Annotated in this window: 252 protein-coding genes, 10 tRNA genes, 1 other RNA gene and 2 pseudogenes (1 of these 265 cut by a window edge); 189 read left to right on the top strand and 76 right to left on the bottom strand. The window is 29.0% G+C overall.

Going from position 1 to position 230,686, the window contains the following annotated elements:
• The 13 genes from rnhB to hemA form a co-directional block, all read left to right on the top strand.
• Window positions 1-378: the 3' portion of a ribonuclease HII gene (rnhB, locus tag Q0984_RS02515; protein WP_299523058.1), read on the top strand. It extends 240 nt beyond the left edge of the window; the window shows 378 of its 618 coding nt (coding positions 241-618); its start codon lies beyond the left edge, outside the window; its stop codon occupies window positions 376-378.
• Between the two features lie 158 nt (window positions 379-536).
• Entirely contained in the window at window positions 537-1,376 is an 840-nt protein-coding gene (locus tag Q0984_RS02510; protein ID WP_299523055.1) for a MotA/TolQ/ExbB proton channel family protein, read from the top strand.
• Between the two features lie 8 nt (window positions 1,377-1,384).
• On the top strand, window positions 1,385-1,801 hold the full coding sequence (locus tag Q0984_RS02505) for a biopolymer transporter ExbD (protein ID WP_299523052.1): 417 nt from the start codon (window positions 1,385-1,387) through the stop codon (window positions 1,799-1,801).
• 10 nt (window positions 1,802-1,811) lie between these two features.
• A complete protein-coding gene (locus Q0984_RS02500; RefSeq protein ID WP_299523049.1) occupies window positions 1,812-2,438 on the top strand; it encodes an IMP cyclohydrolase in 627 nt (208 codons plus the stop codon).
• A 12-nt stretch (window positions 2,439-2,450) separates the two neighbouring features.
• Window positions 2,451-3,224 (top strand): coenzyme F420-0:L-glutamate ligase, encoded by a 774-nt coding sequence (locus tag Q0984_RS02495; protein ID WP_299523046.1) that lies wholly within the window; start codon window positions 2,451-2,453, stop codon window positions 3,222-3,224.
• An 18-nt stretch (window positions 3,225-3,242) separates the two neighbouring features.
• Window positions 3,243-4,148: a 2-phospho-L-lactate transferase gene (cofD, locus tag Q0984_RS02490; RefSeq protein WP_299523041.1), complete on the top strand. Its 906-nt coding sequence runs from the start codon at window positions 3,243-3,245 to the stop codon at window positions 4,146-4,148.
• 16 nt (window positions 4,149-4,164) lie between these two features.
• Complete coding sequence (locus Q0984_RS02485) at window positions 4,165-4,929, top strand: GTP cyclohydrolase III (protein ID WP_299523038.1); 765 nt, start codon at window positions 4,165-4,167, stop codon at window positions 4,927-4,929.
• A gap of 30 nt (window positions 4,930-4,959) precedes the next feature.
• Complete coding sequence (locus Q0984_RS02480) at window positions 4,960-5,670, top strand: tRNA-dihydrouridine synthase (protein WP_299523034.1); 711 nt, start codon at window positions 4,960-4,962, stop codon at window positions 5,668-5,670.
• A gap of 91 nt (window positions 5,671-5,761) precedes the next feature.
• Window positions 5,762-7,354, top strand: coding sequence for a methyl coenzyme M reductase system, component A2 (gene atwA, locus Q0984_RS02475; RefSeq protein ID WP_299523031.1), 1,593 nt, complete (start codon window positions 5,762-5,764; stop codon window positions 7,352-7,354).
• Window positions 7,355-7,389: 35 nt separating this feature from the next.
• Window positions 7,390-7,698 carry a hypothetical protein gene (locus Q0984_RS02470; RefSeq protein ID WP_299523028.1) on the top strand — a complete coding sequence of 103 codons (309 nt, stop codon included), beginning with the start codon at window positions 7,390-7,392 and terminating at the stop codon, window positions 7,696-7,698.
• A 98-nt stretch (window positions 7,699-7,796) separates the two neighbouring features.
• On the top strand, window positions 7,797-8,279 hold the full coding sequence (locus tag Q0984_RS02465) for a methanogenesis marker 9 domain-containing protein (protein ID WP_299523025.1): 483 nt from the start codon (window positions 7,797-7,799) through the stop codon (window positions 8,277-8,279).
• A gap of 1 nt (window position 8,280) precedes the next feature.
• Entirely contained in the window at window positions 8,281-8,907 is a 627-nt protein-coding gene (locus Q0984_RS02460; RefSeq protein WP_299523022.1) for a bifunctional precorrin-2 dehydrogenase/sirohydrochlorin ferrochelatase, read from the top strand.
• Window positions 8,897-10,099 carry a glutamyl-tRNA reductase gene (hemA, locus tag Q0984_RS02455; RefSeq protein WP_299523019.1) on the top strand — a complete coding sequence of 401 codons (1,203 nt, stop codon included), beginning with the start codon at window positions 8,897-8,899 and terminating at the stop codon, window positions 10,097-10,099. Before Q0984_RS02460 ends, hemA begins: the two co-directional genes overlap by 11 nt.
• A gap of 10 nt (window positions 10,100-10,109) precedes the next feature.
• Here hemA and Q0984_RS02450 read toward each other — a convergent pair whose 3' ends face one another.
• Window positions 10,110-11,234 (bottom strand): AAA family ATPase, encoded by a 1,125-nt coding sequence (locus Q0984_RS02450; RefSeq protein WP_299523016.1) that lies wholly within the window; start codon window positions 11,232-11,234, stop codon window positions 10,110-10,112.
• A gap of 120 nt (window positions 11,235-11,354) precedes the next feature.
• Between Q0984_RS02450 and Q0984_RS02445 the strand changes: the two genes are divergently transcribed.
• Window positions 11,355-12,425 carry a metallophosphoesterase gene (locus Q0984_RS02445; RefSeq protein ID WP_299523013.1) on the top strand — a complete coding sequence of 357 codons (1,071 nt, stop codon included), beginning with the start codon at window positions 11,355-11,357 and terminating at the stop codon, window positions 12,423-12,425.
• 2 nt (window positions 12,426-12,427) lie between these two features.
• Here the strand turns inward: Q0984_RS02445 and Q0984_RS02440 are convergent, their stop codons facing one another.
• The 10 genes from Q0984_RS02440 to Q0984_RS02395 form a co-directional block, all read right to left on the bottom strand.
• A complete protein-coding gene (locus Q0984_RS02440; RefSeq protein ID WP_299523009.1) occupies window positions 12,428-13,264 on the bottom strand; it encodes a TIM barrel protein in 837 nt (278 codons plus the stop codon).
• A gap of 28 nt (window positions 13,265-13,292) precedes the next feature.
• Window positions 13,293-14,309 carry a phosphorylating glyceraldehyde-3-phosphate dehydrogenase gene (locus Q0984_RS02435; RefSeq protein ID WP_299523006.1) on the bottom strand — a complete coding sequence of 339 codons (1,017 nt, stop codon included), beginning with the start codon at window positions 14,307-14,309 and terminating at the stop codon, window positions 13,293-13,295.
• A gap of 126 nt (window positions 14,310-14,435) precedes the next feature.
• Window positions 14,436-14,648, bottom strand: coding sequence for a heavy-metal-associated domain-containing protein (locus Q0984_RS02430; protein WP_299523003.1), 213 nt, complete (start codon window positions 14,646-14,648; stop codon window positions 14,436-14,438).
• Between the two features lie 74 nt (window positions 14,649-14,722).
• Entirely contained in the window at window positions 14,723-16,576 is a 1,854-nt protein-coding gene (locus tag Q0984_RS02425) for a cation-translocating P-type ATPase (protein WP_299523000.1), read from the bottom strand.
• 124 nt (window positions 16,577-16,700) lie between these two features.
• Complete coding sequence (locus Q0984_RS02420) at window positions 16,701-16,973, bottom strand: metal-sensing transcriptional repressor (RefSeq protein ID WP_299522997.1); 273 nt, start codon at window positions 16,971-16,973, stop codon at window positions 16,701-16,703.
• A gap of 131 nt (window positions 16,974-17,104) precedes the next feature.
• Window positions 17,105-17,551: a 1,4-beta-cellobiosidase gene (locus tag Q0984_RS02415; protein WP_299522994.1), complete on the bottom strand. Its 447-nt coding sequence runs from the start codon at window positions 17,549-17,551 to the stop codon at window positions 17,105-17,107.
• Between the two features lie 36 nt (window positions 17,552-17,587).
• On the bottom strand, window positions 17,588-19,435 hold the full coding sequence (locus tag Q0984_RS02410) for a carboxypeptidase regulatory-like domain-containing protein (RefSeq protein ID WP_365906965.1): 1,848 nt from the start codon (window positions 19,433-19,435) through the stop codon (window positions 17,588-17,590).
• 203 nt (window positions 19,436-19,638) lie between these two features.
• Window positions 19,639-20,739: a DNA topoisomerase IV subunit A gene (locus tag Q0984_RS02405; protein WP_299522988.1), complete on the bottom strand. Its 1,101-nt coding sequence runs from the start codon at window positions 20,737-20,739 to the stop codon at window positions 19,639-19,641.
• A gap of 13 nt (window positions 20,740-20,752) precedes the next feature.
• Window positions 20,753-22,453, bottom strand: a complete 1,701-nt coding sequence (top6B, locus tag Q0984_RS02400; RefSeq protein WP_299522985.1) for a DNA topoisomerase VI subunit B — start codon at window positions 22,451-22,453, stop codon at window positions 20,753-20,755.
• Window positions 22,454-22,742: 289 nt separating this feature from the next.
• Window positions 22,743-23,363, bottom strand: coding sequence for a KH domain-containing protein (locus tag Q0984_RS02395; protein ID WP_299522982.1), 621 nt, complete (start codon window positions 23,361-23,363; stop codon window positions 22,743-22,745).
• A 137-nt stretch (window positions 23,364-23,500) separates the two neighbouring features.
• Here Q0984_RS02395 and Q0984_RS02390 point away from each other — a divergent pair, with 137 nt between their 5' ends.
• Window positions 23,501-24,400 (top strand): DMT family transporter, encoded by a 900-nt coding sequence (locus Q0984_RS02390; protein ID WP_299522979.1) that lies wholly within the window; start codon window positions 23,501-23,503, stop codon window positions 24,398-24,400.
• Here Q0984_RS02390 and Q0984_RS02385 read toward each other — a convergent pair.
• Together Q0984_RS02385 and eif1A are read right to left on the bottom strand one after the other, a co-directional pair.
• Window positions 24,390-25,163 carry a serine protein kinase RIO gene (locus Q0984_RS02385; protein ID WP_299522977.1) on the bottom strand — a complete coding sequence of 258 codons (774 nt, stop codon included), beginning with the start codon at window positions 25,161-25,163 and terminating at the stop codon, window positions 24,390-24,392. The two genes, Q0984_RS02390 and Q0984_RS02385, sit on opposite strands and share 11 nt — an antisense overlap.
• A gap of 34 nt (window positions 25,164-25,197) precedes the next feature.
• Window positions 25,198-25,539, bottom strand: a complete 342-nt coding sequence (eif1A, locus tag Q0984_RS02380) for a translation initiation factor eIF-1A (protein ID WP_299522974.1) — start codon at window positions 25,537-25,539, stop codon at window positions 25,198-25,200.
• A 72-nt stretch (window positions 25,540-25,611) separates the two neighbouring features.
• Between eif1A and glp the strand changes: the two genes are divergently transcribed.
• Genes glp through Q0984_RS02365 form a run of 3 tightly spaced genes read left to right on the top strand, consistent with a single transcriptional unit; the run spans window position 25,612 to window position 27,595 of the window.
• Complete coding sequence (gene glp, locus Q0984_RS02375) at window positions 25,612-26,841, top strand: gephyrin-like molybdotransferase Glp (RefSeq protein WP_299522971.1); 1,230 nt, start codon at window positions 25,612-25,614, stop codon at window positions 26,839-26,841.
• The gene (locus Q0984_RS02370) at window positions 26,798-27,331 is read left to right on the top strand and encodes a GyrI-like domain-containing protein (RefSeq protein ID WP_365906964.1); all 534 of its coding nucleotides are present in this window, start codon (window positions 26,798-26,800) and stop codon (window positions 27,329-27,331) included. Before glp ends, Q0984_RS02370 begins: the two co-directional genes overlap by 44 nt.
• Before the next feature lie 9 nt (window positions 27,332-27,340).
• A complete protein-coding gene (locus Q0984_RS02365; protein ID WP_299522965.1) occupies window positions 27,341-27,595 on the top strand; it encodes a hypothetical protein in 255 nt (84 codons plus the stop codon).
• On the opposite strand, the gene Q0984_RS02360 is transcribed toward Q0984_RS02365, so the two are convergent.
• Genes Q0984_RS02360 through hypD form a run of 3 tightly spaced genes read right to left on the bottom strand, consistent with a single transcriptional unit; the run spans window position 27,592 to window position 30,665 of the window.
• Entirely contained in the window at window positions 27,592-28,902 is a 1,311-nt protein-coding gene (locus Q0984_RS02360) for a TldD/PmbA family protein (protein WP_299522962.1), read from the bottom strand. The two genes, Q0984_RS02365 and Q0984_RS02360, sit on opposite strands and share 4 nt — an antisense overlap.
• Window positions 28,903-28,912: 10 nt before the next feature.
• A complete protein-coding gene (locus tag Q0984_RS02355; RefSeq protein WP_299522959.1) occupies window positions 28,913-29,617 on the bottom strand; it encodes a phosphoglycolate phosphatase in 705 nt (234 codons plus the stop codon).
• Window position 29,618: 1 nt separating this feature from the next.
• Window positions 29,619-30,665, bottom strand: a complete 1,047-nt coding sequence (gene hypD / locus Q0984_RS02350; RefSeq protein WP_299522957.1) for a hydrogenase formation protein HypD — start codon at window positions 30,663-30,665, stop codon at window positions 29,619-29,621.
• Window positions 30,666-30,749: 84 nt separating this feature from the next.
• Here hypD and Q0984_RS02345 point away from each other — a divergent pair, with 84 nt between their 5' ends.
• Window positions 30,750-32,417 carry a cytidylyltransferase domain-containing protein gene (locus tag Q0984_RS02345; protein ID WP_299522954.1) on the top strand — a complete coding sequence of 556 codons (1,668 nt, stop codon included), beginning with the start codon at window positions 30,750-30,752 and terminating at the stop codon, window positions 32,415-32,417.
• A gap of 56 nt (window positions 32,418-32,473) precedes the next feature.
• Here Q0984_RS02345 and Q0984_RS02340 read toward each other — a convergent pair whose 3' ends face one another.
• The 3 genes from Q0984_RS02340 to Q0984_RS02330 all read right to left on the bottom strand — a co-directional run bounded on the left by Q0984_RS02340 (window position 32,474) and on the right by Q0984_RS02330 (window position 36,515).
• The gene (locus tag Q0984_RS02340; protein WP_299522951.1) at window positions 32,474-33,976 is read right to left on the bottom strand and encodes a nuclease-related domain-containing protein; all 1,503 of its coding nucleotides are present in this window, start codon (window positions 33,974-33,976) and stop codon (window positions 32,474-32,476) included.
• Window positions 33,977-34,052: 76 nt separating this feature from the next.
• Complete coding sequence (locus Q0984_RS02335) at window positions 34,053-35,627, bottom strand: glycosyltransferase family 39 protein (RefSeq protein ID WP_299522948.1); 1,575 nt, start codon at window positions 35,625-35,627, stop codon at window positions 34,053-34,055.
• 36 nt (window positions 35,628-35,663) lie between these two features.
• On the bottom strand, window positions 35,664-36,515 hold the full coding sequence (locus Q0984_RS02330) for a UbiA family prenyltransferase (protein WP_299522945.1): 852 nt from the start codon (window positions 36,513-36,515) through the stop codon (window positions 35,664-35,666).
• A gap of 97 nt (window positions 36,516-36,612) precedes the next feature.
• On the opposite strand from Q0984_RS02330, the gene Q0984_RS02325 reads away from it, so the two are divergent.
• Window positions 36,613-37,707, top strand: coding sequence for an inositol-3-phosphate synthase (locus Q0984_RS02325; protein WP_299522942.1), 1,095 nt, complete (start codon window positions 36,613-36,615; stop codon window positions 37,705-37,707).
• A 138-nt stretch (window positions 37,708-37,845) separates the two neighbouring features.
• Window positions 37,846-39,555 carry a sodium-extruding oxaloacetate decarboxylase subunit alpha gene (oadA, locus tag Q0984_RS02320; protein ID WP_299522939.1) on the top strand — a complete coding sequence of 570 codons (1,710 nt, stop codon included), beginning with the start codon at window positions 37,846-37,848 and terminating at the stop codon, window positions 39,553-39,555.
• A gap of 126 nt (window positions 39,556-39,681) precedes the next feature.
• On the opposite strand, the gene queC is transcribed toward oadA, so the two are convergent.
• Window positions 39,682-40,371: a 7-cyano-7-deazaguanine synthase QueC gene (gene queC / locus Q0984_RS02315; RefSeq protein ID WP_299522936.1), complete on the bottom strand. Its 690-nt coding sequence runs from the start codon at window positions 40,369-40,371 to the stop codon at window positions 39,682-39,684.
• Window positions 40,355-41,536 carry a nickel pincer cofactor biosynthesis protein LarC gene (larC, locus tag Q0984_RS02310; RefSeq protein ID WP_299522933.1) on the bottom strand — a complete coding sequence of 394 codons (1,182 nt, stop codon included), beginning with the start codon at window positions 41,534-41,536 and terminating at the stop codon, window positions 40,355-40,357. The genes queC and larC overlap by 17 nt, the downstream gene beginning before the upstream one ends.
• Before the next feature lie 99 nt (window positions 41,537-41,635).
• Between larC and Q0984_RS02305 the strand changes: the two genes are divergently transcribed.
• From Q0984_RS02305 to Q0984_RS02295, 3 genes are read left to right on the top strand one after another with little or no spacing between them, the layout of a single operon-like run.
• Window positions 41,636-42,736, top strand: coding sequence for a phosphatidylglycerophosphatase A (locus Q0984_RS02305; protein WP_299522930.1), 1,101 nt, complete (start codon window positions 41,636-41,638; stop codon window positions 42,734-42,736).
• Window positions 42,737-42,741: 5 nt separating this feature from the next.
• Window positions 42,742-43,515 (top strand): adenosylcobinamide-GDP ribazoletransferase, encoded by a 774-nt coding sequence (cobS, locus tag Q0984_RS02300; RefSeq protein WP_299522928.1) that lies wholly within the window; start codon window positions 42,742-42,744, stop codon window positions 43,513-43,515.
• A gap of 6 nt (window positions 43,516-43,521) precedes the next feature.
• Window positions 43,522-44,064, top strand: coding sequence for a tRNA (cytidine(56)-2'-O)-methyltransferase (locus tag Q0984_RS02295; RefSeq protein WP_299523109.1), 543 nt, complete (start codon window positions 43,522-43,524; stop codon window positions 44,062-44,064).
• A gap of 2 nt (window positions 44,065-44,066) precedes the next feature.
• Here the strand turns inward: Q0984_RS02295 and Q0984_RS02290 are convergent, their stop codons facing one another.
• Entirely contained in the window at window positions 44,067-45,161 is a 1,095-nt protein-coding gene (locus tag Q0984_RS02290) for a DUF763 domain-containing protein (protein ID WP_299522925.1), read from the bottom strand.
• Window positions 45,162-45,354: 193 nt separating this feature from the next.
• Between Q0984_RS02290 and Q0984_RS02285 the strand changes: the two genes are divergently transcribed.
• Window positions 45,355-46,086: a peptidylprolyl isomerase gene (locus Q0984_RS02285; protein WP_299522922.1), complete on the top strand. Its 732-nt coding sequence runs from the start codon at window positions 45,355-45,357 to the stop codon at window positions 46,084-46,086.
• An 8-nt stretch (window positions 46,087-46,094) separates the two neighbouring features.
• On the opposite strand, the gene Q0984_RS02280 is transcribed toward Q0984_RS02285, so the two are convergent.
• Window positions 46,095-46,586 carry a fumarate hydratase C-terminal domain-containing protein gene (locus tag Q0984_RS02280; RefSeq protein WP_299522919.1) on the bottom strand — a complete coding sequence of 164 codons (492 nt, stop codon included), beginning with the start codon at window positions 46,584-46,586 and terminating at the stop codon, window positions 46,095-46,097.
• A 242-nt stretch (window positions 46,587-46,828) separates the two neighbouring features.
• Between Q0984_RS02280 and Q0984_RS02275 the strand changes: the two genes are divergently transcribed.
• Genes Q0984_RS02275 through Q0984_RS02250 form a run of 6 tightly spaced genes read left to right on the top strand, consistent with a single transcriptional unit; the run spans window position 46,829 to window position 51,398 of the window.
• Window positions 46,829-47,038, top strand: a complete 210-nt coding sequence (locus tag Q0984_RS02275) for a 4Fe-4S dicluster domain-containing protein (RefSeq protein ID WP_299522916.1) — start codon at window positions 46,829-46,831, stop codon at window positions 47,036-47,038.
• A 12-nt stretch (window positions 47,039-47,050) separates the two neighbouring features.
• A complete protein-coding gene (locus Q0984_RS02270) occupies window positions 47,051-48,181 on the top strand; it encodes a 2-oxoacid:acceptor oxidoreductase subunit alpha (protein ID WP_299522913.1) in 1,131 nt (376 codons plus the stop codon).
• A complete protein-coding gene (locus tag Q0984_RS02265; protein WP_299522910.1) occupies window positions 48,182-49,054 on the top strand; it encodes a 2-oxoacid:ferredoxin oxidoreductase subunit beta in 873 nt (290 codons plus the stop codon).
• A 14-nt stretch (window positions 49,055-49,068) separates the two neighbouring features.
• The gene (locus Q0984_RS02260) at window positions 49,069-49,611 is read left to right on the top strand and encodes a 2-oxoacid:ferredoxin oxidoreductase subunit gamma (protein WP_299522907.1); all 543 of its coding nucleotides are present in this window, start codon (window positions 49,069-49,071) and stop codon (window positions 49,609-49,611) included.
• Between the two features lie 12 nt (window positions 49,612-49,623).
• Window positions 49,624-50,739, top strand: coding sequence for an ADP-forming succinate--CoA ligase subunit beta (gene sucC, locus Q0984_RS02255; RefSeq protein ID WP_299522904.1), 1,116 nt, complete (start codon window positions 49,624-49,626; stop codon window positions 50,737-50,739).
• Window positions 50,736-51,398: a flavodoxin family protein gene (locus Q0984_RS02250; RefSeq protein WP_299522901.1), complete on the top strand. Its 663-nt coding sequence runs from the start codon at window positions 50,736-50,738 to the stop codon at window positions 51,396-51,398. Before sucC ends, Q0984_RS02250 begins: the two co-directional genes overlap by 4 nt.
• Here the strand turns inward: Q0984_RS02250 and twy1 are convergent.
• Complete coding sequence (gene twy1, locus Q0984_RS02245) at window positions 51,373-52,287, bottom strand: 4-demethylwyosine synthase TYW1 (protein WP_299522899.1); 915 nt, start codon at window positions 52,285-52,287, stop codon at window positions 51,373-51,375. The genes Q0984_RS02250 and twy1 overlap by 26 nt on opposite strands.
• Before the next feature lie 180 nt (window positions 52,288-52,467).
• Here twy1 and Q0984_RS02240 point away from each other — a divergent pair, with 180 nt between their 5' ends.
• From Q0984_RS02240 to Q0984_RS02230, 3 genes are all read left to right on the top strand, one after another.
• On the top strand, window positions 52,468-53,082 hold the full coding sequence (locus Q0984_RS02240) for a type IV pilin (RefSeq protein ID WP_299522896.1): 615 nt from the start codon (window positions 52,468-52,470) through the stop codon (window positions 53,080-53,082).
• A 183-nt stretch (window positions 53,083-53,265) separates the two neighbouring features.
• Entirely contained in the window at window positions 53,266-53,934 is a 669-nt protein-coding gene (gene tpiA, locus Q0984_RS02235; RefSeq protein WP_299522893.1) for a triose-phosphate isomerase, read from the top strand.
• Between the two features lie 45 nt (window positions 53,935-53,979).
• Window positions 53,980-55,212 carry a phosphoglycerate kinase gene (locus tag Q0984_RS02230; RefSeq protein ID WP_299523106.1) on the top strand — a complete coding sequence of 411 codons (1,233 nt, stop codon included), beginning with the start codon at window positions 53,980-53,982 and terminating at the stop codon, window positions 55,210-55,212.
• On the opposite strand, the gene thiE is transcribed toward Q0984_RS02230, so the two are convergent.
• Together thiE and thiM are read right to left on the bottom strand one after the other, a co-directional pair.
• The gene (gene thiE / locus Q0984_RS02225) at window positions 55,209-55,838 is read right to left on the bottom strand and encodes a thiamine phosphate synthase (RefSeq protein ID WP_299522890.1); all 630 of its coding nucleotides are present in this window, start codon (window positions 55,836-55,838) and stop codon (window positions 55,209-55,211) included. The genes Q0984_RS02230 and thiE overlap by 4 nt on opposite strands.
• A complete protein-coding gene (thiM, locus tag Q0984_RS02220) occupies window positions 55,835-56,698 on the bottom strand; it encodes a hydroxyethylthiazole kinase (protein ID WP_299522887.1) in 864 nt (287 codons plus the stop codon). The genes thiE and thiM overlap by 4 nt, the downstream gene beginning before the upstream one ends.
• Before the next feature lie 199 nt (window positions 56,699-56,897).
• Between thiM and Q0984_RS02215 the strand changes: the two genes are divergently transcribed.
• The 19 genes from Q0984_RS02215 to Q0984_RS02125 all read left to right on the top strand — a co-directional run bounded on the left by Q0984_RS02215 (window position 56,898) and on the right by Q0984_RS02125 (window position 71,690).
• Window positions 56,898-56,971 (top strand) — tRNA-Thr (locus Q0984_RS02215).
• A 103-nt stretch (window positions 56,972-57,074) separates the two neighbouring features.
• A tRNA-Pro gene (locus Q0984_RS02210) sits at window positions 57,075-57,149 on the top strand.
• A gap of 8 nt (window positions 57,150-57,157) precedes the next feature.
• Window positions 57,158-57,231, top strand: a tRNA-Tyr gene (locus Q0984_RS02205).
• A gap of 147 nt (window positions 57,232-57,378) precedes the next feature.
• Window positions 57,379-57,450: transfer RNA gene (locus Q0984_RS02200), tRNA-Asp, on the top strand.
• Window positions 57,451-57,475: 25 nt separating this feature from the next.
• Window positions 57,476-57,549 (top strand) — tRNA-Lys (locus tag Q0984_RS02195).
• Between the two features lie 45 nt (window positions 57,550-57,594).
• A complete protein-coding gene (locus Q0984_RS02190; RefSeq protein ID WP_299522884.1) occupies window positions 57,595-57,828 on the top strand; it encodes a DNA-directed RNA polymerase subunit H in 234 nt (77 codons plus the stop codon).
• 241 nt (window positions 57,829-58,069) lie between these two features.
• Window positions 58,070-59,614: a DNA-directed RNA polymerase subunit B'' gene (locus tag Q0984_RS02185; protein ID WP_299522881.1), complete on the top strand. Its 1,545-nt coding sequence runs from the start codon at window positions 58,070-58,072 to the stop codon at window positions 59,612-59,614.
• Window positions 59,615-59,635: 21 nt separating this feature from the next.
• Complete coding sequence (gene rpoB, locus Q0984_RS02180) at window positions 59,636-61,447, top strand: DNA-directed RNA polymerase subunit B (RefSeq protein WP_299522878.1); 1,812 nt, start codon at window positions 59,636-59,638, stop codon at window positions 61,445-61,447.
• Between the two features lie 26 nt (window positions 61,448-61,473).
• Window positions 61,474-64,146 (top strand): DNA-directed RNA polymerase subunit A', encoded by a 2,673-nt coding sequence (locus Q0984_RS02175; protein ID WP_299522875.1) that lies wholly within the window; start codon window positions 61,474-61,476, stop codon window positions 64,144-64,146.
• Window positions 64,147-64,154: 8 nt separating this feature from the next.
• Complete coding sequence (gene rpoA2 / locus Q0984_RS02170; protein WP_299522872.1) at window positions 64,155-65,366, top strand: DNA-directed RNA polymerase subunit A''; 1,212 nt, start codon at window positions 64,155-64,157, stop codon at window positions 65,364-65,366.
• 8 nt (window positions 65,367-65,374) lie between these two features.
• Window positions 65,375-65,674 carry a 50S ribosomal protein L30e gene (locus Q0984_RS02165; protein WP_299522869.1) on the top strand — a complete coding sequence of 100 codons (300 nt, stop codon included), beginning with the start codon at window positions 65,375-65,377 and terminating at the stop codon, window positions 65,672-65,674.
• A 6-nt stretch (window positions 65,675-65,680) separates the two neighbouring features.
• On the top strand, window positions 65,681-66,112 hold the full coding sequence (locus Q0984_RS02160; protein ID WP_299522866.1) for a NusA-like transcription termination signal-binding factor: 432 nt from the start codon (window positions 65,681-65,683) through the stop codon (window positions 66,110-66,112).
• A 331-nt stretch (window positions 66,113-66,443) separates the two neighbouring features.
• Complete coding sequence (locus tag Q0984_RS02155) at window positions 66,444-66,869, top strand: 30S ribosomal protein S12 (RefSeq protein WP_004033029.1); 426 nt, start codon at window positions 66,444-66,446, stop codon at window positions 66,867-66,869.
• A gap of 13 nt (window positions 66,870-66,882) precedes the next feature.
• Window positions 66,883-67,443 (top strand): 30S ribosomal protein S7, encoded by a 561-nt coding sequence (locus tag Q0984_RS02150; RefSeq protein WP_299522863.1) that lies wholly within the window; start codon window positions 66,883-66,885, stop codon window positions 67,441-67,443.
• A gap of 26 nt (window positions 67,444-67,469) precedes the next feature.
• Window positions 67,470-69,662 carry an elongation factor EF-2 gene (locus Q0984_RS02145; protein WP_299522860.1) on the top strand — a complete coding sequence of 731 codons (2,193 nt, stop codon included), beginning with the start codon at window positions 67,470-67,472 and terminating at the stop codon, window positions 69,660-69,662.
• A gap of 151 nt (window positions 69,663-69,813) precedes the next feature.
• Entirely contained in the window at window positions 69,814-71,055 is a 1,242-nt protein-coding gene (gene tuf, locus Q0984_RS02140) for a translation elongation factor EF-1 subunit alpha (RefSeq protein ID WP_299522857.1), read from the top strand.
• Window positions 71,056-71,127: 72 nt separating this feature from the next.
• The gene (rpsJ, locus tag Q0984_RS02135; RefSeq protein ID WP_004033033.1) at window positions 71,128-71,436 is read left to right on the top strand and encodes a 30S ribosomal protein S10; all 309 of its coding nucleotides are present in this window, start codon (window positions 71,128-71,130) and stop codon (window positions 71,434-71,436) included.
• Between the two features lie 39 nt (window positions 71,437-71,475).
• Window positions 71,476-71,558, top strand: a tRNA-Ser gene (locus Q0984_RS02130).
• A gap of 49 nt (window positions 71,559-71,607) precedes the next feature.
• Window positions 71,608-71,690, top strand: a tRNA-Ser gene (locus Q0984_RS02125).
• A 6-nt stretch (window positions 71,691-71,696) separates the two neighbouring features.
• Here the strand turns inward: Q0984_RS02125 and cobK are convergent.
• The 3 genes from cobK to Q0984_RS02110 are packed head-to-tail and all read right to left on the bottom strand — an operon-like array spanning window position 71,697 to window position 75,346.
• The gene (gene cobK / locus Q0984_RS02120) at window positions 71,697-72,497 is read right to left on the bottom strand and encodes a precorrin-6A reductase (RefSeq protein ID WP_299522853.1); all 801 of its coding nucleotides are present in this window, start codon (window positions 72,495-72,497) and stop codon (window positions 71,697-71,699) included.
• Window positions 72,494-74,950 carry a calcium-translocating P-type ATPase, PMCA-type gene (locus Q0984_RS02115; RefSeq protein ID WP_299522850.1) on the bottom strand — a complete coding sequence of 819 codons (2,457 nt, stop codon included), beginning with the start codon at window positions 74,948-74,950 and terminating at the stop codon, window positions 72,494-72,496. Before Q0984_RS02115 ends, cobK begins: the two co-directional genes overlap by 4 nt.
• 9 nt (window positions 74,951-74,959) lie before the next feature.
• Window positions 74,960-75,346, bottom strand: a complete 387-nt coding sequence (locus Q0984_RS02110) for a UPF0146 family protein (RefSeq protein WP_299522846.1) — start codon at window positions 75,344-75,346, stop codon at window positions 74,960-74,962.
• A 75-nt stretch (window positions 75,347-75,421) separates the two neighbouring features.
• On the opposite strand from Q0984_RS02110, the gene rimI reads away from it, so the two are divergent.
• Window positions 75,422-75,859: a ribosomal protein S18-alanine N-acetyltransferase gene (gene rimI, locus Q0984_RS02105; RefSeq protein WP_299522844.1), complete on the top strand. Its 438-nt coding sequence runs from the start codon at window positions 75,422-75,424 to the stop codon at window positions 75,857-75,859.
• Here rimI and Q0984_RS02100 read toward each other — a convergent pair.
• Entirely contained in the window at window positions 75,849-76,373 is a 525-nt protein-coding gene (locus Q0984_RS02100; RefSeq protein ID WP_299522841.1) for a zinc ribbon domain-containing protein, read from the bottom strand. The two genes, rimI and Q0984_RS02100, sit on opposite strands and share 11 nt — an antisense overlap.
• Before the next feature lie 117 nt (window positions 76,374-76,490).
• On the opposite strand from Q0984_RS02100, the gene prf1 reads away from it, so the two are divergent.
• Window positions 76,491-77,729, top strand: a complete 1,239-nt coding sequence (gene prf1 / locus Q0984_RS02095; protein WP_299522838.1) for a peptide chain release factor aRF-1 — start codon at window positions 76,491-76,493, stop codon at window positions 77,727-77,729.
• 18 nt (window positions 77,730-77,747) lie between these two features.
• Here the strand turns inward: prf1 and Q0984_RS02090 are convergent, their stop codons facing one another.
• Window positions 77,748-78,035, bottom strand: a complete 288-nt coding sequence (locus tag Q0984_RS02090) for a hypothetical protein (RefSeq protein ID WP_299522836.1) — start codon at window positions 78,033-78,035, stop codon at window positions 77,748-77,750.
• 473 nt (window positions 78,036-78,508) lie between these two features.
• Here Q0984_RS02090 and gdhA point away from each other — a divergent pair, with 473 nt between their 5' ends.
• The gene (gene gdhA / locus Q0984_RS02085; protein WP_299522832.1) at window positions 78,509-79,843 is read left to right on the top strand and encodes an NADP-specific glutamate dehydrogenase; all 1,335 of its coding nucleotides are present in this window, start codon (window positions 78,509-78,511) and stop codon (window positions 79,841-79,843) included.
• Between the two features lie 550 nt (window positions 79,844-80,393).
• On the opposite strand, the gene Q0984_RS02080 is transcribed toward gdhA, so the two are convergent.
• Window positions 80,394-80,555, bottom strand: coding sequence for a hypothetical protein (locus tag Q0984_RS02080; RefSeq protein WP_299522829.1), 162 nt, complete (start codon window positions 80,553-80,555; stop codon window positions 80,394-80,396).
• 61 nt (window positions 80,556-80,616) lie between these two features.
• Between Q0984_RS02080 and Q0984_RS02075 the strand changes: the two genes are divergently transcribed.
• The gene (locus Q0984_RS02075; RefSeq protein ID WP_299522826.1) at window positions 80,617-80,994 is read left to right on the top strand and encodes a hypothetical protein; all 378 of its coding nucleotides are present in this window, start codon (window positions 80,617-80,619) and stop codon (window positions 80,992-80,994) included.
• On the opposite strand, the gene Q0984_RS02070 is transcribed toward Q0984_RS02075, so the two are convergent.
• Window positions 80,991-81,668 carry a transglutaminase family protein gene (locus Q0984_RS02070; protein ID WP_299522823.1) on the bottom strand — a complete coding sequence of 226 codons (678 nt, stop codon included), beginning with the start codon at window positions 81,666-81,668 and terminating at the stop codon, window positions 80,991-80,993. The two genes, Q0984_RS02075 and Q0984_RS02070, sit on opposite strands and share 4 nt — an antisense overlap.
• A complete protein-coding gene (locus Q0984_RS02065) occupies window positions 81,638-82,060 on the bottom strand; it encodes a hypothetical protein (RefSeq protein ID WP_299522820.1) in 423 nt (140 codons plus the stop codon). Before Q0984_RS02065 ends, Q0984_RS02070 begins: the two co-directional genes overlap by 31 nt.
• Window positions 82,061-82,508: 448 nt before the next feature.
• Here Q0984_RS02065 and Q0984_RS02060 point away from each other — a divergent pair, with 448 nt between their 5' ends.
• The 4 genes from Q0984_RS02060 (at window position 82,509) to Q0984_RS02045 (ending at window position 84,079) form a co-directional block, all read left to right on the top strand.
• Entirely contained in the window at window positions 82,509-82,739 is a 231-nt protein-coding gene (locus Q0984_RS02060; RefSeq protein ID WP_299522818.1) for a hypothetical protein, read from the top strand.
• 128 nt (window positions 82,740-82,867) lie between these two features.
• Complete coding sequence (locus Q0984_RS02055; RefSeq protein ID WP_299522815.1) at window positions 82,868-83,326, top strand: zinc ribbon domain-containing protein; 459 nt, start codon at window positions 82,868-82,870, stop codon at window positions 83,324-83,326.
• 176 nt (window positions 83,327-83,502) lie between these two features.
• A complete protein-coding gene (locus tag Q0984_RS02050; RefSeq protein WP_299522812.1) occupies window positions 83,503-83,658 on the top strand; it encodes a hypothetical protein in 156 nt (51 codons plus the stop codon).
• Between the two features lie 85 nt (window positions 83,659-83,743).
• Complete coding sequence (locus tag Q0984_RS02045) at window positions 83,744-84,079, top strand: hypothetical protein (protein WP_299522809.1); 336 nt, start codon at window positions 83,744-83,746, stop codon at window positions 84,077-84,079.
• A gap of 173 nt (window positions 84,080-84,252) precedes the next feature.
• Here Q0984_RS02045 and Q0984_RS02040 read toward each other — a convergent pair.
• Window positions 84,253-84,562: pseudogene (locus Q0984_RS02040) on the bottom strand (ATPase); the annotation flags it as partial.
• A gap of 343 nt (window positions 84,563-84,905) precedes the next feature.
• Between Q0984_RS02040 and Q0984_RS02035 the strand changes: the two are divergent.
• From Q0984_RS02035 to Q0984_RS01995, 9 genes are all read left to right on the top strand, one after another.
• The gene (locus Q0984_RS02035; RefSeq protein WP_299522804.1) at window positions 84,906-85,058 is read left to right on the top strand and encodes a hypothetical protein; all 153 of its coding nucleotides are present in this window, start codon (window positions 84,906-84,908) and stop codon (window positions 85,056-85,058) included.
• Window positions 85,037-85,759, top strand: coding sequence for an MBL fold metallo-hydrolase (locus Q0984_RS02030; protein WP_299522801.1), 723 nt, complete (start codon window positions 85,037-85,039; stop codon window positions 85,757-85,759). Before Q0984_RS02035 ends, Q0984_RS02030 begins: the two co-directional genes overlap by 22 nt.
• Before the next feature lie 674 nt (window positions 85,760-86,433).
• A complete protein-coding gene (locus Q0984_RS02025) occupies window positions 86,434-86,922 on the top strand; it encodes a flavodoxin (protein ID WP_299522798.1) in 489 nt (162 codons plus the stop codon).
• A gap of 928 nt (window positions 86,923-87,850) precedes the next feature.
• Window positions 87,851-88,273, top strand: a complete 423-nt coding sequence (locus Q0984_RS02020; RefSeq protein ID WP_299522795.1) for a hypothetical protein — start codon at window positions 87,851-87,853, stop codon at window positions 88,271-88,273.
• Complete coding sequence (locus Q0984_RS02015) at window positions 88,228-88,578, top strand: hypothetical protein (RefSeq protein WP_299522792.1); 351 nt, start codon at window positions 88,228-88,230, stop codon at window positions 88,576-88,578. The genes Q0984_RS02020 and Q0984_RS02015 overlap by 46 nt, the downstream gene beginning before the upstream one ends.
• Before the next feature lie 139 nt (window positions 88,579-88,717).
• Window positions 88,718-89,050 (top strand): hypothetical protein, encoded by a 333-nt coding sequence (locus Q0984_RS02010; protein WP_299522789.1) that lies wholly within the window; start codon window positions 88,718-88,720, stop codon window positions 89,048-89,050.
• Window positions 89,051-89,286: 236 nt separating this feature from the next.
• A complete protein-coding gene (locus tag Q0984_RS02005; RefSeq protein ID WP_299522786.1) occupies window positions 89,287-89,706 on the top strand; it encodes a universal stress protein in 420 nt (139 codons plus the stop codon).
• 414 nt (window positions 89,707-90,120) lie between these two features.
• Window positions 90,121-90,579: a hypothetical protein gene (locus Q0984_RS02000; RefSeq protein WP_299522783.1), complete on the top strand. Its 459-nt coding sequence runs from the start codon at window positions 90,121-90,123 to the stop codon at window positions 90,577-90,579.
• 246 nt (window positions 90,580-90,825) lie between these two features.
• Entirely contained in the window at window positions 90,826-93,066 is a 2,241-nt protein-coding gene (locus Q0984_RS01995) for a right-handed parallel beta-helix repeat-containing protein (protein ID WP_365906966.1), read from the top strand.
• A gap of 95 nt (window positions 93,067-93,161) precedes the next feature.
• Here Q0984_RS01995 and Q0984_RS01990 read toward each other — a convergent pair whose 3' ends face one another.
• The 6 genes from Q0984_RS01990 to Q0984_RS01965 all read right to left on the bottom strand — a co-directional run bounded on the left by Q0984_RS01990 (window position 93,162) and on the right by Q0984_RS01965 (window position 99,484).
• Entirely contained in the window at window positions 93,162-93,767 is a 606-nt protein-coding gene (locus tag Q0984_RS01990) for an orotate phosphoribosyltransferase-like protein (protein ID WP_299522778.1), read from the bottom strand.
• 9 nt (window positions 93,768-93,776) lie between these two features.
• On the bottom strand, window positions 93,777-94,733 hold the full coding sequence (locus Q0984_RS01985; RefSeq protein ID WP_299522775.1) for a Gfo/Idh/MocA family protein: 957 nt from the start codon (window positions 94,731-94,733) through the stop codon (window positions 93,777-93,779).
• Window positions 94,734-94,748: 15 nt separating this feature from the next.
• The gene (gene hemC, locus Q0984_RS01980; protein ID WP_299522773.1) at window positions 94,749-95,618 is read right to left on the bottom strand and encodes a hydroxymethylbilane synthase; all 870 of its coding nucleotides are present in this window, start codon (window positions 95,616-95,618) and stop codon (window positions 94,749-94,751) included.
• A gap of 144 nt (window positions 95,619-95,762) precedes the next feature.
• A complete protein-coding gene (gene cfbE, locus Q0984_RS01975) occupies window positions 95,763-97,181 on the bottom strand; it encodes a coenzyme F430 synthase (protein WP_299522770.1) in 1,419 nt (472 codons plus the stop codon).
• On the bottom strand, window positions 97,181-99,019 hold the full coding sequence (locus Q0984_RS01970) for a bifunctional NADP phosphatase/NAD kinase (RefSeq protein ID WP_299522767.1): 1,839 nt from the start codon (window positions 99,017-99,019) through the stop codon (window positions 97,181-97,183). Before Q0984_RS01970 ends, cfbE begins: the two co-directional genes overlap by 1 nt.
• A 3-nt stretch (window positions 99,020-99,022) precedes the next feature.
• Window positions 99,023-99,484, bottom strand: a complete 462-nt coding sequence (locus Q0984_RS01965) for a pyruvoyl-dependent arginine decarboxylase (RefSeq protein WP_299522764.1) — start codon at window positions 99,482-99,484, stop codon at window positions 99,023-99,025.
• Between the two features lie 172 nt (window positions 99,485-99,656).
• Between Q0984_RS01965 and Q0984_RS01960 the strand changes: the two genes are divergently transcribed.
• Window positions 99,657-100,046, top strand: a complete 390-nt coding sequence (locus Q0984_RS01960) for a translation initiation factor IF-5A (RefSeq protein WP_004033052.1) — start codon at window positions 99,657-99,659, stop codon at window positions 100,044-100,046.
• Window positions 100,047-100,074: 28 nt separating this feature from the next.
• A complete protein-coding gene (gene speB / locus Q0984_RS01955; protein ID WP_299522761.1) occupies window positions 100,075-100,950 on the top strand; it encodes an agmatinase in 876 nt (291 codons plus the stop codon).
• On the opposite strand, the gene Q0984_RS01950 is transcribed toward speB, so the two are convergent.
• A complete protein-coding gene (locus tag Q0984_RS01950; RefSeq protein ID WP_299522758.1) occupies window positions 100,945-101,958 on the bottom strand; it encodes a hypothetical protein in 1,014 nt (337 codons plus the stop codon). The two genes, speB and Q0984_RS01950, sit on opposite strands and share 6 nt — an antisense overlap.
• 209 nt (window positions 101,959-102,167) lie before the next feature.
• Here Q0984_RS01950 and Q0984_RS01945 point away from each other — a divergent pair, with 209 nt between their 5' ends.
• Window positions 102,168-103,391, top strand: coding sequence for a TIGR00300 family protein (locus Q0984_RS01945; RefSeq protein ID WP_299522755.1), 1,224 nt, complete (start codon window positions 102,168-102,170; stop codon window positions 103,389-103,391).
• Window positions 103,392-105,107: an adenine deaminase gene (ade, locus tag Q0984_RS01940; protein ID WP_299522752.1), complete on the top strand. Its 1,716-nt coding sequence runs from the start codon at window positions 103,392-103,394 to the stop codon at window positions 105,105-105,107. It abuts the gene before it with no gap.
• Here ade and Q0984_RS01935 read toward each other — a convergent pair.
• Window positions 105,104-105,730 carry a DUF447 domain-containing protein gene (locus tag Q0984_RS01935; RefSeq protein WP_299522750.1) on the bottom strand — a complete coding sequence of 209 codons (627 nt, stop codon included), beginning with the start codon at window positions 105,728-105,730 and terminating at the stop codon, window positions 105,104-105,106. The genes ade and Q0984_RS01935 overlap by 4 nt on opposite strands.
• Before the next feature lie 114 nt (window positions 105,731-105,844).
• Between Q0984_RS01935 and Q0984_RS01930 the strand changes: the two genes are divergently transcribed.
• Window positions 105,845-106,852: an SIS domain-containing protein gene (locus tag Q0984_RS01930; protein WP_299522748.1), complete on the top strand. Its 1,008-nt coding sequence runs from the start codon at window positions 105,845-105,847 to the stop codon at window positions 106,850-106,852.
• A gap of 24 nt (window positions 106,853-106,876) precedes the next feature.
• Here Q0984_RS01930 and Q0984_RS01925 read toward each other — a convergent pair whose 3' ends face one another.
• From Q0984_RS01925 to Q0984_RS01910, 4 genes are all read right to left on the bottom strand, one after another.
• The gene (locus tag Q0984_RS01925) at window positions 106,877-107,464 is read right to left on the bottom strand and encodes an Hsp20/alpha crystallin family protein (RefSeq protein ID WP_299522745.1); all 588 of its coding nucleotides are present in this window, start codon (window positions 107,462-107,464) and stop codon (window positions 106,877-106,879) included.
• Between the two features lie 68 nt (window positions 107,465-107,532).
• The gene (locus Q0984_RS01920) at window positions 107,533-108,543 is read right to left on the bottom strand and encodes an NOG1 family protein (protein ID WP_299522742.1); all 1,011 of its coding nucleotides are present in this window, start codon (window positions 108,541-108,543) and stop codon (window positions 107,533-107,535) included.
• A 7-nt stretch (window positions 108,544-108,550) separates the two neighbouring features.
• Complete coding sequence (locus tag Q0984_RS01915; RefSeq protein ID WP_299522739.1) at window positions 108,551-109,108, bottom strand: TIGR00296 family protein; 558 nt, start codon at window positions 109,106-109,108, stop codon at window positions 108,551-108,553.
• Between the two features lie 19 nt (window positions 109,109-109,127).
• The gene (locus Q0984_RS01910; protein WP_299522736.1) at window positions 109,128-110,498 is read right to left on the bottom strand and encodes a TldD/PmbA family protein; all 1,371 of its coding nucleotides are present in this window, start codon (window positions 110,496-110,498) and stop codon (window positions 109,128-109,130) included.
• A 155-nt stretch (window positions 110,499-110,653) separates the two neighbouring features.
• Between Q0984_RS01910 and Q0984_RS01905 the strand changes: the two genes are divergently transcribed.
• The 4 genes from Q0984_RS01905 (at window position 110,654) to Q0984_RS01890 (ending at window position 113,672) form a co-directional block, all read left to right on the top strand.
• A complete protein-coding gene (locus Q0984_RS01905) occupies window positions 110,654-111,100 on the top strand; it encodes a hypothetical protein (RefSeq protein WP_299522733.1) in 447 nt (148 codons plus the stop codon).
• Between the two features lie 29 nt (window positions 111,101-111,129).
• Window positions 111,130-111,915: a GMC oxidoreductase gene (locus tag Q0984_RS01900; protein ID WP_299522730.1), complete on the top strand. Its 786-nt coding sequence runs from the start codon at window positions 111,130-111,132 to the stop codon at window positions 111,913-111,915.
• A gap of 116 nt (window positions 111,916-112,031) precedes the next feature.
• On the top strand, window positions 112,032-113,231 hold the full coding sequence (locus tag Q0984_RS01895) for a GMC family oxidoreductase N-terminal domain-containing protein (protein WP_299522727.1): 1,200 nt from the start codon (window positions 112,032-112,034) through the stop codon (window positions 113,229-113,231).
• A gap of 57 nt (window positions 113,232-113,288) precedes the next feature.
• Complete coding sequence (locus tag Q0984_RS01890; RefSeq protein ID WP_299522724.1) at window positions 113,289-113,672, top strand: helix-turn-helix domain-containing protein; 384 nt, start codon at window positions 113,289-113,291, stop codon at window positions 113,670-113,672.
• Here the strand turns inward: Q0984_RS01890 and Q0984_RS01885 are convergent.
• The 6 genes from Q0984_RS01885 to hisA form a co-directional block, all read right to left on the bottom strand.
• Window positions 113,669-114,070, bottom strand: coding sequence for a pyridoxamine 5'-phosphate oxidase family protein (locus tag Q0984_RS01885; protein WP_299522721.1), 402 nt, complete (start codon window positions 114,068-114,070; stop codon window positions 113,669-113,671). The genes Q0984_RS01890 and Q0984_RS01885 overlap by 4 nt on opposite strands.
• Window positions 114,071-114,236: 166 nt before the next feature.
• Entirely contained in the window at window positions 114,237-114,716 is a 480-nt protein-coding gene (pyrI, locus tag Q0984_RS01880; RefSeq protein ID WP_299522718.1) for an aspartate carbamoyltransferase regulatory subunit, read from the bottom strand.
• A gap of 3 nt (window positions 114,717-114,719) precedes the next feature.
• Window positions 114,720-115,214, bottom strand: a complete 495-nt coding sequence (locus tag Q0984_RS01875; protein ID WP_299522715.1) for a flavodoxin — start codon at window positions 115,212-115,214, stop codon at window positions 114,720-114,722.
• 50 nt (window positions 115,215-115,264) lie between these two features.
• Window positions 115,265-116,284 (bottom strand): N-acetyl-gamma-glutamyl-phosphate reductase, encoded by a 1,020-nt coding sequence (gene argC, locus Q0984_RS01870; RefSeq protein ID WP_299522713.1) that lies wholly within the window; start codon window positions 116,282-116,284, stop codon window positions 115,265-115,267.
• A gap of 13 nt (window positions 116,285-116,297) precedes the next feature.
• Entirely contained in the window at window positions 116,298-116,759 is a 462-nt protein-coding gene (locus tag Q0984_RS01865; RefSeq protein ID WP_299522710.1) for an FAD synthase, read from the bottom strand.
• A gap of 7 nt (window positions 116,760-116,766) precedes the next feature.
• Window positions 116,767-117,504, bottom strand: a complete 738-nt coding sequence (gene hisA, locus Q0984_RS01860) for a 1-(5-phosphoribosyl)-5-[(5-phosphoribosylamino)methylideneamino]imidazole-4-carboxamide isomerase (RefSeq protein ID WP_299522707.1) — start codon at window positions 117,502-117,504, stop codon at window positions 116,767-116,769.
• Between the two features lie 133 nt (window positions 117,505-117,637).
• On the opposite strand from hisA, the gene Q0984_RS01855 reads away from it, so the two are divergent.
• The 6 genes from Q0984_RS01855 (at window position 117,638) to truA (ending at window position 126,337) form a co-directional block, all read left to right on the top strand.
• Complete coding sequence (locus tag Q0984_RS01855) at window positions 117,638-118,597, top strand: response regulator transcription factor (RefSeq protein ID WP_299522704.1); 960 nt, start codon at window positions 117,638-117,640, stop codon at window positions 118,595-118,597.
• Window positions 118,598-118,834: 237 nt separating this feature from the next.
• Window positions 118,835-120,628, top strand: coding sequence for an ABC transporter ATP-binding protein (locus Q0984_RS01850; protein WP_299522701.1), 1,794 nt, complete (start codon window positions 118,835-118,837; stop codon window positions 120,626-120,628).
• Window positions 120,629-122,371, top strand: coding sequence for an ABC transporter ATP-binding protein (locus Q0984_RS01845; protein ID WP_299522698.1), 1,743 nt, complete (start codon window positions 120,629-120,631; stop codon window positions 122,369-122,371).
• A 62-nt stretch (window positions 122,372-122,433) separates the two neighbouring features.
• Entirely contained in the window at window positions 122,434-123,138 is a 705-nt protein-coding gene (locus Q0984_RS01840; RefSeq protein WP_299522695.1) for an ABC transporter ATP-binding protein, read from the top strand.
• Between the two features lie 4 nt (window positions 123,139-123,142).
• A complete protein-coding gene (locus Q0984_RS01835; RefSeq protein ID WP_299522692.1) occupies window positions 123,143-125,407 on the top strand; it encodes an ABC transporter permease in 2,265 nt (754 codons plus the stop codon).
• A 63-nt stretch (window positions 125,408-125,470) separates the two neighbouring features.
• Complete coding sequence (gene truA / locus Q0984_RS01830) at window positions 125,471-126,337, top strand: tRNA pseudouridine(38-40) synthase TruA (RefSeq protein WP_299522689.1); 867 nt, start codon at window positions 125,471-125,473, stop codon at window positions 126,335-126,337.
• Window positions 126,338-126,382: 45 nt separating this feature from the next.
• On the opposite strand, the gene Q0984_RS01825 is transcribed toward truA, so the two are convergent.
• The gene (locus Q0984_RS01825) at window positions 126,383-126,631 is read right to left on the bottom strand and encodes a hypothetical protein (protein WP_299522686.1); all 249 of its coding nucleotides are present in this window, start codon (window positions 126,629-126,631) and stop codon (window positions 126,383-126,385) included.
• A 97-nt stretch (window positions 126,632-126,728) separates the two neighbouring features.
• On the opposite strand from Q0984_RS01825, the gene wecB reads away from it, so the two are divergent.
• From wecB to Q0984_RS01810, 3 genes are read left to right on the top strand one after another with little or no spacing between them, the layout of a single operon-like run.
• On the top strand, window positions 126,729-128,051 hold the full coding sequence (gene wecB, locus Q0984_RS01820; protein ID WP_299522683.1) for a non-hydrolyzing UDP-N-acetylglucosamine 2-epimerase: 1,323 nt from the start codon (window positions 126,729-126,731) through the stop codon (window positions 128,049-128,051).
• A complete protein-coding gene (locus Q0984_RS01815) occupies window positions 128,035-129,129 on the top strand; it encodes an ATP-grasp domain-containing protein (RefSeq protein ID WP_299522680.1) in 1,095 nt (364 codons plus the stop codon). Before wecB ends, Q0984_RS01815 begins: the two co-directional genes overlap by 17 nt.
• A 2-nt stretch (window positions 129,130-129,131) precedes the next feature.
• Window positions 129,132-130,154, top strand: coding sequence for a hydantoinase/oxoprolinase family protein (locus tag Q0984_RS01810; RefSeq protein ID WP_299522677.1), 1,023 nt, complete (start codon window positions 129,132-129,134; stop codon window positions 130,152-130,154).
• A gap of 19 nt (window positions 130,155-130,173) precedes the next feature.
• On the opposite strand, the gene Q0984_RS01805 is transcribed toward Q0984_RS01810, so the two are convergent.
• Window positions 130,174-130,740, bottom strand: coding sequence for a CDP-2,3-bis-(O-geranylgeranyl)-sn-glycerol synthase (locus Q0984_RS01805; protein ID WP_299522674.1), 567 nt, complete (start codon window positions 130,738-130,740; stop codon window positions 130,174-130,176).
• Window positions 130,741-130,915: 175 nt separating this feature from the next.
• Between Q0984_RS01805 and tes the strand changes: the two genes are divergently transcribed.
• From tes to Q0984_RS01765, 8 genes are all read left to right on the top strand, one after another.
• Entirely contained in the window at window positions 130,916-132,409 is a 1,494-nt protein-coding gene (tes, locus tag Q0984_RS01800; protein WP_299523103.1) for a tetraether lipid synthase Tes, read from the top strand.
• A gap of 12 nt (window positions 132,410-132,421) precedes the next feature.
• Window positions 132,422-133,411: a beta-ribofuranosylaminobenzene 5'-phosphate synthase gene (locus Q0984_RS01795; protein ID WP_299522671.1), complete on the top strand. Its 990-nt coding sequence runs from the start codon at window positions 132,422-132,424 to the stop codon at window positions 133,409-133,411.
• Between the two features lie 9 nt (window positions 133,412-133,420).
• Window positions 133,421-133,900: a homoaconitase small subunit gene (gene hacB, locus Q0984_RS01790; RefSeq protein ID WP_299522668.1), complete on the top strand. Its 480-nt coding sequence runs from the start codon at window positions 133,421-133,423 to the stop codon at window positions 133,898-133,900.
• Window positions 133,901-133,925: 25 nt separating this feature from the next.
• Window positions 133,926-134,552 carry an HVO_0476 family zinc finger protein gene (locus Q0984_RS01785; RefSeq protein ID WP_299522665.1) on the top strand — a complete coding sequence of 209 codons (627 nt, stop codon included), beginning with the start codon at window positions 133,926-133,928 and terminating at the stop codon, window positions 134,550-134,552.
• A gap of 5 nt (window positions 134,553-134,557) precedes the next feature.
• Window positions 134,558-135,838 carry a tRNA (N(6)-L-threonylcarbamoyladenosine(37)-C(2))-methylthiotransferase gene (locus Q0984_RS01780; RefSeq protein ID WP_299522662.1) on the top strand — a complete coding sequence of 427 codons (1,281 nt, stop codon included), beginning with the start codon at window positions 134,558-134,560 and terminating at the stop codon, window positions 135,836-135,838.
• A 189-nt stretch (window positions 135,839-136,027) separates the two neighbouring features.
• Window positions 136,028-136,228 (top strand): histone family protein, encoded by a 201-nt coding sequence (locus Q0984_RS01775; protein WP_004033084.1) that lies wholly within the window; start codon window positions 136,028-136,030, stop codon window positions 136,226-136,228.
• Between the two features lie 133 nt (window positions 136,229-136,361).
• Window positions 136,362-136,433 (top strand) — tRNA-Val (locus tag Q0984_RS01770).
• A gap of 3 nt (window positions 136,434-136,436) precedes the next feature.
• Window positions 136,437-136,509, top strand: a tRNA-Phe gene (locus Q0984_RS01765).
• Window positions 136,510-136,606: 97 nt separating this feature from the next.
• Here Q0984_RS01765 and deoC read toward each other — a convergent pair.
• Window positions 136,607-137,329 carry a deoxyribose-phosphate aldolase gene (gene deoC / locus Q0984_RS01760; protein WP_299522658.1) on the bottom strand — a complete coding sequence of 241 codons (723 nt, stop codon included), beginning with the start codon at window positions 137,327-137,329 and terminating at the stop codon, window positions 136,607-136,609.
• Between the two features lie 75 nt (window positions 137,330-137,404).
• Window positions 137,405-139,069, bottom strand: a complete 1,665-nt coding sequence (locus Q0984_RS01755) for a tRNA uridine(34) 5-carboxymethylaminomethyl modification radical SAM/GNAT enzyme Elp3 (RefSeq protein WP_299522655.1) — start codon at window positions 139,067-139,069, stop codon at window positions 137,405-137,407.
• 115 nt (window positions 139,070-139,184) lie between these two features.
• Between Q0984_RS01755 and Q0984_RS01750 the strand changes: the two genes are divergently transcribed.
• Both Q0984_RS01750 and Q0984_RS01745 read left to right on the top strand, forming a co-directional pair.
• Window positions 139,185-139,460, top strand: a complete 276-nt coding sequence (locus tag Q0984_RS01750) for a PRC-barrel domain-containing protein (RefSeq protein ID WP_299522652.1) — start codon at window positions 139,185-139,187, stop codon at window positions 139,458-139,460.
• Between the two features lie 32 nt (window positions 139,461-139,492).
• Window positions 139,493-139,792, top strand: coding sequence for a DUF2098 domain-containing protein (locus tag Q0984_RS01745; protein WP_299522649.1), 300 nt, complete (start codon window positions 139,493-139,495; stop codon window positions 139,790-139,792).
• 12 nt (window positions 139,793-139,804) lie between these two features.
• On the opposite strand, the gene Q0984_RS01740 is transcribed toward Q0984_RS01745, so the two are convergent.
• Window positions 139,805-141,886 (bottom strand): DEAD/DEAH box helicase, encoded by a 2,082-nt coding sequence (locus Q0984_RS01740; RefSeq protein WP_299522646.1) that lies wholly within the window; start codon window positions 141,884-141,886, stop codon window positions 139,805-139,807.
• 524 nt (window positions 141,887-142,410) lie between these two features.
• Here Q0984_RS01740 and Q0984_RS01735 point away from each other — a divergent pair.
• The 13 genes and pseudogenes from Q0984_RS01735 (at window position 142,411) to Q0984_RS01675 (ending at window position 152,489) form a co-directional block, all read left to right on the top strand.
• Entirely contained in the window at window positions 142,411-142,593 is a 183-nt protein-coding gene (locus Q0984_RS01735) for a hypothetical protein (RefSeq protein ID WP_299522643.1), read from the top strand.
• A 66-nt stretch (window positions 142,594-142,659) separates the two neighbouring features.
• Window positions 142,660-143,219: pseudogene (locus Q0984_RS01730) on the top strand (Ig-like domain-containing protein); the annotation flags it as partial.
• 106 nt (window positions 143,220-143,325) lie between these two features.
• The gene (locus Q0984_RS01725) at window positions 143,326-143,586 is read left to right on the top strand and encodes a thioredoxin family protein (RefSeq protein ID WP_299522640.1); all 261 of its coding nucleotides are present in this window, start codon (window positions 143,326-143,328) and stop codon (window positions 143,584-143,586) included.
• A gap of 32 nt (window positions 143,587-143,618) precedes the next feature.
• Window positions 143,619-144,704, top strand: coding sequence for a cobalt-precorrin-5B (C(1))-methyltransferase CbiD (gene cbiD / locus Q0984_RS01720; protein ID WP_299522637.1), 1,086 nt, complete (start codon window positions 143,619-143,621; stop codon window positions 144,702-144,704).
• Entirely contained in the window at window positions 144,701-145,780 is a 1,080-nt protein-coding gene (locus Q0984_RS01715; protein WP_299522634.1) for a glycosyltransferase family 4 protein, read from the top strand. Before cbiD ends, Q0984_RS01715 begins: the two co-directional genes overlap by 4 nt.
• Window positions 145,780-146,646 (top strand): shikimate kinase, encoded by an 867-nt coding sequence (locus Q0984_RS01710; protein WP_299522631.1) that lies wholly within the window; start codon window positions 145,780-145,782, stop codon window positions 146,644-146,646. The genes Q0984_RS01715 and Q0984_RS01710 overlap by 1 nt, the downstream gene beginning before the upstream one ends.
• Before the next feature lie 88 nt (window positions 146,647-146,734).
• Window positions 146,735-147,070 (top strand): chorismate mutase, encoded by a 336-nt coding sequence (locus Q0984_RS01705; protein ID WP_299522628.1) that lies wholly within the window; start codon window positions 146,735-146,737, stop codon window positions 147,068-147,070.
• On the top strand, window positions 147,063-147,260 hold the full coding sequence (locus Q0984_RS01700; protein ID WP_299522625.1) for a 30S ribosomal protein S17e: 198 nt from the start codon (window positions 147,063-147,065) through the stop codon (window positions 147,258-147,260). The genes Q0984_RS01705 and Q0984_RS01700 overlap by 8 nt, the downstream gene beginning before the upstream one ends.
• 195 nt (window positions 147,261-147,455) lie before the next feature.
• Complete coding sequence (locus Q0984_RS01695; protein ID WP_299522622.1) at window positions 147,456-148,676, top strand: aspartate kinase; 1,221 nt, start codon at window positions 147,456-147,458, stop codon at window positions 148,674-148,676.
• Entirely contained in the window at window positions 148,673-149,566 is an 894-nt protein-coding gene (dapA, locus tag Q0984_RS01690; protein WP_299522620.1) for a 4-hydroxy-tetrahydrodipicolinate synthase, read from the top strand. The genes Q0984_RS01695 and dapA overlap by 4 nt, the downstream gene beginning before the upstream one ends.
• 12 nt (window positions 149,567-149,578) lie before the next feature.
• Window positions 149,579-150,400, top strand: coding sequence for a 4-hydroxy-tetrahydrodipicolinate reductase (gene dapB / locus Q0984_RS01685; protein ID WP_299522618.1), 822 nt, complete (start codon window positions 149,579-149,581; stop codon window positions 150,398-150,400).
• Between the two features lie 8 nt (window positions 150,401-150,408).
• On the top strand, window positions 150,409-151,458 hold the full coding sequence (asd, locus tag Q0984_RS01680) for an aspartate-semialdehyde dehydrogenase (RefSeq protein ID WP_299522615.1): 1,050 nt from the start codon (window positions 150,409-150,411) through the stop codon (window positions 151,456-151,458).
• Between the two features lie 182 nt (window positions 151,459-151,640).
• Window positions 151,641-152,489, top strand: a complete 849-nt coding sequence (locus Q0984_RS01675) for a glycosyl transferase (RefSeq protein ID WP_299522611.1) — start codon at window positions 151,641-151,643, stop codon at window positions 152,487-152,489.
• 10 nt (window positions 152,490-152,499) lie between these two features.
• On the opposite strand, the gene Q0984_RS01670 is transcribed toward Q0984_RS01675, so the two are convergent.
• Window positions 152,500-153,120, bottom strand: coding sequence for a cyclase family protein (locus Q0984_RS01670; RefSeq protein ID WP_299522608.1), 621 nt, complete (start codon window positions 153,118-153,120; stop codon window positions 152,500-152,502).
• A 134-nt stretch (window positions 153,121-153,254) separates the two neighbouring features.
• Between Q0984_RS01670 and thsA the strand changes: the two genes are divergently transcribed.
• The 5 genes from thsA to pyrE all read left to right on the top strand — a co-directional run bounded on the left by thsA (window position 153,255) and on the right by pyrE (window position 157,375).
• Complete coding sequence (gene thsA, locus Q0984_RS01665) at window positions 153,255-154,874, top strand: thermosome subunit alpha (protein ID WP_299522605.1); 1,620 nt, start codon at window positions 153,255-153,257, stop codon at window positions 154,872-154,874.
• A 55-nt stretch (window positions 154,875-154,929) separates the two neighbouring features.
• Window positions 154,930-155,952: an adenosylcobinamide amidohydrolase gene (locus tag Q0984_RS01660; protein WP_299522602.1), complete on the top strand. Its 1,023-nt coding sequence runs from the start codon at window positions 154,930-154,932 to the stop codon at window positions 155,950-155,952.
• Window positions 155,953-155,985: 33 nt separating this feature from the next.
• The gene (locus Q0984_RS01655; RefSeq protein WP_299522599.1) at window positions 155,986-156,447 is read left to right on the top strand and encodes a GNAT family N-acetyltransferase; all 462 of its coding nucleotides are present in this window, start codon (window positions 155,986-155,988) and stop codon (window positions 156,445-156,447) included.
• Between the two features lie 152 nt (window positions 156,448-156,599).
• The gene (locus Q0984_RS01650; protein ID WP_299522596.1) at window positions 156,600-156,833 is read left to right on the top strand and encodes a PRC-barrel domain-containing protein; all 234 of its coding nucleotides are present in this window, start codon (window positions 156,600-156,602) and stop codon (window positions 156,831-156,833) included.
• 17 nt (window positions 156,834-156,850) lie between these two features.
• Window positions 156,851-157,375, top strand: coding sequence for an orotate phosphoribosyltransferase (gene pyrE, locus Q0984_RS01645; RefSeq protein WP_299522593.1), 525 nt, complete (start codon window positions 156,851-156,853; stop codon window positions 157,373-157,375).
• Window positions 157,376-157,417: 42 nt separating this feature from the next.
• Here pyrE and Q0984_RS01640 read toward each other — a convergent pair whose 3' ends face one another.
• Genes Q0984_RS01640 through Q0984_RS01625 form a run of 4 tightly spaced genes read right to left on the bottom strand, consistent with a single transcriptional unit; the run spans window position 157,418 to window position 159,825 of the window.
• Window positions 157,418-157,924, bottom strand: coding sequence for a molybdenum cofactor biosynthesis protein B (locus tag Q0984_RS01640; RefSeq protein WP_299522590.1), 507 nt, complete (start codon window positions 157,922-157,924; stop codon window positions 157,418-157,420).
• Between the two features lie 14 nt (window positions 157,925-157,938).
• Window positions 157,939-158,229, bottom strand: coding sequence for a winged helix-turn-helix domain-containing protein (locus tag Q0984_RS01635; RefSeq protein WP_299522587.1), 291 nt, complete (start codon window positions 158,227-158,229; stop codon window positions 157,939-157,941).
• Window positions 158,226-159,035: a winged helix-turn-helix domain-containing protein gene (locus Q0984_RS01630; protein WP_299522584.1), complete on the bottom strand. Its 810-nt coding sequence runs from the start codon at window positions 159,033-159,035 to the stop codon at window positions 158,226-158,228. Before Q0984_RS01630 ends, Q0984_RS01635 begins: the two co-directional genes overlap by 4 nt.
• A gap of 4 nt (window positions 159,036-159,039) precedes the next feature.
• Window positions 159,040-159,825 (bottom strand): winged helix-turn-helix domain-containing protein, encoded by a 786-nt coding sequence (locus Q0984_RS01625; RefSeq protein ID WP_299522581.1) that lies wholly within the window; start codon window positions 159,823-159,825, stop codon window positions 159,040-159,042.
• Between the two features lie 314 nt (window positions 159,826-160,139).
• Between Q0984_RS01625 and Q0984_RS01620 the strand changes: the two genes are divergently transcribed.
• The 14 genes from Q0984_RS01620 (at window position 160,140) to Q0984_RS01555 (ending at window position 172,484) form a co-directional block, all read left to right on the top strand.
• Window positions 160,140-160,640, top strand: a complete 501-nt coding sequence (locus Q0984_RS01620; RefSeq protein WP_299522579.1) for a type II toxin-antitoxin system VapC family toxin — start codon at window positions 160,140-160,142, stop codon at window positions 160,638-160,640.
• Between the two features lie 12 nt (window positions 160,641-160,652).
• Window positions 160,653-161,786 (top strand): DUF2117 domain-containing protein, encoded by a 1,134-nt coding sequence (locus tag Q0984_RS01615; RefSeq protein WP_299522576.1) that lies wholly within the window; start codon window positions 160,653-160,655, stop codon window positions 161,784-161,786.
• Between the two features lie 24 nt (window positions 161,787-161,810).
• Window positions 161,811-162,794, top strand: a complete 984-nt coding sequence (locus Q0984_RS01610; protein ID WP_299523100.1) for a methanogenesis marker 2 protein — start codon at window positions 161,811-161,813, stop codon at window positions 162,792-162,794.
• Between the two features lie 60 nt (window positions 162,795-162,854).
• Entirely contained in the window at window positions 162,855-164,396 is a 1,542-nt protein-coding gene (locus tag Q0984_RS01605) for a methanogenesis marker 3 protein (protein WP_299522573.1), read from the top strand.
• Window positions 164,374-164,847, top strand: a complete 474-nt coding sequence (locus Q0984_RS01600) for a methanogenesis marker 6 protein (RefSeq protein WP_299522570.1) — start codon at window positions 164,374-164,376, stop codon at window positions 164,845-164,847. Before Q0984_RS01605 ends, Q0984_RS01600 begins: the two co-directional genes overlap by 23 nt.
• A gap of 4 nt (window positions 164,848-164,851) precedes the next feature.
• A complete protein-coding gene (locus tag Q0984_RS01595) occupies window positions 164,852-165,295 on the top strand; it encodes a methanogenesis marker 5 protein (RefSeq protein ID WP_299522567.1) in 444 nt (147 codons plus the stop codon).
• A 2-nt stretch (window positions 165,296-165,297) separates the two neighbouring features.
• A complete protein-coding gene (locus Q0984_RS01590; RefSeq protein ID WP_299522564.1) occupies window positions 165,298-166,539 on the top strand; it encodes a methanogenesis marker 15 protein in 1,242 nt (413 codons plus the stop codon).
• Window positions 166,540-166,554: 15 nt separating this feature from the next.
• The gene (locus tag Q0984_RS01585; RefSeq protein ID WP_299522561.1) at window positions 166,555-167,115 is read left to right on the top strand and encodes a methanogenesis marker 17 protein; all 561 of its coding nucleotides are present in this window, start codon (window positions 166,555-166,557) and stop codon (window positions 167,113-167,115) included.
• 63 nt (window positions 167,116-167,178) lie between these two features.
• Window positions 167,179-168,045 carry a radical SAM protein gene (locus Q0984_RS01580; RefSeq protein ID WP_299522559.1) on the top strand — a complete coding sequence of 289 codons (867 nt, stop codon included), beginning with the start codon at window positions 167,179-167,181 and terminating at the stop codon, window positions 168,043-168,045.
• Between the two features lie 184 nt (window positions 168,046-168,229).
• On the top strand, window positions 168,230-169,051 hold the full coding sequence (locus tag Q0984_RS01575) for an amino acid ABC transporter substrate-binding protein (protein WP_299522556.1): 822 nt from the start codon (window positions 168,230-168,232) through the stop codon (window positions 169,049-169,051).
• A 12-nt stretch (window positions 169,052-169,063) separates the two neighbouring features.
• Entirely contained in the window at window positions 169,064-169,714 is a 651-nt protein-coding gene (locus Q0984_RS01570) for an amino acid ABC transporter permease (protein ID WP_299522553.1), read from the top strand.
• 10 nt (window positions 169,715-169,724) lie between these two features.
• On the top strand, window positions 169,725-170,408 hold the full coding sequence (locus Q0984_RS01565; RefSeq protein WP_299522550.1) for an amino acid ABC transporter ATP-binding protein: 684 nt from the start codon (window positions 169,725-169,727) through the stop codon (window positions 170,406-170,408).
• Window positions 170,409-170,736: 328 nt separating this feature from the next.
• Window positions 170,737-171,666, top strand: a complete 930-nt coding sequence (gene mtnA, locus Q0984_RS01560; protein WP_299522548.1) for an S-methyl-5-thioribose-1-phosphate isomerase — start codon at window positions 170,737-170,739, stop codon at window positions 171,664-171,666.
• Between the two features lie 104 nt (window positions 171,667-171,770).
• On the top strand, window positions 171,771-172,484 hold the full coding sequence (locus tag Q0984_RS01555) for a CPBP family intramembrane glutamic endopeptidase (RefSeq protein WP_299523097.1): 714 nt from the start codon (window positions 171,771-171,773) through the stop codon (window positions 172,482-172,484).
• Here the strand turns inward: Q0984_RS01555 and Q0984_RS01550 are convergent.
• Window positions 172,468-173,472 (bottom strand): class I SAM-dependent methyltransferase family protein, encoded by a 1,005-nt coding sequence (locus tag Q0984_RS01550; RefSeq protein ID WP_299522547.1) that lies wholly within the window; start codon window positions 173,470-173,472, stop codon window positions 172,468-172,470. The two genes, Q0984_RS01555 and Q0984_RS01550, sit on opposite strands and share 17 nt — an antisense overlap.
• Before the next feature lie 72 nt (window positions 173,473-173,544).
• On the opposite strand from Q0984_RS01550, the gene dph5 reads away from it, so the two are divergent.
• The 4 genes from dph5 (at window position 173,545) to Q0984_RS01530 (ending at window position 176,248) form a co-directional block, all read left to right on the top strand.
• Complete coding sequence (gene dph5, locus Q0984_RS01545; RefSeq protein ID WP_299522544.1) at window positions 173,545-174,357, top strand: diphthine synthase; 813 nt, start codon at window positions 173,545-173,547, stop codon at window positions 174,355-174,357.
• Window positions 174,358-174,641: 284 nt separating this feature from the next.
• The gene (locus tag Q0984_RS01540) at window positions 174,642-174,797 is read left to right on the top strand and encodes a hypothetical protein (protein ID WP_299522541.1); all 156 of its coding nucleotides are present in this window, start codon (window positions 174,642-174,644) and stop codon (window positions 174,795-174,797) included.
• Between the two features lie 99 nt (window positions 174,798-174,896).
• Window positions 174,897-175,820 carry a hypothetical protein gene (locus tag Q0984_RS01535; RefSeq protein ID WP_299522538.1) on the top strand — a complete coding sequence of 308 codons (924 nt, stop codon included), beginning with the start codon at window positions 174,897-174,899 and terminating at the stop codon, window positions 175,818-175,820.
• A 2-nt stretch (window positions 175,821-175,822) separates the two neighbouring features.
• Complete coding sequence (locus Q0984_RS01530; RefSeq protein ID WP_299522535.1) at window positions 175,823-176,248, top strand: hypothetical protein; 426 nt, start codon at window positions 175,823-175,825, stop codon at window positions 176,246-176,248.
• Here Q0984_RS01530 and Q0984_RS01525 read toward each other — a convergent pair.
• The gene (locus Q0984_RS01525; protein ID WP_299522532.1) at window positions 176,240-176,992 is read right to left on the bottom strand and encodes an archaeosine tRNA-ribosyltransferase; all 753 of its coding nucleotides are present in this window, start codon (window positions 176,990-176,992) and stop codon (window positions 176,240-176,242) included. The genes Q0984_RS01530 and Q0984_RS01525 overlap by 9 nt on opposite strands.
• 189 nt (window positions 176,993-177,181) lie before the next feature.
• On the opposite strand from Q0984_RS01525, the gene hdrC reads away from it, so the two are divergent.
• The 9 genes from hdrC (at window position 177,182) to Q0984_RS01480 (ending at window position 182,896) form a co-directional block, all read left to right on the top strand.
• Window positions 177,182-178,210: a CoB--CoM heterodisulfide reductase subunit C gene (gene hdrC, locus Q0984_RS01520; RefSeq protein WP_299522529.1), complete on the top strand. Its 1,029-nt coding sequence runs from the start codon at window positions 177,182-177,184 to the stop codon at window positions 178,208-178,210.
• 22 nt (window positions 178,211-178,232) lie between these two features.
• Complete coding sequence (gene hdrB / locus Q0984_RS01515) at window positions 178,233-179,129, top strand: CoB--CoM heterodisulfide reductase subunit B (RefSeq protein WP_299522526.1); 897 nt, start codon at window positions 178,233-178,235, stop codon at window positions 179,127-179,129.
• Between the two features lie 247 nt (window positions 179,130-179,376).
• Window positions 179,377-179,643 (top strand): DUF749 domain-containing protein, encoded by a 267-nt coding sequence (locus Q0984_RS01510; RefSeq protein ID WP_299522523.1) that lies wholly within the window; start codon window positions 179,377-179,379, stop codon window positions 179,641-179,643.
• The gene (locus Q0984_RS01505) at window positions 179,640-180,164 is read left to right on the top strand and encodes a DUF2096 family protein (RefSeq protein WP_299522520.1); all 525 of its coding nucleotides are present in this window, start codon (window positions 179,640-179,642) and stop codon (window positions 180,162-180,164) included. Before Q0984_RS01510 ends, Q0984_RS01505 begins: the two co-directional genes overlap by 4 nt.
• 12 nt (window positions 180,165-180,176) lie before the next feature.
• Complete coding sequence (locus Q0984_RS01500) at window positions 180,177-180,866, top strand: metallophosphoesterase (protein ID WP_299522518.1); 690 nt, start codon at window positions 180,177-180,179, stop codon at window positions 180,864-180,866.
• A gap of 157 nt (window positions 180,867-181,023) precedes the next feature.
• Window positions 181,024-181,917 carry a 2-phosphoglycerate kinase gene (locus Q0984_RS01495; RefSeq protein ID WP_299522515.1) on the top strand — a complete coding sequence of 298 codons (894 nt, stop codon included), beginning with the start codon at window positions 181,024-181,026 and terminating at the stop codon, window positions 181,915-181,917.
• Window positions 181,918-182,307, top strand: a complete 390-nt coding sequence (locus Q0984_RS01490) for a CBS domain-containing protein (RefSeq protein ID WP_299522512.1) — start codon at window positions 181,918-181,920, stop codon at window positions 182,305-182,307.
• Window positions 182,308-182,430: 123 nt separating this feature from the next.
• An RNA gene (gene ffs, locus Q0984_RS01485) (signal recognition particle sRNA) lies at window positions 182,431-182,746 on the top strand.
• 66 nt (window positions 182,747-182,812) lie between these two features.
• Window positions 182,813-182,896: transfer RNA gene (locus tag Q0984_RS01480), tRNA-Ser, on the top strand.
• A 7-nt stretch (window positions 182,897-182,903) separates the two neighbouring features.
• Here the strand turns inward: Q0984_RS01480 and Q0984_RS01475 are convergent.
• From Q0984_RS01475 to Q0984_RS01465, 3 genes are read right to left on the bottom strand one after another with little or no spacing between them, the layout of a single operon-like run.
• On the bottom strand, window positions 182,904-183,809 hold the full coding sequence (locus Q0984_RS01475) for a cation diffusion facilitator family transporter (protein WP_299522509.1): 906 nt from the start codon (window positions 183,807-183,809) through the stop codon (window positions 182,904-182,906).
• Window positions 183,809-184,924: a pyridoxal phosphate-dependent aminotransferase gene (locus Q0984_RS01470; protein ID WP_299522506.1), complete on the bottom strand. Its 1,116-nt coding sequence runs from the start codon at window positions 184,922-184,924 to the stop codon at window positions 183,809-183,811. The genes Q0984_RS01475 and Q0984_RS01470 overlap by 1 nt, the downstream gene beginning before the upstream one ends.
• A 54-nt stretch (window positions 184,925-184,978) precedes the next feature.
• Window positions 184,979-186,523, bottom strand: coding sequence for a radical SAM protein (locus Q0984_RS01465; protein ID WP_299522503.1), 1,545 nt, complete (start codon window positions 186,521-186,523; stop codon window positions 184,979-184,981).
• A gap of 535 nt (window positions 186,524-187,058) precedes the next feature.
• On the opposite strand from Q0984_RS01465, the gene Q0984_RS01460 reads away from it, so the two are divergent.
• The 4 genes from Q0984_RS01460 to fwdF all read left to right on the top strand — a co-directional run bounded on the left by Q0984_RS01460 (window position 187,059) and on the right by fwdF (window position 192,314).
• On the top strand, window positions 187,059-190,406 hold the full coding sequence (locus Q0984_RS01460) for an Ig-like domain-containing protein (protein ID WP_299522500.1): 3,348 nt from the start codon (window positions 187,059-187,061) through the stop codon (window positions 190,404-190,406).
• Between the two features lie 123 nt (window positions 190,407-190,529).
• Window positions 190,530-190,988, top strand: a complete 459-nt coding sequence (locus tag Q0984_RS01455) for a phosphopantetheine adenylyltransferase (protein WP_299522497.1) — start codon at window positions 190,530-190,532, stop codon at window positions 190,986-190,988.
• A 118-nt stretch (window positions 190,989-191,106) separates the two neighbouring features.
• Window positions 191,107-191,298 (top strand): 4Fe-4S binding protein, encoded by a 192-nt coding sequence (locus Q0984_RS01450; protein WP_299522494.1) that lies wholly within the window; start codon window positions 191,107-191,109, stop codon window positions 191,296-191,298.
• An 8-nt stretch (window positions 191,299-191,306) separates the two neighbouring features.
• On the top strand, window positions 191,307-192,314 hold the full coding sequence (gene fwdF, locus Q0984_RS01445) for a tungsten-dependent formylmethanofuran dehydrogenase subunit FwdF (RefSeq protein WP_299522491.1): 1,008 nt from the start codon (window positions 191,307-191,309) through the stop codon (window positions 192,312-192,314).
• Between the two features lie 26 nt (window positions 192,315-192,340).
• Here fwdF and Q0984_RS01440 read toward each other — a convergent pair whose 3' ends face one another.
• Both Q0984_RS01440 and Q0984_RS01435 read right to left on the bottom strand, forming a co-directional pair.
• Window positions 192,341-192,544, bottom strand: coding sequence for a hypothetical protein (locus tag Q0984_RS01440; protein WP_299523112.1), 204 nt, complete (start codon window positions 192,542-192,544; stop codon window positions 192,341-192,343).
• On the bottom strand, window positions 192,519-192,728 hold the full coding sequence (locus tag Q0984_RS01435; protein ID WP_299522488.1) for a class III signal peptide-containing protein: 210 nt from the start codon (window positions 192,726-192,728) through the stop codon (window positions 192,519-192,521). Before Q0984_RS01435 ends, Q0984_RS01440 begins: the two co-directional genes overlap by 26 nt.
• Window positions 192,729-192,910: 182 nt before the next feature.
• On the opposite strand from Q0984_RS01435, the gene Q0984_RS01430 reads away from it, so the two are divergent.
• Both Q0984_RS01430 and Q0984_RS01425 read left to right on the top strand, forming a co-directional pair.
• Entirely contained in the window at window positions 192,911-194,032 is a 1,122-nt protein-coding gene (locus Q0984_RS01430; RefSeq protein ID WP_299522485.1) for a hypothetical protein, read from the top strand.
• Window positions 194,033-194,045: 13 nt separating this feature from the next.
• On the top strand, window positions 194,046-194,765 hold the full coding sequence (locus Q0984_RS01425; RefSeq protein ID WP_299522482.1) for a metal-dependent hydrolase: 720 nt from the start codon (window positions 194,046-194,048) through the stop codon (window positions 194,763-194,765).
• On the opposite strand, the gene rqcH is transcribed toward Q0984_RS01425, so the two are convergent.
• A complete protein-coding gene (gene rqcH, locus Q0984_RS01420) occupies window positions 194,762-196,768 on the bottom strand; it encodes a ribosome rescue protein RqcH (RefSeq protein ID WP_299522479.1) in 2,007 nt (668 codons plus the stop codon). The two genes, Q0984_RS01425 and rqcH, sit on opposite strands and share 4 nt — an antisense overlap.
• Before the next feature lie 87 nt (window positions 196,769-196,855).
• Here rqcH and Q0984_RS01415 point away from each other — a divergent pair, with 87 nt between their 5' ends.
• Window positions 196,856-197,131, top strand: coding sequence for a hypothetical protein (locus Q0984_RS01415; RefSeq protein WP_299522476.1), 276 nt, complete (start codon window positions 196,856-196,858; stop codon window positions 197,129-197,131).
• On the opposite strand, the gene Q0984_RS01410 is transcribed toward Q0984_RS01415, so the two are convergent.
• Complete coding sequence (locus Q0984_RS01410) at window positions 197,126-198,946, bottom strand: DUF2070 family protein (RefSeq protein WP_299522473.1); 1,821 nt, start codon at window positions 198,944-198,946, stop codon at window positions 197,126-197,128. The genes Q0984_RS01415 and Q0984_RS01410 overlap by 6 nt on opposite strands.
• 175 nt (window positions 198,947-199,121) lie before the next feature.
• On the opposite strand from Q0984_RS01410, the gene Q0984_RS01405 reads away from it, so the two are divergent.
• The 3 genes from Q0984_RS01405 to Q0984_RS01395 all read left to right on the top strand — a co-directional run bounded on the left by Q0984_RS01405 (window position 199,122) and on the right by Q0984_RS01395 (window position 201,213).
• On the top strand, window positions 199,122-199,643 hold the full coding sequence (locus tag Q0984_RS01405; protein ID WP_299522471.1) for a FumA C-terminus/TtdB family hydratase beta subunit: 522 nt from the start codon (window positions 199,122-199,124) through the stop codon (window positions 199,641-199,643).
• 88 nt (window positions 199,644-199,731) lie between these two features.
• A complete protein-coding gene (locus Q0984_RS01400) occupies window positions 199,732-200,058 on the top strand; it encodes a hypothetical protein (RefSeq protein ID WP_299522468.1) in 327 nt (108 codons plus the stop codon).
• Window positions 200,059-201,213, top strand: coding sequence for a TIGR03576 family pyridoxal phosphate-dependent enzyme (locus Q0984_RS01395; RefSeq protein ID WP_299522465.1), 1,155 nt, complete (start codon window positions 200,059-200,061; stop codon window positions 201,211-201,213).
• On the opposite strand, the gene Q0984_RS01390 is transcribed toward Q0984_RS01395, so the two are convergent.
• Window positions 201,203-202,120: a biotin--[acetyl-CoA-carboxylase] ligase gene (locus tag Q0984_RS01390; protein WP_299522462.1), complete on the bottom strand. Its 918-nt coding sequence runs from the start codon at window positions 202,118-202,120 to the stop codon at window positions 201,203-201,205. The two genes, Q0984_RS01395 and Q0984_RS01390, sit on opposite strands and share 11 nt — an antisense overlap.
• Window positions 202,121-202,134: 14 nt before the next feature.
• Window positions 202,135-203,628: an acetyl-CoA carboxylase biotin carboxylase subunit gene (locus tag Q0984_RS01385; protein WP_299522459.1), complete on the bottom strand. Its 1,494-nt coding sequence runs from the start codon at window positions 203,626-203,628 to the stop codon at window positions 202,135-202,137.
• A gap of 71 nt (window positions 203,629-203,699) precedes the next feature.
• On the opposite strand from Q0984_RS01385, the gene Q0984_RS01380 reads away from it, so the two are divergent.
• The 33 genes from Q0984_RS01380 (at window position 203,700) to Q0984_RS01220 (ending at window position 222,376) form a co-directional block, all read left to right on the top strand.
• Window positions 203,700-204,314, top strand: a complete 615-nt coding sequence (locus Q0984_RS01380; RefSeq protein ID WP_299522456.1) for an METTL5 family protein — start codon at window positions 203,700-203,702, stop codon at window positions 204,312-204,314.
• Between the two features lie 223 nt (window positions 204,315-204,537).
• Window positions 204,538-205,365, top strand: a complete 828-nt coding sequence (locus tag Q0984_RS01375; RefSeq protein ID WP_299522453.1) for a putative RNA uridine N3 methyltransferase — start codon at window positions 204,538-204,540, stop codon at window positions 205,363-205,365.
• A gap of 333 nt (window positions 205,366-205,698) precedes the next feature.
• Window positions 205,699-206,709, top strand: a complete 1,011-nt coding sequence (rpl3p, locus tag Q0984_RS01370; RefSeq protein ID WP_299522450.1) for a 50S ribosomal protein L3 — start codon at window positions 205,699-205,701, stop codon at window positions 206,707-206,709.
• 2 nt (window positions 206,710-206,711) lie between these two features.
• Entirely contained in the window at window positions 206,712-207,476 is a 765-nt protein-coding gene (gene rpl4p, locus Q0984_RS01365) for a 50S ribosomal protein L4 (protein ID WP_299522447.1), read from the top strand.
• A 26-nt stretch (window positions 207,477-207,502) separates the two neighbouring features.
• A complete protein-coding gene (locus tag Q0984_RS01360) occupies window positions 207,503-207,763 on the top strand; it encodes a 50S ribosomal protein L23 (protein WP_299522445.1) in 261 nt (86 codons plus the stop codon).
• 12 nt (window positions 207,764-207,775) lie between these two features.
• A complete protein-coding gene (locus Q0984_RS01355) occupies window positions 207,776-208,501 on the top strand; it encodes a 50S ribosomal protein L2 (RefSeq protein WP_299522442.1) in 726 nt (241 codons plus the stop codon).
• Window positions 208,502-208,516: 15 nt separating this feature from the next.
• Window positions 208,517-208,927 carry a 30S ribosomal protein S19 gene (gene rpsS / locus Q0984_RS01350; RefSeq protein ID WP_004033209.1) on the top strand — a complete coding sequence of 137 codons (411 nt, stop codon included), beginning with the start codon at window positions 208,517-208,519 and terminating at the stop codon, window positions 208,925-208,927.
• A gap of 12 nt (window positions 208,928-208,939) precedes the next feature.
• Entirely contained in the window at window positions 208,940-209,404 is a 465-nt protein-coding gene (locus Q0984_RS01345) for a 50S ribosomal protein L22 (protein ID WP_004033210.1), read from the top strand.
• On the top strand, window positions 209,404-210,162 hold the full coding sequence (locus Q0984_RS01340) for a 30S ribosomal protein S3 (protein ID WP_299522438.1): 759 nt from the start codon (window positions 209,404-209,406) through the stop codon (window positions 210,160-210,162). Before Q0984_RS01345 ends, Q0984_RS01340 begins: the two co-directional genes overlap by 1 nt.
• A gap of 38 nt (window positions 210,163-210,200) precedes the next feature.
• Window positions 210,201-210,407: a 50S ribosomal protein L29 gene (gene rpmC / locus Q0984_RS01335; protein WP_004033214.1), complete on the top strand. Its 207-nt coding sequence runs from the start codon at window positions 210,201-210,203 to the stop codon at window positions 210,405-210,407.
• Window positions 210,408-210,749, top strand: a complete 342-nt coding sequence (gene yciH / locus Q0984_RS01330) for a stress response translation initiation inhibitor YciH (protein WP_004033216.1) — start codon at window positions 210,408-210,410, stop codon at window positions 210,747-210,749. It abuts the gene before it with no gap.
• 77 nt (window positions 210,750-210,826) lie between these two features.
• Complete coding sequence (gene rnp1, locus Q0984_RS01325) at window positions 210,827-211,105, top strand: ribonuclease P protein component 1 (RefSeq protein WP_299522433.1); 279 nt, start codon at window positions 210,827-210,829, stop codon at window positions 211,103-211,105.
• 13 nt (window positions 211,106-211,118) lie between these two features.
• Window positions 211,119-211,436, top strand: coding sequence for a 30S ribosomal protein S17 (locus Q0984_RS01320; RefSeq protein WP_299522431.1), 318 nt, complete (start codon window positions 211,119-211,121; stop codon window positions 211,434-211,436).
• A 5-nt stretch (window positions 211,437-211,441) separates the two neighbouring features.
• Window positions 211,442-211,840 carry a 50S ribosomal protein L14 gene (locus Q0984_RS01315; protein WP_299522428.1) on the top strand — a complete coding sequence of 133 codons (399 nt, stop codon included), beginning with the start codon at window positions 211,442-211,444 and terminating at the stop codon, window positions 211,838-211,840.
• 8 nt (window positions 211,841-211,848) lie between these two features.
• Window positions 211,849-212,202, top strand: coding sequence for a 50S ribosomal protein L24 (gene rplX, locus Q0984_RS01310; RefSeq protein ID WP_299522425.1), 354 nt, complete (start codon window positions 211,849-211,851; stop codon window positions 212,200-212,202).
• A gap of 1 nt (window position 212,203) precedes the next feature.
• A complete protein-coding gene (locus Q0984_RS01305) occupies window positions 212,204-212,932 on the top strand; it encodes a 30S ribosomal protein S4e (RefSeq protein ID WP_299522422.1) in 729 nt (242 codons plus the stop codon).
• Window positions 212,929-213,441 carry a 50S ribosomal protein L5 gene (locus Q0984_RS01300; RefSeq protein WP_299522419.1) on the top strand — a complete coding sequence of 171 codons (513 nt, stop codon included), beginning with the start codon at window positions 212,929-212,931 and terminating at the stop codon, window positions 213,439-213,441. The genes Q0984_RS01305 and Q0984_RS01300 overlap by 4 nt, the downstream gene beginning before the upstream one ends.
• A gap of 16 nt (window positions 213,442-213,457) precedes the next feature.
• Window positions 213,458-213,601 (top strand): 30S ribosomal protein S14, encoded by a 144-nt coding sequence (locus Q0984_RS01295; RefSeq protein ID WP_299522416.1) that lies wholly within the window; start codon window positions 213,458-213,460, stop codon window positions 213,599-213,601.
• Window positions 213,602-213,613: 12 nt separating this feature from the next.
• Window positions 213,614-214,006, top strand: a complete 393-nt coding sequence (locus Q0984_RS01290) for a 30S ribosomal protein S8 (protein ID WP_299522413.1) — start codon at window positions 213,614-213,616, stop codon at window positions 214,004-214,006.
• A gap of 8 nt (window positions 214,007-214,014) precedes the next feature.
• A complete protein-coding gene (locus tag Q0984_RS01285) occupies window positions 214,015-214,551 on the top strand; it encodes a 50S ribosomal protein L6 (RefSeq protein ID WP_299522410.1) in 537 nt (178 codons plus the stop codon).
• Between the two features lie 15 nt (window positions 214,552-214,566).
• Window positions 214,567-214,896 carry a 50S ribosomal protein L32e gene (locus Q0984_RS01280; RefSeq protein WP_299522408.1) on the top strand — a complete coding sequence of 110 codons (330 nt, stop codon included), beginning with the start codon at window positions 214,567-214,569 and terminating at the stop codon, window positions 214,894-214,896.
• Between the two features lie 127 nt (window positions 214,897-215,023).
• Entirely contained in the window at window positions 215,024-215,470 is a 447-nt protein-coding gene (locus tag Q0984_RS01275) for a 50S ribosomal protein L19e (RefSeq protein ID WP_299522405.1), read from the top strand.
• 11 nt (window positions 215,471-215,481) lie between these two features.
• Window positions 215,482-216,063 carry a 50S ribosomal protein L18 gene (locus Q0984_RS01270; RefSeq protein WP_299522401.1) on the top strand — a complete coding sequence of 194 codons (582 nt, stop codon included), beginning with the start codon at window positions 215,482-215,484 and terminating at the stop codon, window positions 216,061-216,063.
• 2 nt (window positions 216,064-216,065) lie between these two features.
• Window positions 216,066-216,707 (top strand): 30S ribosomal protein S5, encoded by a 642-nt coding sequence (gene rpsE, locus Q0984_RS01265; protein WP_299522398.1) that lies wholly within the window; start codon window positions 216,066-216,068, stop codon window positions 216,705-216,707.
• Between the two features lie 12 nt (window positions 216,708-216,719).
• Window positions 216,720-217,178: a 50S ribosomal protein L30 gene (locus Q0984_RS01260; RefSeq protein ID WP_299522395.1), complete on the top strand. Its 459-nt coding sequence runs from the start codon at window positions 216,720-216,722 to the stop codon at window positions 217,176-217,178.
• Window positions 217,179-217,194: 16 nt separating this feature from the next.
• A complete protein-coding gene (locus tag Q0984_RS01255; RefSeq protein WP_299522392.1) occupies window positions 217,195-217,632 on the top strand; it encodes an uL15m family ribosomal protein in 438 nt (145 codons plus the stop codon).
• A 32-nt stretch (window positions 217,633-217,664) separates the two neighbouring features.
• Window positions 217,665-219,029, top strand: a complete 1,365-nt coding sequence (gene secY / locus Q0984_RS01250) for a preprotein translocase subunit SecY (RefSeq protein WP_299522389.1) — start codon at window positions 217,665-217,667, stop codon at window positions 219,027-219,029.
• 40 nt (window positions 219,030-219,069) lie between these two features.
• A complete protein-coding gene (locus Q0984_RS01245) occupies window positions 219,070-219,630 on the top strand; it encodes an adenylate kinase (RefSeq protein ID WP_299522386.1) in 561 nt (186 codons plus the stop codon).
• Window positions 219,631-219,639: 9 nt separating this feature from the next.
• Complete coding sequence (locus Q0984_RS01240; RefSeq protein WP_299522383.1) at window positions 219,640-220,215, top strand: DUF106 domain-containing protein; 576 nt, start codon at window positions 219,640-219,642, stop codon at window positions 220,213-220,215.
• Window positions 220,216-220,331: 116 nt separating this feature from the next.
• On the top strand, window positions 220,332-220,598 hold the full coding sequence (locus Q0984_RS01235; protein ID WP_299522380.1) for a 50S ribosomal protein L34e: 267 nt from the start codon (window positions 220,332-220,334) through the stop codon (window positions 220,596-220,598).
• The gene (cmk, locus tag Q0984_RS01230) at window positions 220,598-221,116 is read left to right on the top strand and encodes a (d)CMP kinase (protein ID WP_299522378.1); all 519 of its coding nucleotides are present in this window, start codon (window positions 220,598-220,600) and stop codon (window positions 221,114-221,116) included. Before Q0984_RS01235 ends, cmk begins: the two co-directional genes overlap by 1 nt.
• Window positions 221,116-221,337 (top strand): 50S ribosomal protein L14e, encoded by a 222-nt coding sequence (locus Q0984_RS01225; protein WP_004033248.1) that lies wholly within the window; start codon window positions 221,116-221,118, stop codon window positions 221,335-221,337. Before cmk ends, Q0984_RS01225 begins: the two co-directional genes overlap by 1 nt.
• A gap of 76 nt (window positions 221,338-221,413) precedes the next feature.
• Window positions 221,414-222,376: an RNA-guided pseudouridylation complex pseudouridine synthase subunit Cbf5 gene (locus tag Q0984_RS01220; RefSeq protein ID WP_299522374.1), complete on the top strand. Its 963-nt coding sequence runs from the start codon at window positions 221,414-221,416 to the stop codon at window positions 222,374-222,376.
• Window positions 222,377-222,404: 28 nt separating this feature from the next.
• Here Q0984_RS01220 and Q0984_RS01215 read toward each other — a convergent pair whose 3' ends face one another.
• Together Q0984_RS01215 and Q0984_RS01210 are read right to left on the bottom strand one after the other, a co-directional pair.
• Entirely contained in the window at window positions 222,405-224,189 is a 1,785-nt protein-coding gene (locus tag Q0984_RS01215; RefSeq protein WP_299522371.1) for a DUF2207 domain-containing protein, read from the bottom strand.
• Window positions 224,190-224,203: 14 nt separating this feature from the next.
• The gene (locus Q0984_RS01210; RefSeq protein ID WP_299522368.1) at window positions 224,204-224,767 is read right to left on the bottom strand and encodes a LemA family protein; all 564 of its coding nucleotides are present in this window, start codon (window positions 224,765-224,767) and stop codon (window positions 224,204-224,206) included.
• A gap of 254 nt (window positions 224,768-225,021) precedes the next feature.
• Between Q0984_RS01210 and Q0984_RS01205 the strand changes: the two genes are divergently transcribed.
• The 3 genes from Q0984_RS01205 (at window position 225,022) to Q0984_RS01195 (ending at window position 230,622) form a co-directional block, all read left to right on the top strand.
• Window positions 225,022-225,924: an exopolyphosphatase gene (locus Q0984_RS01205; protein WP_299522365.1), complete on the top strand. Its 903-nt coding sequence runs from the start codon at window positions 225,022-225,024 to the stop codon at window positions 225,922-225,924.
• Window positions 225,924-228,068, top strand: a complete 2,145-nt coding sequence (locus Q0984_RS01200; RefSeq protein ID WP_299522362.1) for an RNA degradosome polyphosphate kinase — start codon at window positions 225,924-225,926, stop codon at window positions 228,066-228,068. The genes Q0984_RS01205 and Q0984_RS01200 overlap by 1 nt, the downstream gene beginning before the upstream one ends.
• 151 nt (window positions 228,069-228,219) lie before the next feature.
• Entirely contained in the window at window positions 228,220-230,622 is a 2,403-nt protein-coding gene (locus tag Q0984_RS01195) for a hypothetical protein (protein ID WP_299522359.1), read from the top strand.
• Window positions 230,623-230,686 lie beyond the last annotated feature (64 nt).

Raw genomic sequence — 230,686 nt, 5'->3', positions numbered from 1 at the left:
AATCTTAATGAAATTGAAAAAATTGGTATGGAAAAGATTCTTTCTAATTTAAATCCTGAAAAAGCTATTGTTGATGCAGTTGATATTAAAGCAGAACGTTTTCAAAATAAACTTGCAAATGATACGGGGGTGAATGTTTTAGCAGAACATAAAGCGGATGATAATTATATTGAAGTAAGTGCTGCTTCAATTATCGCAAAACAAGAAAGAGATTCACATATAGCTGAAATAAACAAGGATTATATTAAAATGGGTGGAATTGGTTCAGGTTATCCTTCTGATCCGACAACTAAAAAATTTTTAACTAATTTTACATATGATGAAATGCCTGATTTTGTTAGAAAATCTTGGGCAACTGTTGCTAAAATGAAAGATTAATTTATTTTATAAAAAATATTTTAATTTATCTTCTTTTTTTATTTTTAGTGATTTTATTTTATATTCATTTTTTGTTAATATTTCGTTTAGTTACTCCAAAACATTAAGTATATGATTAAATAAATTATTTTTATAAAAATATTATATTGAGGATAAAAATGATAGTTGAATATCTGACTCAATTTTTTGAAAATATCATGGAAATATTTACTCAGGGGGGAATTATTACTTATATAATTCTTTTCATTGGTATTTATGGTCTTTTGATTTCATTGAGAAAAATTGCGTATCTTAAGAAAATTAGTAAGGTGGATACAACTGAAATTTTAGGCATTGTTTCTTCTTCTATGGAAAGAGGAGGTGCAGTTGAAGCTTTAAAACAAATTAACTCTTTTAAAAATCCTATTTCTAAAATTATTTCTGAAACTTTAAAAATTGGTTATAAAAATAAAACTGAAGTTGAAGAAAGTATGGAGCAAATATTCATTGTAGAAGTAAGTAAAATGACTAAAGGATTAAATTCAATTAAAACAATTATTGAATTGGCTCCATTTTTAGGTTTGATTGGTACTGTATTTGGGATATGGATGACTTTTAAAGCATTGGGAGTTAATCCTAATTCTGCAGCTATGGCTGAAGGTATTTACATAGCTTTAACTACTACTATTGCAGGATTATTTGTAGCTATTATATTGTTGCCTCTTCATACTTATATTCAAGGTTTAGTTGAAAATGAAATGGATAAAATTGAATTAGCTACAAAAATGACTAATTGGGGTTATGCAGTAGTTAAAATAAGGGTTGAAGCTAATGTTGAATGTGCTTTAGAAGCTCTTCAAGAAGCTGAAGGTGTTGTTAATACTAGGTTAATTTCAGATCCTTATGCAAATATTAAAGTTTCATTTAAACCAAGTATGTTAGATAAAAGTATTTCAAATATTATATTGGAAAAATGTAATGTTAATGCTGAAATAATTGAAAGTAAATTAAGACAATAAGTGATTTTATGAGGATTGATATTAGATCATATAAGAAAAAGGTTCTTGATCAAAAACCTGGTATTAATTTAGTTCCACTTATAGATATTTTATTTACAATTATGATTTTTTTGGTTGTGACTAGTAATTTCTCACCAGCTGATGTTCCTGCTGATGATGCGTCTTCTACAGACTCTGGAACAGGTAAACCAAATGTAACTGATGTTTCTGGTGATGCTGAATATTATATTATGCCTGTAGCGAATTTACATAAAGTTGTTGTTAATGGACAGGATATGTCTGATTTGATATCGCAGAATGCTATTGGTGTTAAAGCTAATGTTATTGATGAAGGACAAATTCAAATCAAACCTGGAGAAATTGATATAACCACTCCTCCGGGAGTATCTCCAAAAGATGCTGTTAGAAGTCCGAATACAAGTTAAGAGGTTGAAAATGTATACTGGAAGAATTTTATCAATTGGAATGAATTGTGATGGAAAACCTTTTGTAGCATATAGGGTGTCTAGTAGGTCATTTCCTAATAGACAATGTTTAAAATTTGATAAACGCGCATCTATTGTTCCTAAAGAAGGTTTTGAAAAGGATATATTTGAAAATACATATATTACATATAATTGTATACGTATTGTGAAAGATATGGCTATTGTATCAAATGGTTCTCACACTGATGTAATAGCTGATAAAATAGCGTTAGGTATGAATATTAAAGATGCCATAGCTTATTCTTTACTTACTTTGGATTATGAAAAAGATGATTATCATACTCCTAGAATTGCAGGTGTTGTTACATCTACAAATAAAAAAGATGACTATGTGTGCTATGTAGGTATAGCTAATGATGAAAAATTGTTAGTTGATAAAATACCGTATGGTGATGCTGTATTTATATCTACTTATGGTAGTCAATTTTATGATCCTGTAGAATTTGATGCAAAAACAGCTAAAGATGCAGCAAAATTTATTTTTGATGAAGGTACTTTTGCTAATTATAAAAAACCAGTCACTTCTGGTGCAGCTGTTTTTGATGGGGAATGGACAATAGATACTTTCATTCCTTAATTTTTTTTTAAGATGATTGATATGTCAATAGAATTAATTGGTTTAAATGATATTCCATTAGTTGAACCTAATGATGATATTTGTCAAATAATTAAAGATGCAATTGAAAAACAAGGATGTTTATTAAAACATGGGGACATTATTTTAATAGCTGAAACTTTAATTTCAAAAGCTGAAGGAAATGTTATTAAATTAGGTGATATAATTCCTTCTGAAGAATCTATAGTTATTGCTAAGCAATCTAAAAAAGATTCTAAATTAGTTGAAGCTATTATTCAGGAATCTCGTGAAGTTGTAGCTGTTGGTCCTGATTTTATTATTACTGAAACTAAACAGGGTTTTGTTTGTGCAAATTCAGGTATTGATGAATCTAATGTGGATGAAGGTTTAGCTACTCCAATGCCTGAAGATGCAGATAAATCTGCGAATAAAATAAGGGAATTTTTAGAAAATGAATTCAATGAACAGATAGCTGTTTTAATTACTGATACTCAAGGTAGAGCATTTAGGAATGGTGCTGTTGGAGTTGCTATTGGATGTTCTGGAATCAATCCTTTGTGGAAAAGAGCTGGTGAAAAAGATTTGTATGGTCGTGTCTTACAAACTAGTGAAGTAGCTACTGGAGATGAGTTAGCTGCAGCAGCATCTCTTGTTATGGGTCAGGCTGATGAAGGTCTTCCAGTTGTTATCATTAGGGGATTTGATAACTTTGATAAATTAAGGGATACTGAAACTGGTGTTGGTGCATTACTTAGACCAAAAGAATTTGATGTATTTAGAAATTAATTTGGAGATTAAAATAAAATGATTACTGTATTATCTGGTGGAACTGGTACTCCAAAATTGTTGCAAGGTTTAAAAGAGGTTATTGATCCTAAAGAATTGACTATTGTTGTTAATACTTTGGAAAATGAGTATTTTTCAGGAGTTTATGTGTCTGCAGACATTGATACTGTACTTTATACTATGGTTGACATGATAAATGATGAATTTTGGTATGGTGTTAAAAATGATACATTTATTACTCATGAAAGACTTGAAGAATTAGGCACTCCAGAGTTACTTAGGATAGGGGATATTGATAGAGCTACTAAAATACAAAAGACTTTATTAATGGAGAATCACTCACTTGCCGAAGCTGTTGATATTCAAGCAAATGGTATGGGTATTACATCTAAAATTATTCCAATGAGTAATGAAAATTCAGATATTAAAATCATCACGGATATTGGTGAATTGGAATTCCATGACTTTTTAATAAAACATCAAGGTAAACCTGAAGTTTTAGATGTTAAATTCTCTGAAGTAGCTCCTGTAAATGGGATTATTGATGCTATTAATAATTCCGATGCAGTTATAATTGGACCTTCAAATCCAATAACTTCTATATCTCCAATATTGTCTTTAGAGGGAGTTAAAGAAGCTTTAAAGAATACTCATGTAATAGCTGTTTCTCCAATTGTGGGTAATGATTCAGTAAGTGGTCCAGCTAGTAAATTTATGAAAGCACTTGGAATTGAAGTTTCATCAGTAGGTGTAGCTTCATTGTATGAAAGTTTTTTAGATACGATTGTTATCGATAAAAAAGATAATAATTTAAAGGATGATTTAGAAAAAATTGTTCGTGAAGTAATTGTTACAAATACAATTATGGATAGTTTAGATGATAAGAAAAATTTAGCTAAAATAATCTTAAATAATATTTCTTAGGGGATGGTGGTTTAAAATGATACAAATGACATTAATACAAATTGATAATTATGGGCCATGGACTGTAACTCCAAGACCACGTAATGAATCAGATTTACAAATTTTACAAGCAGAACTATATGCAGATTTAGAAAGACAATTTGCAAATAAAAAAGGATTGGTGTTCTTTACTAGGTTTGATAATTTACTTGCTGTTACAAATGGTATTGATGAAGAAGATCACTTAAGAATTCAAAGATCTATTAGGAACAGATATCCAATTACAATTAGTATGGGTGTTGGGGCTGCTGAAACTCCTCATGAAGCTCAAAAATTAGCTACTGTTGCTTTACAGAAAAAAGGGGGAGCTCAATCTTCACAAAGAAAAGAAATTTTAGCTATTGATAGTTTAGCTCCTGCTGATGAAGATAACTTACTTCAAGCAGCACATATTGATATTAATAGTGTTACAGAAACATTAACTGATATTGAATCTGCATTTGATACTAATTTCATGGTTAACAAGGCACAACATTATTTAATGACTAAATTAATCAAAAAAGGAGCATTATTATTTTTCATTGGTGGAGATAATTTCATGTCTCCATGTAATGGTTTGTCCGAAAAAGACATCGAAGATATTTTAGTTGAAATTAATGAAGAAATTGGTATTGGCCTTAAAGCAGGTATTGGTATCGGACGTAATTTTGAAGATGCAGCATATATGGCTGATTTAGGTCTTGAAGAAATTCGTGATCATGATAACAGTATGTGGACATATGTTGTTGAAAAAGAATATTGAGGAGGATTTTAAATTAAAGTCATAGCACCAATGGCTGGAATAACTGATTCCGAATTTTTAAATAAAGTTATTCCATTTGGATTTGACACAGCTACTTTGGGTGGCTATAGTTTAGATACTCCAACAATTAATGCAAGTGCTAAAATAATTAAAAGAGGAAGAAATGAGTTTCATTTTCCTCAAAATATTATTATTGACCATATTGAAAATGAAGTTAATTTAATTAAAGAACAACATCCTAATGTAAAAGTTTCAGCTAATGTTAGATCAACAACTCCTCAGCCTATTATTGAAGTAAGTAAAATTGATAATTTGGATATTGTTGAGATTAATTGTCATTGTCGTCAAGAGGAAATTTTAGCTATTGGCTGTGGACAAAACATGTTGAAAAGAGATGATTTAGCAGATTATATTTCTGATGTTGTTGATAATGCTTCTTGTGAAGTTTCAGTTAAAATTCGAGCTAATGTTGATGGTGTAAATACTTTAAAAATAGCTAAAATAATTGAAAATGCTGGTGCTGATTATTTGCATATTGATGCAATGAAACCTGGCGTTTTTGATGCAGATTATGAGTTATTAACTGAAATTTGCCGTAATACAAATATTAAAATTATTGGAAATAACTCTATAGACAGTGAACAAAAAATTGAAAAAATGCTTAAAACAGGAGTTTTTGGTTTTTCAATAGCTAGAGCAGTTATTTCTGGTAATTTAAACTTTAATATCTTTAATTTTTAATATATAACACCATTATATAACAATTATTATTAGTAAATATTATAAATGGTTTAAAAGATAAATAAATACTGATTTTATAAAAGGTGATTTCATGAATTTTATTACACTTAAGAATGTTACAAAAACTTTTAATGGTGTTGATGTTCTTAAAAATGTTAATCTAAAAATCGAAGAAGGAGAAACTTTAGGTATTTTAGGACGTAGTGGTAGTGGTAAATCTGTATTAATTAATATGCTTAGGGGTACATTAGATTATAAGCCTGATGCTGGTCAGATTATATTTAATCTAGCTATTTGTCCAGATTGTTTAGCTGTTGAATCTCCATCTCATGCTGGTGAAAAATGTTCTTGTGGTGGAACTTATGAATCTAAAGAAATTGATTTCTTCAATGCTGAGAGAAAAGAATTTTCCAGTATTAAAAGAAGAATAGCTATCATGTTACAACGTAACTTCGCATTATATGATGAAGAAACTGTAATTGAAAATGTTATGAGAGCTATGAATGATGAAAATGAGTATGAAGATAATCTTTACGGAGCTTTAGATTTATTAGAAATGGTTCAAATGAATCATAGGATTACTCACATTGCACGTGACTTAAGTGGTGGGGAAAAACAAAGAGTTGTACTTGCAAGACAATTAGCAAAACAGCCTATGATGTTTTTGGCTGATGAACCAACAGGTACCTTAGATCCTCAAACTGCTGAAAAACTTCACAATACCTTAATTGAAGGTGTGAAAGATAAAGGAATCACCATGTTAATCACATCTCACTGGCCAGAAATTATGAATGATTTAGCAGATCATGTAATTTGGTTAGAAAATGGTGAGATTAAAGAAGAAGGAGAACCTGCAGATATTGTAGATCATTTTCTTGAAACAGTTCCAGTACCTGAAAAAATAGAAAATCCTGAAATTGGCGCTCCAGAAGTTCAAATAGAAGATGTTAAAAAACATTATTATTCAATTGAAAGAGGAGTAGTTAAAGCTGTTGATGGTATTAACTTAAACATAAATAAAGAAGAAATATTTGGTATTGTAGGTTTAAGTGGGGCTGGAAAAACAACACTTACTAAAATGTTAATAGGATTAACTGAACCAAGTAGTGGTAAAATTGAAGTTAAACTTGGAGAAGAATGGGTTGACATGAGTAAATCTGGTCCTCTCAATAGAGGTCGTGTAATTCCATATATGGGATTATTGCATCAAGAATATTCACTATATCCTCATAGAACTATTTTAGGAAATTTAACTGATGCTATTAGTTTAGATTTACCTGCAGAATTTGCAAAAATTAAAGCAATTCATGTTTTAACCACTGTAGGATTTGAAGAAAATGTTGCTGAAGGATTATTAGATAAATATCCTGATGAATTAAGTGTTGGTGAAAAACACAGGGTAGCTCTTGCACAAGTTCTTATTAAAGAACCTAAAATTATTATTTTAGATGAACCAACAGGTACTATGGATCCAATTACTCGTGTAATTGTAACTGATTCTATTTTAAAAGCTAGAAAAGAATTGGAACAAACATTTATTATTATTTCTCACGATATGGACTTTGTTTTAGATGTTTGTGATAGATCAGCTTTAATGAGGGGAGGTAAAATCCTTGATGTAGGAACTCCTAAAGAAATTGTTAAGCAATTAACTGCTGATGAAAAAGAAGGAATGTTTAAATAATTCCTTTTTCTTATTTCTCTTCATTGTGTGATAATTTGCAAATATTGGAAAAATCTACCGAATTAAAATATAAAATCACAAAACTTTTTGATTTAAATCTTGTTTTATTTGAAGAAACTGTTTTAGTTTCAAATGATATTAAATATTGTATTTGTTTTATTCCAAAACTTAAAATCTATGATGTTTTCATTGAAAATTTTAAAAATAATTCTATTAAATTCTGTTCTTTTACTAAATTATCCCCTTCAACATTAAGATATTTTAATTTAATTAATGGTGAAAGTTATTTGGATAATTTTGGCAATAAATTTAAATGTATTAGTCATACTATTGAATATGAATGAATATTTGTTTCTTATAAAAAAGATTATATATAAACTAAAATAAATTATATCTGTATAAATTATTTCATGAGAAATGATTATTAATTTGGAGGTTAATTATGACTTGGGAAGATGCACCATCTCATATTTGTAGGGGTGGAGATAAAAGGGGATTAGCATTTTGTTGTCCTCCAGTTAAACCTTGTCCAATATTAAATGCATTGGATGAAGTTAATTTAACTCCTCAAGAATATATTGATATTAAAACTGAATTTGCAAAGGAAACTAGATTAGGTGAAGGGACTGGAACTTGTTTTGGATCATTAGTATGGTGTTGTAAACCATCTAAACCATGCCCATTACGTGATATTACTTTAAAAAATATTGGAATGAGTCATGAAGAATATTTGGACTTAAAAAAAGAATTGTCTGAAAAGTTAGTTGGGGCAGATAGACCTACTCCTAATGAAAATGTAAAAGTATTGGCTGAAACTTTCAATATTGGTGAAATTGAAGCTATGAATGTATTGAATGACTGTAATAATGACTTGAGAATGGCTGTAAAATTATTACGTGTTAAATCTTTAGGTAATGCTGATTAAAATGGATTGGACTTCCCTATATTTTAAAACAGCTGATTTAAATGTATTTATATTAGGTACTGGTGAGGTAGCTACAAGAAGAGCAAATAAATTTCTTGACCATGGAGCTAATGTTAAATTAGCCGGAGATAATTTAAATGATGAATTGCTTTTTAAAGGAGCAGTTTTGGTTTCAACTGATGATGTTGAAGAATTAGTTCAATGGGCAGATGTAGTTGTAATAGCTAGTGGTGATAGGGAATTGTCTAATCATGTTAGTAAATTAGCTAAAAATAAATTGTTAAATAGGGCAGATTTTCCTGATGATGGAAATATTATTGTCCCTACAAGTTTTAATATTGGCGATATTGAAATATCTATTTTTACAAATGGGAAAAGCCCATTAATGGCTCGCCAATTAAGAAAAAAAATTCAGTCTGTTATCACAAAAGAGGATATTTTAGAAATTGAAATTCAGGATTATGCTCGTAGATTACTTAAATCTAAAATACCTAATCAGAAAAAAAGAAGAGATTGTCTTTACCAAATTTTTAACAATGATTATATTAAGGAATTGATTGATAATCATGAAATAACTGAAGCTAAAAAGTATATTGAGGATTTAATAAGGGGATTTGATGATACTTAATTTAAGAGTTGATTATAAAATTGCAAATATTGATGCTATGGAAAATATTTCAAGAGAAATGGATCAATTGTTTTTAGAGTTGCAAAAAAAATATTCTATAGTGGAATATGTTGAAATATCTACTTGTAATCGTAAGGAGTATTATATACATAATGATGATATTTCTCCAAAGGATTCCTTATTGTCTCATGAAAATAAAAGTATTATTATTGATTATGGTGATAGTGCTATTAAACATCTTTTTCGTATGACTTCAGGTTTAGAATCTATGATTGTTGGTGAAGATCAGATTTTAGGTCAGGTTAGTGATGCTAAACAAAAAGCATTTAAAGAACGTCACTGTGGTAATATTTTAGATTCTATTTTTACTAAAGCTATTCATGTTGGTAGAGTAGTGAGAAATAAAACTAATATTAATAAAGGTTCAGTTTCCATAGGATCTGCAGCTGTTGATTTAGCTCAAAAACATTTAGGCAGTCTTGAAAATAAATCTGTGTTAGTTATTGGTGCTGGAAAAATGGGGAAATTAGTGGCTAAAGCTTTGGCTGAAAAAAATTTAAATGCCATTTTTGTTGCAAATAGGACTTATTATGTTGCAGTTAAGTTAGCTGATGATTTAGGAGGTCAGGCAATTCTTTTTGATGAATTAAGTGATTATGTCTCAACTGCAGATTTAATAATAAGTGCAACTGGAGCTCCACATTATATTTTAACTAAAGAACGTTTAATTGAATCTGGTGGGGATTATAAAGATTTGCTTATGATTGATATAGCTAATCCTAGAGATATTTGTGAAAATGTTTGTGAATTGGGAGTTAAATTATTTAATATTGATGATTTGAGAGATATTGCTGATGAAAATACTGCTCGTAGAAAAAAGGAATTTGCAGAAGCTGAAAATATAATTGATGATGAGTTTATTTTACTTAAAGAATCATTTAAATTAATTGGTGTTAATGATATAATTGCTAATTTAAGAGTGTCTATGGAAGAAATACGTAAACGTGAAACTGAAAAAGCAATTACTAAACTATCTAATGTAGATGAGAACATTGATATAGTTGATAGTTTAACAAATTCTATTGTTAATAAGATATTTTTTGATATTTCTAAAAAAATAAAACAGGCGGCTCATGAAAATGATGAACAATTAATTAATGCTATTGAATTCATGTTTGATGAAAATAAGTAAGGATGTTTTTTTATTCAAACATTCCTTTCACTTCATTATTTTTAATTTTACTTGCTTTTAGGCTGTATTCTACATCTTTCATATCTACAATTTCTTTATCTTGCGAAATTGCATGATGTAGGGCTGTTTTTAATATTTTTTCTTTTATATCTCTTCCAGACATATTTTTACTAAGTTTAACTAATTTCTCCAAGTCTAAATTGTAGTTTAAAGGATATGTTTTAAGATTGTTTTCAAAAATTTCTTTTCTTTCATTATCATTCGGTAAAATAAATTCGATTTCTTCTTCAAATCTGCTTCGTACAGCATAATCAATGGAATTTGGAGTGTTTGTAGCTCCTATTGTTATAACGGATTGATTATCATTAATTCCATCCATTTCAGTTAATAATGAATTTACAATTTCTGCAACATCTCCTCTAAGTGATTGAAAGCTTCTGGGTAATGCAATTGCATCAATTTCATCAATAAATATTATTGAAGGGGAGGTTTTTTGTGCTTTTTCAAATAGTTCCTGTATTTTAGATGCACCATCTCCAACATGTTCTCCAATTAATGATGTAGCTTTTATTAAATATAATGGAACATCAAGCTCATTAGCTAATGCTTTTACTAACATAGTTTTGCCAGTACCTGGAAGACCATAAAATAATATATTTTTTGGAGCCCACATGCCGAATTTTTCTGGTTCTTTGAGATATTTTATTAAAACTTTAATTTTATTTTTAGCATTTTCCTGACCTATTATATCTGAAATTTTCACATTGGTTTTTACACGTTTAACAGTATCTAAATTACCTATTTCTAAATCAACAAGTTTAATATTTGTATTTTCAGAAATTATTGAATTATTGGGTTCAACTGATATTATTTGAAAACCATAATCAGGAATTATTTTTTGATCAAACAAATATGAATTTTCTTTTACAACTAAACCTAACCACTGTTCACGAGCATATTCCTCAAATAATGTTTTATTATTAATTTCAAGAGTGTTTTCCATCATTGCAAAATCAAAGGGATATCCTACAGGTTTTAACACTACACATTCTGCAAATTTTGTGTTTTCTGAAGGGATATTTTTTGATTTTGAATTAATTGGTTTTGTTTCAAGGTTTTTGTTGTTTGTTTTCAAGTTAATCACCAACTTATAACCACGATTTTTAATTAACTATGTATTTTATTTGTTTTAGTATATAAAAATATATTTAAATATTTTTAAAATAAATCATTTAATTAGTTATGAGTTGAAAATATGAGTTTTAGAACAAAAAGAGTTTTTATTGCAACTCCATTTTATATGCTTTTTGAGTTTTTTCTGCTTAAATACTTATTTCTGTTATTTGGAGGAATTAATGATGGTTATTTATTAATTATTACTTTAGGTTTAGGTTGTTTACAATGTATTCCAATGGTTTTTGAAGAAAAAAATTCAACGATTCTTGGTCGCTTTTTTACGGAATTATTTGGGTTATGGGCTTGGTCTATGGTAATGATTTTAATAGATTTAATTATAATTTATTTAATAAAACAGTTTACAGATATTTCTATAACTGTTGTATGTATTTTATTAAGTAGTGTTCCAATTTTAGGAGTTTATAACTATTACATTGCTCATAAATTAGTAGTTAAACAACATACTTTAAAATTTGATAATTTAAAAGAAGAAGTTGATATTGTACATTTATCTGATATTCACTTTGGGGCTGTAAGAAATAGTAAAATAATTAATCAGGTAGCAGATAAATTAAAAGAATTATCTGAAACTTGTGATGTGGCTATTATTTCAGGAGATTTAGCTGATGGGTCTTGTGTTGTTGAAGAAGATGATTTTTTACCACTTAAAGATGTAGGTATGCCTATTATTTTCACGCCGGGAAATCATGATTATTATCCGGGTATTGAAAATGTTTGTAATGCAGCTAAAAAAGCAGGATTGATAGTTTTAAATGATGAAAAATTTGAATTTAAAGGATTAAATATATTTGGTTTATCATTTACATTTGGAGACAAAAAAGAGGTTTCTAATGAAGTATTAAAACAAGTAGTTAATAAAAATGCGGTTAATATTATAAATTATCATGTTCCTTATAATTGGGATTTATTCAGTAATTTAGGTTTTAATTTACAATTGTCTGGTCATACACATGGAGGTCAATTTTATCCAATGATATGGTTCTGTAGATTAATGTTTAAGTATAATATGGGATTATTTAAGGAAAATGATAATTATTTGTCAGTTACTACTGGTGTAGGTTCTATGGACACACCAATGAGGTGGGGAACTAATAGTGAATTGGTTGTATTAAAATTAAGGAAAAAATGAAATTAAAGCATAGATTCATAAATTGCTTTCATTTTTAGTGCATCTTTATCTCGTAAAGGAGTTTCACAAATAATATTAGCTTTCCAGCCATTATCTATTAAATTTGAAAGTAAATCGTGAATATGGGGTCCATATTCATCACTTTCATCTAATGTATGATGTTTCACTTCACCACCATTACCATATTCAATTGTTGTGAAATGACAGTGTAATATATCGATGTCAAGATTATCTTCTAATTGTGAAAAAATACAGTTATAATCTTCTTTTTTATTTAAAAACCCTCTTCCTCGTGCATGAACATGTGCAAAATCAATTGTTGGTTCAAAATGATCAAAACTTGCGCATAAATCAATAATCTCAGAAATATTTCCTTGTTGTGAACGTTTTCCAGTTGTTTCTGGAGCAAATGTATATTCTTCAATACCTTCACACTCTAATTCTTCAAATAATCTGTTAATTGTATTTTTAGAAATTTCCATTGCTTTTTCAGGTTTTCTATTTGAATAAAATCCTGGATGGAAAACTAGTCTATATGCGCCCATCCATTGTCCTGCACGAGCTGTTGTAATTAGATGTTTTAAACTTTTTTCAATTTTTTCTTCTTCTCTGGAACATAAATTTATGTAATAAGGCCCATGCATTGAGATAAGTATGTCATGTTTTTCAGCTTCATTTTTTAGAGTGGTAGCTGATTTTTCACCAATCCTCACACCATATGGGGATTGATATTCATAAGAATTTAGCCCTTCTTCTTTGATATATTTTGGTGCTTTATATGCTGCTCCTTTATAGTCAACAGGACTTCCTGCAGGTCCAAATATTACTTTATCAGTCATTTTTATCAAAAAAAGTTTTTTAGGGGAATTATAAAATTCCCATTGCTTTATTGGTTTTAGCTATTGATTTTTCGTTATCTGATTCCATTTCAAGTAATGCACGAATTGCATCAATGTTTTCTGGAACAACATCAGATTCTTGGTGAACTGCCTGCATATAATATAATTCTTTACCAACTACATTTATGGATTCTCTCCAAACTGGAATTTCATATAAATCATTTCTATTTCTTCCAAGTTCTTTTGCATATTCCATAAGTTCAGCAGTTGATCCTAAACCTTCACTAGCATCTACAACAAGAACTCTAGAACGTTTTTCTAAAGCTTCAACAATTTCTTCAGTTTCTACTTCATTGTTAATTTCAACCATTATATTATGTTGGTGCATAAGTGTTGTAGGAACAAGTAATGCCATTGTTGTTACATCAATACCATCCATAACAGTTTTTACATCAGGTCCATGATGGGAAGGTACTTTTGGAGGATTTGGTACGATAGAATTAATAGGTCCTTTTTTAACTTCTGAAGGATCAGAACCTCTTCTAACCATTACTGCCCTAACTTTTTTAATATCTGCAATTGGGTCAATAGTACTTAAAGTACGGGTAAGTCCAGTAGTGTTACATGAAACAACTCTAGTGTAATCTTTTCCATATGAATCATCATAGTTTGAAATTGCATTAAATGAAAGTCCAGTTAATTCATGGTCTTCTCCACCTTGATAGATTGCTTTCACTCCTGCTTTTTTATACATTTCTAAGTTTTGAGGACCAATAGTTCCAGGAGTACAATCTACAACAACATCTGCTTCTTGAATCATGTCTTCTACAGTTCCAGCTATTTCAATTCCTGCTTCTTTAAATTGATTTTCTCTTTCAGGAATTCCAATGTATAAATCATAACTTTTTTCTTCAACTGCAGTTTTTGCTTCATAATTAGGCCTAGTTTTACTTACACCAATTACTTTCATATCATCTTGAGCAGCTACTGCATCAGCCACTCTTTTTCCAATGGTTCCATATCCGTTTATAGCTACAGATTTCATTTTAATCCCTATTTTTTTTAAAATTTTTTTTTTATATGGATTAAAATTTGTAAGTTAAATTATATAAAATTTGATATTTTAAAATTAGTAAAAAAGAGTAATAAATAAGATTTAACGGTAGAAAATTTATTCTACCTTAAATCCAGCTTCTTCAACTGCACCAGCTAAATCTGCATCAGATACTTTTTCAGAATCAAATGTAACTTTTGCAGTATTAGTTTCTAAATCTGCTTTTGCATCTTCAACGCCATCTAAATCTTTTATAGAAAGCTCAACAGCAGCTACACAAGATGGACAATGCATTCCAACAACATTAATAGTTTTTTCTTCAGTTGCCATAATTGTTATTCTCCTTTATTTTATGTTTTATTATTTATTTGGAATTTATATATAAACTTTTAGTCATGCCAAAATTATTGGTTATACTTTAAAAGTGATGATGCATAGATAATTACAATAATAGAACCAATATTATGAACAAATGCACCTTCAATTGGATTTAACAGACCTAACATTGCTAAAATTGTTGCTATTAAATTTAAGGTTAATGCAAATCCAATTCCAACATTGATAGTTCTTAAAGTTTTTTTAGATATTTTAAATAAATGGGGTAAGTCTTGGATATTATCGTGGATTAAAGTAATGTTTGAAGCTTCAATTGAAATGTCACTGCCAATGCTACCCATTGAAATTCCTACATTAGCTTGTTTTAAAGATGGTGCATCATTTAATCCATCTCCAATCATAGCTACTTTATTGTTTTTTAATTGTAATTCTTTAATGTAATTACGTTTATCTTCAGGTAAACAGTTATATTTGTAATCATCAATCCCAACTTTTGAAGCAATAGTTTGAGTTGTATTTTGATTATCTCCACTCATAAGTACTGGGGTAACATTTATTGATTTTAAATTAAGAATAACATCAACTGCATTATTTCTTAAAAAATCAGATAATAATACTGCTCCAATTAATTGATTATTTATACAAAGATAAATTGTAGTTGCTCCAGTATCTAAATGAGGCTGAACTTTTGTTTTTTCAAATTCTTCATAATTTTCATTTAAAATCTTTTTGTTTCCAGCTATTATTTCATCATTTCCAATTTTTCCTCTAACTCCTTTTCCAGGAATAATCTCAAAATCATTTACTTCTTTTAATGGGGGATTTTTACGGATTTTATAATATTTTACAATTGCTTTAGCAAGGGGATGTTCTGATTTATTTTCAAGTGATGCAAGAATATGTATTATTTCTTTTTTAGAATTTTTCTTATTATATAGGATTATTTGACTTACTTCTGGTTCTCCATAGGTTAATGTTCCGGTTTTATCTAAAATTAAATCATTTACTTTACCTAATTCTTCAAGAGATTCTCCATCTTTAACTAAAATTCCTTGTTTAGTTAAATTCCCAATAGCAGCCATAATTGCTGTTGGTGTAGCTAAAATTAATGCACATGGGCAAAATACTATAAGTATTGTAACAGCTCTTAAAATTTCATGAGTTATAATCCAGGTTCCTATTGAACAGATAAATGCAACTACAACAATCCATGTTGCCCACTTGTCAGCGGTTTTTACGATTTTAGCATTTTCAGGCTTTGAAGATTTAATTAATTTTATTAATTTATTTATAGAATTATTTTCCCCATTTTTTGTTGCTTTGATGATTATTGAACCATATAAGTTTATTGTACCACTGTATACTTCATCGCCTACAGTTTTATCCGCTGGAAGTGACTCTCCGGTTAATACTGCTTGGTTTATTGAAGATTCACCTTTTATAATTACTCCATCTCCAGGAATTACTTCTCCAGGTAAAACTTTTATAATGTCGTTTATTTTGATATTTTGAGCATTTACTTCTTCTTCATCCCCATTACAGTTTATTAATGTCGCAGTTTGGGGAGTAATGTCAATTAAATTTTTAATCTCATTTTGAGTTTTACTCACAGTGTACTCTTCTAAAAATCCTCCAATAGTCATGATTAAAGCAATTGCTCCTGCAGCAAATACTTCACCAATTATTATTGATGATATGATAGCTATTGAAACTAATAAATCTGCTTTTATATCTTTTTCATGTATTAATGCTTTTGTTGCTTCTTTAATTATTGGTAAGCCACATAATATGATTGCTATCCAAGATGAATCAAAGAACAATAAGTGTGGTTTGATAAATCCAATTATTAATGAGATAGCTGAAATAACCATTAATGTTATTTCTATTATTTCATCATTTCTTAGCCAATTTTTTATATTCATTTAATCACCTTAGTATAGGTATACCCCTATATGTATTAAATTATTTTAAAAAAATAAAATTTTTAGTTACTTTTATTATTTAGATATCTATACCTATGGGGGTATCAAGTTATTTTAAAAAAAATTAAATTCTAGAATAATACTCTAATATAGTAGATATGTCTGCCAATGCTTCTTCAGTATCTCCTTTTTCCATACTTTCTTTAATACAATGTTCAAGATGTCCTTCAACAATTATATGTCCTACTTTATGTAGGGCTGATTTTGATGCGTTTATTTGCATTAAAATATTTTCACAAGGAATATCTTCTTCAATCATACGATCAATTGCATTCAATTGGCCTATTATTTTTTTTAATCTTCTGTGGATATTTTCGGAGTCCATACATTTTTTCAAAATAACACAACCTATACCTAGTAGGGTATATGATTATTTGTATTATATAAATATTTTGCTTTACTAAAATTACAAAAAATATATCAAAAATAAAAATTTCAAATTTATAAAAAAAGAAAAGATGTAAAAATTTAGTTTACATCTATAATACCTGATCCATCACCAGAACCGCTGCTTCCAGAGCCACTACTTGAACTGGAACTTCCACTTGAAGAGCTTCCACTATGGCTTGATCCACTTGAACTGGAACTTCCACTTGAAGAGCTTCCGCCATGGCTTGAATCACTATGGTGGCTGGAACTTCCACTTGAAGAACTTCTGTCAGATGAACTATGTGAACTAGATGATGAATCTGAACTTGAAGAGCTTCCACTTGATGAATCAGAAGAACTGGAATCAGAGCTAGAACTAATTGAACTAGATGTTGTATTGTTGTGGGTTATATTAATTGAAGAATTATTGTCTTGTTTAGTTGTATTATCTGATTGATTAGCTGCCATGTTTGTTGCATAGAAGACTAAACCAACTAGTATAATACAAACAATAATAATTGCAAGTATAATATCATTTTTCTTCATTAATCATTCCTCCATTTATTAAATTTACTTTGGTTGTTAATCAAACATTGTGTCAACAGACTCAATTAATAAATCAACATATGGTACAGTTACTTTATTGTAATCTTCAAATTTATATGTTTCGTAAAGTACAGTTGGAGTGCCTGACTTTTGTATAGGTAAAGTTACATATGCTGGACTTGTTTGTGATTCTGGGAAGTATTCACTTAAACCTGGATTATCATTAATTATTTTAGTAGCTATAGCTTTTGATACATTATCTTGTGCTGGAGCAAACGCAAAGTTAGTTATAATATATGCTCCACCTTCATTAGAATGCACATCAACTACAAGTGAGTAATTGTTTTTTATAGCTTCGGGAACTACAAAATCATGTCCTAAAAGTTGTCCTTTCATCCTATTAGTATTTTGACTAGAATCACTAACTGGAATTACATTTATTTTGTAAATGTCATAACAGTAATTTAATTCATTGGATTTTTTAGTTAATTCATCGAATAATGCTTTGTGGACTGCATTTTCAGTTATGTGAACGCCAATAATATATGCAATTCTTACTTTTGAACTGGTATTTCCGATTGATTTGTATAAATGAACAGTTCCATTTTCATTTGAACCTAAGTTATATCTTTTAAATCCAGTATTATTATTGTAAATTTCTAAGGTATTTCCTACAGAATAACCATTATATGAGGTTGTGATGGTATAAATTCCAGGATATGCACTAATATTGATATAAGCAATACCTTTAGCATTAGTAAGTTTAGTTAAGACTTTACCGGAAATACTAAATGTTACAGATGCATTACTGAGAGGTTTACCTTGTCCATCTAAAACTTCTGCATTGAAAGTTGCACTGCCACTTGTATTGCATGGTTGACTAATATCATATGTAATTAAAGTTTTATTGACAATAATTTCATTTCCAACTTCTAATCCGTCTGGATGGAAAGAAGTGATAATGAATGTGCCTGGATTGAGGTTTATGTTTAGTTTTGCTGTTCCGTTTTCGTTTGTTTGTCTGGTGTAGAATACACCGTTTATGTTGAATTGGACGGATGTGTTAGTTAGTGGTTTTCCTTGTTTGTCTAGGAATGTTGCGTAGAATTGTGATTCGTTCCTGTAATATTTAATTAAATTTTTTGAAATAATAGTGGATAAAACAGTAATATTATATCCTTTTTTTTCACCATTAGTATGAATGGCGGTGATAATGAATGTGCCGGGTTCGAGGTTTATGTTTAGTTTTGCTGTTCCGTTTTCGTTTGTTTGTCTGGTGTAGAATACACCGTTTATGTTGAATTGGACGGATGTGTTAGTTAGTGGTTTTCCTTGTTTGTCTAGGAATGTTGCGTAGAATTGTGATTCGTTCCTGTAATATTTAATTAAATCCTTTGAATCAATTGTAGATAAAACTGTAACTTTGGCATTGTTGGATGTAGGATTATAAATATCTGAACCATTGTAGGTTACAGTAAAATTATAAACATTTGGATTTAAATTAATATTCATTCCAAAAGCACCGTTGTTATCAGTTGTTCTACTATAATTTAAACCATTAATATTGATAATAACAGTTTGGTTAACTATAGGATTACTATTATTATCTGATAATTTTCCAGTTAATCTAGTACCATTTTTATAATACATTTCAAAATCTTTTACATCAATAGTAACATTGGATTTGAAATTACTATTGTCTGATTGAATAATATTACTATCACTAACTTCTAAATTAGTGTTAACAATATTATTATCATATGTTTCAATATTCTGATTTAGATCAGTAATATTTTCATTTGCGCTTACAGTAGAAATTCCAATTATCATTATAAAAAGTGATATTAAAATTATCCACTGTTTTTTAAATATTAAATTTTTCATATGACAACACGGATAGTAGTATGTCATTTATTATATAAATTTTTTAGGAGAAATAGCAGTTTTTTTAAGAAATTTGCTGATTGGAGCTTCAGAAATTTCCTGCTTTTTTAATACTTTATTTTTAGAAAAGTTATTGTATTAAATTTAAAAAAATAAGAAGTGAGCAAATTTAAAAAAATTTGCTTAAAATTTAAGGAATAAATTTATTCCATTGCCTCTAATTTCTCTGGGAAATATGTGTCTACTACATATTCAAGACCATATTTTGAGAAAGATTGCTGTTCTGCTTTTTTACCGATTTTAAGCATTTTTTTAATTTCAGTTTGCCAAAAATCACTTTTATACCTTGGGTCTTTAGCTAATTCTTTTAATCTCATAACGTCAACATCTTTGAGATTATCAGTTGGAAGATCATAATTAATAATGTCACTAGCTGTTACTCCCATGAATTTTGCATCAGGTGTAGCTAAATCATGATTAACATGAGCTAACTTTGCACTGCCTGAAATAATTACTTGTGCAATATGGAATCCCCAAGGGTCTCCGTCGTTACAGATATAAACTGGTAAATGTAATTCTTCATTTACTCTTTTGATGAATCTTCTTGTAGCACGAGCGGCTTGTCCTTTAAGTCCTACAATTAATGTATTAAATCTGTCGTATGCTTTTTCTTGAACCATCCTATGGAACATTCCCATGGTTTCTACTGCAATAACTCTATCTACATTATAATCTAAGAAATCTACTTGGTCAATTGTTGGTGAAATTGTGTAACCAGATTTTCCTGCTTTTAAAGCATTAATTTCTACATCTCCGTCTTTTAAAGTTAAATCACCATATACTGATGCACCATCTTCCTCTGGCATTAATCCTAAATCTTCCCTAGTAGTTCCTAATGTTACTTCTAAGTCTTCTCCAACAATATTTGATTCTTGTTGTGTTTTAAAACTAATTCCCCAACCTTCAGAAACATAATACATTTCCCTTATAGTAGCTGTTTTTTCTCTTTGAACTAAATCTTTACAAAAATTAGCCACATAAACCATTTGACCTAATTTTCTAATTTGTTTTACATTACCAAGTGATCTTCTACCATATCTGTCTCCTAAAACATAGTATCTTTTTGCTTCATCATAAACAATATTTGAAGTACCACGTGAAGGAACTTTTATAGAAGGAACTTTTTGTTTTTCGATTTCTTCAATAATTTCCTGTCCTAATCCTTTTAATTTGTTGAAGGTATATTCTTTCCTAAGTTCTTTATGTGATTTACCTTCAGGGTTTTGATTTATTTCATCAGACATTTAAACCACCTAATTATTCTTCCTCTTCATATTCTGGAGTGTCTTCTTCTATGTTTTTAAGATTACTGTGGTCATCATCAACAGCATATCCAAATTCATCAAGTTCTTCCATGATTAATGCGTCTTCTTCAACTTCTTCTTCCTCTTCTTCAACTTTTTCACCAAGTAATTCTGCAAGTGCTCTTTTAGTTACTTTAGCTAAAACTTGATTATATTCAGGTACTCCAGTTTCACCTAATTTTGCAGCTTCTTCAATAATAACTGGGAGATAATCTTCAAATACTTTTGAACGCATTGCTTTTTCTTTTGCAGCTTTTTTAGCTCTTAAATGTTTTTGAAGTTTACGAGCTAATGTCATTGTAGATTGTCTTATTTCATGGACAATTTCAGGTTCTGGAGATACACTTTGTTTTCCTGTAGAAAGATAAGGAACTTGTGTTGAAATGATATTTACAAATAATGTAATTGGGGAGTTATCAAAGTCTTTAATTCCATAACGTTTCCAATCAATACTTTTTAAAGCTTCAGTAATTGCACAACTTCCTTGATCGAAAGTTAAAGGAACTCTGTTTGCAAATCTCATAATCTCGGATTTTCTTTGTTCATTTACAACTCTTCCAGAATCTCCACCATAAGCAATTCCAGCTTCAATAATAAATGAAACACCTCCACCATAAGTTACTGGTTTTCTGGTAAGTGTAGCTATGAATTCTGGTTTAAGAATTTGTTTCATACCTTTTTCAATCTGTTCGGAACCAATTGGTATAAGTCCATTACTTGGAGGTGCCATGAATTTCATTTTTTTGAAACAGTTTACAATTGCTTCTGCTTCAGCCCATTCCATATCTTTTGGACGTTTATTCATGTCAATACCAGTCATTTCTTCAATTTCTTTTACTCTTTTATTGGACATTCTTGAAAGTGAACTGGTTAACATACTTTTGTATCGTCTTTTATCAGTATGTTTTGCCATGAAAAGGATGTCATCTGCACTAACTCCTTTTGGATGTGGTAAAACTTCTTTTGGAAGTACTGGAACAATATTTGCAGCTCTTTTAAAAATATATTTGTGTCCTGTTGGATCTCTAAATGTAATTTTTGCATGAGGGTTTCCAATCATGGTTCTTCTAATGTATTCAAAAGCTCCTTGTTCTGCCATGGAGTAGGAAACATCTTTAAATTGTAATTCGATGCAAACTCCAGTATGTTCTGCAGGAAAATCTTCTCTTTCCATTAACATACCTTTATTTTTCTTAACATCCATTTTGAACTTCATTTTAACTCCTTTAAGTTCATCTCCTTCTTGGTAACAGGAGATTACGCGAGCTGGCTCACCAGTAGTCATTTGTGATAAAAGTACACAACCACTACAACCTAAACCTTGTTGTCCTCTTGATTGGATGTTTCTAAATTTTGATCCTGCAAACATACTACAGTATACTTGCATTACATAATCTTCAGGAATCCCAGGACCATTATCGGAGTGTCTGAGAATATAATGTTCTTTATCTATTCTTTTTAATTCAATATTAATTTCTGGAAGGATACCTGCTTCTTCAGCCGCATCAAAACTGTTTGTAATTAATTCGTGAAAAACAATTGTTAATGAGCGTATTTTACCAGTAAATCCTAACATCTGTTTATTTTTTCTAAAGAACTCTGATGGAGTCAATTGTTGGAAATTGTCAAAGAGTTCATTTGCTTGTTGAGACAAATTGTTCCCTCCTCAAAAAGTTTATAATTAAATTATTTATAATCTATTTATTTAAATCAATTCAGAGAGCATTTTCAAAGTAATATTTTTAGAGTATGCTGTCTAGTTTGATTAATTTGTAGATAAAAAAATAATAAATTTATTGTAGAAAACATGATATTTTCATTACAATATCTATATATGCTAAGTAAAGTATATAATGTTTTGCTATTTATTTTAATATTTTTGAAGTTAAATTAAAATATTTTAATTATTTAAAAAAAGAGTTTAAAGTAACATAATCATGTTACTATTTCATAAGATCTTCATCAAATTCGATTCCATCTTTAAATTCAATTTCATCATCTTTGATTCCAACAAGATCTTTAAATTCTTTAAGTTTTAATTCATCTTTTTTACGTTCTAAAAATGAATAAACGGATTTATGTCTTGATCCTTTTAAAATCATTTCAATAGCTTCTTTAGCTATCGTAATATTATCCATTTCACCAATTAATGAAACTGTTTTTCCATAAATGGCCATATCTACATCAGCCATTTCAGTAATTATTTCACGTGTTTTTCCATTTTGGCCAATTATTCTTCCTTTGTATCTGGAAAGTGCATTTTTAGATTTTCCAATGTATAATGGTAATTTTATTATTTCTAAATAAACATTATCATCAACTAATTTAAGTGCACATTCTGGATTAAATCCACGAGCTACAGCTTTTACAATATGATTCGCATTCCATACACCAAGAGGATCACTCATATCTTCTTGAGGGGTAATGTAAACAGTTCCGTCTTCACTATCAATATCAAGGATTGTTTCAGTTGCTTTTTCAATTGATTTTTTTACATCTCCTTTGTTTCCGATTAGTGCCCCTATTCTATTTTGAGGTATTTTTAAATAATCTGTTTCTGGCATATTTTCACCTTATAAGTAATATAAATTATTGTTATTGTTTTATTTAATAATTTCTAAATTTTTTCATCTGGATGATTACTTTTTAATAGAACTTTTAATAAAAATTATGGGTATATAAGACTGGAGAATTAAGTATTATGAAAAAAATTTATTTTTTATTGCCTGCATTAGCTGGAATAATGTTTGGGTCAAGTGGAATTTTTGTTAGGACATTAACTGAAAATGGGATTGATCCGACTACTTTATTGTTTTTAAGATTTTCAATAGCTGCATTAGTCATGTTTGTTTGTGTTTTATTGACTGATAAATCATTATTTAATGTTAAAAAAGAATATTCGCCCTATTTTGTCGTTGCTGCAATTAGTATTGTAGGATTAAATTTATGTTATAATGAATCTATGAATAGTGTTCATTTATCTCTTGCAGCAGTATTGTTAAGTACGTCTCCAATTTTTGTTATAATTGGTGCATATTTTACATTAGGTGAAAAAATTACTCTTAAGAAAGTAGGATCAATGTTTCTTGCAATTGCAGGATGTGTATTAGCTAGTGGATTATTGGAAAGTAATTTAGGTTCAATATCTTTGATTGGGATTGCTGGTGGTGTTGGAGCAGCAATATTTTGTGCAATTTATACTATAACTTCTACAAAAGTAATTAGTAAAGGTTGTCATACCTACAGTATTCTATTTTATTCTTTAATTGTAATTGTATGTTTATTATTACCATTTACAAATTTTGGACAAATAAATCATTTCATCAATATTGATCCGGTTTCAAATGTGTTGTTTTTAATATTACATTCTTTTATTTCATTTGCATTGCCCTATATTTGTTTAACAACTGCATTGAATTATGTGGAATCTGGTGTGGCATCAATTTTATTGTCTGGTTGTGAACCAATTGCAGCATTAATATTTGGTATCCTTTGTTATTTTGAAATTCCATCAATTTTAATGCTTTGTGGTTTGATAATTACAATTATTGCTTTAATAATTTTGTGTAAACCGCCTAAAAAAGAAAAAGTTATAGTTTGAAGTCTACATATTTGTATACTTCTTCATAACTTGTTTTTACACCTAATTTTTTATATTCATTCACTAATGTTTTAATGTCTCTTTGAAGTAGTTCATGAGATATTGGATTATCCAAAACAACAGACTGTGAAACATCAATAATTAAAGGTTCTTCATTTTGATTAAGAATATTATAATTAGATAAATCTCCATGAACTAATTTTCCGTCATGTACAAATTTTTTTAATTGCACTAATAATTTGTTGAAAAATTCTTCACTATCTTTTGGAGGTTGATTTTTAACTGGTGGTGCAGGGTTTCCTTTAGTATCCCCAATAAACTCAATTATTAACACATTATTTGAGTTAACAATAGGTTCTGGAACATTAACTCCTGCATTATGTAATCTTTTAAGATTTTTAAATTCTTTATTTACCCAAGCATAGATTAATTGCCGTTTATTTTTAGTTTTAATATTAAATCTTGGGTCTCCATGAACATAATAATCCATTTTTTTAAAATCAGAAGTAGCTATTCTATAAATCTTAACAGCTACATAGTTATTATTTTTAGTTATTCCCTTTAAAACATTAGCTTCTTTTCCAGTACTAACAGCACCATTTAAAACATCAAGATAATCCTGGTTAGCTAGTTTGTAAAGAGTTTCTAAGGTTATTTTATCGAAAATTTCGCTTCCAACTTTTCGATCTTCGCTGCTTTTTCGTCTTTTACGTTCTCTTATTTTTTGGACTTTTGCATCAGCTTTATCAATTTTTGAATCCATTAAAATCAGTTAAAAATAAATATAAAAAGGTTATTTACATTTTTAAATAACCTTTTCTTTCAAGCCAGTTAGATTCTGTTTTGGTATATCTCCAAATCACATCTGCTTTTTCATCTGATTGGAAATCCCATGGTTTTACAAGAATGATGTCTCCTTCACGAATCCAAATACGTTTTTTCATTTTTCCAGGTATTCTAGTCATTCTGACATTCCCATCAGCACATCTTACTTTTAATTTTCCATGCCCCATAATTTGTTCTACAGCCCCAGGGATTTCTCCTTTTTTAGGTGTTCTTACTCTTCTAAATTCTTGTTGATTGTTATTATGATTTGGTTTTGACAAATACTCTCCTCCTAATATAAATTTTATCTCCATTTGTGATGATGAATTAAACTATTTATATATTACTTTTATTAATATATTAATGTATTCATTAGGGGTGATGATATGGGAACTGAATTTTTAAAAATTAAAGAATCTGAAGATGCTTTGGAAATTATTCAAAACTTATTTGATAAATATTATACTCTTCAAAGTGAAGAAATAGCTGTTGGGGATGCATATGGCAGAATACTTTCTGGAGATGTGTATAGTAAGATGGATTTTCCACCATTTGATAAAGCCCTAAAAGACGGTTTTGCAATTATGGCTGAAGATAGTTTTGGAGCTAGTGAAGAGTCTCCAAATACTTTGGAAGTTATTGATTTTCTAGAAGCAGGTTCAACAACTGATAAAGTAGTTGAAAAAGGTAAATGTGTTGAAATAAGTACTGGTGCAGCAATGCCTAAAGGAGCAGATGCTGTAGTGATGGTGGAATATTGTGAAAAAATGGATTCTACTGTTAATATATTAACTACAGTTACTCCTACTCAAGATGTAGCTAAAAAAGGTTCAGATACTGAAGAATCTAAATTAATTTTAAAGCAAGGAGATATTTTAACTCCTGGTAAAATTGGTGTTTTACTTTCTCAAGGTTTTGAAACTATTGAGGTTTATAAGAAACCTACTGTTGGAGTTATATCTACTGGGAATGAAATTACTCTTCAGGGTAATGATTTGCAATATGGTAAAATTTATGATGTTAATGGAAACATGATTAAAAATGATGTAAGTTCTTGTGGAGCTAATGCTAAATTTTTAGGAATTGTTAAAGATGATTATAATCAACTTAAATCTAAAATACAAGAATCTTTAGATGATGTGGATATTTTAATTGGTTCTGGAGGAACTTCTGCAGGTCTGGGGGATGTAATGAAACATGTTTTAGATGAATTGGGGCAAGTTTATATTCATGGAATCTCAGTTCAGCCAGGAAAACCTACAATTATTGGAATTGTTGATGGTAAAATTGTAATTGGGTTGCCTGGAAATCCTGTATCTGCTTTAATGATATTTAATGCATTTGTAGCTCCACCTTTAACAAAATTAGTTGGTTTTGATAAAGACTTTGAAAAAAAGATTGTTAAAGGTAAATTAACAAGAAGGATTCATTCTCCTGTGGGTAGAATGCAATATCAATTGGTAAAAGTGGATGGTGAAGATGTTCATCCAATATTTAAAGATTCTGGAGCTATATTTTCATTATCTTCTGCTGATGGTTATGTAAAAGTTCCAAAATCTGTTGAACTTCTTGATGAAAGCGAAGAAGTTGAGGTATATTTATTTAGCAGAAATTAAAAATTATAATAATAAAAAGGTGAATCAAATGCAAATTCAAGATAAAATTATTCCTGATCAAAAAATAGCTGTTATTAATTATAAAGGACCAATTTCTGATTTAGAAATTTTACTTTCTAAATTGATGGATTGGGTTGAAACAGAGGAAGTAAAGACAATTGGAGAACCATTTGTAATATATTATTCTCCAAGACATAGTGTAAATCAAGGGGATGCAGTTTTTGATGTTGGTATAACTGTTGATGGTGATGCTCCAGCAAAAGACATGATTAAAACTGCAGATTTATTTGAACATGGTGTTTTAAGTGGAATACATGAAGGTTCTCTTGATAATATATTAGATAGCTATGATACAATGGTTAAAGTGGCTCAGGAGAACAATTATGATATTATTGGTTCACCAACTGAAGTTTTAGTAAAAAATATTCATAATGTGGATAATGAAGATGAATATATTACTGAAATAAGATTGCCGATTATTAAAATGTAGGTTATAATTATGCCCAAAAAGAAGGAAGAAATGGATATTGATGAAGAAATCAAAAGACTTTCTCGTAAAACTAATGTTAATATTCTTAAATCTCAAATGGCATTTGATAGTAGGATTAAAAATTTAGAAAAAGAAATTGAGAAAAGTACTCAGACTCAAATTAAAGATTTTGATTCTAATAAAGAATTATTGAATCAATATTTATCAACTGATTATTCTTCATCAACTATTGATAATTATAGAAGAAAATTAAAAAAAATTTAATATTGTCCAACAACTCTTAAGTTGTGAACTAATATTTTTGGAAGGATGAATGATCCGTATTGTTTAATTTCGGATTTAATTCCTTCACATTTTTTTAATATCTCAAATATATTTCCAGATATCATTGCTTTGTTAATGGGATCGCTGACTTCACCATTTTCTATTTTGAAAGCATTACTTGCTTCTACTGAAAAATCACCAGAAATTGGGTTTGCAGTATGTGCTCCCAAAACGCTGGTGGTTAAAACACCTTCGTCTATTTCATCGATTTGAGTTGTTTCATCAAAATCAATAATTATGTTTGATGGACTAACTGATGGTGTAGATGCATATGAATTTCTATATCCATTTCCAGTACTTGTTGTATTTCCTTTATTTGCTGTGTAAATATCATACATAAATGATTTTAAGATACCATTTTCTACAAGTCTTGTTCTTTTAGATACAGTTCCTTCACCATCACATTTTGAGGAATACATTCCTTTTTCTAAAGTTGGATCATTAGTTATAGATAATTTTGAACTTACAATTTCATTACCTATTTTATCATGGAGAATTGATCTTTGTCTTTGAACATTTTCACCATTAAATGCTGATAAAAATGTGGATAAAAGACCTGTAGCAGCATAATAATCAAGAATAACGTCATAATCTTTGGTTTCTATTGATTTGCCATTAACTGAGTTCATAGCTAGGTTACACACGTCTTCAGATAATTTATCTCCATTCAAATCATAAAATCTTGAAGAAATAGAATCATATGCTGTAGCTACTTCGTCTCCATTTTCAATATTCACAGATAATCCTGCACCAAATCCAGTACTTTTATTATCTATTGAAACACCATTTGAATTTATTATAATTGAATTTCCACTACTTGCTGAAAATCCTGCTGAAATTACATTACATTTTGTTTCATTGGCTTTTGATATTATATTATTTAAAAAGTCAATAGATTCATCTAAATCTAAATTTTCAAATTTTTTATCATATATTTTGTCAATATTTTTTACTTTTTCTACTTGTGAAAAACTGTAATTTTTGTCGGGATTATTTAGTTTGCTATTTTCCAAAGCTTGTTTGGCAGTTTGACTAATTTTATTCAAATCAGAAGTAAAAGCAAACCCCATTTTATTATCTTTTAAAACTCTAATCCCAATACCTTGGGCAATTTCTTCTTTTGCAAAATTTAATTCATCATTTTTGGAATCAAGTTCTATTGTTTTTCCAGTACTTACGTATATTTCGTATTCATCACAGATTTTTTTAACTTCTTTTTCACATTTTTCAGATATTTCATATATCATTTTATCAGCCTTATAATACAAATTTTTCAATAGCTTCTTTTACACCATCACCATATTTGTTTTCACAAACATAATCACTAATCTTTTTCAATCCTTCTTCAGCATTTCCAACAGCTATTTTTAACCCAGCTTCCTTTAAAAAAGCTTCATCATTTTCACTATCTCCCATAGCTATTACATTTTTCATATTAATGTTATTTTCTTCACAGAGATGTTTTAAAGATTTTCCTTTATTTATTCTTTTATCTGTGACATGGAGTGCAAAACCGCTATCGTATATTTCTAGTTTGTCTAAATATTCAAATCCTTTTAATCCTCTTTCTAAATCATCTTTTGTGATTGTTTTGTAAAATACACTTTCAGTTAAACGATACATATTGTCATTTGAGATATGTTTATCAAATGTAGTGCCAAGTGTTTCTTTTAGGTATTCATCAGCAGCAGTTACATATGTTCTATCTACTATGGTTTTTACTTGGTTATTATTGTAATTCTCTTTAAATAATACACCACCATTTTCACTTACAACTCCGCCACTACATCCAATCAGTGTTGCTGTTGCATAAGCATAAGTTACAATATTTCCAGTTACAATAATTGTGGGGATTCCCATATCTTCGGCTTGTCTTATAGATTCCATAGCTGAATAACAAAGTCTTCTTTTATTATCAGTTATTGTCCCATCAATGTCTACAGCTATTGCTTCTATGGTCATTTTAATCCCTTGAATATCTATGTGCTATGTTACAAGTTCCTTCTTTACTAACCATACAAGCTCCAATAGGATGTAATGGATTACATGATTTTCTAAATAGTTTACAGTCTTCAGGTCTGGCTAAACCTCTTAAAATTGGTCCACAAATACAGCCTTTAGGAGCTTCATTGACTTCCTGTACTTCAATATCATATTTTGCTCTTGCATTGTATTGACTAAACTCTTCTTTAATTTCTAAGATGGAGTTAGGTATTTTTGGAAATCCTCTCCATTCCCTACTGTCTACTTCAAATACTTGATCAATAACTTTTTGAGCTATTACATTTCCTTCATCTCTAACAGCTCTATGATATTCATTATCTATTTTAGGTGTTCCATCACGTATTTGTCTTAAAATCATATAAACGGACATTAAAATATCTAAAGGGTTAAATCCTGCTACTGCCTGAGGTATACCATATTTTGTTGAAAGATATTCAAAAGGTTTGGTTCCGATAATTGTACATACATGTCCAGGTTCAATTAATGCATTAAGAGTAGTTTCTCCAGAGTTTATTAAATAATCAATAGCTGGAGGTATTAATCTATGGCAAGATAACACTGAAAAGTTTTCAGGAGGTTTAGCTAGAATTTCTGCAGCGGTAGTTGGTGCTGTTGTTTCAAATCCTGCAGCCATAAACACTACATCATTATCTTCTTTTTCAGCTATTTCAATTGCTTTATTAATTCCATATACTACTCTTACATCTCCACCTTCTGCTTTTGCTTCAGCAAGTGAACGTTGAGAACCTGGAACACGCAACATGTCTCCAAAAGTAGTTATTGTAACTCCTTTATCTACTAATTCTAAACATTCGTCAATTTCACGGGAAGGCACAACGCATACTGGACATCCAGGCCCTGCAATAATTTCTACTTCTGGTGGGAGTAGTGACCTTATTCCATTCTCCATGATAGTATGTTCATGTGAACCACAAACATGCATTATTTTTACTGGAGTAGCTATTTCATTTATTTTGTCTAACAACTCTTTTGTCATATTTTTCATTCATAAACACCTAAAAGATTTAATATTAGTATTATTATATTATTTAATAATATTTAATATAAATTTTGTAATTTGGGGATATATATGTTTGAAAATAATAAGATATTGGTGGTTATTCCAGCTAGAGGTTACTCAAAAAATATTCCTCGTAAAAATTTACGATTGCTTGGAGAGAAACCACTTATTTACTACTCAATAGATATAGCTAAGGCGTCTCGATATGTCGATGATGTGGTTGTATCTACTGAGGACTCTGAAATTGCATCTATAGTTGAAAAATATGGTACTAGTGTTGTAAAGCGTCCTGTGGAATTAGCTAGTGATGAAGTATTATTGGACACGGTTATATATGATGCAATGTTGCAAAAAGAAAAACAGGCTTTCGATGAATATGATATTGTAGTTACAGTACAACCTTCTTCTCCATTATTAAAAACTGAAACATTAGATAGAGCTATTGAAAAATTTGCTAATTTTAATATTGATAGTGTAATTTCAGTTGTTGACGATAAAAATTTAAGATGGGGATTTGATGAAGAAAATGGAAGATATTTCCCATTTTACACAGAACGTTTATATAAAGATTTACTTCCTAAAACATTTAAAGAAACTGGAGGTATATTAGCTACTCGCCGTAATTTTGTAACTGAAAGATCCCGTTTAGGTTTAAACATTGATTTAATTGAAATTTCTCCTGAAGAAAGTGTTGAAATTAATACTTATGAAGATTGGTGGATTACAAATAATTATCTTAGAAAGAAAAAAATAGCCTTTGTTGTTGATGCTTATGACCAAGTAGGAACTGGTCATATGTATCGTTGTTTATCCATGGCTTCAAAACTTGTTTTCCATGATGTTGTATTTTTTGTAAATAAAAATCATCAATTAGGTATTGATATTGTTAATAGCTATAATTATAAATACCAAACATATGATGGTAAATCTGAATTACTTAATTTATTAGATGCTTTTAATCCTCACATTGTTATTAATGATGTTGGTGATACTAATTATGAATATATGGCTGATTTGGTCAATAGAGGTTATTATACTATTAATTTTGAAGACTTCGGAAGTGGTTCTGATGTTGCAGATTTAGTATTTGATTCATTATATAAACATGAAGGTGGAGGCAAATTTTTCGTAGGCCCTGAATATTATATTTTGAAAGATGAATTTTATTTACATCAACCAAAAATAATTACTAATGATGTTAACAATGTTTTAATTGATTTTGCTCCAAATGATAATCTTAATTTGTCTCAAAAAGTTTTAGATGCTGTTTTAGCTACTGGATTCACTGGTAGAATTAATGTTATTTTAGGTTTTGGTCATGATAATGCTGAAGAATTAGCATCCAAATATGAATTTTTACCAAATGTTCAATTTTATACTTCAGTACAATCTATTAGTGATTTTATGATTTCTGCTGATGTTATTTTTTCATCTGGTGGAAGAATAATGTATCAAATTTGTTCTTTAGGAGTTCCATGTATTGTTATATGTAAAGATGAACGTGAAATAAATAATTTATTTGGAAGTCCTGAAAATGGGTTTATAAATTTGGGTCTTGGATCATATTTATCCCAAGAAGAAATTATGCACCAATTTAACATGCTTGTTACTGATTTTGAACTTAGACAATCAATGAATGAAAAAATGTTAAACATTGATTTGAAACATGGTTTTGAAGAAGTGTGGGGTGTTGTGAAGTCAAAATATCGTGAATTTGAATTAGATAATTCTAAATAGTTTTTATCTTTTTAATTCAATCTATTTTTTTAAAATTAGTTAAAAAAGTTAAAAAATTAAAATTCTGAAGAACAATCTGCAGAATATTTGTTAAGTAAAACTGCACATTTATCTATTGTTTCAGAATTTAATTTTGTTGGGCCAAATTCTATTTTATGCAATAATTCATCCATAAATAAATCTTCATCAGTCAATGGTGTATTTATTACTACAACTTCATTATTTATGAAACCCACTAATGGTTCAACAAAACAATGTCTTATATTATTTTCATTAAGGAAATTAATTAGGTTTTCACCTAACATTAATGATTTTTGTTTTATTTTATTGTCTTGTGAGAATTTTGCTTGTTTGGTTGTATACTTAAAACGCCTACTGTAATTATATGGAATTTCTTCCATTTTATTTTCATTTTCAACAGAATCAATCAAATTTAAATTTTCATTTTCTGATTCTAATCTGTTTTTTGCTTTGTATTTTTGTGAAATAAGAGCATAAATTCCTGAAGGTCCTATAACTACATGGTTTATTCCTGTTGGGGAAGTAGGTAATTTCACATTATAAAAGACATAATAATCTTCTGGAAGGGTTAATAAATGTTCTCTAATAATTCTAGTTCTAGTTTCTGTTTCTTTTGTGTCTTTACTTTTATAGAATCCATAACATAATGCTATTACACTTATGAATAATGTAACAATACCAAATCCACTATTTATAGTTAGTATTTCAATAATACTCATGACAAAGATTATAAGTCCAATTAATATGATGAGATTATTGGTATTTGCAATTTTTTCAATTTTTCCATCATTTCCGTGGATGATGTTTGGATTTGGTTCATTAATTGTTAATTTATCACCTATTTTTTCTAAAAAGTTATTTGGACTGTTATTTGATGGATCATTTTTATAATATTGTTCCATTCCTTTGAAAAATTCATCTTTAAGATATTTTTTTAAGATGTTATAATCATTTGATTTAGGAATAGAAAATTCTCTTCCAAATTTAGATAATACTGCTTGTGGTATAGTAGTTCTCGCAGTTTTTGGAGCAGGTTTATTTTCCATTTCTTTTTCCAGTTCTTCATCTGCGATTTTCTGCATTTGATCTTCTGAAAAAAAACTTTCTAGTTTATGTGTAACTGAATGTATAGGTGTTATTGTATTTTCTTTAGAATGTTGTTCTTCAGCAGTGCTGTTACTTTCCTTATAATGTTCTGGAATTTCCTCTTTTCTTTCTTCAAGATATCTGTCAACCTCTTTATTCATTTCATCATCTAAATATCTTAAAGGTCCACCACAACTGTCGCATTCATAATCAAGTATATTGTCATTTTTATTAATTTTGTATTTTAAGCCACAGTCATTACATTGGACAATATATGAATCCTCATACTTTTGAGAGGTGGGAATAGTGGATTTTGGAGATTCATCATTATTGGAATAATCATCGAATACTTCTAAATCTCCAGCACATGAAGAACACTCGAATGCACTTATGTCATCATCCTCTTCGAGTTGGTATTTAGCACCACAGTTCTTACAGCATACAACTTTCATATTATCCTCTTTTATTTGCCTTATTTTATGTTTTTAATTTTTATAATTTTGTTATTATATAGATTTCTCTTTAATATTATTTTTTCTCATATAAATATATGTTATCAACAGTTTTTATTTGAGTATAATTGGTTAAGTTCTGTAGCTCTTTGTTGGATATGTAATATGTTACATTTGACTGGTCAATAGCAGTTGTATTTCCTGTTGGAATTCCAATAATGTTTGTTTGTAAGTACCAGCTATATGGTCTTAAGTTATATGCTCCAATTGATTGATTTTCATAATCTGGATTATTGCTAATTATATGGTTGGATATTTCTTCAGGGGCTTTAAAGTTTGGGATATCTTGATATGTTGATGTAAAAGCAAATCCTTGAACTACAAATAATATAATTAAAGCTAATGGAATTATATTTTTATTAATTTTAATTTTCTCATGAATTAGTTCTATACTAAGTATCATAAAGTATATGATTGGTGGAATCGCAGGAATTATGTATCTATTAACTCTAATGTTGAAATAAGTGAAGAATATATAATATGATAGAATCCAACCAAGCATTGTAAGATATTCTTTATTTTTAGAATTTTTACCTAACAAATAAAGTCCAATAAATGTAATTATAATTGTCACGATAGAACTGATGTGGGTAAACAGCACAATAGATATTAAAAATGCAACTGCAGCACCAATTGTTTCTTTATTGCGTTCTAATTTTAGTTTCATTGCTCCAAGAATAGTTCCAATAGCTAATAATCCGAGACTTAACCATGAAAGTATAGTTGAGTTTTCAAGGAATGGTGTTGCATGTACAAATGTGGTTTTTGAAGCAGAAATGAATTCTGGAAAATTTATAAAGTAATATCTCATATCTGGATTGTATGCCTGGTTTACGCTCATTCCACGTTTACCTTCTACCCTAATTGCAGTTTCATGGAATAATGGTAGTTTAAAATCACTCATTAAAGTTAATAATACTAAAACTATGACAAAAATACCAATTGAAACAATAATTCCTTTTTTAATATATTTTTTGTCTTCAGGAGCTATTTTAAATCCTTTTTCATAAATGTAATATAATAATAAAACTGGTAAAATTAAGCCGGTAGTATATCTTGTAAATAAGGAAATTACAAAAAGAGGCATAGCTATTACATAATATTTTGGATTTAATTTTATTGCAATATATGAAGTAAGAATACACCAAATACTCACAGCTACTGCTGGTAAATCTAAAGTTCCGTTAGCTAACCATGCTAAATTAAGTGCAAAAGTAGCATACATTACAGATCCAGTTAAACTTAGTATTTCGTTGAATCTGGTTCTAAGTAAAATATAAAATCCAATATTTCCAATTATTGCGAATATTCCTGTAACTAAATATATGGAAAATTCACTTTTAATCCCTAAATCAAATAATAATGAAGTTATAACTGAAATTAGAGGGTACAAATGAATAGTCGACGTTACATTCATATTAACTCCAGAATAATATAATGCATTTATTAAATAAACATAAACATCAGAACAATATATTCCAATATTTTCTGTAAATTGAATATAGTAAGCAACTAATAATGAACTAATTATAAGGAGAGTTAATATGAATTTTGCATCATTTTTTTTTAAAATTAAATCATTAAAAATCATTAAATATTATTTATAATTTTTGATTAATATTTTTTTTTAAATACTTATTGTCATTGTTCCGAGTGCAAATGCAACAAATGCAATTAACATTCCAATTTTCAGATATTTTGAAACTTTGTTTGCAGTTTTTGAATCTTGATTTCTAAGTAAAATAGCTCCGTATATGAATATTAATGCAGCTATTGAAACGATAATTAAATAATTCAAGTTAAAGATATGGTAAATGTAAAGTATTGGGCATAATGCACAGTCTATTATTATTAAACTAACTGCAATAATTGCAGATATTTTTGTACCATATAATATTGGGAATGTTTTAGCACCTTCTGATTTGTCACCTTCAATATCTTCTATGTCTTTAGTTATTTCTCTAGCAGTTGTCATTATTAAAGCAAAAAATGCAAGTAAATATGATTTGTAGATTATTGATGGATCATTAAATGAATATCCGGCAAATATGAAACATAATCCGGTCATAAAACCTACAGTTAAATTACCAATTAATGGTGTTGATTTTAATTTATATGCATATAAATAAAGTATTATGTCTGCAAATAATACAATAGCGCAAGGAATCCATGTATTTACTAAATAAGATATTATAAATCCAATAATTGCAGCTATTATAAATAAAAATTCAGCATATTTCTTTGCTTTGTTAAGTGAAATTCTTCCTGAAGGTATTGGTCTTTGAGGTTTATTAATTAAATCTATTTTATAGTCAAAATAATCATTAATTACATTTCCACCACTCATGGCGAAAAATACAGAAAGCATAGCTAATATAATTGGTATATCAATACTTTTTTTAAGAATAGCTACTAAAACTACTGCTATTATGGCCATTATGACATTTCCAGGTCTGATTATTTCAACATAAGGGTTCATAATTATTTCCTCTTATTAATAAATAATTTTATAAACTATATTAAGTTAATAATAACTATATTATATTTATGTTTAATTAAAGTAGGCTGGTGTTATTGTGAATAAAATTAAAATAGCAATTGTGGGTATGGGAAACTGTGCAAGTTCTCTTATTCAAGGAATACATTATTATGATGGAAAAAATTCGGATGATTCAATAGGATTAATGCATTGGGATATTGGAGGATATGCTCCTTGTGATATTGATGTTGTTGCAGCTTTTGATATTGATTCAAGAAAAGTTGGAAAAAGTATTGATGAGGCTATTTTTGCAAAACCAAATTGTACAACTATTTTTCAAGAAGAAATTCCAAAATATGATGTATGTGTAAGTATGGGGCATGTTTTAGATGGTGTTGCACCTCACATGTCTAATTATGAAGATGATTATACTTTTGTTGTTAGTGATGAAGAACCTGTAAATGTTGTTGATGTCTTGAAAGAAAGTGGGGCTGAAATTTTAGTAAATTATTTGCCTGTAGGGTCTGAAAAAGCAGCTAGATTCTATGCTCAATGTGCTTTAGATGCAGGAATTGCTTATATTAATTGTATGCCTGTATTTATTGTAAGTGATGATGAATGGGATGCTAAATTTAGACAAAAAGGTATTCCTATTGTTGGTGATGATATTAAAGCACAAATTGGAGCAACAATAACTCACAGGACATTAGCTAATTTATTTAAAGATCGTGGAGTTAAATTAGATAGGACATATCAAATTAATACTGGTGGAAATACTGATTTTTTAAACATGCTTAATAGGGATAGGTTGGATTCTAAAAAAGAATCTAAAACTGAAGCTGTACAGGCTGTGGTAGCTGAAAGGATGGATGATAGAGATATCCATATTGGTCCTAGTGATTATGTCCCATGGCAAAATGATAACAAATTATGTTTCCTTAGAATGGAAGGTCGTACTTTTGGTGATGTTCCAATGAATATTGAACTTAGATTAAGTGTTGAAGACTCTCCAAATTCTGCAGGATGTGTTATTGATGCTATTAGGTGTTGTAAACTTGGTTTGGAAAGAGGTATTGGTGGTCAATTAACTTCTATTTCTTCTTATGTGATGAAACATCCTCCAGTACAAGTTAGTGATGATGAAGCTTATGAAAATGTTGAAAAATTTATTTCTGGTGAATTAGAAAGATAATTTTTCACTTTTCATTTTTACTATTTTTACTATTTTTAAACAAACATATTAATACTAGTTAAAATAATATATATTATTTGGTATAATTTATTCTATTTATTGATTTATAAAAAAACATTAATGAGAGGTGTTTAATCTATGACTAAAGTAAGATTTACCGAAACTGCACTTCGTGATGCTCATCAATCATTACTTGCAACTAGGATGAGAACTAGGGATATGATTCCTATTGCTGAAGAAATGGATAAAATAGGTTTTTTCTCAGTTGAAGCATGGGGTGGAGCTACTTTCGACACATGTATAAGATATTTAAATGAAGATCCATGGGAAAGATTAAGAAGCTTAAAATCAGAATTTACTAGAACTCCAATTCAAATGTTGTTAAGGGGACAGAATTTAGTAGGATATAAACATTATCCTGATGATATTGTTACAAAATTTGTAGAAAAATCCTATGAAAATGGTGTGGATATATTTAGAGTTTTTGATGCTTTAAATGATGTTCGTAACATGAAACAAACAATTAAAGTTGCTAAAGCTCAAGGAGCTCATGTACAAGGAACTATAAGTTACACTTTAAGTCCAGTTCATACTTTAGATGATTTTGTAGAATTAGCTAAAGAACTTGAAGCTCTTGATTGTGATTCTGTAGCTATTAAAGATATGGCAGGTTTAATCACTCCTACAGCTGCTTATGAATTAGTATCTAAATTAAAAGAAGAAACAGATTTATTAGTAGATTTGCATTGTCATTGTACTAGTGGAATGACTCAGGTTAGTTATTATGCTGCTTGTCAGGCGGGTGTTGATATTTTAGATACAGCTATTTCTCCACTTTCTGGAGGTACAAGTCAACCACCTACTGAAAGTATGGTTGCAGCATTACAGGGAACTCCTTATGATACGGGTTTAGATTTAAAATCATTAACAGTTATTAAAAAATATTTTGATCAAATCAAAGAAAAATATCTTGCTTTAATTGACCCTATTGCAGAAAGTGTCGATACAGATGTTTTATTATATCAAATTCCTGGAGGAATGCTTTCAAATTTAATTTCACAACTTAAAGAACAAAATGCTTTAGACAGGTATAATGATGTACTTGATGAAATGCCTCGTGTAAGAAAAGATATGGGTTATCCACCTCTTGTAACTCCAACTAGTCAAATTGTAGGTATTCAGGCTGTAATGAATGTTTTAGGTGGTGAAAGATACAAAACTGTTTCTAATGAAGTTAAAGAATATATGAAAGGATTCTATGGTAAACCTCCCGCACCAGTAAATGATGAAATAGCTAGTAAAATAATTGGTGATGAAGAAGTAATTACTTGTAGGCCTGCAGATTTACTTGAAGATGAATTTGACAAATTTAAAACAGAAGGGGAACAAAAGGGATTTGTTAAATCTGATGAAGATGCACTTACTTATGCATTATATCCATCTATTGCTCCAAAATTCCTCAAAGGTGAAGCAGTTGAAGAAGAACTTCAAACTGTTGCTCTTCCAAATGAGAATGAAATTGGAATTCCAACTCAATATAATGTAGAAGTTGATGGTGATGTATTTGAAGTTAAAATCATGCCTACTGGATTTATGGAAGTTGAAGAAACTGAAAAAGGTCCATTTACTCCAGTTGAAGGTGGATTAATTTCAACTATGCAAGGTATGGTAATTAAACTCAATGTAAATGTTGGAGACAGAGTAACTAAAGGATCAACTGTAGCAGTTATTGAAGCTATGAAAATGGAAAATGATATTCAAGCTGAAGAAGAAGGTATTGTAAAAGAAATCTTTGTAGAAGCTGGAGATGCAGTTAATTCTGGAGATATTTTAATGGTTATCGAATAAGATAACTATTTATTTTTTTTCTTTTATTAAAAAATATTATTTAGTGATGGTTTTTTAATAAAAACTTGATGGTTGAAACAGTTATTAATGTTTTAGTTTCTAGTAATTTTTGTTTTTGTAAAAATTCTAATGATTATATTCACTTGGATCTTTAACATTAGCTAATTTAAAAGCTCTTTTTCTTCTCATGCAACTTTCGCAGACACCACAGTGTTTTTCATCACCAACATAACAAGAATAACTTAATTCTAGTGGTGTGTTAGTTTTATCACCTAATTTTACAATTTCTTCTTTGTTCAAATCAATAGCTGGTGCTTTAATTTCTATGTTTTGTGGTGAACCAATTTTTAACATCTTATTGAAACTTTCTAAAAATTCTTTAGAATTATCGGGAAATGTGGCTGCTTCTTCTTTATCCCAACCTACAATTATTATTTCAGCACCTATACTTTCAGCATATGATGTAGCTATTGCACTAAAAACAATATTTCTTCCAGGAACCCAAACACTGTTTGCTGTTTTTTCACATTTAGTTAAATCATCTAAATCTTCATCTGTTAAAGCGGGTATATCTTCATCACTTGTAAGTGATGAATTACTTATTTTATTAAGCCAAGGTAAGTCAATAACTTCATGTGTAAATCCCATTTTTTCACATATTTCTTTTGAAGCTTTTAATTCTCTTTTAAAACTTTTTTGACCATAGTTAAAAGTTATTGCATGAATTTCGTATTCTTTTGCATAAACACAGGTTGCTACTGCAGAATCAAGTCCTCCAGATAATACTGCTATTGCTTTTTTAGTCATTATAATCACTTATCATTCGTTTTAATTCAATTAATGGTATCTCTGTTTGGGTGGATATATTTAATAAATCATTATATTCTGGTCTGTTTGAAATTATTTTGCCATTTACATAAGCAACCTTAAATGTTACTTCAAATGTCATTCCATTAATATCAATTGATTTTTTAATAAATTCTCGTTTAGCTATTCCTCTATGTAAATTTGGAGTTATTCTAATTCCTAATGTTCCAATTTCCTTAAACATTACATCAATTAAATGATCTCTTTTTTCACGTTTGGATATTACTTTTAAAAGGCTTCCCTGTCTATTCTTTTTCATTATAATTGGGGTGATTGATACATCAGAAGCACCTTCTTCAAGTAATTTATCAAATAAATAACCTATTTCTTCACCGGTTAAATGGTCAATATTTGTTTCAATAACATCTATCTGATCATTTTCAGTGATTTCGGATGTTTTTATAACTCGTAACACATTTGGAAAATTAAAATCCTTTTTTCCAGCACCATAACCTACTTTCATTGTTTTACATGTTGGAATGAATTTTTTGAATTCATCACATAACTCAGCATAAATTGCACATCCTGTAGGTGTAGCAAGTTCACTATCTACTGGACCTCCAACACAATTTATGTTTTTCAGGATGTTTAATACTGCAGGTGCTGGAACAGGTAGTGTTCCATGTGCTGTTTTTACTCGTCCACCACCTAATGCTATTGGTAACCCAATTATTTTTTCTTTATCTAAATTTAGACTGTAATATGCATAAACAGATCCAATAACATCTGCTACAGCATCACTAGCTCCAACTTCATGAAAGTGAATTTCATCTAAACTTTTTCCATGTACTTCTGATTCTGCAATAGCTATTCTTTTAAAAATATTTTTAGAAGTTTCTTTTACTTTTTTATCAAGTTTTAAATCATCAATTTTACTTATCAATTCTTTATAGTGTATATGTTTGTTTTCACTAAGTAATTCTACATTACAATAAGTAGCATCAATTCCATGTTTATTTACTTTATTAAAACTTACTTTTACTTTTCCAAATTCTGGAGTAACTGATTCCATGATTTCTTTAAGTTCTTGAGGATTAGCTCCTAAATCAACTAAAGCACCTATAATCATATTTCCAGCAATTCCTCCAGTTTGTGGGTCGATAATAAGTGTCATAATTTTTCCCCTATAATTGTTATTAGTTTTATTATTAAAAAATTTATATTAAGAATTACTATATAAAATATACTACATTAAATAGTGCAGGTTAAAATCATGGAAAATACTAAGTTAAATATTGTCGTTAAGGATTATGGAATTTGTATTAACAATCCGGAGTATTTTCTAGCATTCAGTGACTTTACTGTTAGTGATGGTATTGATATTGTTGAAAATGTCAATATTTTAGAAAGTAAAAATGATTACACGAAAACTGCTAAAAAAGCAGAAGCTTTCAATCATTCTGAAGGTTCATATATTGCACAGGCAGTTGAATCTATTGATTATTTTTCAAATACTTATGGTGACTTAACATTATTCACTTTTATGTCTAATGATGTTGTTATTGAAGATTTCACTGAAAATCTTAAAGTAGCAAATTCTCCAAAAGGATTTACAGATGCTAGAATTGATATAAATCATGTTTTATATATTGATAAAACTTTATCTCCTGGAATGTTATTAAAAATTTATAAAACAGTCGTTAAAGCTAAAGCAGAGTTTTTACGTGGGCTTTGTCTTCCATTACATATAGAAAATATATTAAATAAAAATGATTTTCTTGCTGTTTTAGCTAATGTTCCTGAAAATGCATCTGCTGATGAAAATAGTGTGGATATTGTAAATAACCAATATGATGACAATCAATTTGTTTTTGAAGAGCTTGCAACATCAATTGAAGAAGCAGTTATAATTAGTTGTGAAGATGCAATTGAAAAACTTGAATTGTCTTTTGGAATATTGGACTATTTTGTATCTGAAGGTATTCTTTTAGGTGACTTAGTAGAAGCAGGTTTGGCACTTGTTGCAGGTGTGGAGGTTACTGAAGAAATTTCTGAAAAACTTGAAGCTCAAATTTTAAAATCATTATGTGATATTAATGTTATTGCTTTATTGATGGCAGCTATTCGAACTGAAGCTGATTTTACTGGTGGAAGAATAAGGGAAGTTGATGTAAGTGATGATCCAGCATATCTTTACACTGATGAAGTATTAGGTTTAGCTATATCTAATCAAATTGCAGGAACTAAGGCAACATTTAATTTTAAACGTTATGATGAAGCAAAACCTGGAATTATTGGAGGTTTAGGACCTATGGTAGATGACATATTTGCAGGTTTAATTGCGGGATGTATGTCAAAAATTTTTGAGGAGTAATTAATATGGATAATGAAGAAAATGAAAGATTTTCACCAATTAAATCTCTTTTAGGACTTTTATCTTTTTCAACTATTATTCCAGTTAATCAATATACCTCAATAGAGTACATGACTAGGTTAGTTTGGTGTTGGCCATTTATTCATTTAGTCATTGGTATTTTAGCAGCTGTTTGTGGAATAATTTGTGCAGATGTATTACATTTAAATTCATTTTTCACTGCAGTATTAACTTATGCTTTTTTAATGATAATAACTGGATATAATCATTTGGATGGTGTGATGGACATGGCTGATGGGGTCATGGTTCATGGAGATCCGCAAAAGAAAATAAGTGTGATGAAAGATTCTTCAGTTGGTGCTGGGGGAGTTGCAACTTTATTTATTGTGGCTAGTTTAACAGTTGCAGGTATTTATAATGTTTTAGATTATGGATGTATAGCTGCAATTATTATTTGTGAAATGGTGGCTAAATCTTCACTTTTAACTACTGCATTAATTTCAAAACCTTTAGATGGAGGTATTGGTTGTTATTTTATTTATTCAACCAATATGTTTAATTATATTCTTTCTACAATCATTGTAGGAGTTATTGCTTATTTGGTTGGGGATGTTATTGGAATTATAGGTTTAGTTGGTGCTATTGTAGCAGGTGCTTTAATTGCATTTATTGCTAAACGTAACTTTGAGATAGCTAATGGTGATGTTTTAGGAATGTCTAATGAAGTTGGAAGGTTGATGGCATTATTATTTATGTCAGTAGCTTTATTTTTTTTATGATGTGATATAATGAATGTAAATGTTTTAAGATTAGACCATAGAATTGGAAGAGATACTCGTATAACAACTCATGTATGTTTAACTTCAAGAGCTTTTGGAGCTAGTAAGATTTATTTAAGTGGTGAAGAAGACCATAAACTCATGGAAAATGTAATGGATACTGCTAATAGATGGGGTGGAAATTTTGAAATTGAATATGCTAAAAATTATATGGGTATAATCAATAAATGGAAAGATAATGGTGGAAAAGTAGTTCATTTAACTATGTATGGTTCTCAAGCCCATGAAATTGTTGGGGAGGTTCAAGAATCTGGTGCTGATATTTTAATTGTTGTTGGTGGTGCTAAAGTTCCTGGAAAAGTATATAAAAGTGCGGATTGGAATGTTTCAGTAACTACTCAACCTCATTCTGAAGTTTCTTCTCTTGCTGTTTTCCAACATTTATTAATGGATGGTAAAGAATTTGATTTGGAATTTGAAAATCCAGTATTTGAAGTTATTCCAACAGCACATGGTAAAAATGTTAATATTCATGATGAAAATAGATAATATTACTTAATAAAGTCATCTAATCTTTTGATGGCTTTCATTTTTTCATCTTTTTTTAATCTAGCTTGATCAATTGCATCTCTCATAGTGTTTATGGAATTGTCATAAACTTCTTTGTCAACAGGGTATGGAAATCCGTCTTTACCTCCATGGGTAAAACTGTATTTTACAGGATCTTCCCAGCTTGCAGGTTCACCAAATACTAAATCAGAAATTAAAGCTAGTGCTCTTATTTTTTTAGGTCCAATTCCCTTAAGTAAAATTAACTCTTCATAGTTTTCAGGTTGGATTTCCCAAGCGTTTTTAAGAACTTCAAACTCTTTATCAGAAATATCCATATCCAGAACTGGATGGTGTGAAGGCATTGTAAAATCGGTTAATAGCATTTGATTATCTTTTCTTTTAAAATAGCTACGTAAATGTTCTGGATTATCATTAATTAAATCAACACTAATTTTTTGAGCTTCTTTGCTTTCTTTATCAGTCATATTTAATGATTTTGGATTTTTAATATCACATGAAATTGCACTATGGGGTTCTTCTAAGAAATCAATTGCAGTATCACTCATCCAATGATAACGTCGCGCATATTTATTTTCAGTATTTAAACCTTGTTGAACAACAGCCCAATATCCTTTTTCTGTAATGAAAAAATTATGTTGGTATAATGTGTAACCATCTTGAATACAGGAATTATCTATTTTAGCTGATAATTTACTGCTTTTCACCATATTTTCAATAGTATTTGTTCTTAAATTAAATAAATCTCCAGCTCTTTGTATGCCTTCTGGAGTTTTACGAGATTTTGGCCCTTTTCCTCCACTAATATATAATCCATGTTCTTCAGGTTTAATGGATTGTTTTAAAGCTCCAAGGGTTGTTGTAGTTGTTCCTGAAGAATGCCAATCAAAACCTAAAACACAAGAAAAGGATTGGAACCAATATGGGTTTGATATCCTGTTTAAAAATTCATGAGGTCCATATTCATCAAGAATAACTTCAGTAATTGCTTTGGATAGTTTAACCATTCTTGTAAATAACCATTTAGGGGGATGACCTCCATGAAGTGGTAAATTAACTGCTCCTTTTCTTTGCATGATTTATAATTTTAATTTTAGATATATTAATAAATTTTTTAAGACCATTTGTCAAATAATATATTTCTCTTTTATTAACTAATCTGTTTTAGCATAGTTTATGAAAACATTAATAAGGCATTATTTATAAATTTAATAAGTGTTATAATGTTAACATAGGTTACATATTAAAATTTATTTAGGAGCGTTTATTATGGCTATTAATAATGGAGATTTTGTAAGATTAAATTTTACTGGAAAAATTCAAGAAAATGATGAAATATTTGATACTACTTTTGAAGATGTAGCTAAAGAAGCAGGTTTATTTGATGAAAATAAAGAATATAAACCTATTCCAATTATTGTTGGTGGAAATCATTTATTACCTGCTATTGAAGAAGCTATTGTTGGATTAGAAGCAGGAGACTCTAAAACTATTGAAATTGATAGTGAAAATGCTTTTGGACCTAGAAACAGACAATTAATCCAATTAATCCCAATGAAAGAATTCAAAAGGCAAGGTATGACTCCAGTACCGGGTATGAAAATTACCTCTGAAGGAAACACTGGTAAAATATTAACTGTTAATGGTGGAAGAGTAAAAGTAGATTTCAACCATGAATTAGCAGGTAAAGATTTAGTTTTTGATGTTGATGTTACTGAAATTATTGAAGATGATGAAGATAAAATTAAAAGTATGATTGAGTTACATTATGCAGCTCCTAATATGGATATTAACAAAACTGTAATTGATATTGATGGTGATGTTGTAAACATAACTTTAGATGATGTTACTAAATTTGATCAAAAATCTTACATGGATGTGACTTTTGCAAGATTTAGAATAGCTAAAGATATTTGGGAAAACATGGACTTTGAAAAAGTCAACTTTGTTGATTCCTTTGAGAAAAAACAAGAAGATGATGAAGAAGAAGCAGAAGAATAATTCTTCTTCTAAATACTTTTTCCATGGGCAATAGCAATTATTCCTGGGATATTTTCTACTTTTAATTCATATAATGCTTCGATGCCTTCATTTTTAAATGCAACACACTTTTTTTCTGAAACTTTATTTGTAAGTAATGCTGCTACAGGTGGTGTTATTACAAAAATAGAATTATTTTTATTTAAAGCTTTTTTAGTTTCATCATTTAACATTCCTTTGCCAATATGAATTTTAACACCATGTTTACTTAAAAAAGGAATTGTAGACTCTATTTCTTCTTTATTACTTGTTGTTGGAGCTATTCCTGCATCACTTACTGCAGTATGCATTATTGCTATTCCATTAGTGTTAATTGGTGATTTTCCTTTTTTTATTAATTCTACTAATTGGGGTAGTGCTGCATCTCTTCCTGTATACATTACTCCAGATAATGATATTTTATCTCCAATTTGGAGTTTATTTATTTCTTCATCAGTTATTGGTGTTTTTATTTTTTTCATATTTTTCATCACTTTGTAAATTTGAATAGTTTTATTGTTTAAAACTTAGTTTTGTTCAATTTTTTGATTAAAATTTCTTAATAAATATTTTTTTGTTTAATCAATCATTTATTTTTGATTTGTACTTTAATTTTTTATTTTTCTGTAAATTATCATGATTTATAATAAACTTTTTAAATGTATTAAAACATATATAATACATAATCTATTTTAATTTATTATAATTTTTTAGGAGATTGTGAATGATTATTATTGACGAAAAATTATGCAAAGGTTGTCACCTTTGTTTATATATGTGTCCACAAAATGTTTATGCAATATCTTCTGAGCCTAATAAGAAAGGTGTACAATTACCTTATATTAATTTTGGAGATAGGTGTGATAAATGTGGTAAATGTGAATTAGCATGTCCTGATCAAGCTATCACAGTAAATAATTTAGAGGAGAATTAGGAGGAAATTATCATGTCAGAAGAATTTTTTATTCAAGGAAATGAAGCATGTGCAAAAGGTGCACTAAAAGCAGGTTGCAGATTTTTTGCAGGATATCCTATCACTCCATCTACTGAAGTAGCTGAAACTTTAGCTCGTGAACTTCCAAAAGTTGGTGGGGCTTTTGTTCAAATGGAAGATGAAATTGCATCAGCAGGAGCTATTATTGGAGGATCATGGGGAGGTTCTAAATCTATGACTGCTACCTCCGGGCCAGGTATTTCTTTAATGCAAGAAAATATTGGTTATGCATTTATTTCAGAAACTCCTATTGTAATTGTTAACGTTCAAAGAGGTTCTCCATCTACTGGTCAACCAACAATGGCTGCTCAAGCAGATATGATGCAGGCTCGTTGGGGATCTCACGGAGATTATGAACCAATAGCTTTGTCTCCATCTAGTGTTCAGGAATTCTTTGATTTTACTATAAGAGCATTTAATTTAGCTGAAGAATACAGAACTCCTGTATTTGTTTTAGCTGATGAGGTTATTGGACATATGAGGGAAAAAATCATTGTTGAGGATGATATTGAAATTACTCCAAGAAAAATGCCTGAAAACAAGGATGATTTTTTACCATTTAAAAATGTTGAAAATGGTACAAATCCAATGCCTTCATTTGGTGCAGGTTTTGATGTTCATGTAACTGGTTTAACTCATGATGAAAGAGGTTACCCAGATACTAATTCTCCAGAAACTCATCAAACTCTTGTTAAACGTTTATGTAATAAAGTATTAAAAAATAAGGATAAAATATGCTCTATACAATCTGAAAACTGTGAAGATGCAGATATTGTTATTGTGTCATATGGTGCTCCAGTTAGATCTGTTATAACTGCTACAAAAGAAGCTAGAGCTAATGGTAAAAAAGTAGGTTATATTAAGATTGATACTCCATGGCCTTTCCCAGAAGAACAAATAAAAGAATTAACTAAAACTGCAAGTGATGTTTTAGTTGTTGAAATGAATTTAGGTCAAATGTATTATGAAGTAGATAGAGTAATTGCAGGTAAATCTAATACTCATCTTTTAGGTGTTATTGGGGGATTATTACCAACTCCTGAAGAAATTTTATCAAAAATCGAAGAGATTGGAGGAAACTAAATGTCAATTGAAAAAAATCCTGATGGAAATAAATTTATTCCTTATATGAGGGAAGACAGGCTTCCCCATATCTTTTGTCCAGGTTGTGGAAATGGTAGTATTATGAATGCTTTTTTTAAAGGAATGGAAGAAGCAGAAATGAATTTTGATAATATAGCTATGGTTTCAGGTATTGGATGTTCTTCAAGAATTCCAGGTTATGTTAAATGTGATTCATTACACACAACTCATGGAAGAGCACTTAGTTTTGCAACTGGTTTAAAAGTATCTAATTCTGATTTAGACGTTGTTGTATTTACTGGTGATGGTGATGCTGCTTCTATTGGTGGTAATCATTTAATTCATGCTGCTAGAAGAAATATTAATTTAACTGTTATCTGTATTAACAATAATATTTATGGAATGACTGGTGGTCAAATTAGTCCAACTTCTCCAAAAGGTAGTTTTGGAACAACTGCACCTTATGGAAATGGTGATTATCCATTTAAGTTAGCAGAACTAGTTGCTGCAGCTGGTGCAACTTATTGTGCAAGATGGACTACTGTTCAAGTTGATGAATTAGTAGAGTCTATTAGTACCGCTTTGAAAAATCCTGGTTTTTCATTTGTTGAAGTTGTTTCACAATGTCCAACTTATTATGGTCGTAAAAATAAACTTAGAACTCCTACAGCTATGGCAGTAACTATGAAAATAAACACTTTATCTAAAGAAGAAGCTGAAGGTATGAGTGATGAAGAATTAATTGGAAAAATTGTCACTGGCGAATTTGTAAATAAATCAAGAGCAGAATTTAGTGATAATATTGAAAAATTAAGTGAAGATAAATCAGGTAGCAGAACTCTTATTAATTCTGCATATGAATCAGATGTATAAACTGGAGGATAATAATGAGAAAAGAATTGAGAATAGGTGGGTTTGGAGGTCAAGGAGTAATTCTTGCAGGAATTATTTTAGGAAAAGCTGCTTGTCTTTTTGATAAAAATGAAGCAGTTCAAACTCAATCTTATGGTCCTGAAGCTCGTGGAGGAGCTTCTAAATGTGAAGTTGTTATTAGTGATGGAAAAATTGATTATCCTAAAGTTCAAAGTCCAGATATTTTAGTAGCAATGTCTCATGAAGCTTTACTTAAATATATTGTTGATTTGAAGGATAATGGGATTTTAATCGTTGATCCTGGAACAACAACTATTGAAGATGTTCAAGATTTTATTGATGAACATAATATTAAAGTTTACAATGCTCCAGCAACTAAAACAGCAATGGATGATATTGGTCTTAAAATTGTAGCTAATATTGTCATGGTTGGAGCTATTACAAAAATTACAGAAGTTATATCTAAAGATGCAGCTATGGAGTCAATTAAAGCTAGTGTTCCTGCAGGAACTGAAGATAAAAATATAGCTGCTTTTGAAGCAGGATATAATTTCTAATTAGGTGTTATGATGAAGTTTTTTGAATATATGGCAAAAAGAATTTTTGATGAAGAAGGAATTCCAATTTTAGAAGGACATGTTGCAAATTCTGCTGAAGAAGCAACTACTATTGCATCTGACATGGGTGTACCTGTAGCTATTAAATCACAAGTATTAGTTGGTGGTAGAGGTAAAGCTGGAGGTATTAAATTTGCAGATAATCCGGGTCAAACATATAAAGTAGCTGATTCATTATTGGGAAGCACCATTAATGGTGAAAAAGTACATCAGCTTTTAATTGAGAAAAAAGCAAATATTATTAAAGAATATTTCTTAAGTATTTCAATTGACAGAGCTAATAAAAGACCAGTTATTATGGTAAGTAATGAAGGTGGAGTTGAGATTGAGAATTTAGCTAAAAATAATCCTGAAAAAATAATTAAATATCATCCAAATCCTTTAATTGAATTCTTACCATATGAAGCTCGTGAAATTGCTCGTAAAATGGGTGTTTCTTCTGAGTTAATTTCTCCAATGGGTGATGTAATATATAAATTATATAAATTATTTGAGAAATATGATGCTGAAACAGCGGAAATCAATCCATTAGTTCTAACTGATGATGGTTTGATTGCTGCTGATGCAAAATTCGTTGTTGAAAATGATTCATTATATAGGCATCAAGAATTAGTAAAACTTGCACGTTATAAGAAAAAAGCAATAGACTTTGTTAAATTAGATGGTGATATTGCAGTTATTGGTAATGGTGCAGGTTTAACTTTAACCGGTATGGATATGATTAAGTTTCATGGTGGAGAACCAGCCACATTTTTAGATATTGGTGGTGGAGCTTCAGAAGAAAGTATTAAAAAATCTCTTAACATAGTATTAAATTATGAACCTGTTAAAGTAGTATTCTTAAATGTTTTAGGTGGAATTACTAAAGCAGATGATGTGGCTCATGGTGTAGTTGATGCTATTAAAGAATCAAAAAGTTTGGTTTCTATTGTTATTAGATTAACTGGTACTAATGAGGAAGAAGGTCAAAAAATACTTGAAGAAGCAGGAATTCCATATGAAATATCCATGGAAAAAGCTGCTAAAAAAGCTGTTGAGCTTTGTAATAAAATTAAGGCAGAAGAATGAAATTTTTTATTATAAATGGTAGCCCTAGAAAAGATGGAAATACTGCTCAGCTTCTAGAAAAATCATCAGAAGGAATAAAATCAGTTTGTAATGATTCTGAAATTGAATCAATTAATTTGTATGATATTCCTTTTAATGGTTGTAAAAGTTGTTTTGCATGTAAAAAAATTAATGGTCGTCATTATGGAAAATGTGTTTATAATGATGATTTCAAACCGATTCTAGAAAAAATCGTCCAGTCTGATGGTGTAATACTTGGATCACCAGTTTACTTTGGTGATGTAAGTGGAGTAATGAGGTGCTTTTTAGAGCGTTTTATCTTTCCATTTTTTGTTTATGATGAAAAAATGACTAGCTTAGCTCCAAAAAGAATGGCTATTGGTTGTATTTATACTATGAATCTTGATGAAGAAACTGCAAGACAATTAGGTTATCATGAATTATTTGATAAAAATGAAATGGTTTTAGAAAAAATGTTTACAAAGCCAATTCATCTTTATTCTTATGACACATATCAATTTGATTACTCCAAATATAAAATGGAGTTATTCACAAAAGAAGAAAAATTAAAAACACGTAAAACACAATTTCCAATTGATTTGGAAAATGCATTTAAATTAGGAGAAAAAATAGCTATTGAAGCAGAACAACACGACTAATTTCAGATTCGTTAACTATTTTTTTACCACATTTTTCTCCTATTTTTTGGGCAAAAGTTTTAACTTCATCGAATGTTGGCATATTATCAAGGGTTAATCTGTCTCTTGATGATCCAACACACATATATGCTTTTATTTCTACAAAATCTGGATTAGCTTTTTTGATTAATTCCCCATATTTTTCAGGATTAATCATATTTCTTCCTTTAACGCATGTTGTTCTTATACATGTGCGAGAGTTAAAAGTTGATAATGTTTCAAGAGACTGGTTTAAATTATCCCATCCTTCATTAATTTGGGGTTGGCAAACATCATTATATATTTTCTTTGTTGGAGCATCTAAGGAAAGGTATAGTTGGTAGGGTTCAGTTTCTAAGTTTTTTAATTTATCAACACATTGACCATTACTAACAATAAATGTTGTGAAATTACGGCGATTAAATTCAGCTATTAATTCATCAATTTCTGGATATAACATTGGTTCTCCAGCTAAAGATATTGCAGCATTTGTAGGAGTTTTGGATTCTTCTAATTTTTCTTTATTTGCTTTATCATTTCCAAAAAATCCGCAAAGTAAATTGTTTTGAGCTTTAATAGCTTCATCAATTATGGTTTTCGGATCATCATATTCTCCTTCCCATTGTGTTTGAGTGTATGATAAATCCCTCCAACAAAATTCACATTTTTGCTGACAGTTAGGTACTGCAGGAGCCATTTGAAGACATCTATGACTTTTAATACCATAAAACTTTTCTTTATAACATACTCCTTTATCTAAAATACTTTGTTTAGTCCAATGACATATTTTAGCAGCTGCATGATTATGTTTACCAACAAATCTGTATCCACTGTATTCTAATTTTTCTACTTGTTTTTTATTTAATGACATAATTTTAAAAATCCTTAAATGCTTTTATAATTAATTTAGTTTTACTGTAGTAATTAATATTTTGATTAAGATGTGGGGTCTAAAATTAAATAATATGGAAGTATTAAAAATCAAAAGTAAGCTTTTAGGTAATTGATTATTTTCCAAAAAATTTAATATCAATTTAATCATATTATGATTATGAATAATAAACTATTGGTTCTTGTTTGTGTAGTTGTAGTAATTTTAGCAGGTGTTGTTTCTGCTTTTGTTTTTCTAAACTCACAAGAAGAATCATCATTAACAATTACAAGTAATGCAACTTTATATGATGTGGATAATTGTACTGTTAAGCTAAGTGATGAAAAGGGTATTGGAATAGCTAATAAAACAATTAATATAACTTTAACTAATGAAAATGGATCAAAAACTAATCTTAAATATGTTACTAATGAAACTGGTTTAATTAGCTTTAACATAAGTGATGTTGGAAATTATTCTGTTGTATGTATTTTTGATGGAGATGGGGAATATAAAAGTGCTAATATAACTCAAAATGTATCGGTTATTAGTAAAATAGTTCAAGTTGAAAATAATGGATTTAAAAATACTAATCAAAAATCTTCTTCTCAAAGTAATTATTATGAAGATGATCATTTGTCATGTGAACAATTAAAAGCTAAATATCCTGAAATGTCTGATGATGAATTATTTGAGAGGTTCGGTGAAAGAGGAGATAATGGAATAATGTATAATGGAAAACATGTGTGGGAAGATAGGGGTGACGGAATGTCATATGGTGGACATCCTATTTAGTAGTGTCATACTTGATGAATATTATTGAAATTATACAAAGTTTGTTTGCTTTGTTCATATATTTATTTTATCTAAAAATATGTGTATTTTGTGTATATTGTGATGTTGTTTAAACTCTTTTGGTTAAATTTAAATCATTCTAAATTAAAGTATTAATTATATTAATAATTTGGGGAATTATTTATGAATACGCCGATTGTAATATTAAATTATAAAACTTATTTGGAATCTAGTGGGAAAAAAGCATTAGAATTAGCTTATGCATTAGAAAGTGCTTCAGAAGAATCTGGCATAACAATGGTTGCATCACCACAAGTAGCAGATATTTATAGGATTAAAGAGAAAACTTCTTTACCTATTTTTGCACAACATATTGATCCAATTACTCCGGGGGGGCATACTGGTTCTAATTTAATTGAAACTTTAGTTGAAGCAGGTATTTCTGGTAGTTTAATTAATCACTCTGAAAATAGGATGAAACTAGCTGATATTGATGATGTTGTACAATTATGTAAAGCTCATAATATTGAATCTTGTGTTTGTACAAATAATATTGCAACAAGTAAAGCAATAGCTACTTTTAATCCTGATGCAGTAGCTGTGGAACCTCCTGAACTTATTGGTACAGGTATTCCAGTATCTCAAGCACAACCTGAAGTTGTTGAAGATTCTGTTAATGAAGTTAAATCAATTAATAAAGATATTAAAGTTTTATGTGGTGCTGGAATATCAACTGGTGATGATATGAGAGCTGCTATGGATTTAGGTGCTGATGGAGTGTTATTAGCTTCTGGAATTGTTAAAGCTGAGAATCCTAAGAATGCTTTATTGGATTTAGTTAGTAAATTATAAAAACTTGTATTTTTATAAATTTATGTATTTAATATTTTGAGTGAAATGATGGCTGATAAATTTAATACAATTGATGACTTTGATGTTGAAAATAAAACTGTGTTAGTTAGGATTGACATTAATTCTCCTGTAGATCCTAGCTCTGGAATTATATTGGATGATACAAGATTAAAATTACATGCTCAAACAATTAAAGAATTATCTAATAAAGGAGCTAAAGTTGTATTACTTGCTCATCAAAGCCGCCCAGGTAAAAAAGATTTCACAGATTTGTCTCAACATGCTGAAGCATTGTCTAATCTTTTGAATTTAAGAGTGAAATATATTGATTCTATTTTTTCAAAATCTGCAAAAGAAGCTATTAAACAATTAAAACCTCATGAAATTCTTTTACTTGAAAATGTAAGGTTCTTTTCTGAAGAATCTTTATCACGTTCTCCAGATGCTCAAGCAGAAACTTTACTTGTTAAACAATTATCTCCGGTAATTGATTATTTTGTTAATGATGCATTTGCAGCAGCTCATAGGTCTCAGGCATCTTTAGTTGGTTTTACAGTTAATACTCCTTCAGCTGCAGGTAGGGTAATGGAAAAAGAGTTAACTGTAATTCAAAATGCTTTAGATAATGTTGAACATCCTTGTGTATTTTTACTTGGTGGAATGAAACCTGATGATTCAATAGATGTTATGGAAAATGTATTGTCTAATGGTACTGCAGATTATATTTTAACAACAGGTATTGTTGGAAATATTATTCTTTGGGCTGCAGGTGTTGATATTTGTGAAGTCAATGAAAACTTCATACGTAGTAAAGGATATGAATCAATGGTTTCTAAAGCTAAAGAACTTATTGATAAATTTGGTGATAAAGTAAAATATCCAATTGATGTGGCTATTGAAGAAAATGGTGAAAGAATGGATGTTGACTGTGATAAAATACCAAATGGGGCTATTTTTGACATTGGTGTAAAAACAATTAGTTATTATGCAAAAATAATTCGTGATTCAAAAACGGTATTTGCAAATGGTCCTGCAGGAGTATTTGAAGACCCTAAATTTGCGATGGGAACAGAAGATTTAATTAATGCAATGGCTAAATCAGATGCATTTACTTTAATTGGTGGAGGCCATATTGCAGCTGCTACTTCAGCTCTTGGTTATGATGATCAGATGAGTCATTTAAGTAGTGGTGGTGGGGCTTGTATTAGTATGCTTGCAGGTAAAAAATTAGTAGCTGTCCAGGCATTACGAGATTCAGCAAAAAATAGTGAAAATTAACTATTTTTCGCTTTAAACTCTTTTAATAAACTTTCACTAGCTATTCTTGGGTTTTCAGCATTCATAATAGCACTAACAACAGATATTCCATTGATTCCACAGTCAGTTAGTTCATGGGTATTTTTCTGTGTAATTCCGCCAATAGCTACTACAGGAATATCAATAGAATTTACTATTTCTTTTAGCTCTTTTTTAGATACTGAAGTTGCATCATCTTTAGTATTTGTTGGATAAACTGCACCGACTCCAATATAATCTGCACTATCACTTTGAGCTTTTTTAGCTTCGGTTATAGTTGCTGCAGATACTCCTAAAATTTTATCTTTTCCAATCATTGATCTTGCTATTTTAGCAGGCATGTCACTTTGTCCAACATGCACACCGTCAGCATCAATAGCTAATGCAATATCAATTCTATCATTAATTATTAAAGGAACATTATATTTTTGTGTGATTTCTTTAACTTTTAAAGCTAAATTATAGAAGTTTAAAGTTTCAGCCTTCTTCTCTCTAAGTTGAACTACAGTAACCCCTCCTTTCAGAGATTCTTCTATAATATTTAAGAACTTTTCTTCATTTTTACTATTGTTAGTTACAAGATAAAGGGTTAAATCTAGGTTATTCATATTATCTCAATATTACTTTCATTAATTAAAGTTTCACTGTCTAATTTGTATAAATAATCAATTAAATAAGTTCTAAAACTTCCAGTTCCAGAATTTTCATTATCTACTTGGGCTCTGGCATGTTCACCAGCTATGGTCATTAATAATGCTGCAAGTAAAGTTCCTTCAAAAGGATTTGTTGCTCCAATACAACTGCCTACAATTGAAGATAACATACAGCCACTACCTGTAATTTGAGGCATCATTTCATCACCATTATTAATTGCTATGGTAGTTTCACCATTAGACAAAATATCTATTGGTCCACTAGCTAGTATCACAGTATTTAATTTACTTGCAAGTTTAGAAATGATTTTGGCATTTGTATTTAAGTTATCTTTAGTTATAATATCTTCATTAGATACATCTACACCTTTTGCAGTATTTGATTGAGAAATTATTCCAGTTAATTTAGCTATTGTTTTTATTTCAGTTATATTTCCTCTGATAGCTGCTAATTTATAATTTTCAATAAGTTCTAATGTTACTCTATTTCTTAGATTACTTATTCCTACACCTACTGGATCAAGAATGATTGGAGTATTAATTTTATTTGCTTGGTTTGAGCTGACTTTCATAGATTCAACTTGTTCTTGGTTTAATTTTCCTATGTTTATTACTAATGCATCAGCTATTGAAACAACTTCAGATACTTCTTCAGTGTCTTCAGACATGATTGGCGAACCACCAATAGCTAAAATAGCATTAGCACAGTCATTTACTGTTACAAAATTTGTTATGCAGTGTGTTAATGGATTTTTAGTTTTTACTTCATTTAATAAATTAGGTATTTTTTGAAGTAATATTTCTTTATTTATCATGATTTATAATTATGAATTTTTTAGTATTTAATATACTTGTTTTTGAATTGTATTTAGTTTTATTGTCGATTTTTTTGTATTATTGAACAAGTGTCATTTTTTAGTGAAGTTTTTTATTTAATTTCATTATTTTGAAATTATTAGAAAAGTATTTAAGTAAGTTCGTACAAAAGTTTATTTGTTATATTAATTTGATTGTGCCTCGATAGCTCAGTCTGGTGGAGCGCGAGACTTGTAATCTCGTGGTCGCGGGTTCAATTCCCGTTCGGGGCTCATTATTTTATATCTTATATTGGTGTAATTCGATACCTTTATATATTAGAAAGTATAAAATAAGTAATGTATGATGTATGTCATACAATGTATATGTATTGATGGGACCGTAGGGTAGCTTGGTCGATCCTTTGGGCTTTGGGAGCCTGAGACTCCGGTTCAAATCCGGGCGGTCCCATTTCATGTCCCGCCTTAGCTCAATTTGGCAGAGCGTTGGACTGTAGATCCAAATGTTGCTGGTTCAAGTCCGGCAGGCGGGATTTGATTACTTTATTAAATTGATTATATATTTGGTTGGAAAAAAATTGATTTTTCCGAAACCTTTATATATGATAAAAATCATAGTAATTAATGGTGTATGGTTAATACAGTTTGATTAGCTATACTATTATGTTAAGTATTTTCCTGCCTTGGTGGTGTAGGGGCTATCATGTGGGCCTGTCGAGCCCGCGACTCGGGTTCAAATCCCGGCCAAGGCGCTTAATATTTAATTGTTGTATGTGAGGGCCCGTAGCTCAGTCTGGCAGAGCGCTTGGCTTTTAACCAAGCGGCCGCGGGTTCAATTCCCGTCGGGCCCGTTTTCTAATTTTATATTTTAACTTTTCTAGCTGGAGGAATTATATTTGAAAATTAATATTCAAGGACATATGCTTGTACCAAAGCATGAAATAATGACTGATTCTGAAATTGAAGATTTAAGAAATAGTGTTGATTATGATATTGAAAATCTTCCTAGAATTAAAGTTGATGATCCTGTTGTTAAAGCTATTGATGCTAAAGAAAATAATATTTTAAGAATTACTCGTGAGAGTGATACTGCAGGTACTTTTGTTACATATCGTATTGTAAAAAGTTAGTTATAATGTTAGAGTAGTAAAATTTAGTATAATAAGTTTATTTCTATAATTTTTTTTATTGTTTTTGGAAATTCATTATAATAAATTTGAACTTAGTTTGAGAGGAATTATCTTATGAAGATAGTTAGGAGTAAATTAAGAATGATAAATCAAATGAAGAATTTTAATTAGGTTTTTCCTAATCTTATTTTTATTTAGTTAATTATTTTTAAGGTGTTTTATACAATGCTGGAGGAAGTCCATGACAGAGAATAATTGGAAATTAGTTGATGCATTTTTTGATAAATATGATTTAGTTGACCATCATATTAAATCATATAACGATTTTATAAATAATGGGATTCAAAATATCATAGATATTACTGAGCCTATTACTTTAGAAAATGGTAAATATACTTTAAAAACTGGTAAACTCTTTATTGAAAAACCATTCACTAAAGAAGCAGATGGTTCTAAAAGTATGATTTATCCTGCGGAAGCAAGACTTAGGAATTTAAATTATTCTGCACATATGTATCTTGAGATGGCATTAAATGAAGAAGGGGAAGATAATCCTTTAGAAAAAGTATATATTGGTGAATTACCAGTAATGCTTAAATCAGATATTTGTCATCTTCATGGTCTTAGTGATGAGGAATTAATTGAACAAGGTGAAGACCCTCAAGATTTAGGTGGTTACTTTATTGTAAATGGTTCTGAAAGAGCTGTTGTAACAATGGAAGAAATTGCACCAAATAAAATAATTCTTGAACGTCTTGGCGAAGTTGAAGATAGAAGAGCTAAAGCTATTGTAACTTCTATTAAAAGTGGTTTTAGAGCAAGAATTTCTCTAGAATATAAAAAACCACGTAAAAATGGTGTTTTTTTAAGAATTTCTTTCCCTTATGTTCCGGGAGAAATTCCACTTGTTATTTTATTAAGAGCTCTTGGTTTGGCTACTGATCAAGAAATTATCATGGCAATTTCTAATGATCCAAATTTCCAAATGATTATTGCAGATGATATTCAAGTGTCTCTTTCTCAATTGAAATTAGATCAAAAAGAAATGGATGGTATGGATAAAGAAGAAAGAAGACAATACTTGCAATTAGCTGCTATTAAATATATTGGTAATCGTGTAGCTAAAGGTATGACTGAAGAATATCGTGTCAAACGTGCTGAAGATGTAATTAACCGTTACTTATTACCTCACATGGGTATTGAATCAGAAAGACGTGAAGCTAAAGCTATTTATTTAGCTGAAATGACTGAAATGTTGCTTCAGGTTATTGATGAACAAAGAGAACCTCACGATAAGGATCATTATACTAATAAAAGACTTAGAGTCTCTGGAGATTTAATGGAAGATTTATTCAGAGTAGCTTTTACAAATTTAACTAGAGATATGAGCTACCAACTTGAAAGAAGTATTTCTCGTGGTAAAGAACTTTCTATCAAACAAGCAGTTCGTAGTGATGTTTTAACTGAAAATATTAAACATGCTATTGCAACTGGTAATTGGGTTGGTGGAAGAGCTGGTGTAAGTCAATTATTAGATAGGACTAGTTATATGGGTACTCTTTCTCATTTAAGACGTGTTGTATCTCCTTTAACAAGAAGTCAACCTCACTTTGAAGCAAGAGATTTGCACCCAACACAATTTGGTAAAATTTGTCCAAACGAAACCCCAGAGGGTCCTAACTGTGGTTTGGTAAAGAATTTAGCTTTAATGTGTAATATTTCTGAAGGTTCTGATGAACAAGAAATTATTGATGTTATTAAGAAAATGGATGTTTTAGAGGATTAAAGTTAAATGGGGAAAGATAATATGAATAGTGCTAAAATTTATATTAATGGTGAGCTTTTAGGATCTTGTGAAGACCCAGTAAGTTTCACACAAGAAATGAGAGAAAAAAGGAGAAATGGTGAGGTTTCTCATGAAATGAATATCACTTATTATGAAAAAAATAATGAGATTTATATATTCAATGATCCTGGTAGGGCAAGAAGACCATTAATTATTGTAAAAGATGGTAAACCAGTTTTAACAGATAAACATTTAGAAAAAGTAGCTAAAGGGGATTTAAAATGGGATGATTTAATAAATAATGGTCTCATTGAATATTTAGATGCTGAAGAAGAAGAGAATTCTTATATTGCTATGAGTATTGCTGATTTAAATGAAGATCACACTCATTTAGAAATAGATCCTGCTACTATGCTTGGAATTTGTGCAGGTATTATTCCATTTTCTGATCACAATTCTTCACCAAGGAATACAATGGAAGCAGGTATGACAAAACAAGCATTAGGATTATATGTTTCTAATTATGCATTACGTACAGATACAAGGGCTCATTTATTACACCACCCACAAACTCCTATTGTAAAAACACGTATTATTGATTCAACTAATTATGATAAAAGACCATCTGGTCAAAACTTTGTTGTAGCTCTTATGTCTTATGAAGGATATAACATGGAAGATGCAATGGTTATTAACAAAGGTTCTCTTGAAAGAGGATTAGCTAGATCTTCATTTTTCAGAGCATATGATACTGCTGAAAAAAGGTATCCTGGTGGACAAGAAGATAAATTTGAAGTTCCGGATAAAAACATTAAAGGTTACAGGTCTGAAGAAGCTTATAGGCATTTAGATGATGATGGTGTTGTTAACCCTGAATCATATGTGGAATCTGGAGATGTATTAATTGGTAAAACTTCACCACCAAGATTCTTAGAGGAAATTGATGAATTTGGTACTGTAGCAGAAAAAAGAAGAGAAACTTCTGTAACAGTTAGACATGGTGAAAAAGGTATTGTTGATGCAGTTCTTTTAACTGAAACTGTTGAGGGAAGTAGGTTGGCTAAAATTAGAGTAAGAGATACTAGGCAACCTGAATTTGGAGATAAATTTGCATCAAGGCACGGTCAGAAAGGGGTTCTTGGTTTAATATTATCTCCTGAAGATATTCCTTTCACCGAATTTGGTGTTGTACCTGATTTAATTGTTAATCCTCATGCTATTCCATCTAGGATGTCTGTAGGGCAAGTGCTTGAGATGGTAGCTGGTAAAGCAGGTTGTCTTGAAGGAGAACGTGTTGATGGAACTCCATTTAACACTGAACTTGAAAAAGAAATCAAACAACAACTTAAAGACCATGGATTTGAATCTGCAGGTTGTGAATCATTATATAATGGTGTAACTGGAGAAAGAATTGAAGCTGAAATATTTGTAGGAGTGGCATATTACCAAAAATTACACCACATGACTACTGATAAAGTTTATGCTCGTTCAAGAGGTCCTGTGCAAGTTCTCACTCGCCAACCTACTGAAGGTAGGGCTCGTGAAGGTGGTTTAAGGTTTGGAGAAATGGAAAGAGATTGTCTTATTGCACATGGTGCAGCTCTCACATTAAAAGAAAGGCTTTTAGACGAATCTGACAAATATGAAGCTATTGTTTGTGAAAATTGTGGTATGTTAGCAGTATATGATAAAAATAAAAATAAAAAATACTGCCCAATATGTGGTGATGTTGAAACTTATCCAATAGAAATTTCATACGCATTTAAATTGTTATTGGACGAACTTAAAAGTTTATGTATTTTCCCTAAATTAGTTTTAGGAGACAAAACATAATTATATAATATGAAGGAGTCAATATTTTGAAAGGATTTATAAAAAAAATCAAGCAAATTAACTTTGGACTTATGTCTCCTGAGGATATTCGTGAAATGTCAGTAGTTAAAATTGAAACTCCTGATACTTACGATGAAGACGGTTATCCTATTGAAAATGGTTTAATGGATCCTCATTTAGGGGTTATTGATCCAAGTTTAAAATGTAGATCTTGTGGTTATAGAGGTGGAGAGTGTCAAGGACACTTTGGTAGTATTGAATTAGCTAGACCGGTTATTCATGTTGGTTTTGGTGATGTAATTCACAAAATTTTACGTTCAACTTGTAATGATTGTGGTCGTGTTTTATTAACTGATGAAGAAATATTCAGATATACTGAAAAAATTAAAGATGCTCAATCTCATCATGATAATTTAAATAAAATTTTAAAAGAAATTTATAATGAAGCACGTAAAGATGTTTGTCCTCATTGTGAAGCAGAACAAGAACCAATTACTATTGATAAACCTGTTTCAATTAATCAAGGGGATTATAAATTAACTGCTAGTGAAGTTCGTGAAAGACTTGAAAGAATTTCTGATGATGATGCTTTTGTTTTAGGTGTTAATCCGGAAGTTGCTAGACCAGAATGGTTGGTGTTAACAGTTTTACCTGTTCCACCAGTTACTGTAAGACCTTCTATTACTTTAGATACTGGGGAAAGGTCTGAAGATGATTTAACTCACAAACTTGTTGATATTTTACGTATTAATCAAAGATTAATTGAAAATATGGAAGCAGGTGCTCCTCAACTTATTGTTGAAGATTTATGGGAATTATTACAATACCATGTAACTACTTACTTTGATAATGAAGCTAGTGGTGTTCCTCCTGCAAGACATAGATCTGGAAGACCTTTAAAAACTTTAGCTCAAAGGTTAAAAGGAAAAGAAGGTAGGTTCAGAAGTAATTTATCTGGTAAAAGGGTTAATTTCTCTGCTCGTACTGTAATTTCTCCAGATCCAAACATTAGTATTAATGAAGTGGGTGTTCCTGAAATGATTGCAAAAGAGGTTACTGTACCTGCTTATGTAAATGAATGGAACATGGATGAAATGAGACAATACATTGAAAATGGGCCTAATGTTCATCCTGGAGCTAACTATGTTATAAGGACAGATGGAAGAAAAATCAGACTTTTAAATGAAACAAAAGAAATGATTTTAGAAAACTTGGAACCAGGTTATATCATTGAAAGACATTTAAAAGATGGGGATATGGTTTTATTCAATCGTCAACCTTCACTTCACAGAATGTCTATGATGGCTCATGAAGTAAGAGTACTTCCATATAAAACATTCCGTCTTAATTTATGTGTATGTCCTCCTTACAATGCAGATTTCGATGGGGACGAAATGAACATGCACGTTTTCCAAACTGATGAATCTCGTGCTGAAGCTAAATCTTTAATGAGGGTACAAGAGCATATTTTATCTCCAAGGTTTGGTGGACCAATTATTGGTGCTATTCACGATCACATTTCTGGAGCATACCTTTTAACAAAACCGGGTTCAGAGTTTACTGAAGAACAAGCATTACAAATTATAAGAAAATCACATTTATTCAACAATGAAAATGTTGATCCTAAACATTTAAAACGTAAACATGCAAATTGGACTGGTAAAGAGTTATTCTCTTTATTATTACCTGATGATTTAAATCTTGTTTATAAAGCAGAAGTTTGTAGAAAATGTGATCACTGTTTAGAAGAAGATTGTGATATTGATGCTTATGTTGTAATTGAAAATGGTGAGCTTAAACAAGGGGTTATTGATGAAAAAGCTTATGGTTCTTTCTCAGGACGTATTTTAGATAAAATTGTTAAAGAGTATGGTCCTGCTAGAGCTAAAGAATTCTTAGATAGATCTACTGATTTAGCTATTTGTGGAATTATGAAAACAGGAATTACCACAAGTACTAATGATGAAGAAATTCCTGAAGAAGCTCAAGAAAGGATTAATGAGCACTTAAGAGAATCTGAACGTAAAGTAGATAAATTAGTTGAAGCATATGAAAATGATTATCTTGAAGCTTTACCTGGTAGAAGTCTTGAAGAAACTTTAGAAATGAAGATTATGCAAGTGCTTGGGGAAGCTAGGGATGTATCTGGTCAAATTGCAGAAAATTATCTTACTATGGAGCACAACCATTCTGTAGTTATGGCACGTACTGGTGCTAGGGCATCTATGTTGAACCTTACTCAGATTACTTCTTGTGTAGGACAACAATCTGTTCGTGGTGGTCGTATCCATAGGGGTTATATTGATAGGACTTTACCTCACTTCCGTAAAAATGAGTTAGGTGCAAAAGCAAAAGGATTTGTACATTCAAGTTATAAAAGTGGTTTAGATCCAATTGAATTTTTCTTCCACGCTATGGGTGGAAGAGAAGGTCTTGTAGATACAGCGATTCGTACAGCACAATCTGGTTATATGCAAAGAAGACTTGTAAACGCTCTTCAAGATTTACAAGTTAAACCATCTGGACTTGTTACTGATAACCAAGGAATGGTTATTCAACTTATGTTTGGTGAAGATGGAGTAGACCCTGCTAAAAGTGACTTTGGTAAAGCAGCTGATTTAAATAAAATCATTGATGAAAATAGATTAGGTGATGCTAATCCAAATTACAAATCAAGTGTTGAACAAGAAGGTAAATAGGTGTAAGTATGGATGATGCAATAATTAAAAAGGTTGAAGATGCTTTACTTAAAGCTAAAATAAACTTTGATGCAAGATTTGTTGAAGATGGGATTATTGACCCATCAAGTCGTGTAAAGTTCCCTGAAAAATATGTGGATGATTTAGCATCTGCTTATGTTAATAGGCATTTATCTGATGATGAATTAGATATGCTTATTGGGGAGCTTAAAACTGCCTATGAGCGAGCTCATGTTGAAGCTGGTGAGGCTGTTGGAACAGTAGCTGCACAATCTGTAGGTGAACCTGGTACTCAGATGACTATGCGTACTTTTCACTATGCAGGGGTAATGGAATTAAACGTAACATTAGGTCTTCCAAGACTTATTGAAATCGTTGATGCAAGAAAAAAAATTGCTACTCCAACTATGGATATTTACTTTACAGAAGAAAAACGTAATGATGAAGAATTCGTTAAGACTTTAGCTAATAAAATTGGTAAAAGTACTGTAAATGATATTCTTAGTGACTTTAGTTTAAATTATGCTGATATGAGAGTTGAAGCTGTTTTAGACCAAAGGAAAATTGAAGATAAAAGACTTGATATTGATGAAATTCTTGGTAAAATTACTAAGAATTTTAAAAAATCTGTTATTAATGATAATGTCAATATTATTGTTGAACCATCAAAACGCGAAATTAGGGAACTTCGTCTTTTAGCAGACAAATTCCGTGATTTGCAGATAAGTGGTATCAAAGGCATTGGAAAAGTTATTATCCGTAAAGATGAAAGAGAATGGATTATGCACACTGAAGGATCTAATCTTAAAGATATTCTTTCAATGGATGGTATTGATACATACAGAACAACTACAAATGATATTCATGAAATAGAAACTGTATTAGGTATTGAAGCTGCTCGTCAATCAATTATTAACGAAGCAAGAAATACTCTTGAAAACCAAGGTCTTAGTGTTGATGTTAGACATATTATGTTAGTTGCAGATATCATGACTTCTGAAGGAGAAGTTAAATCTATTGGTAGACATGGTATTAGTGGTGAAAAATCAAGTGTTTTAGCTCGTGCAGCTTTTGAAGAAACTGGTAAACATTTACTTCGTGCAAGTATTCGCGGTGAAGTTGATGATTTAACCGGTATCATCGAAAATATTATTATTGGACAACCAATACCTCTTGGTACCGGTTCAATCGGTGTCAAAATGGCAAATAAAAATGAATAGGAGGCTAGATGATGGACGTAGATAGAAGTATCAGGGTAGCTGTCGATACTGGTGATGTGACATTAGGCTCTGAAAAATCAATTCAATCTTTAAAATTAGGAAAAGGTCAACTTGTAGTTGTTGCTGCTAACACTCCTAAAGATATTGTTGAAGATGTTGAATATTATACAAATCTTTCAGATATCCCATCATACACTTATGAAGGAACAAGTGTAGAATTGGGTTCTGTCTGTGGTAAACCATTTACAGTTGCTACATTAATCGTTAACGATCCAGGAGATTCTACTATATTAGATGATTTGAGGTAGATTCGCATGTCTATTAAATTCACTGCAAATGAAATTAGATACATAGCTCTTTTTGAAAATATGACTGGAGCAATGGTTAAAGATTGTATTATCGATGATGAACATGGTAAAGTCACATTTGTCGTGAAAAACGGTGATATGGGATTAGCTATTGGAAAAGGCGGAAGTACTGTTTCCAAAGTTCAAAGAGCAGTAGATAAAGGAATTGAAATCGTTGAATTATCCGACGATCCAATCCAGTTTATTAAAAATCTTTTATCCCCTGCTGAAGTACAAGGTGTTAAAGTACTTCAAAGAGAATCAGGTGAAAAAATAGCTACTGTTACAGCAGATAATACCAATAAACGTATTGCTATTGGTAAAAATGGTGTCAACATCGAAAGAGCTAAGTTAATTGCAAAAAGACAACACAATATAAACAACATTATTTTAAAATAGTTAATTTTAACTATTTTATTTTTTTACTTTTTTTTTATTATTCTGTTAATTACATTAAGTTAAGTGGTAAAATAGATACCTTTATTAATGTTAAAAAAGATAAATCATCATAAGATATCGACAATTAATGAAACATAGTTGTGTGTGCTTTTTACTATTGTTTCAATAAATCTTATGATATCTTCATTTAGATAATTTAAGTTATCTAATTAATTATTATATTATTAACTAGTTATATCTTGGAATTTAGATTGTATTAGCTATTTTTTAGCAGTATAAATCGCAGCGGTGGATTCTTAGATATGTTTAATAAAAGTTTAGAGGAAATATTATGCCAGGACTTTTTGCTGCAAAAAAACTTAAAAAAAATAGACAAAATTTTAAGTGGAAAGACGTGGATTACAAAAGGAAAGCTTTAAGATTAGATGTTAAAGCAGACCCTCTTGAAGGAGCTCCTCAAGCTAGAGGAATTGTAATCGAAAAAGTAGGGATAGAAGCAAAACAACCTAACTCTGCTATACGTAAATGTGTTCGTGTTCAATTAATTAAAAATGGTAAACAATTAACTGCTTTCGCACCAGGTGACGGAGCTATTGGATTTATCGATGAGCACGATGAAGTTATGATTGAAGGAATTGGTGGACCATCTGGAAGATCTATGGGAGATATTCCTGGAGTTCGTTGGAAAGTATCTAAAGTTAACAACGTAGCTTTATCTGAGATGGTAAGTGGAAAAATAGAAAAACCTGTAAGATAAGGATGGTATTTTTATGAGTAAATTATTTGATAAATGGGAACTCGACGAAGTTAAAGTCGAAGATTTAGGTTTAGTAAAATACATCTGCTTAGATGAAACTCTTGTGCCTCATACTTCAGGTAGACATGTAAAAAGACAGTTCGCAAAATCTAAAGTATCTATTATTGAAAGATTAATGAATAAAATCATGAGGACTCACATTAACTCAGGTAAGAAAAATAAAGCTTACAATACTGTAAAAGATGCATTAGATATTATCAACAAAAGAACTAAAAAGAATCCTGTTCAAGTTTTAGTTACTGCAGTTGAAAATACTTCTCCTCGTGAAGAAACTACTCGTATTAAATATGGTGGTATTGGATACCAAGTAGCAGTAGATATTTCTCCACAAAGAAGAGTTGATCTTTCATTAGGTTTCTTAACTAGAGGAACTTTACAATCAGCATTTAAAAATAGAAAATCTGTTGCTGAATGTTTAGCTGATGAATTAATTCTTGCTTCTGAAGAAGATTCTAGAAGTTTCGCTTTACAGAAAAAAGAAGAAAAAGAAAGAGTTGCAAAAGCAGCACACTAATCATATAATTATATAAGGTGATTTCTTTGAGTAGAAGAGAGAAAATGATTGCAAAAATTAAGGAATTAATGTATGAACCAGAATCCATTAGGAATATTGGTATCTGTGCTCACATTGACCACGGTAAAACTACATTATCCGATAACCTTTTAGCAGGTGCAGGAATGATTTCTGAAGAACTTGCTGGTGATCAAAGGTTTTTAGATTTTGATGAACAAGAACAAGCACGTGGTATTACTATTGATGCAGCAAACGTATCAATGGTACACAATTATAAAGATGAAGAATATTTAATCAACTTAATTGATACTCCAGGTCATGTTGACTTTGGTGGGGACGTAACTCGTGCTATGAGAGCTGTAGATGGTGCAGTAGTTGTTGTTTGTGCTGTTGAAGGTATCATGCCTCAGACTGAAACTGTACTTAGACAAGCTTTAAAAGAAAATGTTAAACCTGTTTTATTCATTAATAAAGTTGATAGATTAATCAATGAGTTAAAATTAGAACCAGAAGAATTACAAAAAAGGTTCATTAATATTTACATGGAAGCTAACAAATTAATTAAAAATATGGCTCCTGAAGATAAAAAAGAAGAATGGGCTGTAGATTTTACTGATGGTAGTGTAGCTTTCGGTTCAGCTTATCATAACTGGGCTATTAATGTTCCAATGATGCAAGAAACTGGTGTTAACTTCAAAGATATTATTGACTACTGTAATGAAGATAAACAAAAAGAATTAGCTCAAAAAGTACCGTTATCTGAAGTATTACTTGGTATGGTAGTAGAACATTTACCTTCTCCTAAAGTATCTCAAGAATACAGGGTACCTAATATTTGGGATGGTGACATTGAATCTCCTGCAGGTCAAGGTATGATTACTACAAGTCCAGATGGACCTTTAGCTGTAATGGTTACTAATGTATCTGTAGATAAACATGCTGGTGAAATTGCTACTGGTAGGGTTTATGGAGGATCCATTGAAAAAGGTACTGAAGTATACTTAGTTGGATCTCATGCTAAATCCAGAGTTCAACAAGTAGGTGTTTACTTCGGACCTGAAAGAGTTAATACTGATGCTGTACCTGCAGGTAATATTGTATATATTGCTGGTGCAAAAGGTGCAATTGCTGGGGAAACTATTTGTTCTCCTGATGATAAAATCAAAGAATTTGAAGGATTAGATCACATATCTGAACCTGTAGTTACTGTTGCTGTAGAAGCTAAAAATACTAAAGACTTACCAAAATTAATTGAAGTATTAAGACAAGTAGCTAAAGAAGACCCAACTATTAAAGTTGAAATTAACGAAGAAACTGGTGAACACTTAGTTTCAGGTATGGGAGAACTTCACTTAGAAGTTATCAGTTACAGAATTAAAGATAAAGGTGTAGAAATCCAAACTTCTGAACCTATTGTTGTATACAGAGAAACTGTATCTCAATTATCTCCTGAAGTTGAAGGTAAATCTCCAAACAAACATAACAGATTCTACATTACTGTTGAACCTTTAGAAGATAATCTTTTCCAAGCTTTACAAGAAGGTAAATTAAAAGAAGGTAAAGTTAAAGGTAAAGAATCTGCTAATGACTTCATGGAATATGGTTTAGATAAAGAAGAAGCAAGAAAAGTATGGGATGTTTACAACAGAAGTTTATTCATTAATGCTACTCGTGGTATCCAATACTTAGATGAAGTAAAAGAACTTTTAATTGAAGGATTTGAATCTGCACTTAATGATGGACCTTTAGCTAAAGAAATTGCTATGGGATTAAAATTCAAACTCCATGATGCAAAACTTCACGAAGATGCAGTTCACAGAGGACCTGCACAAGTATTACCAGCTATCAGAAATGCAATTTATGCTTCTATGATGTCTGCTGGTCCTACTTTACTTGAACCTATGCAAAAAGTATTCATTAACACTCCACAAGATTACATGGGTCCATGTACTAGGGAAATCCAAAACAGAAGAGGTCAAATAGTTGACATGGGTCAAGAAGGAGACATGGCTACTATTGAATCTAAAGTTCCTGTAGCTGAAATGTTCGGTTTCGCTGGAGATATCAGATCTGCTGCAGAAGGTAGATGTTTATGGTCTACTGAAATGTCTGGATTTGAAAGATTACCACGTGAAATGCAAAACCAAATTGTTAAAGAGATTAGGCAAAGAAAAGGCTTATCTCCAGAACCTTATGGTCCTGAACATTACGTAGGATAATTAAAATTAAATTTTTAATTTTTTTATATTTTTTATTAAATATTAAGAAAAAAACATTACATATTTATATGTGAATAATTAAAATTTAAATTAAGCTAAAATTATAAGCTTAATGAATGTTATTTCGATTTATACGAAAAGAGGTATTATTATGGCAAAAACTAAAGAACATATTAATTTAGCATTTATTGGACACGTTGACCATGGAAAATCCACATTAGTTGGACACTTGTTATTAAAAGCAGGTGCAATTGCTGAACAACAATTGGATGATGGTGAAAACAAATTTAGGTTTGTTATGGATAAATTAGGAGAAGAAAGGGAAAGAGGAGTAACTATTGACCTTGCTCACCAAAAATTCTCTACCAAAAAATACGACTACACTGTTGTAGATTGTCCAGGACACAGAGATTTCGTTAAAAACATGATTACTGGTGCTTCCCAAGCAGATGCTGGTGTATTAGTAGTAGCAGCAGATGATGGTGTAATGCCACAAACTAAAGAACACGTTTTCTTATCTAAAACTTTAGGTATTAACCAACTTATTGTTGCAATTAACAAAATCGACTTAGTAGATTATGATGAAGATAAATTCAACGAATTAAAAGAAGAAGTATCTAACTTAATTAAAACCGTTGGATTCAACCCTGCTCAAGTACCTTTCATCCCTGTTTCTGCATTTGAAGGAGACAACATTAAAGATGCAAGTTCTAACACCTCCTGGTACAAAGGAGACACTTTAATGCAAGCTTTAGATAACTTAGCTGCTCCTGAAAAACCTGTATCCTTACCTTTAAGGATTCCTATTCAAGACGTATACTCCATTACTGGTGTAGGAACTGTACCTGTAGGAAGAGTAGAAACTGGTATCATGAAAAAAGGAGAAAACGTTATCTTCGAACCTGCTGGAGCTTCTGGTGAGGTAAAATCTATCGAAATGCACCACGAAACCTTTGAAACTGCTGAACCTGGTGACAACATCGGATTCAATGTAAGAGGTGTAGGTAAAAACGATATCAGAAGAGGAGACGTAGCTGGTCACGTTGACGATGCTCCTGCTGTAGCTAAAGAATTTGATGCTCAAATCGTTGTTTTACAACACCCTGGTGTAATTACTGTTGGATACACTCCTGTATTCCACTGTCACACTTCTCAAGTTGCATGTACTTTCTTAGAATTAACTGCAAAATTAGACCCTGCAACTGGTCAAGTAGCTGAAGAAAATCCTGACTTCTTAAAAACTGGTAATGCAGCATTCGTAAAAGTTAAACCAACCAAACCTATGGTAATCGAAAATGCTAAAAAAATCCCACAAATGGGTAGATTTGCTATTAGGGATATGGGTCAAACTGTTGCTGCTGGATTATGTATTGACGTTACCCCAGCTAAATAGATTTGCAAATGGTTAATTAAAAGAAAGGTTTCATCCTTTCTTTTTTTATTTTTTTATTTTTGGAGGATAATAATGCATCAAGCAAGAATTAAGCTTACAGGAACTGATCCAGAAAAATTAGCTTATGTTTGTGATCAACTTAAAAAAATCGCTGAAAGAACTGGTGTTGATTTGTCTGGTCCTATCCCATTACCTACTAAAAAATTAGTAGTTCCTACAAGAAAATCTCCAGATGGAGAAGGAAAAGCTTCTTGGGAAAAATGGGAACTTAGAATTCATAAACGTTTAGTCGGAATCGGTGCTGATGAACGTGCTATGAGACAAGTCATGAAAGTTAATGTTCCGGATAATGTAAGTATTGAAATAGAACTTAAAGGATAAATATTTAGATTTTTTCTAAATATTTTTTCTGTTTTACATGCCGAGATAGTCTAGTCTGGTAAGGCGCAGGACTTGAAATCCTGTGGAGTTTCTCCGCCTGGGTTCAAATCCCAGTCTCGGCGTTCTTTTTAATTTTTATTATATATTTTAATTTTTTTTAATAGTGTGTAGGCCGAGATAGTCTAGTCTGGTAAGGCGCAGGACTTGAAATCCTGTGGAGTTTCTCCGCCTGGGTTCAAATCCCAGTCTCGGCGTTCTTTTTAATTATAAAAATAGTTGTTTATTTTTTCATCTAATTGATTTAAATTAGAAATTATGTCTTTTTTATTTAAATTTTTAATTTTTGGACGTTTAAGCATTATGATATCTATATCTTTTGCATTAGCTGCATTGATTTTATTGGTAACTCCTCCGATATCCCCACTTTCTTTTGTTATTATTACATCTGCATTTGTTTCTTCGATTATTTTGATGTTTTCTTCTAAGCTAGATGTACCTTTCATTGGGATGATGTGGTCTTCTGGAATTCTTAATGATTCACATTTTTCTAAGGATTTTGGAACTTTTAAAATTCGTGCATAAAATTTGCTTACTGGAACATACTTTAGAATATTTTCCATTGTGTTAGCTCCTGCAAGATGAAGTACATTTCCATTATTATAATTACTTTTTATTAATTTTCCAGCTTCATCTAGTGAAGTTACTTCATGTACTCTGGAGGTATCTATATTTTCCAAGTTTGAAGGTAGTCTTTCAAATCTAATATAATTTATATTGCAAATTTCAGATAAACTAACACTAGTTTGTGTGATGTGTGATGCGTAAGGGTGTGTTGCATCAATTAAAAGATTGAAGTCATTATTTTCAATAAGTTTTATGAATTCATCTTTTAAAAGTGGTTTAGCTATTGTGTCATCACTTCCTGACTCAATAGCTAATTTGGATCCATATTCTGTTGTTGTTGTAGTTAAAATATATGAATCATAGTTTTCTTTTATATGTTGGGTTATATTGCTTGCATCTTTGGTTCCACCAATAAGCAAAATTTTTAGTTTTTTCATTCTACCACTAATTTGTCCATTATTTTATTTGATATTAATATTGTAGCAGCTATTATAAATATTAAAATCCAGTCTATAATTCCAATACTTGTTGTTCTGAATATTGTTTGTAATTCTGGAATATATACAATTAATACTTGTAGTATGAAACAAATTATAATTGCTAGATAAAGGTATGTACTTCTTTTAGCAGAGTTTGATTTTGAATTATATGCATTAAATAATTGATATATTACAAATAATGTAAATGTAACAGTCATAGCCTGTTTTTGACTAGCTCCGATTGTTAATTTATAACTGAATAATGCTATTGAACCTATTGCCATTACAAGTCCTGCAACAAATATTTTTATTAATACTTTTTTATTTAATATGTCTCCAGTTTCAGGTTCTCGATTCATTATATTTTTTTCATAATCTTCCATACCTAAAGTTTGTGCTGGGGGTCCATCCATTACAATATTAATCCAGAGTAATTGTACGGGATTAAATGGAACGGGAAGCATGAATATACTTGTTCCAATTATAGTTAAAATAGCTCCAACATTTGTGGAGACTTGGAATTTGATAAATCTTTTTATATTGTCATATATTTTACGACCTTCACGAATTGCAGTTACTATTGTTCCAAAATTATCATCCTGTATAATCATGTCTCCAGATTCTTTTGCAACATCTGTACCTGATCCCATAGCTACACCAATAGATGCATTTTTTAGTGCAGGAGCATCATTTACACCATCACCAGTCATTGAAACAATTTCTCCTTTTTGTTTCAATGTTTCAACAATTCTCATTTTTTGTTCTGGTTTTACTCTTGCATAAACTTGAATGTCATCTACAATTTCAAAATATTCTTCATCACTTAATTTGTCTAATTGATTACCGTCTATTATTTTTCCGTTTGTTAATATTCCAATTTCATGTGCAATAGCTGAAGCTGTTTTTAAATGATCTCCAGTAATCATTATTACTTTTATTCCAGCTTTTTTACATGCTGTAATTGATTTATCAACATTTTCTTTTGGAGGATCAATTATTCCAACGAGACCAGTAAATATTAAATCATTTTCTATATTTTTATCTATATTTTCAGTGTTTTTATATCCTATTCCTAAAACTCTTAAAGCATTATTGGTCATTTCATCTATTTTTTTACTTAATGTTTCCTTTATAGAATCATCAATTATTTCAATAGTTCCATTATTATCTATATATTTACATTTATCAATAATGATTTCTGGTGCACCTTTAGATAGAACTAAATAATTTTCATCTTTTTCATGTATAGTAGTCATCATTTTACGACTACTGTCTAAGGGAATTTCATTAATTCTAGGATATTTCTTTTCTAAATTCTGTTTAAAATAATCATGATCTTGACTGTATTTTAAAACAGCACCATCAGTTGGATCTCCAATTATTTTATCATTTCTAATTGTGGAATTATTACACATTGCATTAATTTTTAAAGATTTAGTTTCATTGTAGAAAAAAGTATCTCTAACTGTCATTTTATTTTCAGTTAATGTTCCAGTTTTATCACTACAAATAACAGTACAAGAACCTAAGGTTTCTACTGAAAGTAATCTGCGGACAATTGCATTTGATTTAGTTAATTGTTGCATTCCTAAAGCTAGTGTTAAAGTTAAAACTGCAGGTAATCCTTCAGGTATTGCTGCTACTGCAAGGGAGACTGCTGTTAAAAAAGTCTCAACAATGGGAACTCCTTTAAATAATTCAAAAATGAAAATAAAAATACAGACAATAATTGCGATTACTGACAATGTTTTTCCAAGTTTATCCATTTTTTCTTGAAGTGGAGTTTCTCCTTTTTCTTTTTGAATTACTTCAGCTATTTTCCCAATGGATGTATTCATACCTATGGAGGTTACAATTCCAATTCCATTTCCTAAGGTTACGTTTGAATCCATATATGCTTCTTCTTTTGAAGATTTTTCAACAGGTAAAGATTCTCCAGTTAAATTAGATTCATCAATTTTTAACCTGTTGGTTTCAATTAATATCAAATCTGCAGGAACTTTGTCTCCTTCTTCAAGAAGCACAATATCTCCAATGGTTAATTCTTTCGAATCAATTTTTTGCACTTCCCCATTTCTTTTAACAACAGCATGTGATGTGGTGATGCTTTTAAGCATTTCAATTGCTTTTTCGGAACGGTATTCTTGTATAAATCCGATTATTGTATTTAAAAGTACAGCTATTAAAATTACACATGAATCAATAACATCTCCAACGAAATATGCTGCAATTGCAGCAACAATAAGTAATCCTATTAACACATCAATAAACTGTTCTAAAAATAAAATTACTGGACTTTTTTTCTTTTTTTCTTTTAATTCATTTAATCCATTTTGTTTTTGACGTTTAAGAACTTCATCAGAATTCAATCCTTCTTTTGAAGTATGGTATTTTTTTAAAAGGTTTTCCATTAATAACACCTATAATATGTAAAAACTTGCTTTTTTGTAATTCTTTAATTTTGCTTTGTGAAATCCTATGTTTAAATCTTCATTACATAATGGTTTTATTATAATCATTCCATTTGTTTCATGAGATAATTTTTCAATATAAGGTTGTAATTCACTAGGTGGACGGATTGAGTATATTATGTCTGCATTTTTATATAAATCTAAATTAGGATTTGTAATATCGTCTTTTATGACTTCATTATCATTTGGTAAAATATCAGTTTTTATGATTTCTATATTTTCATTTCTCTTTAAATATTGATAAACACCATCAAATTTTCCAACTGCAACTTCAACTATTTTTGTTGGATTTTTAGTTGATTGTGTTAATATAAACTCTGCAAAATCATCCCACATTCTTTAACCTCAAAAATTATATATTTATTTAATAATATATATTTTTCAAGATTAATTTAAATTATAGGTTTATTGATGATAATTAGAGAGTTTGTTCCTAACGATTTAAAGCGTGTTTGTGAAATTGAAGAGATGTCCTTTGATGAATCTTATGAATTAAACATGTTTATGCAATTGTATAATATTGGTGCAGGATTTTTAGTAGCTGAAGATGATGGGTATATTATAGGATATATTTTATTTTGGATTAAATATGAAAATGAAGGTCATATTATATCATTAGCTGTTGATAAAGATTATCAAAGGAAAAAAGCAGGTACAAAATTGTTGTCTAAAGCAATAAGTATATTATCATTATTTAATGTAAATAAAATACTTTTGGAAGTAAATGAGAATAATGATGGTGCTTTTGAATTTTATAAAAAATTTAATTTTGAAGTAGATAGAACAGTACCTCATTACTATAATAATGGTGATGGTGCTATAGTAATGTATTTGCCAATTAAGGGTTAATACTAGTTAAATTACCATTTAACATTTGAGTAGCATTATTAATTGTATTTAAATCAAGATTTCCAGTTAAATAAAGTACTAATATTAAAATTCCATAAAGTATTAAAATAGTTAATTGGATGTATCCGTGTTTTTTAGCTATTGGGTCTTTTCTTGTTGCAAGATAAATTGCTAATATTGCTCCAATTATTCCGCCAAGTAATGAAAATATATAACCAAGAATAATTATTATTTTGCTGGTAGGTTTGTAATCCATGTTTTGTGCAGATTTACTTATTTCTTTTTTAATAATTATTGGATTTAAACTGTTGTTTATTTCATGGGTTTGGCTTTTGAAAATTAGGGGAGTTCCACATTTAACACAAAAAGTAGCTTCCTCCGGATTTGAAAATCCACAGTAAGGGCATGCATTTTCATTTTCAGCTATTTTTGGGAATTCATATCCACATTTGATACAAAATCCGTATTGGTCATCACTTGTTGCATGACAGTTTGGACATCTTCTTAAAACCATATTATCATCTTCGTTATTTATTATTACTTAGTATTTATACTATTTAAATTTCTTTCATTAATTATTTATAAGGTAAAATTACATAAATATATTATTATAATAATTTAAGGGATTAAAATGGCAGATGTATCATCAAAAGAATTATATAAATTTAAAAAAACTTTAAAAGAATTGTCTGAAAAAAAAGGTAGAGGTACAGAGCTTGTTTCCGTTTATATTCCTCATGATAAACAAATTAGTGATGTTGGTAAACAGATGAGGGATGAGCTTGGTCAAAGTGCTAATATTAAAAGTAAACAAACCAGGAAAAATGTACAATCAGCTATTGAAGTAATTTTACAAAGGATAAGATTATTCAAAGCAGCTCCTGAAAATGGTTTGGTTCTTTTCGTTGGTATGATTCCGAGAGGAGGTCCTGGAACTGAAAAAATGGAAACATATGTTTTTGAACCTCCGGAACCTATTACTACTTACTGGTATCAATGTAACAATGAGTTTTTCTTAGAACCTCTTGAATACATGATTGAAGAAAGGGAAACTTATGGTTTAGCAGTTATTGATAGGAAAGAAGCTACAATTGCTACTTTAAAAGGTAAAAAAGTTAATATTTTGAATCATTTAACAAGTGGGGTTCCAGGTAAACATAAAGCAGGAGGACAATCACAAAGAAGGTTTGACCGTGTAATTGATCTTGCTGCTCATGAGTTTAAAAAACGTATTGGGGAACATATGAATGAAGATTTCTTAGCTTTAGATGAACTTGAAGGAGTTATTATAGGAGGTCCTGGTTTTACAAAAGAAGAATTTGTAAAAGGAGATTATCTTAACTATGAAATTAAAGATAAAATTATAGCTACTGTAGATACTTCTTATACTGGAGAATTTGGTATTAGGGAAGTTATTGATAAATCTGCAGATATTTTAAATGATTTGGATGTTATGCAAGAAAAGAAAACAGTTCAAAAGTTCTTGCATGAATTAGTAAAAGATAAAGGTCTTGCATCTTATGGTGAAAGAGAAGTTAGAACTAATTTAATTATGGGTGCTGTTGACACATTATTATTGTCTGAAGATCTTGAAGCTATGCGTAAAGTTTTCAAATGTCCTACTTGTGGTAATGAAGAAGAAATAACAGTAAAATCTCAAAGTGAAGCAGATAAACTTGAAAAACATTGTTCTAAATGTAATGAAATTTTAAAAGAAGAATCTTCACAAACTTTAATTGAAGATTTTGTTGAAAAAGCTGAAGAAATGAATTCCAGTGTTGAACTTATTTCTACAGAAACTGAAGAAGGTATGCAACTTTTAAGAGCATTTGGTGGGGTTGCAGCTATTTTAAGGTACCATGTTGGATAAACATGGTACATCTGCCTTTTATTTTGAATACTCTGCGTAAATATAGCTATCTGGATGTTTGTCGTGGTAGCTAAATGGATTATTCATTCTTTTTGTTTTTTTAAGTGGTTTGTGAGTAGTTACTCCTTGTTCTAGTCTAATCTTATTGATTATTTTAATAAATACTTTTTTCTCCATAGGATATTCTTTGTTAAATGCATTATAAATGGAATAAATAGTTTTTGGATTTTTTAAATAGTTTTCTTTTAATTCATTATATTTCGATTTTGGTATTTTTATTTCTTCATTTGGGTTATATACAGTCATTTTATTTCTCTCTTTTTTAATTTTTTTATTTAATTTTTAACTTTTGTTTATTTATGTAGATAGTTATTTGGAAATTTTAAAAATCATTCATATGTTTTATTTTTTTGTATATTAGAAAATGATTTTTAATAGTTTTTGTAAATTATTATGTAAAAAGTAGTATATAAATACTTATTGTTTTTTTGAAAATATGTATTTTTGTCCATACTATTTATTAATTATGTTGAATGTTTTTTTATTTTTATTTAAAAAAGTGAAAGTTTTTAATAATAGAACAGATATATTAATTATTATATTGTTAAATATTTTGGCTTATTTCAGGTCAAAATCTGAATGTTATTTAATGATATGTACTGAACAAATGTTGGAAATTTTTAGAAAATAATATTATTTATTTAAATAGATTTTTGAATTATTTAATCAATTTCTAGAAAATTCTGTAATTAATATTTTAATTAACGGAGGAAAATATTATGTCTTATGTAGATGATGTAATAGAATCAACTATAAAACAAAACCCTTCTGAACCAGAATTCCATCAAGCTGTAAAAGAAGTATTGGAATCTTTAAGGGTTGTTATTGAAGCAAATGAAGAAGAATACAAGAAAAATGCACTTCTTGAAAGGTTAGTTAATCCGGAAAGACAATTAAAATTCCGTGTTCCATGGGTTGATGACAATGGTCAAGTACAAGTAAACACAGGATACCGTGTACAATTTAACAGTGCAATTGGACCTTACAAAGGTGGATTACGTTTCCACCCTTCCGTAAATGTAGGTATTATTAAATTCTTAGGTTTTGAACAAATTTTCAAAAACTCCTTAACTGGCCTTGCAATCGGTGGAGGTAAAGGAGGTTCTGACTTTGATCCTAAAGGAAAATCTGACAGAGAAATAATGGCATTTTGTCAAAGTTTCATGACAGAATTATGCAAATACATTGGTGCAGATACTGATGTTCCAGCAGGAGATATTGGTGTTGGTGGTAGAGAAATTGGTTTCTTATATGGTCAATACAAAAGGATTAGGGGATTATCTGAGGGAGTATTAACTGGTAAAGCTTTATCTTATGGTGGATCATTAGCAAGAACTGAAGCTACCGGATATGGATTATTATACTTCACTGATGCAATGTTAAAAGCAAATGATATTGATATCAAAGGAAAAACCATTGCAGTATCTGGTGCAGGTAACGTAGCTATTTATGCTATTGAAAAAGCACAAGAATTAGGTGGTAATCCTGTAACCTGTTCTGATTCCACTGGTTGGATTTATGATCCTGAAGGAATTGATGTAGCTTTATTAAAAGAAGTAAAAGAAGTTAAACGTGCAAGATTAACTGAATATGCAGCAGCAAGACCAAGTGCGGAATATCATGAAGGTAAAGGTGTATGGTCTGTTAAATGTGACATCGCTCTTCCATGTGCAACTCAAAATGAATTATTATTAGATGATGCTAAACAATTAGTAGCTAATGGTGTTGTAGCAGTTGCTGAAGGTGCAAACATGCCTACTTCTATTGAAGCAACTGAATACTTACAAGATAATGATGTATTATTTGGACCAGGAAAAGCTTCTAATGCGGGTGGAGTAGCTACTTCTGCATTAGAAATGGCTCAAAATTCCCAAAGATTATCTTGGACTTTTGAAGAAGTTGATGGAAAACTTAAAACTATTATGGAAAACATTTTTGCTAATGTTGATGAAGCAGCTAAATCCTACGGGCTTGAGAAAAACTACGTAGCTGGTGCAAACATAGCTGGTTTCGAAAAAGTAGTAGATGCAATGAATGCACAAGGAATAGTTTAATTTGGCTATAGTTAATTCTATAGCTTTCTTATTTTTTTTATTTATTATTTATCGGGATGATTCTGTTTTTTTAGATTTTTACTAAAAAATATTAACTTTTTGATAATAAAAAAGTAAATTGTCCTAAGATTGTTGGAAATCAAATAATAGATTACTAATGAATTTTATTTAATTAATCTTAATTTTAGGAAACCTACCCTATTTTCGTAATACTTTTACATGTTCCTAATAATACTTTTTAAAGAAGAAATATCATGTGTTTAAATAGTATAAAAAAGAAAATAAAAATAAGGTATATTTCTTGGAGAAAGATACTATTAAAATTTAACCCCAAACATTAATTTTAGCCTCCTTTTTGTTTATAGAAAAATTTAAGTACTTTGGAAATCACATTAAGATATAAGTAAGGGGGTTACCCTTACTTTCTATCTTTTAGCTGGATTATGAAGCTCATTAACCCAATGAGAAATCCAGCTATTGTTAATATTTCTATTAACATAGTAATTTCCTCCATTCTTAATTAGAGTATATTTCTTGGAGAAAGATACTATTAAAATTTAACACCACTTAAACCATATGATTGGACTTGTCCAGGTCCTACGGATAGTTTTTCACAGGTGTTTCCTGCTTCTTCAAGTACTTGTGCGACTTTGTCGATATATGATTGTTCTTTTTTGTCAATGTTATCGCAACCAATAACATAAGTAGTCAATATTGTTTCCCTCCTTTTTTTGGATAAGTTTTAATATTAGTAGGTGATAGATAATTATATTATGAATAATAAAGAATTGATTTTAATAATAGGTGCTATAATTATTGGGTGTAGTATTATTGGAGGTTGTGTTTTAATTGCATCAGAACCTCATAATAATGATGCTAATGTGAGTATGGCTAACAATACAACGAATGTTACAAATAATGCTACTAATGTAACTAATCAAAGTGTTGATGATAATAATCAGCAAACTGAACAATCAAGTAGCTCATCATACAAACAATCCAATAACCATCAAAATACAAAATATGAGCATGGTTGGGAAATAGGCTCAAAACAAGGTGAAAGAACCATTGTTGGCACTAGTTATAATGAAGAAGTTGGAGGTTATGAAGCAGTTCGTGATGATGGGTCCCATAGTTTAGGTGCCCCCTAAAAGTTAATACTTTCTGATTCTGGACCATCAGTTGCATATCCTGAAGCAACTGTACCCATACCTCTATTATAACCTAAAGGGTCAAACATAACTCTTTGACCCTCAATATATACAACAGTATAAACATGTCCAGTAACATGGATATAATTTGCTTTTAAACCAGCACATCTTAAAAGCACAACAGATAAGTGTGCATGGTCACAACAATTAAATATTGCTTTTCCAATATTTGCTTTAGCAGTACTGTAAATATTCTGCTCATTATAATGAGAGTTACTATAACCAGAATATGGGAAATTACTATTAATCCAATCATATATTGCTTGTGCTTTAGCTCGAGCACCTTTTTTACCTTTAGTTAATTGTTTTGCAAATTTACAAGCATCAGCAGGCAGATTACTATTATCAACACCACTATCCTCACTATCTGATGAAACATTAGTATAATCTATAACCTTATCATCCAAACCAGTTGCATCAACCACCGGCTCCAAACCAGCTGTCTTAATCATCTCCTTTAAAATCTCACTAATCTTCATCTGAGTAAAATCAAACTCATACTTCTGTTCTAATAACTTACTCATACCAGATAATTTTAGGTTCATTCCTTTTTCATCAAAGGTCAAATCAGTAATAAAACCTATCAATGTTGGGTCCGCAATAAATAAATCCAAGTTTTTCCATAATTTTCGGGACCATATCTTATAGCTAATCTTACACCTTTATAAAAACGGTCTAAATCCATTATTTCAGGTATTTTAATACTTCCAGTATTACTAATGTCTTCATAATCTCCATCAAATTCAACATTGGTGAATTCACCATAATAGTAGGTTTCTATTATTTCACCTTGATGTAATTTGAAGCCTTTTGTTAAACTGTCTTCATCATCCGTTTCATCAGTACTAGTATTTTCTTCAGCCTCATTATTATCGGTGGTTGTTGTATTTGAAGAATCATCTGAACTTAATGGTGTGTATTGTTCCCAGTTTTCCTCATCAGTTTTATAAACCTCAAGTAATATCCTAGGTATCCTATATTGTGTGAATGGGTCAAAATCAGCCAAAAATATCACTCACCAGTTTTGTTTTTAGATTCTCTTTTAAGACGTTCTTCTTCAGACTCTAATTTATCTTCCGGTACAGTATATTTCTTGGAGAAAGATACTATTAAAATTTAACCAATAACTAACACGATTAAATAATTATTATAATCATGTAACTGTTTTTTAAATATTAAACTAGCTATCAAGATTATTAATATTAATATTGTTACAATTAACATAAATTTAATAGGGGAAATGTTTAAATTATTGGAAATATATATGATTAAAACAGAGTTTAGAGAGATAAAAATTAATTATCTCTCCTTATCCGTTTAATTTTTTTTCAAGTACTGTAATAGGCTGAGTAATATTATTACAGTATTGAAAAATATTTCCAATATTTCCACCGTTTCACGTATATTTCTTGGAGAAAGATACTATTAAAATTTAACTTATCATAGGTGATGAAATGTTAGATGGAGTATTAGATGGGGGTTATGGCATGCTTAGAAATGCTAGTGAAGTTGCATATATGAAAACATTAACTGATGACGAGCAAAAAGCTCGCATTAAAAAGTTATGGTTGGAAGATCCCGAAGCATATTATGAGTGGAAAGAAGATTGTATAGAATCTGGGTATTTACCTGATTTGTTTGGTACATCTGATAATCCTATTACTATAGATGAATCTAAACTTTAAATATTTGAGGCTGTATATTTCTTGGAGAAAGATATTATTAAAATTTAACAAAGTATTATCAACTTTTAAGAATGGTGTGTATTAACAATTTAATATAATCTCGTTGAATAGTGAAATAGGTGATTTTCATGACAAAAATTTGTTTAAATTGTAATGAAGAATATGATGATTCATATAAATTTTGCCAAAATTGTGGAACAGAATTATCTGAAGTAAAAGGCGAAGAAAAAAATGAAAAAGGATTTTTTACTAAAGTTATAGAAAAGGGGACAGAATTAAAAGAAAAAAATGATGCTTATTATGAAGAAAAAAGGAAAAAGAAAAAACTAGCTAATAGAACTACCACAGAAAAAGAGTATGATTTTTATTTTGAAGATATTGTACAACAATTTAAAGAAGATGCAAAAAAAGCAGATAAAGTGTATAGAGCATATGTTACAAGTGGTATTTCAAGATTAGAAAAAATTAATGGTAGATTTTTAGCTTCACAATTGATTAAATTAGATATTTTAAATAAACAAAATAAAAGAATAATAGAACAAAATGATGCTATTATAGATTTATTAACTCAATTAGTTAACAAATAGTGGGGGCTATATGTAAAGAGATACCTACTAAAATAAATTTTCACTTTTTTATGTGTCTTTTTTAAATGAATGATAAAATTTTAAGATTTTTTTTAAAATTTTATATAGATGAACTATATGTTTCTCGTAGAACGATACATTTAAAATTTAACCTATTCTGGAAGGAGGGGAAAATTATGATAATTGAAATATTACAGTTAATACAAATAATCCTTATAATAACATCTATAATAATATTATATCAAATAGCAAAAAAACAAAAAGACATTAAAAAAGAAGTAATTGTATTAATAATAAATATAATTGTAGCTATCGTAGTATGGTTATTTTAATTAAGTTTTAATATAGGAGTTATAAGTTTCATCTAAAACATTAATATAATATCTATATTTTTTTATATTTTAAAGAGGTGTAATCATGCCTAATATAACACTCAATAAAAAGAATCATGAAAAACTCACGGCAATAAGAGATGAAGAAGGATTAAAAAGCTTCAATGAAGTATTAGACAAAATACTCCCAAATGGAGCTATTAGTAGCATGGATTTTGAAATAGAACAACCAGCATTCACATTAAATGCTGGAGATAATTATGAACATGTTTCATGGAATGAATTAAAAAAAGCAGAAACAGGCAAAACATGGAGTAACGGTGAAGAAGCAACAATAATATACAAAGATGAAATCGGAGCATTAATAAGATTCATTGATGAATACAAAGAAGTTTATTTAAATTACTTCCATTTCCTATGAAAAAGGAAATTTTTTCATTTTAAAAGAATTACCTTTTTATATATTTTAAAATACTAAACTTAATTTAATCATGTGGAGATTAATAATAGAAGTCTGGTGAAGTATGTTTCTCGTAGAAAGAGGCATCTAAAATTTAACTTCATAGATTTAAGTATGTTTTTAATATATTATAATTATATATTTTCATTTTTTAAAAAATCAATTACATTTAAATGAGTTATTCCCTTTTTAGAGTAATCTCAGTCATTCAGTGTTAATACATATTTGGGATAATTGTCAGATATTTTTTTCTAAAGGATTAAATTCTCTTTCACATGTATTTTCATCTAATTGACTCAGATACTTGGATATAAATAGTTTTATTATGTTTCCTACATATAAAATTTTTTGTTTTCCAATATTTCCAACAGTAACCTGGTATTTTCTTCTAATTAACTCTAAAAATACTATATTTTCTAATATTGGTCTTCTTGACTTATTAATTTTTGATAAATATAACTCTCTTTTAATCATGAAAATCATCTCTGAATACTAGTTATATGTTCCTCTATGACCTACAATTATCATATTAACATCTGTTGCTAGGATAACTTTTTTACAACTATTGCTGAAGTGAAATAGGTGTATGATGGATTGATTGGTTTTATTCTTGAAATTTCAAAGCATAGTTAGGAAGATAGTCCGGATAAGGTAAGTATGGCAGTTTTTTTTTTAAAAGATTAAATTATATTAAATAATACAGAATACTTTTGCGAAATGTGTCGTTTTTTATCATATGGTTATAAATATAATAATCACGGAAAGATGAATACTGGAGGATTTTGCAATGGGGGAAATAAAAATTCATGTATTACATACGGGTAGGGTTTGTGTTGCTCCAGAATTGCCTTTTGGTGGTGAGCATTGCAATCCAATTAATGCAAGTGGTGTATTTGGAAAAAAGATGATAGACTGTGGTTGCCAGTTTCTGCATATCTGATAGAATGTAGTCATGGAAAAATTTTATTTGATTGTGGTTGGGATAGGGATATGAGTCCGAATGGTAAATTTGACAGAAAGTCACAAATGAAATCTCTTGGAGGTTTTCTTCTTTATAAAACGAATCAGGGAGTTCTTCCAATAGGTGATGCTATTGATGAACAGCTTGCTGAAATTGAAATACGACCTGCTGATTTGGATTTGGTATTGCTTTCTCATTTGGATTGTGATCATGTAAATGGATTGAAACTGGTGAAAAATGCCAAAAGAATACTTGTGGCAAATGATGAACTCAAATTTGCAGAAAATGGTAGTTTGATGAACAAAATACGTTATAATAATGACTGGTGGAATGGAACTAAAATAGAGGGTTTTGACTGGAATGGGTCAGATGGTCCTGTTAAGAAATCGTATGATGTATTTGGAGATGGAAGTCTGGTAATGATAAATATTCCTGGACATTGTGAAGGTTTATGTGCTCTGAAAATTACGAATGATAGTGGAAAATATGTATTGCTTTTCGCAGATGGAGGTTATGCAAAAAAGTCCTGGAAGGAACAAATTACATCGGGGATTGCGGATGACAAAGAAATGCAGAAAAAATCATTGGAATGGATTCGTGAACAAAGTTTGAATCCTGATTGTGTAGAATCACTTGCAAATCATGATCCTGATGTTGAACCACATTTAATAAATTTATAATAGGGGTCAATTATGGGTCAGATACTATTGATTACAGAAGTTTCTGGGGGTTAGTGTCTGGAGTTTGGCAAAATTTTTTCAAGAGAATGTAATGATGTGTTTACTGTAGTCAGATGAGAATATATTCATGTTGGGATGTCAGTTTGAATAAAAATGAAAGATTTAGATAAACAATTCCTGTTTTCTTATTATTTTTTTTTGTAGATAATATATGGACATAATTAGCATTGGTTTAGATAGGACTGTATAAAAGAATCATTTAAAATTTATATTATCTTAAATATTTTATCATTGTTGTATTTCGCAACATTTATATGTTCTTTTTTATATAATATTTATTGTTGTAATTAGCAACAGTTTTTATTAAGTTAATGAATGGGAATATTATGGAAAACTTTTACTTGGATTTTACAGTAATTTATTATATTTTTTGTTAATGAATCGTTAAAAGTTTTATATTGTTTAAAAAGTAGAATATTTATTTTATTAGCTAGTTTAATTATAAATTATTCTATAAAATCAATATACAAATAAATATATGATGATATAATAAAATTGGAAGTTAATTATAAGTAATTTATTATAGTGAAAGTTGGAGTATGGTTTTTCATATAGATAAATACACTTTAAAATTTTATTATGCAAAAAATTTTAAATGTTGATAGGTGGTATAAATGAAAAAGTTAATAGTATATTTCTCTTACACTGGAAATACTCGCATGATAGCTAATAAGATTAAAGAAAAACTTAATTGTGATATTTTGGAAATTGAGACAACAATACCATATTCAAGTGATTATGATGAGGTTGTTAATGATGAACAAAATGGGGAAGCAAGTAATCATTTACCGGAAATAAAAAAATTAAATATAAATTTGGATGAATATGATGTTATTATTTTGGGAACTCCTGTTTGGTGGTATAGGCCATGTCCTGCTATTAGAACCTTTTTAACTGAAAATGATTTAGATGGAAAGACAATTATTCCATTTGCAACTAATGCTGGGTGGTTAGGTAAAACATTTGATGAAATAAAGGAAATATGTCCTAATTCAGGAGTTGAATATGAGATGGATATAATTTTTGAAAGTTATAGTGATAAATTAAAAACTAATAATAATGAAATTAATGCTTGGATAGATAAAATTGAAAAAATAAATTAAATTATCTATCTCTTTTTTTATACATAATTTTGGTTTTGATGTTGGATGTTATAATTAAATTTCTCAATATTTTTTCATGTTGGAGCAGTAATTTCATATTTCATTCAATACTTTTTAACTTGCAGATATTAATCTCCAAAGTTTTAATATATTTAATTTTAATTTCTCCATTATAATTATAAATCATTAATTTAACAGATAATATTATATTTTATGAAAATATACCTCAATCGGAGTTGTTTAATCATGTTTTTAGATGAAACAAAAAAATATATAATAACTTTCAAACAAGTATACCTGAAGAATTAATAAAAAAATTCAATATTGATGAAAATATTATTGTTGGATGGTTTGTAAATGACAAAGGAAAAATAGAAGTAAAATTTAGACAAAGAAAGACTATTGGGGGCATGGGAGGAATTATTAAGCTAGATTATCCAACAGATGCTGTGGATCTAAAAAGAGAGTTATATACTGAATGATTATTATTATATGAGATATTCATAAAGATATTTAGTTTTAAGTAAAAAATTATTCTTAGTCTAGCTAATTAAATATTTGATTAATATTTTACAAAACTAGTTAAACACTTAGATTTAGAACACATTCAGTTTCATTTGTAGTATTGAATGAAATTTAGTATTTTATTATTTTAATTGAATATAATATATTTCAATGTTTATTTTTTGAATAGAAACATTTATATTAACTCATAATGTTAATATAAAAACAAGAAATTATAATTTATTTTTTGGAATTTAAGTTAACTGAAAAATTAATGGATTTATAAGAAACTGTCATTTAAAAATAAGGAATGATGGAGGTTAATAAATTTGACTAATAAAAATGAAATTAAACTATTTCAAATGAGCAAATAAGAACTAAATGGGATTCTGAAATTGAAGAGTATTATTTTTCAATAATTGATGTGGTAGGAGTATTAACTGAAAGTAAAAATCCTAGAAAATATTGGAGTGTACTTAAATCTCGTTTGAAGAATGAAGATCTTGAAGTGGCTACAAATTGTAGTCAGTTGAAAATGCTTGCATCTGATGGTAAAATGAGGTTAACAGATGTAGCAACTACTAAACAATTATTAAGAATTATTCAATCAGTACCCTCATCTAAAGCTGAACCGTTCAAACAAGGGTTAGCACAATTAGGAAAAGAAAGACTTGATGAAATAGCAGATCCAGAACAAGCTATTGAAAGAGCTATAAACATTTATCGTAAGAAAGGATACTCTGAAGAATGGATTAATCAAAGATTGAGAAGTATTGAAATAAGAAAAGATTTAACAAATGAATGGAATTGTTCAGTGTTAAACAAGGTAAAGAATATGCAATTTTAACAGATGAAGTGAATAAAGCATGGTCTGGAATGACTACAAAACAATATAAAAGATATAAAAGTCTTAAAAAAGAAAGTTTAAGAGATAATATGGCTAACACGGAATTAGTTTTAAATATGTTGGCTGAAGTGTCCACTACTGAAATTAGTCGTAATGAAAATCCTAAAGGTTTAAATGAAAGTAAACATGTTGCTAAGCGTGGAGGAAATATTGCAGGCAATGCAAGAAAAGATTTAGAAAATCCGTGGGGTAGAAAAGTTATTAGTAAACATAATTCTAATGATCCTAATTTATTGGATGAATAATGGCGTAAGGTATAATGTTTTGTTTAAAAGGAGTTATTTTAATATTTTAAGTATAGTTAGAAGTTACACTACAAGAAAAAAAGAAAACACTCTGGATAAGAGTTATAGATTTATAGATAAAAACATGGCGAATGAATTAATGAAGACAAATGATATTGTAGCACATACACAAATCAATGGTGATGATTATTTTACATTAACATCAGATTTTGACCCAAATAAACATAATGCATATCTTGTTGATGCTAAATGTGTTGAAGATGTTAAACAAAATTGTCCCGATTGGAATATTACAGTACTGAAAATGTTTACTAACGAAAATCAGATATCTGCAGATAAAAGAAATGCTGATATTATAGTCCCACATGATGATGACTGTGATTTGATACTTGAAAGGAAAGTAATACATCAGTATTATCTTAGAAAAAAGAATGTTCGTGTATCTAGACCTGATTGGTCTGAAGTATTATAAATAATAATATAATTAATTATGTTACAGAATGATGAAAATGTATTGGTTGATATTATTTTAAAGGTTAATAAATTTTATATTTTATAATCTTTATGAAGTATGTTTTTTAAAATAGAATGTTAAAATCAACTGGGTATTGTGTTTTAGTAGTTTAATTCATTTCATAATCTTTATTAAATAGTTTAAATTAAAGTATCATATACATGAACTAAACATTTTTCATGAGGTGAAAAATTATGTATAAAAAAATTTTAGTTCCTACTGATGGATCAGAAGCTGCAGAAAAAGAAGTTGAAAGAGTTGGAGATTTACTTGTTGAAGATGGGGAAATAATTATTTTATCCGTTGCATCTGAATTAACTCCTCATCAATTTCAAACTAAAGCAGATATTGATAAATTAAATCAATCATTCTTGGATGAGGCTCAATTTAGTGTTGATAAAATGAAAGCTAAGTTTGATTCAAATATTAATATCACAACTAAAGTAGTTGTTGGATTTCCTGCTGAATCAATTGTTCAAGTTGCAGAAGAAGAGAATGTTGATTTAATTGCTATTTCATCATCTGGTAAAGGTAAAGTTACTAAATTTTTCATTGGTAGTGTAGCAGAAAAAGTTATTCATTCTTTTAATAAAGATGTATTGTTGGTACATTAGGTAATTATTACCTATCTTTTTATTTTTTTTTTAAGTTAATTGTGGGATAATTTTATTTTAAATTTTAAGACTGTATTCAAAAAAAATTTGAAATTAAAGTTTAACTATGTTGACTATTTTTATCTAATTTTAATCTAGTTCTTGTTATTCTAAATAGAGACATGATATTATAATAAAGTTTTGGTTTATGATTTAATAATATAATAATGAATGTAATTTAAATTGTATTAATTGTATTAAATTTCGCTATTTTAATAAACAAGCATATACTAAACTTAAAAAATGATTATAATATTTCTGCTTGAAGTTAATATGCAAAATTTAAATAGTATTACTGTTAAATTATAGTATGTAGAATACTTTTTTTTAAAAAAAGTAAACTATTTTTAAATAATTTGGAGAATATTGATTTATATGAAATTAAATTCAAAAATATTAGTTGCATTACTTGTATGTGTTGTTGCGGCAGTTGCTGTAGGTGTTGTTGCTGCACAAGATGCTTCTTTAAGTGATGGTACAACTTTTAAAGTTCCAGAAGGTTTTACCCTTCAAGAAACTGATGATAGTGGAGCAACATCTTTAGTAAAAGATGATCTTGCAATAATAATTTTGGCTAGTGATGCTAAATCTCCTGAAGATGGTAGGAAATCTCTTGAATCAAAAGGATACACATTTAAAAGTCAAAAAGATGTATCTGGTTTTGATGGAGATGTTGTTGAACAAGCTTATGATAAAGACGGTATGCCAGTTTATGGATACATCTGTGAATTAGATACTGGATCATACATTGTTGTTGCAGCAAACACTCCTTCTGATTGGAATGTTGAATCTGGAGATAATCCTGTAAATTCCATTATAAAATCTTTAAGTTAAGTAATGTAAAACCATTACTTATTTTTTTTAAATTAATATTTGGTTTTTTTAAAGATAATTATATAAACTATTTTTTACATATACTAAATTGTCTTTTAGAATGAACTTCAAATAAGTTTTTTTTTTAATCATTTTTGATAGCTTATTTTAGTTTTAAAAGATTTATTAAAACTAATGGGGGTGAAAAAGATTAAATTAAGACGAAAGATAATATTTACAGTATTTTTAATGTTATTTTTCGTGATTATGGGATGTATTTCTGCAAATGATTCATTGGATTTAAATGAAACTAATAATCATTCTATTGTTGGTGGAGAACAGGAGATTCCTGATGTTCCGGATATTCCAGATATTCCGGACATTGATAATAGTTCTGAAATTAGTGATAATACTAAGTCTAATGAAGTTAATTTGACAATATTCAACATTGAGGATTATTTCATCAATGGAACTTTGGGTGAGCAATATTCTAATACTACATTTGTTATAACTCAGAATTTTGAGAATTTAGGTCTTTTAAAAATTAAAGCAAGTAATGTAACTATTTTAGGTAATGGTTTTACTTTAAAAAATGTAGCATTTTCTGTTACAGGTAAAGATGTTACTTTAAATAATTTTACATTAACTGAATCTTTCAGTTTTGATGGAGCTGATGGTGCTGCAATTTTAATATTATCTAATAATGCTCATATTTATAATTGTATTATAAATTATATAGTTCCACGAGATGTGGAAGCTTATGGTATTTCTGCTGTAGGTAGAAAAATAGCTCCAATCACAGGTTTGGAAATTGTTAACTGTACAATTAACTTTGAAGGGAATAATTTTAAGGCAAATACTTATAATTATGCATTAAAATTAAGTAATTCTCCAAATGCACTAATTGCGAATAACAATATTTCAACACATCTTCCGTTAAGGGATGTTAATTTTGGAGCTATGGGTGCTACTTTAAATTCTAATTATGTTGCCAGTGTAGGTATTGAATATAGTAATAATTTAACATTTATTGGAAATATTGTGGCTAGTGTTGTTAATAAAAGACCTGGTAGTAGTTATCCTACATTAGATGGAATTATTATTGCTGATTCAAATAATTGTCTTGTTAAAAATAATACTTTATACATGGAAGATTTTGTAACTCTCCCTGGACTTAATAATTATCTTTATGGTATTGATGTATGGCGTGTAAATAATTTAGTATTGAATTCTAATAATATTACTATTTTAACAACTGGTGGAATGTATGCTGCTGGTACTGCATACCCTATACAAATTACTGGACCTTCTAAAAAGATAAATATAACAAATAATGATTTATATTCAATATCAAATGGACCAAATATTGGAATTTATTCACAAAATTATTATGGGGATACACAATTATTAATTGCAAATAATAGGATTAATGTAACTGGATGGGCAGGAAATCATAGCTGGGCATTAGTTGCAGGTATAGAAGCTCAAGATTCTAATGATACAATTATTAATAATACAATTGAAGTTCATAGTATTGCTGAAGTTAAGGATAATGATAATCTTTTTGGTATTAGTTATTCTCAATCAACTAAAGGTAACCATACTTTTGTTATTAAAAACAACACTGTTACAAGTGAAGCAAAATATGCGATTTCACTAATAAGTGCTGAGAATTCTATAATTGCTGATAATTTATTAATATCTACTTGTCCTGATGCTAAAGAGAGTTATGATGCGTTAAATACAAACGGTAATTTTTATAATAGTACTTATTATAATAATCGTGTTGTAAATGCATTTGATTATTATGCTGAAATTAATAATAATGTTGATGGAGGTAATTTATTTAATTACACACCGCCTGAGAATACAAATAATATAACTAATATTATTAATGGTTCTAATATTAAGCCATGGTATCCAAGTTTTCCTAGTAAAAACCCATTACTTCCTAAACCGGGTAATCATGGTGATATAATTGTTACTCCTGATGAAGAAATTGATGAAAAAGAAACTCCAGATAATTCAGATGGTGATCCTGGTTATGTAGATGTTCCAGATTTACCTAATGATGATGGTAAATCATTAAGTTCTGCTAATGGTACTAGTGATTCTGATGATAGTTCTAAAAATTTAGGTTTATCATTAATTGATGCTTTGATTAATTTCTTAACTTCAAACTCAGATAATGGTGATTCACAATCTAACGCTTATGGGGGTAATGTCAAATCAAACACTTCATCTTCTAGTGAAAGTCCAAGTATTAATGGAAATCCGTCTCAAAGTAGTTCTAAATCCTCTTCAGGATCAAATGCAAAAAGTGCTGGTGGTTCTGCAGGTGATGTTGGTAAACAAACATCAGATGATGTTAAAAAAGCTTATGAAATTGATAAAAACATAGTAAAAGATAATCCTACTGCGATTGTTAGTTTTATTGTTTTGATTATAATATTTGCTTTATTAATATTCATTGGATATAGACATAAAAAATCAAACGAGGAATATTAAAATTATAATAGTCATTTTTGACTATTCTTTTTCTTTTTTTTTAAAAGTGAATTTTAATTAATTTAAAATTTATAAAAAAATAGTGGAATGTAGGATTATAATCTACCTACTTTAATTAAAGATTCAATAGGAATTTCTTCAATTTCAGAAAGTCCTGATTTGTCAATTAGCACAGTAACAGCTATTGGTTCTCCACCATGGTCTTTTACTGCATGAATAACTTCTTTTACAGTTTTACCACTAGTTATAACATCATCAACAATTACAACTTTTTTTCCTTCAACTGATCCGAAGTTTGTACTTATAGCTCCTTCACCATCATCTTTTTCTTTCCTATGTTTGTGAGGGTGGTATACTGCAAGTGATGTTTCGACTTCACTCATTTCTTCTAAAAAATCAGCCATCATAGTTGCAAATGGCACACCACTAACTGCTATTCCAAGAACTACTTGTGCTTCTCCATGAGCTAGTGCCATATCACTTAAAGCTCCTGAAACATATCTTAAACGAGTTGAATTTTCACCTAAACTTTTCCAATTTATAAAAAAGTCTACTGGAGCTTCAGGTTTTTCTTCAGCTGGTTTTTGAAGAGTTAACCATCTAGCAGTATCCATACTTACATTAAGTTCATCAGCTATCTCTCCAGTTGTGAAACCATGTTGTCTAAGCTCTTGTGCTTTTTTAATTAATTTTTGTTTCATAAAAACCACTTATTCAAGTTCATCTAAACTAATAGGTTTATGTTCTTTAGAAGATTTGGTAGCTGCTATTACCATTTTAAGTGCTTTAAGACCATCTTCACCAGTAATTTCGGGTTCAGTTTCATTAACTACTGAGTTTAAAAATGATTTTAATTCTTCTTTCAATGGTTCTTCATGTTTTATGTCAATATCTTGAGCAAATTTACCATATACATCTATGCTTTGTTCAATGTAATCTACTGAAATGATTCCATCAGTTCCAGTTACTTCAATTTGTCTCCTTTTGTATGGAGTTAACCAATTTACTTCAAGGATTCCTGTAGATTCATTTTCAAAGTTTATCATAATTTCTGCATGGTCTTCAAATTCGCATTTTTCTAAAATACTGTTCATAGTACCATAAACTTGAATTACTTCTTCATCAAAGAGGTAGTTCATAACATCTAAATCATGGATAGCTAAGTCAATGGTTACTCCAACATCTTTTATTCTTGGAGGGAATGGCCCTACTCTTTTTGCAGATGCAGATACAATGTCTCCAATCACATCATTTTCAATGAGTTCTTTAGCTTTTTGAACAGCAGGGTTAAATCTTTCCACATGTCCTGTTGCTAATATAACTCCAGCTTCTTTTGCAGCAGTAATCATTTCTTCTGCTTCTTTTAATGTGAAAGCTATTGGTTTTTCAACTAATACATGTTTTCCATGTTTAATAGATTCCATGACAACATCATGGTGGAATGTAGTTGGAACACATACACTAACTACTTCTATTTCAGGGTCTTTGAGTAAATCTTCATAATCAGTGAAACCTTTAGCATCATATTTTTTAGCTACTTTATTTAATGTTCTTTCACTTACATCACTAACTGCTACTAAATTTGCTTCTTCTAATTTGTAATATACACGTGCATGGTTGTATCCCATTGCACCTACTCCAATAACTCCTACATTTACAGTTCTCAATTTTAGTCCTCCAAATTAAACATATTCTTTAAATTTTTTTCCTATTTTTTTACCAAGTTGGGTTCCTTCTTTTAGTGATCCTTTTTCAGTGTGTTTGCTTAAAATTTCTCCTTCTTTGGTTAATAGGATTGAGTATATGCTAAATTGTTTTTCTTTTACTTGTGCTATAGTACCAATTGGCCATTGACAACCAACACCCAGTTCTTCAAGCACTTTTTTTTCAGCAAATACTTCTTGCTGTGATTGATAGTCATTTAATTTAGAAATAATCTCTTTTTTATCTGAATCTTTTCTAGTTATAATGGCTAGTGCTCCTTGACCTGCAGCAGGAGTGATATAATCTAAAGGAAAGACAGTTTTTATATGCTGTGTAAGATTTAATCTTATTAATCCTGCTTGAGCCATTATAGTTGCATCTAAATCTGTTGTATTAACTTTATTGATTCTAGTTTCAATATTACCTCTAATTGGTTTAAGAGTGAAGTTTTTTCCATGATGATTACAAAAAGCTTCTCTTCTAAGACTACTTGTTCCAAGTTTGGAATCTGGTCCTAATTCATCCCAATTTTTATTAGAGATTAATACTTCATTAGGAGCTACACGTTTTGGAACAGCAACTATTTCAAGATCTTCATTTAATTCAGTTGGTAAATCTTTAAAACTATGTACTGCAAAATCTATTTCTTCTTCAAGTAATGCTTTATCAAGTTCTTTAGTAAAAAGACCTTTTGCATCTATATTATATAATTGAGAAGTAGTTATTTTGTCACCTTTTGTCTTAATGATTTCAACATCAATATTTTCTTTTGTAATGGATGCTAAATCTTTACAAACTTGATTAGTTTGTGCAAGTGCTAATTGACTTCCTCTTGTTCCAACGTTCAAAATATAATCTCCATTTTAAAAGTATCATTTCTTTTTTTTAGAATAAGTTTTAACTTATAACTATCATTAAATTACAAGTTATATTATTTAGCTAATATTTATTAAATGTTTCAATTTTATGTAAAACTAATGTTACATTTTTATTTATCTTTCGTTAAGTTTCCTATAATCTGAACGATAAATTAAAAGTAAATTTTTATTATTGTGTATAGCTTGTTGGTATATATTTTTGAAATCTTTTGAATATTTTACTTTTTTATTCATTTTTTTTAAAATTCCAGCACCTACATCTCCAGTTAAAATAATATCTTGTTTTATGTTGTTTAAATAATTACTAACTTTATATTCATCAATTTCTTCACAAGTTATTCCATAATCTCCACCAATAGCTATGTAATAGTTTTCTAAATCTTTCAGCATATTTATTGATTCTTCAATAGTTTTAGTGTTAATTCCAGGATTAATTTCTTCTATTATTATGGAATTTTCTATTATTTTTTTATTGGTTCTTCCTTTAATTCCTTTATAATTTTTTAATCCATTTATTATTTGATTTTTAGGAATATTTAGGGATAAACATGTTGTTATAACTCCTAAAACATTTTTCACATGATGTTTTCCGGGAGCAAATGTATTAATTTCTAGTTCTCCAGAAATTACTTTGTTGTTTGTGGTTATTATATTATTATAAGTTACCTGAACTTTTGTTTTATCTAGATCATAGATTACATTTTTAACAGTTAAATTAGCATTTTTATTATCTAATGAAAAAGTATTTAGTTTTTTGTGTTTTATATTGGTATAATAGTTATCTAATGTTTCTTTTTGGATAACTACTGTATTGCAGTTAAATATTTGACTTTTTGCAATAGCTGCATTACTTTTATTTTTAGCTATTGTGTAATTTTCTGTAATATTTGTTAAAAGACCAACATCACCAATACCACTAGCACCAAGAGATGTTTCAAAGATTGCACAATTATACTTTTTGATATTTTGACTTTCACAATTTCCATTAGCTATATCGCATATTGGATTGCTTATTTTATATGCGAGATCAATTGTTTCCTTAATATTTGCGGGAGTAATTGATATATTTTGTTTAAGTACTTTTTCATTGCCTTTTTCATATAATAATGCACCTAAACTAGATAATATCAATGGATTTTCATTAATTAAAATTTCTTTTAACATGAAAACACAACTAGTTTTTCCTTTAACTCCAGTTATTTCAATTTTAGGTATATTTTTTCCCCAATCTTTTAAAAGTTCTTTAATTATTTCATGATGGGTTAAAAAGGTATAATTTAAATTTTGATTATACTTTTTGATATCATTTTTAGTTAAAGGTAAATGAACTGGGTAAATGACTTTTATATTTCCTGTTAAATTTTTCAAATATTCTAAATCTATAATTTTAACATTATAAATTTCTAACATTTTTTTATCAATATTTTTTAAAGTATTATAAATGTCATATGCATAGACAGTTTCTCTTTTTTTTGCAAGACTAATGGCTATTTTAACTCCGCCATGAGTCATGTCAATTACAAGATTATTCATTAGTCGTTAATCCCTCCTTCATTTAATTTATCTTTAACTTTTTTATAGAAGCATTTATTTGAGTTTCTTATAAAGTAAACATGTTTATCTGATTTTTTAAATCTAATTTCTTCTTGATATTCTGCTTCTTCGTTTATTTGACCATCCATTACAAATACTGCTGTTTTACCTTTTTTAAGTAATTTGACAATAATTTCACTTTCGTCAGATACAATAAATGGTCTTACACCTAATTTGTATGGGCAAATTGGTATAATAATAAAACCACCAACATTTGGATCAACTATAGGTCCTCCTGCAGACATGGAATATGCTGTAGATCCACTAGGTGTTGAAATAATCAAACCATCTGCTCTGAATTCTTCAATAATTTCTCCATCTACTTGTACTTGGAAATGAAGCATTTTTGAAGGTTCATCAGTCATTATAACAACTTCATTTAATGCAGAATAATGGTGGTTTTCATGAGAAACGACTAATTTGGTTCTTTTTTCTAAGTAATATTCTCCTTTTAGTATTTTTTTCAAGGAATCAAATGTTTCATTAACTTCTATTTCAGTTAAAAATCCTACAGTACCCATATTAATTCCAAATATAGGTATTTCTTCAGTCATTTTTGTTTGTGTTCTTAAAAGAGTTCCATCTCCTCCAAGGATAATTGCCATATCACTTTTAAAGTCAGGTATTGATTTTGAAAGTAATTTAAATTCAATATTAAAATTTAAATTTTTTAATTGCTCTTTTAATTCTGGATGTTTTAGTATAGTTTCATTAATTATTGTTTTTAAGTTTGGATCTTTTTTGAGTTTTTCAAGTTTTCTAGCTAATGTTTTTTCAATAGTTACAGTTATACCGTTGTTTAAAAGATAATCAATGATTTTCACTGAAAATAGTATTGCATGATATTCATCGACTCTACTTACTATTCCTACTTCTCCAATAACATCACTTTCATTGTCGTTTAAGATGTCTATTATTTGTTTGTGGAGTATTTGGTTATTTGCTGCAACAACTATGGTTTTTTCATAAATACTTAATTTATTGTTTAATTTTTCACCGTATTTATTTGTAATAACTCCTCCTGCTTCTTCAACAATTAATTTAGATGCTGCTATGTCTATTATTCTACTGCCTCTCAAATCGAGAAATGCATCATACCTACCACTAGCCACATAAGATAGTTCTAAGACAACTGATCCTAAAACACGCATGCGTCTGGCATTATCTACTAATTTAGATGCTGCTTCGGTTCCACTTTTAGTAAATCCTCCAAGAGACATATCACTGATATTCACTGTTTTTGATGGATGAACTGTTTCATTATTTAACCAACATCCTTTTCCTTTTTCAGCTTCAAAGAAGTTACCATTTCCAAAATTACTAATAAATCCAAGTTCAACATCATTTAATGTAGCTAATCTTCCTTCTGGAACATCTGCAACGGCAATGGATATTCCATATGCAGGAATTTCTTTAATTGCATTGCTGGTTCCGTCAATGGGATCTACTAAGAAAATAAATTTAGGTTTTTCTTCAGGAGTTAAATCAGTTCGCCTAAGTTCCTGAGTTAAAGTAATACTTTCTTTTTTTCCATGTCCAAGTTTTAGTTCACCTATTTCTTCACTAACTATGTATGAATTTACTGGAGCATTTTTTAATATATTTATTACTTGGTCTTCAGCTATAACATCAATATATGATGTGGGTGTTCCATCAGCACCCATTTTAACTTTTTCTCCAGATTCTGGTTTTCCGACATGTGGTCTAATAGCTCTTCCTACTTCTTTTATAATTTCATAACAAAGGTCGGTAGCTATTTTTTTATCTTTTGCATCCATAGTTTATTCCTCAATTATATTATCATTTAGATAAACAACTGAAGCTACAACTGAAGCTATATTTTTTACAGTGGTGCTAGATGATTCGATTATAATTTCTTTAATTTCTTCTTCACGTTTTTCCATCATATAGTTTACCATAAAGTTAGCTTCATCAATTAATTCTTGTTTATCTTTATTTGTTCCAGTAGTTTCAACTACACACCCTAATTTTTCTCCAATAGCTACTGCTACAACTGCAGTTATTGTATCTCCGGGGTTACTTGATGTAATTGAAGAAAGTACACAATTCACCATTGCTCCGGGTTTGAGTTTTGGTAAGCTTTTAATTTGCGTATTTCTTTCAAGCATACTTGATACCTTAATTAAATTAACATCTCCTATTCCAGCATCGGTTAGTGCATTATCAAAAGCATTTAACTTTGTTGGACCTTCGTCTTTTCCTGATACAATAGCTATTTTCATTTTTATCACTTTGTTTTAATTTTGTAATTTCTATTTAATATTTATTATCAAAGATTCTAGTAATTAAAACGAATAATTTATATAAAATGTGGGATAGAATTATTATTAATCTAAAATAATTCTTATTATAGATTACTTTTAAATCTATTTTTTAATTTATGGAGGAAAATTAATGTCAACAAAAGTTGTAGAGATTAAAACATTAAAAGTTGGTAAATATATAGTATTAGGTGGGGAAGCATCTAAAATTACAAGTTTAACTACTTCATCCCCTGGTAAACATGGAGCTGCTAAAGCTAGATTAGAAGCTGTAGGTATTTTTGATAATCAAAAAAGAAGTATTGTAAAACCTGTAGATACTAAAGTAGATATTCCAATTATTGATAAAAGAGTTGGACAAGTTTTATCTATCCAAGGTAATAATGTTCAATTAATGGATATGGAAAATTATGATACTTTAGATTTACCTATGCCTGAAGAATTAAAAGATCAAATTACTGAAGGTATTGAAGTAGATTACATCGTAGCTTTAGGAAATATGAAAATTATGAGAACTAAATAATTTTATTTAGTTCTTTTTTTGATTTATTATGCTTTTAAATACTTATGAACCATGGAAATTTGCTTTTTCCCAGGAAATTATTGATTTTGACAACCTTGAAAAAGGTGCTTGGGGAATAATTGGCGTTCCATTTGATAGTACAACATCTTATCATTCAGGTTCACGTTTTGGACCTATAGTAGTTAGAGAAGCTTCTTATGGGTTTGAAAAATATAATACTATTTTTAACACAGATTTAGACACTATTTTTTATGATTTCGGTGATGTTAATGTTATTCCTGGGAATTGTAAAAAAACATGTGATATAATTGAAGATACAGTTAATGAATTATCTGATTTAACAATTAAACCATTAATCATTGGTGGGGAGCATAGTTTAACTATTGGTGCTCTTAATTCATTAACTAAAAGATATGATGATATAACTGTAGTTCATTTAGATGCTCATAGAGATTTGGCAGATGCATTTATTGGAGAAAAGTATTCTCATGCAAGTGTTATGAAAAGAGTTCATGAAATGGGTATTAAAGAACTGATTCAGATAGGTATTAGATCAGCTTCAAAAGAAGAAGAAGATTTTGTTAAGTCTCAGTCTAATATTACAACATTTAAAAATAATGCTGTATTTCATCATCTTGATAATATAGAGTATTATTTAAATACAATTGATACTCCAATTTATTTATCTATCGATATGGATGTTTTTGATCCATCTGTAGTTCCATGTGTTGGTAATCCTACTCCTGCAGGTATTTTGTATGGTCATGTAGAAGCTATACTTCAGACATTATCTCTAAAAAATATTGTGGGAATGGATGTTGTGGAAACTGCAGGTGATAGGTTAGGTGATATTAGTGCAGTTTCTGCTTCTAAAATCATTTATGATTTCTTATCATTGTTATAGCTTTTTGCGTTGATTTTTGTTATGAATTATTTTTAAACTTATAGTGACAATGAGTATGGTACTTATTATTAAAGTTGCTACTGATATTAGTTGATTGTTTGTTTTGTGGTTTTCGAATAAATGAGTTCCAACATACATTTTCTTAGGTGCTATTGGTATGTCTTTTTTATCGTGGAATGTGTTGTTGTAATAGAAGTTATCACAATTTTGGGCATTATGTTGGGAGAATTGTTTTCCATCATCATTTGATGCAAAAATATCGATGCCATGTCCTTTAAAAGTATCATTGTCAATTGGTTTGTAATGATAAGTCATGATGTCCCGTCTACTTAATCCATATGCATCAGAGGTTGCAAGTTGTATTGCTGAATCTACGGGGTCTGCGCTTTGGTTAGCTATAGTTCCTGATCTGGAATATTTATATCTATTTGGTATTGAGAGATAATCACCTTCTTTTAGTTTTCCTTTTATGTGTGTGTTTGCCATTGCAATTCCATAATTTCCTTCGGGAGATTTTATTACAACATGTCCTAATCCAAATTTTTGTTTTATATTTTGAATTTTTTGTAAATTTCCATTAGATATATTTTTGCTTGATACTATTTCTGAGGTGATATTTTCTATTTGTTTGTTGTGTATTCCATCATCTATGCCTCCAAATCCCATAATCCATCCATCTTCTGTGATAATTGTTTGAACGAAGTATCCTCCTTCTTTTTTATATTGTTTCAGAATAGTCGTGTTGTGCCATTTTTCTTCAGTTATGTTTATATTGGCTTCATTTTTTGCATCTCTTCTAAATGACATTACACTTTCATTACCTTTGAGCTGAATAACAACAGAACAACATCCTAATTTATCTGAAGTATTTGTCGTGGATGTTGTATCAGGACTATTTTTATAATCATCTGCAGATACTACGCTTAAACAGACTGCTATGGCAATTATTGCAATAATTATTACTATTATTTTTTTCATATATGGTTTTATTTTCATTTTTCCCTCCAATTATGATTTTTTATACTATTTTATTATAACTTCTATTTATTTATTTGCATTAAAGTTAAAATATATGATGTTTGTTTATATTTTTGAGTATTTTTTGTTAATTTTCACTTTTTTTCATTTTATGATTTTAGAAAATTAGATGGAATCATTTAAATATTAGCTTAAAGTAAAATTATTATATTAATAATTAATAATTAGGAGCAAACATTATGAATAGTAGAACAATTGAACTTTCTGGCCATGTTATAGATTCATTAACTTTACCAAAAGCATTGGATATAATTATGGACAAAGGTGGAGATTTTGATTTCTTAGAATTTGATGTAGGTAAAAGAAAAACTGATACTAGTAAAGTTAAAATGGCAGTTTATGCAGAATCTGTGGATCTTTTAAATTCTATTTTAGATGAGTTGTCTGTGTTGGGTGCATCAATATCTGAGCTAAAAGAAGTTGAATTAGTTGCATCTTCAAAAAATAAAGTTGCTCCGGAAGGTTTTTATTCTACTTCAAATCATCCTACACATATTTTGTATAATGGGAATTGGGTTGTTGTTGAAAACATTGAAATGGATTGTTTAATTTGTGTTGATGAAGAAACTTCTCGTGCAACAGTTAAACCAATAGCTGATGTTAAAGCAGGAGACATGATTGTTGTTGGTCGTGAAGGGATAAAAGTTACACCTCCTCAAAGGTCTAGAGAAAAAGATGGGACTTTTGAGTTTATGAACAGTGAGGTTTCTTCTGAAAAACCTTTAATGAATTTAATTAGGGGAATTGCAAAAGAAATTAAAGAAATTAAAAATAAAGGGGGGAAAATAGCTATTGTTGGAGGTCCTGCTATTGTTCATACAGGCTCTGGTAAATATTTAGCAGCTTTAATTAGGGAAGGGTATGTTGATGCTCTTCTTGCAGGAAATGCATTAGCTACTCATGATATTGAAAGTAATATATTTGGAACTTCATTAGGTATTGAAGTGGAAACTGGAGATATTATAGCTCACGGTCATACTCACCATATGAGAGCAATTAATAAAATTAATCGTTCTGGTTCTATTAAAAATGCTGTTGAAGATGGTACTTTAACTGGTGGGATAATGTATGAATGTGTTAAAAAGGATATTCCATATGTTTTAGCTGGGTCTATTCGTGATGATGGCCCATTACCTGATGTGATAACTGATACAGTAGAATCACAGAAATTAATGCGTGAACAAGCTCAACAAGTTGATATGGTAATTATGATTGCTACAATGTTGCATTCAATAGCTATGGGTAATTTATTACCTTCAAAAGTTAAAAGTATTTGTGTAGATATTAATCCTGCTACAGTTACTAAATTATCTGATAGGGGAAGTGCACAAGTAGTTAGTATTGTAACTGATATTGGAACATTTTTACCTCTTTTATATGAATCTTTAAATGAAAGTGATTAAATGCAATTTAGTGCATATATGTTAGATGTTATATCTGATTCAATTTATCCAGCACGTATTTTGGTGGAAGAGGGTATATTTAAGGAAATAGTTCCAATAGTCATTGATAGTGATGATGAATTGGATATTGATGGAATTATTCTTCCAGGATTTATTGATTCTCATATACATATTGAAAGTACTATGCTTACACCAGCTCAATTTGCAAAATTGGCTGTGAGATTTGGTACTACGTCAGTTGTTTGTGATCCTCATGAGATAGCTAATGTTGCAGGGGTTGAAGGAATAGAGTTTATGATTGACAATGCAAAATCTGTTCCTTTTAATTTTTATTTTTCTGCTCCTTCTTGTGTTCCTGCAACTTGTTTTGAAACATCTGGAGCTATTTTAGATAGTGATGATATTGGTGAACTTCTCAAAAGAGAGGAGGTCGTTGCACTTGCTGAAATGATGAATTTTCCAGGAGTTATAAATGATGATTTGGAAGTGTTAGCTAAGTTACAAAAAGCTCATGAAATTGGAAAACCTGTTGATGGCCATGCACCTTTACTTTCTGGTGAAGATTTAGATAAATATATTGCTAAAGAGATATCTACTGACCATGAATGCAGTAGTTTTGCAGAAGCTATTGAGAAAAAAGAAAAAGGCATGAAAATTATGGTTCGTGATGGGTCTTCTGCTAAAAATATGGAAGCTCTTTTTGATTTTAATGAAAGATTAAACTATTGGAAAAATCATGAAAAATTCGGAAAAATGCCGAATGATGTTCTGGAAAAAAGAATACATTTACCTATTTTTGATTTTATTGTAAGTGATGATAAACATACTACTGATTTAATCAAAGGTCATTTAAATGAATCTATTAAAAAAGCTATTTTTTTAGATATTAATCCTATAAATGCAGTTGAAATGGTTACAATTAATCCATCAACACATTATAAATTAAATACTGGAGCTATTGTAAAAGGGATGCAGGCAGATTATGTTATTGTAGATAATTTAGTCAATTTTAATATTTTAAAAACATATATTAAAGGGCAATGTGTTTTTGATGGTGAAAATGTTTTGTTTGATGTAAAAGACACTGAATTTAAAAATACATTTGATGTTTCTAAAAAACAAAGTGATGATTTTGAAATATTTTGCAATAAACATTCAGTTGAAGTTAATGTAATTAAATGTTTTAACGGTGAGTTAATAACTGAAATGGAAAATGCATCATTAACTACTAAGAATGATTTTATTGAACCTGATTTAGAAGAAGATATTTTAAAAATAGCTATTGTTGAAAGATATGGTGGAAATTCAATAGTTAATGGGTTTATAAAAGGATTTAATCTTAAAAAAGGTGCAATTGCTTCTTCAGTAGCTCATGATTCTCATAATATTGTAGTGGTTGGAACTAATAGTGAAGATATGGCAAAAGCAGTTAATTGTTTAATAGAAAATAAGGGTGGTTTTGTCATTGTTGATGGTGACTTTGAAGAATCTCTTGCTTTACCAATTGCAGGTTTAATGACAAATGAAGATAGTTATAAAGTAGCTGAAAAATTAGAAAAACTACAAAAAATAGCTATTGATTTTGGATGTAAATTAGATTCTCCATTTATGACGATGTCATTTATGGCACTTTTAGTAATTCCGTCTATAAAAATCTCTGATAAGGGTTTGTTTGATTGTACTAACTTTGAATTTATAGAGGTAATTAAAAATTAAGGAGAATATCCTTTTTTTATTAATTCTTTTTTTATTCTGTTGATTGATTTTTGCTCTTCTTTAGATCCAACTTTATTTATTACTCTTTTTGCTTCTTGGAATCTTCCGAGATAATATTCTTTCTGTTTGTCATCAACAATATCAATTCTTGTAAAATTAACTAATGTTTCAATAAGTAATCCCATTGCACGATTAATTGCTTTTATATTTTTATTAATAACATGTTCTGTGACTTTAGCTTTTATAACAATAGCTTCAGAATCTTTTTTAACAGGATCACTTTTTTTAATTGCTTCTATTAAATCTTTGACTTCACATTTAAAATAGCTTTCAATGTTCTTAATAGAATTATTTTCATCAAAATTATTTTCTGGAATATTATCGATTGTAGCTAATGTAAATAATTGGGGGTTTTCAGTAATATTTACAATAAATTCCCTTTGAGATATGATGTTTTCTAAAGTAGTGCTTCCTTTAAATATCCGACATATCACAGTATCTTTGCCAGTACATATAACTCCGATAGGTGCAGCATTCTTTTTACCTTCAGAGCTTATTGTGGTTATTATTGTCTCATATTGTCTGCCTTTTTCCATTCCAACTGAAGATAAATTTATGTTCATATTTATAAATTTAATAATATTTAATTAATTAAAGTATCGATTTTTAAAAAACATTTTTATATGTTAATAAACAATATTATAAGTATTATATATTAATTTTAAGGAGTTTAAGCAATGAACTATAAAATGTATGATGAAATGATGGAGCAACCTGATTCACTTAGAAAGACTTTTGAAAGTGAAATGTCTAAAATGGATAGTGTTTCAGAAGCTGTATCAAAAGCAGATAAAATTTATTTAATTGGTTGTGGTAGTTCTATTTCAACATGTTATAGTGTTAGGGATGCATTAAGAATGTCTTGTGACATGAATATAGAAGTATTTACTGGCTATGAATTTTATTATAATAAAAAGTTAATTAATGGAGAAAATTCAATAGCTATTTTCACATCACAATCTGGAGAAACTGCAGATACATTAGCTTCTCTTAAAAGAGCTAATGAATATGGAATTCAAACTGTTTCAATTTCTAATGAGCCTGATAGTTCAATGATAAAAGAAGCTAAAACTCCAATAGTAACACAATGTGAAAGAGAAACAGCAATTCTTGGAACAAAGACATATGTAACTCAATTAGCTTGTCTTTATCAAATTTTATTTAAAGGGTCTAACTATGATAAAGCTGATGAATTGTTAGGTGATTTGAAACGTATTCCAGATATTATTGAAAATTTATTAAAAACTACTGAGGAAGATAATAAAAAATTAGCTAAAGAATTTAAAGATGAGGATATATTTTATTGTCTAGGTAGTGGACCTAATTTTGGTCTTTCTTTTAAATTAGCTATGACTATGCTTATGGAAGGAGCAATTAAACATGCATGCCCACTTTATTCAGCGGAATTTAGGCATGGGTTAATAGAGCGTGCAGAAAAAGATGTTCCAATTATTTTCTTACATTCTGATTTTGAAGCAGATGAAATAACTGATAAAGCTATTGATGTTTCTAAAAATTTAGAATTAAAATCAATTATTTATAATTTAAAAGATTATGCAGATGTTAATCCATTATTATCTCCATTAATCTTTGTAATTCCTTTAGAATGGTTTATTTATTATTTAGCACACTTTAATGGTGAAGATCCAGGTGCTACAAGACACATTGGTAAAGTAAGATATTAATAAAAAAAAGAATATGTAGAAAATTTATTCTACATTAATTTTATTTTTTGGTGTTTTTAATTTAGGAATAGTTATTAATACTGTTCCATTGTTGAATTTTGCAGTAATTTCATCAATTTCAATATTATTGTTGAAAGTAATGCTTTTACTACATCTTCCTTGTTTTATATCAGAAATTAAAACAGTATTTTCTTCTTCAATTTCTTCAATAAATGGTTTAAATGTAGCTGTAATGGAAATATCTTTATCTCCAGCTTCAATATCAATTTCTTCTTTTTCAATTCCTGGAACATCTACTTTTAAATAGTATTTTTCTTCAGTTTCTATTAAATCAACATCTAAACTATGGATTGTTGTTTTTTTATAGTCTTCAATTTTTTGGTCAATAATTTTTTGTACTGATTTAATACCATCTTGGAATTCATCAAAGCTTCTAGATAAATCTTCACTCATTTTTCCAGCTATATTTCTGGTTTGTTCTCTTTTTTCATTTAATTTTTCTTTGTGTGAATTAATTTTTTCTTCTGCTTGTTCTTTTTTTTCATCGAATTTTTCTTCTGCTTGTTCTTTTTTTTCACTGAGTTTTGTTTCAATAATATCTTTTTCAACCATATTTTTCACTCCATTTTATTTAATTGAATTTAATTGTTATTATGAACTTTAGATATATAAAGATATCTTTAATATTCTTCTTCTTGGTTTCTCTCTATTTTTTTAACAGACTCTAAAACTTTGTTTATTTTATCAATTCCTTCTCCTTCAATAGCTGATATGAAAATAGAGTTATCTAACTCATCAACATACTGTTCTACATAACTAGTATCTTCAATAAGATCCATCTTATTGAATAAGTATATCACAGGAATATTGCTGAATATTTTTTCAATTTGTTTTAATAAATTATATTGGCTTTCTAGTGCGAATCCACATGTTTCAGATGCATCAAAAATAAATAAAATAGCATCAGCTAAATGTTCAAGAGCTACTATTGCGTTTAGTTCAATATCATTCATTTCTAAAACAGGCCTATCTAAAAGTCCGGGAGTGTCAATAATTTGGATGCTTTTCCAATGTCTTTCAACATGACCTATTTGAATTCCTTTAGTTGTAAAAGGATAATTAGCTATTTGTGGATCTGCTCCAGATATTTGATTAAGAAGAGTAGATTTTCCTACATTTGGGAAACCTGCTATCACAATTGTTGTTGCATCAAAATCGATTGTTGGCATATTTCTTAAATTAGCTTTTGCAAAGTCTAAAAAGTCTAAATTCTTTTTAATTTTATTGACTACAGAAGCAATTCTACCATATGCTTGTTTTTGAAGGGTTGTTGCTTTTTCAGAAGGATTTTTTCTAATTTTACTTCCATATTCTTTTTCAAGTTGTGTTAAAATACCATATGCCCAGTTAAGCCCTCCAAGAGCTTGTTTCATATCATCCACACCAACAGTAATATCTATATAATCTTGATAAAATGGGGGGAGATCTTCTATGTCCGGGATACTATCTAAAATAGATTTTAGTTTATCTTTAATTACTTGACAGGAAGTTATAACTCTTCTTTCTTCAATTCTTTTTCCTTTCAAATGTTTTGGTATTTTTTGAGTTCTCATTAAATCTGCTTGTTTTTTACCTCTACTAAATCCTTTATCAAGTAATTCATCAGGGGTAGGTATTGTTGGTATCATCATGGTATCACTATTTAAATATTTGGCCTTGGAATGTGTATACATCACAACTTTCATCTAAATAACTGTCTGCACTAATTCCAGCTTTCATACAAGTGTGTTCTAAAAAAGTTTCCACATCAAAATTGTTTTCAGTTGCTACTTGTGGGAGGAGTAATCCTTTTGAATATCCTTTTTTAATCATTAATCCATCAGTTCCAATTTTAATATTAGTTAAATATTCTTTAGGATGTGCAATTTCCATTAATTTAGGTTTTGTTAGGACTGTAACTTCAAATTCTAAATCATTATATTCTTCAGGGAGAACTTGTGGGAATCTAGGGTCTTCACATGCTGCTGAAATAGCTACACTAATTGTAGCTTGGATTGCACTTTCAATAGGTTCTGGATATCCAATACAGCCTCTTAATTGATTATTTTTATTTAAAGTTAAAAAAACACCTAATTTTTCTTTAAGTTCTTCTGGACAGTCTTTTGGTATTGACATTTGTTCGCCAGTTTCAAGGTAAGTTTTTACTGCTTTTTTGGCTATGTTTATCAAATACTCTCCATTTTTTTCACTTATCATCATTTCACCTGCTGTTTAGTTAGCTATTTCCACCAACTAAAGCATTTAAAATTCTTGTGTGTGGTCCACCATCTCCTACTGGTGCTGTTTGACCATCTTTTCCACAGAATCCAACGCTTAGTTTGAAATCATCACCAATAGCATCAACATTTTTTAAAGTTTCTAATATGTTTCCAGATAATGAAACATCTCTTAATGGGGTGGTAATTTCTCCATTTTCTATTTTAAACCCTTCAGCTGCATTAAATTGGAATATCCCTTTTCCAGTATCAACTTGTCCTCCTCTTGAGCCTTTAAGATAAATTCCATTAGGGATATCTTCTATTAATTCTTCAAAAGTCATATCTCCAGGTTTTAAGTATGTATTACTCATTCTTACAATTGGTTTGTCTGCAATTATTGATCTTGCGTTTCCTGAAGATTTCATATTTAATTTTGATGCTGTTTCTCTTGAATTTAAAAGGGATATTAATTTTCCATCTTTTACTAAATGGTTAGGTTTAGTTTTAACTCCTTCTACATCGTAAGGGTAATATCCAAATCCATCTTTTAAGCTGGCATCATCATAAATATTAACTATGTCAGAACCTATTTGGGTTCCTAATTTATTTTTAAGGATTGAATCATTTTGTAAAATTAAATCTCCTTCTACTGCATGACCTAATGCTTCATGAACAAATACTCCAGTTAAATTTGGGTCTGCAATAATTGGAAATCTTCCAGAAGGTGCACTGTCAGCTTTTAATAATCTTACAGCTTTTTGACCTATGTTTCTTCCAAACTTTTCAATGTCTACATCATTTATAGCTTCAAATCCTTTAACTCCTCCAATACTATCATGTCCAATTTGCATCATGTTTCCATCAGTTGCAGCAGCATTTAAGAACATCGCAACTCTGTTCATGTTCATTTCAATGTTTGTACCTTCACTACTTAAAATAATTTCTTGACTTTGAGCATCAGAATAAGAAACAGTTGTACTTGTTACTTCAGTTAATGTGGCTGCTTTACTTGCTTCAGTCATTATGTCTTTTTTTTCCTCTATGGAAACATCAGTAAATGGTATTTTAACATCAGTACTTACTTTGTCTTGGATTGCATCTGCTTTGGATAGTGATTCATCTCCATGAAGTGAATTTGATATTTTTATAGATGTTTCAGCAATTTCATCTAATTTTGTTAAATCATTAGTATAAGCAAATCCCCATGCACCGTTATTTAAAACTCTTATTCTTACACCTAATGAGTTTCCAGTGTTAATTTCTTGTATTTCCCCATCTTTCATAATTATGGAGGTGTTATTTCCATTTCCAGCTCTAATGTCAACGTAATCTACTTTGGAAATGGTTTTTTCAATGAGTTTTTCGAATAAATCAAGATTTTCTTCCATTGTTTCATATCCATAATAATTATATTAAATTATATTTTTGATTTTTATGGTTATTAAGTTTAATATCATTAATCGATATGAAAGTTTTTATATATTGATGTTAAATATATTATTGGAAGTAATTTTTACTTTAACAACTATTTTGATGTGATATTATGGCAATTATTGTTGGGTCCGGTGCAGGTGCTGGACTATTGGCTGCTCAATTAGTCAGAGCAGGAATACTTACAACAATACTTGAAAAAGGATCAGATACTGATGTTATTCAAGATTTAAAAACTATTGGTGAGGATATTAAAAATGGCAATTGTGTAGGTGGATCAACTTTAATTGAAATGGCAAATATGCAAAGAGCATTGGAAAATGAATTAAAAGATGCTGGAATTGATTTATCTAATTATTATGATTATGTTGAAGAACTGTTAGGTGTTAAACAAATGGATGATGCACATATTGGAAAAGCAACTGAAGCTTTTATTGATGCTGCTAGAAAAACTGTTTTAGGACCTAAAAAGATGTTAAAAGCAATTGATGAAAATCTTTGTGGTAATTGTGGAGGTTGTGGATTTGTATGTCCTCAAGATGCTAATGGACAGCATTAAAATGTATAAATTATGGAAAAGCTTATGGTTTGTCTGTAATTGATAATATTGAAAATGAAGAGTTAATTGTTGAAAATGATGAGATTGTTGGAGTTAGGTATGTTAAAGATGGTTATGATCGTGTTAGTTACTCCAACAGGGTTATTTTAGTTGCAGGTCCAATTGGTTCAACATTGTTTTTAAGAAGTGTTGGAATTAATACTGGAAAAGAGTTTAAATACTCTGGTGCAGTAGATGTTGGTGGAATATTAAAAGATATTAATCAACAATCTGAAGTTCAAATGAATGCAATAGCTGCAGGTGAAAAATTTATATTGGCTCCAAGATTTTCAAAATCTTTAAAAGAAGATTTAAATTGTAAAGATGAGGACTTATTTTCAATTTCAGTAAGATCTCTTGATTCTGGAAAAGGATATATTGATGATGAAGGTAATGAAATTGATGAAGGTATTGATTCTATTGCAGGTTTAAAAGAAGGAATTGAAACAGCTAAAAAAGTTTTAATAAGGGCTGGAGTCAGTGAAGATACAATAAAAGGCAGTGAAACTAAGGCTATAAATCCAACAGGTTGTGCTTCTATTGGTGATATTGTAAATAGTAATTTAGAAACTGAAATAAGAAGTTTGTATGTTTGTGATATTTCAGTACTTCCTGAAACTTCTGGAAAACCATTAACTTTAACTTATTTGGCATTAGCTAAAAGGTTAGCAGATTATCTATCTGGTGCAGGTTATGAAAGCAGATATTGTATAAGTGAATATGGTGTTGGGAAAGATTATGGTATAATGTCTGGCTGGAAAAGGGATGCTGTTTAAAAATAGAATCTTTTTTCAATTTCTTTTTTTAATAATTAATTATCGTTAGTGTTTATATATGATAAAAAATATAACTCATGTTATAGATTTTTTCTAAAAAGTTATAAGGTGATTGAATGGTAATAATTGTAGGTTCTGGAGCTGGTGGAGCAATACTTGCTATGGAATTAGCTAAAGCTAATGTGCCAGTAACAATAATCGAAAAAGGAAAATATATTGACTCTAAAGATGCTTTTAATTATTATGATAAATATGATGATAATGTAGACCTGCTTTCAACTACTTGTGTTGGTGGTTCTACAATGGTTTCAATGGCGAATATGGTAAGAGCATTGGATGAAGAGTTATATGAATATGATATTAATCTTTCAAAAGAATATGAGTATGTTGAAAAATTAATTAAAGTTCATGGTTTGAATGATTCACATATCGGTAAAGGAACTCAATTATTTTTGGATAGTGCACAAGAATTAGGTTTAAATCCAGTTAAAATGCCAAAAGCAATTTATGAAGAAAAATGTGTTCAATGTGGAAGATGTGCATTTGGATGTCCAGCAGATGCAAAATGGACTGGAAAACATTTTGTAGACATAGCTGTTGAAAATGGTGCGAAATTCATTGATGAAGCAGAAATTAGTGATTTAATAGTTGAAGATAATCAAATTAAAGGTGTTAAATTTATTAAAAATAATGTTGAAGAAACTTTAAATTCTGATATTGTTGTTTTATCTGCAGGAGCTATTGGATCAGCTTTAATTTTAAGAAAAATAGGAATAGATGCTGGAAGAGAAATATTCTTTGATCCTTTTGTTTCAGTTGGAGGAGTTATAAAAGATATTAACTTTAATACTGAAGTTCAAATGGGAGGTTTAGTAGTTGGTAAGAATTTTGTTTTATCACCCCATTTTTCATCATTTATACGTTCTAAAATTGATAAAGATATTGAAGATAAAGATATCTTAAGTATAATGGTTAAAACATCTGATGAATGTAAAGGTTATATAACTGATGATGGAGATGTTGTTAAAATAAATACTATTCAAGATATTAGATTTTTAGCTGAAGGAGCTACTACTGCAGGTTTTATATTGGAAAAAGCAGGTGTTGATCCAACTACAATAGCTTCTACAGTTTACCGGGGAGCTCATCCTGGAGGCAGTGCACCTATTGGAAAATTTGTAGATAGTAACTTAGAAACAGAAATTAAAGGTTTATTTGTTGATGATGCAAGTGTATTACCTATATCTCCAGGTAAGCCGCCAATTTTAACAATTTTAGCATTATCTAAAAGATTAGCTGATTATTTAATTAGCTAATTTTTTATCTTTAAATAAACCTAATATTTATAATGTTTTTTATGTATATCTTTAATTATGAAATCTGAAAGTATATGTCCTATTGATAAAGCAGTTGTGTTATTTAATAAAAAATGGACTATTCAGTTAATTCGAGACATGTTTTTTGGTAAAAAGCAATTTAAAGAATTTCAGGAAGATAAACCTAATTTAAGTAATAAAGTTTTGTCACAAAGACTTAAAGAATTAGAAAACAATGGTTTAGTTGAAAAAAAAGTTTTAAATACTGTTCCTATTTCTACGGAATATCATTTAACTGAACATGGTAAAAAATTAAATAAAGTGATATATGAGCTTGCTATGTTTGTTTTATATGAATCTGATTATGATGAATACAAAAATGAAGATATTAAAAATCAGATTAAAAATACTTTCAAACAAGCTCTTGAGATTTCTGATTAAATTTTGTAATTTCTTGGTGGGTTTCCTGAAAAATCAGCTATTGTAACATCACCAGAAATAGTGAAAACTTCAAATTCAGGATTATCTCCACTTTGATATAATGATTTTACTAATTCATTTGAATCAATAACTTTTTGTTTAAGTTCTATATTAGATGTAAATTCTACTTTTCCACTTATTCTGATCCAAGCAAAGTCAGCAGTCGCAGTTGTAATTTCAAAGTTAGGATTATTATCTAATTCTTTGTACATTGGTTTTTTGTTACTTGTACAAAAATAAGGTTTATTATTCTCTTCAAAATAATATAGTATTGGTCTTACTTTTGCATTTCCATCTAAACCTTTTGTTGCTAAGTATACTAATGGATTTTCACTTAAAAACTTTATAACGTCATTCATGTAATATCACACCTTTTTTTATTTAATTTGGTATTGAATGTAGTTAAAACTATGATTAAAGTTATTTAAATGGTTTTTGTAACTATTAGGTAACTAAGTAACTGTATGGTAACTAATAAAATTTTATTTTACAAAAATAATATTTTTTTAAAAAATAAGAAGAAGATTATTCGAATTGCTGTTCGATATCTTCTGTTTTAATTAATTTTTCACAATAATGGCACCTAACAACAGGTGGATGAGTGTTTATAACTTTAAATTTAGGGATTATAGGTTCATTTGCATAATTGGTAATACACTTTGAATTTGTACATTTAATAATGTCGGTAATTGTATCAGGTAATATAATTTTATCTTTTTTTACAGGTTTATAATCTCGAATAATATTAACACTAGCCTTAGGAGCAATTAATGCGATTTGGTCAAGTTCTTCGTGATTTAATTCTCTGTTTTCAATTTTAACAATATCTTTTCTACCAATTTCCTTTGATGAAACATTCATAGCTACTGTAACATTTTTAGTTTCAGCATCTGGAAGACCTAATATTTTAAGGATATGCAAGGATTTATTTGCAGTAATATGATCAATTACTGTACCATTTTCAATAGCTCTAATTTTTAATTCAGATTTTTTATCAATAGTCATATTTTACCTGCTATACATTTTTAAATCTAATATTTCAATAATAGTTTCAGTATCATTAATTAAAGATTCTATATCTTTATCTTTAGTGTTTAAAGTAAATGTCTCAATGATTCTAGCACCACGTGCTTTTACTTTTTCATTCATTCTGTCTACTGTAGCCTGTCCACCTCTACCCGTCATTGTTGCAAAAAGAACCACATCTTTTCCTCTTAAATTGCACTTATCAATTAGTGTTATAATTGCAGGTGTTGGTTTTCCTGCCCAAGTTGGAGTTCCTATGTAAATTGTATCATATTCACTTAAATCTACTTCAGAAGGAGCTATTTTAGTCCTTGTTTCTTTAATGGAATCAATGCAAGAAGTTATTTTATTTTTAAATCCACTTCTTTGTTTTAAATCAGTGATTTCAAGTATATCGGTTTTTAATTCTTTTGCAAGTGTTCTAGCTACTACTTCTGTGCTTCCATGTTGGGAATAATAAATTATCAAAGTTTTCATATTATGTCCCTCCTTTTAATTTTTGTCTTTGTTTTAGAGTATTATATATTTTATGGGTGATTTCCAAAATGTTTTAATCCTGTAGTTTCATCTAATCCAAGCATTATATTCATATTTTGAATAGCTTGTCCTGATGCTCCTCTAACAAGATTATCAATACATGATAACATTACAATTCTACCAGTATCATCTATTTCAAATCCTCCAATATGAACAAAGTTTGATCCTCTAACAGAACTTAAATGAGGGATTTCACCATCATCCATTAGTTTAATGAAGAATTCTTTACCATAAGTTTTTTCGTAAATTTTTCTCAATTCTTCAGGAGTAATGTCTTCATGTTCTTTTTTTAAGAAGCTATGGCTTGTTGTTTGAATTCCTCTTATTACTGGGACTAAATGTGGTGTAAATGAAACTTTAACATCGTCAAATCCATGTAATTCCTGTTGAATTTCAGATACATGCCTATGTGATGAAATTTTATATGGGTTAACATTGTCTGCAATATTTGGATAATGTGTTGTACTTGAAGAATTCACACCAGCACCACTAACTCCAGTTTTAGAATCAATTACTATTCTATCAACTAAATCATTTTCTACTAATGGATAGGATGATAAAATTGCTCCAGTTGGGAAACAACCAGGATTTCCGATTAATGTAGCTTTTTTAATTTCATCTCTATAAAGTTCTGGAAGACCATAAACACCTTTAATATCACTGGTGTGTTTTAATCCATACCATTTTTCATAAATTTTGGTGTCTTTGTATCTATAATCCCCACTTAAGTCAATAACTTTGGCTCCAGTTTCAAGTAATTCTGGAACTATTTTCATAGATGCACCATGAGGTGTAGCTGTAAATATAACGTCTGCATCTATGTCTGGTGCTTGTTTATTTTTAAAAATTAATCCAGAGTCTCTTATGTGGGGATGTATTTTATGAACTGGTGCTCCGTCATGTTGTCTTGATGTAATATCTGTTATTTCTATGTCTTCATGATTTAACAGCATTCTAAGAAGTTCTCCACCTGTATATCCACTTGCTCCTACTATTGCTACATTATACATTTTAATCGTCCCTTTAATCGCATTTGTCTAATATTTTTCCTTTAAAATTCATTTTCTTTATTTTTTTAATAATTTTACAACTACTGTCTAGTTCATCATTATGATATATTTTCACACGTTTTACTTCAGCTTTTAAACCTCTTTTATTCACTGTTTTTTGTAATTTAGTAATGTCATGATTTTGATCAGCACCAATAGCTATTATGTCTGGATTAATTTTTTCTACAATTTCAAGAAAGTCTCCATTTTTATTACCTAAATATGCTTCATCTACAGGTTTTAACATTTTTATTAGTTCTAATCTTTGGTTTTCACCAATAATAGGGATTCTTTTTCTTTTTTCAACAGTTGAATCTCGTGCAATCACTACATAAAGTTTAGCATTTTTTCCTCCAAGTTTTTTAGATTCTTCAAGGTAAACTCCATGTCCGGGGTGTAATAAATCAAATGTTCCAGTTGCCATTACTTTTTTCATGATTTCCCTACCTAGTTTGGTATTTTAAAGCTTCTTTAAAATCAATTTTATCTTTGTAAAGTGCAGATCCAATCACGATACCTTCAACACCACTTTCATTTAATTTTTTCACATCGGAAATACTACTTATTCCTCCAGAATAAACAATGGGTAAATCAACAGAATTTTTAAGTTTAATAACTGGGTCTGTATAAAAACCATTTAATAATCCTTCGACATCAACATTAGTAAAAAGAATACTTCCAGCTCCATGTTCTTTAAAGTCGTGTGAAAGTTCTACAGGGCTTTTGTCAATTTTTTCCTGCCATCCTTTAATTACAACTTTATTATCTTTACTGTCAAGTGAAATCATTATTCTTTCTGATCCATATTCTTTTGATAATTCTGTTATAGTTTCAGGATGTTTTATACCCATAGTTCCAATTATTAATCTTTCTATATCTAAATTAAGAAGTTTTTTAGCATAATCAATACTTCTTATACCTCCACCTAATTGTATTGGTATATTAACTTCATTTAATATTTTTTTGATAACATCAAGATTAGCTTTTCCATCAATTGTACCATCTAAATCAATAATGTGTAAATTTTTAGCTCCTAACTCTTCCCAATGTTTTGCAACATTTTCTGGATTTTCAATAGTTATCATTTCGCTTCCAGGTTGTCCTTGAACTAATTGTACACATTTGCCATTTTTAATATCGACTGCTGGCATTATTAACATTTCATTTTTCTTAAATGACATTTATAACTCCATTACTAAATTTTTTAATTTATAATATTTCTATAATTAATATAGTTTAAACTTACTGATTAAGTAGGCTTTAGAAAATATATAAATAATAATTTAGGTATAACTAAAATTAGGTGGAAAAACAATGCTAAGGGATATGTCCAACTTTTTGACAGAAAATATTAAAAATAACGTATCTATTATTCATGAAAATAATAAATCCATTATTAAATTTGGAAATGGTGATGAGTATGGTATTATTGAATCATATAAGATATTTCCAGGTGTTTTTTTATATTTTAATGATATGCACTTTTTTGAATGTTTTGAGTTTTTTTCATCAGATAAGATTAATCGTAGATTTATTGAGATAAATCATTGTTTTAGTGGAAAATATGAGTGTAAAGTTGGAAAAGATAAATTAGCTTATTTTTCTAAAGGTGATTTGGATATTAATAAATTAGGATTGGATAAAATTGTATCAAGATTTCCATTAGGTTATTATAAAGGTTTGGGTTTGCTTATTGATGTTGATGTAGCTAATGAATCTCTAAATAAATTTATTTCCCCAAATTTAGATTTAAATGTATTATATGATAAATTACTTGAAAAAAATAATGGTTATCTCTTATTAAAGTCAAATAATGAGATTGATCATGTTATTGGTGAAATTTATAATGTTGATGAAAGGATTAAAGAGCCTTATTTTAAATTAAAGATTGTTGAACTGTTATTGTTTTTTAGTATTTCTGATTTTGATAAAGATGAAAAAATGACTTTTTCTTTAGAACAGGTTAATACTATTAAAAATATTAAAAAAGAACTTGTTAATAATTTAGATGTAAATATTACTTTAGATGATCTTGTAAATAAGTATGGTATTAGTAAAACTTCTTTAAAAAATTGTTTTAAGGAAGTTTATGGAAAACCTATTTTCACTTGGAGGAAAGAATATAAGCTTGATTATGCTTGTAAATTAATTGATGAAGGTAAGTATAATATTTCTCAAATAGCTAGTATGGTTGGTTATAAAAGTCCATCTAAATTTACAAAAGCATTTAAAGAGTATATTGGTTGCACTCCATCAGAATATAGGAAAATTTAGTTTTGTCTTTTTGGTCTATTTTTGTCTTTTTAGTTCAAAAATATTTATATATGTATTTTAGTCAATTTTATATTGTGAAAAAAGCTTTTTATTAAGGTTTTTATCAATTTTTTTAAAATAACTGTGTTGTTTTGTTTTTTAGATTTATTATTGTCTATTGTCTTTTCAGCACATATTTAAAATTTTAGGTAAACCTAAATAAATTAACTTTTTTTAGTAGGTTTATGGTGAATAATTATGATAATTGACCCAAATAAGAATAAATTTTTAACTTTACTTGATTTTTCAGGTAATTATGAATATTTAACAATCTTCGGTTGTATATTATCTGCAATTAGTGCAATTTTATTATTAATTCCTTTTATTTATATATGGGATGTTGTTAATGAGTTATTAAGAGTTTTGCCTAATTTTTCACAAGCTCAAAACTTAGAAACATATGCATTAAATGCTTTTTTATTTGCAATAGCGGGGATTTTTGTTTATTTTATGGCATTGATGTGTACTCATTTGTCTGCATTTAGAAACGAAAAAAACATGAAAAATATAGCTTTAAAACATTTATTAACATTGCCTTTAGGATATTTTTCAAATAAAACTAGTGGTGGTATTAGAAAAGTGATTGATTATAGTTCTGGAAGTACTGAATCTTTTTTAGCTCATCAGCTACCTGATTTGGTTGGTGCAATTGTAACTCCAATTGTATTTTTAATATTATTATTTAGTTTTGACTGGCTTTTAGGAATTATTTGTATTATTCCAGTTATAATTTGTTTTTTACTTATGATTCCAATGTTTGGAGGTAAAAATGCAAATTTCATGATGCAATATCAACAATATTTAGAAGAAATGAATGGTGAAGCAGTAGAATATATTAGGGGTATTCCTGTTACTAAAACATTTCAACAAACTGTTCATTCCTTTAAAAATTTTATTAAATCTATAAGAAATTATGGTAAATTTGCATCACAGTATGCAATATCTACAAGAATTCCAATGACTTCATTTACTGTTTCAGTTAATGGATTTTTTGCATTATTAATTCCTGCAGGAATATTATTGGTTGGATCAACAGTAAATGCTCATTTTTTATCAAATTTTATATTTTATATAATATTTACTCCAATTTGTACTGTTACTTTAAATAAAATAATGGTTGTTTCTCAAGATTGGATGATAGCTATGGACTCTTTAAAAAATATTGAGGAAATATTACTTGAAGAACCATTAAAAGAAACTATTAATCCTAAGATTCCTAAAAACTTTTCAATAGAATTTGATAGTGTTTATTTTGATTATGATAAATCAAATGATGGGGAAGAACATATTTTAAACAATATTAATTTAAATATTGCTGAAGGTGAGTCAATAGCTTTGGTGGGTCATTCTGGTGGTGGAAAAACTACAATAGCTTCATTAATTCCTAGATTCTGGGATGTTGATAGGGGAACTGTCAAAATTGGTGGAGTTGATATAAAAGATATTCCTACTAAGGTTTTAATGGAAAATGTATCTTTTGTTTTTCAAAATATGTCATTATTTAAAGACACAATTTATAATAATGTAACTTTGGGAAACAATGATTTTAGTAAAGATGAGGTATTAAAAGCATTACATTTAGCTCAATGTGATGATATTTTGGAAGAATTACCTGATGGTGTTGATACTATGATTGGTTCTGAAGGAACTTATTTATCTGGAGGTCAACAACAACGTATATCTTTAGCAAGAGCTATTTTAAAAGATGCTCCAATCATTGTTTTAGATGAAGCTACTGCATTAGCAGATCCTGAAAATGAATTGCAGATTCAAAGGGCAATTAATGAAATTACTAAAAATAAAACAGTTATTATGGTTGCTCATAGATTATCTACAGTTAAAGATGTAGATAATATTTTTGTAATCAATAAAGGAAGGATTGCTGAAAAAGGTAATCATGAAAGTTTAGTTGAATTGAATGGTATTTATTCACATATGTGGGATGAATTCAATAAATCTATTGAATGGAAAGTAAAAAGTGAGGAGATTTAAATGATAAATTATCTTTCTAAAAGATTTGCTTTAACAAAAGAAGGTTCTAAGAATCTACTTAAAGGTATTGCTTATACAACTCTTTTAAATATTAGTTTAATGCTTCCTGTAGGATTATATGTTTATTTAATATCTTTGTGGATTGAACCATTAACTACTGGTAAATATGTTGAACCTAATTTAGGAATATTTATAGTGGCTATTTTGATTGTTCTTGGAATTATTTTTGTATTTGTGTGGAAACAGTATTATTATGTTTTTATTACAACATATGGTGAAAGTGTAGAAAGAAGAATTAATTTAGGTGAAAGTTTACGTAAATTACCTTTATCTTTCTTTGAAAATAAAGATTTATCTGATTTAACATCTACTATTATGAATGATAGTACTGATTTAGAGCATACATTTTCACATGCAATCCCTCAGTTATCTGGAGCAATTTTAGCAGTTATTTTAGTGTCTATTGGTTTATTTGTATTTGATTATAGATTAGCTATTGCTCTTTTATGGGTTGTTCCAGTTTCATTTATTTTAATATTGGTGACAAAAAACTTCTCTAAAAAAGGAGCAGCTAAAGTATTAAATTCAAAAAGAAAATGTGGAGATGGATTTCAAGAATGTTTGGAATCTGTTAGAGAATTAAAGTCATATAATGCTGAGGAAAATTATTTAGATAAAATGGAAAAAATCACTGGAAATGTTGAAAAAGCACAATTTAAAGCAGAATTAATGTCTGCAGTAGGTGTTATTTCTGGGCAAATGGTTTTAAAATTAGGTATTGTTTCAGTAATTGTTGTTGGATCAGCTTTAATTGTTACAAATCAAATTTCAATATTTACATTTTTGATTTTTTTAATTTCTGCAGCTTTAATTTATAATCCTATGGATGCTTCATTATTATATTTAACAGAAATTTTTAGTTCAGATTTAAAAATTGATAGGATGAAAGATATTCAAACTCAAGTTCAAAATGAAGGTTCAAAAGATTATGTTCTTGATGGTTATGATATTGAATTTGATGATGTTAGTTTTGATTATGATGAATTTAAAGATGTTTTAACAGATATTAGTTTTGTTGCTAAACAGGGTGAAGTTACTGCATTAGTAGGTCCTTCTGGAAGTGGTAAAAGTACAGTATCTAAGTTAGCTGCTAAGTTTTGGGATCCTATATTTGGACAAGTTAAGTTGGGTGGTCAGAATTTAGCTAATGTAGATTCAGAAAAGATTTTAGAAAATTTTTCAATTGTTTTCCAAGATGTAATTTTATTTAATAGTTCTATAATGGATAATATTCGTATAGGTAAAAGAAATGCGACTGATGAAGAGGTTATTCGAGCTGCACAGTTAGCTGAATGTGAAGATTTTATTAAAGAACTTCCTGATGGTTATGATACTGTAATTGGTGAAAACGGAGAATTATTGTCTGGAGGGCAACGTCAAAGAATTTCAATAGCTAGAGCATTACTTAAAGATGCTAATGTTATTTTATTAGATGAAGCAACTTCATTTTTAGATGTTGAAAATGAGTCTAAAATTCAAAAAGCATTATCTACGTTAATAAAAAATAAAACAGTATTAATCATTGCTCATAGAATGCGTACGATAGCTAATGCTGATAAGATTATTGTTCTTGATGAAGGCCATATTGTTGAATCAGGAGCGCCTGATGATTTAATTAAAGAAAATGGTTTATTTAAAAGGATGGTTGATATCCAAAAAGAAAGTCAAAATTGGGAGATATAATTTTTAGGTTTAACTAAATATTTATATAATATTTTAGTTAATATTTTATTGAGTGATTTAATATGAGTGATATTGTAAAATTTGAAGATGTGGTTAAGGAATATAAAGCTGGAGAGCACATCTTAAAAGCTATTGATCATGTTAATTTTACTATTAAAGAAGGTGAATTTGTTGTTATTTTAGGTCCATCTGGAGCTGGAAAATCAACACTTTTAAACCTTTTAGGTGGTTTAGATACTATTACTAGTGGTAAGATTATTGTTGATGGAAACAATATTGAAAATTTTAATGATAATCAATTAACTCAATATAGAGCTAAGAATGTTGGATTTATATTTCAGTTTTATAATTTAATTCCTAATTTGACTGCTCTTGAAAATGTTGAACTTATGAAAGATATAGTCGATGTTGATATTGATGGAATTAAAGTTTTAGATTCTGTTGGTTTAGCTAAACATGCTAATCAATTTCCTTCTCAATTATCTGGTGGAGAACAACAAAGAGTTTCAATAGCAAGAGCTGTTGCTAAAAAACCAGCTATTCTTTTATGTGATGAACCAACTGGAGCATTAGACTCTAAGACTGGGGTATCTATTTTAAGTTTACTTCAAGATATGAGTGTTAATAATAATTCTACTGTTGTTATTGTTACACATAATGCAATACTTGCTCAAGCTGCAGATAAAGTTATGAGAATTAAAAATGGCAATATTGAAAGTGTAACAATCAATGAAAATCCTAAAAAAGTATCTGAATTGGAATGGTGATTTTATGTTGTCTAAAAAGATGTTTAGAGATATTAAAAATCATAAAACTCAATTTCTTTCAATCTTTTTAATGGCTTTTTTAGGAGTATTTGTTTTCGCAGGAATTGGTGGAGAATACACTGGTTTTGAACAAAGTGCTAATGATTTTTATAATTCTACAAATTTGGCTGATGGGTGGATTTATAGTGCTCATTTAGATAATTCTACTGTAGATAATGTTAATAATATAAGTGCAACAAAATCTAGCGAAAGGCAACTTGTTGTTAATGCTGTAGCTGATTTTAACAATGATCCTGATGTGACTCTGCATTTTGTAGAGAAAAATGACATTTCTAAATTTTATGTTCTTAAAGGAAAAAATGTAGATATTAATGATGATAATGGTGTATGGTTGGATAAACGTTTCGCAGATGCTAAAAATTTAAGTGTTGGAGATAATATTTCATTTTCTGTTAATGGAGTAACAATTAACAAAGAAATTAGAGGTTTAGGTTATTCTCCTGAAAATGTTTATACTTCTTCAGATGCATCAATTATTCCTGATTTTAATAAAACAGGTTATGCTTATTTGTCTTATAATGCATTTCCAACACAAATAAAGTATAATGTGTTATTAGTTGATTTTAATGGAAATCCAAATGATTATGTTCAGGACTTAGATTCAGCTATTGGTGGAAATTATAGTTCTTTTGTAAAACAAGCAGATCATCAGAGTGTTTCTCAGTTTAATGAAGAAATGGATCAACATAAAATGATGGGAGATATTTTCCCAGTAGTATTTATATTAATTGCAGTTTTGACTTTATTAACTACAATGACTAGAATAATTAATCATCAAAGAACTCAAATTGGAGTTTTAAAGGCTTTAGGTTTTAAAGATAGAACTATAATGTTGCATTATATTTCATATGGATTTTGGTTAGTTCTTGCAGGAAGTATTGTAGGATTAATACTTGGTCCAATAACAATTCCTAGGTTGTTTTTAAATTCAATGCAAAGTGTTTATACGTTACCTGAGTGGAAATTTGGATATAGTATTAATTTTGTAATTGTTGCAGCAATAATAGTTGGAGTATCATTAATAGCTTCTTATTGGGCAACAAGAAGTATTTCTAAAGAAAATCCAGCAAATTCAATTAGACCAAAATCTCCAAAAGTTTCAGCTTCTGGACTTTTAGAAAAATCAAAAATTTGGAAGAAATTTAGTTTCAATGCACGTTGGAATTATAGGGATGCAAAAAGAAATAAAACAAGGGCATTAATGACAATTGTAGGTGTTGCAGGATGTACTGCTTTACTTGTTTCTGCATTTGGAATGTATGATGGAATGAATGATTTGAGAGATTGGGAATATGAAGATATTAATCATTATTCTTCTAAATTAATCGTTGGTAATGGATCAATTACTCAGATTAATGATATTTCTGATAAAGTTGATGGTGTCCAATTAATGGAAGGAGCTGTTGAAATTCAAGCTAATGGGAATAAACAATCTGGTTCGCTATTAATTTTAGATGATAATGATTTGGTAACTCCAACTGGAACCGATAGACAACCTATAGATATTCCTGATAATGGTGTGTCCATTTCTACTAAAATGGCTCAATTGTTAAATGTTGAAAAAGGAGATACAATTAAATGGCATATTGTTGGAAGTGATAAATGGATATCTACCAAAATAGATTCTATTCATGCAGATCCAATATCTCAAGGTTTAATAATGTCTCCAGACCATTTTGAAGATTTGGGTTTAAAATATGTTCCAACAAGTATTGTTACATCTCAAAATGTTAATGATGATTATGATGGTATTAAAGCAATAAATACTATGGATACAGCTATTTCAAATTGGAATGAAATGACTGAATCAATGGTTTCAATGGTATTTTTATTAATATTCTTTGCAGCAGTTTTAGCTATTGTTGTATTGTATAATTTGGGATTATTGTCATTTACAGAAATTGAACGTGAAATAGCTACTTTAAAAGTCATAGGATTTAAAACGACAAATTTGAGAAAACTATTGTTGACTCAGAATTTGTGGTTTACTTCAATTGGATTTATTGTGGGAATTCCATTAGGTTATTATTTAATGAAATTAATGATGGATTCTGCAGGAGCATCATTTTATTATCCTATAAGATTAACTCCTGGAAATTTAATATTAAGTTTCCTTATAACATTTTCATTATCCATATTAGTTAATTTAATGTTTTCAGGAAAAATTAGAAAATTAAACATGGTTGAATCATTAAAAGGCGTAGAATAACCTTTTATTTTTTTATTTTTTTTTAGAAATTTATTTTAATTATTTTATAATAATATATTAATCATGAAAAGAACAGCTTTAAAAATAGGCTACATTGGAACTAATTTCCATGGTTTTCAAAGACAACCGGATTTAAGAACTGTTGAAGAAGAATTAATTTATCATTTACGTAAACTTAATTATATCGATGATTTAAAGAAATCTAGATTTCGAATAGCTGGTAGGACAGATGCCGGTGTACATAGTTTAGGAAATGTGATTAGTTTCCAATCTGAAAAAGAAGTTCAAGTTAATGAAATTAATAATAGTTTACCTGATGATATTCAAATATTAGCTAAAGCTCCAGTTAGATTTGGTTTTAAACCAAGATATGCTGAAATGAGACAATACCGTTATATTTTATTTAGGCAGGATTTAGATTTGGAGAAATTAGATGAAGTAGCTGAAATTTTTAAAGGAACTCATAATTTTACTAATTTTACTAAAAGATTTCAAAAAACAACAACTAGGACAATTGCAGATATTAAAATCACTGAAGGAAACCTTAATGATTATCATAAAAAGGAATTTCCAAATTTACATGATACAATTTCCCCAATATTCATAGATATTTATGGTGAAAGTTTTTTGTGGAATATGGTTCGTAAAATGGTTCGTGTTTTTGTAGATGTGGCTATTGGAAAAATGTCTTTGGAAATGGTTGAAGAATTATTGAATCCTGGAGAAAATGATCCTAGAGTTAATATTAAAGTGTTGGATCCTGATTATTTAATTTTAATGGATATTATTTATGATGGGATTAAATTTGTTTATGATGATTATGCCTGTGAACGCTTTAAAAGAAATTTAGTTGATTCTCTTGATAATTTACAAAGGAAATATGCTATAAGAGAATCTATGATAAAAAGTTTAGAAGATTTACGAAAATGAATATTTTGATAAAAAAAGAAGAATAAGGGATTATAATCCCTAATTTTATTTTTCTAACTTAAATGAAAATCTGTATTCTTGATTTACAAGTTGCATTCCTTCAATTTCAGCATTTAATATTCCGGAAATTTTATATAAATCCTCTACAGTAATCATTTTACCTGTATTTATACTAGAAAAGAAGGTTATAATGTTATCTGTAATGAGATAATTTAACATATAATCTTCTTCATCATGATATTTTCCAATTATTTCAAGTATTTTTTCTTCAGTTTTTTTATCAAGGTTAGTCATAATAACACCTTCGTTGATGTATACTTGCGACTTTTTACTATTTAAATAAATAACATTTATTATTTATAATAACTAATTTTTATATAGGTCGATAAAAATGAAAATAGCTATTGTACTTGGAACTAGGCCAGAAATTATTAAAATGGCTCCAATCATTGATGAAATTGAAAAGAGAGGGTTAGATTCTTGTATTATTCATACAGGTCAACATTATGATAAAGAGATGTCTGATAATTTCTTTAAAGATTTGGAAATTAAATCTCCAGATTATAATATTCATGTTGGTTCTGGTTCTCATGGAAAACAAACGGGTTTGATGATGCAGGGTATTGAAGAAGTATTACTTGATGAAAAACCAGATATTGTTCTTGTTCAAGGTGATACAAATGCAGTTCTTGCAGGAGCACTTGTTGCTTCTAAATTACACATTGCTGTGGGGCATGTTGAAGCAGGACTTAGATCATTTGATATTACAATGCCCGAAGAATTAAATAGGATGGCTGCTGATGCTTGTTCTTTCATGTATTTTATTCCAACTAAAGAATCTGCAATTAATCTTTTAGCTGAAGGAATTTCAAGGAAAAAATTATTTATAACTGGGAATACTGTAGTTGATGCTTGTTTTAGACATTTGGAAATAGCTAAAAAATTGGGCATCCAAGAAGAATCATTAGCTAATTTAAATATTGCTGATATGGATAATATTTTAACATTAACTATGCATAGAGCAGAAAATGTTGATGATAAAGATAGATTAATTAGTATTATTGAAGCATTAAAACAATTAACTGATATGAATATTGTTTTCCCAATTCATCCAAGAACTAAGAAAACTTTAGAAAATTTTGGTCTTTTTGAAGAATTAAATGAGTTAAGTCATATTCATATTATTAAACCGTTAGGTTATTTGGATTTTTTAGTGTTAACTTCATGTTCTAGTTTAATTTTAACAGATTCTGGAGGGCTTCAAGAAGAAGCAATCACGTTAGATGTTCCAGTTTTAACTTTAAGATATAATACTGAAAGACCAGAAACAGTTAGTGCTGGTGGAAATATTTTAGTTGGTGCTAATAAGAAATCTATTTTAGATAATGCTAATAAGATTATTAATGATGCTGAATTTGCAAATAAAATGAAAAATGCTGAAAATCCATATGGTGATGGTGATGCAGCTGCTAAAACTATTGATGCAATAGAAGAAGCATATGATAAGGGGTTATTAAATATAGAATCTCCTGAAAATATAATGCATTCATTTAATCGTAGGATGATGAAAGTTAATTATGATATTTCCGTTGAAAACTTTGAAAAAGATGAAAATGCATTGGTTCATTTGGTTTTTGATGGTGATGAAATGATATTTCCAGAAGATGATTTAAATTTAAAAGGTATGATGATTAGTTATGACATATATCAGTGATGATTCTATTTTGTTGTTTGAATATTTCACAGCTTCTGGTGAAAAAGATAAATGCATTATCTCTGAGGCAGAAGCTTTAATATTTTCACTTTTAGATGATTTAAAAGATTATAATGTGACAATTGTTCTCAATAAATCATATAAAAATGTTGTAAAAGATTATAATAATGTCACTCCAATATTTATTGAAGAAGATATTATTCATTGGCTTGAAAAAAATGCAGCTAATTTTAGAAGAGCTATTTTCATAGCTGCAGAAAATAATAATAATTTATACAATATTACAAAAATATTGGAAGAAAACAAGGTAAAAATTTATAATTCATCTTCAGATGCATGTTTAAGTTCTTCTGATAAATTTATTTCATATGAGATGTTATATAAGATTATTCCACAACCTAAGAGTTTTAAACTAAAAATAGATTCTGTAGGGTATTGGAAAAGAGCTTTGGAAAATCTTTATAAAAAATGGCATGCTGAAAATCCATTAGATGATTTAAAACTTATTATCAAACCTCTTGTAGGTGTGGATTGTGAAGATATTAAAATAATTAATAATATTAATGATTTAAATTATGATTTGGAAGAAATATATCCTCCAGATTCTAGAATTTTGGTTCAGGAATTCATTGATGGGGTAGATATTAGTGTTAGTTTACTTTGTGATGGTGAAACTGCAATTCCAATAAGTTTAAATAGGCAGTTTATAAATTTAAATAATGATAATGGGACTTATTTAGGTGGACAAATTCCTTTCGAAACAGAATTTAAAGATTTAGCTTTTAAAACAGCTATTAAAGCAGTAGAATCTATTGAAGGTTTAAAAGGATTTGTTGGTGTAGATTTATTAATTAGTAATGAAAAAGATGTAAATGACGTTTATGTTTTAGAGATTAATTCTAGATTTACAACTCCTTACGTGGGTCTTAAAAAAATAGCAAATATTAATATTGGATCATCTATTATTGATTTAATTGATGGAAATATAAGTATTGGTGATTTAAAAGAAAAAATATCTTTAGAAGGTAATGTTGAATTTAAAAAATCTAGGGATAATTTAGTAATTAGGAGTATTTAATTATGAAAGTAGCAGGTTTTGATATTGGTGGTGCAAATACAGATTTAGCAGTTATTGATTTTGAAAATGGTGAAATTAAAAATATAGAAGTGGATTTTGCTTATCTTCCAATGTGGAGTAGTAATGATGCATTATCAAAAGTTTTAATTGAATTAATTGAAAATATATGTCCTATAGATGAAATTGATGCTGTAGGAATTTCTATGACTGCAGAATTAGTAGATGCATATGATACAAAAAAAGATGGGGTTTTAGATGTTGTTAAAAAATGTGAAGATACTTTTTCATGTCCTGTAGCTTATGTGGGAATTGATGGAATGTTATCAAAAGAAGAAATTGAAAAAACTCCTTTAAAAGCAGCTGCTGCTAATTGGATAGCTACTGCTCAAATAGCTACTTTAATAAGTGATAATTGTATTTTTATAGATACTGGAAGTACTACAACTGATATTATTCCAATTAAAAATGGTAAAGAATGTGCTATTGGTAAATCTGATTTTGAAAGATTAGCCACTGGTGAATTAGTTTACACTGGAACTTTAAGAACAAATTTAGCTAGTTTTTTAGATAAAGTTCAGTTAAATGGAAAAGAATATAGAGTAGCTTCAGAGTTATTTGCACAAACTGCAGATATTTACATGGTTTTAGATTTAATAACTTTGGATGATTATGTTTGTGATACTTTTGATGGTGAAAATAAATCTAAAGAAAGTTGTATGAAAAGAATAGCTAGAGTATTGTGTGCTGATTTAGATTCTTTAAATAAAGATGAAATTATTGATATTGCAAAATTTGTTCATCAAAAACAAGTGGAACAAATTGCCGATGGATTAAAACAAGTTCATGAAACTCAAAATTTAGATTTAATTGTAACTACTGGTCTTGGAAAAGATATTTTAGATAAAAAAGCAGCTGAACTTTTAGGATTAAAAGTTAAATCTATGGATACTATTTTAACTGATGATGAATGTGTTGTTGCACCTGCTGTAGGTACTGCTGTGATGATGAATAAATATTTAAGTTAAAAAAAAGTTAATGTGTGGTTTAATACCATACATCTTTTATTCCTATTAAATAGGCTATAGTATTTGCTACTACATGTATAATTAATGTTAATACGATAGCTATGATAACAAAAGTTATAGAAAAGTTTACTACTAATGAACTAAATAATAATGCAACAATTAGGAAATCAATTTGATCTAAAATAGGCGCTGGTTTTCCTCTTTTAAGTCCTATTCTTCTTTTTAAAAAACTTCCTATTGCATCCCCCACCATTGCACCAAATCCAAGTAAAAATCCGATTAATATACCTTCTACTAAATTTGTGCATATTGGAGTGTAAATAAATTCTCCAAAGTTTTCAAGTATGTATGGTCCAATTAGACCTTGAATCATTCCAACAAGAGTTCCTACAATTGTTCCTCCAATTAATCCTTTCCATGTAACCCCATTACCTATCCAAGGGTTACCCTTTTTATCTGTTTTTTTGAAATCTAGAGGGAGACCTCCTCCAAATATTAATGCAGAACCATTTGACGCATAAGCAGGTAATATAAAGTATAATATGGTAATACATGCCATTATAAATATTTGTGTATTATCAACCATGTCTGTTCCTCAATTTTTTATTAAATTCTATTTTTGTATGTGGTATCTTTTATATTTAATGTTAAAAACATTAATTAACTTTAAATATTAAATTGAGATAATATAGTTATATTATGTAATAAATTGCTAGTAGTTTATTAATTATTAGTAAAATGGTGATTTTGTGAGAATAAAAATGACAAAAAGTTTGTGTCCAATTTGTTTCAAACCACTTGATGCAGAAGTTTATGATGAAAATGGTAAAATCTGGATTAAAAAAACTTGTGATGAACATGGTGAGTTTGTAAACACATATTGGAGTGATGATAAGCTTTATAAAAGGGTTAATAAATTTGAACCTACAATAACTTCAGTTGAAAACCCTTGTGTAGAAAAATTCGGAAATTGTCCTAATAATTGTGGTCTTTGTGAAGATCATGAAACATCTACTGTTTTAGGTTTAATCGATGTTACTAATAGATGTAACTTAAGATGTCCTGTTTGTTTTGCAAATGCTGCGGCTTCTGGACGTTTATATGAACCAACACAAGATGAAATTAGGGAAATGTTAAGAAACTTAAGAAACTTAAAACCTCATCCAACTTTAGCTGTACAATATGCTGGTGGAGAACCTACTGTTAGGAAAGATTTAGTTGAACTTGTAGCTATGGCTAAAGAAGAAGGTTTTACTCATGTTCAAATAGCTACTAATGGATTAAGGTTAGCTAGAAAAGAAAATTTTGCAAAAGAATTAAAAGATGCTGGTTTAAATACAGTATATTTAGCTTTTGATGGAGTAACTCCAGAACCATATATTAATAATAGGGGTAAAGATTTACTTCCTCAAAAAATTCAAGCTATTGAAAACTGTAGAAAAGCAGGTCTTGGAGTAGTGCTTGTTCCAACTTTAATTAAAGGTGTTAATGATCAACAAATTGGAGATATTATTAAATTTGCATTTGATCATAGGGAAAATATTTATGGTGTTAATTTCCAACCTGTTTCATTTGCAGGTAGAACTCCAGCTGATCAAGTTGAAGAACAAAGAATAACTATTCCAGATTTTGTTAATGAAGTTTCTAAACAAACTCATGGTCATGTAACACCAGATGACTTTTATCCACCGTCTTCTGTAGAACCAGTGGCACGTTTCATTGGAGCTCTTGAAGGAGAAGCTCCTGGAGTTACTTTAAATTGTAATCAACATTGTGGAATAGCTACTTATGTTTTCATGGAAGAAACTGGAGGTGAAGATGAATTAAATAATTTAATTCCAATTACTAAATTCATTGATGTTGAAGGATTATTTGACTTGTTAAATGAATATTCTGAAAAACTTGAAAAAGGTGGATTTGGAATTAAGAAGAGAGTTGAAGCTAGTGCTGCAAAACATCTTCCTAAGTTACTTGATAGCAGTAAAACACCTAATGATTTAGATATTAAACGGATATTACTAAATGTTTTCACTAAAAGATCTTATAATGCTTTAGGTGAATTTTCAAAAGATGCAATGCTTATTTCATGTATGCATTTCATGGATCCATTTAATTTTGATGAAGATAGAGTTAAAAAATGTGTTATTCATTATGCAACTCCTGACGGTAGAATTATTCCATTTTGTACTATGAATTCAATGTATCGTGAAGGAGTGGAAGAAGAATTTTCAACACCATTAAAGGATAAAAAATGAGGGACTGGAGATATGATTATTAAATCACCTTCAAGACTTCATTTAACTTTAATTGATATGAATGGATCTTATGGAAGAATTGATGGGGGAATAGGTCTTACAATTAAAGACCCTAACTTTATATTATATGGTGAACCTGCAGAGAAAGGTGTTACTGTAGATTTTAATGAGGATGCTCAATTCAGTGATTTAATTCGTAAAGAATGTGAATCTAAAATAACTTCAGCTGCACAAAAAGTGATTAATCATTTTGATTTTGATGAAGGATTTTATTTTAGAGTTGATAAAGCATATCTTCCACATTCTGGATTAGGTTCTGGAACTCAAATGGGTTTATCTACAGGAAAACTTATAGCTGAACATATGGGTGTTTATTCTAATGGTTATTCTTTAGGAGAAATTATTGGACGTGGAGGAACTTCTGGAATAGGTGTATTCTCCTTTGATTTTGGAGGATTTATTGTAGATGGTGGGCATAGTTTAAAAGCAAAATCATCATTTTTACCATCTTCTGCTTCAGTAGCTAAACCACCTCAATTATTAGCTCATTATGATTTTCCAGAGGATTGGGAAATTTTATTAGTTATCCTTAACTCTAAAAACACAGTTAGTGGACAAAAAGAAGTGAATATATTTCAGGAATATTGTCCAGTTCCTAAAAATGAGGTGGAACAAACTTCCCATATTATTTTCATGAATTTAATTCCATTTTTACTTGAAAAAAATTTACCAGCATTTGGTCATTCAATTGATGAAATTCAAAAAAGAGGTTTTAAAAGCATTGAAGTTTCACTTCAGTCTAATCAAATTAAAAATTTAATGAATAAAATGAGGGAAGTTGGAGCTTATGGTGTAGGTATGAGTTCTTTTGGACCTACAGTTTATTCAGTATTTGATAAGAACAATAAGCATATAGTTGAAGAAATTAAGGAGTATGTTGGGGATGATGGCATAGTTCTTACAACTAAAGCACAAAATTATGGTCATGAAATCCAAAAATAAGTGATAGTTATGGATATTATTAAAGGAAAAACCTGGACTTTTGGTGAAAATATTGATACTGATGTAATTATTCCGGGAAGATATTTGAGAACATTTAATCCTCAAGACTTAGCTGATCATGTACTTGAAGGAGAACGTCCAGATTTTACAAAAAATGTTAAAAAAGGAGATATAATTGTAGCTGATGAAAATTTTGGTTGTGGTTCATCAAGAGAACAAGCCCCATTAGCAATTAAAACTGCAGGAGTTGATGCTATTGTTGCTAAATCTTTTGCTAGAATTTTCTATAGAAATGCAATTAATATAGGATTACCTGTAATAGCTTGTGATATTCAAGCAGAAGATGGGGATATTATAAGTATTGATTTGTCTAAAGGAATTTTGATTAATGAAACTACTAATGAATCAGTTACTTTTGCACCTTTTAAAGAATTCATGTTAGATATTTTAGAAGATGATGGACTTGTTAACCATTATCTAAAACAATAATTTTTATTTTTCGGAGGCATTAATAATGGAGTGTCCAATTTGTGGTTCGGATGATTTTGAAGTTATAAATTCAAAGCAGAAATCATCTAAAAAGAAGATTATGGAAGAATATTTGTTGAAATGTGTAGATTGTGGATATGTTTTTAAAAATGTTGTTTCATCTAAAAAACCTCAAATGTATAGGGTTATTATTTCAAAACAAGGAGAATCTATAAAAACATTTATTGAATTATCTCCAAATGATGAATTAGTTGTTGGGGATACTTTACTTACTGAGGAAGGTCAAGTTGAAATAACTAGTATTGAAGTTAAAAATAAACGTGTTAAAAAAGCATTAGTTGAGGATATTGTTACGATTTGGGCTAATTCAGTTGAAATTCCTGCACGTATTGGGTTTTCTGTTGATTTACATGGGGAAGTGGATTCTTATAAGTTAGATTTAGATAGAGATTTCCAAATATCTACTGAAGATATTGTTAAAATTGATAAACATATTGTTAGAATACATGTTATTAAAACACAAGAACGTAAAATTACTTCTGGATTTGCTAGAGCTGAAGTAATTAAAAGAGTTTATGGAAAACCAGTTAAATTTAATAATTTTGATTATGATTTAACTAAAGATATTGTTAAGAAAACATTAAGTGAGTAAGTTTCATGAAAGTATATATTGATACATATGGGTGTACATTTAATAAGGCAGATGCACAGATAATGGGTGGAGTTTTACAAGAGAATCAAATTGATTTAGTAGATACTCCTGAAAAGGCAGATGTTATTATTGTAAATACTTGTTATGTAAAGCTACCAACTGAAAATAAAGTAGTTTATAAAATTCAGCAATTACAAAATGAATTTCCTGATAAAAAAATTATTGTAAGTGGGTGTATGGTTGAAATTGATCCTGAAAAGTTAGAGAAAGTAGCACCTAACTGTAGTTGGATTGGACCACATCAACTTAATAAAACAGCTGATGTAGTTAATGGAACTTATTGTGGTAATGTTATTAGAGAGTCTGGATTTTCAAAAGATAGTAAAGTTGGTGTTCCTAAGGTTTCTGATGGTTCTTTAATTCATATAATTCAAATAGCTGAAGGTTGTTTAGGAGCATGTACTTTTTGTTGTACTCGTTTTGCAAGAGGGCCATTAAATAGTTATCCAATTAAAGATATAGTTGCTGAAGCTAAGAAAGCTATTGATGATGGGGCAGTTGAAATTCAACTTACTGCTCAAGATACTGCAGCTTTTGGATATGATAGTGGTGAAAAATTATCTGATTTAATTAAAGAAGTGGCTAATTTAGAGGGAGATTTCCGTGTTCGTGTAGGGATGATGCATCCTAAAAACATTTTAAATAGTGTTGATGAAATAATTGATGCGATTAAACATCCAAAGGTATATGATTTTATTCATTTGCCTATCCAAACAGGAAGTAATAAAGTGTTATCTGAAATGAGAAGGGGTCATACTTTAGACCAATATCTTGATATCATTAAAAAATTTAAACAAGAAATTCCAGATTTGACTTTAGCAGTTGATATTATTGTAGGTTATCCAACTGAAACTGATGAAGATTTTGAGTTAACTGTTGATTTGCTTAAAAATATAAAACCAAGTTTAATTCACTTATCAAAGTATCAACACAGAAAAGGTGCAATTTCCTCTTCTTTTAAGGAAATTCCTCATGATGTCATGAAAAAAAGATCTAAAAATTTGTCTAAAATTAAGATGGAAATTACTGAAGAAGAAAATAAAGAATTAGTTGGTTCTTTACAAAATGCAGTTGTTGTTGAAATTGGTTCTAAAGGCGGGTTTATAGCTAAAACAGATTCATATATTCCAGTTATTGTGGATAATGTTAAATTAGGTGATTTCATTAAAGTTAAAATCACAGATGCAACTGCTACTTATCTTAAAGGGGATGTTTTATCAAAATAATTTTTTATGGTTTATTTTTCTACTATTTCTTATTTTTTTTCTTCAATGATTAACTTTTTATTTTAAATTTTTCATTTTACTAAATTATTTCATATTAGGTTTATTGTTATTCTATAAAGAGTAAATAGCCATTTTTCACCGATACATTTATATACTATATGAAACTATGTTTTAATTGGAGGTGTCATTATGAGTGAATTACCAATCGCACCAGTCGGTCGTATCTTAAAAAATGCTGGCGCACAAAGAATTAGTGATGATGCAAAAATTGCATTAGCTGAAGCATTAGAAGAAAAAGGTGACGCAATTGCACAAAAAGCTGTCAATTTCGCACGCCACGCTGGTAGAAAAACTGTAAAAGCTGAAGATATCAAATTAGCTATCAAATAGGCTTTTTAACATTTTATTTGAATCTATTGGCCATTTTTTCTTGGTCAATTTTTTTATATTTTTAGTATCGCTGGATTTTGTTGCAACCGTTATATTTATATACTATGTTTGATAAAGTAAGTAGTGTTGCACAGGACCGGTGGTCTAGGGGTATGATTCCTCCTTGACATGGAGGAGATCACGAGTTCGAATCTCGTTCGGTCCATATGCCATGGTAGTTCAGTTGGGAGAACGCTAGACTGAAGATCTAGATGTCGCTGGTTCAAGTCCGGCCCATGGCATTTACTATTTCTAAAATATTTTTTTTATTATCTAAATTATTTATTATTAAAAATGATTATTTTTAAATAACTTAAAAAAAAAGATGGTTTTAAGATTCTAATCGAATCTTATTGGTTTTGGAGTTACTTGGGTGTTTTCTCTTAAAGTACGATATCTTTCTACAATATCATAACCTTCATTACTAGCAATTAAATCAGCTCCACCTGTTAAAATTTGATTAGCTAGTTTGTAATTGTCTACACCACCATAAATTTCAATTTTAAGTTGTGGTGCATATTTTTGAATTATGTTAATATCATTAACTTTGGAGTAAATATTATCTGGTGCAACAAATCCTGTTGATGTTTTAATGTAATCTACTTTATTTTCTTCTAATACTTTTGCAATAGCTGCTTTTTCACTATCTTCTATTGCTTGCATTTCAACAATGACTTTTAAAGTTTTATCTCCTAAAAGAGTTCTTAATTGTGTAAGTTCATCATTAATTAATTTAAATTTATGATCTTTTAAATAATTTAAATTAAGAACAACTTCAAGTTCATCTGCTCCATCTTTAAGAGCCTGTTTTGCTTCAGCTATTTTACCTTCAGTTGTTTCAAAACCTAATGGAAATCCAATCACAGTACCTATTTTTATATCTGTGTTAGCTAATTTTTCTTTAGCTAATGGTACATATGTTGGACTTATTGTAATTGAATTAAAATTAAGTTTACTTATTTTATCTAAGTATGCACTCATTTCTTCCTCGTTTATCATATTATTTAAATTCATGCAGTTTATAAGGCTTGCTAACTCTTTTGAGTTTTTTATTTTGTACATTATATAACACTCCTATATAACTAATTTAATTAGTACTATTACGAATAATCTATATAATACTTTTGTCTTGATTTTTTAGATTAATTTTTTTGCCATATATGGACCTTTTTTTTCATATCCGAATTTACGATAATAATTTCTAGATCCGATACCACTAATAATAGCTATTTCATTTTTTCCTTTATCTATAGCTAGATTTTCAGCTTCTTTTAATAGTTTCTCTCCAAAACCTGTGTGCTGGCCTATTTTGGGATTTTTATTTCCTATTTTAATCATATTTCCATAAACATGCAACTCGCGTATAAGTGCAGTTTCATCATTAATTTCTGGTCTGTAATAATTTTGGGAAGGAATTCTAAATCTTAAAAATCCTGCAAGACTTTCTTCATTTTTATCTTCAATTGATAAAAATGTTTCTTCACCACCACATGCTGTGTAAGATTCTTTAAATAGTTTAAAATCATCAATGTTATAGTTTTGACTAGTTTTTTTATGACCTATTTCCCGGCAACGTATACATTGACAATTTATATTGTGTTCTTCTAGTTTATTGTAAACTAATTCTCCTAAGTTGGATTTTTGGACTCCTGCTTCAATTAATGTTGATGGGATATCTCTTTGAATCCTCATAGTTCTAACCCATTTTGGGAGTATTTTTTTAATTTTAACAATTAAATCAACAGCTTCTTCATCAGTGTATGGATTGTATTTACCCTTTTTCCATAAATCATATAATTCACTTCCTTCTGTAACAAGACATGGGTAAATTTTGAGCATATCTGGTTTAAAGTTATCATCACTAAATAATTTTTTAAACATTCTTAAATCTTCATCAGGACTTACAAATAATCCGGGCATCATATGCATAGCTACTTTTATTGCACTGTCACGAAGAAGAGTGTTTGATTCAATAACATCAGCTATTGTATGACCTCTTTTAATTTTTTCATATAATTTGTCAGATAATGTTTGAACTCCTAATTCTACTCTTGTAACTCCAAAATTTAACATTCTATTTATATGTTCTTCTTTACAGTAATCAGGACGTGTTTCAAAGGTCATTCCAACACATCTAACTTTTGAATTTTCGTTAGCCTTTTGAATATCATCGATAAGAACATAATTACTTGGTTCATAAATTTTAAGAATACCTTTTTCAAAACTTTTTATTTCAAGATTGTCTAAATTATATTCATTGTCTTGAGGTTTATTTTCAAGTATTAATCCAAAATCAACCATTGCTTTTAAACATTGTGATACAAACCATTCTTGATAACATAAATCTCTAGAGGGGAAAGTTCCTCCCATTATGATAAGTTCAACTTTGTCAATAGGGTGACCTATTTTTTTAAGTTGTTTTAAACGGTTAAAACATTGGATGTATGGGTGGAATTCATACATTCTACCTCTTAATGCTGCAGGTTCTTCACCAGTGTAACTTGGTGGTGCAGTATTACTTTTTGGACAATAAAAACAACGTCCATGCGGACATTCATGAGGATGGCACATTACAGCAACAATTGCAACACCTGACATGGTTCTGGTTGGTTTTTTTCTTAAAATATTTGAAACTATTTCTTTTTCTTCAGGAGTTGCATATTCTAAAATATCTGCATTACTCATAAACCTAGATAATTTTAATTCACGACATAATTTTCTTTTTTCAACTTCTAACTCTTTTCTAGTGTTTATTTTATTGTTTAAAATATCCTCAATTATTATGCGACATGCATTTTCCATATTATTCTAACCTTTTATAAATTTAATAGTTAATTATTTATATTGATATAATTAAAATATTTACTGTTTTAGGTAAGATATTTTTTAAAATATCTGTTTAATTAAGGTGATAAATATGAATATGAAAGAAGTTTTAGGCTCTAAAGTTTTAGATAAAAATGCTTACGAAGTTGGAACTGTAAGTGATTTTGAATTTGACCAAAAAGAAGGCACTATAAGTTCTATGATTGTTTCTTTAAAAAAAGGAGTATTTTCTAAAGAAGAACTTGAAGTTCCATTTGGTGACATTGACACTATTGGTGGTTATGTTATTTTATGCAATGAATTACCTGAGCCTGAAGAAGTTGAAGAAGAAGTCGAAGCTCATAAAGTAGAAGTTGAAGATGAATAAATAATATTTTCTAAAAAGGAGTTTTTTTAAAGATGGTAGTTGATGCAAGAAATAAAGAGATAACTCTAGGATCACATGTAAGATATGTAGATACTGGAACTATTGGTAAAGTTAGTGATATTAAAGAAGAAAGTAATATTTCTTGGGTTAAAATTGATAAAACTAATTTATGGTATCTTGCAGACAAGTTAGAGTTATTAAATGATGAAGATTTAAAATCAAAAAATCTTTCAGATGATAATGATAATATTGATATTGAAGCTATTAAAAACTCTGAGAACATGTTTGAAGATGTTGATTTATCCTCCAGTGTTGCTAATGGTGGAGGATAATTTTTTCTCTTTTTAATAGTTCATAGTGAATATTTTAATTTTATTTGCAAGTTTCGGACCAATTCCTTCTACTTTTTGTAAATCTGATTCACTTGCAGAATTCAAAGTATCACCAAATGTTTTAATAAGAAGTCTGGCTCTTTTTCTTCCAAGTCTTTTGACTCCTACAACTAGGGGTATAATATCTTCTTTTACTCCATAATATAATCTGGCAGATAAATAATCTAAATCTTTAAGATGTGAATAATTACCTAAAACTTCAAGTGTGTTTTTAGCAAATTTGACTAAGCGTGATGCTTCATAAGCAGATCGTCTAGTAGATGCAGAGTAAACATTATATGCATTTTCAATTTCATATTCATTTCTTTCATCAATCCATTCAATTAAAGAAACTGCTGTAGCCTCAGGATTTCCAATGTCTACTGTAAAAAGACCATATTCAGATAATTTGTCCCTAACAGGATCTTTACTTTTTCTTCCTTTAAATGAAATTAATGGTAAATCAGGAGTTTCGGCTAATGCATAAATCATTTCTGCAGGATTTAATTCTTTTATTGTTGATACATATTCTTTGATTTTAACAGCAGTTTCAACAGTATAATTAGATTTAGCTATTAAATTACCAAATTTTGTTGTTTTAAGTCCTTCAGGAGTTGCTCTTATTATTCCATTTTGAAGTAAAAATTCTAATGCATTTTCAAGTTCCCATTTTAAACTATCTTCGGCAAACATGGACATTGAAGGATTATTTTTCATTTGAAATCCATATAATGTTTTTCCAAAGAAGTCACTTAGTTCATCGAGATTTTTAGAAAGGGATGATGCAATTTGCGCTATAATTTGTTTGTATATTGCATCTTTATTGTCTATTAGTTTAGAATTTGTTAACTCAATTTCTCCATCAATATAACGAGCTTCTAAATCAAAAGATTCATCCATAGTTTTAGCTATTAAATAGGAATAACCTACATCATCATATTGGGGCCTTCCAGCTCTTCCAGACATTTGTTCATAATCAAAAACAGGAATTGATGCTGGACCATTACTTGTCCATCTGGTGTGATCTCGAATTATAACATATTTTGAAGGTAAATTAACTCCATACATTAAACTTGGAGTTGCAGTAATCATTAATATATTTCCATTTCTAAATTCTTCTTCAATTATTTCTTTTTGTTCATTAAAGAGTCCTGCATGATGGAATACTACTCCTTTTTCAGCAGCTTCAGCTAATTTAATGCATGTGGTAGTTGGAAGTGATCCTTTTTTCTTAGGCACTTCAAGTAATTTATCAGCGACTTCTTTAAATTTTTGTTTTTGTTCTTTCGTTGTTTTTTTACCTATTTTTTTAGCAACATATGTAGCTAAGCTTTCGGTAAATCTTCTTGTTGATACAAAACTTAATGCTTGTGAATTATCATCAATAGCTTTTTCAACGACTTTAACGATTACATCATTTTTGTTTTTTGTATTAAACATTTCTGCGTCTAAAACTTCTTTATTTAATGGTACCGGTCGATAATTATGTTCTACAGTTTTTCCACCTAACCATTCTTCAATTTCATCTATATTTCTTAAAGTAGCTGAAAGTGCAATTATTCTTAAATTAGGATTGATAAGTTTTGCTCGTGTAATTGCTGATTCTAAAGTTGGTCCTCGAGAATATTCTCCAATCATGTGGAATTCATCAATAATTAATGTATCTACTTCACGCAATACATTCCAGGAAAATCTTGTAAGTGCATCAAATGATTCAAAAACCATAACAGATAAATCATTGCTGGAAGGATGTTTGCCTACACTAATTCCATGTTTTTCAAATGCTTTAAATTCTTTTACTTTTTCATTTTGTATTGAAAGTAATGGTGCTGCATAAACTGCTTTACCTCCATTTAATATGGTTTTCAAAGCAGGTAAAATTCCAAGAACAGTTTTACCACTAGCTGTTGGAATTGAAATAATATAATTAGATTTATCTTCCAAATATCCGGATTCAATCACTGCTTTTTGTGCAGGATTAAATTCCTTAATGTAAGGATAAGCAGTATTTATTATTGTTTTTATATCATTTGATAAATTTTCCATAATAATCATCTAAAATTTATTTTTTTCATTTATAATAAATATTTGTAGTCTCCATTTGATTTCTAATAAATTGTTGTGTTTAATGACAAATAAAATAAACTTTCATATAGTTTATTTAAGTTATTTGAGGTTGTTTTGGCAAAATAAGCTATTTAAGATTATATTTTGAAATTTATATTATTTTTAATTCAAACTGTTATATATACTATGTTAACGCTACTAATAGTATAAATATTCCAACAAGAAATGTTAAATTAAATGCAACTGGTGGATCAGTTAGTATTACTGGAGGTCATTTAATTAATGGTAAATTTAATTTCAAATTCCCTCAAGATAGTAAAAAATTTATCTTGGTTGCTAATGTTGATAATGAGTTAATTGTATTTAATAATACTTCTTTAGATGAAAGTTCATTAATGTAACTGTAACTGGGGGTAGTCTTAGAGACACAGTAATTTCTGTTGTAAGTCATAATAATGTCACTAGTAATGTAACATTTAATATTATAGGTAAAAATTATATATATTAACTTAGTGAATGGTAACTATGGGGATTGGCCTGTTGGAAGTTATGTTGTTGATATAAATTATAATGGTGATGAAAACTATTCTAAATCTACTACAACAACTAATGTAACATTTAGTCCTAAAACTTCAATTAATGTAACTGTTGATAAATGTGATGATCAAGATAGGATATTATTTTTGTTGTTGTAAATCCTAAATGCTACTGGTAATGTAACAATTTGTATTGGTGGTAAAAATTATATTGTTGATTTTAGTATTACTAATTATAATCTTGTGACTGGTGAGGAAAACTCTAATATTGTGGCTGTAAAACCATTAATCGTTAAAAATTATGATTTGGTAAAATATTTCAAAATGAATCACAATTCAGCGTAAAAATCATTGGAAAAGACGGTAAAATAGTAACAGGTGAAGAAGTAAACTTCAACATCAACGGAGTATTCTACAAACGTGTAACTGACGAAAACGGAATAGCTACATTAAAAATCAACCTAAGACCAGGAAACTACATAATAACCTCAGAATACGAAGGATACGCAATAGCTAACAACATAACAGTCCTACCAACACTAAAAACAACAGACCTCTCTATGAATTACAAAGACGGATCAACATTCAATGCAATTGCATTGGATAAACAAGGAAACCCACTAGCTAACCAAAAAATAACATTCAACGTCAACGGAGTATTCTACAACAAAATAACTGATGAAAACGGTGTAGCTAAACTAAACATAAACTTAAACAAAGGTCAATACATCATAACATCAATATGGGATGATTACATGGTAGGAAACAAAATTACAATTGCTTAAGAGATTTTAAATCTCTTACTTTTTTCTTTTTTTTTTAAACTAAACAGTTATATATTAGTTTTCATAAACTATCATCAATTAATTAAATTAATAGGAGACTTAAATTATGGTAGTAAAAGTAGAAGTTTTTACATCTGATAGTTGTCCACATTGTCCTGCTGCAGTCAATGTAGCTAATGAAGCAAAAGAAATTATAGGTGCAGATATGGATGTTGTTATCTGTAACATAGGTTTAGATGGAAATAGGCAAAAAGCAATGGAATATCAAATAATGGCAGTTCCTACAATTGCAATTGATAATCAGGTTGTATTTGTTGGTGCACCTACTTTAGATGAACTTGTTGATAAAGTTAAATCTTTGATTTAATTTTATTTTTCTTTTTTTTATTAGTTGTAAAAATGTCAAATGATAAGTATATTGGCGTGACTACTGGAACTATTGCAACAGCATGTTCAGTTGCAGCTACAGAATCTATTTTAAATTCTTCAGATATTGATTGTGTTAAAGTTGAAACACCTAAAAAAACATTAGATATTTTAATTGATAATTGTAAAAAATTATCTTCTAATTCTGCCTGTGCAGTAGCTCATAAAAATTCGTATAATGATCCTGATGTTACTGTAGGTTTAGCTATTGTTGCTACTGTTGAATTATTTGAAAAAACTGGAAATGGTGATGTTGTTACAATAACTGGTGGAGAAGGTGTTGGTAAAATAACAAAACCCGGACTTCAAATTCCAGTTGGGGAATATGCAATAAATCCTGTTCCACGTAAGATGATTAAAAAAAATTTAGAAAATATTCTACCTGATGATAAAGTAGCTAAAGTCACGATTTCTATTCCTGAAGGTCGTAAAATAGCTAAAAAAACAATGAATCCAAAATTAGGTATTGTTGATGGTATTTCAGTTATTGGAACTACTGGAATAGCTAGATCAATGTCTAGTGAAGCATATAAAAATTCTATTGTTACTCAAATTGATGTGGCTTTAGCTTTAAATTTGGATAATCTAGTTTTTGTTCCAGGGAATATTGGCGAAAAATTAGCTTTAAAACAGTTAAATATTACAAAACAACATATTATTCAAACTGGTAATTATATTGGTTTCATGTTTGAAGAGGCTAAAAAAAGAGGAATTGATAAATTTACTTTTTTTGGACATATTGGGAAATTAATTAAGGTTGCTGGTGGAATTTTCAATACTAAACATGCAATTGCTGATGGTAGAAAAGAAATCATGATTACTCATGCAGGTATTTGTGGTGCAGATACATTAACACTTAGAAAATTGTATTATTCTAAAACAACAGAAGATATGTTGGATATTTTGGATGAAAAAAAGTTACATTTAAAAGTGTGTAATAGTATTGCATTAGCTATCAAAGAAAGATGTATACAGAGATTTGAATTAGATTTAAATGTTATTTTAGTTGATATGGAAGGCAATTATTTAAATGATAATTTTGAAAGGTTTTTATTATGAAAATAGCAATGATTGGTCAGTTTCCACCTCATGTAGGTGGTGTGGGTGTTCATATTCATACATTATCTAAGGAACTTGTAAAACAAGGGCATGAAGTTTATGTAATAACTTATCCTCATAAAGACATTGAAGATATTGATGGGATTCATGTAATTGGAACTAAAGGAATAAATATTCCGGGAATTCGTGGATTGATGTTTAAGATTAGTGCTAAAAAAGTATTAAAGCAATTATTAAAAGAAGTGGATATTGATATTATTCATGGCCATTATTTGTTTCCTGCAGGTGCTGCTGCTGTTGAAATTGGAAAAAAACATGGTATTAAAACTTATGTGACTGCTCATGGTTCTGACATGTTTGAAATGTATAAAAAACAGTCTTTCATGAGATCCACTATTAAAAAAGTACTAAAAAAAGCAGATGTTGTTTTTGCGGTAAGTAATGCTTTAAAAAAAGAAATTTTAAAAACTAATGTTTCCGGAATTGAAAATAAAACAAGATTATATTGGAATTCTGTGGATATTGATAAGTTTAAAATTAATGAAAATACTTCATTTAAATTAAATTTTGAGAATAATAAACCAATTGTGCTTTTTGTAGGTAATATTATTAAAAGAAAAAATGTGAATGTTTTATTGGATGCTAAAAAACTAGCTAAAAGTGATTATAATCTTGTTATAGTAGGTGATGGTCCACTTTTAAATCAACTTAAAGATAAAGTAAAAAAAGAAAATATTTCGGATGTTTATTTTATGGGAGCAAGAAAAGATGTAGAAAATATTATTCCTTGTGCAGATGTTCTTGTTTTACCTTCTTTTTCAGAAAGTTTTGGTTTAGTTTTAATTGAAGCATTAGCTTGTGGGAAACCAGTTATTGGAAGTGATGTTGGTGGGATTAAGGAAATTATAACTTCTGATGTAGGTTTATTAATTGATCCGAACAATTCTGAAAATGTATCTGAAGCTATTGATAAAATGATATTAGATGATAAATTTAGAAATAATTTAGCTTCAAATGCAAGATCTCGAGCTAAAGATTTTAGTAAAGTTGAAATTCCTTATGATGAGGTTAAATAATGAAAAAATTAATAAGATCACCAGGTTCAGCAACAATAATTAATGCAATAGCTACAGGTTTTGGTTCTGCTTTTGGAATTGGCTTAGATATAACTTGCCAGGCTAAAACTCAAGATAGTTTAATTACCTGTTCTAATGATGTTGGAGCATCTACGGATTTAATGGAGATTTGTGCAAAGAAAACTTTTGAAAAATATGGGATTTCTAAAAATGATTTTGGTTTAAAAATTAGTACAAAATCTGAATTGCCAATGGCATCAGGATTATCAAGTAGTAGTGCATTATCTAATAGTGTTGTAAGTGTAACTTCTAAAATTATTGCTGAAGAATTTAATTTAAAGCCTCTTAATGATTTGGAGATAATTAATTTAGCTATTGATGCATCTCTTGAAGCAAAAGTTACTATAACTGGATCATTTGATGATGCAACTGCTTCATATTTTGGTGGGGTGGTAGTTACAGATAATGAACATAGGAAATTTATCATAAAAGAAAAAATGGATGAATATCCAGTTTTGGTTTACATGCCTAATTTCTGTTCAGAATCTGGAAGTTCTGACGTTAATCGTATGAAAGTATTATCTCCATTAGTGGAAATTACATTTGAATTAGCTGAATCCAAGGATTATTTCAAAGCACTTAATTTAAATGGATTAATTTATGCAAATACTTTAGGTTTTAATTCAAATATAGCTATTGATGCATTGAGTGTTGGTGCATTGGCATCAGGATTATCTGGAACTGGTTCATCATTTGTTGCTATTTGTGAAGATGATAAAATTGATGACATTAAAGAGACTTGGTCTAAATATGAAGGTAGAATTATTGAAACTAAAGTAGATAATATTGGTTGTAGTTTAATTTAGTACTAAGTTTTCAAACAATCCATAATATTAAATAGTATAATACTAATAAATTATATTATTATCATTATTATCAAAAGATGGTGATTTCTTGAAAAATAATTACAAGCTAAAATCTTTTAAAGATAAGAAAGATGCTGAAAAAGTGCTTTTAGACTCTAGAAAACGCATTGATGAAATTGATAATGAAATTTTTGATTTAATTTATCAGAGAACTTCATTTGCTATGGATATAGCTCTTGCAAAAGAATATATTGGTATGCCAGTTTATGATAAGAAGAGAGAGGATTCAATTCATAAAAAAATTGAGAAGTTATCTGAAAAAAATAATATTGATGTTGATATTAGTAATCAAATCATGGATATGCTAACTACATTAAGTAAAAATGAGCAAAAAGAAATTTTAAGGAGGAATGTTAATGGGTAATATTAGAACTTCATTTGTTAAACGTTTAGCAAAAGAACTTATAGAAACTCACAAAGGTGTTTTCACTACTGATTTTGATGAAAATAAAAAATTAGTTATGGAATATTCTACTGTAAGTACTAAACATTTAAGAAATAAAATCGCTGGATATGTTACAAGACTTGTAAGATTAGAACAAACTCAAGAATAAGTCTTTTTTCATATTTTTTAATTTTTTTATTATTAACTTTTATTTTGTTCAATTTTGATATTCTACTTTTTTTAATTTTAGCTTTTTGTAATCTATTTTAAAAGTTTATTAATGTGTTTATTCATATAAATAATTAGATATTTTTGTTTATTCAAAAATTTAAAGAAATTTTTTTATAGAAATAGGTGAATATTAATGGATTTAATAGTAGCAAAATTTGGAGGTACATCGGTAGGTGATGGCTCTAGAATTAGAAAAGCAGCTCAGTCTGTAGTTAATGAATATATGAAAGGTAATCAATTAGTTGTTGTTGTTTCTGCAGTTAATAATGCAACTGATGAGCTAATTGAATTGTCTAGTGATGCTATTGGAGGGGGTTTAACCGATAGGCAAAAGGCAGAAATAATGTCTATGGGTGAACTAACTAGCTCTAGGTTGTTTGCTGCAACTATTGAATCTTTAGGTGTTAAAGCTGAATTTATTGATCCTTATAATGATAAATGGCCTGTAATAACTGATTCTAATTCTCTTAATGCTAAAATTGATTTTGCAACAACTGATAAAAAATGTGAAGGGATTAAAAATCTTTTAAGTCAAGGTATCATTCCAGTTATTTGTGGATTTTTAGGAAAAGGCCCTAGTGGTGAAATTACTACTATTGGTAGAGGAGGCAGTGATGTAACTGCATTTTTATTAGGGCATTGTTTAGGTGCTAATGATGTAGTTATTGTTACTGATGTTGATGGAGTAATGTCAACAGATCCTAATAAAATAGAAGAGGCAGAATTATTGGATGAAATTTCTGTTGAAGAAATGAGGGATTTAGCAACTCATGGAGCACAAGTTTTACATCCACATGCTTTAAAATATAAAGACCCACTAATAAGTGCTAAAATTATCAACTTCAATAATGGTGATTTAAGTGCTAAAGGTACAAAAATAACTGGTCCTTTTGAAGGAGACATGTTAAAGACAGTATCTTTATACAAAAATCCTATTTCTGTCATTGCTATTGTTGGGGAAGAGATGCTCAAGAAAGTAGGTCTTTTAGCAAGTTTAACTTCATGCCTTGCAGAAGATGGGATTAATATATTTGGCATTTCAGCAGGACAGAATTCTATAACTACTTTTGTAGAAAAGAAAGATTCTGATAAAGCATATCATTTATTACATAGTTGGGTGGTTGATGATGATATTTTAAGTTCATTATCTCTTGGTGATGATACAGCTATGATTACTGTAGTTAGTCCGGAGTTTATTGATGAACCTGGCATTATTTCTAATATTACTAATCCACTTAGAAAAAACAATATTAATATTGTTGAGATATCTTCATCTCAAACTGCTGTAGTATTATTTGTCGATTGGGAAGATGGTGAAAAAGCGCTTGAATTAATTAAAGAGGTTTTACAATGAATTTTGAAGGTACATATGTTGCAATGATAACTCCATTTACAGATGATGGAAAAATTGATGAAGAAGGATTTAGATCCAATATTAATTATTTAATTAATAATGGTGTAACTGGGTTGGTTGGTGCTGGAACTTCTGGTGAATCAGCAACATTAACTCATGAGGAACATAAACAAGTAATTGAAATTTTAATTGATGAAGTTGATGGTAGAGTTGAAACAATTGCTGGGGCAGGTAGTAATTCTACACATGAAGCTATTGAGTTAAATAAATCTGCTGAAGAATTAGGTGCAGATGCAACTTTAGTAATTACTCCTTACTATAATAAACCACAGCAACATGCATTGATTAAACATTATCAAGCTATTAGTGATGCAACTGATATTCCAGTTATTGCATATAATGTTCCATCTCGTACTGGAATTGATATGAGTGTTGAAACTATTGTTGAATTAGCTAAAATTGATAATATTGATGCTGTTAAAGAAGCTAGTGGAAGTGTGGATAAAGTATCTGGAATATACAAAGCTCTTACAAAAGAAGGACTTGAAGAAGATTTCAATATTCTTTCTGGAGAAGATGGGTTAACTTTACCAATCATGGCATTGGGAGGAACTGGTGTGATTAGTGCATCAGCTAATGTAGATCCTAAAAGAATGGTTTTAATGGTTGACAGTATATTAAATGATGATTTTACTAGGGCTCAAGAGCTTCACTATGAAATGATTGATTTAATAAAAGCTCTTTTCATTGAAAGTAATCCTGTGCCTGCAAAAACTGCAATGAATATAATGGGTCTTCCTTCTGGACCTCTTAGAGCACCATTAGCAGATATGAAAAATGAAAATGTTGAAATTCTCAAAAAAGCTTTAAAAGAAGCAGATTTAATTTAAGTTGGTTATAATATGATTAAAGTAGCAGTAACTGGAGCAGCTGGAAGAATGGGCTCTGGAATTATTAAAAAAATAACACAGCAAGATGACATGGAAGTAGTAGCAGCTATTGAAATACCTAATACTCCTTTAGAAGGTGTTGATGCAGGTGTTCAAGCAGGTATTGGCGAATTGGGTGTTAATATTGTTGGTGCTGAAAAATTAGAAGAAACTTTAAAAAAATCTAAAGCAGATGTTTTAGTTGATTTTACTATAGCTCATGCAGCTGTTGAAACAATTAAAATAGCTACTTCTTGTGGTGTAAATGTTGTGGTGGGAACTACTGGTTTTAGTGACGAACAAATGGCTGGAAACATTAAAAATGTGGAAGAAAATAATGTTAAAGCAGTTATATCTTCTAACATGTCTATTGGAGTTAATGTATTTTTCAATACTTTAAAGAAATTAACTTCAGTTTTAAATGATTTTGACATTGAAATTATCGAAGCACATCATAATCAAAAAAAGGATGCTCCATCTGGAACTGCAATGACTGCATTTGAAGTAATAGCTAATGAACTTGACCGTAATCCTGAAGAAGTAGGTGTTTTCGGAAGAAAAGGAATGGTTGGTAAAAGAACTAAAGAAGAAATTGGTGTGCATGCTATTCGTGGTGGAGATATTGTTGGAGACCATACTGTAATGTTCATTGGCGATGGTGAAAGAATAGAATTCACACATAGAGCTCATACTAGAGAAGTTTTTATTGCAGGTGTAATTAGAGCTATTAGATATATTCCTGATGCTAAAGAGGGTGTTGTTAGCAATATGAATGATGTCTTAGGATTAGAATAGGTGTTTTTATGGTAAATGTTGGTATACTTGGTGCAACTGGAATGGTTGGTCAAAGATTTATCCAATTACTCGATAATCATCCAGATTTTGAAATTACTGCACTAGCTGCTTCTTCAAGATCAGCAGGTAAAAGATATGAAGATGCTACTACATGGTATCTTGATAGTGAAATGCCAAACTCTGTTAAAGATATTATTGTTAAAGAAACTGATGCTGAAGCAATGGATAATGATGTTGATATTGTATTTTCATCATTACCAACAGAATTTGCAGCTAAAGTTGAAAAAGAGTTTGCACAAGATTATGTAGTTGCAAGTAATGCAAGTGCACATAGGATGAAGAAAAATATTCCGTTAGTTATTCCTGAAGTTAATCCAGAATATTTGGATATGATTGATGCTCAGCAAAAAGAAAATAATTGGGATGGATTCATTGTTACTAATCCTAATTGTTCAACTATTGCTTTAACATTGTCATTGAAACCTATTGTTGATAATTTTAATGTTGATGCAATTAGAGTCTCAACAATGCAAGCAGTGTCTGGAGCAGGTTATGATGGAGTACCTTCCATGGCTATTGTTGATAATCTTGTTCCATATATTGGTAATGAAGAAGAAAAAATGGAAAGTGAAACATTACATCTTTTAGGTAATTATGATGGAGAAACAGTTTCTAAAGCCGATTTTAAATTAAGTGCTTCATGTCATAGGGTTCCAGTTATTGATGGACATACTGAAGCAGTATTTGTTGAATTAGATGATGATTTTGATATTAATGATATCAAAGATAAAATGGCTAATTTTAAGGCATTACCTCAAAAATTAGATCTTTTCTCAGCACCTGATAATCCAGTCATTGTTAAAGAAGAAATTGATCGTCCACAACCAAGAATGGATAGAAATGCAGGTAATGGAATGTCAGTTTCTGTTGGAAGATTAAGAAAAGATCAAGCATTTGATAATAGTTTTAAGTATGTATTAGTTGGTCATAATACTATTCGTGGAGCTGCTGGAGCTTCTGTGTTAAATGCTGAATTGATTAATGAGAGGATACTTTAATTTTGTCCTTTTTATTTTTCTTATTTTTAATATTTTCTTTATTTAGTTTTGATTTTAATTTTTGATGATTTTAAGGGTTTAATTTAAATACTATTAATTTCATAATACTTTATTAATTATATTATAATTTGAATTTCAATTATAATTGGGATAAAGATTTTTTTTTAAAATTATGGGATAATATGGAATTAGATACTGGTATTGAAAACGAAACTTTACAAAGTTTAATTCGTAATTGTTTGTTGGAGCTCAATAAACTTAAATTAGATTTAACAGAGTTAGAAGTAGCTAAAGCTAGAGATACAACTCCTCAAAAAATCCAGGAACTTGAAAACCATATTGTTAATAAAGAAAAAGAAGTTTCACTTATTAAATTTAAAGCAGAAGATGAAATTAATCTTTTAAAAAAGCAAGTGGAAGAAAAAGATGCTTTAATTAAAAACCAAGAAGATAGGATTTATGAGTTGGATTATGTAAATAATTCTCTTGATGAAATTAAGACTTATTTTGCAGAACAATTAAAGGATTATAAGAAAAAAGAACTTGCTGAAGTTAATGAAAGATTAAATGAATCTTTTAAGAATATTGCTGAAAAGGATGCTAAAATTAATTCACTTTCAAGAACTATTGATGATTATAAGATACAGCTTATTAAATTAGAAAATAATTCTGAATTTGAAAATAGGATTTCTGCTCTTGAAAGAGAACTTCAGTATAAAAATAATGAATTGCATGAAAAAGAAGAAGAAATTAATTCTAAAGAAAATGAAATATCTTTTTTAAAGGAATCTACAATATCTAAAGATAATTATATTAATCTTCAAAAAGATTTATCTCTTTTAAAGAAATCTACAGTTTCTAAAGAGGATTATATTAATCTTCAAAAAGAACTTGATTCTAAAGAAGATAAGATAAAACGTTTGGAAGAAATTAATAACTTCTTTAATGAACTTCAAGAGGAACAGGAAGCTTATGAAACTATGGAAAAGATTCCACCTTTTAAATTAGAGAAGAAACGATTTGATAAATAGTTTCTTTTTTTTAATCTTTTTTTAGAATTGCTCTTATAGGTGATGCTTCTGCATCAATGTTCAATGGGATGAAAATTGAATCATAACTATTTTTATTTATTTTATTTGAATTTTTAATATTTTCAACAATCCATATGTTATTTTTAAGTAATTTTTTATGAATTGTATTTTCACCATATTTATCTACAGAACATGTATCTATAGCTATTCCTTTAATATTTTTTTCTATGATTAATTCAGCTAGTTCATTGGAGATATAAGGATTATTATAAAAATATTTATCACTACCATAATACTTTCCCCATCCTGTGATTATTATAGCTATTTTTTCAGTTGTGTTTTTTAAATTACAATTTTTAACTAAAATTTCTTTACTTTTACTTTTCACATAATTTACACTAGCTTTCCCAATAAAATTTTCTAAGGGTAGTTGAGATATCTTTTTACCATTTGGGATATAATGGAATGGAGAATCCATATGAGTTCCTGTATGAAGTCCAGTTTCTAATTTTAATAATGTGCAACTATCATTTTCATCAGCTTTCTTAAAATATTCGAGATTTGTTTTGGGATCTCCAGGGTATTCTTGAAGGTTATTTTCTATTTTGTGTGTAAGATCAATATATTCCATTTTTTCACAACCGATAAGTATTTATATAACCTTAAACTCAGTATATGGTAGAAGGGTTATTCAACAATATAATTATTTTTCATGTTGATATTTAAAACTGTTCTATAATAAATTAATTTTAAAAGGTGATTATAATGGCACAAGGTGGACAACCAATTTTTATTTTACCTGAAGGAACAAACAGGTCTGTCGGAAGAGATGCTCAAAGAAACAATATTTTAGCAGGAAAAGTCCTTGCTGAAACTGTAAGAACAACATTAGGTCCAAAAGGAATGGATAAAATGTTAGTTGATGGACTTGGAGATATCGTTGTAACCAATGATGGTGTTACAATCTTAAAAGAAATGGATATCGAACATCCTGCAGCTAAAATGTTAGTGGAAGTAGCTAAAACCCAAGAAGATGAAGTTGGAGATGGAACTACTACTGCAGTAATTATTGCTGGAGAATTATTGAAAAAATCTGAATCTTTATTAGATCAAGATATTCACCCAACTATTATTGCTATGGGATACAGGCAAGCAGCTGAAAAAGCACAAGAAATCTTAGATGAAATTGCAATTGATTCAGTTGATGAAGAAACTTTAATGAAAGTAGCTATGACTGCTATGACTGGTAAAGGAACTGAAGCAGCACGTGAACCATTAGCAAAATTAATCGTAGATGCAGTTCAAAAAGTAGCTGAAGATGGTGTAGTTGACACTGACAACATCAAAATCGAGAAAAAAGATGGTGCTGTTGTAGAAGATTCTACATTAGTTGAAGGAGTAATTGTGGATAAAGAAAGAGTACATCCAGGTATGCCTTCTGAAGTTAAAGATGCAAAAATTGCATTAGTTAACTCTCCTCTTGAAGTAAAAGAAACTGAAGTTGATGCAGAAATCAGAATAACTGATCCTGCTCAAATGCAAGCTTTCATTGAACAAGAAGAAAAAATGGTTAAAGATATGGTGGATAAAGTAGCTGAATCTGGTGCTAATGTATTATTCGCACAAAAAGGTATTGATGATTTAGCACAACATTACTTATCTAAAGCAGGTATTTTAGCTGTAAGAAGAGTTAAAAAATCTGACATTGAAAAATTAGCTAGAGCTACTGGTGCTAGTGTAGTAACCAATTTAGAAGATTTAACTGCTGACGACTTAGGTGAAGCAGGTATTGTAGAAGAAAGAAAAGTATCTGGCGAAGAAATGATCTTTGTTGAAGAATGCAGTGTAGCTAAATCTGTAACTTTATTCGTAAGAGGAAGTACCAAACATATTGTTGATGAAATTGTAAGGGCAATTGAAGATGCAATTGGTGTTGTAGCAGCTACTGTAGAAGATGATAAAGTTGTAGCTGGTGGAGGAGCTCCTGAAATTGCAATGGCTAAAAAACTCAAAGATTATGCTGATTCTATCAGTGGAAGAGAACAATTAGCTGTAAATGCATTTGCAGAAGCATTAGAAATAGTTCCTAAAACTTTAGCTGAAAATGCAGGTTTAGACAGTATTGATTCATTAGTAGATTTAAGAGCTGCTCATGAAGATAGTTCTGTAATGGGATTAGATGTATTCACTGGTAAAGTAGCAGACATGAAAGAAGCTGGTGTAATTGAACCTAAACGTGTCAAAAAACAAGCTATCCAATCTGCTTCTGAAGCAGCTGAAATGATTTTAAGAATTGATGATGTAATTGCATCTAGTGGTAAAGGTGACGCTGACATGGGCGGTATGGATCCTGCTGCTATGGGTGGAATGCCTCCAATGATGTAATTTTAAAAGAAATTATTTAATTTCTTTTTTTCTTTTTATTTTTTAAGGTATTGTTTTGCAAACTAAAAAACTTATTTTTAAAAATTCAACTGGGGATAGAGCATATATCTATAAAGATTCTATAGTAGTTGATTTTGGAGTTTGTAGAAATGGAATTTCAACCTCTGATTTAAATGGAGGATATAGTTCTGACTTTAAATCAGTTTTCAATCATTATTTATCTCAGGAGAATATTAATTTTTTAGAAAATCATAGTGTTTATGAATATTTACTTAAACATTGTGGTGTTTTGGAAATTGATTATAAGTATACAACAGGACTTTTAACTTCTGCTAAAATGGAAAATGCATGTGTTGTTACAAAATACTATAAAAACTTAGAAGTTAGTGTAATAACTACTGCTGGTGTAAGAGTAAATGCCTCAAGAGCAGGAGACCCTGCAAGTTATTATGAAGAAAATGCTAAATTTCATTTTGATGTGGGAACGATTAATAGTATTATTTTAACTAATGTTTCTTTAGAGCCGGGGACATTAGGTATTGGCTTAATGACGGCTACTGAAGCAAAGGCTGTAGCTTTAAATAATTTAAGAATTCCAAGCCAATTTTCAAATGGGTTTGCAACAGGAACAGGAACTGATGGCGTAGCTATTTTTTCAAATATTGGATCAGATAATGTTTTATCTAATGCAGGAAAACATTCAAAACTTGGAGAATTAATAGCTAATTGTGTTATTGAATCAGTAACAGAAGCTATTAAAAGACAAGTTTGGATTACAAATAAATCTCAGTGTAATGTTTTAGCTAGATTAACAAGGTATAAATTAGATATTAATGAATTTTATGATAATTTAGATGAAGATAAAGAAAATTTTATAAAGTCTTTACAAATATCTGCAAGAAAACAAAATAATGTAGCATTAACTTCTTCTATTTTAAATTTAATTGATGAAGTTGAAAATGGATTAATTAATAAAAAAACAGCTTATAATTTGGCTAAAAATATTTTAAATAATGATTGCGAGGATTATTATATCTTGAAGATTTTAAATTTTTGGATTGATAAATTTTTAAGTTAATTTTTTATAATACTAGATATTAATAATATTTACATGATAAGATTAGCAAATGTAAATGATATTATTGAAATTAATAAACTGCTTTTTCAAGTTCAGGAGATTCATGCTGATTTGCGTCCAGATTTATTTAAAGTTGGAGGTAAAAAATATGGTGCTGATGAATTAGAAAAAATTATTACTCAAAAAGATGAAACACCTATTTTTGTTTTTGAAGAGGATGATAAAATAGTGGGTTATGCTTTTTGTATTATATTTAATCATTTTGATAATTCATCTAATTATAAAAATTTATATATTGATGATTTATGTGTTAATCAAGACTGTAGGGGTAAAGGTATTGGAACTGCATTGTATAATCATGTTTTAAACTATGCAAAAGGTATTGGATGTTATAATGTAACTTTAAATGTTTGGGAAGGTAATGATGAGGCAATGGAGTTTTATAAACATGTTGGTATGAAAATTCAAAAGACAGGAATGGAAAAAATTTTATAAAATATTTGTCTTTTTGATAGTTAATCTCTTATTTTATTAATTAATAATAATGAAAGTTTCATTGGAATGTTTTCTGATTAGATAAATTCTACAAAACTTTAATATACATCAGAATACTATAATAAAACATATTAAATTTAATGGTGATTATCATGAGAATTAAAGAAGATTTAATTAATAAAGAAGTACTTGATGGTGGTGCTAATTTAATTGGTAAAGTTATAGATGTTGTTATGGATAAAGATACTTTTGAAGTAACTGATTTGGTCATTAAAAAAACAGGATTTGCTGATCAAATTAAATCAAGTGGAGAAAATGTTGTCCCTACAGAACTTGTGAAAGTTATGGGAGATAAGGTTTTACTTAAAAATGATGATGATATTTAAATATATTGGTTATTTTAATGATTACTAAAGAATATTTAATTAATTTATTAAAAGAAAACGGTGTTTTCTTAAAAGGGGATTTTAAATTATCTTCTGGTAAAAAAAGTGATTATTATATAAATATGAAAAAAGCTATTACTGATCCTGAAATATTATCAACAATAGCTAATTTAATCACAGAATCTATTGTTGAAGATAATATTGATAAAGTGGCAGGTCCAGCACTTGGCGCAGTTCCTATAGCTACTGCAGTTTCACTTGAATCTAAAATTCCTTTATTGATGATTAGAAAAGAAAAAAAAGGTTATGGGACCTCTAAACTTATTGAAGGTGAATTGAATAAAGGTGATGATGTTATTGTTGTAGAGGATGTTACAACTACTGGTGGATCATTACTTAAAGCTATTCATGGAATTCAGGACAATGGAGGAAATGTAAAACGAGCTTTTGTTGTTGTGGATAGGCAGGAAGGAGCTATTGAAGCTTTTGATAAAGAAGGAATCAAATTAGAACCTTTAATAACTGTTGACGATTTTTTTTAACTTTAAAAAAAGATGATGAACAATTAAGTTCATCTTTTTTTTTTATTTTTGTGCATGAAATACCAAATGGGGAAATTCATCAATTATTATATTTAATGCAGTTTTAACTGCATTGGGGGAGCCAGGCATAGAAAATATGACTGTTTTTTTATATACTCCTGCTGTAGCTCTAGAAATGAGTGCTCCTGAACCAATTTCTAAAAAAGATTGATGTCTAAAAATTTCACCAAATCCTTCAATTTTTTTATCAAAGATACTTTCTACTGTTTCAACAGTTATATCTCTGCTGTCTAGTCCAGTACCTCCAGTTGTTAATATAACCTCAATATTATTTTCAATCATTTTTTCGATACTTTCAATTAGTGCTTTTTTTTCATCAGGTATTATTATTTTAGATTTTAGCTGGTATCTTTTTGATAGTTCATTTGCAAGATATTGTCCAGATAAATCATCTTCATTTGTAGTGATAGTATCACTTAATGTTATTATACCACAAGTAATGTCATTAGATGATAATTTTTTATGTTTTTCAGTTGTTTCACTTCTCATATTTTTCCCCTTTATTATGTAGTTATTGTTATCATCTCTTTTATTTTTTCGTATTCTTCGTGATTATTTAGTAGTAAATCTGTAGGATAATATAAGGATCCATAGCTATCTGATTCACACATTACTAATTTACTTTCACATAGGATATCTAAATGATATTCAATAGTGTTGTAATCCATTTTTATAATTCTAGCTATTTGACTCCCATTATATGGGCGTACAAGCAATAAATCCACGATTTTTGCAGAAGTTTTTCCACCTTTTCTTTGTAGAAATATTTGATCTAACAATCTTTTTATTGTCATTGATTCCATCTCCACTCTTTAGTGTGATGGTATAATAAGTTTCCCCACTTTAATCCATCTTGAGTTTTATCAATTAAGATTTGTGAGTCATCGTAGTGTCCATCTTTAAAAAATAAGGTAAGTGAAATAAATTCATTATTTATTGTTAAAAAGGTTTTTAAAGGGATTTTTAGACTAATTATTTTCACATTTTCATTATTAATTAACCATTTTTTAAATAATGGATTTCCACGAATTAATGGTAAAATGTCTTGGTTGATGATTAATTCAAGATTATGCAGTGTTTGATTTTCTATTAATTGGACTATCTGTGTTAAATGATTTTCCGAAAAAATAGGTAGTATTATTTTTAGTTCATTTGAATTTGCAATTAGTTCAGTATAACTGTTATATGCTTTTGATAGGTTACTTGTTGTTGAAGAGATACAATTAGCATTTTTTAGAAGATAAATATTTTTAAGATTTTCCTTAGGAATAGTTGTTAAATCATGTGTATTCCAGAAATTTTCATTTTTGTTAGTTGCATACCAGTTATCAATTAATTTAATCATATTTGTAGTTAGTAAATAACCATTTGATGTTAATTGGTACTGTTTTTGAACTTTTTTAACAAAATTCAAATTTTCCAATTCTTTTAAACCATGAAGTATAGTTGCTGATGGTTTATTTAGCTCGTTTCTCAAATCATCTAAGTTTTTTGAATTTTCATATATGCTTAATAGTAATTTTGTACGCATAGTTGAAGTTAAGATATATTTAATTCCGTTATATTCCTCTTTTAAATTATTCTTTATAGTTGTTGCCATAATATCACCAATTGTCTTTAATGTTTTCGAAAAGATTATTAGCCCAGTTTATGGCTTGTTGATTCGTTGATGTTAAAAGTCTATTTTGATCAAAACTACCATCATTTTTAAAGAGTCCAAGATTGGTATTTTTGTCAGATAATATTAAATATAAATTTAAATTATCTTTTATCTCATGTACTTTCAAGCATCCGTTTTTTATACTCTTTTTTCTAATTTTAGATTCAATATTTTCCATCAAACTATTAAAAATTTCACTATTTATGATTAATTCTACATTACCTCCTTTTAGTAATACCTGTTCAATAATTACAGGATAATCTGGATGTAAATAAGGTAATATTGCTTTAATGTTATTGGATATTAATAATTGGTTTTTAATTATGTTGTGGGTTTTATAAATATCGATTGGGGTTGTTTTAATTAATTGAGAATCATTTAAACTAGTTATATTTTTCAATGAATCTAAATTAATTTGTTTTATATCATGTTTGTCCCAAAATTCATCAAATTTATTTATTAAATTTATTGTATTTTTAAACTCAAGTATTGTATCTAAGTATATTTTTGTTGTTTGAGTTAAATAATATTTGTTTTTTATCTTTTGTATATAGTTTTCATGTTGTAATTTGTTTAAGTTACTTGATAAAGTACTATATGTTATCTGTGTTGTGTTAACTAGTTCTTTTATACTTTGGGGATTTTTAGTTAATATGTTTAATATATGGAGTCGTATTCCAGATTTTGTTAAAAATTGTATGTTTTGATTTATATTTTTTATTGACATCATTTTTGTCTCCTTTTGTATTAGTTTTGTGCTTCAATTTTCAATTTTTACACAATTCTTTGTATATTATCAAATTTCTTGTACGGATTTATATAGATTTTTCAAATTTCTATCAAATTTCCCTCCAATTTGTTCTCAATTTCCCTCAAATTCTGTAATGATTTTTCTGAACACTCATGTTCTTTTTAAATTTTTTTTAAGTATTTTGTGTAGACTTAATGTATTATGGTTATTACTTTGTTAATTAGGTAATACCTTGGTTCTATCATGAATTGATTTGATAATATTTATAACTTTTTAAAATCATAATAAGATTCATGGAGATTTATTTTGTTTTAGATGCATCTGCTTTTATCAATGGTTTTGCCCTTGAATGTGATAATAATTATACTGTTCCAGAAATCACTGAAGAAGTTAAGGATTTTGAGTCAAAATTAACATTAGATATGGCTATTGATGAAGGTAAATTAATTATTCAGGATGTTGATAAGAAGTATATTGGTGATGTTGATAAAATCATATCTGAATCAGGAGATATTTTACGTCTTTCAATTCCTGATAAAAAGTTGATTGCTTTGGCATTGATGCTTAAAGAAGAAGGTAAGAATGTTAAAGTTATGAGTGATGATTATACCATACAGAATACTTTAAAAATTATTGATGTTCCATATTCTGGAATTATAACTGAAGGGATTAAAGGAATTTACAATTGGAAAAAAGTTTGTGAAGGTTGTAAAAAGGAATTTGATGAAAATTATCCTTTTGATGACTGTGATATTTGTGGATCTAAGGTATTTAAAAAAAGAATAAAATTATAGCTTGGTGTGTTTATGAAAATTGGTGTGGTGGTTCATGGTCCTAATATTATTGATTCTGGTTGGGCTTTAAAATTAATTAATTTGTTATCTGATTATGGTGATGTTTCAGCTAGATTAGGTGGAACTATGGGCAGAACTGCAGTTATTGATAATTCTTTAGAAGATGTTATTGATATATCTAAAAAATTAGTTCCAAGTGATTCTTTAAAATTATTTCATGATTTAAATGTGGATGTTATATTTTTAGTAAATTATGGAAAATCTCATGTAACTGGTCAAGTTTTTGGTTATAAAGTTTATAATCACTATTTATCAAAAGTAGATGATAATAATATTCCTATAATTCAAATTGAAAGGCCGGGGGAAGATAATGGTAGTATAATTTCATGGAATGGTAATACTAAACATCTTATCAGTGATTTAGCTTCTAAATTAAATTTAAACATTGTTACTCCTGAAGAAGTTTATATTAATCATTTTAAAAATGATGAGGTAAGTGATGGTAACGTTCAAAGAATTGTTCATGGAGTAAGCCCTAGTGAAAATATAATGGTCAATGGTATTATTATTGGTAAATCTGATAGTGATGAACTTGTTTTGATAGCTAAAGAAGGGTATATTGTTGATATTATTGGGGGAACTATAAAAAAACAGGGTGTTGAAAAATTAGGAAAAATCGATTTGGAAAATGCAATTATAAAAACAGGTCTTTTAAGAAAATCTAAAGCGGTTCCCAGAATTTTAGAAAAAAAAGTATCTCAAGACAGGTTTAAAGTAGGTTTTTTGGACAGTGCTATGGATGATGTTCATCAATTTAAAAACATGGATTTAGTAATTACTGTGGGAAATGATGTTACAGTAATGGCTTCTGATATTTTATATAGATTTAAAGTTCCTATTATTGGCATTACTAATGGAGATTTGGATAAGATTGTTGAAAATGCTTTTAAATCTAAAAATTCAATAATTTTTGAATTTGAAAATGGTTTTGGGGATATTATTGGTCAAAAGATATTTGAATTAATTTTTAACAATAAACGAGTTTTAATTAAATCTAAAAATTCTAAAAATATTGATGAAATTAAAAAAGAGATTATTAAAATAACAAAGCTTTTAAATTGTAAATATAATATTATAAATATCTAAAAAAGAAAGTAGGTAGGTGTTTTTATTTCAGATTTTAAAAACCTTGTAAATGCAATTCAAGAATTTGAAGGAGTAACTCGTAAATCTTCTATTGATACTGTAACGTCTCTTTTAACTGAATCTTATAATGTTTCTGGAGATGTTGTAATTGACATTGGGGATGATGCTTCAGCTATTGATATTGGAAATAATCAAGTAGTTTTAGTCGCTGCTGATGGTATATGGGGTCAAATAATGGATGTTAATCCTTATTGGGCAGGATATTGTTCAGTTCTTGTTAATGTAAATGATATTGCAGCTATGGGTGGAAAACCATTAGCTATGGTTAATATAATGTCTATAAAACATGATGGGATTTATGAGGATTTATTGGCTGGAATTAAAGATGGTTGTTTGAAGTTTGGTGTGCCTATGGTTGGCGGTCATTTACATCCTGATGGTGAAGTTGACTCTTTGGGTGTGGCTATTGTAGGAATTGCAAAAAAGGATAAATTAATCACTAGTTTTGGAGCAGAAGTTGGTGATAAAATAATTGTTGCTATTGATTTAGATGGTAAACCTCATGAAATGTTTGCATTAAATTGGGATACTACTTATGATAAGGATAAACAATTAGTTCAAGATCAAATTACTGCTGTTCAATATTTAGCTGAAGAAGATTATATTAAATCTGGAAAAGATATTAGTAATCCGGGTATTTTAGGGACTTTGGAGATGTTACTTGAAACTTCAGGTAAAGGAGCGATAGTAAATTTAGTAGACATTCCAAAAAATGACGAAGTTAGTTGGGAAAATTGGTTAAAATCATATCCTGGTTCTGGTTTTGTATTTACTGCCAATGATGATAATTGTGAATTTATTAAAAATTATTTGAAAAAATATTCTATTGAATCTAATGTTGTTGGTGAAGTTACTGATGATTATTCATTGTACTTAATTAATAATGATGGTGAAAAATTAGAAGTATTTAATCAGAAATTAAATCCTGTTTTTAAACCTAAAGAATAAATATTACTTGTAAGATTTAAATAATTATATATTAATTAAAATTCTTGGTGGGAGAGTTATATGTTAATAAGAGTCAACGGGGAAGAAATGGATGTGGCAGAAGGTTCTACAATTCAGAAAGTTATTGATGAATCTAATGCTCCATACACTCCCGGAAGTATTGTATGTTTGATTAAGGGTAAAAAGGAGCTTGAAAAAAACATTACTAAATTTAAAATTAAAACAACTCAAGGTTCTGTTATTTTAGAACTTCTTAATGTTGAAAATGCACAACCATTAGTTGATGTTTGGAAAAATCAATATAAATATTTTGAAAAATTATCTGTGAGATGGTCAACTTCAAATGAAGTAGCTATTGGCCCTATTATCACAGATTTAAAACCTACTTCTGAAGAATATAATTATTATGAAGGAGATGTTGTTTTAAGTTTATCTAGTTTCAGTAATGAGTCTACTCATTTAATTCTTATTAAAGAGAATACTACTAATGTTTATGGTGTGCCTCCATTTAATAAAGGAATATTTGCAAAAATTATTGGAGGTAAAAAAACTTTAAATTTATTGTCTGATGCTGATGAAGTAATATCTATTGAACCAATTATTGAGAGAAGTACAACTACGGATAGTTCAGTAATATATGATTTAGAAACAGTTTTGGAAGAAGGAAATGAATTGTTTACTTATGTTTCAGTAGATGTGGATAATGATTCTCCAGTTTCTGTTGAACATTTCTTTTCAGTTATTAAAAATAATAAAATTAAAGTTGATTTTGAGTCTGAATCTTTTTTAGGATTCTATGAATTAAAAGGTATAAATAAACCTAAAGAAAATATTACTCCACGAACTAGAGGCACTATAACTGTAAGAAATAGTGGTGTAGGTGTTGGAAAATTATATATTTATAGAGAAAATAGAGTATTGAGTCCAAATCATACTACTGTAGGCAAAATTACTAAAGGTATGGAGATTATTGATATAGCTAAACAAGGCGATTTTATAACTATTAAATCTCAACAAGATAGATTAATGTTACTTGGCCATAGTCAAAATGAAGTTGAAGATATTTTAGCTAATTTAGGTATTGAACATATTAAAGAAGGAGTAAATAGTGAGGATGCTTTAATTGTAGAACAAAATCCTAAGTATACAATTGATATTTTAAATGAGGGAAAGGTTGTAACTAAAGCTATTCCTAAAGATAATTTATGTGAAGTTAAATTCACAGATAATGCTCCTAGAACAGTTAAATACTTTAAATTGTTGTCTGGTCTTTTAGAAGAGCCTATTGGTAAATTGAATGTTCATTTTTCAGTACCTGGAATGCATATTCTTATATTTGAAGGGGATTCAAATGCTTCTAAGGGGCTTGTTCCAGAAAATAATCCTACAGATGTTGTGGAAAAATGTGAAATTGGAGTAACTAACATGTCTGCGAAAAATGTAGGGTTGATTGGAGTAAGGTTTGAGGACAATAAAGAATTTGGGCCAACTGCTGAAGGATTTAAAGCAACTAATATTGTTGGTAAAGTTATTTCTGATTATTCTGAACTTGAAAAATATAAAGATGGGGATGTAGTGTATGTTAAGGAATCTAACGATTAGTCCAGATTTGTCTAATGAAGATTGGGATCCTGATGTGATCACACGTATGATTATAATTGCTCCTGGAGCGCATGTTAGTGAAAGTGAAATTGTCAACGAATTACATATGTTGGATTTACCACTTACAATAAAAAATACATGTTATGGGTCTATGATAAGTGGAAAAACAAATGATGTTTATGATGCAATTAGTGAAATAAGAAAATTGGATCCAAATCATATTTTTACAAAAGAAAGAGGTTTTGCTCCAGGGGATCCTAGAAGATGTAGAGGTCATAGATTTGGACCAAGGGAAGGTTTTCATCAAATGGAAAAAGAATATCGATTGCTTGGTGATGTGGCTGATGCTTTGGAAAATCCTCAGGATGTTGAAGTTAAAATTGAAAAACCAATTGATGTTGATGAATTTAGAAAAATTATGAATGAGTGTTTAGAAAATAATGATAGGTGAAAATATGGTGAAAGTAGCTATTTATCCTCCAAATTCATTAATCTTAGCAGATTTAATTGAAAGAAAAGGACATGTTCCATTAGTTCTTCAAAAACAAATAAGACAAAAAATTAAAGATCCTGAGATTGATTCTCCTCCAATGAATATTACTGAAGAAGATCCAATTAAAGGACTTAAATATGCAGCTATTGAAGTTCCTTCAGGGGTTCGTGGAAGAATGTCCATTATTGGACCATTAATAGATGAAGCTGAGGCTGCGATTATTGTTGATGGTGCACCATTTGGTTTTGGTTGTGTAGGATGTGCTAGAACAAATGAATTATCAATATTCTTACTTAGGCAAAGGGATATTCCTATACTTGAAGTAACATATCCTAAAAGTAGGGATGGTACATTTTTAATGGTAAATCAAATTAATGAATTTTTAGATTCTCTTAAGGAGGAATAATTATGGTTAAAATTGCTTTAGTTTCATGTGGAACAGAATATAGTGGAATTCAAAAAGAAATTGAAAAAGCAGCTAATACATTTGGTGCAGAAATTATTCTTCCAGAAATAGATTTGGATTATATTGATGAGTCTTATGTAAAATTTGGATTTTCTGCTCAAAGTTCAAGTTTAAAATTGATGATTGCAAGAGCTATGGCTATTGTTGAAGGAAGGTGTAAACCTGATGCAGTATTTATTGCTTCTTGTTTTAGATGTGCAGAAGGAGCTCTTGTAAGAAATGCTGTACGTAAATTTTTACAAGATAATACTCGTATTCCTGTAGTTACTTATTCATTTACTGAAAGAACAAAAGCTGATGAATTATTTATTCGTATGGAAGCATTAGCTACTACTGTAACTCGTAGAAGTATTCTTGCTCGTGAAAAACAAGAAGGTCTTACTTTAGGTATTGATTCTGGTTCAACAACTACAAAAGTTGTAGCTATGGAAAATAATAAAGTTATTGGTACTGGTTGGACAGAAACAAAAGATATTATGGGTTCTGTTTATAAAGGTGTTGAAGAGGCTTTTGCTAATACTGAGTATACTCTTGATGATGTTGATGGAATTGGTACTACTGGTTATGGTCGTATTAATATTGGTAAACAATTAAATGCCGAATTAGTTCAAGAAGAATTGTCTGTTAATGCAAAAGGTGCTGTGTATTTGGCAGATCATCAAAGAGGTGAAGCTACTGTATTAGATATTGGTGGTATGGATAATAAAGTAATCACTGTTAATAATGGTATTCCTGATAATTTTACTATGGGTGGTATATGTGCAGGAGCATCTGGAAGATTTTTAGACATGGCATCTCGTCGTTTAGATGTTTCTATTGAAGAATTAGGTCCTCTTGCTTTACAAGGAGACTATAAAAAGGCATTACTTAATAGTTATTGTATTGTATTTGGTATTCAGGATTTAGTTACTACTCTTGCTGCTGGAGGTTCTAAAGCTGATGCAGCTGCTGCAACTTGCCATTCTGTAGCTGAACAAGTTTATGAACAACAACTTCAGGAAATTGATTTAAGAGAACCACTTATACAAGTAGGAGGAACATCATTAATTTCTGGTCTTGTTGAAGCAGTTAGTGATATGTTAGGTGGTATTGATGTTATTGTACCTCCATATTCTCAGCATATTGGTGCAGTAGGTGCTGCTCTTTTAGTATCTGGAATGGGTCATAGGCAAGATAATAAATAGCTTAGAGTTGGTTTGATGTTAGTTGAATGCTATGATGAAAAAGGTGCAGAAGTTTATGAAATGATTATTAAGCAAATTTTCCAAGATTTGGTTCTTGGTCCTGCTGTTGATGATTTAAAAGCTTTTGCTAATCCTGATGAAGCAGTTTTTATTTTAGCTATTAAAATGAAAAAAACTTCAGGAGTTATCAAATTCAGTGATGTGGCTACCTTTAATTATGATAAAGTTAATAATGTTACTAAAATTTTTGTTGAAAATGAAAATTATCTTCCGAATATTTTAAAACAGCTTTGGAAAAAATATTCTAGAGATGAACTTTATCAACCAACTAGATATAATATTGATCTTGAAGGTAATCAAATGGATTTGGAAGATTTGGTTGTAGATGATCCTCATTCTAACCTTCAAAGAAGAGTTTATGATGCAATTTTTAGAATTTTGCCAGAAGGATTTAAAATAATTAAAGATGTTTCTGTTGGGGATATTGTGGCCGTAGTAGCTACTGATGAATTAATTAAAGATGCTTGGATTGAAAAAGCTAATGATTATATTATAGAATTAAATAAAGGATTATAGATAACTTTATAATATAGTTCGATTATATACAAACATGATTTACAAGTGGGGGAGTGATGTTATATGAATGAACATAATGGTTCTAGATTTGCACACATAACTAAAGCACATCCATGTTTTAATGAAAAAGTGCATGATAAAGTGGGTAGGGCTCATGTGCCTGTTGCACCAAAATGTAATATTTATTGTAATTTCTGTACTAGAAATATAAATGATGAAGAAAATAGACCTGGAGTTACTAGCTGTATAATGAAACCTGATGATGCTATTAATCATATTAATGATGTGACTTCAGAAGGACCAATCTCTGTAGTTGGTGTAGCAGGACCTGGAGATTCTTTAGCTAATGAAGAAACTTTTGAGTTTTTTGAAAAATTATCTAAAACACATCCAGATTTAATAAAATGTATGAGTACTAATGGTCTTTTACTTCCAAAATATGCAGATAGATTGGCTGAAATTGGAGTAAATTCTGTCACAGTTACAATTAATGCAATTGATCCTGATATAGCAATGGATATTTACTCATTTATTAAATATGATGGAAAAGTTTATAAAGGATATGAAGCAGCTAAAATTTTAATTGAAAATCAATTAGAAGGTGTTGAAAAAGCAGCTAGTAATGGTATGGTTGTTAAAGTTAATTCTGTTTTGATTCCTGGATTGAATGATGAACATATTGTTGAGATAGCTAAAGAAGTTAAAAAACGTGGTGCTTCTTTAATGAATGTTTTACCACTTATTCCATTAAATAAAATGAAAATTTATCAACGTCCTGGATGTTCAATGATGGAAAAAGTTCGTGAAGAAGTTGAAGAGATTATACCAGTGTTTAGAGCATGTACTCAATGTAGGGCAGATGCTTATGGTATTCCTGGTAAGAAAAGTGAAGACCATCATTTAGGAATGACTCCTCAAAGTCATTACTAATTTTTCTTTTTTTATTATTAATTTTAATTTTCACTTATTTTTTATTACTATTTTTATTCATTTCTACATGTTGTAGTGTAAAATAATAAATATTTAAAGAAATAAAAGTTATTACATAGCTTAGATTTTTTACTTAATTTAAGAATTTAAGATATGTTTAATATAGATATTTTGGTGTTAAAATATGGATAAAAAAATTGGAATTATCGCTTGTATAATTGTCGTATTAGCTTTAATTGTTGGTGTGGCGGCTTATTCTGGCGTATTTGATGGGGAAAGTAAAGTAGTTAATGATGATAAAACTTTAGTTGTTGGATTTGATGCAGAGTTTCCACCATATGGTTATAAAGATGATAATGGGAGTTACACTGGTTTTGATTTAGATATGGCACAAGAAGTCTGTGACAGAAACAATTGGACTTTAGTTAAACAACCTATTGACTGGGATGCTAAAGATAGTGAATTAGATTCTGGTAGTATTGATTGTATTTGGAATGGTTTTACAATGCAAGGTAGAGAAGATCAATACACATGGTCTGATCCTTATTTTGATAATAAACAGGTCATCGTAGTTAAAAATGGTTCTAATATCAATTCTTTCAGTGATTTAAAAGGTAAAAATGTAGAAACTCAAAAAGATTCTTCTGCATTAGCTGCACTTCAAGGTGATCAAAAATCATTAGCAGATACTTTTGGAAATTTGGTTGAAGTAGCTGATTATAATACTGCATTCATGGATTTAGAATCTGGTGCATGTGATGCTGTTGCAGTAGATATAGGTGTTGCTCACTATCAAATAAATTCAAAAAATGCCACTGATGATTTTGTAATATTAAATGATAATATTTCTTCAGAACAATATGGTATTGGATTTAAAGAAGGAAGCACTGAATTAAGAGATCAAGTACAATCAACTTTAGATGAAATGTTTAAAGATGGTACTGTTGATAAAATAGCTGATAAATATAGTGATTATGATATTAAAGATTCACTTATAAGGAAATAAGGCGAATAATATATGTTATTAAGTACAGTAATTGCTGAATTATGTGGAGGTATGATTACCTCCATAGAAATTTTTTTACTTACATTGTTGTTTTCACTTCCTCTTGGGCTTGTAGTAGCTTGGGGAAGAATGAGTAAATTTAAACCTTTGAGATGGTTAATGAAAGTGTATATCTCAATTATGAGAGGTACACCATTAATGTTACAATTAATTGTAGTATTTTTTGCACCATATTATATATTTGGAGCATCATTATCACCTGATTATAGGATGTTTTCTGTAATTATTGCTTTTTCAATTAATTATGCAGCATATTTTGCTGAAATTTATAGAGGTGGAATTGAAGCTATTCCTAAAGGACAATATGAAGCTGCAAAAGTATTAGGTTATAATAAAATAGAAACATTTTTTATAATTATTTTACCACAAGTCTTTAAAATAGTCCTTCCTTCAATAACAAATGAAGTAATTACTCTTGTAAAAGATACATCTTTATCATTTGTAATAGCTATTCCAGAAATGTTCACAGTAGCTAAACAAATTGCTGCTTCAGAAGCTTCAATTGCAGCATTACTTATTGCTGGTGCATTTTATTATATATTCAACGTAATTGTTGCATTTGTAATGGAGTATATTGAAGAAAAATTAAGTTATTATGATTAGGAGGAATATCATGAATTTATTGGAAATTAAAAATCTTAAAAAAAGCTTTGGTGAAAATGAAGTATTGAAAGATATTTCTCTTGATGTTAACAAAGGTGAAGTTTTGTGTATAATTGGACCTTCTGGTTCAGGTAAATCTACATTACTTAGATGTATAACTAATTTGGAAACTCAAGATAGTGGAGTTATTGATTTTGATGGAACATTTGGTTTAGTGTTCCAAGATTTTAATTTATTTCCTCATCATTCAGTCATGAAAAATATTACTAATGCACCTATTAAAGTTCAAAAAAGAAATAAGGAAGATGTTTATAAAGATGCAAGGGATTTACTTAAAAAATTAGATTTAAGTGATAAAGAAGATGCTTATCCTTGTGAATTGTCTGGTGGTCAACAACAGAGGGTGTCTATTGCAAGAGCTTTGGCAATGAATCCGGATATTTTATTCTTTGATGAACCAACATCTGCACTTGATCCAGAATTAACTGGTGAAATTTTAAAAGTATTAAAAAATTTAGCAGTTGAAAAAATGACTATGGTCATTGTTACACATGAAATGAGTTTTGCTAAAAATGTTGCAGATACAATTATTTTCATGGATGATGGTGTTATAGTTGAAAAAGGAACTCCTGAAGAAGTATTTGCTTCTGAAAATCCTAGGATGAAAGAATTTTTAGGTAAATTCTATGATTAATTAATACAAGATTTTTTTTATCTTGTATCTTTTTTTTAATTTTTAAAATTAATATTTTATAATTAAACTTTTTAACACTTTTTTTAATTTTCTACAATGTAATGTTAAAATTTATATAATATTTTGAATATATTATATAATTAGATGTATTTTTACATCTCTAATCAATTTCCAATATATGGATATTTCATTAGGAAGAAGAGCATAATTTTAAAATTAAAAATATCAATTATTTAATTGATAAGTAAATTAGAAACTAACAAGGAATTATGCTTTTCCTTTTTTTTTTAAAAGATTTATTCTTTCTAATTAACAGAAGGTATGTATTATGAAAACACTCGAATGGGAAGATAATAAATTAAAGCTTATTGATCAAACTAAACTTCCAGATGAGTTAATTTATGTCTATTGTAATAATTATGAGGAAGTTATTGTAGCTATTAAAGACATGATTGTTAGAGGTGCTCCAGCAATTGGTGTCGCTGCTGCTTTTGGTATGGCATTAGCTGATTTACATGGTGAAAATTTGGAAAATGCTGCAAGAGAAATTAAAGCAGCAAGACCAACTGCTATTAATTTATTTTGGGCTGTAGATAGGGTTTTAAATAGTGATGATCCATTAGAAGAAGCTTTAACTATGTATAAAGAGGATATTGATACTAATTTAGCTATTGGGAGGCATGGTGCTGAAATAATTGAAGATGGAGATACTATTTTGACACATTGTAATGCTGGAGCATTAGCTTGTGTTGATTATGGTACTGCTCTTGGAGTTATTCGTTCTGCTTTTCATCAAGGAAAAAATATTGATGTAATTTGTGATGAAACACGCCCTCGTGGTCAAGGAGCTAGATTAAGTGTTTGGGAAATGCAACAAGAAAATATTCCTGTTAAATTAATTCCTGATGTGGCTTCTGGTTATTTAATGTCTCAATATAAAATTAATAAAGTTGTTATTGGTGCAGATAGAATAGCTAAAGGGGGAGTTGTAAATAAAATTGGTTCTTTAATGGTTGCATTAGCCGCTCATCATTTCCATGTGCCTTTTTATGTAGCTGCTCCATTGTCAACTTTTGACAAAGAAGCTTCTGTATTTGATACTCAGATTGAGGAAAGAGATGGTGATGAAGTAAGATATTATGGTGGATGTCGGATTTGTCCTAAAGGAACTGAAGTTATTAATCCTGCATTTGATATTATACCAAAAGAACTTATTACAGGTATTATAACAGAGAATGGAATTATTGATCCAATTTAGGTGATATTATTACCTCTGAAAATTTTTCACAAAATCATGTTATTTTATTTAGTATAATATTAGCTATTTCTTTTGTTGTAATTTTTGGATTTGGAGCAGTAACTATCTTGTTACTTTTTGTATTGCCTCCACAAGTACTTACTTTGCCTGCAATTGATTATATTTTGTCTTCAATAAATAATTTGGTTGCTTTTGGTATTTTGATTTTAATAGCTAAAAAAATAGGATTATATCTAGATATTCCATGGAATATAAAAGGAACATATAAAGGATTATTATTAGGAATTCCAGTTTTATTATTTAGTTTAGTTCAATTATCTGGAATCTTGGAAGCAACTTTGGATTATACTATTTCATTTAATGTTTTAGGTGTTGTATTTGGTTTAATATATTGTGTTGCAATAGCTCTGTGGGAAGAATTTTTATGTAGGGGAATTATTCTTACAAACATGCTTAAAAAATGGGGTGATTCTAAAGAGGGTATAGTTAAAGCAGTAGTATTGTCTGCATTTATATTTGGTGGTGCACATATTATCACTGGATTTGGTGGAGATTGGTTAGGTACTGCTATTCAAATAGTTTATGCCTCTTTTATGGGATTATTGTTTGGAGCTATTTATATTAAAACAAAAAGTTTAGCTTCAACTGTACTTCTGCATTTTATATTAAATTTGACAGCTTATATATTGCCTTATATAATGCCTAATTTCCAATCTATGAATGGATTAATGTTTATATTGTCCATATTTGCATTTGTATGTATTTGGGTTATTGAAACTTACTTGTTAATTGATGATGTGGCTAAGAAGTTACCTTAGCATCAATTGCAATATGCCACATTCCAGGACTACTGGATTTAACTTTACGAGTATTTAAAATCTCGATTTTTTTATTTTCTTTTTTTGCCGCTTTTTGTAAACGTTCTATTCCTTGTCCGTAGGAATCAGAAAATTCATAATAATTTATAATTCCATTATCTGATATTAATTTCATAGCTAAATCTAGGAATTCATAAGCAAGCCCTGGTAAATTCATTATAATTCTGTCGAATTTTTCATTTAAATGTTTACTGACTTCATTAATATCTCCACAGATAGTTTTAATGTTATGTAATTTATTTAGGCGAATATTTTCATTTAAATATTTAATTGCATTTTCATTAATGTCTACTGCGGTAATTTTCACATTATTATTTTTAGCTATTACAATTGGAAATGGTCCAATTCCACAAAACATATCTAAAATATTTTCATTTTCTCTTACACTATCACTTACTCTTTTTCTTTCAGTAGCTAGTCTTGGTGAAAAGTAAACTTCTTTAACATTTAATTTTAGTCTGGTTCCATGTTCTTTATGAATAGTTATGGGGTTATTTTCACCAGCAATAAGTTCTAAATCTCTAATTCGTATAGTTCCATGTATTGCGCTTTTTTTCATGTAAACAGATTTTCGTTTAGTAAAATCTAATGTAGCTTGTCCAATTTTTGATTTTTTATCTTCTAAATTTTGGGGAATTTCTACAATTACAATATCTCCAATTATATCAAAAGATGTTTTCAAATCTTCTATTTCTTTAGAACTTAAATCATTTTTAAGTAATTCTGTTATGTTTTTAGGATATCTTTTTATTGGTTCTAAGGTAGTATCTACAATTTCGTATTCACTTTCAAATTCCGTAGAATTTATTGGTATGAAACCATATTCGTTTTGAGTTTTTATTTTATAATCCATATTCATTAGTTGTTTTTCCATTAGTTTTTTTCTTGTATTATTTAATTCTTTTAATGGAACTTTAATTGATTTCATACTAAGTACCTCGTTAATGTTAATTTTTGTTTTAGGTATTATTATAATATTTTCTAAAAAATATTTTATACTATGTTTTTAAAATTTTATATTATGTTTTATTTAGTTGGATTAGGATTATTTGATGCGAAGGATATTAGTCTTAAAGGTTTGGAATGTTTAAAGAATGTTGATAAAATTTATGCAGAATTTTTTACATCAAGATTATTTGGTTCAAGTTTTGATGAAATTGAAGCTCAAATTGGTAAAAAAATTGAGGTTTTAGTTAGAAATGAGGTTGAAGAAGAAAGTAAATTTTTAAAAGAAGCTGAAGAGTTGGATGTTGCATTGATTACTGGTGGTGATCCTTTAATAGCTACTACTCATAGTGATTTTTTAGTTCAATGTTCTAAAATGGGAATTGATTATGAAGTAATTCATGGATCTTCAATTTTATCTTCTGCACCTGCTATTTCTGGACTTCAAGGTTATAAATTTGGTAAAGTTACAACTATTCCATTTCCAGACCATAATTTTTATCCAAAATCCCCCTATGTGGCTATTGAGGAGAATTTGGCTATGGATTTGCATACTTTAGTTTTACTTGATATTCAAGCTCATAAAGATAGGTACATGACTATTAATCAAGGTTTGGAATACTTGATGAATATTAAAAATAGTTTAAACCGTGATGGTGCAATAAATGAAAATAGCTTAGCTATTGGGATTGCAAGAGTTGGTTCTAAAGATGTTGTTGTAAAAGCAGGCACTATTGATGAATTAATTAGTCATGATTTTGGAGGTCCTCTTCATTGTATTGTAATTCCTTCTAAACTACATATTGTTGAAGCAGAATATTTGGTGGAAATAGCTGGAGCTAATAAGAATATTCTTGATGAAATTTAAATTTAAAATAAGGGGAGAGAAGTAGAATGTGTTTCAACTGTTCTACTTCTTAGATTCAATGAAACATATCATAATATATTTTTGGAGATTATAAAATGGTTGACTGATGTTCATTGTCTGACATGAATTTTACTTCATATCGTATTATACTTTATTTTCATAATATATAAATGTTTTTATTTAGTTTTTTTAAGAAATTAATATAATTTTTGTTTTTTGTTTAGCAGATTTATGTGAAAAAACACTTACTAATTTATGTATAATAAATTACAGTAGTATTACACATGACAAAAAACAAACGTGTAACTGTTACTATCAATAATGATTTAGATTTGCATTTTCGTAAACTTGCTTCATCTAAAATGCTTTTTGAAACAGGATGGTATTCTAAAGCCATTGAAGAAGCAATGAAATTATGGATTGAAAATGAAAGTCTTTAAATTTTTATTTTTTTATTCTTTCTTTTTTTTAGGAAGCTATTTTTTTTGGATAAACTATTTAAATTAATAAATTGTATTTATTATTATTAGGTGTTCAAAATGGAAAATGATGATTATAGAACTGTTAGAGTCTATACTAAAAAATACACTAGTAAAGACAAAGATGGTAATGTTATTGAAAAAGAATCAAAACAAAAACAAGTTAGCCTTAAAAAAGAAGATCCTTTTGAAGATAATGAGCTTGTACGTGTTCTTTCAAGAGATGACTATGAAGAATTAATTAATAATCAATTTTCTCAGGATACATTAAATAATTATGATGAAATTATTAATGAAAAAGATGCTAAAATTGAAGATTTAGTTAATCAACTAGCTATTCTTAAAGATTCTTTTTTTGATAATGTTGATGATTTAAAAAATCAAATTAATGATAAAGATGAATTAATTAAAGCTAAAAATGAAATTCAGGAACTTAATAGGCAACTTAATAAAGTAGATGAAGAAAGAGTAGCTATTTTCAAAGAACTTGATTATAAAAATAAAATGATTTTAGCTTATAATGTAGAATTAAATAAATCTATTCTTAATGCAATTAATGTTGTTATTGATGAAGCTAGAGATAATATTAATAAAAGAAATGCTCAGTTAGTTGAAGATCTTGAAAAATCTATATCTAAAGCTAAACATGATGTAAATGAGAAGAATAAGGCTATAGCATTTGAGATAAATAGTACTATTGATGACATGAATGAGCAAATTCGTGAAACAAGTATGATTAAAATGCTGTTAAATAAAAATAAAATTAATTTAAGAGTACCTACTGATGATTTACTTAAACCTTTTGACTTTGATTTTAGTGTTGAACAACTATTGTCAGGTCAAGCATTAGAACTTGATGCTTCCGAAATATTAAAAGAAGTTATGCCTAAACTTCCAGAACCATTTTCTAAATATATTGACACCTTAGATGATATTGAAGAAGAAATAGAAACTATTGATGTTAAACACACAAAAGGAGATTAATCATGGAATTTAGAACAATAAATACGGGTAAATTAAGTTTTAAGTCTCCAGTATCATGGGAAAAAGAAAAAGCAGATACTTATAATAATCCTGATTGTGTAGTTACGTTATCTAAAGGGGAAGAAAACTTAATTAATGTAGTTATGTTTCCTACTAGGACAAATCTTGATGATTATAAAATATTCATGGAAGATGCAATTAGTGATGATGGAGGAGTTATTTTAGAATCTGATTTTACTGTAATTTCTGGAAAATCTGCTATTAAAACACATGCAAATATGGATACTCCAGATATTAATTTTGATATCTATAATTATGTATTTATAGAAAATGGAAATATTTATATCTTTGAATTAAGAACTGTTGAAGCTTCTTTAGAGCCAGTTTCAGAATTTAAAGATATGATTAAAACTTTAAAATTAAAATAATTGTGTGTATTCTAAAAGATAATTATTGTATTGTTTATCTAAAATTTTTAGAGCAGAAACATTTTGGGGATTAGTTAAAGATCTTTCTTCAACTAAATTTCTCAATGAACTATTTTTCATATGGGTCTGAATTTCTTTAATTACAAAGTTAAGAGTTTCCCTATTTTTTTCTTCAAGTTCTTTTTGAGTAATATTTTCATAAATTGGGTAAGTTTCTAGTTCATATGTTTTAGTTGGGGTTAGTAATACATTCAAATAACTATAATAATTGCTGGAATCAGCTAAAAATCCATCAATGCCTATGTATGATAAAAGAGGCATAAATGAAGGTTCTGCAAATGAAAAAATCAAATAACTTGTTGGATGCATGTTTTTTCTTAAAGTAACTATAATTTCAATAAGATCTCTTGGATGTAATAATAATTCATCACTATTTGCTATTATAAACCCATTGTAACCTATTTTTTCAAGCTGTTTTAAACAATCTATTCTTAAATCAATGTATTTTGATCCTTGGATGGTAGCTACATTGCAGGTATCTACATTTTCTTTAGCTAATCTTAGGGTTTCTTTAACATTAAATTCAGCAATTTCTTTATCAACATTATATGCTGATCCTTCAGAGGGTGCTATTTTAATCTCATTTTTTAAAAATAATCCGGGTGTTGTTTTGTTATTTAACTTTCCGATTCTTCCGGGGCCATCATGTGATTTTATTTCAAATTTTTCAATCAATTTAAACATTCCATCTATTTTCTTAACATTATATTTGGTTTCATGTTCTATTTTAAGGTTGTCCTAAAAAAATCTTTAAGTGTAATCTTTTAGATTACACCTTTGAAAATTTTAGTAATATTTATATATGGTTTTTTGACAGAATATTAGTATGGATTTGAGGAAGTTATTCCTATGATTATCCAAGGTGTGTTTTCAATGTCTATTATTGATAATCTAAAATCTCTATTTAAACGAGATAAAGATGATGAAGAACAAGGTATTGATGATTTAAAATCAAAAAATACTAAAGTTACATCTTCCAATAATTTTGATAAAAGTATTGTTTCTGGGACTAAAACTACAGAACCTATGGTTAAAATTAGGGTTAGTTCTAATAACAATGAGGATATGACTTTTAAAAAAGACGTTAAGACTTCTGGAACTAGTGATGTTACAGAAAAAGAAGAAATTACTTCTAAAATTGATGATGCTGAAGAAAAAACGGAAATTCTTGAAGAACTTGAAATTTTAACTGAAGTTGATTCAAACATGTCTGAAGAAGTTTCTGAAGATGAAAATGACACCACTGAAACTGAAGATGAATCAACTGATGAGTCTGAGGAAGTAGTTAACGACAAAAAAGTTGAAAACGAAATTTCAAAAATTAATGATAAAAAGAGAGATAATATGACTTTATTGACTGATAAAGAATTATTAACCGATGCAAATCGTGATAAAGAATTTACAGCAGAATTCATTGATGCTGGAATTGAAACAGTAAAACACTGTTTCCAATGTGGTACTTGTGGTGGAGGTTGTCCTTCTGGAAGGAGAACTCCTTATAAAGTAAGACAAATTGTAAGGAAATGTTTACTTGGATTAAAAGAAGAAGTAATTTCCGATGATGCTTTATGGATGTGTACTACTTGTTACACTTGTCAAGAAAGATGTCCTAGAAGTGTAAAAATCGTTGAAATCATTAAAAAAGCACGTAATATTGCTGCTCATGCAGGTTACATGGCTACTGCTCACAAAAAAACTGGTTTATTCGTAATTAAAACTGGTCACGGAGTACCTATCAATGATAAAACTAAAGAATTAAGATCTAAAATCGGTCTTTCTGAGTTACCAGCTACTACTCATGCATTCCCAGAAGCTTTAGAAGAAGTACAAAAAATATGTAAAATCACTGCTTTTGATGAATTAATTGGTTATGATGAAGCAACCGGAGATTTAAAAGAATAATTTAATTGAGGAGAGTATTAATATGGAAATTGCATATTTCTTAGGTTGTATTATGAACAACCGTTACCCTGGTATTGAAAAAGCAACCAGACAATTATTTGACGCATTAGATATTGAATTAAAAGACATGGAAGGAGCATCTTGTTGTCCTGCTCCTGGTGTATTTGGTTCTTTTGATGAAAAAACATGGGCTTCCATTGCAGCTCGTAACTTATCCATTGCAGAAGACATGGGAATGGATATTATGACTGAATGTAATGGTTGTTTTGGTTCTTTAACTGAATGTAATCACATGTTAAAAGAAAATGCTGAGAAAAAAGATGAAATTAATGAAGTTTTATCTGAAGTTGGTAAAGAATTCAAAGGAACTACTGAAGTAAAACACTTTGCACAAATCTTAAGAGATGATGTAGGATATGAAAAATTAGCATCCCTTATTGAAAAACCTTTAGATTTAAACGTTGCTGTTCATTATGGATGCCACTTCTTAAAACCAACTGATGAAATTGGTATTGAAGATCAAGCAGAAAACCCATCTATCTTAGATGACTTAGTAGAAATCACTGGTGCTAAATCTGTACCTTACAAAGACAAAATGATGTGCTGTGGTGCAGGTGGAGGATTAAGAGCTAGAGATCTTGATGTAACTTTAAGTTACACTAAAGAAAAACTCGACCACATGACTGAAGCTGGTGTAGATGCTATTGTTAATGTATGTCCATTCTGTCACTTACAATTTGACCAAGGTCAAACTGAAGTAAATGAAAAATACGGAACTGACTTTGCATTACCTGTTTTCCACTTAGCTCAATTATACGGATTAGCTATGGGATTATCAGCTGATGAATTAACTTTAGATGTACAAGCTATTGATGCAGCTCCTGCTTTAGCTAAAGCATTAGGTGAAAACGCTAAATAATTGTGAGGATTTTTTCCTTTCAATTTTTTTTATTTTTTTATTAGGGCATTGAAAACACACTTTGGTCTAATCATTGAATGAAATTATTTTCATTCATTTTTTTATAGATTTTTTAGTTTTATTTTAAATATTTTATAATTAAATATTTTAGTTTTATCTTTCACGAATAGTTCGTAATTAACTTTATATATTATTATTATAAAAGATAAGATTGTTAAAATTCAATGAATATATTTAGGGTGATAATATGTTTATAGCAACATTAGATGGTATATTTAAATATCCGGATATTCCTAAAGAATATGAACCTTATGTACAATTTAAAGCAACTATTGAGAAAAGAGAAGTAAAAGATGGTGATGATTTAGCAATATTAAGTATTTCTGGTACTGATAGTCATCATGTATTATTTTTAGATTCTTATGATAATGTTAGGGAGATTGAAAAAGAATTAAAAGATGCTGATGCTAAAATTAATCATACTACTTTAAAAATTATAGGTGGACATTTATGAGCTTACCTTCTGAACAGAATTGGTTAATTGTTTTTAATTTATTAACTGATTTAACTAAAAAAGGGTATGATATTCCTAAAGGAATTAGTCCTGAATTAGGTTTAATCAGGTCTTCAATAAGTTCATATAAAAAAGATCCATCTCATCCAGATTTAATTAATAGTTTAGCTAAAGCTGAAATGTCTTTAAATAATATTCAAGAAACTCTTTTAGAATTGGCTTTAGAAGAAGGGGAAGAATATGTTGACAAATGGTTAGGATTATTTAAAGATGCAATGCATGGCAAAGAAATCTTTGAGTTTCCAAAATCTCGTTCAACATTTATTGTTAATACTCCACCAGGTTTAACAACTGGGAGAATAACTTTAAAAAAAGCGTTGGCTGAAGAGAGAGTTCAAGAAATAGCTGAATGGAATGGTCTTATAATTGAATTTGAAGATGATGTCACAGTTGACATTCATGGAGATAAAGATGATTTAAAAACAGGTTTACAAGAAATGGGGTCATTCTTTTTAGAGTAATTAAGTGATATTATGAAAATTTTAGTAATAAGTGATGTTCACGGTGAAGATAACGAAAATTTATACAGATATCTTAATAATAATGATATTGATATAGTTTTAATTACTGGGGATATTACTAATTTTGGTCCTTTGGAATTTGTTGATGAATTTATTGGTAAAATACTTGATTGTGGCTGTGAAGTAATGGCAGTTCCAGGTAATTGTGATCCTGCAGGAATTTGTAAAGCTATTAGAGAATCAGATGCAATCTGTTTACATAATAATATTTTATCTTTTGATAATGTTGTTTTATTTGGATATGGTGGTTCTAATCCTACACCATTTGACACTCCTGGAGAAATTCAGGATAATAAAATTTATGGTGATGTATATGAATTATTAGCTAATTATGATTTTGTAGCTAATGATGAGGTGCCTAAGGTGAAAATATTAGTTACTCATGCTCCTCCATATAATACAGATGCGGATTTAACTGAGAGTGGGGATCATGTAGGTAGTCAAGGAATTTTAAAATCTATACATGAATTCCAACCTCAAATTAATGTTTGTGGTCATATTCATGAAGCAAAATCAATTAGTAAAATTGGAAATGTTACCGATGTAGCTAATCCTGGAATGCTTAAGGATAATGGTGCAATTTTGATTAGTGTTGATGAAAACGCTGATTATACAATTAATTTGATATATTTAAATGAGTAAATTTTTTACTTATTTTTCCTTTTTATTTTTTTTAGTTTTATATTTATTATATTGTTCTTTTTTCAATACCAAAAATTAAATCACAATATTTATTTAATATTAATTTAAGATATCTAACCATATTTCAAAAATTAAAAATAATTAGTTTGTGATTATCATGATTATGATTAAAGGTGCTGTTGGTAAAAAGAAGTATAAAGAACCTTTTTCAAAGGGAATCATGGCTAGATCATTATATATCACTGATTTAGGCCATGACAAGTCTTATGAGATAGCAGCTTCTATTGAAAATAAACTTCTTGAAGAGAATATTTCTGAAATTTCTATTGAAGATTTAGCTAATTTTGTAACTAATTATTTGAGAGACTATGTTGATCCAGTTCTTGCAGATAAATATAGTAAATGGAGAAATGTTAGAAAATCAAAAGAACCACTTATTATATTAATTGGTGGTGCATCAGGTGTTGGAACTTCATCTATGGCATTTGAATTAGCTAGTCGCTTAGGACTAAAAAACTTGATTAGTACAGATATGATACGTGAAGTTATGCGTAAAATAGTTTCTAAAGAATTAAGTCCAGTTATTCATAAATCTAGTTTCAATGCATATGAAAGTATTAGAACACCTCTTTTAGGACATGATCCTGTTGTTGAAGGTTTTATTAATCATGTCGATGTTGTGAATGTAGGTGTTGAGGCGATTATTGAAAGAGCATTAAAGGAAGGAATCAGTATTATTATTGAGGGTGTTCATATTGTTCCGGGATTCATAAAACAAGACCTTATACGTAAATCTAATGTGATTTTGTTCACATTAATTGTTGAAGATGAAGAAATGCATAAATCTAGATTTTATTCAAGATGTAGACAACCATGGGTTAAACGATCACTTGATAATTATTTAAATAATTTTCATTTAATTCGAAAAACTCAATCTTTTATGATTACTCAGGCAGTAAAATATGACTCAAAAATTATTGATAATGTTGATGTAACATGTACTATTGATGTAATGATTAATGATATTATTAAAAAATATGGAGGAAGTTAAATGTTAAATAAAAAAGTTAAAGAAATGATGACAACTGATGTGATTACTACAAATTCTAATGTGGATGTAGTAAATGCATTTGAAGAACTTATGGAACATAAAATAAGTGCTATGCCAGTTGTTGATGATGATGAATTAGTAGGTATTATTACCGCAACTGATTTAGGACATAATTTAATATTAGATAAATATGAATTAGGAACTGATGTTAAAGATATTATGGTTAAAAATGTTGTAACTGTTTCACCTGAAAGTACTATTGGTGAAGCTATTGAAATCATGAAATCTAATGCGCCAGATTCAAATATTTTAAATCAATTACCTGTTGTTGATGATGGTAGATTAGTAGGTATTATTTCAGACGGAGATATAATTAAAACTATATTTTAAATTACTCCTTCAATTCTTATTTTTTGTTTGTTTTAATTGATTTTATTTAGTTACTGTAATAAATTTTTTTTCTAGAATTAATCTTTTTTTACTAACCTTTATATATTATTACTATCATATATTTATATGGCTAGACTGGAGGGTTAGGGGTCCTCTGTAAGCACATACCCCCTTTGGTGCAGTTGAAGTTCAAGAGGCGGCTTTTTAAGGAATTATGAGCCTAAGAAAAACAACATAGAAACTTCGTCCTACAGGATTAATGGTGATAGGACTTTTACTGGAGGGTAAAAGTTAATTATCTTAAATATAGGAATGTGTCAGGCCCGGAAGGGAGCAGCTCTACTATTAACAATTGATGCTTGTAGAACCACGGGGTGGAGTTGGGTTTTTTAGATCACTTATAATTTTGAGATTAGTCCACTTTTGAACATGCCAATTTTATAAAACAATTAACTTTATTAATAAGTTTGAACAAATTATAAATTACTTTATTTTTAATGGTAATGTCGGGATGGCCCAGCCTGGTACGGCGTCGGACTGCTAATCCGATGATCTTATGATCACACGGGTTCAAATCCCGTTCCCGGCGTTTTTAATTATTCATCTATTTCTTGATTATGGTTATATTCTATTCCTGCAGGACATGCATGGATTGTTACTGATTTTACTAATGGGACTTTTTTAAGGACATTTCTTTGAGCTTTATGTACTATTTTATGGGATTCTTTTAATGTCATATTTTCATTAAGTTCAATATGTAATGAAACAATAGAATATGAGCCTAAGTATTCAACTTTAATATTGTGTGCTCCTTGTACTTGGGGAGTTTTGACTGCAGCATTTTCTATATCTTTTATTAATTGTTTTGATGGAAGTTTTCCCATAATATTGTCAATATTTTCTTTTCCAATGGTGTATGCTGTTTTTAAAACAAATAATCCTATAATTAAACCTATTATTGGGTCTATTAATGGATACCCACTATTTGATGCTAAAACACCAACTAAAATAGCTACTGATGAAAAAATATCTACTTTTTGATGATTTCCATCAGCTACAATTGCAGGACTTCTTATTTTTTTCCCAAGATTTATAATATATCTACTTATACAAATATTAACACCAATTCCAATTAATGCCATAATTGCTGCAAAATAACTTGGTGTTGTTATAAGTTTTGGATTGAGTATTTTGTATATAGCTCCACTCATAATTTCATATGCTACCATAGTTAAAAATAATACAATTACAAGACCTGCAATTGCTTCAGCACGACCATGTCCTAGTGGATGGTCTTCATCTGCAGGTTTTTGACCTATCCGAAATCCAAGGTATGCAATTATGGAAGTTGCAACATCTGAAAGAGTATGTGCTCCTTCAGAAATTAATGCATAACTTCCAGAAGTCACTCCAATTATAATATTGAAAATAGTTAGGAAAATATTTGAACTTATACCTACAATTGCAGCTTTTGCCCCACCTTTAGTTCTATATTCATCCATTAATTAGCCCCTTTTTCTAAAATATCCATAGCTTTAGATATATTTTCATATGAATTTGCATAAGACATTCGCACATGATTTTCACCATTGTGTCCAAATGCAGCTCCAGGTACAGTTATAACTCCATCATTAGCTGCTTTTTTAACAAATTCTTCAGAATTCTCAATTTTTGGGAAAACATAAAATGCACCTTGAGCATTTACAGTTTCATACCCGATTTCATTTAATCTAGATACAATTAAATCTCTTCTCTTTTTAAATTCATTAACCATTTGATTAACCGTATCTTGAGGTCCAGTTAAAGCTTCACATGCTCCTCTTTGAGCTGTTGAGTTTGCACATGCAATATTATATTGGTGGATTTTAAGTAATTCTTCTAAATATTCTTCATTTGCATTTACATAGCCTATTCTAAGACCAGTCATAGCATATGTTTTTGAAAATCCATTTATTGTAATTACATTATCACTGTATTTAGCAGGGGAATAATGTTTTCTGTCATAAATAATTTTTTCATATATTTCATCAGATATTATTAAAAAATCATGATCCATTGATAAATCTGCAATAGCTTTTATATCTTCTTTATCCATTACGGCACCTGTTGGATTAGATGGTGAATTTAATATTATTGCTTTTGTGTTTTTGGTTATTTTGTTTTGAACATCATTTGCTTTTAATTTAAATTCATTTTCCATTTCACAATTAACTCCTACAATATTTCCGTCAGCTAGTTTTATACATGCTTCGTAGGATAAAAAACTTGGATCTGGCAAAATTACTTCATCATTTTTTTCAATAAATGCTTGTGCACACATGTATAATGCTTCACTAGCTCCTGATGTTACAATTATGTTTTCAGGGTTTGTATGTATATTATTATCCTTTTTAAACTTTTGAGTAATGGCTTCTCTTAACTCAATGTAACCTTTATTGGGAGTATAATGTGTTTCATTATTTTTTATTGATTGTTCCATTGCTAATTTTATATTTTGAGGAACATCAAAGTCAGGTTCTCCAATTCCTAAGTTTATAGCATTAGGATTTGTAATTTCGAACATTTTTCTTATTTGAGATAATTCTATTGATTTTGTTCTTTTTGCAGGATTTATCATATTTTTCCCTCACTATAATAATTATATTATATAATATTTAATTAAAAATTTTTTCTAGTTACAAGGTCCACATTTATAACAAGGTGAATTTCCACACCAGGGTGTTTGCTTTTTTGTTTGCAATCTTCTGTTTTCAGTTTTTAAAAAACTACTTTTAATTCCAATATCAATTTTTGACCAAGGTAAATCTTCATCTAAATTATAATGTGGTAAATAGTTTTGCCATTCTCTTAGAGTAACCTCTTTAGTTAATGATTTTTCGATAATGTCTCCAATATCTTTATTTCCACAAGATAATATATATTGAATCATTCCTTTTTTAGGACTTTCGAACTTAACATTATATTTCTTTAATTTCTTTTTAAGGAATCTGGTTTTAGATTTAATATCTTTAAAATTATATTCTTCCCATTGTAATGGTGATTGAGGTTTAGGTATAACTGGATTAATACTAAACTTTATATATTTTTTACTTTTATGCATTTTTGCTATTTTTTCAATATAATTAGCTAATTCTTTTATATCTTCTTTAGTTTCATGAGGGATTCCAATTAAAAAATATAATTTAATATTAAAGTTAAGTTCTACTGCATTTTTTATCACTGAAAATATTTTTTCATCAGAAATATTTTTATTTATACTTTTACGTAGACTAAAAATAGATTCTGGAGCTATTGTGAGACTTTTTAAACCACTTTTTTTCAATGTTTCTAAAGTTTGTTTGCTAAGTGAATCTATACGGAGTGATGGTGTAGCTATTTGAAAACCTTTTTGTTCAAGAGATTTTGTAAGTCCTTCTAAATCATAATAATCTCCAACAGCAGCACCAATTAATGTTATTTTATTTAACCCAGTATTTTCACGTGTTTTAAGAGCAATTTTTGTTAATAATTCTATTTTTGTTTCTCTTAAAGGTCTATAAAGATAACTGGACATGCAAAATCTACATCCTCTTGTACATCCTCTTGAAACATTTAACATAATTGAATCACTAAAAACTGTTTTATATTCTTCATCATCAGTTTTTGTTATAATTGGTTGTGTTACATGGTATGCTTCATCCATACTTTTTACAAGTGCTATTTTGGTATTATTATCAAATTTGGGGAGGTATACTCCTTGTATATCTAAGAAATTTTCTAAATTTTTATTTTCTAAATATTTGTCTAAAAATTTATTTATAATAGCTTCACCTTCTCCAATTATAAATACATCAATATAATTAGACAAAGGCATTGGGTTGGCAGTTGCACAAGGTCCTCCTGCAATTATCAAGGGGTCATTTTCAGTTCTATCTTCTCTTTTTAAAGGAATTTTTGATTGTCTAAGCATTTTTAAAACATGAAAATAATCTTCTTCAAATTGTAATGAAAAACTGATTATATCAAAATTTTTCATAGGGTTGTTTGATTCAATAGAGTTTGTATTTGGATAAATGATTCTTTCACACCAAGTGTCATTTCTCTCATTAATTAAGTTATATAATATTTGATATCCTAATGATGACATAGCTGTTTTGTAAATATTGGGATATACAAGTCCAAATCTTAAATCCACTTTTTTATGGTTTTTTTGGAAAGTATTTTTTTCATAAATCATTGAATCAACTATGAACCTTTTGTTTTTTTTTAAAATTTTACTTGTTTTTTTAATATCTTACTTAAATTCACTATTTTGTAATTATTAAGTTATCTTCTTATATTTTTTCATATAAAAATAAATTTTTGATGTATTTCTTATTTAAAACTTCAATAGAATTAGATTTTAAATATACTACATAGTTACATGTAAGATTTATATTTCATCGTATGTTTAAATTTTAAATGTAAATTTAAGATAATTTATTCTTTTTTTAGATATTTTAATGTTATTTGTTTTTAATTTAAGTTTTATAATGTTTTTAACTATTTTTTAATTGATTTAATTGTTTTAAATAGGTTTTTTTATTAATAAACTTGTAAAAACATTTATATAATAATAACTTCTAAATTTATAATTACTCATTATGAATACTATATGTTAGTATAATATAATATTTTTATTAAAATTTTCGTAATGAGAACTAAGAGGTGGAAAAATTTCAAAGATAAATAAAGCATTATTCATTTCAATTTTTTGTACAATATTCTTATTATTGGGATCAGTATGTGCAACAGATTTAAATAATGCTTCAGATATCGAAAATTCAAAATTAATACAAGATAATCAATTATCTTATAAAAATTTAGAAGTTTCTAGTAATGGATCTATCTCAGAAGATTATTCTTATAATTATGATTCTGATATTTATTATTCTGATAGTGGAATAATTGAATCTCATAGTAATGTTAATTATGAGGATAGTGATATTATAGAATCACAACAAAATTCTAATAGTGCTGTTATTTCTGATTCTCAAAGTTCTGTTTTAAATACTACATTAGTTGGTAATGATACAACTTTGTATTATCATAATGGTACTTCTTTTAAAGTAATATTATCTGATATAACTGGTAAACCATTAGCTAATCAGACCATAACTTTTGTAATTAATGGTGTACAGTATAATCGTACTACTGGTAGTGATGGTGTTGCATCTATTAAAATTAATTTAGATGCTGGTAAATATGATATTACTGCAAAGTATGCAGGATCTACATTGTATGGAAATTCTTCAACTAAAAACTTAGTGGAAGTATTATCTACAATATCTGCAAATAATGTTGTGAAATTTTATAAAAATGGTACTCAATATTATGCGAAATTTATTGATGGAAACGGAAACCCATTAATTAATACTACGGTTAATTTTAATATTAATGGTGTATTTTATAAGCGTGTTACTAATGGTAGTGGTGTAGCTAGATTGAATATTAACTTGCTTCCAGGTAGTTATATATTAACTGCTATACATACTAATGGTGAAAAATATGCAAACAACATAACTGTATTATCCACGATTAATAGTGATAGTATAATTAAGTATTTTAGAAATAATACTCAGTATTATGCAACTTTCTATGATTATGCAGGTAATCCATTAATTAATACTACTGTTAGATTTAATATTAATGGTGTATTCTATGATCGTGTTACTAATGGTGGTGGTGTAGCTAGATTGAATATTAACTTGCTTCCAGGTAGTTATATATTAACTGCTTATAATCCTACTACTAGTGAAGAACATGGTTATAATATCACTGTTTTATCTACATTATTTACTGAAAATGTAAATATGTATTGTAGAGATGGTACTAAATTCACTGTAAATGTAATTGATGGTCAAGGTAGACCTTTAGTTAATGCAACTGTTAGATTTAATATTAATGGTGTATTTTATGAGAGGGTTACTGATGCTAATGGTACTGCAAGATTAAATATTAATTTAGATCCTAATACTTATATTATTACAAGTGAGTATAATGGTCTTAAAATAGCTAATAATATTAAAGTTATTAAATCTAGCACTACTTTAATTGGTGAAGATACATATCTTATTGTAAATACTGCTACTAATTATACTGTAACATTAGTTGATATAAAAGGAAATCCATTAAGCTCTAAAACAGTTTACTTTACATATAATAATATTAAAGTATCTGTGACTACTGATAAAAATGGAAAGGCTACTACTTCCTTTTCTAATTTGGGTATTGGTAATTATAATGTAACTTATGGATTTGATGGTGATGTAGGTTATAATGCTTCTAAGTCTAGTAGTATAATCCATATTATAAATTCAACTAGTATATTGACTGGTAAAGATTTAAATGCAATTTATAATGAAACTGCTAAATTTAATGTTACATTAACAGATTTAAATGGGAAACCTTTAGTCAATAAAACTATTACTTTCTCAATTAATGGTATGACTTATGAACGTATGACTGATTCTAAAGGTGTAGCGAGTTTAAATATTAATTTAAATCCAGGTAATTATGTAATTTCATATACTTATTCTAAAAAAGGGTCTATGGATTATAATGAAGGATCAAACAATGTGGTTGTTGCTAAACAAACTTTAAATATTAAAGCAAAAGATTTAGTAATGTTGCCAGGAGATGGTTCTACTTTTGATGTTGCAATTACTGATAAGTATGGAAACCTCATGAAAGGCATTGCTGTTCTATTTACTGTATCTGGAGTTAAATATACTAGAGTTACTGATGGATCAGGTATAGCTAGATTAAATATTAATCTTAATGTAGGTTATTATGATATATCTTATGCAATTAATAGTACTTTTTACCAAGGTTCTGGATCAAATAAGATTTTGGTAAATGGAACTATACTTACTGCAGATGATATTACGTTTAATGTAGGAAGTACTGGTAATTTCTTAGTTAAATTAACTGATGCTAAGGGTAATCCAATAAAAGGAGCAACTATTAAAGTTTCTTATAATGGTATTACTGATAGTGCTTTAACTAATAATGATGGTATAGCTACAATAACTATAAAATCTTTAGAAAAAGGAGATTATACTATATCTTATTATTACTATCCTGAAAAAGGAGGCAATTATTCAAATAGTGGTCAAGCACATATACATGTTTCAGGAACTATTTCAATTAAGAATATGATTGAAGCATCAAATAATGTAAAAACTTATATTGAAGCATATTCTAAATTACCGGATCATGTTTTAATAAATGGTAATAATTATACCATAGCACAATTTTTATATCTTGCAGCTGTAGCAAGTATAAAAATAAATGCTGGTGATTTAAGTGATTTAAGTTATAAAGATGTTTTTAATCCATCTAATTATTCTAAAACTGGTAATTTAGGTAATTTGGCAGATTATATTAGTGTTGCACAATCTATTGTGAATTATGTAAATACTAATGGCAAAGCTCCAGAATCCGTATCTTCCAGTGTTGGAACTATAACTTTTGATGGTTTGGTTTATGCATTTAGTCGTGTAGTTGCATTTTATGGGTCTAATGATATAATGCCTGCTTATGTAACTATTAAATCAATTGAATCTGCTTCATCACAATTTACAATAAATAGTGTTAATGTATTGGCTAAGGAAAATGAATTAGCAAATATTAATGCTTATTTACAACCTACAAAGAATTGTCAATCTGATGATCCAGCAATTATTGCTTTAGCTCAAAAATTAACTGCAGGTTTAATAACTCCTACGCAAAAAGCTGAAGCAATACATAATTATGTAAGAGACCATTATAGTTATCTTAGTCATTATGATACTTGGTATAGTGCTAAGGACATGTTAAGTAGAACTTCAGGTAATTGTTGTGATCAAACACAAATTATTGTTGCATTATTTAGGGCTGCTGATCTTCCAGCAAGATATGTTCATGGAAAATGTACTTTTTCAAGTGGGCAAATAGGACATGTTTGGGCTCAAGTTTTAATCGGTGATACTTGGGTTGTTGCTGATCCTATAAGTACTAGAAACTCATTAGGTGTAATAAATAATTGGAATATTAACACATTTACTTTAAATGGTTATTATATTTCTTTACCATTCTAATTTTTATTACTCCTTTTTTATTTTTTTTTAAATATTTTTTTAAGCATAACTAATTTTTAAATCACTAATATTTTATAATAGTTTGAATAAATTTATATTAGCAAACTAATTTAGGACAATATTATGGTTTATAAAAAATATAAGAAAATAGCTGTTGGGGGGACTTTTGATAAGTTCCACGATGGACATAAAAAGTTACTTACAACTGCTTTTGACCTTGGTGAAGAAGTTGAAATTGGTGTAACTTCTAATGCTTTTGGTGGTCTTAAAGGAGATATAGATTCTTGTAAGGACAGGATGAAATCTCTTAAAGACTTCTTTTGGGATAAATCTAATTATACTGTAATGGTATTGGATGATGCTTATGGAACTACAATATTTGATGAAAATTTTGATGCAATTGTTGTTAGTGAAGAAACTGAACCTGTTGCAGTTGAAATTAATGAAATAAGAGTTTCCAAAGGGATGTCTCCATTAGATATTGTTGTTGTTAGTTTTGTTTTAGCTGATGATGGTAATCCTATTTCGTCTACACGAATTAGGAGTGGTGAAATTAATAAAAAAGGAAATATTTTAAAATAGTATTTTATTATTGGATTAAATCGACATGTTTATATATGCATTTCGACAATGTATTAATTGATATTAAAATATTATTTTTTTTATAAAATATTTTTCATATCAAATTTGAGGTGGTTATATGGCAGTAAAAATAGATTCAGATCTTTGTGGTCACATTGAAAATTGTCCTGTCCAAGGTTTATGTGTAAAGATTTGTGAACAAGGCGCACTCATTGAAGAAAATGGTGATGTAACTATTGTCCCTGAAAAATGTGATGACTGCGACCTTTGTATCCAAAATTGTCCTAATCAAGCTATATCTAAAGCATGAGGGATTTTATGTTTAATGTTGAGAGATACGGGGAAGAAACCCGTAAGTTATCCCATAACAATGATAGGTGTGTAGGTTGTGGAATTTGTACTAATGTATGTCCAACATCTTCTTTAAGATTAGGACCTATTGTACCAATTGCACGTGGTTTAATTGAAATGGATTTAGTTTCTGTAACTCAAAACACTTGTGTTTTATGTGGTTTATGTTCTGTTGCATGTCCTTTTGATGCATTATCATTAATGATTAATGGTAATGATATTAAAGAAACTGGAAATTATCCAGTATGGAAAGTTGAATCAGAAATTAATAATGATGACTGTATATATTGTGGAAGATGTTATTCTGCTTGTCCAAGAGATTCTATATTATTTGAAAGAGAGTTACCATCTAGAGAAGATTTAGTTATTGGTGAAATTAATATAGATGATGGTAAATGTGTTTATTGTAATATTTGTGCAGAAATGTGTCCTGCAGAAGCTATTACTTTAACTAATAATCAAGAATTCTCTACAGATAATCTTAATAATGTTATTAGTGTTGATACTTCTAAATGTGTTTATTGTGGAGTTTGTAAAAGAGCTTGTCCTCAAGATGCAATCATGGAAGTATGTTCAACATGTATGCTTCAAGATCAAATTAAAGCTCCGGAAATTAATGGTACTGCAATCATTCTTGAAGATGGTTGTGTAAATTGTTCATGGTGTGAAAAAGTTTGTCCTGTTGATACTATAAACGTAACTAAACCATTTGAAGGAACTTTAAGTTTAGTTGAAACAGAAGAAGCAACTTGTAAAGGTGATGCATGTCATGCTTGTCAAGATGTTTGTCCATGCAATGCAATAGAAATTACTGATAATAAAGCAGTTACTAATTTAGATTATTGTAATTTATGTGGTGCTTGTGTCAATGCATGTCCACAAAACATTAGGGAAGTTACAAGAACTTCAATGAAATTATGCAATATCAACTCCGAATCTTGGAGGGATATTTTAACTACTAATCTTTTAAATTAGAAAGAGAGAATTTTATACTCTCTTTTCTAAATTTTATTTATTAAAAAGTTTCGTTCTTTTGTTATTACGGTTTTTAACTTATTTTGAGTAGTACTTGTTATATTGGTAACATAGTTTCCAATAAATAATATTATTATGATTAATCCTCCTATTATTAAAATTAACTCTGCACTACTTTGTCCTTTATTGTCGAGGTTCATTTTTTTATCCAAGTATGCTATTGTTTTCACGTACAGTTCTTCTAACTTCAGATATATCGTCTTTTACTTTTAGATTATTGTCACTTGTTTGCATATATGATTTATAAATGGTTAATGCAAAAATAGCTATCACTATCACTCCTCCAAATAATAAAATATATTCTGCTGCTCCTTGCCCTGACTTTTCATTATTGATTTTTTCTAAAATTTTCATATTTTCACCAGTAGTAATACTTATTTCTTATATTATATTAATATTACTATTTTGATAGAAAGTATTATCTGCTCTTTTTTTAAAGTTTTTTCTAGAAAATCTTTTTATTATCAACATCTTTATTAACGGTGTTGTACAAAATTTAATTAATAGAGTGATAATAATTATTGAAGGGTGGAATTGTGGGAAACACATTGAAATTAATTTCAGGTTTTATTTTATTTGTAGTTGGAGTTCTCATAGTTTATGAGGCAAATGTTTATAATTTAATAGATATATTATTAGTTATTGGATTTATATTAGCAATAATTGGTATAATTATAATTATTAGTTATTTTATTGATTCTAATGCAGATAAAACTTCATCTATGTTTAAAGAATTTTTAGAAAATAATGAGATTAAATATCCTTCATTTAATAAAAGTTCTAATAGTAATAATGGTCCTTTAAAAATTAGAGATACTTTTGATGATTATTATGAGAATGATTTACCTGAATATATTGATGAAGAATATTATTATGATGATTCCTTTGATTTTAATAGTGTAGATGATTCTAAAACAGTTTTAAGAGTTCATAATGATGATTCAACAACCAATTTTGGCAACAATCTTAATTTCACTCCAAATTATGATAAACCTTTAAAAATTACTAGAAAACCTAAAAAACGTTCTCATGATTATGTTTCTAATAATAAATATGATAAATCTGAAGAAATTAAAAGAGCTTTACGTCAGGATGAGGAGTATATAAAAAATGAAACTTATATTCCTTCTGAAGCTAAAGAGATTAGTGAACCAAGAAATATTAAAATAGATGTTAATCATCCAGAAAACCTACCTGTTCCTAAATTGCTTAGGAGTTATGTTGTTTATGGTGATGGTTTAATAAATTCTAGTGAAGCATTTGATAAATTAGCTGTTGGTGTAAATAAAGAAATCATGTTAGAAATTCCTTCTTTAAATGATTTGTCTGATAGGTTTTTATCTCATATTCCAACAATTTACTCAAGAGTTATTATCAATGATTTTGATGTGTCTGACATGGCATATACAATTTTAATTTCTTCTCTTCTTAAACAAGGAGTACAAATTAAAACAGTTCCTAAAGTACATTCAATTAATTTACTTACAGATGATTCCCATGCCATGATTATTTCTAAAGGTAGTGGAAATAGTGATGTTGAATATGGTGCTATTTATGAAGATAGGGATTCTATTTCACAAATTAGAAATAATTTTGAAAGAACTTGGGATATTGCATCAAATTTAGATGAAAATTTACTTATAAATTATACAAATTAGAGGTTGATTTAAAATGGAAATTAGATGGTTAGGTCATTCTGCTTTTGAAATAATTACTGATGAAGGATTAGATATTTTAATTGATCCATTTATTAGTAATAATCCAAGTTGTCAAATACCTGTGGAAGAATTTAATCCAGATATTATATTAGTTACTCATGGTCATTCTGATCATTTTGGAGATGCAATGGAAATTTCTAATTCAAATAATGTTCCAATAGCTGCAATTCATGAAATTTCTTTATTTTTATCAAAACAAGGAATTAATAATATTGGAGTAAATGTTGGGGGCTCTTTTGTATATAGGGGAGTTAAATTCACTATGCTTGAAGCAAGACATTCTTCAGCATTAGATATTCTTGAAGAACCTCTTCCGGCAGGTAATGCTGCTAGTTTTTTAATAACTTTGGAAGATGGAACTAAATTATTCCATGCAGGAGACACTGGTTTATTTGGAGACATGAAAACAATTATTGGTGAAATTTATAAACCTGATATTTTATTAGTTCCTATTGGAGATAAATTTACTATGGGTCCTTTTGAGGCAGCATTAGCTACTCGATGGATTAACTCTAAAGTAGCTATTCCAATGCATTATAATACATTTCCACCAATAGAGCAAGATCCATCTATTTATGCTAAATTTGTTAGTCAATTAAATCCAAATATTGATGTGGTTATTTTAAATTCTGGTGAATATTTTGAATATAATCCTGAAAATTATCAGGATTAATTCTTTTCATATTTTTTTCTTAAATGATATTCTTCGTCAATATCGCATTTTCCAGATGGTAAAACTCGAATTATATCATCTAATGTTATTAAATCCTCTTCATTGATTTCATGAAGTATTTTTTTCGCTATTGCTGTTTTTTTCGTATATCCTGGTTTTAACACGATGAAATTATCACAATGTGCTTCAAGTGCATCAACAGGTCCAGCCATTAGTCTTTTACCTTCATAATCTACAATTCCAATTCCTATTCTAACTTTCGCACTTCGGATATAATTACGATTTCCTCTTATTACAAATGATCCTTTTGGTAAAAATTCTCCAGCTTCTGGAGTTTTTGAAACTTGTTCTGGATTGACCCAAAATACATCTTGTGTTGTAAAACCTTTTGACCAAGCAGTTGAAAATGATGCTGCAAACTCTCCAGATTCTTTAAGGATATTATCATTTATTTTAGAGTCTTCAAGTTTTATTACAGTTGATGTTGCACCATGTATATCTGCATGTAAATAAATATCATTATTATCCATATATTTTTTTACAATAGCTTCATTAGTACCTGCGTCCCTCCCACCAATTACTAAAACATTATCGGAAGTTACAAACCATCTTAACTTTTCATACCATTTAAGATTTTTCTTAACTCTTTTTTTAGGGATTGATATGTGTTCCATTGCTACTTCTTTTTTAGCTTTAATTTTTTCAAGTTGTTTTTTAGTGTTTTCGATAGCTATTGTAGCACCTTTTGTTTTCTTTTTAGCTTTTTTAGATTTTTCATAGTATATTTCAGCATTTTCAGGGATAGTTAATTTAGGATTAATATTAATTGAAGTTTCGTTTAATTTAAGTGTTAACACACCCATTTTATCAATTGATTCAAATAATTCTGCTTCTTGCATACCATTTTTTTTAGCTTCTTTCAATATTTTTCCAATTTCCTTGTAAGAATAGTCTTTACTTATAGCTTCGACCACAACTTTTACTAAATTTTCTATTGTAGTGTAATTAGAATAGATTACCTCTCCTTTATGTTGGCTAGTTTTAATAGTTTTGTGAAAATTATTAAGTGTTTCTTCTTGTAACTTTAATCTTTTTTCGAACTTGTTTACTTTTTTATTCCATGCTGCTTCTTTGATGTTTTTAATATCATTATTTACTTTTTTAGAATAAAATTCATCACATGCTTCATTAAAGTTATCAAAGTATTTTTTTTCAAAATTACTATATTTCACTAAATCAAAAGCAATTACATCTTCTTTATTTTCTTGTTTAACTATTTGTGGTTTGAAGTGTTCTTCTTGTAAGTTGTCAAATAATAAGTGTATTGCTTTATTTAAACTAGCTATTTGATTGTTAGTTAGTTCTTTAGATTGTATATGTTTATCAATTGTTTCAAATTCGTTTGCTCTTTCGATAATCTCTTCAGCATACAAACTCCCTAAATTGTTCATAGCTAAAGTTCGAACTACATCTTTTTTAGAATTAGTAAATAACTCTTTTAGTTCATTTTCAGTTATATTAATTGGGTCAATTCCTCTTTTTTCTGGGAATTGGTATTCTTTTTTAGAACTAATGTCTCTATCACTAAAACGTTTTCTTTTAAGAGGAAGTATAATATTTTTTTCTTCATCCAAAAGAATAATATTTCCTTTATCAAATAATTCAACAACAATGGTATAATATTTATCTTTTTTAACTTTAATTTCAACAATTCTATCAAAATTATGCTGTGTTATACTAACTACATTTGCACCTTTTATTCTTTTTCTTAAAAGCATAGGAAAAACAGGTGGATTAATAGGATTTTCAAGAGGATATTTGCTGGTGTGGATTCTTTTACCACATTCCATTACAAGATCAATTCTTCCAGTTCCTGCTACATGGAATCTCATTACAACAATATCCTTAGTTGGTTGAAATGATTTATCTACTCTTGCACCAGTTAATAAATTATTTAATTCATCAGTTATTGTAAAAATGTCTACATTAGACATAGGTTTCATGTTTACACCTTTTTATTTAAATATCAATAATTTAATATAGTATAATTAATAATAATTATATTTATTTAATTTTTTTGGAGGAAATAGATGGACACTACAATTAAAGTAACAAGTATTCACTTAGTAGTTGGTATCCTTACAGGTATTATTTCTACTGGATTTTCATTACGTTGGTTTGGATTTAAAAATGATGCAGTTGCAGCTGCTTTAGCATTTATTATACTATATTTTGTTGGACAACTTTCTCAAAAACAATTTGGTGAGGAAATTTCTGGAGGATTTTCTCAGTGGTTATGGGATGGAATAATGCCATTCCTTGTTGGATGGGTTATAACATATACTTTATTGGTGACTTATTTATAAGCCACCATAAAATATCCAAATAAATACAATTACTAATGCAGTAATTAATAAAACTGGAGCTATAATTTTACTAACTGCAACAATTGAACTGATTGTTGAAATTAATTCTGTTGAGTTATTAGGGCCAAATGTATTAAGATTTTTAATTCTTTTAGTTCCAGTTCCAACTTCAACTTCTTCTAAATCTTTTATAGCTTCGTTAATACTGAGTTGTACATATTCAATAATTTCGCTTCTTTTTACAATTCCGATTGGGTTATAACCTCTAGATATTGTATTAACTGTATGAGTATCTGTTGTCATTACTTCTATTTCATCAATATCTAAATCTTTTGTTGCTTCAATAATTTCCTGTCTAAATCCAATTTCCATATTGTTTGAATCAAATAAGACATATGCTGTTCTTTGGTTAGCTACTTCTATAATCATAGTTTTAATTCCACTTTCACCAATACCATCATGTTTGTCTAAGTCATTCATTACATCTTCATAGCATCCTATTTTTAGGTTGTCTTGTTTTTGATTGCATTGAATTTTATCTATAACATCAATTAGTTGAAATACTTCTTCATTTCCAGGTAAAACTTCTCCACTTTCTGGTGCAAAAGAATTATGGCAATCAACTATGATTGAATCTTTAACATTACATTTACTTTTACTTTGAGTCATCATAGTGAGGCCTACTCCAAATTCAATATCGTCACTATCATTTGGAGCAAATGTACTTAAAATAATCATACCCTCATTAAAGAATTGGACTCCAATATTTGCTTTTTCGGAGTTGTATCTAGTAAAAATACTTGCATTTTTACTATATTCTACTTCTTTTAAACCTTCTTTCACAGCATCTTCTATTTTATCTATTTCAGTAGTTCTTATAGGATTAAAATCATGGGTTGAAGGTCCATGAGCTACCATTGTGAAGTGGTCAAATTTATTAGCAAGTATTGTTGGCATATTGGAACCTCCTAAATCTCCTAATGGCCCTGGATGGACAAACGGTGAAATAAATAATGATTTTATTCCATTTTTTCCTTTAAAACTAATAAATGTAACCATTGTTTCGACGGTTTCACTCATATTTTCAAATAGTGCTTCAAGAGAGTTTGATCCTTCGTTCATGTGTGCAATAAATAAGCTAAGTAAATCTAGCATTCCAATGCCTAGATTTTTTTTTAAAGGAGATCCAGCTATTGTAATAAAAGAATAAATTGCTAATATAAATATGATACTAGCTATTATTACTTTTACAGTCATTTGCAGTAAATCAGAACCTAAGAAACTTGTATCTGTTACTAAAAATGTAATTAATGTATACATAGCCAATATAATTAATGGTTGGATTATCCCCACAGTTGCTGCTTTGCTAAAACTAATTTTTGAAGTTGTCCAAAATACTAATGTATTAACTCCATAAATTAAAACACATCCAAATAACAATGAATTCAAAAAGAAATCTATTTTAAATAATTTGGTAAGAATTCCACCAATTATTAAAAGAATACAAATAATAGTCATTGAAAGTGTTGATAAAAACATTGAATGTTTAATTTTTAGATTGATACCATGTAATCCACTAACAATCTGTTGATTAACACCACCACCAATTATTGAACTAGTTCCAAGTATTATTAAGCTAAATAATCCTCCAAAAATTATATTTTCTATTAATCCTAGTTCTGTACTTGGATTAATTAAGAAGTATGCTGATCCAGATATGAAGCTTATAATAAACATAGCTATTATTGATTTTTCAGTTTTGGGCAAGGTTGTAATATATTTAGATAACCCTGCAACACTACTCATACTTGACATGGTAATTTATCCTGTAGTTTTTTATTTCTTAATAAAAGTGTTGGGTAATTTTACATATCCCTACATGATATGTTATTTTTCCCCAATTGATTTAGCCATTAAATTTATAAAAGCTAAAAATTTTATATATAATTTAGTTTAGTTTTTTATAATATATAATTTACAAGGTGACCAAATGGAAAAAAATATCAAAGTACCAGTTAAAAATGAAGATTTGTCTGATTTGAGAATTGGTGATGTAATTACTTTAACTGGAAATATTATAACTGCCAGAGACCAAGCACACAAAAGAATTTTAGAACAGGGCGCTCCATTAGATATTGAAGGTGCAGCTATATTTCATGCAGGACCTATTATATCTAAAGATGAAAATAATTATAAGATGGTAGCTGTAGGTCCAACTACTTCTATGAGAATGAATCCATATCAAAGTGATGTTATTGATATGGGACCTAAAATTGTCATTGGTAAAGGTGGAATGGATGACAGTGTAAGGGAAGCATTAATTAAAAATAATGCATTATATGTTGTAGCTACTGGAGGATGTGCTGCACTTTATGTTGATGCAGTTGAAGAAATTGAAAGTGTTGACTGGTTAGACTTAGGAATGCCTGAAGCTATGTGGAATTTGAAAGTTAAAGATTTTGGACCACTTATAGTAGCTATGGATAGTGAAGGTAATAGTTTATATGACTGAGTTATGAATCAAATAAGAATGCTTATATAATATGGAAATTTTAACTATAATTTAGATATTTAAATAAAAGTTTCAGGATGTGTTATTAATGCCAGATATAAATGAACTCGCTGAAAAAAAATTAAAATCAAGAGTAAGAAAAATTAAAAAAGTAAATAAAAGTGAAGAAGAAAAAGATAAATTCTTTGTACAATTAGGAGCATCTGTAGAGATATTTTTCCCAAATAAAAACCCTGAGGAATTAAGTGACAGTTTAATTTTATGGACAACTCCTGAAGGTAAAATTACTGATGCAGAATATTCTTATGAAGAACCTGAAAATGAACAATTTGTTCAAATGCCTGTACCTGAAAAAGATTTAAAAGCATTTGTTGAAGCTTTCAAAGACTTTAAATTAGAATTCGACTCTGATTAGATGATAGTTAACAGCTCTCTAGATGAAGTTAAAAAAAGAGAAAATGCTTTATCTATAATAAAAAATATCATTGAAACTAAAGGTCGTAATGAATTATATGATTTAACTGGTTTATCTGGAGGATTTATAGCTTCTCCGGATGAATTAAGTTTACTTGAAACTTATGTTGGACCAGCTATTTTTGAGGATGAAATTCAGGAAGTTGGAAAAAAACATTTAGGTGGAGAAAAAATTCTTCCACTTAATAGAACTTCTTCAGGTATATTGGCTACTATTCTTGCATTAGTTGGTGAAAGGTCTAATGTAGTGCATTATCTTGCTCAATTACCTGCTCATCCATCTATTCCAAGAAGTTGTGAGTTAGTTAAAGCTAATTATTTTGAAACTGATGATTTTGATAAATTTCAAATACCTGAAAATACTTCATTAGTTGTTGTTACAGGTTCAACAATGGATCACAAAGTAATTGATGAAGATATTTTTAAAAAAGTCATTGAAATGGCTCATGAACAAAATATTCCAGTTATGGTTGATGATGCATCAGGAGCTAGACTTAGAACTGTTGTATTTAATCAAAAGAAAGCTTGTGATTTAGGTGCGGATATTACTATTACTAGTACTGATAAGTTAATGCCAGGTCCTAGGGGGGGATTAATGGCTGGTCGTAAAGAGCTAGTTGATAAAATTAAGATTAAAGCTAATCAATTTGGTCTTGAAGCTCAACCTCCAGCAATTTTAGCTATGGTTAATGGTATTAAAAATTTCAATGGTGAAAATTTAATAAAAGGATTTTCAAGAAAAAAAGAATTATTTGAATTATTGAATAAAAAATTCACTGCTTTTAGTGAAACTCCAACTGGTGTTATGATTTCACCAGAAGGTTTAGCTAGTGAGATTAAAGTTTCACATAATTTATCAAATAATGATTTATCATTTATTTTTGCATTTATTTTGCTAAAAGAATATGGGATTATTACAATTCCTCCAGTTTCAATGCCTGGCGCATCTGCAACAATAAGATTTGATTTATCAACAAAGGATGCATTTAAGTTAAATTTAAATGATTTAAATAAAAAAATAGAATCTTCATTTAATAAATTACTTGAAGTAATTGTAAATGAAGATAAATGTAAAGAGATTGTGTTTAATTTTTGATAACACATTCTCCAGATATTACTTTTTCTAAAGTTCCATCAATTTTTTCTACAACTAATGATCCATCTCTACTAATGCCTAAAACGTAGCCATCATAGGGTTTGCTAAATGGTTCATGTACTTCTACAATTTTTCCAATGGTATATGAGTGTTTTCTCCATTCTTTTAAAATATTTTCATATTCTTCATTCATGAATTGTTTGCTAATTTTCTCAAATTCTTCTAAAAATGTTTTAATTAAGAGGTTTTCGTCTATTTTTTCACCAGTTTCCTTATTTAAAGTAGTCATTTTTTCTTTTAATTCTTCAGGAAAATCTTTAAGAGTTATATTAGCATCAATTCCAACACCAATGATAACACTTTCAATTGTGTTAAAACTAGTAATAGCCTCTGTTAAAATACCACATACTTTTTTGTCATTGATTAAAATATCATTTGGCCATTTTATTTCAGCATTTTGGATGCCTATTCTTTTTAATGTGTTTTCAACTGCCACTCCTGTTGCAAGAGTAATTAATGGAATTTTTGAGTGGGTTACATTTGGATTTAATATAATTGATAACCAGACACCACCAAGAGGAGACTCCCAATTTTTACCAGATCTTCCTCTGGCTTTTGTTTGTTTTTCAGAGATTACAACAGCACCATTTCCAACACCATTCATTGATAAAAATTTTGCAATTGTATTTGTAGACATTACTTCGTTGAAAATGTACATGTCTTTACCAATGTAAGTTGTGTTTAAATCTTTTAAGATTTCTTCTCTTTTTATATATGCAGTTTCGTTTTTTCCAAGTTCTTTAACTGAATCAGAAAAATCACTAATTTCGATATTGCTTAATTCAGCAATAGTCTCTTCAGATAATTTTTCTTCTTTTTTTAATAACTTTATTATTTCGTTTTGCATTTATAATCCCCAACTTATTTTTTATTCATTTGTTGGTTTTTAGCAGTATTTAAATAAGATCCAACAGCAGCAGAAATTGCAGCTATTTTTTTACTTGGCATAAATGTTGATTTCATTTTATTTACATTTTCTAAGTCTTCTGCAATTACATTAACCATTTCGCTTTCAATACCATTTCTGTATTGATCAATAAAGTGAGTGTTTAAGTCACCACTAATAAAGTTAGGATTTCTTAAAATAGCTTTATGGAATGGAATTGTAGTTTTAACTCCTAAGATAATATATTCACTTAGTGCACGTTTCATTCTAGCTATGGAGTCATCTCTTGTTCTTCCCCATGTTACTAATTTTGAAATCATTGAATCGTAGAATGTAGGAATAGTATAATTCATATAAACTCCGCTATCTAAACGTACTCCTGGCCCTCCAGGTGATCTGTACCCCGTAATTTTACCTGGATTTGGTGCAAAGTCATTTAAGGGGTCTTCAGCATTAATACGACATTCAATTGCATGACCAGATACTTGAATATCTTTTTGTTCGTAAGTAAGCTCATCACCATTAGCTATTTTTATTTGTTCTTTAATTAAATCAGTATTAGTAACAAGTTCTGTAATTGGGTGTTCTACTTGGATACGTGTGTTCATTTCTAAGAAATAATACTGGCCATTATCATATAAAAATTCAACAGTACCTGCGCTAGTATAACCAATGTATTCTGCAGCTTTTACAGCACTAGCACCCATTTCAGCTCTGAGTTCTTCAGTCATAATTGGAGAAGGAGCTTCTTCAAGTAATTTTTGATGTCTTCTTTGAATGGAACATTCCCTATCAGCTACATGGATAACATTTCCATGTTCATCTGCTAATAATTGGAATTCAATATGTCTAGGTTTTTCAAGATATTTTTCAATAAATACAGTTGAATCTCCGAAATTTGTAGAAGCAACAGATTGGGTAGATTCAATTGCACGTACTAATTCATCTTCTTCGTAAACAGCACGCATACCAATTCCCCCACCTCCTGCAGATGCTTTTACAATTACAGGGTATCCAATTTGCCTGGCTATTTCTTTAGCTTCATTAATATCGGTAACTCCTTCAGGTGTACCTTCAATAACAGGAACTCCTGCTTTTTTCATAAGTGCTTTGGAAGTTATTTTATCTCCCATTTCGTGAATTACTTTTCCACTTGGTCCAATAAGTTTAATTCCATTTTTTTCACACTCTTCTCCAAATTTAGGATTTTCAGCTAAAAATCCATAACCTGGGTGGATAGCATCTGCTCCAGATTCAAGAGCAATGTCGATGATTTTATCTATATTTAAATAAGACTTTGCTGGTGAAGGATTACCTAAAGGATAACTTTCGTCAGCATAGTTTGTATAAAGGGAAGTTGTATCTGCATCAGAGTATATTGCTACACTTTCGATATCAAGTTCACGACAGGCACGCATAACTCTTATTGCAATTTCTCCTCTATTTGCAATTAATATCTTTTCAAACATTCGAAACCTCTTTTTATATTTTTATTAATAATATAATTATATAAGAAATAATAATTAAATATGTTGTTTAGATGAAAAAAATTACTAAAAAGAAACATTTAGAAATAGCCATACAAAATGTTCCAAAGCATCCAAAACCTAAAATAGAGTTGGAACAGTATTCTACACCAGCTATTATTGCAGCTGATTTATTATGGAATGCTTATTCATTTGGGGATATTATAGGTAAAAATATTATGGATTTGGGATGTGGAACTGGAGTATTTGCAATAGCATCAAAATTATTAGGTGCAACTTCAGCTATTGGTATTGATATTGATAAGGATTCAATTGATTTAGCTAGTAGTTATTGTACTGATGTTGATTTTATATGTAGTGATATTTGTAAATTAAATGATGATTTTGATGTGGATACTATTTTTCAAAACCCTCCTTTCGGATCACAAAAAAATGCTAAAAAAGGTCAGGATTTAAAATTTATTAAAAAAGCTATTGATTTAAATCCTAGTGTATTATATTCATTTCACATGGCATCAACTCAAAAGTTTTTAATTGATTTTTTTGAAAAACATAATTTAAAAATTACTCATATTTTTAGATATGATTTTCCTATTCCTAAGATTTATGAATTTCATACAAAAGAATCATCAAATGTGGAAGTAATAGTTATTCGTGCTACACTTTAGATAATTCTCATTTCTTTTAAATAAGAAAACAATACCTTTATATACTACATGGTTCATATATTATATTAATATATTCCTTATGAGTATAAAAGTTGGTAGCATAAAATAAAAGCTACGGGTATTATAATTGATATAATACTTTTATAAAATGTATAAATTATTAGTGGTAGCTATGTAAATGTAGGGAAATCTTTATATAGTTTGTTTTATTAATATTAAAATAATGTATAAAGATGAGCTATCTGTATTTATTCCAAATTCTTTTCTATCTGAATCTAAAGATCTTAAAGTTCGTACTTTCAAAGTAGGAGTTTTAGGTAGAGCTTTAGCAGTATTTCAGATTGACAATGTGGTTATTTATAATGATGATCATATTAAAAATGAAAATGGGGAAGAAGATGGAGAATTTATTGCTGAAGTTTTAAATTATATGAACACTCCTCAATATTTGAGAAAAAGTGCATTTCCTATAAGATCAGAACTTAAGCATGTAGGTATTCTCCCACCACTTAGGGCTCCTCATCATCCAGTTAATAGTCAACCAGACGTGGGTGATTATAGACAAGGATTTACTGTTAAAAGAAATAAGAAAGGAACTTTTGTAGATATAGGTATGGATAAACTTGCATTCTGCAAAGAGCAACTTACTGTTAAAAAAATTTTTGACTTTAAGATTACAAAAATTGCTAAGAAAGAAGTAATAGTCACACCTGATAAACCAGATGACATTTACTGGGGATATAATGTAATATCTTCTAATAAGAGTCTTAGAAATAGCTTAAAATTAATTAAACCAAATCTTGTTGTTGAAACTACAAGATATGGGGATTATATTGATTCTATTTTTGATGAATTAAAACTTAAAGTAGATGAATTTAAAAATATTGCTATTTTGTTTGGTGGCCCATATTCTTCAATTCAAGAAGATGTTTCTAGTGGTAATTGGGAACATATTAAATTAAATACTATTCCTAACCAAGGAACTGAAACTGTTAGAACTGAAGAGGCAGTTGTCGCTACACTTTCTTTATTCAACATTTTGAGATTTTAATTCTCTTATATTTATTTAGTTTTTATACATGACTAATAGATAATTTGCTCAACTTTTTATACATTGATATTTTTAGGACTCTCCTAAGAATCACTTAGCGCAGAATGGTTTATACATTAACTTAGCGTTTAATTATGTTTCAATTAATTTAGCTCAATTGAATATATTAAACTTTAATGTTTATTTAACTGTAATATAATTGCGGTTATTTATTAATCGGATAATTTTATACCTTGTATAATATTATCCAAATTTGAAAATAGCTATTTATAGCTATATAAAACTTTGAATATAATAAAATAAAAGGAAATATTAGTTAAGGAGGTAAAATAAATGGTAAGACATCACCAGCCAAGAAAAGGTTCTGTTGCTTTTAGTCCAAGGAAAAGAGCAGCTAAAGAAACCCCTAGAATAAAATCTTGGCCACAAAATGATGAACCAAAATTACTCGGCCTCGCAGGTTATAAAGTTGGTATGACTCACGCTTTAGTGATTGATTCTGACAAAAACTCTCCAACTAGTGGAATGGAAGTTTTCACTCCAGTAACTGTATTGGAAGTACCTCCAGTCGTAGTAATGGGAATTAGAGCATACGAAAAAACTTCTCGTGGATTAAAAGTGATCACCGAAGTACTTGCAGATAATTTAGATGAAGAACTCTCAAGGAAAATTTCTCTTCCTAAAGAATATAATAAATCTGAAGCTATTGCAAAAATACAAGGTGTATTAGACAAAACTGAAGATATTAAAGTTTTAGTCCATACTAATCCAAAAGTAACTAGCGTACCTAAGAAAAAACCAGATATATTTGAATGTGGTATTGGAGGAGCAAATCCTGAAGAAAAATTAAATACTGCATTAGAATTATTAGGTAATGAAGTAAAAGCTAGTGACATCTTAAATGAAGGTCAATTTGTAGATGCAATTGCAACTACTAAAGGAAAAGGATTCCAAGGTGTAGTTAAAAGATGGGGAATCAGAATTCAATATGGTAAAGCTGTAAGGGCAGGTAAAGGAAGACACGTAGGTTCTATTGGACCTTGGACTCCATCAAGAACCATGTGGACTGTAGCACAAGCAGGTCAAATGGGATACCATAAAAGAACTGAGTTTAATAAAAAAATCTTAAAAATCGCATCTGCTGATGAAGTTGATCAAATTAATCCAGATGGTGGATTTGTAAAATATGGTCTTGTTAAAAATGACTATGTTTTAGTAAAAGGTTCATTACCAGGTCCATCTAAAAGATTAGTTATTTTAAGACAACCTATTAGACCTAATAAAAAGTCTGAGGACATACCTCAAATAAATTATGTAAGTACAAAATCTAAACAAGGGGTCTAATCATGAAAGCAAATGTTTATTCAATGAAAGGGGAAGTTAAAGAAGAAATTGAACTTCCAGCTATTTTTAATGAAGAATACAGGCCAGATTTAATAAAAAGGGCTGTTATTTCAGCACAAACTGCTAGAGTACAACCATGGGGTAATGATCCTAAAGCAGGTAAAAGAACTTCTGCAAAAGGTTGGGGATCTGGTAGAGGTACTGCTAGAGTACCTAGGATTAAAAACGGTTCCAAAGCAGCATTTGTACCAATGGCTGTTGGTGGTAGACGTGCTCATCCTACAAGAGCTGAAAAAAATCATCACGAAAAAATCAACATAAAAGAAAGAAGATTTGCAATTAGATCTGCTGTAGCAGCAACTGCAAATAAAGAACTTGTTGAAAATAGAGGTCACAAAGTAGCAGATCTTGAACAAGTGCCTATTATTGTTGAAGATGATATTTGTTCTGTTAAAACTACTAAACAAACTCGTGAAATTTTCCAAAATTTAGGAGTTTACGATGATATTACCCGTGCTAAAGAAGGTAAAAGAATAAGAGCAGGTAGGGGTAAAACCAGAGGAAGAAAATACAAAAAAGTAAAAGGACCTCTTTTAGTAGTTGGTGAAGATAATGGTATCAAATTAGGTGCAAGAAACCATGCTGGTGTAGATGTAGTGACTGTTGAAAACTTAAATGCAGAATTATTAGCACCAGGTACTCACCCAGGAAGACTTACTATTTTCACTAAATCAGCTGTTGAAAAATTAGGAGGTTTATTCCAATAATTTTTGGATAAATTAAGGTGATTAATATGGATTCATACTCAATTATTATTAAACCTCATGTTACTGAAAAAACCATGAATTTAATTGATAGGAATAATGAGATTACTTTTGTTGTAAAACGTACAGCTAATAAAGGTCAAATTAAAAAAGCTTTTGAAGAGTTATACGAAGAAAAAGTAGCTAAAGTAACTACTCATATCACTCCTCGTGGTAACAAAGTAGCATTTATTAAACTTGTTGAAGAAGAAATGGCAGAAGAACTCGCTGTCAAAATAGGAGTATTCTAAGGAGGAATTATAATGGGAAAACGATTAATAATTCAAAGAAGAGGAAGAGGAACTCCTGCTCACCGTGTTGCTTCTCATCGTTTTAAAGATAAAATTAGATACAGATCTTACGATGCATTAGAAAAAGAAGGTAGTATTAAAGGAATCGTTACTGATATTGTACACGACCCAGCAAGAACTGCTCCAATTGCAGAAGTAAAATTTGAAAATGGTGAAAAGAAATTTATCTTAGCACCTGAAAGCATTCAAATTGATGATGAAATTGAATGTGGTATTTCTGCTCCAATTAAATTTGGTAATACTTTGCCTCTTGCTGAAATTCCAGAAGGAACTCCTATTTATGATATTGAAAATACTCCTGGGGATGGAGGTCGTTTTGTAAGATCATCTGGAACTTATGCTTCTTTAATTACTCATGATGCAAATCAATCTGTTGTAGAATTACCATCTGGTGAATTAAAATACTTAAATCCAAAATGCCGTGCAAGTATAGGTGTTGTAGCTGGAGGAGGAAGAAAAGAAAAACCATTCCTTAAAGCAGGTAACAGATGGCATGCTTATAAAGCTAAAGGTAAGAAATTCATGACTGTAAGAGGAGTAGCTATGAATGCTGTAGATCACCCTCATGGGGGAGGTAACAGACAACATCCTGGTCGTCCAACTACTGTTTCAAGACATGCACCACCAGGAAGAAAAGTTGGTTCAATTGCAGCTAAAAGAACAGGATTAAAAAGATAGATAGAGGGTGTTTCATTGGCAAGAAAAATATTTAAATATAAAGGTTATACTCTTGAAGAATTACAAGACATGTCTTTAGAGGAAGTAATGGAATTATTCCCTGCAAGACAAAGAAGATCTTTAAAAAGAGGATTTTTACCAAGACAACAAATTGTTTTGGATAAAATGAGAAAGTTAAATAAAGAAGGCAGTAAAGATGGCAGGCCTGTTGTAATTAGGACTCATTGTAGAGATATGATTGTTTTACCTGAAATGGTTGGAACAACTTTCGGTATTTACAATGGTCAAAATTTTGTTGAAGTTACAATCGAACCAGAAATGATTGGTTGTTACTTTGGTGAATTTGCACCAACAAGACAAAAAGTTCAACATGGAGACCCGGGTATGGGAGCTACAAGATCATCTATGTTTGTACCACTTAAATAGGGAGATTAGATCATGGCTAATAAATATGCTTACAATAAAGAAACTAATGAAGCAAAAACTGCACGTGCTATGGCAAAATCTCTTAAGATTTCTCCAAAACACTGTGTTGAAATTTGCAATGCAATCAGAGGAATGGAAGTAACAAAAGCTAAAAATTACTTAGAAGATGTTATTGACATGAAAAAATCTGTTCCTTTCAAAAGACACAACAGACAAGTTGGTCACAGAAAAGGACAAGAAGGATGGGCAGCAGGTAGATACCCTGTAAAAGCAGCAGAACAAGTATTAAAAGTTTTAGAAAATGCTGAAGCTAATGCTGAGTACAAAGGTATGGATACTGAAAATTTATTCATTGAACATATCTCAAGCCACAGGGGAGTTGTACTTCCTGGAGTTATTCCAAGAGCATTTGGTAGGATGACTCCATTCAATACTCCAACTACCCATATCCAAATAGTATTACAGGAGGCTAACTAATGATAGAAAAAGATTTTGTCACTGAGGGCCTTAAAAGAACCAGAATTGATGAATACTTAGAAAAAGAACTTGAAAGAGCAGGATACGGGGGTATGGATGTTCAAATTACACCTTTAGGTACTATGGTCGTTGTTTATGCAGAAAGACCAGGTATGGTAATTGGTAGAGGTGGAAAAAACGTAAGGGCTATAACAAGTACTCTTAAAAACGAATTTGGTTTAGATAATCCTCAAATTGAAGTTAAAGAAGTAAATGTTCCTGAACTCAACCCAAAAATCATGGCTTACAAAATAGCTAACATGTTACAAAGAGGTATGCATTTCAGAAGAGTTGCTTACTCTACTATTCGTAGAATTATGGGTGCTGGAGCTCAAGGTGTAGAAGTTACTATTTCTGGTAAAATTAGAGGTTCAAGATCTGCTGTAGCTAAATTTGTTGAAGGTTACATCAAAAAATGTGGTGAACCATCAATCAGATTAGTTGAAGAAGGATTTGCTACAGTTCAATTAAAACCAGGTGTACTTGGTATTTATGTAAGAATCATGCCTCCAGAAACTGTATTACCTGATTCAGTCGAAATCATCGAACCTAAAATAACTGAAGAAATCATCGAAGACGGCGAAGTAGTTGAAGTTGAAGAACTTGATGATATTGATGAAATCGTTGAAGATGAAATCGTTGAAGAAGTAGAAGATCTCGATGAATTAGAAGAGATTGTTGAAGAGGAATCTGCTGAAGAAGCAAAAGAGGATAGTTAAATTATTAAAAATTTAATTATTTCAAAAGAGTTGGAACAATGGCGATTTTAAGAAGTAAAGAAATTTGGGACATGGAAGTTGATGAGATTCAAGATAAATTAGTTGAACTCAGAGCTGAATTATCCAAAAATGTTTCTAAAAGTGCAGCTGCTGGGGTAATTGAAAACCCGGGAAAAATTAGAGAATTGAAAAGAACAATTGCTCGTGTTCTTACAATATTGAATGAAAAACAGAAGGAGAATTAAATGTCAAAAATCTGTGATGTTTGTGGGCTTCCCGAAGAGCTTTGTGTTTGTGAAGAAATTGCACGTGAAGTTCAAACTGTAAAAGTATTTACAGTAAGAAGAAGATTCGGAAAACTCATGACTATTATCGAAGGTATAGATGAACACGATATTGATATCAAAGAACTCACAAAAACTCTTAAAGCAAAATGTGCTTGTGGAGGTACTTCTAAAAACGGTCAAATAGAACTTCAAGGGGATCATAAAGTAAGAGTCAAAGAAGTTTTATCTGACATGGGTTTTTCATCAGATACAATTGAAATTCGTGAATCTAAGAAAAATAATAAAAAAAGAAGAAGGTAATTCATCTCTTCGATACATTTCAATAAATTTTATAATTTTTTGCATGATTACAATAGTTTCGTTAAGAGATGTGAAGTATGATTACTAAAGATAATTTAGTCCATCATGAGTTTATTGGATTAAGTGTAAGTGTTGATAGTATATCTAATAAATCTCTTAGATTAAAAGGAACTGTTATTGATGAGACAAAGAATACCATTAAAATTGAAGTTAATGATGATGTTGAAAAAATAATTCCAAAAATTGGGTCAATATTTGTATTTGAACTTCCAACTGGTGAAAAAGTTGAAATTAATGGTAATATTTTGTCAATTCGTCCTGAAGATAGAATAAAAAAAAGATTTAAAAAAATATAAATACGGTGATAATATGGTTGGGCTTAATGTTCAAGAACCAGAAACTACATGTGATGATCCTAACTGCCCATTTCATGGAACTTTACCTTTAAGAGGTCAAGTTCTTGAAGGAATTGTAGTGAGTGACAAAGCAGAAAGGACTATTACTGTTGAACGTAGTTACTATAAATTCATAAGAAAATATGAAAGATATGAAAAAAGGAAATCTAAAATTAATGTTCACAAACCAGATTGCTTTAATGTGAATGTTGGAGATTCTGTAAAAGTTGCAGAATGCAGACCATTAAGTAAAACTAAACATTTTGTTTTAGTTGAAGTTAAAGGAGAGTAATTGTCATGAAAGCATTAACATCAAATGTGTCTAAAGCATTACCAATTGGAGCTACTCTCCAATGTGTAGATAATACTGGTGCACGTGAAATCGAAATTATATCTGTAAAAGGTTTTAAAGGTGTAAGAAGGAGATTGGACGTTGCTGGTGTTGGAGATTTAGTTGTTGCTTCTGTTAAAAAAGGAACTGCTGATATGAGAAGAGAAGTTGTAAACGCTGTTGTAATTAGGCAAAAAAAAGAATACATGCGTGCTGACGGGCTTCGTGTTAAATTTGAAGATAATGCAGCAGTTATCATCACTCCAGAAGGAATCTTAAAAGGATCTGAAGTAAGGGGTCCTGTTGCTAAAGAAGCAGCTGACAGATGGCCTAGTGTAGGTAGTGCAGCAAGTATTTTAGTATAGGTGAAAAAATGTCAAAACAACCAAGAAAACAAAGAAAAGCTCTTTATAATGCTCCTGCTCATGCACGTGGAAAACACATGAGTGCTACTTTAAGTAAAGACTTAAGATCAGACATTGGTAAAAGATCTTTACCTATTAGGAAAGGAGATAAAGTTAAAGTTCTCCGTGGAGATTTTAAAGGACATGAAGGAGAAGTTCTCGGTGTAGATTATGGTTCATACAAAGTAACTATTGAAGAAGTAACCTTATCAAAACCTGACGGAACTGCAGTTTTCCTTCCAGTAGATCCATCTAACTTAATGATTATTGATGTAGATATGGATGACGATAGAAGAATTAAAAATGTAACAGGAGATAATTAAAATGGCTAAAATGGGATCTAGAAAACATTTAAAAACATATAAAGCACCAAAAACTTGGCCTATTCATCCTAAAGAAGATACCTGGACTGTTAAACCTTCAGCAGGTTCACATTCTATTGAGAATTCTTTATCTTTAACTTTAGTTATTAGAGATATTTTAAAATTAGCTGATAATTCTAGGGAAGCTAAAAGAATCATCAACTCAGGTAATGTTCTTGTAGATGGAAGAGTAATTAAAGATTATAAATTCCCAGTTGGTTTTATGGATATTATTGAAATCCCAAAAACTGGTGAAGTTTATAGAGTTCTTTTAGATAAAAAAGGAAGATTACAATTAAACAAAATTGAAGAAAATGATAGTAAATTATGTAAAATTGTTAACAAATCTACTATTAAAGGTGGAAAAATCCAAGTTAATCTTCATGATGGTAAAAATGTAATTATTGATGAAAATGATTACAATGTTGGAGATGTTGTTAACTTAAAAGTACCTGATCACGAAATCAATGAAGTTTTCGAATTAAAAGAAGGTGCTAATGTACTTATTACTGGTGGTAAACACATTGGTGAATTAGGTACTGTTTCTGAGATTATTGTAAATGAATCTTCTAACCCTAATACTATTGTTATTGAAAATAGTGCTAAAGATGAATTTTTAACTTTAAAAGATTATGCATTTGTAGTTGGTGACGATGCACCAGCAATATCCTTATTGGAGGTTAATAAATGAACCCAATGAACGAAGTACAAATTTCTAAAGCTACTGTCAGCATTGGTGTTGGAGAAGCAGGTGAAAAATTATCTCGTGCTATAACTCTCTTAGAACAAATGTTCGATCAAACTCCAGTTAAAACATTTTCTAAAGTTACCAATCCAGAATTTGGTATTAGAAAACGTCAACCAATCGCATGTAAATTAACTTTACGTGGAGAAAAAGCTGATAAGGCTATTGAAATGGTTTTAGAAGGAATTAATAAAAATATCAAACCTACCCAATTTGATAACCAAGGAAATCTTTCCTTTGGTATTAAAGAACATATTGATATTCCAGGTATGAAATATAATCCTGATATTGGAATTTTTGGTATGAATGTATCTGTTACTTTTGAGAAACCAGGTTACAGGATTGCTAAAAGAAGAATCCAACAAAAGAAAGTTCCTGTAAAACATAGAATTTCTAAAGAAGAAACTATGAAATATATGGAAGATAATTTTAATGTCAATTATGTGACAGAATAAATGTTAAGGTGATATTTTGCCAAGAAAATATGGAAAAGCTGCAAAAAAATGTACTCGTTGCGGAGACCACTCTGCTATGATTAGTAGATATGGACTTAACTTATGCAGACAATGCTTTAGGGAAATAGCTCCTAAAATAGGTTTTAAAAAATATAATTAGAGGTGTTTTAATATGAGTCTCATGGATCCACTTGCTGATGCTTTAACTAATATTAGAAATAACGAATTACAAGTAAAAGACTCTTGTGTTATTTCCCCTGCATCCAAATTAATTGGAGAAGTTTTAAGCACAATGCAAAAAGAAAATTACATTGGTAATTTTGAATATGTTGATGATAACAGGGCAGGTAAATTCAATGTGGAATTAAAAGGTAACATTAATAAATGTGGTGTTATCAAACCTCGTCATGCTGTTAAAAAAGATGAATTTGAGAAATTTGAAAAAAGATATTTGCCAGCAAAAAATTTTGGTATTTTAATCGTTACAACTCCTGAAGGAATTATGACTCATTATGAGGCAAAAGAAAGAGGAATTGGTGGACGTTTGTTGGCTTACATGTATTAGGTGATAATATGGTAGTAGCTGCAGCTATAAGGGAAGAAATTGAAATCCCTGAAGGCGTTGAAGTTATAATTAATAATAATGAGGTCACTGTAAAAGGACCTAATGGAGAAGACTCCAGAAAATTTACATATCCAAATGTAGATATTAATGAAGTTGAAAACAATGTTGTTTTAGAAACTTCATTCCCAAGAAAAAAGGACAAAGCTATGATTGGAACCACTAAAGCTCATATTACTAATATGATTACTGGTGTAACTGATGGTTTTGAATATCATATGAAAATTGTTTTTGCTCACTTTCCAATGACTGTGAAAGTAAACAAAGATATTGTGGTAATTGATAATTTCCTCGGGGAAAGACACCCAAGAACTGCTAAAATTGTTGGTAGTGCTAAGGTAGTAGTTAAAGGTGATGAGGTTACAATTACTGGTATTAATAAGGAACATGTTGGTCAAACTATGGCTAACTTAGAACAAGCAACTAAAATTAGGGGAAGAGATCCTAGAGTATTCCAAGACGGAATATATTTAATTAGCAAAGAATAAGGAATTGGTGATTAAATGGCTAATAAAAGATTTAAAAGACAAGAGTATGCTCGTTATAAAAAACTTGGAATCAAATGGAGACGTCCTAGGGGTAAAACCAGTAAAATGAGAAGATATGAAGCAGGAAAACCTGACATGCCTGCTATTGGTTACAGAACTCCTAGAGCTGTTAGGGATTTACATCCTTCAGGTTATAATGATGTTCTTGTTCATAATATGGCAGAATTAGAAGACTTAAATCCAGCAACTGATGCTGCAAGGATAAGTGCTTCTATTGGTAAAAGGAAAAAAGACATGATGTTGGAAAAAGCATCTGAATTAGGTATTAAAGTTTTAAATAAATAAATATTATATTCACATTTATTCAAGTTAAATCAATTCCGGGTTTTTTGAATTGATTTTTCTGATTTAAAGGGAATTTAGATTTTTTATCTAAATTTATCAGCTATGCTGAAAATGGAGGATTATATATATGAATCTTACAACTCAAAAAAGATTAGCTGCTAGTATACTTAAAGTAGGACTCAATCGTGTATGGATTGATCCTGAAAGGATGGAAGAAGTATCCATGGCAATTACTAGGGAAGGTGTAAAGCAGTTAATAAATGATGGAGCTATTAAAGCAAAACCTCAAAAAGGTATTAGTAGCTACAGATCTAAAAAATTAGCGGAACAAAAGAAAAAAGGAAAAAGGAAAGGTAGAGGTAGTGTAAAAGGAGCTAAAAAAGCTCGTAATCCTAAAAAACAAGAATGGATGACTACAATTAGGGCTTTAAGAAAAGACCTTAAAGAAATGCGTGATGCAAACGAAATTGATGCTACTACATACCGTAAGTTATATAAAATGGCTAAGGGTGGTGCTTTCAGAAGTAAATCTTACATGAAAACATATGCTCGTGACCATGATTTAATTAAATAGGAGGAATAAACGTGGCTCAAGGATCAAATTACAAAGTACCATTTAGAAGGAGAAGAGAAGGAAAAACCGATTATGCAGCTAGAATGAAATTAGTTGATTATGACAAATCTCGTTTAGTTGTAAGACTTTCTAATGCTCATGCAACTGTTCAAGTTATTGATTATGCTCCTGAAGGAGATATTACTTTAGCATCTGCTGTAAGTAAACAATTAGCTAATTATGGTTACTTAGGTGGGGCAGGAAATACTTCTGCAGTATATTTAACTGGTTACCTCTGTGCTAAAAGAGCATTAGCTAAAGGTATTGACTCTGCAATTTTAGACATTGGTTTAAAATCTGCTATTAAAGGATCTAAAGTATTCGCAGCTCTTAAAGGTGCTGTAGATGCAGGTTTAGATATTCCTTATGGTGACTCTGTTTTACCAGAAGAATCTCGTATTAATGGAGAACACGTAGCAAACTATGCTGAGTCTTTAGATGATGATGAAATTGCAAAATTATTTTCAAAGTATTTAAAAAGAGGTCTTCAACCAGCAGATTTACCTAAAAACTTTGAAGAAACCAAAAAGAATATCGATGAGGCAGAGGAATAACTATGAGTTTTAATATAGATGAATGGGAACCTAAAACTAAAATGGGTAGATTAGTTAAAGAAGGAACCATTACAGATATTGATGAAATCTTTGAAAAAGGTCTTCCTATAATGGAATTAGAAATTGTTGATGCTTTAGTTCCAGATTTAGAAGAAGAAGTAATGGATGTTAACTTAGTTCAAAGAATGCACAAATCCGGTAGGAAAGTTAACTTCAGAGTAATTGTTGCTGTAGGTAACAAAAACGGTTATGTTGGATTAGGTCAAGGAAAAGCTAAAGAGGTAGGTCCAGCTATCAGGAAAGCTGTAGACAATGCTAAATACAATCTTATTAAAGTAAGAAGAGGTTGTGGAGATTGGGGTTGTGTTTGTGGTAAAGAACACACAGTACCTTTCAAAGTACAAGGTAAAGCAAGTAGTGTAAGTGTATCTCTTATGCCTGCACCTGCTGGAGTAGGTTTAGTAGTTGGAGATGTTGGAAAAACTATTTTAAATCTTGCGGGTATTAAAGATGTATGGTCCCAATCTTTTGGTCAAACCCAAACTACTGTAAACTTTGCTAATGCTGTATTTGATGCTTTAAAAACTTTAAGTGCAGTTAAAGCTAGTGAAGCTGACCTCAAAAAAATGGGAGTTAAATATTAGATGGTGATCAATATGTTTTTAGTTATAAGAGTTAGAGGAACTACTGGTGTTATTAAAAACATCGCTGATACTTTAGACATGTTAAGACTTAACAGAATTAGCCATGCAGTTTTAGTTGAAGATACTCCAAGTTATAATGGTATGCTTCAAAAAGCTAAGGATTACATTACTTGGGGAGAAATTGACGCAGATCTTTTAGCTGAAATTATTGCTAAAAGAGGTAAATTTACTGGTAACAACAAAGTTACTGATGAATATGTAGCTGAAAATTCTGATTACAACAATATTGAAGAATTAGCTAAAGGCGTAATTGCTGGTGAAGTTAAATTAATGGACTTAGATATTAAACCTGTATTCCGTTTACACCCTCCAAGAAAAGGTTATGAAGACATCCGTCTTTCTGTTAAAGAAGGTGGATCTTTAGGTTACAGGGGAGAAAATATCAAAGATCTTGCAGAAAGAATGCTTTAAGTTTAAGGTGTATAATATGATTAGATCAAAACGTAAAATTAATAAACTCAGAGGTTCTAGATCCAATGGTGGAGGTTGTACCAAAAAACGTAGAGGTGCAGGTAACAAAGGTGGTAGAGGTAATGCAGGAGCTTCTAAACAACATTGGACTTGGACTGCAAAATTTGACCCAGACCATTATGGTAAACATGGATTCAAAAGACCTCAAAAAATGATTAAAAAATCCAATCCAGTTAATTTAAGTTATTTAGAAGAACAAGCTGATAATTTAATTGAAAGTGGTAAAGCATCTAAAGATGGAGATTCTATTGTTATTGATGTTACTGAATTAGGTTATGATAAAGTTTTAGCTAAAGGTAAAATAACTAAATCATTTGTTATTTCCTCACCTCAGTTCTCTGCTTCAGCTATTGAGAAGATTGAAGAAATGGGAGGAGAAGCTATAGAATTATAGTTTCTTTTTTCCTTTCTTATTAGAGGAATAAAATGTCATCATTAAAAGTTTTAGAGCCATTATTTAAGTTTTTACCTGAAGTAAAATCTCCGGTTCATCATGAAGATTTTAATGAAAAACTTAAATGGACTGCTCTTATTTTGGTATTATACTATATATTAACTGAAATACCATTATATGGTTTGAGTTCTGCAGCAGTGGACCAATTTGCTCAATTAAGAGCAGTTATGGCGGGAAGTTTTGGTTCAATTTTAACATTGGGAATTGGACCTATTGTAACTGCATCAATTGTATTGCAATTGTTAGTTGGTTCCAAGTTGTTAGATTTAGATTTGTCTTCTCCTGAGGATAAATCTCAGTATCAGGCTACACAAAAAATTTTATCCATAGTATTTACTATGTTTGAAGCAGGTGTATTAGTATTAACTGGTAGTTTAGTACCAATAGATAATTCATATCTTGGTGTGTTATTCCTTCAACTTGTTATTGGAGCAATATTGATAATTTATCTTGATGAAGTTATCTCTAAATGGGGATTTGGTAGTGGTATTGGTTTATTCATTGCAGCTGGTGTTTGTGAGGCTATTCTTGTAGGTACTTTCAGTTTTATACCTGGATCTGATGGTATTTATGGTGGAGCAATCCCTGCATTTATCCAATCCATTTGTTCAGGTTCTGTTGACTTTTCACTATTAATCCCATTAATTGCAACAGCAGCAGTATTCTTTGTTGTTGTATATGGTGAATCTATGAGGGTAGAAATTCCTATTTCTCATGGTTCAGTAAGAGGTCATGGAAGAATTAGAGGTTCTGTTGGTAAATATCCATTAAAATTTGTTTATGCTAGTAACATGCCAGTTATTTTAACTAGTGCATTACTTGTTAATGTTTCACTTCTTGCTAGTGTTTTCCAAAAAATCGGATACCCAATTTTAGGAGAAATTGTTAATGGTAAGGCAGTAAGTGGTATTGCATTGTATTTATCTACACCAAATGATGTTAGTTTATTAGTTACTGATCCAATTCGTGTTATAATATATGCAATTTTCTTCTTACTATGTGCAATATTATTCTCATATTTATGGGTTGAAATTAGTGGATTAAATGCTAAGAAAATTTCAGAACAACTTTATAAATCAGGTATTCAAATACCAGGTTTCAGAAGCAGTAAACGTCAATTATATAAAATATTGAAAAAGTACATTCCAGCACTTACTATTATAAGTGGTCTTTATGTTGGTATCATTGCATTTTGTGCAGATTTAACTGGAGCATTAGGTGGAGGTACTGGTGTATTGCTTACTGTTGGTATTATACATAAAATATATGAAGAAATGGCTGAGGAACAACTCATGTCAGCAAATCCAGTTCTTAGGAAATTTTTAGGAGGAGATTAATTCTTCTTCTTTATTAATCTTTTTAAAATGGGGGATTAAATTGAAATTGGTAGTGTTAACAGGTATTCCAGGTTCTGGAAGTACCACTTTGCTTAATAAAGCACTTGAAGAAGTAGATTATGTTCATTTAAATTATGGGGACATAATGACTGAAATTGCAATTGAAGAAAAAATTGTTGATGATAGGGATGCTTTAAGAAAATTGTCTCCTGATGTTCAAAAAGAAATTCAGGAAAAAGCAGCGAAAAGAATCAAAGAAAGATCTGAAAATGAAAATGTTATTGTAGATACTCATTGTACTATAAGTACACCATCTGGATTTTTACCAGGTCTTCCAAGTTGGGTTTTAAATGAATTACAACCTAATCTTTTTGTCATGATTGAAGCTAATCCTGATGAAATTATTTACAGAAGATTAAATGATGATACTCGTTCAAGAGATATTGAAAAAGCAAAGGATATTCAATTACATCAAGAAATGAATAGAGCAGCATCTATGGCTTATGCTACTTTAACAGGAGCTACTGTAAAAATAATTGAAAATCATGATAATCATTTATCTTCTACAGTTTCAAAATTAGTCGATGTTTTAAATAAATAGGGGAATCTCATGTTTGACATATTTAACATGGTATTTGAGGCATTAAATGCAGTATTTAGCCCATTACTTGCTTTAGATCCAAATCCTCAAAATCCAGCATTAACTGTTTTAGTTATTGCATTTATTGTTTCATTAATAACTACAGTTGCTAATAAATTATTAGTTGACCAAGATGAAATGAATGAAATACAACAAAAAATGAAAGATTACCAAAAAGAAGTTAGGGAAGCTCAAAAATCTGGTGATGGTAAGAAATTAGCTAAACTTCAAGCTCAACAAGCTGAAATCATGCAAAATCAAAGTAAAATGATGACTAATTCATTTAAACCTATGATTGTTACTTTTATCCCAATTATTTTGATATTCTTTTGGATGAGAGCTTCTCCAATTAGTGGTTTAGTTATTTCTATGCCTCCTGGTGCATTTTATGTATCATTAGCTCCAATTTGGCATTTTATTGGTAGTTTTATGTATGGTGGCCATTCTGTTGGATATAATATTGGATGGTTATTCTGGTATTTTATTTGTACATTTGGTATGAGTCAAATATTACGGAAATTTTTAGGTTTCAAACAAGGATTTTAATTAATCCTTACCTATGTATTTATTAATAATGAAAACAATATAGTATAATATTCTATTTTGAATACGCTATTACACAATTATTAAATTTATTATTTAAAATTAATTTAGGTGATTAAATGCCTGCAAACAGATATAGATCAAGATCATACAAAAGAGTTTACAAAAACACTCCTGGCGGAGAAAATGTTTTAAGATATAAAAAGAAAAAACCATCTAAGCATGTTTGTGCTGAATGTGGTGAATTATTACATGGAGTTCCACGTGGACGTCCATATGAAATTAACAAAATAGCAAAAACCCATAAAAGACCTAATCGTCCATTTGGTGGGTATTTATGCTCAAACTGTGCTCGTAAACATTTCAAAAACGAGGCTAGAAAATAATGATAATTACTATTGGCGGGCTGGCTGGAACTGGGACCACAACAACTGCTGAGCTGTTGTCTGAAAAATTAGATATTCCTTTTGTTTCTTCAGGTTCTATTTTTAGAGCTATGGCTAAAGAAAAGGGTATGTCTGTTCTTGAATTCAGCGAGTTTGCTGAAAGTAATGATGATATCGATAAAGAAATTGATAAAAGACAAGCTGAACTTGCTAAATCTTCAGAGAATTTGATATTGGAAGGAAGATTATCAGCTTATTTTGTTGAAGCTGATTTAAAACTTTGGTTAATGGCACCAATTGATGTTCGTGCTCAAAGAATTAGTCAAAGGGAATCTAAATCTGTTGATGTGGCTAAAGAAGAAATTAAAATTCGTGAAGAAAGTGAAGCTTTAAGATATTTAGATATTCATAACATAGATATTGGTAATTTAGATATTTATGATTTAATGATTAATACTGACAGATTTGATCCTGAAAGTATAACAAAAATTATTCTAACAACATTAAAGGTGATATAATGGCAGCAATTGAAGTAGGAAGAGTATGTGTTAAAACTGCTGGTAGAGAAGCTGGAGAAAAATGTGCAATTGTAGAGATTATCGATGAAAATTTCGTTGAAGTAATCGGTGAATCTGTTAAAAATAGAAGATGTAATATTGCTCATTTAGAACCAACTGCAGATTCTGTTGATGTTTCTGGTGATGCTGACTCTATTAAAGCAGCTTTAGCTGATTTATAAATGGATAATTATTAAATTATTCATTCTCTTATTTTTATTTACTTATTTTTTATTTATTAATTTTCAGTGATTTTTCATGAAAGACTTGCTTACAAAATCTAAAAGTTTTACAAATCCAGAATATGGGTGTGCTCCTGAAGAACGTGAAATTTCAGATTATATTTCTTATGGTGTTATTAATTTAGATAAACCTTCCGGACCAACTTCTCATGAAATTGATTCCTGGGTAAAACGTATTTTGAATTTAGAAAAAACAGGGCATGGTGGAACATTAGATCCAAAAGTTACTGGTGTTTTACCTGTTGGACTTGGAAATGCAACTAGAGCTATTCAACTTCTTTTAACAGCTCCAAAAGAATATGTGTGTGTAATGAATTTTCATCAAAAAATATCTGAAGATAAAATTCGTGAAATATTTGATGAATTTACAGGTAAAATTTTCCAACTTCCTCCAGTAAAATCAGCAGTTAAACGTGAATTACGATCTCGTAATGTTTATTATTCTACTATTTATGAAATTGATGGTAGAGATGTTTTATTTAGGATAGGTTGTGAAGCTGGAACTTATGTTAGGACATATTGTCATAATATAGGGGAAGCTGTAGGTGTTGGTGCACATATGGCTGAACTTAGAAGAACACAAGTTGGTTCATTTACTGAAGATAATCATTTAGCTACTCTTCAAGATGTAACTGATGCATATCATTTTTATAAAGAAGATGGTGATGAATCATTTTTAAGAGATGTTATTATGCCAATGGAGAGAGCTGCAGATTATTTACCGAAAATAATTATTAAAGATTCAGCAGTTGATGCAATATGTCATGGAGCTAATTTAGCCAGTGGTGGAATAGCTTATTTATCGGATAATATTCAAAAAAATTCTATAGTGGCTATTGAAACACTTAAGGGAGAATTAGTTGCTTCAGGTAATTCTTTATTTAGTAGTGATGAGATTTTAAATTTAGAATCAGGATTTGCTATTAATGTGTCCAAAGTTTTCATGAAAACTGATGTTTATCCAAAGATGTGGAAATAAATTTTTTTTTAAAAAAAGAGATGAGAAGCTAGAATGCTCCTCCACCTCCCCCACCGGAACCTCCACCAATGTCACCAAATCCAGAGCTGTCTGAATCACTATTGGCAGTTTGTATTCCTGTATTTATTGCAGAGTGCATGGTATAATATCCAGTACCATAATAATAATATGAATCAAGATATTCATCTTCAAGATATCCTTCATTGATTTGTAGTTTCATAGCTTCATAAACTTTGTCAGCTACACCAAGTGCAGTTGCATATACTAAGTACTGATTCCAAATAACTATTGATTCTGGAGGATGTTCTTTCATTAAACTATTATCTTTTAAAAATTTCTTAAAGTTTTTCCACTTTAACATATATAATCTACCTTCTGCAGTCCATTGACCAAAAATATCATCAGGTAATAAATAGATTATCACTCCAACAATAATTAAATATACTGATCCAATAAGTCCAAGAATTGTTCCTGTTGTATTTAAACTGCTTTCTAAAAGAATCATTGAAAGAGTAACTGCTCCAACAATTACACTAGCTATTGTGTAATAGGTAGCTATTTTATCTCCTTTATTATTAAAGAATTCTTCTAATTTATTTTCTCCTAAATGTTCATAAACGACATCATTTTTCCATGTTTTAACTTTATCATTAAACCATTTAGCATTATGTTCATCTGATAGATAATCATCAATATTACTTAAATCTAAATGATTATCTTTTGCTATTGTTGAAAATATATTAAAAATATCTTTTTCATCTAATGTTAATTCATCATAATGAGTTTCATCTAATTCAATTATTAAATGTTTATCTTCATTTTCTTTCATTTTAAATATTTTACGATTAATTAAATCCATAATTGTAGCTTCAAATCCTTTTAAATCTGGAGTTCCAATATTGTCTCTATTTTGAATTAATGCGTTAACTACTGCTGGAGGGTCGTTACTTGGTAATTCTCTTTCATAAATTCCTTCATAATTAACTTTAGGTTCTCTACCATATTTATGATAAATAAGGAATGGGATTACTGGACTTATAATAAATAATATTCCCACTATTATTCCGATGTTGTCCCACATTTTTTCATTTTCTTGATAATCATGATAACGTTGTTCAATTTCAGATTTTGCTAGTTTGTCAATGTGAATTGCATTTGGTGAATTTTTAAAATCACTTTCAGGCATTAAAACTTCTATTTCATAGAAATTTCCAGAATCAATGTAATTGCTAGTTGTAGTTATTGTATTCCCGTTTAATGAGCTGGATTCATTATATTTTGTAGGATTTAACCAATATTCATTGTCAGTGTTATTAGGTAAATGTATTGTTGTAATTAATTTGTCAACACCTACATCCCATTGATCTCCCCAAAGTTGGTATTGTAGAGATGCAGTGTCTTGATAAACAGTCACCACATTTTTCATATCATAACTGATATGAACTTTAACATTGGTGTCGCTTATTGGTTGGGTTTTAGCTTTATCTGAGTATAAATAGATTTTTATATGTTGTGTACCATCTTGAACATTTTGTTCTACTTTTGTATATGCTCCATCTGCAGTTACGTGGATATTTTCAATACTTTCTCCATCTTTTAAAGGTATGTCTCTATAAACACCATTATATGTTCCATCAAAAGAATAATCAAATGTTTCATTTATATGAAGCATTCCATTTGTATCAACTACAATATCCATTAAAGCTTGTGTGATGGAATAACTTCTATCATCATCGTCAGCATAAACACAACTTACAGAGGATATTATTAAAAAAAGTAGAAGGAAGATGGTTATTATCTTTTTATTAACCATATATTCAATCTCCCTTAGAATTGCACTTTAGGTGCTTCTCGCTCACCACTAGCTATTTCAAAGAAGTCTGCTTCTTTAAAATTGAACATTCCTGCAATAATATTACTTGGGAATTGTTCACATTTATTATTATACATTAAAACAGTGTCATTATAAAATTGTCTTGAATAAGAAATTTTATCTTCAGTTTCTGTTAATTCTGATTGTAGTTCTTTGAAATTTTGATCTGCTTTTAATTCAGGATAATTTTCAGCAATAGCAAATAATGAAGCTAATGCACCAGTTAAAGCACTGTTAGCTTCACTAACTTCTTTAACACTACTTGCATTCATTAAGCCACTTCTTGCTTTAGTTACATTTTCAAATACTCCTTTTTCATGACTTGCGTATCCTTTAACAGTTTCAACAAGATTAGGTATTAAGTCATTTCTTCTTTTGAGTTGAACATCAATTTGAGAATAACTGTTTTTCACTTTATTTCTTGCATTAACAAGACCATTATATCCACTAATAAGATATAATACTATAGCAAGTATGATTATTATAATTACAGCTAAGATAATCATAGTTGTATCCATATTTTTACTCCTTTTTTTTAGTATTTTATATATTTAATTTAAGTTTTATTAATATCTTTATCATGTTTTATTTTAATATCTCTTTAAAAATGTGATGATTTTTAGGGTAGATATATAAAACACTTATATTTCAGTGTTTTAAGTTAGATATGTTAATTTTATTTATAATAACTTTACATATATTATAATTAATACTAAACTAAAATTGTGAGAAGGTTATAGTTTAGATATTATAATCGAATTAGAATGATAAAATGTTATATGGAATAGTTGATATTGGTTCAAATACTATAAGATTTAAAGTATATGAATGTAAAAATAATAAAATTAAATCAATTTTTTCTAAAAAGAAAACTGCAGGTCTTATTGCTTATCACGAAAATGGTAAGTTAAATAATGAAGGAATAAATATTCTTATTTCTGTTTTAAATAAATTTAATAAAAATATGGATTTATTAAATGTAGATAAAAAATATTTTTTTGCAACAGCTAGTTTGAGAAATATCACAAATACTATTGAAGTATTAAATATTGTTAAAGATAAATTGGACATTGATATTAATGTTTTGGACGGTAAAAAAGAAGCTGATCTAAGTTTTAATTCTATTAAAAGCACAGAATTATCTAAAGATGAAGGTATTCTTATTGATGTTGGTGGGGGCAGTTGTGAATTAACTATTTTTGAAAATAGAGTGCCTGTTGAAGAAAGAAGTTTGCCTGTTGGTTCACTATATTGTTATGAGAAATATGTCGGAATAATGTTTCCAAATAATAAAGAACGTAAAAATATAGAAAAAAGAATTCTAAATGAGTTAATTAATTCTAATATTGGAAATTATTCTAAAAAATATATGTTTGGAGTAGGTGGAACTGTTAGGAATGTTAAACGTTTATTAGTTCATCTTAATTTTATTAGTAAGAAATCTCCAGTAATTTCAATTGATTTATTAGATAAATTATTAGAGGAACTTAATTATAATAATAAAAATGATTTTAATAAAATATTAAAAATTAAGGCGGAAAGAATACATACTATTGTACCTGGAATTATAATAATTAAAACTATTGCAAGTTATTTTAATGTGGAAGAATTATATTTTTGTAAAAATTCTTTGAGAGAAGGAGTTTTATATGCATTATTAAATGGAGATTTATAATGAAAAAAAGAGATTATTCATATACACAAAATAGGGAATTATCTTGGCTGAAGTTTGATGATAGAGTTTTAAAAGAAGCAAAAGATAATACAGTTCCATTACTTGAAAGATTAAATTTTATATCTATTTTCACAAGTAATTTAGATGAATTTTATATGATTAGATGTGGTAGTCTTTTTGATTTAACACTTATTGATGAGAAGGATAGAGATAATAAAACTGGATGGAGTCCTCAAGAACAGTTGGATGCAATATTTAAAGCTACTAAACCATTATATGAAGAAAGAGATTTGATTTTTGAAAAAATAGCTAGAGACTTAAGAAAATATGGGATTATTAAACATAGTTTTGATGAATTAAATAGTGTTTTTAGAAAATATATTACTCAATACTTTTATGAAAATGTTGCTCCATTGTTATCTCCTCAAATAATTGATTCTTATCATCCTTTTCCACATATGGTTAATAAAAAGTTATACATTTATTGTATACTAGAAAAAAATAAAGAAAATAATAAACATAAAAAATTGAAAGAATACATTGGTTTAATCCCAATTCCTTTTTCTTTGCCTGATTATATTAAATTTCCAGATACAAATGAATTTATATTGATGGAGGATTTAATTTATGCATTTGCAGATAATATATTTACAAATTATCGCGTAAAATATAAAACTGTAGCTGCGGTAACAAGAAATGCGGATATAAATCTTCAAGAAACTCCAATTGATGAAGATGAGGATTATAGACATTTCATGAAAAATATTCTTAAAAAAAGAAAAAGATTATCTCCAATAAGATTGGAATTCTATAGAAGTAATGATAATATTTATACTAAGCATCTTAGGAAAGAATTGGGTTTGCATAAAAATCAGGTATTTCTTACACAGTCTCCTATAAATTTGGATTTTATTCATGATTTTATAGATGAGATTCCTGGTGATATAAAACAAGATTTAACATTTCCTAAGTTTATTCCTCAAAAAACAAGCCAAATTGATCCTAATAAATCTTTATTTAAACAGTTAGATAAAAAAGATATTTTGTTATTTTATCCATATCAAACAATGAATCATTTTCTTGATTTTTTAAAAGAAGCAGCTAATGATCCTGAAGTATTATCTATTAAAATAACTTTATATCGTGTTGCAAGAACTTCTTCAGTTATTAAGTATTTACTTGAAGCTTTGGATAATGATAAGGAAGTTACAGTTTTAATTGAACTTCGTGCAAGGTTTGATGAGAAAAATAATATCCATTATGCAGAATTATTGGAAGAAGCAGGATGTCAAATTTTGTATGGTTTTGTAGATTATAAAGTGCATTCTAAAATATGTACTGTAACTAAAAAGCATAAAGGAAATATTAAACAGTATACTCAAATTGGAACTGGGAATTATAATGAAAAAACAGCAAAATTGTATGTGGATTACTGTTATTTAACATCTAATCAAGAGATTGGTGATGATGCTACGGAATTTTTTAAAAATTTAGCATTATCTAATTTACAAGGACATTATAATAAATTTCTTGTAGCTCCAGATTCTTTAAGATCAGGTATTTTAAATTTAATTGATAAAGAAATAGCTAAAGCTAATAATAATCAGCCTGCTGAAATAATGATGAAAATGAATTCATTCACTGATAGAAAAATCATTGATAAAATAGTTAAAGCTTCAAAAGCAGGAGTTACAATAAAAATGATTATTAGGGGAATTTGTTGTATTATTCCAGGTCTTGAAGGAAAAACGGATAATATTGAAGTTCATGGGATTGTAGGTAGATATTTGGAACATTCAAGGGTTTATGCATTTGGTGTTGGTGATGATAGGACTCTTTATATATCTAGTGCAGATATGATGACAAGAAATACTGCTAAAAGAGTGGAAATTGCATGTCCTATTGAAGATAAATTCATAAAATCTAAAATTCTTGAAGACATGGAAATCATGTTGAAAGATGATATTAAAGGCCGTAGAATAAATTCCAGTGGAAATTATGAATTTATACAGCAAGCTAGACATATTAATTCTCAGGAATATTTCCAACAAAGAGCAATTGATGAAGTTAAAAATATTAAAGTTAATGATGAACTGAATATGATGGAGTCTATTATTACTAAACTTCATAATATTTTTAATTAAATTTTTATTTCAACTTTTTTTGATAATTATTAAATACTACTTATTTTAATATTATTATTGTAAAACATAATTGACATGTTTTTAAATATATTGGTGGTTGATTTTGAAAATTAATAATATTTTTTTTATTATGTTAATATTATTGCTGAGTGTGTCAGTAGGAGCAGTTAGTGCTACTGCGTCTTTAGATGGAAATAATGTTGACATTGGAACTATTCAAAGTTCTGAAAATTTAAATAATGTTTTTGAAAAAAATGTAATCTCTGATGGTATTAATTATGGTGGTGTTATTCAAGATTCTGGGGAGTCTAATGCTATTTATATTAATGTCACAGGTAATGATAACAATGATGGTACTTTAGAAAATCCATATGCTACTTTAAATAAGGGTATATCTATAGCTAATTCTAATAATACTATAATCAAATTAGGTGAAGGTATTTTTAAAGGAAATGGTAATAGGGAGATAATTATTGATCAAAATAATAATGGAGTATCATCATATTATATTGTTGGTTCTGGAGTTAATAAAACAACAATTGATTTAAGTCATAAAAGTTTATTTACAATTAATGAAGGAACTTCTGTTTATATAAGTAATTTAACTATTAAAAATGGTTATGCTACTGATGGTGCTGTTTTTTTAGTTAAAGGTAAAATTATTGTTGAAAATGCTAATTTTGAAGATAATTTAGCAAAATCTAATGGTGGTGTAATCTGTGGTCAACTATGGTCTGATATTACAATTAGTAATTCCACATTTAGTAAAAATAAAGTAATCAGAAAAGGTGGAGCTATTTATGGTTATAATATGAATATTTCAAATTCTATCTTTAAAGAAAATGAAGCTTATGATGTGGATGGTTTAGGTGGAGCTATTTATATTTCAAGTGGTGGAAAAGCTTCTATTTCTGATTCTAAATTTATATCTAATTTAGCAACTATGCAAGGTGGATCAATATATACAGTCCCAGGTGTGAATATTGTTAATAATCAGTTTGTTAATAGTAAGACTACTTCTTTTAGTTCAAAATCTAGTGGGGGAGCTATTTTTTCAGCTGGTTTAAGTTATTTGAAGAATAACACTTTTGATAATTGTAAAGCATATTCTGGTTTGGGTGATGGTATTGCAGTTAACTATGGTTTATCTAATATTAAGATATATGTATTAAATGGTGAAACAGTTAATGTTACTAATACATTCATTCCATTAACTGCACTTGTTACTGATGATATGGGTAATTTAGTTCATGGTGCTAGTGTTGAATTTAAGATAAGCGGAGTATCTTCTACATTCAAAACAAATAGTGTAAATGGTATAGTTTCTCTTACTGTTCATGAATTATTAAATGATGGAATATATGATGTAACTGCTAAAGTTAGGAATGTACAATCTTTAGTTAATGGTAAACTAAATGTATTCATTGATAAAAACCCTATTGATGTATATGTATCACAAAATGGTGATGATATAAATGGTGATGGAACTATAAATAATCCATTTAAAACTATTGCTCAAGGATTAATTTTTGGGTTTAGTAAACATATTAATGTTAATTTACATTTAGGTGATGGAGTATTTTATGGTGAAGGTAATGTTAATATTACTGATGATTATATTGGTGTGTTGAATATTATTGGTTCAAAGAGTAGAACTACTATTGATGGTATTGATGGAAACTTTTTCTTAAATATTAAAACAAGTTTAAATTTAACTATTTCTAATCTTATTTTCAAAAATTTTGTATATGGTAAATCTGTAATTTCAATTGCTAGTGGTGTTTTTTCACAATCTACTTTTGGAGGAATTGATAATTGTATATTTGAAGATATCGTAATTGGATCTCAAAATTTAGTTACTTTTAGATATGGTTTACTTTATTTAAATAATTCAATATTTAAGAATATTAGTGGTGCTGAATCTAATCTTGGAAGTGGAAATTTAGTTTATGGTGCTAATAAAGTTAATAATTGTACATTTTATAATAATAAAGTTGGAGGTTTAGTTGATTATTATCAATCTGAAGCTTCATTTACTAATTCTTATGCATATAATAATGTATTTTTTAATTATGCAGTAAGCGGGGGTAATGGTTTAGTATTTGATAATAATAGATTTATTTCTAATACTGGAACTATTATAAGTACTACTAAGGATATAATTGTTAATAATAGTATTATTCAAAATAATGGAATGTATATTAAGAGAAATGGTCAAAAATCAGGTTATTCAACTATTTATACTTATTTTGGAAGTCCGATTATGACATTTTCAAATTCTAAGTTTATAAATTGTTCTCATGATTATGCAGGAGCAATTTATGCGAGATTAGGTGTACTTAATTGTATTAACACTACTTTTACTCAAAATAATGGTTCTTTTGCAAATGATATTTACTTGGATAATAGTGTCTCTTTTAATTTTGATTTTGTAATTAAATTTGTTTCAATTACTTCAAAAAATTCTAGACCTACTTTAACTGCTATTATTGATGATGGTAAATTGGGATTAACTACAAATTCAGGTATTAATTTCTATTTAAAGAGTCTGTAAAATTTTATAGGCTTATTTGATTTTGAATTTTTTTACAGACGAAATTTCGTTTTGATAAAATTTC

Origin of the sequence: uncultured Methanobrevibacter sp., from assembly GCF_934746965.1 — an archaeon.
GTDB lineage: Archaea > Methanobacteriota > Methanobacteria > Methanobacteriales > Methanobacteriaceae > Methanocatella.
This window is presented reverse-complemented; position numbering and strand designations above follow the sequence as displayed.

Coding starts and splice junctions, on each gene's coding strand:
- Q0984_RS02510 (WP_299523055.1), top strand. CDS start 537: ATGATAGTTGAATATCTGACTCAATTTTTTGAAAATATCATGGAAATA.
- Q0984_RS02505 (WP_299523052.1), top strand. CDS start 1,385: ATGAGGATTGATATTAGATCATATAAGAAAAAGGTTCTTGATCAAAAA.
- Q0984_RS02500 (WP_299523049.1), top strand. CDS start 1,812: ATGTATACTGGAAGAATTTTATCAATTGGAATGAATTGTGATGGAAAA.
- Q0984_RS02495 (WP_299523046.1), top strand. CDS start 2,451: ATGATTGATATGTCAATAGAATTAATTGGTTTAAATGATATTCCATTA.
- cofD (WP_299523041.1), top strand. CDS start 3,243: ATGATTACTGTATTATCTGGTGGAACTGGTACTCCAAAATTGTTGCAA.
- Q0984_RS02485 (WP_299523038.1), top strand. CDS start 4,165: ATGATACAAATGACATTAATACAAATTGATAATTATGGGCCATGGACT.
- Q0984_RS02480 (WP_299523034.1), top strand. CDS start 4,960: ATGGCTGGAATAACTGATTCCGAATTTTTAAATAAAGTTATTCCATTT.
- atwA (WP_299523031.1), top strand. CDS start 5,762: ATGAATTTTATTACACTTAAGAATGTTACAAAAACTTTTAATGGTGTT.
- Q0984_RS02465 (WP_299523025.1), top strand. CDS start 7,797: ATGACTTGGGAAGATGCACCATCTCATATTTGTAGGGGTGGAGATAAA.
- Q0984_RS02460 (WP_299523022.1), top strand. CDS start 8,281: ATGGATTGGACTTCCCTATATTTTAAAACAGCTGATTTAAATGTATTT.
- hemA (WP_299523019.1), top strand. CDS start 8,897: ATGATACTTAATTTAAGAGTTGATTATAAAATTGCAAATATTGATGCT.
- Q0984_RS02445 (WP_299523013.1), top strand. CDS start 11,355: ATGAGTTTTAGAACAAAAAGAGTTTTTATTGCAACTCCATTTTATATG.
- Q0984_RS02440 (WP_299523009.1), bottom strand. CDS start 13,264: ATGACTGATAAAGTAATATTTGGACCTGCAGGAAGTCCTGTTGACTAT.
- Q0984_RS02435 (WP_299523006.1), bottom strand. CDS start 14,309: ATGAAATCTGTAGCTATAAACGGATATGGAACCATTGGAAAAAGAGTG.
- Q0984_RS02430 (WP_299523003.1), bottom strand. CDS start 14,648: ATGGCAACTGAAGAAAAAACTATTAATGTTGTTGGAATGCATTGTCCA.
- Q0984_RS02425 (WP_299523000.1), bottom strand. CDS start 16,576: ATGAATATAAAAAATTGGCTAAGAAATGATGAAATAATAGAAATAACA.
- Q0984_RS02415 (WP_299522994.1), bottom strand. CDS start 17,551: ATGAAGAAAAATGATATTATACTTGCAATTATTATTGTTTGTATTATA.
- Q0984_RS02410 (WP_365906965.1), bottom strand. CDS start 19,435: ATGAAAAATTTAATATTTAAAAAACAGTGGATAATTTTAATATCACTT.
- Q0984_RS02405 (WP_299522988.1), bottom strand. CDS start 20,739: ATGTCTGATGAAATAAATCAAAACCCTGAAGGTAAATCACATAAAGAA.
- Q0984_RS02395 (WP_299522982.1), bottom strand. CDS start 23,363: ATGCCAGAAACAGATTATTTAAAAATACCTCAAAATAGAATAGGGGCA.
- Q0984_RS02390 (WP_299522979.1), top strand. CDS start 23,501: ATGAAAAAAATTTATTTTTTATTGCCTGCATTAGCTGGAATAATGTTT.
- Q0984_RS02385 (WP_299522977.1), bottom strand. CDS start 25,163: ATGGATTCAAAAATTGATAAAGCTGATGCAAAAGTCCAAAAAATAAGA.
- eif1A (WP_299522974.1), bottom strand. CDS start 25,539: ATGGAGATAAAATTTATATTAGGAGGAGAGTATTTGTCAAAACCAAAT.
- glp (WP_299522971.1), top strand. CDS start 25,612: ATGGGAACTGAATTTTTAAAAATTAAAGAATCTGAAGATGCTTTGGAA.
- Q0984_RS02370 (WP_365906964.1), top strand. CDS start 26,798: ATGAAAGCGAAGAAGTTGAGGTATATTTATTTAGCAGAAATTAAAAAT.
- Q0984_RS02365 (WP_299522965.1), top strand. CDS start 27,341: ATGCCCAAAAAGAAGGAAGAAATGGATATTGATGAAGAAATCAAAAGA.
- Q0984_RS02360 (WP_299522962.1), bottom strand. CDS start 28,902: ATGATATATGAAATATCTGAAAAATGTGAAAAAGAAGTTAAAAAAATC.
- Q0984_RS02355 (WP_299522959.1), bottom strand. CDS start 29,617: ATGACCATAGAAGCAATAGCTGTAGACATTGATGGGACAATAACTGAT.
- hypD (WP_299522957.1), bottom strand. CDS start 30,665: ATGAAAAATATGACAAAAGAGTTGTTAGACAAAATAAATGAAATAGCT.
- Q0984_RS02345 (WP_299522954.1), top strand. CDS start 30,750: ATGTTTGAAAATAATAAGATATTGGTGGTTATTCCAGCTAGAGGTTAC.
- Q0984_RS02340 (WP_299522951.1), bottom strand. CDS start 33,976: ATGAAAGTTGTATGCTGTAAGAACTGTGGTGCTAAATACCAACTCGAA.
- Q0984_RS02335 (WP_299522948.1), bottom strand. CDS start 35,627: ATGATTTTTAATGATTTAATTTTAAAAAAAAATGATGCAAAATTCATA.
- Q0984_RS02330 (WP_299522945.1), bottom strand. CDS start 36,515: ATGAACCCTTATGTTGAAATAATCAGACCTGGAAATGTCATAATGGCC.
- oadA (WP_299522939.1), top strand. CDS start 37,846: ATGACTAAAGTAAGATTTACCGAAACTGCACTTCGTGATGCTCATCAA.
- larC (WP_299522933.1), bottom strand. CDS start 41,536: ATGACACTTATTATCGACCCACAAACTGGAGGAATTGCTGGAAATATG.
- Q0984_RS02305 (WP_299522930.1), top strand. CDS start 41,636: ATGGAAAATACTAAGTTAAATATTGTCGTTAAGGATTATGGAATTTGT.
- cobS (WP_299522928.1), top strand. CDS start 42,742: ATGGATAATGAAGAAAATGAAAGATTTTCACCAATTAAATCTCTTTTA.
- Q0984_RS02290 (WP_299522925.1), bottom strand. CDS start 45,161: ATGCAAAGAAAAGGAGCAGTTAATTTACCACTTCATGGAGGTCATCCC.
- Q0984_RS02285 (WP_299522922.1), top strand. CDS start 45,355: ATGGCTATTAATAATGGAGATTTTGTAAGATTAAATTTTACTGGAAAA.
- Q0984_RS02280 (WP_299522919.1), bottom strand. CDS start 46,586: ATGAAAAAAATAAAAACACCAATAACTGATGAAGAAATAAATAAACTC.
- Q0984_RS02275 (WP_299522916.1), top strand. CDS start 46,829: ATGATTATTATTGACGAAAAATTATGCAAAGGTTGTCACCTTTGTTTA.
- Q0984_RS02270 (WP_299522913.1), top strand. CDS start 47,051: ATGTCAGAAGAATTTTTTATTCAAGGAAATGAAGCATGTGCAAAAGGT.
- Q0984_RS02265 (WP_299522910.1), top strand. CDS start 48,182: ATGTCAATTGAAAAAAATCCTGATGGAAATAAATTTATTCCTTATATG.
- Q0984_RS02260 (WP_299522907.1), top strand. CDS start 49,069: ATGAGAAAAGAATTGAGAATAGGTGGGTTTGGAGGTCAAGGAGTAATT.
- sucC (WP_299522904.1), top strand. CDS start 49,624: ATGAAGTTTTTTGAATATATGGCAAAAAGAATTTTTGATGAAGAAGGA.
- Q0984_RS02250 (WP_299522901.1), top strand. CDS start 50,736: ATGAAATTTTTTATTATAAATGGTAGCCCTAGAAAAGATGGAAATACT.
- twy1 (WP_299522899.1), bottom strand. CDS start 52,287: ATGTCATTAAATAAAAAACAAGTAGAAAAATTAGAATACAGTGGATAC.
- Q0984_RS02240 (WP_299522896.1), top strand. CDS start 52,468: ATGAATAATAAACTATTGGTTCTTGTTTGTGTAGTTGTAGTAATTTTA.
- tpiA (WP_299522893.1), top strand. CDS start 53,266: ATGAATACGCCGATTGTAATATTAAATTATAAAACTTATTTGGAATCT.
- Q0984_RS02230 (WP_299523106.1), top strand. CDS start 53,980: ATGATGGCTGATAAATTTAATACAATTGATGACTTTGATGTTGAAAAT.
- thiE (WP_299522890.1), bottom strand. CDS start 55,838: ATGAATAACCTAGATTTAACCCTTTATCTTGTAACTAACAATAGTAAA.
- thiM (WP_299522887.1), bottom strand. CDS start 56,698: ATGATAAATAAAGAAATATTACTTCAAAAAATACCTAATTTATTAAAT.
- Q0984_RS02185 (WP_299522881.1), top strand. CDS start 58,070: ATGACAGAGAATAATTGGAAATTAGTTGATGCATTTTTTGATAAATAT.
- rpoB (WP_299522878.1), top strand. CDS start 59,636: ATGAATAGTGCTAAAATTTATATTAATGGTGAGCTTTTAGGATCTTGT.
- rpoA2 (WP_299522872.1), top strand. CDS start 64,155: ATGGATGATGCAATAATTAAAAAGGTTGAAGATGCTTTACTTAAAGCT.
- Q0984_RS02165 (WP_299522869.1), top strand. CDS start 65,375: ATGATGGACGTAGATAGAAGTATCAGGGTAGCTGTCGATACTGGTGAT.
- Q0984_RS02160 (WP_299522866.1), top strand. CDS start 65,681: ATGTCTATTAAATTCACTGCAAATGAAATTAGATACATAGCTCTTTTT.
- Q0984_RS02155 (WP_004033029.1), top strand. CDS start 66,444: ATGCCAGGACTTTTTGCTGCAAAAAAACTTAAAAAAAATAGACAAAAT.
- Q0984_RS02150 (WP_299522863.1), top strand. CDS start 66,883: ATGAGTAAATTATTTGATAAATGGGAACTCGACGAAGTTAAAGTCGAA.
- tuf (WP_299522857.1), top strand. CDS start 69,814: ATGGCAAAAACTAAAGAACATATTAATTTAGCATTTATTGGACACGTT.
- rpsJ (WP_004033033.1), top strand. CDS start 71,128: ATGCATCAAGCAAGAATTAAGCTTACAGGAACTGATCCAGAAAAATTA.
- cobK (WP_299522853.1), bottom strand. CDS start 72,497: ATGAAAAAACTAAAAATTTTGCTTATTGGTGGAACCAAAGATGCAAGC.
- Q0984_RS02115 (WP_299522850.1), bottom strand. CDS start 74,950: ATGGAAAACCTTTTAAAAAAATACCATACTTCAAAAGAAGGATTGAAT.
- Q0984_RS02110 (WP_299522846.1), bottom strand. CDS start 75,346: ATGTGGGATGATTTTGCAGAGTTTATATTAACACAATCAACTAAAAAT.
- rimI (WP_299522844.1), top strand. CDS start 75,422: ATGATAATTAGAGAGTTTGTTCCTAACGATTTAAAGCGTGTTTGTGAA.
- Q0984_RS02100 (WP_299522841.1), bottom strand. CDS start 76,373: ATGGTTTTAAGAAGATGTCCAAACTGTCATGCAACAAGTGATGACCAA.
- prf1 (WP_299522838.1), top strand. CDS start 76,491: ATGGCAGATGTATCATCAAAAGAATTATATAAATTTAAAAAAACTTTA.
- Q0984_RS02090 (WP_299522836.1), bottom strand. CDS start 78,035: ATGACTGTATATAACCCAAATGAAGAAATAAAAATACCAAAATCGAAA.
- gdhA (WP_299522832.1), top strand. CDS start 78,509: ATGTCTTATGTAGATGATGTAATAGAATCAACTATAAAACAAAACCCT.
- Q0984_RS02075 (WP_299522826.1), top strand. CDS start 80,617: ATGAATAATAAAGAATTGATTTTAATAATAGGTGCTATAATTATTGGG.
- Q0984_RS02060 (WP_299522818.1), top strand. CDS start 82,509: ATGTTAGATGGAGTATTAGATGGGGGTTATGGCATGCTTAGAAATGCT.
- Q0984_RS02055 (WP_299522815.1), top strand. CDS start 82,868: ATGACAAAAATTTGTTTAAATTGTAATGAAGAATATGATGATTCATAT.
- Q0984_RS02050 (WP_299522812.1), top strand. CDS start 83,503: ATGATAATTGAAATATTACAGTTAATACAAATAATCCTTATAATAACA.
- Q0984_RS02045 (WP_299522809.1), top strand. CDS start 83,744: ATGCCTAATATAACACTCAATAAAAAGAATCATGAAAAACTCACGGCA.
- Q0984_RS02035 (WP_299522804.1), top strand. CDS start 84,906: ATGGGGGAAATAAAAATTCATGTATTACATACGGGTAGGGTTTGTGTT.
- Q0984_RS02025 (WP_299522798.1), top strand. CDS start 86,434: ATGAAAAAGTTAATAGTATATTTCTCTTACACTGGAAATACTCGCATG.
- Q0984_RS02015 (WP_299522792.1), top strand. CDS start 88,228: ATGGAATTGTTCAGTGTTAAACAAGGTAAAGAATATGCAATTTTAACA.
- Q0984_RS02010 (WP_299522789.1), top strand. CDS start 88,718: ATGAAGACAAATGATATTGTAGCACATACACAAATCAATGGTGATGAT.
- Q0984_RS02005 (WP_299522786.1), top strand. CDS start 89,287: ATGTATAAAAAAATTTTAGTTCCTACTGATGGATCAGAAGCTGCAGAA.
- Q0984_RS02000 (WP_299522783.1), top strand. CDS start 90,121: ATGAAATTAAATTCAAAAATATTAGTTGCATTACTTGTATGTGTTGTT.
- Q0984_RS01995 (WP_365906966.1), top strand. CDS start 90,826: ATGGGATGTATTTCTGCAAATGATTCATTGGATTTAAATGAAACTAAT.
- Q0984_RS01990 (WP_299522778.1), bottom strand. CDS start 93,767: ATGAAACAAAAATTAATTAAAAAAGCACAAGAGCTTAGACAACATGGT.
- cfbE (WP_299522770.1), bottom strand. CDS start 97,181: ATGAATAATCTTGTAATTGACATGACTCATGGCGGAGTTAAAATAGCC.
- Q0984_RS01970 (WP_299522767.1), bottom strand. CDS start 99,019: ATGGATGCAAAAGATAAAAAAATAGCTACCGACCTTTGTTATGAAATT.
- Q0984_RS01965 (WP_299522764.1), bottom strand. CDS start 99,484: ATGAAAATAGCTATTGTATCAGGAAAAGACGAAGGTCCAACAAAGTTA.
- Q0984_RS01960 (WP_004033052.1), top strand. CDS start 99,657: ATGTCAACAAAAGTTGTAGAGATTAAAACATTAAAAGTTGGTAAATAT.
- speB (WP_299522761.1), top strand. CDS start 100,075: ATGCTTTTAAATACTTATGAACCATGGAAATTTGCTTTTTCCCAGGAA.
- Q0984_RS01945 (WP_299522755.1), top strand. CDS start 102,168: ATGAATAGTAGAACAATTGAACTTTCTGGCCATGTTATAGATTCATTA.
- ade (WP_299522752.1), top strand. CDS start 103,392: ATGCAATTTAGTGCATATATGTTAGATGTTATATCTGATTCAATTTAT.
- Q0984_RS01935 (WP_299522750.1), bottom strand. CDS start 105,730: ATGAACATAAATTTATCTTCAGTTGGAATGGAAAAAGGCAGACAATAT.
- Q0984_RS01930 (WP_299522748.1), top strand. CDS start 105,845: ATGAACTATAAAATGTATGATGAAATGATGGAGCAACCTGATTCACTT.
- Q0984_RS01925 (WP_299522745.1), bottom strand. CDS start 107,464: ATGGTTGAAAAAGATATTATTGAAACAAAACTCAGTGAAAAAAAAGAA.
- Q0984_RS01920 (WP_299522742.1), bottom strand. CDS start 108,543: ATGATGATACCAACAATACCTACCCCTGATGAATTACTTGATAAAGGA.
- Q0984_RS01915 (WP_299522739.1), bottom strand. CDS start 109,108: ATGATAAGTGAAAAAAATGGAGAGTATTTGATAAACATAGCCAAAAAA.
- Q0984_RS01910 (WP_299522736.1), bottom strand. CDS start 110,498: ATGGAAGAAAATCTTGATTTATTCGAAAAACTCATTGAAAAAACCATT.
- Q0984_RS01905 (WP_299522733.1), top strand. CDS start 110,654: ATGGCAATTATTGTTGGGTCCGGTGCAGGTGCTGGACTATTGGCTGCT.
- Q0984_RS01895 (WP_299522727.1), top strand. CDS start 112,032: ATGGTAATAATTGTAGGTTCTGGAGCTGGTGGAGCAATACTTGCTATG.
- Q0984_RS01890 (WP_299522724.1), top strand. CDS start 113,289: ATGAAATCTGAAAGTATATGTCCTATTGATAAAGCAGTTGTGTTATTT.
- Q0984_RS01885 (WP_299522721.1), bottom strand. CDS start 114,070: ATGAATGACGTTATAAAGTTTTTAAGTGAAAATCCATTAGTATACTTA.
- pyrI (WP_299522718.1), bottom strand. CDS start 114,716: ATGACTATTGATAAAAAATCTGAATTAAAAATTAGAGCTATTGAAAAT.
- Q0984_RS01875 (WP_299522715.1), bottom strand. CDS start 115,214: ATGAAAACTTTGATAATTTATTATTCCCAACATGGAAGCACAGAAGTA.
- argC (WP_299522713.1), bottom strand. CDS start 116,284: ATGTATAATGTAGCAATAGTAGGAGCAAGTGGATATACAGGTGGAGAA.
- Q0984_RS01865 (WP_299522710.1), bottom strand. CDS start 116,759: ATGAAAAAAGTAATGGCAACTGGAACATTTGATTTATTACACCCCGGA.
- hisA (WP_299522707.1), bottom strand. CDS start 117,504: ATGTCATTTAAGAAAAATGAAATGTTAATAATGCCAGCAGTCGATATT.
- Q0984_RS01855 (WP_299522704.1), top strand. CDS start 117,638: ATGCTAAGGGATATGTCCAACTTTTTGACAGAAAATATTAAAAATAAC.
- Q0984_RS01850 (WP_299522701.1), top strand. CDS start 118,835: ATGATAATTGACCCAAATAAGAATAAATTTTTAACTTTACTTGATTTT.
- Q0984_RS01845 (WP_299522698.1), top strand. CDS start 120,629: ATGATAAATTATCTTTCTAAAAGATTTGCTTTAACAAAAGAAGGTTCT.
- Q0984_RS01840 (WP_299522695.1), top strand. CDS start 122,434: ATGAGTGATATTGTAAAATTTGAAGATGTGGTTAAGGAATATAAAGCT.
- Q0984_RS01835 (WP_299522692.1), top strand. CDS start 123,143: ATGTTGTCTAAAAAGATGTTTAGAGATATTAAAAATCATAAAACTCAA.
- truA (WP_299522689.1), top strand. CDS start 125,471: ATGAAAAGAACAGCTTTAAAAATAGGCTACATTGGAACTAATTTCCAT.
- Q0984_RS01825 (WP_299522686.1), bottom strand. CDS start 126,631: ATGACTAACCTTGATAAAAAAACTGAAGAAAAAATACTTGAAATAATT.
- wecB (WP_299522683.1), top strand. CDS start 126,729: ATGAAAATAGCTATTGTACTTGGAACTAGGCCAGAAATTATTAAAATG.
- Q0984_RS01815 (WP_299522680.1), top strand. CDS start 128,035: ATGACATATATCAGTGATGATTCTATTTTGTTGTTTGAATATTTCACA.
- Q0984_RS01810 (WP_299522677.1), top strand. CDS start 129,132: ATGAAAGTAGCAGGTTTTGATATTGGTGGTGCAAATACAGATTTAGCA.
- Q0984_RS01805 (WP_299522674.1), bottom strand. CDS start 130,740: ATGGTTGATAATACACAAATATTTATAATGGCATGTATTACCATATTA.
- tes (WP_299523103.1), top strand. CDS start 130,916: ATGACAAAAAGTTTGTGTCCAATTTGTTTCAAACCACTTGATGCAGAA.
- Q0984_RS01795 (WP_299522671.1), top strand. CDS start 132,422: ATGATTATTAAATCACCTTCAAGACTTCATTTAACTTTAATTGATATG.
- hacB (WP_299522668.1), top strand. CDS start 133,421: ATGGATATTATTAAAGGAAAAACCTGGACTTTTGGTGAAAATATTGAT.
- Q0984_RS01785 (WP_299522665.1), top strand. CDS start 133,926: ATGGAGTGTCCAATTTGTGGTTCGGATGATTTTGAAGTTATAAATTCA.
- Q0984_RS01780 (WP_299522662.1), top strand. CDS start 134,558: ATGAAAGTATATATTGATACATATGGGTGTACATTTAATAAGGCAGAT.
- Q0984_RS01775 (WP_004033084.1), top strand. CDS start 136,028: ATGAGTGAATTACCAATCGCACCAGTCGGTCGTATCTTAAAAAATGCT.
- deoC (WP_299522658.1), bottom strand. CDS start 137,329: ATGTACAAAATAAAAAACTCAAAAGAGTTAGCAAGCCTTATAAACTGC.
- Q0984_RS01755 (WP_299522655.1), bottom strand. CDS start 139,069: ATGGAAAATGCATGTCGCATAATAATTGAGGATATTTTAAACAATAAA.
- Q0984_RS01750 (WP_299522652.1), top strand. CDS start 139,185: ATGAATATGAAAGAAGTTTTAGGCTCTAAAGTTTTAGATAAAAATGCT.
- Q0984_RS01745 (WP_299522649.1), top strand. CDS start 139,493: ATGGTAGTTGATGCAAGAAATAAAGAGATAACTCTAGGATCACATGTA.
- Q0984_RS01740 (WP_299522646.1), bottom strand. CDS start 141,886: ATGATTATTATGGAAAATTTATCAAATGATATAAAAACAATAATAAAT.
- Q0984_RS01725 (WP_299522640.1), top strand. CDS start 143,326: ATGGTAGTAAAAGTAGAAGTTTTTACATCTGATAGTTGTCCACATTGT.
- cbiD (WP_299522637.1), top strand. CDS start 143,619: ATGTCAAATGATAAGTATATTGGCGTGACTACTGGAACTATTGCAACA.
- Q0984_RS01715 (WP_299522634.1), top strand. CDS start 144,701: ATGAAAATAGCAATGATTGGTCAGTTTCCACCTCATGTAGGTGGTGTG.
- Q0984_RS01710 (WP_299522631.1), top strand. CDS start 145,780: ATGAAAAAATTAATAAGATCACCAGGTTCAGCAACAATAATTAATGCA.
- Q0984_RS01700 (WP_299522625.1), top strand. CDS start 147,063: ATGGGTAATATTAGAACTTCATTTGTTAAACGTTTAGCAAAAGAACTT.
- Q0984_RS01695 (WP_299522622.1), top strand. CDS start 147,456: ATGGATTTAATAGTAGCAAAATTTGGAGGTACATCGGTAGGTGATGGC.
- dapA (WP_299522620.1), top strand. CDS start 148,673: ATGAATTTTGAAGGTACATATGTTGCAATGATAACTCCATTTACAGAT.
- dapB (WP_299522618.1), top strand. CDS start 149,579: ATGATTAAAGTAGCAGTAACTGGAGCAGCTGGAAGAATGGGCTCTGGA.
- asd (WP_299522615.1), top strand. CDS start 150,409: ATGGTAAATGTTGGTATACTTGGTGCAACTGGAATGGTTGGTCAAAGA.
- Q0984_RS01675 (WP_299522611.1), top strand. CDS start 151,641: ATGGAATTAGATACTGGTATTGAAAACGAAACTTTACAAAGTTTAATT.
- Q0984_RS01670 (WP_299522608.1), bottom strand. CDS start 153,120: ATGGAATATATTGATCTTACACACAAAATAGAAAATAACCTTCAAGAA.
- thsA (WP_299522605.1), top strand. CDS start 153,255: ATGGCACAAGGTGGACAACCAATTTTTATTTTACCTGAAGGAACAAAC.
- Q0984_RS01655 (WP_299522599.1), top strand. CDS start 155,986: ATGATAAGATTAGCAAATGTAAATGATATTATTGAAATTAATAAACTG.
- Q0984_RS01650 (WP_299522596.1), top strand. CDS start 156,600: ATGAGAATTAAAGAAGATTTAATTAATAAAGAAGTACTTGATGGTGGT.
- pyrE (WP_299522593.1), top strand. CDS start 156,851: ATGATTACTAAAGAATATTTAATTAATTTATTAAAAGAAAACGGTGTT.
- Q0984_RS01640 (WP_299522590.1), bottom strand. CDS start 157,924: ATGAGAAGTGAAACAACTGAAAAACATAAAAAATTATCATCTAATGAC.
- Q0984_RS01635 (WP_299522587.1), bottom strand. CDS start 158,229: ATGACAATAAAAAGATTGTTAGATCAAATATTTCTACAAAGAAAAGGT.
- Q0984_RS01630 (WP_299522584.1), bottom strand. CDS start 159,035: ATGGCAACAACTATAAAGAATAATTTAAAAGAGGAATATAACGGAATT.
- Q0984_RS01625 (WP_299522581.1), bottom strand. CDS start 159,825: ATGATGTCAATAAAAAATATAAATCAAAACATACAATTTTTAACAAAA.
- Q0984_RS01620 (WP_299522579.1), top strand. CDS start 160,140: ATGGAGATTTATTTTGTTTTAGATGCATCTGCTTTTATCAATGGTTTT.
- Q0984_RS01615 (WP_299522576.1), top strand. CDS start 160,653: ATGAAAATTGGTGTGGTGGTTCATGGTCCTAATATTATTGATTCTGGT.
- Q0984_RS01605 (WP_299522573.1), top strand. CDS start 162,855: ATGTTAATAAGAGTCAACGGGGAAGAAATGGATGTGGCAGAAGGTTCT.
- Q0984_RS01600 (WP_299522570.1), top strand. CDS start 164,374: ATGTTAAGGAATCTAACGATTAGTCCAGATTTGTCTAATGAAGATTGG.
- Q0984_RS01595 (WP_299522567.1), top strand. CDS start 164,852: ATGGTGAAAGTAGCTATTTATCCTCCAAATTCATTAATCTTAGCAGAT.
- Q0984_RS01590 (WP_299522564.1), top strand. CDS start 165,298: ATGGTTAAAATTGCTTTAGTTTCATGTGGAACAGAATATAGTGGAATT.
- Q0984_RS01585 (WP_299522561.1), top strand. CDS start 166,555: ATGTTAGTTGAATGCTATGATGAAAAAGGTGCAGAAGTTTATGAAATG.
- Q0984_RS01580 (WP_299522559.1), top strand. CDS start 167,179: ATGAATGAACATAATGGTTCTAGATTTGCACACATAACTAAAGCACAT.
- Q0984_RS01575 (WP_299522556.1), top strand. CDS start 168,230: ATGGATAAAAAAATTGGAATTATCGCTTGTATAATTGTCGTATTAGCT.
- Q0984_RS01570 (WP_299522553.1), top strand. CDS start 169,064: ATGTTATTAAGTACAGTAATTGCTGAATTATGTGGAGGTATGATTACC.
- Q0984_RS01565 (WP_299522550.1), top strand. CDS start 169,725: ATGAATTTATTGGAAATTAAAAATCTTAAAAAAAGCTTTGGTGAAAAT.
- mtnA (WP_299522548.1), top strand. CDS start 170,737: ATGAAAACACTCGAATGGGAAGATAATAAATTAAAGCTTATTGATCAA.
- Q0984_RS01550 (WP_299522547.1), bottom strand. CDS start 173,472: ATGAAATCAATTAAAGTTCCATTAAAAGAATTAAATAATACAAGAAAA.
- dph5 (WP_299522544.1), top strand. CDS start 173,545: ATGTTTTTAAAATTTTATATTATGTTTTATTTAGTTGGATTAGGATTA.
- Q0984_RS01540 (WP_299522541.1), top strand. CDS start 174,642: ATGACAAAAAACAAACGTGTAACTGTTACTATCAATAATGATTTAGAT.
- Q0984_RS01535 (WP_299522538.1), top strand. CDS start 174,897: ATGGAAAATGATGATTATAGAACTGTTAGAGTCTATACTAAAAAATAC.
- Q0984_RS01530 (WP_299522535.1), top strand. CDS start 175,823: ATGGAATTTAGAACAATAAATACGGGTAAATTAAGTTTTAAGTCTCCA.
- Q0984_RS01525 (WP_299522532.1), bottom strand. CDS start 176,992: ATGTTTAAATTGATTGAAAAATTTGAAATAAAATCACATGATGGCCCC.
- hdrC (WP_299522529.1), top strand. CDS start 177,182: ATGTCTATTATTGATAATCTAAAATCTCTATTTAAACGAGATAAAGAT.
- hdrB (WP_299522526.1), top strand. CDS start 178,233: ATGGAAATTGCATATTTCTTAGGTTGTATTATGAACAACCGTTACCCT.
- Q0984_RS01510 (WP_299522523.1), top strand. CDS start 179,377: ATGTTTATAGCAACATTAGATGGTATATTTAAATATCCGGATATTCCT.
- Q0984_RS01505 (WP_299522520.1), top strand. CDS start 179,640: ATGAGCTTACCTTCTGAACAGAATTGGTTAATTGTTTTTAATTTATTA.
- Q0984_RS01500 (WP_299522518.1), top strand. CDS start 180,177: ATGAAAATTTTAGTAATAAGTGATGTTCACGGTGAAGATAACGAAAAT.
- Q0984_RS01495 (WP_299522515.1), top strand. CDS start 181,024: ATGATTATGATTAAAGGTGCTGTTGGTAAAAAGAAGTATAAAGAACCT.
- Q0984_RS01490 (WP_299522512.1), top strand. CDS start 181,918: ATGTTAAATAAAAAAGTTAAAGAAATGATGACAACTGATGTGATTACT.
- Q0984_RS01475 (WP_299522509.1), bottom strand. CDS start 183,809: ATGGATGAATATAGAACTAAAGGTGGGGCAAAAGCTGCAATTGTAGGT.
- Q0984_RS01470 (WP_299522506.1), bottom strand. CDS start 184,924: ATGATAAATCCTGCAAAAAGAACAAAATCAATAGAATTATCTCAAATA.
- Q0984_RS01465 (WP_299522503.1), bottom strand. CDS start 186,523: ATGATTTATGAAAAAAATACTTTCCAAAAAAACCATAAAAAAGTGGAT.
- Q0984_RS01455 (WP_299522497.1), top strand. CDS start 190,530: ATGGTTTATAAAAAATATAAGAAAATAGCTGTTGGGGGGACTTTTGAT.
- Q0984_RS01450 (WP_299522494.1), top strand. CDS start 191,107: ATGGCAGTAAAAATAGATTCAGATCTTTGTGGTCACATTGAAAATTGT.
- fwdF (WP_299522491.1), top strand. CDS start 191,307: ATGTTTAATGTTGAGAGATACGGGGAAGAAACCCGTAAGTTATCCCAT.
- Q0984_RS01435 (WP_299522488.1), bottom strand. CDS start 192,728: ATGAAAATTTTAGAAAAAATCAATAATGAAAAGTCAGGGCAAGGAGCA.
- Q0984_RS01425 (WP_299522482.1), top strand. CDS start 194,046: ATGGAAATTAGATGGTTAGGTCATTCTGCTTTTGAAATAATTACTGAT.
- rqcH (WP_299522479.1), bottom strand. CDS start 196,768: ATGAAACCTATGTCTAATGTAGACATTTTTACAATAACTGATGAATTA.
- Q0984_RS01415 (WP_299522476.1), top strand. CDS start 196,856: ATGGACACTACAATTAAAGTAACAAGTATTCACTTAGTAGTTGGTATC.
- Q0984_RS01410 (WP_299522473.1), bottom strand. CDS start 198,946: ATGTCAAGTATGAGTAGTGTTGCAGGGTTATCTAAATATATTACAACC.
- Q0984_RS01405 (WP_299522471.1), top strand. CDS start 199,122: ATGGAAAAAAATATCAAAGTACCAGTTAAAAATGAAGATTTGTCTGAT.
- Q0984_RS01400 (WP_299522468.1), top strand. CDS start 199,732: ATGCCAGATATAAATGAACTCGCTGAAAAAAAATTAAAATCAAGAGTA.
- Q0984_RS01395 (WP_299522465.1), top strand. CDS start 200,059: ATGATAGTTAACAGCTCTCTAGATGAAGTTAAAAAAAGAGAAAATGCT.
- Q0984_RS01390 (WP_299522462.1), bottom strand. CDS start 202,120: ATGCAAAACGAAATAATAAAGTTATTAAAAAAAGAAGAAAAATTATCT.
- Q0984_RS01385 (WP_299522459.1), bottom strand. CDS start 203,628: ATGTTTGAAAAGATATTAATTGCAAATAGAGGAGAAATTGCAATAAGA.
- Q0984_RS01380 (WP_299522456.1), top strand. CDS start 203,700: ATGAAAAAAATTACTAAAAAGAAACATTTAGAAATAGCCATACAAAAT.
- Q0984_RS01375 (WP_299522453.1), top strand. CDS start 204,538: ATGTATAAAGATGAGCTATCTGTATTTATTCCAAATTCTTTTCTATCT.
- rpl3p (WP_299522450.1), top strand. CDS start 205,699: ATGGTAAGACATCACCAGCCAAGAAAAGGTTCTGTTGCTTTTAGTCCA.
- rpl4p (WP_299522447.1), top strand. CDS start 206,712: ATGAAAGCAAATGTTTATTCAATGAAAGGGGAAGTTAAAGAAGAAATT.
- Q0984_RS01360 (WP_299522445.1), top strand. CDS start 207,503: ATGGATTCATACTCAATTATTATTAAACCTCATGTTACTGAAAAAACC.
- Q0984_RS01355 (WP_299522442.1), top strand. CDS start 207,776: ATGGGAAAACGATTAATAATTCAAAGAAGAGGAAGAGGAACTCCTGCT.
- Q0984_RS01345 (WP_004033210.1), top strand. CDS start 208,940: ATGGCTAATAAATATGCTTACAATAAAGAAACTAATGAAGCAAAAACT.
- Q0984_RS01340 (WP_299522438.1), top strand. CDS start 209,404: ATGATAGAAAAAGATTTTGTCACTGAGGGCCTTAAAAGAACCAGAATT.
- rpmC (WP_004033214.1), top strand. CDS start 210,201: ATGGCGATTTTAAGAAGTAAAGAAATTTGGGACATGGAAGTTGATGAG.
- yciH (WP_004033216.1), top strand. CDS start 210,408: ATGTCAAAAATCTGTGATGTTTGTGGGCTTCCCGAAGAGCTTTGTGTT.
- rnp1 (WP_299522433.1), top strand. CDS start 210,827: ATGATTACTAAAGATAATTTAGTCCATCATGAGTTTATTGGATTAAGT.
- Q0984_RS01320 (WP_299522431.1), top strand. CDS start 211,119: ATGGTTGGGCTTAATGTTCAAGAACCAGAAACTACATGTGATGATCCT.
- Q0984_RS01315 (WP_299522428.1), top strand. CDS start 211,442: ATGAAAGCATTAACATCAAATGTGTCTAAAGCATTACCAATTGGAGCT.
- rplX (WP_299522425.1), top strand. CDS start 211,849: ATGTCAAAACAACCAAGAAAACAAAGAAAAGCTCTTTATAATGCTCCT.
- Q0984_RS01305 (WP_299522422.1), top strand. CDS start 212,204: ATGGCTAAAATGGGATCTAGAAAACATTTAAAAACATATAAAGCACCA.
- Q0984_RS01300 (WP_299522419.1), top strand. CDS start 212,929: ATGAACCCAATGAACGAAGTACAAATTTCTAAAGCTACTGTCAGCATT.
- Q0984_RS01290 (WP_299522413.1), top strand. CDS start 213,614: ATGAGTCTCATGGATCCACTTGCTGATGCTTTAACTAATATTAGAAAT.
- Q0984_RS01285 (WP_299522410.1), top strand. CDS start 214,015: ATGGTAGTAGCTGCAGCTATAAGGGAAGAAATTGAAATCCCTGAAGGC.
- Q0984_RS01280 (WP_299522408.1), top strand. CDS start 214,567: ATGGCTAATAAAAGATTTAAAAGACAAGAGTATGCTCGTTATAAAAAA.
- Q0984_RS01275 (WP_299522405.1), top strand. CDS start 215,024: ATGAATCTTACAACTCAAAAAAGATTAGCTGCTAGTATACTTAAAGTA.
- rpsE (WP_299522398.1), top strand. CDS start 216,066: ATGAGTTTTAATATAGATGAATGGGAACCTAAAACTAAAATGGGTAGA.
- Q0984_RS01260 (WP_299522395.1), top strand. CDS start 216,720: ATGTTTTTAGTTATAAGAGTTAGAGGAACTACTGGTGTTATTAAAAAC.
- Q0984_RS01255 (WP_299522392.1), top strand. CDS start 217,195: ATGATTAGATCAAAACGTAAAATTAATAAACTCAGAGGTTCTAGATCC.
- secY (WP_299522389.1), top strand. CDS start 217,665: ATGTCATCATTAAAAGTTTTAGAGCCATTATTTAAGTTTTTACCTGAA.
- Q0984_RS01240 (WP_299522383.1), top strand. CDS start 219,640: ATGTTTGACATATTTAACATGGTATTTGAGGCATTAAATGCAGTATTT.
- Q0984_RS01235 (WP_299522380.1), top strand. CDS start 220,332: ATGCCTGCAAACAGATATAGATCAAGATCATACAAAAGAGTTTACAAA.
- cmk (WP_299522378.1), top strand. CDS start 220,598: ATGATAATTACTATTGGCGGGCTGGCTGGAACTGGGACCACAACAACT.
- Q0984_RS01225 (WP_004033248.1), top strand. CDS start 221,116: ATGGCAGCAATTGAAGTAGGAAGAGTATGTGTTAAAACTGCTGGTAGA.
- Q0984_RS01220 (WP_299522374.1), top strand. CDS start 221,414: ATGAAAGACTTGCTTACAAAATCTAAAAGTTTTACAAATCCAGAATAT.
- Q0984_RS01215 (WP_299522371.1), bottom strand. CDS start 224,189: ATGGTTAATAAAAAGATAATAACCATCTTCCTTCTACTTTTTTTAATA.
- Q0984_RS01210 (WP_299522368.1), bottom strand. CDS start 224,767: ATGGATACAACTATGATTATCTTAGCTGTAATTATAATAATCATACTT.
- Q0984_RS01205 (WP_299522365.1), top strand. CDS start 225,022: ATGTTATATGGAATAGTTGATATTGGTTCAAATACTATAAGATTTAAA.
- Q0984_RS01200 (WP_299522362.1), top strand. CDS start 225,924: ATGAAAAAAAGAGATTATTCATATACACAAAATAGGGAATTATCTTGG.